We start from the raw sequence: 164529 nt of genomic DNA, 5'->3' as shown, positions 1-164529 counted from the left end.
GTATCACCACATGCTATCATTGTTGCATTTACACACTCATCATTGTCTGGTCCTGGTAATGGACATGTAAAGGTATAGTCCCCTAAATCTGAATCACAAGCATCATCTGTAGCGTCTATACTTAACGATACAGTGTCACCACTGTTGTATGGCCCAGCTACTACTGTTCCTACTACTACTGGATACGTAGTTGTTCCATCACTTATTAATGTGCCTGCATCTCCTGCATCTGATACAACTACCTCTACGTTAAATGTACCAGTACCATCCTCTGAACATGTCTCTACTACTGTAACACTATCTATCGTTGGTCCTGTACAATCAGGAGGATTTGGAACAATTATTTCAAAAGAAGCTTCTAATTCATCAGCTGGATCCTCCCAAGCACTTGTTGAATCGTTTGTACTAGGATCTGATGGTGATACGCCTCCATTATTACCTAATATGTTTCCATAAGCAGTAACAGAGATTAAAGTACCATCCCAGCCATCAGACCATCTATCATAACAATTAACATAATATGTTCCAGGGTCAATTGAAATATTTTCATTTATTAATCCTTGTCCATTACCATAAGTGCCATCACCTTGACCCCAAACTTGGGTACCGCCACCATTAACTTCGGTAGTAATTGACACCCATTTTTCTGTGGCATACAAACCACCTGATGTTGTTATGTTGATTGTACTTTGCTGGGCAAAAAGGCTAAAGCTTAATATCAACATAAAAATCATTAGGGTTATTTTTTTCATAAAATTGATTTTAATTAAACATTAGGTTTAAAACTAATTTGGGGTCATAGCTACGCTTTTCAACCTCTAAACCATTTCTGCATGGACGTAACATTTAGAAGTTCTAATTTTCTAAGAAGAATTGAAATGTAAAGTTTTACTGCTCATTTTAATTTGGTTTAATTAATTAGTGTTCACCAAAACACACCTTAAAAAAGGAACAGTAGCGTTGTATTCATAGATATGGGATATGCGATAACCAATAAAAAAACACCAAGATTCGTAAAAGAAAATTTAGACACCGACGCAATGCCATGTCTTTAATTAATTACACAGCATTTATCAAAATAATGATTCTTCTAGGGAAGACAATTGACAACTTGTCAAACAAATGATAAACTGTAACTTACGAAACAAGAATTAGTTAGTTAATGATTAATAGCGTTCCAAAATAAATATTTTTATTTAGTCAAATCATTTAACAAACAATTAATCGTTAAAGTGTTAAAATTTTCTTTTAACAGTATTTTAATATTTTAATTATCAACACATTATTAACATTTTTGATTAAAAAATTGAATAATTATCAGTTTTTTATATTAAAATCGCAATTATTATTAAATTTAATTATTATATAAAGGCGTTCATTCACAATATCACAATATTGTTTTGGATTGAACTTTACTAATTGTATATCGACAGTATAAAACACTACAACCACATGAAAAAAACGACTTCAGTTGAAGACTATATCAACACTAATATTCATTTTGAGAAAGCCTTAAAACTACTAAGAGAGATAATTAATTCAACCGAACTTGAAGAAACTATAAAATGGAACGCTCCAACCTATACACTTAATGGTAAAAATGTTATTGGGCTCGGTGCATTTAAAAATCATTTCGGTATTTGGTTCTTTAATGGTGTATTTCTTAAGGATGAAGATAATCTACTTGTTAATGCTCAAGAAGGTAAAACAAAAGCATTACGACAAATGCGGTTTACTTCAATCGAAGACATAGATAAAGAGAAGGTTCTAAACTATGTGCTGGAAGCCATAGAAAATCAAAAGCTTGGTAAAGAAACAAAACCGCAGCGTGCATCAAAAGAAATTGTTGTACCTGATGCGCTAAAGACCATATTAAAATCTGACCCGAAATTAGAAGAAGCTTTCAATCAACTTACTCCAGGCAAACAAAAAGAATATTGTATTCATATCTCTGAAGCTAAACGTGAAACAACAAAACTTAAAAGACTCGAAAAAATCATCCCACTTATTTTAAAGCAGAAAGGTTTGTATGACAAATACAAAACATGCTAAAAACATTAACATATATCAATAAATGTAGGATAAATATGATAAAAAATCAAAATAAATAGCTATTCATTAAAAAATCACTAATTTTATTATACCTATGAGATGTTAAAAAAATAGAACCCCAATATCCTATTAATCTTGAAGTTACAAATGAGTAAATCAAATGATTTAACCAACAATGAACTCAGTTATTCTGAACTGAGCAATATAATTACTCATCACAATCTATTTATTTGGAAGACTAATATCAATGGACATTACAGTTACTTTAATGATGAATGGATCAATTTTATAGGGTTAAAACAAAACGAGACCTGCAATATTTTGATTGACCTTATTCATGAAGATGATATTCTCACTTATAAAGAACAATCAAGAGACGCTTTTAACAAACAAAAAGATCTAAAGGTAACCTTCAGAATTAAAAACAATAGTGATGAATACGTTTGGATTCAACAAAATGGGAAACCAAACTATAATACAGACCACCAGTTTATTGGACACATCGGAACGTTTGAACTTTATTCTAAAAACATATTAGGCACTGATCAAGCTAAAATAGTTGCTAATCTCCAAAGGGACTTAGGAAAAATTACAGCTAAAGAAATTCGTGTTACCAAAGAGCTAAAGGAAGTACAGAAAATTGCAAGTTTAGGCAGTTGGTACCTAAATCTTGAAACAGATGAAGTCTATTGGAGCGAAGAATTATATGAGATATTTGGTTTTGATTCTAAACTCCCACCACCAACATTTGCAAAACAAGTTAAAATTTTCACACCAGATAGTTGGAGAGTTTTAACAAAAGCGGTTGAGAAAACGATAAAAAAAGGTGAATCTTATGAGCTTGAATTAGAGACTATTACAAAGAACGAAAGTAATGGTTGGATGTGGGCAAAAGGTGAGGCTGTCTTTAACAATAATAACACAATAATTGGATTACGCGGAATTGCACAAGATATTACACTTAAAAAACACATTGAACTACAGCTAAAAAACAACATAAAAGCATTATCAAAAAATGAAGATGAACTTAGAAAATCTAATCAACTTCTTGAGCATGCAGGCAAAGTGGCTAATCTTGGTGCTTGGGAAGTAGATTTAGTTAAAAACACCAACACTTGGTCTAAAACAACCTATGAAATCCACGAAGTTCCTGACGGTTTTGAACCTCACCCTGAGAAGGGTATAGAATTTTACAAGGAAGGCTATAGTAGAAATCGCATAACTGAAGTATTTACAGATTGTATTCAACACGGTATTTCTTTTGATGAAACATTGCAACTCATTACCTATAAAGGCAACGAAATTTGGGTAAGAGCCATTGGTGTGCCCGAAATGAAAGACGGTAAATGTTTAAGAGTTTATGGAGTTTTTCAAAATATTAGTGAAGAAAAAGCAAGAGAAGAGGAATTATTTTTAAGTTCAAAAAAAATTGCTGATTATAAATATGCTCTAAATCAATCTGCGATTGTGTCAATTACTGATATAAACGGCATCATAACCTTTGCAAATCAAAATTTTTGTGATTTATCAAAATATAGGGAGGACGAATTGATTGGACAGACTCATAAAATTATTAATTCTGGTTATCATCAAAAATCATTTTGGAAAGACATGTGGCAGACCATTTCAAAAGGTTCTGACTGGCAAAGGGAAGTGAAAAATAAGGCGAAAGACGGCAGTTATTACTGGGTAAATACATTTATAATTCCTTTCAAAGACAATGACGGAAAAATTACTCAATTTATGAGTTTAAGGTATGAAATCACCGCACGAAAAGAAAAGGAAATAGAATTATTAGAATCTAATAAACGTGCTGAAGAAGCACAAAAACGACTAATGCTTGCTTCTAATGCCGCTCACTTAGGTATTTGGGATTGGGATATTATAGAAAATGACCTCATATGGGATGAAAGAATGTATGAACTTTTCGGACAAGACAAAAATAGTACTGAAAAAACTTTCGAGCTATGGGCAAACACTTTACATCCTGATGACAGAGAAAGCGCTATTGAAGAAGTAAATGAGACACTTAAATCTAGTGATGGTTTTGATACGTCATTTAGAATTATTCATCCAAATGGTAAAGTTTTATATATTAAAGCTGACGCCATTGTTTTGAGAGATAAAAATGGTAATCCCGAACGTATGATAGGTGTCAACTATGATATTAGCGAACTAAAAGAACGTGAACTGAGATTGAAGGCTCAGAATCAACAGCTCACAGACTTCAGTAATATTGTTGCTCACAACTTAAGAGCGCCATTAGTAAATATAGAAATGCTTACCGAAGCCATTGAAGAAGCGGAAGACCAACAAGAACATGATGATTACATCAGTAAATTGAAATCAGTAATTTACAACTTAAATGGTGTCTTTGATGAGCTTATTGAATCTATGCAAGTTAGACAAGATACAGAGATAGAAAATGACCATGTTGATCTTAAAGAAAGACTAGATCTAATCTTAGGAAGCTTTCAAGCCAATATAAATGCGAGTAAAGCTATAATAAATGTAGATTTTAGTGAAGTCTCTACTTTACATTTTCCAGTAAAATATATTGATAGTATTTTCTTGAATCTTGTTAGTAATGCATTGAAATATAAATCTCATGACAGAAAACCTATCATCAATATTAAAACAAGGAAAGAGAAAAACAACTCAATTTTACTTATTGTTTCTGACAACGGATTAGGTATGGACATGAAACTTGCTAAAGATAATCTTTTCAAAATCCGTAAAACTTTTCACAACCATCCTGAAGCCAAAGGCTTTGGATTATTTATGATAAAAACTCAAATTGAAGCTATGCAAGGTGAAATTTGGGCAGAAAGCGAAGTAAATATAGGAACAAGCTTTTTTGTGAAATTAAAAAACCCAAATCTATGAAAGTCATTAAAAACCTATTTATTGTAGACGACGATGAGACATTTACATTCTTAACCGTTAAAAGAATATCTCGAACCAATTTGGTTGAAAATATTAAGACATTTCAAAACGGTCTAGATATTTTAAGCTATTTGAAGGAAAATAAAAAAAGTACGGAGGTTTTACCAGATGTCATTCTTCTGGATATTAATATGCCTATTATGGATGGTTGGCAATTTTTAGAGCGATTTGAACCCCTAACTGAAGAACTGAAAAAGAATATTGTAATTTATATTTTGTCTTCTTCCATATTCCCTGGTGATATAGATAGAGCAAAAAACTCTAAAATTATATCTGATTTTATAATAAAACCATTCACTGATGAAAAGCTTCTTGACATAACCAAAAAAATTGCATCATAAAAAAAGACCGCCATTTAGACGGTCTCATTAATTCTTGTAGAAAAAGTTTAATTATTTTTTTGCAGGAGCATTTAATTTCTTACTCATTTCCATAGAGATAGCTGAGCGATCAAACTTAATCTTACCCGCAAGTGTTTCTATAACACAGCTATTATCTTTGTCATTTAATTCAACAACTTTACCGTGCATTCCACTTTTTGTAATTACCCTATCACCCCGTTTTAATTCGCTAGCAAATTTTTTTTCTTGTTTTGCTCTTTTCATTTGCGGTGCAATCATAAAGAAATACATCACTGCGAAAATTGCAATAAACGGTAAAAACGAACCTATTCCTTCCATTAATGTCTAATCTTAATTTGTTTTTACAGGATTTACTGGCATGGCAGCAGGCTTTCTTGCTGGTTTTGCAGGTGCATTAGGATCTGGTTGTACCTGAGCCATAATCTTAACAACATCTTTACCTTTTTCAGTATTTGTTGTCATAGTTAGAGATTTAGTAACTTTACCGTTACCTTTCCCATTAAACTTTACAGTAAACTGACCTGTTTCACCTGGCTTAACTTCTTTGGTATAGTTTGATGGTACAGTACATCCACATGTACTTTTAATATTACTCACCACTAACATAGCGTTGCCAGTATTTTTGTATGTGAAAATTGTTTCTACTGGAGTACCATTAACAATTGAACCAAAATCATGTTCAGTTTTGTCTAATTCCATCACCGGTAAGTTACCAGCATTAGCATCTCTTTCTGCAGCAACAGCTACATTTTCTGATTTAATTTTACTAGCTGCGTCATCTTTACAAGAAGTAAAAGCAACCATACACAATGCGCTAAGCCCTAAAATTACTTTTTTCATCACTATATTTTATTAGTTATTACGATTTTTTCTATCAGCTTGCGAAGTTAACAATAATTTCTACCATTTAAAACTTTTCAGCTTACCTTTACAACAAAGAGAGTGACTACATAAGTCCTCTTCCTGATTTTGGGTAAAGGTTATTGGATTTATATTCTTTAACAATTTTATCCAAAATACCATTAATAAAAATACTACTTTTAGGTGTTGAGTATTCTTTGGCAATCTCTAGATATTCATTTAAAGTCACCTTATGCGGTATGGATGGGAATTTTTGAAACTCACAGATCGCCATTCTCAATAAGACACCATCAATACTTGCTAATCTTTCAGAATCCCAATTGGTCGTTTTACCTGAAATTTCTGCAGAATACTTTGAACCATTCAATAAGGTCTTATTCATCAAATCTTTGGCAAACTCTCTATCGTCTTCATCTTTATATACATCCGGAAGTAGATGGGTTTCTGGCGAAGTGAGCTTTATCTTTTTAAGTAATTTAACAACTAAAGTATTAACCACTGGTAAATCATCAACCCAAGTTAATTTTTTATCTTCAAAATAGTCGTAAAGCTTATCATTTGGGGCAATAATGTTAGTATAAACATCCAACACAAATTGCTTATCCTCCTTGAATGAAGTTGTAGTTTCAGAGATATAAGCACTATATAAATTGCTATTTATTATTTCTTTAAATAATAAATCTACATATTCAAAATCTAAATCCCAGAAATTAAGTCTCTTTTTCTCAATAGCATCCTGAAGCATTTTATTTTCACTTATAAGATGCAATAATTGATTGTCCTGAAACTTCGTGTTAGGATTCTTATCAGAATCTGTACCTAATAACTTTTTTTGTCTTTTTTGATTGTAATCTATGCTCTTTTTATGAATTTCTGTAAGCAAGGCAAGTACAGAAATATATAAATCGTGAATACTATCTAAACTATGTAGTAAGAATTTTTCATCTTTTTTAAAGTCATCACTTTCTGTACCTTTAAAAGCATACAATGATTGCATAACTTTTATTCTAATGTGTCTTCGATTGAGCATAAGTTAAAGAACTGTCTAATTTAATAATTTAAAAAAGGTGAATTCCATTTAAAAAATTCACCCTGCAAAAATAGTATTATTTAAATCGCAAAAAAATTATTTAGAATTTTCTCGTCTTCGAGTTTCAATTCGTGTTTGTGCAATATTTAATGCTGCTGCATGAGTAGTCATATCATTTTCATGTGCATGTTCTAATATTTCTAATGTGGTATTAAAAATATTCTCTGTTTTTCGCATTATTTCCTGTCTATCGTAGTCTTCTAACTCTGCGTAAACGTTAATGATTCCACCAGCATTAATTAAAAAGTCTGGAGCGTAAACAATGCCTCTTTGCTTTAGCATTTCACCATGCTTTACTTCTTCTGCCAGTTGATTATTTGCCGCACCCGCAATTACTTTAGCTTTAAGTCTACCTATAGATTTGTCATTAATCGTCGCACCTAAAGCACATGGTGCATAAATATCCATATCTTGATCAAAGAATTCATCACCTTTAAAAACACCAACATGATATTTGTCTCGCACTTCAATTAAACGGTCAGCATTAATATCAGAAATCGTAACCTTTGCACCTTCGTCAACTAAATGTTCTACTAAAGCTTCACCAACACTTCCTACGCCTTGCACAAAAACATGTCTACCTTCTAAAACATCAGAACCAAACTGATAACGTGCTGCTGCTTTCATACCCATATACACACCATAAGCCGTAATTGGTGATGGATTTCCTGCTCCACCTCTACTTTCGGAAATACCTGTAACATAAGGTGTCACATCTCTTACAATATCCATATCATCTGGGCACATACCAACATCTTCTGCAGTAATATACTTCCCATTCAATGAATGTACATAATCAGCAAAACGCTTCATTAATTCGGGTGTTTTCTGCGTTTCTGGATCACCTATAATAACCGCTTTTCCACCTCCTAAATTAAGACCTGTAATGGCAGATTTATAAGTCATAGCTCTAGATAAACGTAGTACATCATTAAGAGCTTCCCATTCATTTTCGTATTGCATCATACGAGTACCACCTAACGCTGGTCCTAATACGGTGTTATGTATACCAATTATAGCTTTTAAACCAGTATCTTTGTCATTACAAAAAACAATTTGTTCATGGTTATCAAAAGAATGTTGACCAAAAACAGTATTATATTTTTGCAATTCTTTTGGAGATATCATTTCTGAAGTCATTTATATCGATTTAAGGCTGTCTCTGAAGTACCCTAGAAAACAGTGTCCAAAAGTAATTATTATTGGAGCATTAGCAAAATATTAACTATAAAATAGTATTATCGTAATACTTTTGACCGACCAAAAGCAACTATGAAGGCACTCAAACATCTCAATAAATATTTTCACAAATATAGATACCGATTAATCATCGGAATCATCATCACAATTATAGCTAAAATATTTGCGCTTTTTACACCAAGACTTGTTGGTGATTCAATAACCATAGTGTCTGATCGTTTTGATGGTAGAATTTCACAGGAGGTATTTGAAAGCGAAATTATTACTAATGTATTACTTATTATTGGTGCCGCAGTTATCACAGGGCTTTTTACATTTTTAATGCGCCAAACTATTATTAATGTCTCTAGATACATAGAATACGATCTCAAAAACGAGATTTACCAACACTACCAAGTATTATCATTAAATTTTTACAAGTCTAATAGAACTGGTGATTTAATGAATAGAATTAGTGAAGACGTTGGTAAGGTACGTATGTATTGTGGACCTGCAATAATGTATACCATGAATACTATAACGCTATTCACAACCGCCATTATATATATGGTGAGCACTGCGCCTAAACTGACATTATATACACTTTTACCACTACCAATTTTATCATTTGCTATTTACAAACTAAGTCGCTTAATCAATAAGAGAAGTACAATTGTACAAGAGTCACTTTCTACGCTATCAACGTATACTCAAGAAACATTCAGTGGTGTTTCTGTTATTAAATCTTACGGAATAGAACCAAGAACTAATAACGAGTTTGAAGATTTATCATCAAACAACAGACAAAAGCAAATTGATCTCACCAAGGTTCAAGCTTTCTTTTTCCCGCTAATGATACTTCTCATTGGTGTTAGTAACCTCATAGTAATTTATTTTGGTGGGGTACAATATATGAACGGTGAAATAGAGAATATCGGAACCATAGCCGAGTTTATTATTTATGTAAATATGCTAACTTGGCCGGTAGCTACAATTGGCTGGGTCACTGATTTGGTTCAGCAGGCAGAAGCTTCACAAGCTCGTATTAATGAGTTTTTAAAAACTGAACCAGAAATTCAAAATCTAAACGCCAATTCTACACCGGTTAAAGGTGATATCGAGTTTAAGAATGTTTCATTTGTCTATCCTGACACTAATATACAAGCCATAAAAAACATGAGTTTCTCGTTAAAAACTGGAGAAACTTTAGCTATTTTGGGAAAAACAGGTTCTGGCAAATCTACAGTACTTGATCTCATAGGAAGACTTTATGATATAAATGATGGTAGTGTGTTAATAGATGATATTCCAATCTCTAAGCTCAATCTTCATGATCTAAGAAGTAGCATTGGTTACGTACCACAGGATGCATTTTTATTTTCTGATACTATTGAAAATAACATCAAATTTGGAAAAGAAGATGCCACTAACGCTGAAGTTATTGAAGCCGCAAAAAATGCTAGAGTTCATGAGAATATTATAGGTTTTAACAAAAGTTATGATACTATTTTAGGAGAACGTGGTATTACATTATCTGGTGGACAAAAACAACGTGTTTCAATCGCTAGAGCTATCATAAAAAAACCAGAAATTCTCTTGTTTGACGATTGCCTTTCTGCCGTAGATACAGAAACAGAAGAAAAAATTCTTAATAATTTAGAGAAACTCACAAAACATAAAACAACTATAATTGTCAGTCATAGAGTATCTTCTGCAAAAAATGCTGATAAAATTATAGTGCTTGACGTAGGTAGTATTATTCAACAAGGAAATCACTCTGAACTCGTTTCTGTTGAAGGATATTACAAAGATCTTTATACAAAACAGCTATCAGAGAAAGAAATACATTAAAATATTTGTTTGTAAGTATTTTTTTTAGATTTTTGAGTGAAAATAACTAAACAACCATACTATGAGTGATTATGCAATGATTGATAAAGAAGAAATATATTCTAAGGTATTGCGTGCTGGAAGAAGAACTTATTTTTTCGATGTAAGAGCCACAAAAGCTGGTGATTACTATTTAACAATCACAGAGAGTAAGAAGTTCACAAACGATGATGGATCTTTCCATTATAAAAAACACAAAATATATCTTTACAAAGAAGACTTTTCTGAATTTAAAGAAATCTTAGCTGAGATGACAGATTACATCATTAATGAAAAAGGTGAAGAAGTCATCAGTGAACGTCATCAAAGTGACTACAAGAGAGAGGATAATTATTCTGAAGAATCGTCTAATGGTTCTGATGATTCAAATAGTTTTACAGACATAAGCTTTGACGATATTTAATATATCAATTCTTATATAGTATTAGTGAGCCATTACATAACGTAATGGCTTTTTTATGTTTAGCATTTTGCGGTTAACAATGCTAAAAATAAAACCATAAAAATAAAAACAAATCCCATAGTTGCGCCAAGAGTTAATGAAAGAAGCAGTGAAAAAGTAATTAAATACAATGGTACCAATGTAACGGCAACACCAAACCTAAATGTCCCAATAAATTCATTCTCTTTAATTTTTGGCAGTATCCATAACTTCCAAAGCACATAAACAGGCAGCACACCAACAATTAAAGGCATCATAAAAGCTTTACTTATAAAAGACTGATTTTGTCTTGTGTTTCCAGTGAAATTACCAGAATCATTTGTAATAAAGCTGTTAATTGGTGTAGGTTCTAACCAATTCACCTTTTTAGCGTTTAATTGACTTAGAATTAATTCGTAATTACTTTGAGGAATATTAGTTGTCAATTGAGATATTTCATCATATACAATTTGTTTTAGCGCTATAGAATCTTCGACTTTATTACCTTTTAGATAGTTTTCAACATCTATTGAAGGGCCAAAATTAACACTGACCTTTTCAGGATATTTAGTAGCATTAGCGTAATTCAAACCTGCAGGAATTAACTTTAAATCTAATTCAGGATATTTATCATATGCATCATTAATAATTCTTGTAAACCCTTTACTCAAAGGTCTTACTCTTCGTTCTAAACTATGGTTTCCTTCAGGAAAAATAGCAACAGACGCATTATTTGAAAGTACATCAGAACATTTATGAAATATGACTTCATTTTTAGAAATTGTACTCCAACCATCCCTAATCCTAAAAACAGGTAGCATCTGTAAACTTCTTAATAATTTAGCAATATTCTTATTTTTAAATACAGAAGCTCTAGTTAAGAAATACGAAAAACGATGTGTCTTAGCAGCAATAATAAGCGCATCTAGTAAGGCATTCTGATGGTTACAAAGAATAATTATGGGTTTGTTGTTTGGTATATTTTTTAAACCATTAACCTTTATACTTTTAAAGTAAAAGAAGAGCCCTAATCTTACATAAGCTCTTATTGTATGTAACCAGAGTTTATTCAATCAATTTTATTTACGAGACCAAAAGGCTGCTAAACTTAAACCAGAAACGATGTGCCATATTCCCCAAAATGCAGCAAGTATTGCCATGCCACCTAAACCATTAAAAAAAGTAAATATGAGTAGTAAACCCAATCCTGAGTTTTGAATACCCGTTTCTATGGCTAAGGTCTTTTGGTCTCTAAATGACAATCTAAAAACTCTTGCCACTGAAAAACCTAATAAAATTGCTATCAAATTATGACCGATACCAATTGCCAAAACATGGGTTACATATTCGTTAAAAACATCCATGTTATTTGTTAAAGCAATAATTACAATAGCTATAAAAACAATAATTGATAATGGTTTTAAAACTTTAGAAAGCCGTATTGCAAGTTGTTCTTGATATTTACGTATGGTCATGCCAACTAATAGAGGTACACCTAAAATCATTGCAACGACCTTAAATACTTCTATAGGATTTAGAGAAACAGTCTTTAGAATTTTTGAAGTAGGCTCATATAAATTACCATAAACCTGAAAATTCAATGGTGTCATTATTATTGCTAAAAATGTAGCAAATGCAGTTAATGTTACTGATAATGCCGTATTACCTTTTGCAAGGTGCGTCATAAAATTTGAGATATTTCCTCCAGGGCAAGCTGCAACCATTATCATACCTAAAGCTATACTTGGCTTAGGATTTATCAATAAAATCAAAATAAAGGTTATAAAAGGCAACAGTACAAATTGAGAAAGTACTCCTAAAAAAACTAACTTCGGATGTTTAAAAAGCGTTTTGAAATCACTTAAAGTAATACCCAAGGCAACCCCAAACATAACAACAGCAAGTGCAATGTTTAAAACCCATAAACCATCACTATCAAAATTTATTTTAACCTTGTCTAATTCAGTCATATTAAGCTACAGTACTACCGTTTTTTACTCTGGATTCTGGATGTAATAAAAAGACATCTTTTTCCTTTACTGCACCCATCACCAAGCACTCGCTCATAAATTTTGCAATCTGCTTTTTTGGGAAATTAATAACTGCAACAATCTGTCGATTCAACAAAGACTCTTTTGAATATAAGGTCGTTATTTGAGCCGAAGATTTTTTAATACCCAAATCACCAAAATCTATTGTGAGTTGATATGCTGGATTGCGAGCTTCTGGGAAATCATTAACCGCTATAATCGTTCCAACTCTAAGGTCAACCTTTATAAAATCTTCAAATGCTATTAATTCTGACATTAATGTCTTAATTAGTTAGATGTGGAATATATAAATTTTAAATAACATTGGATTCCTATAATCTGGATTCCTATTTTTGAATAAATCTATTTTTATGGCATTAACACCTTCTAATATGTTGCCGCTAGGCACACTGGCTCCCGATTTCAATTTAATTGACACTAAAGATGACATCATAAAATCGCTCGATGAACTTAAAGGGCAAAAAGCCACACTCATTATGTTTATTTGCAATCATTGCCCGTTTGTGATTCATGTAAATCCACAATTAGTAGAATTGGCTAATACTTATAATAAGCAAGGTGTTAATTGTATTGCTATATCGAGCAATGATGTTGTGAACTATCCACAAGATGGTCCTGATAAAATGAAACAACATGCAAAGGACAATAATTATCCTTTTCCTTATCTGTATGATGAATCACAAGAAGTAGCAAAAGCTTATGATGCAGCATGCACTCCAGATTTCTTTTTATTTAATGATAAATTGCAACTTGTTTACGCTGGTCAGTTAGATGGCTCAAGACCTGGAAATGGTATTCCTGTAACAGGACAAGACTTAAGAACTGCTATTGATACTTTACTGAATAATGAAACCATAGACCCTGATCAAAAGCCAAGTATGGGTTGTAATATAAAATGGAAATGAACACTTGAAATGACTAAATATGATATTAATAAAGAAAAACGAAAATCGATTCCATTATCAGTTTCTGAATCTTTAACTTTCTTTTTTATTCCATTTAGGTTTTTCGGATTTATAAAGTTTAAGACTAATGACTTTAATGAATCTGAGGTTAATCGTTTTAAGGAATATGGCTTTGACTTAAAAATTAAACAGGCCAAAGAGCTCATTCTTTTTGGAAAACTTTTTTATTTAGGTCTTATACTGGTGATCATCTATATTATAAAATAAAAAGTATGAATATTAAAATAGAAACAGAACGTCTTATCCTCAGGCCATTTGAAATGGCAGATGATAAAGACTTATACGAAATGGATTCTAATCCTAAGGTTCATATTTATCTAGGAAATAATCCTGTAAAATCCATAGAACAAGTCCGTGACTCAATAAAGAAAGTAATACAACAGTACTCTGATTTTGGTGTTGGACGACTCGCTATAATAAAAAAAGACACAGGCGAACATGTTGGTTGGGCCGGTTTAAAATATGAACAAGTACTTCGCAATGAGTTTGACTACTACGACTTAGGCTATAGACTTAAAGAAAGATTTTGGGGACATGGATATGCCACTGAAGCAGCAATTGCTTCTAGAGATTACGGATTTAAAGATTTAAAGTTGAAAGAAATCGGTGCCGCTGCAGATGTAGATCATATAGCTTCAAATACCATTTTAAAGAAAATTGGTATGCAACCTTCTGGCACATTTACTTTTGAAGGCGAGTTATGTAATTGGTATACCTTGAAAAATCCACACCTATAAACAATGAAACCCCTTTTTCAAGGGGTTTCATCATCAATCAAAATAGTCTAAACCAAGTTTTACATTAGTTTATTTTATTGTGCTCTTAGCTTAAAGTTGATAGGAATACTGTAAGGAACACCAACCGGTTTGTTACGTTGCTTACCAGGTTCCATTTTTGGTAATAAGCTAATGATACGTGCAGCTTCTGTTTCTAGTATTTGATCTGGTCCTCTAGTTTTAATCTTAGAAACTGTACCATTCTTATCAATTAGGAAGAATACAAACACTTTACCTTGTATATTAAGCTCAGCTGCTGTATCTGGATATCTAAAGTGTTTTTGTAAGTGCTCATTCATTTTTTGTTGGAAACAAGCCTTTAACTGAGCATTATTACCTGTACAGCCAGGGAATTGAGGTACTCTTTCGATTACTGCAAACGGAACTTCTATATCTTCCTCTACTTCAATATCTTCAACTTCATCTACTGATACAACACGTTCCTCAACAATATCGTCTTGCCCAATCTCATTACTCTCGATAAAAGTCTCTTCAATTTCAGCAATATCTTCAACTATGGTAATAGCTTCAGTAACTACTTGTTTAGGTGGCGGTGGCGGAGGTGGAATGTTAATTGTAGTAATCGGAATATCCTCTTCTAAATTGTCCTGCAACATTAAGATATCTATCTTAGTCTCTTCTGTTTCGTAAGTCTTATGTTCTAGTCCTAAATACGTTAGGAGTAACATTACGTTTAAGCCAACAGCAAAATATAAACTGCTGTTTCGACCTACATTGGCTCTTGGGTTCTTCTTAACTTCCATGACGATTAATTTTATACTATAAAGTTAATTATCATAACCCTGAAAAAGTATGATATTTATCATGTCAGCATTTTTAAGTGTGACGATTGACGAATTGAGAATTGAGAAATAATTATTCTTGAAAACAGTAACAATTCAAAGAACACTAATTACTGTTTTTCGAAAATACTTACTGACTACTTCCCTACTTCTAACTTCTAACTTCTAACTTCTAACTTAATCTACAAGTTATCCAATTGATTGTCTTTTCCATCTTCACTAATCGTCCAGAAGAATCCAACAAAAAAGAATTGATCTGTTGCCGGTCTTAAAGCTCTTCTATTAAATTGACCGTTAACATCTGGTGCAGTTGCATACTGGTAGCCGTTAACATTTCTAATACCTAAAACATTATTTACGGATAAATACAATATTTTTTGCTGGCTAAGAAGGTAAGCCCAATTAAAGCTTAAACTATTAAATGATTTAGTACGCTCATTTAAAAATTCATTGGTATTAGGATTTGTATATGGTCTTCCTGAAGAATATGTATATGCTAACCCTAATTGACTCTTCCAACTATCAATCCAATATTTTGTTACAACAGAAAAATTATGATCGGTCGCGTAGTTAGGTTGAGCAGCGCTTACAAAATTTCTATAATCGCGTTCCGTATCTAAATAAGAATAGCTTATCCAATAGTCTAAATTCTTAATACTTGTATTATCGCGCCAAAATAAATCTAATCCTTGGGCATACCCAAAACCTTCAGAATTAAAGTTACTATCAAACGTTGTAAATTCTGTATCAAACTTTACCAGATTATCATAATCCTTTCTGTAAACTTCAGCACGAAATATCTTACCATTATTTACATATTGGTAATTTAAAATGTAATGCGATGTTTTTTCTGCTTTCAAATTTTGTTCAAACTTTAATATTGAACTATTCGGGTTTTGAAAAAAACTACCATAAGCCAAAGATACTTGTCCGTTCTTAGAGGTTTTGTAGGCTAAAGCAGCTCTCGGTGCAATTTCAAAATCATTAAATATGGCACTATAATCTGCTCGTAAACCTACCTTTAAAGCTAAATCTTTTGAGAATACTACATCTGCTTCTGTGAACCCAGCCGTAATATTATTTTTAAACCCATAGGTTTCGTCGATATTACCTTGTTGAAAGTTCTCTTCAAAATTTGTGGTAAACTGTTCAGCACCGAAACTAATTTTAAACCTACTATTAAACCGTTTCTTTAATTTTAGTTTTAGATGTACAGAATTCTCTTTGTCATTTATATCACTACTCATTATACCAATCTCATTAATGGCATGAGTAAAGCTCAGTCCTGTATTTATTGTCCAATTATTATTTAAAATACCCTTATATGATGTGTTGAGATAAAAGTTGTTATTGTTTAGCTTAAAGTCTAGGCCATCAGCAAAATTTATATCTTCCTGGTTTACTTCCAAATCGGTAACATCAAAAGCGGCATAAAACTTTAACATCCCATTTTTTAAGCGTTGTCTAAAAACCGTTTCACCTTGAGCACCTTGAAAAGGACGATTCCATTCATTTCTATTATTAAATAATTCGAAATATGGTGCCAAATTTATATATGACGCATTAAAACTTAATGAAGATTTATCCCATTTCTGAGTATTTCCTACTCCGGCACCGACCGTCATCAATGAGATGTCTGTTTTCTCCTGATCTGGTTCATCAATGGTATTAAGAAGCAAGACACTTGACAACGCTTGTCCATACTCTGATGAATAGCCACCAGTAGAAAATGTAATACCATCAAACAAAAAAGGTGAATATCTTCCTCTTGTAGGTAAGTTATTTGTAGTAGGTGTATACGGCGTGAAAACACGAATACCATCTATAAAAATTTGAGTTTCATCTGCGTTTCCACCTCGCACAAACAAACGACCATCTTCAGCAACATTTGACGTACCAGGCAATGTTTGTAATGCTCCAACAAAATCACCTAGCGCACTCGCTGTTGTTACTACATCTAATGGCTTTAGCACAGACACCTTACTATTATCATTGGCTTCAAAAGTTCCTGCGCTTAACACAACGGTATCTAAAGCTTCTACGTCTTCACGTAATTTAATTTGAAGATTTGACAGTTTTCCTACTTCTCCTTCTACTGTTTTAGTTTCGTAAGATAAAAATGAGATAACTAAAGTTTGCTTACCTTTTTCTTCGGTTGTAAATAAAAATTCGCCAGTATCTGTCGATGTTGCACCATCATAGGTGCCTTCCAAATAAATATTTGCCCCAATAACCGGATTACCTTTGTAATCTGTAACTTTTCCTGAGATGGTGTGCTGTGCTTGTATCAGTCCTGTGATGAATAGGATGATGGTAAAAATTGTCTTGTTCATTTTTTGGTTGATTAAATTCTGAGACAAACATCTTACTATTTCTTACCATGAAGAATTCTATTTTACCGAATTGTAATTTTTAAATGATGAATTGAATATATTTGTTTGAAATGTCAGATTGAGTGCGTTCTTAACTTGTTCATATAGAATTGATGATAAAGCAGTTCGACTGCTCTCAACGTGACAATTTATCCTACAGATAAACTGGACCAAGTATGCTAACCAACACCGAAAAACAATTCTTTATCTTATTCTTTTGTATCGTTCTTTTTGAATTGATTACCGGAAATACAGAAACACTAAAAACGGTTCATTATATTGCCAAACCAGCCATTTTAACGAGTTTGATTTTTTTATTCGTTAAAACATCTCATAGTTTACCTAAAGCCATAAAAAATCTAACCTTATCGGCTTTAGTGTTTTCACTTCTTGGTGATGTCTTATTGATGTTTGTAGAGCATTCACCTCATTTTTTCACTTTTGGTCTTATCGCATTCTTGATTGCACATATCATGTACATCTTAGTCTTTTTGAAACATCGTAATAAGAAAACAAATCCCATTGGGTTTATAACACTTATGCTAGTTTACGGTTTTGGCATGTTTTATTTACTAAGTGATGGTCTAGGAAGTATGCTTATACCTGTAATTGTATACATGGCTGTAATTTTAAGTATGGCCACGACCGCATTTATGAGAAAATTGAATGTGAATACTATATGTTTCAAATTGGTTTTTATTGGAGCTATATTCTTTATAATCTCAGACAGTATTTTGGCGCTAAATAAGTTTTATCAGCCAATTCCTCTCTCTGGAATTAGTATTATGATAACCTATGCTACTGCACAATTTCTGATTGTTTTAGGAATTTTAAAAATTAATGTAACAAACTCCAAAAAGTAACTACTAACACAATAACTAACCATTTATCATCTATTGAACAAAGAACTCGAAAATAGTTTTGTTGAACAGTTGCAGAAGCACCAAAACATTGTGCATAAGGTATGTCGCCTGTACACAAATAACGTAGATGCGCACAACGATTTATTTCAAGAAATTACCATACAGCTTTGGAAAGCTTATCCGAAGTTTAGAGGTGATGCAAAATTTAGTACTTGGATGTATCGTGTTGGATTAAATACTGCCATTACACTTTACAGAAAGTCTAAACGAAGTATACAAACGCAAGAGTTTGATAATGTTCAATTTAAAATAAGAGCTGAAGAATATGATGATACAGAAGAGCAACAATTGAAGCTGTTATACAATGCTGTTCATCAACTCAACGATATTGAAAAAGCTCTAGTTTTCTTATATCTAGAAGATAAAGATTACAGAGAAATAAGCGAAACATTGGGTATTACAGAAGTTAATGCCAGAGTAAAAATGAATCGTGTAAAAAAGAAATTAAGAACTATACTAAATCCGTAATGTTATGGATGAATTAGAATTATTAAAGAAAGATTGGCAAAAAGGAACGGAATATAAGAGTTATGACAACTCAGAGATTTATCCTATGCTGCATAAAAAATCCTCATCTATAGTAAAGATGTTGTTTCACATTAGTCTTGCCGAAATGGCTTTTTGGATATTACTAACAACTGTCCCTTTCTTTATTTCAGATAATTACAGAGAACGCTTTAACACGAGTTATGAAAACCCGTGGTTTGTAGCTATTTCTGTTTTCGGCTTTTTAGTCATCTTCCTTTTTGTTTACTTATTATTCAAAGCCCATAAATCTATCTCTGTCACAGATAGTGCTAAAAAATTAATGGAGAGTATTTTAAGAACTCGTAAGATCATTAAATACTACGTGCTGTATAATTTAGTGATGATTTTCATCTCAATACCACTTTCATTAATATTTGAGTTTAACGAAAATAAAGAGTTTCATGACCAAATTGAGGCATTCGATTCTACACAAATGATATTACTTTATGCCATTACTTTTTTAGTAACTGGTGTTTTTGTATTAGTTATTTGGGGATTTTACAGACTGCTATATGGGATTCTACTTAAGCGTCTAAACAGAAATTATAATGAGATAAAAAAACTAGAAATCTAAGAAGGAAATTAACCGTTTCTTAATTCCTTATCTATACGTTCTTTATCCTCATTAACCTCTTCCTTAGGAAGTACTTTTAAGAAAGATGGATGCTGTTCGATAGCATATTCTATCATCTCAACAATCTCAGGAATTGTATTGTTTTCGTAGTCTATTTTTAAAGGCTCTTTAATGACAAAGGTTTGAAATATATTTTTCTTCTTTACTCGAAGTCCTTTTTTATCAAATGATCTTCTAAAACCATCAATAACAATTGGAACAACAACAGGTTTGTATTGCTTTATAATATGTGCCGTACCTTTTCTAATTGGTTTAAATGGGGTTGTGGTTCCTTGTGGAAATGTCACTACCCAACCATCATCTAAGGCTTTTTTTATGTTACTAATATCACTCATCTTTACCTGACGGTTAACATCTTGCCCTTGAGACCTCCATGTGCGTTCTATACTTATTGAACCTGTATAAGCGAAAATTTTTGGTAAAAGTCCGGCTCTCATGGTTTCCTTTGCCGCTACATAATACATATTAAGCTTCGGTTTCCATAAATAGCCAACATTTCTAATATTATCAGATCTACCACTTAAGCTTGCATTAAACACATGAAACATAGCAATTGCATCAGCAAAATAGGTCTGATGATTAGAAATGAAAAGCACATTTGTATCTGGTAAATCCTTAATGTACTCAGAACCTTCAATCTGTAGTTCATTGAAACCTCTGAATCTTTGATGTGTTAATACACCTAGAATTCTAATCAACCATTTTTTTACAAATAATATGTGCCCAAAAGGGTTTCTTTTAAATAATCCCATGAATTTTTATTAATTCCAGCCTACAAATGTAACAAATAAGCCGAGCTATAAAAGTTGTTTTAACAAGTCTTTAATCTCACCAAGCACCATTGCTGTGGCTCCCCAAACTATATGCTCATTCAAATAAAATGAAGGCACCTCAACCTCAACACCATAAGACGTCGGTACTTTGGTCTGTATAACACTTTCACTCTTTAAAAAATCTTGCAGTGTCACCTCTAAAATATCTTCTACCTCTTCTTCCTGTTTTATGAAATTTGGGGTTTCTCTAGAAATTCCAAAATAAGGATGTACCATAAAATTACTAGGTGGAATGTAAAGTAAGGATAACTTTTTAAGAATCTCTACTTTAGATTCAAGTACACCAATTTCTTCTTTAGTTTCCCTTAAGGCTGTTATCTCTAAATCATAATCTTCTTCTTCATACTTCCCACCAGGAAAACCAACCTGTGCTGAATGTACTCCTTTATAACTCTTTCTTAGTATGAGTGCCAAACAAGTCTCATTTTTTGCATTTGGATAAAACAGAGCCAAAACACCAGCAACTTTAGCATTCTTTGCTTTAGACTTTGTCTGCTTTAAAAGTTCTAATCTGTATGGTGGTGACATTTTAGCATGAGAAGAGGCACCTGTTAGTTCTAGATGTTTTATTTTTACTACGGATTCAACAAACGTACTAAAGCGCATTTATGAGATTTTTATTGGTTTTATTATTAGGACTAACCATATTTAATTGTGAAGATAAGCAATCTCCAAAACAAACTGAATCAGCTCAACAAATTGATTCTATTTCTAAAAAACCTAAAGAACCAAAAAAAGAAGGTCCAAAACCTGAGTTCCCTATTCTTACCGATGCTAACGCCATGGAATTCTTTTTAGAATATGAAAAGACTAATAAAGAAAATAAAGTACGAATTACAACTGATTTTGGTGCTATAGACATTCTGCTTTATGATAAAACAAAATTCCATAGAGCTAATTTTATTTATCTCACAAAACGTGAATATTTTAATAACACGCAATTCTACAGAGTAGTAAAAGACTTTGTGATACAAGGTGGCAGCAGTGATGATTACAATATAGCCAAACGACGTAGAAAAATAGGAAAATACCTTTTACCGCCAGACACAAAGCGTGGCTATATTCACAAACGTGGTGTGATTTCTATGCCAAGTAGCGAAATAGAAAATGCCTATAAAATGGCTTCACCATTTCAGTTTTTTATTGTAATGAACAGAAAAAAAGCCACACATCTCGATGGTGAGTACACGGCATTTGGAGAAGTGATTTCTGGAATGGATGTGGTTGAAAAAATTAACTCGGTAAAAACTGATGAAGGAGAATGGCCACTTCAGAATGTTTATATTAGAAAAGTTGAAATTATTCAATAATACTTTTCATTGAAGATTTACTCTTTTAAACATGGATTATCAAGAAATCACTCTTCTTAAAAGCCAATATAAAAAGTATGAGATAAAGATTTCTGAGCCTTATAAAATTGTAAAATCAGGTGTCTTTTTTGTAAAACTGACCATACTATCACAATCTTGGAACATTCTTATTGATGACGAATTTAGTGACTTTACCTCTAAAAACCCCATTTTTAATTGGTTTCTTGTGTTATATGCACTAGAGACTTATAAAGAAAGTCAGGATGTTTTAGAATGGAGTAATGAATACAACGTTAATCCTGTGAATCTGCTAGAATACTATAAAGAATTAGCAACTATTCTTAATGAAATTGAAGCTATTATTGGCGAAATAGACCCTTTAATTTCTTCATTTGACTATACACTAAGAACAGGTATTATCAATGCACTTTTAGATGAACACGATGTATAATCATGCCTCAGTTTTATACAAACTTGGTAGACTTATTTTGAATTTAACTGCCAACAATCTAATTGTGATGACCACAAATCCAGCTATGACAAACAAATAATTTTGATCATCTAAAAACAATCTAAGTAAAAAATACGTAAAGCCACCAATAATACAAGCAGTAGCATAAATTTCTTTTCTAAATATTACTGGTATATCATTACAAAGAATATCTCTTATAACTCCACCAAAACAAGCAGTCATTGTACCTAGTGCTACACAAATTATTGGATGCAGATTGGCAACTAGACCTGTTTCAATACCAACAACAGTATAAAGACCTATACCGATAGTATCAAATAAAAAAAGTGATCTACGAAGATGTTTTAATTTATTTCTAAAAATGACAGCAAATACTGTTGAAGCAATAATAACATATACGAAAGTCATATTTCGCATCCATGATACAGGCTCTACTCCTACCATAATATCTCGTAGTGTACCACCACCAACAGCAGTTACAAAAGCAATTATTAAAACCCCAAAGGGATCCATGCGCTTATTCATTGCAACTAAAACACCAGAAATTGCAAAAGCAATCGTTCCTAAAATATCTAAAACTTGAAAAAACATATTTATTTCCGTGCATGACACGGAATCTTTATAGTTTATTTTCTTCTTAACTCTCTACAACTGTATCTTTTTGTTCGAACTTGGTTCTCTGAGATACTTCGACTACGCTCAGCATAAGCGATTCACACAAGTTTTCTTTCAAAACTTGGTTCTCTGCTTACATGTTTTGAGTGTAATAATTATAATCCTTAAGAATGATATCAATGAACTCAATGTCATTCTCATTATATTCTTTAAGCTCAATGACTTCAACCACTTTTTTTCTTAGTTTAATGAGTGTTGTGTAATCTCTTGCCGCCTTTGCTCTTATATATGTTTCTTTAATGATTCGAGCATCATTATCTGATAATTTTATAACACTCGGATAGGTTGGTACATAATCATTATCTAGATCCTCGAGAATTGTATGACTGATATTTACCTTATTCTTTAGTGTAATTACAGAAGTACCGGCAGTCATATCACCAAGTCTCTGACTTTTCTTACTTGTTACAATGGTTATTAGTGCAACAACACCAGACAACATATTTAAATCTACAATTCTAAAAAACCACCTCACAATATAATCATACAAAGCTGCTTGATAACCGTCTATTTTCACCACTTTTATTTTCATAATACGCTTTCCAATGGTTTGTCCATCTAAGAAAGTTTCAAACAGCAAAGAGTAAAAAATAACAGGCAAATAAAAGCATGCAATAACGGCTATGTAGGACCAATCATCCATACCTTTTAGATAATCATCAATACTAAATAAGTTGAATATAATCTGGTATACAACAACGATATAGGCAATTTTAATCACCCAATCTATAAGAAACGCAAGTATGCGTTCTCCAACACTTGCAGCAATGAAATTAATGTTAACGTTTTGTGTTGTATTTATTTGTAACTCTACCATTAAATGCTTTAATTTGAGTGCCTATGAGAGAAGTTGCGTTTATTAAACAAAATAAAGAAAAATGGCTTAATTTTGAAAAAGCTATTTTCGGAAAAAAACTTAAAAATCCCGATGAGCTCGCTTCTCTTTATATTCAATTAGTAAACGATTTATCTTACGCCCAAACATATTATCCCAAAAGTAAGACAATTCTATATTTAAATAACCTCACAGCAAGAGCATTCCAGAAAATATATAAGACAAAGAGAGAAGACTCTAATAAATTTATCTTTTTCTGGAAAACTGAAGTACCATTAATTGTTTATGAACACAGAAGATATGTACTGTATGCATTTATCATCTTTTTAAGCTTTGTTGCAATTGGTGCACTGTCAGCAGCTTACGATGATGCTTTTGTAAGACTTATATTGGGAGACGCCTATGTTAATAAAACCTTAGAGAATATTGAAGCAGGGGATCCTGTGGCAGTTTACAAAAGCGGTAGTAATTGGGGCAGTTTTATTGGTATTACACTTAATAACTTGTATGTCGGTATTATATCTTTTATCTATGGAGTTTTTGGTGGTTTAGGAACAGCCTATGTAATGCTAAACAACGGAATAATGGTAGGAGCATTTCAATACTTTTTTCAAAAAGAAGGTGTTTTGTGGGAAAGTGTTAGAGGCATCTGGATTCATGGATCGATGGAAATATTTGCAATAGTTATTGAAGGTGCTGCGGGTCTTATGCTTGGGGCAAGCATACTGTTTCCAAAGACATTCTCTAGACTTACGTCATTTAAAATGGGTGTGAAAAATGGGGTAAAAATTTTAATTAGCACATTTCCATTTACTATAGCTGCGGGCTTCTTAGAAGGTTATGTAACGCGTTATTCCAATACAATGCCCAATTGGCTTTCTGTTAGTATTATCCTTTTCACGCTGAGTTTAATCTCTTTTTACTATTTGATTTATCCATTCATTGTAAACAAAAAAATTAAAAAACTGCATGCAATTATATAAGTCGCGAGATTTTGGTTTATTTTTTCAAGACACCTTTGCTTTCTTAAGAAAAAATGGTGGCCATTTATTCAAAAATTATTTCATTATAAATGGTGGTTTTCTACTCATACTTATGGTATTGGGATACTTCTTTTTAAAATTTTATAGCGAAATCCTTTTTGGAGGCATTGAGAATAATCCAAGTGAAGTTGAGCAGTTTATCAATGAAAATGCTGGTACGTATTTAATATTTATGCTTGTTTTCTTATTTGTAGCTTTAGCTGCTGGCGTTACGCAATATGCATTTGTACCAATCTATCTAAAGCTATATGCTAAACATGACAGCAAGGCCTTTAAGGCTTCAGACATTTTTGATGAATACAAACGTAATATTGGTAAAATCTGCATCTTTTTATTGTGTTCAATTTTACTGATAATTCCAATTGGTATTGTTGCATTTATTATAAGTTTTATTCTAATGATTACCATCATAGGTATGTTAATGCTACCTGTAGTAGTTGGTGCCGTTAGCTTACTTTTTCAAAGTACTTTAATGGAATATATAGAAGGTAAGAAAAGCATATGGGATGCATTTGGATACGCATGGACAGTTATTAGCTCTAAGTTTTGGGCTGCAATTATTTGCGTTGGCTTATTTTTCTTAATGAGTTACATTGTTCAAAATGTGGTGACTTTAGTACCTTATTTTATATTTTTAGGAGATTTGCTCATGGGTATAGAATCTGGCACAAATCCTGATCCTGAAGAACTCACTAAATCTGCCATGGTTCTTTTTGCTTTAATGTTCATCCTAACCTTTGTCTTTAGTATTGTTCTTAATGTTATTGTACAACTCAATCAAGGCGTTGTGTTCTATAGCCTAAAAGAGGATATTGAAAATATTAATACTAAAAGTGATATAGACCTTATAGGAACAGGTGAGTAAACTTAAATTCTTAAATATCGCTTTTACAGTAATTGTGTTGTTCGTCACCTCAACAGTACTTGCAATTCAATCATCTATTATTGTTTCTGAAGACAACGATCCAATTGAAAAAAGACAATTTGAAGATCTCAAAGAAAAGTATTCTGGTAATGATTTTATATATGAGCGCACCATAGAAAACTCTGGTTGGTGGACGCGTTTTAAACAATGGCTAGCGGATTTTTTTAAAGATTTATTCGATTTTGGTTCTGACGCTCAAGCCAATGATGCTGTTGATTTAATGCTAAAGGTATTTTATGTTGTCATTTTCTTATTAGTCATTTTCTTTATTGTTAAAGCCATTATTAATAAAGAAGGCAAATGGATTTTCGGAAAATCATCAGATAAAAACATTATTCCGGTTACCGATATAGAAAGTAATATCCATGAAGCAGATTTTAAAAAGCTTATTACATCGGCTGAGGAAGAAAATAATTATCGTTTAGCCATTAGATACTATTACTTATGGCTTCTTAAGAAACTTTCACAGGCCGAAATAATTGAATATGATGTAGAAAAAACAAATAGCGACTATTATTACGAAATAACATCTGAGAATACAAAAAAGGAGTTCTCTTACACGTCTTACCTCTATAATTATATATGGTATGGCGAATTTGATATTGATAACACCCAATTCAATAAAGCAAAATCAGCGTTTTCTCAATTCTTAAATTCAATTAAGTCATGAACAAATCGCTGAGAATATATATCGGAATATTAGTGATGCTCTTTGTGGGTATCATAATTGTTGAATTTTCTACACCACAACCTGTCAACTGGGATTATACGTTTAATGAAACACATAAAATCCCATTCGGGACATATGTGCTTTATGAAGAACTTGAAACCTTGTTTCCAGAAAGTAAAGTCAAAGATATAAGAGTGACACCTTATGAGTATTTTGATGAATACTACAATTGGGATGATGGTGGTTATACAATTTCTGGCTCATATCTTTACATAGATAAAAAGTCTGATATTGATGATACGTCGGCTGAGGAACTACTTAGCTTTGCGGCCGCAGGGAATGATGTTTTTATTTCATCGGAGTATTTTCCGAATAAGCTTGTGGATTCCCTTGGTTTTAGAACTGATAACGATTACAGTTTTAAAGGTACTGGACAACTTTCTTTTACTAATACATCCTTTAAAAAGGATAGTATTACAGTTGAAAAAGGTTTAAGCAACATCCATTTTTCAAAGATTGACACGTTATATACCACTGTTTTAGGGTATCAAAAATTTGAAAAAAAATCTCATGCTAACTTCATTAAAACACCATGGGGAAAAGGTCATTTTTATTTGCATACGCAACCAGTAACATTCACAAACTACAATTTACTTAAAAAGAACAATCAAAAATATGCGGCAGCAGCAATGTCTTATCTTGGGGAAAGAACCATTTATTTTGATTCTAGAAATAAATCAAGGAAATCACTTAGCAATTCGCCTTTAAGATTTATTTTAAGTCAACCTGCTTTACGATGGGCCTGGTATCTAGTTTTAATTACAACACTGATATTTATGATTTTTAATGCCAAACGAAAACAGCGTGTTGTTAAGGTCATTAAACCACTAGAAAATACAACTGTTGATTTCGCTAAAACAATTGGCAATCTATATTACGAAACAAAAGATCACGATAATCTTATAAATAAAAAAATCACATATTTCCTCGAGTATATAAGACGTGTTTATTACTTAGATACTCAAGTTTTAGATGATAAGTTTGTTAAAAATTTATCTTTAAAATCAGGAAAGAATGATAAAAACATTAAAGCATTAATCAACCAAATTGCATATTTAAAATCAAAATCATTTTGTAATGAGGACGATTTATTAAAATTGAACAAAGCAATAGAAGACTTTTATAACAGATAATTATGGAACAGCAAAACGACGACTTAACACCAGAAAACACTGAAGAGAACAACACCAATGCTTCAGAAGAAAATTTATCTGAACATTTAGAACATATCATTGATAGTAATACTGAGGATATCAATTTTGAAAATCGAATTGATCTTTCAGAATTGAAAGAAGGTATTTCCTTAATTAAAAACGAAATAAGCAAAGTTATTGTTGGCCAAAAAGAAATGATAGATATGCTTATTGCTTCCATTTTAGCAAACGGACACGCACTTATTGAAGGCGTTCCTGGAGTAGCCAAAACTATTTCGGCAAAGTTATTAGCAAGATCGTTAGATATAGATTTTAGTCGTATTCAGTTTACACCAGATTTAATGCCTAGTGATATTTTAGGTACATCTGTATTTAATATGAAATCTTCTGAATTTGAATTTAAACAAGGTCCTATATTCTCTAACATGGTGCTTATTGATGAAATTAACAGAGCACCTGCAAAAACCCAAGCTGCGTTATTTGAAGTTATGGAAGAGCGTCAAATCACTATTGATGGACATAAGTATAAAATGGATTTACCCTTTATTGTTTTGGCAACCCAAAACCCTGTTGAACAAGAAGGCACATACAGATTACCTGAGGCACAGTTAGATCGTTTCTTATTTAAGATAGATATTGATTATCCTAATTTAGAAGAAGAAATCGAAATTTTAAATAGGGAACAAAATTTAAAGGGTAATACAAAAACGGATCAGGTGACGTCTCACCTTGCGAAAGATCAAATTACTAAGTTTCAAAATTTGGTAGAACAGATTCTGATAGAAACACATCTTTTAAAATATATAGCTGATATTATAATCAATACGCGTAGTAATCCGTTTTTATATCTAGGTGCTTCGCCAAGAGCTTCTATAGCTATTTTAAAAGCTAGTAAAGCATTTGCTGCTATGGCCGGAAGAGATTTTGTAACACCAGAAGATATTAAACGTGCAGCAATCCCAGTTCTTCAGCATAGAGTTATTGTTACACCAGAGCGCGAAATGGAAGGTGTAACCACAAAACAAATTATAAAACAAATCATTGAGGCAGTAGAAATTCCTAGGTAAGACTGAAGTTGGAAGTTGGGAGACCGAAGCTTGAAGACACAAATAAGAAAATAAACATATTGCTTATGCCTAATTACTTATTACTAATCGCTAAATACTAACCTTTGAAACGTATTAAACCATTTTATTTACAAAACAGATTCTTCTATGCTTGCATAGGTATTATGGTGTTGTTTGTGTTGAGTTTCATTTTTCCGAGACTCTTTAACATTACCAAATTAGTTTTGTTATTATTGGTTACATTAACGGTTTTAGATACGATCATATTATTTGCTGCTAAAAATGGGGTTAAAGGACAACGTGTATTGCCCGAAAAGTTTTCTAATGGCGATCAAAATCCTATTCGATTAATTATTGAAAACTACTACACTTTTAATGTTTTCATTAATGTTATAGATGAAATACCTGAACAATTTCAGGTGAGGGATTTTAACATAAGCAGAAAATTAAAAGCAACAAGCACCTCAGAAATTGAATATAAGCTTAGACCTGTTGAACGCGGCGAATATCACTTTGGTAAACTAAATATTTACGTCACTACGGTATTTGGTCTTATTGCACGACGATTTTGGTACAATGATGAGGCTATGGTACCTACCTATCCGAGTTTTATGCAACTACGTAAGTATGATTTGCTAGCTATTAGTAATAATCTGCATCAATATGGGATAAAAAAGATTCGTAAAATTGGCCACACCATGGAATTTGAACAAATCAAAGACTATGTACTTGGCGATGACCTTAGAACCATAAACTGGAAAGCTACAGCTAAGCGTAATCAACTCATGGTGAATCAATTTCAGGATGAAAAATCACAACCTATTTATTCCGTTATTGATAAAGGACGTGTAATGAAAATGCCTTTTGATGGTTTAACACTTCTAGATTACGCTATTAATGCGTCACTCGTCATATCTAATGTTGCCTTAAAAAAACAAGATAAAGCTGGGATTTTAGCATTCTCCAAAAAGGTTGAAAACATTGTTGTTGCTGAACGCAGAACCTCTCAGATGAATCTCATTTTAGAGACTTTATACAATGTGAGTACAGATTTCTTTGAAAGTGATTACAGTAGACTCTACGCAGATGTAAAACGTAACATTACGCACCGCAGTTTAATGTTGTTGTACACCAATTTTGAAACTCTAGATAGTTTACACAGACAATTACCGTATTTAAAAGGTATTGCTAAAAATCATCTACTGGTTGTTATCTTCTTTAAAAATACCGAACTCAATTCTCTAATTTCTGAACCAGCAGAAACCGTTCAGCAGGCTTATGACAAAGTTATCGCAGAGAAATTTGCATTTGAAAAACGTTTAATAGTAAGTGAACTTCAAAAATATGGTATCCAGTCAATACTAACGGCACCAGAAGATCTAACAATTAATACTATTAATAAATACTTAGAAATAAAAGCTAGAGGATTGTTGTGATAGTGTTTAGTTGGCAGTATACAGTTCAGAGTATTTAGTAATAAGTTTCTCTTCATACTTTAAACTACTATTTACTAATCCCTAATTACTCCAAATAACAACTCATCACCTAAATTCTACAACTCAGTAATTTCAATTACCTTAGAAGAAGCGTTTGTTAGATATTTGACTCATCAATCAACACATACTATTTAAAACACTTTATTATGAAACATTTATTTTTAACCATCGCCTTAGTTTTTTCTTCATTAATTAGTTTTGCTCAAGACTCGACAGCATCTAGTGTTACTATAACAGTTACCATAGATAATGTAAAAAACGACAATGGTAAAGTTGTTATGGCATTGCATACATCAGAAACTTTTATGAAAGGTAAAGGCATTAAAAATGTAGAAACCGAAATTAAAGACGGAAAAGTAACCGTAACTTTCGAAGATGTCCTACCTGGTGAATATGCTATTATGGCATTACATGACGAAAACGAAAATAATCGTATGGACTTTGAACAAAATGGAATGCCTAAAGAGTCTTACGGCATGTCTAATAACAACATGTCATTTGGACCACCAAGCTATGATGATGCCAAATTTGAAGTAGCAAATGAAAATTTAGATTTAAATATTAGATTCTAAGTAAAACCCAACTAAACAATATTCAGATGCCTTCATTTTTGTGAAGGCATTTCTTTTACCAATACACACGAAACATAACATTAGGAGTAAAGCCTAATGAAATGCGCTCAATTAACTCTACAGGATCATTAAGACTGTTATTACCTCGATATTCTCTAGAAATAATATTGTTTCTTCCGTAGAGATTTCTAATAGATAGACCTACTTTACCTCTTAGTTTATTTTGCTTAGACATTTTAAAGGTATACGTAGATGATAAATCTAATCGATGATACACTGGTAACTCGCCTGTATTAACACCATTATTAAATACTAAACCATCTGTGGTCTCATCTGCTAAAGTGAAAGGTCTACCAGTTTGCCATTTCCACCCTAATGCTACCTGAAAACCATTACTTTTGTAACTCAATGCTGTTGAAATAGCATGTGTGACGTTTGACTTTGACTTAAAAGATCTACTATTATTTAAATCTCTAAACTGACTTCTAGCTCTATTAAAGGAATAACTAATCCAAGAATTAAACTTATTAAAACGTTTTTTTAAAAACAGATCTGTACCAAAAATATTCTGGTCCCCAATATTAAAACCAATACTTTCTGGGTTAAGAAAACCAAGAGACAAAGCTGAAACATTCTCCAATTCTTTGTAATATACATCTGCATCTATACTGATATCACCAAAATCATAAATAAACCCAATTGATCCATGTTTGCTATTTATTATAGGGGAATTTTCACCATTAGATAGTCTCCAAACTCTGTTTTCGAGGGACAAATCGCTAAAAACTGTTTCGTCAATTTCATTTATAATTTGATTCTTAATTTCAGCACTCGCCTGAATTTTAAACTTATCAGAAATATCCTTAAAAATAAGTAATCGTGGTTCTAATCTTACGGCATCAAGCTCTTGAAAATAGGTTGTTCTTAAGCCTAAAGATACATCAAATAGTTTTGGATTTTTATAATCTACATTTGCGTATGCACTATGAGTTTGCACTATATTTTCTTCGGAATCTAAGATTAAACTCACATTGGTTGTATTGATAAACGCATAAGCCACATCTTTGAGTGTATATTGATAACCAACATCAAAATTCAATCTATTAGAATGTTTGTAATTCAATTCAGTGGATATACCAGAATCGAATATGGTATTTCGTTTTTCAAAATTTGAAACCTGAGCATTGTCTTCAATGGTAATAAAATTATAATTGAAGGCATAATCCGAGAAAAAGGCTTGATTAGAATGGCTTAATTTATCGTTCCAGACGATGTTCCAACCCATTCCATAACCAGTATTAGAAATTGCTAAGACATCATTAAATTCTCTATTAGTATCCAACTCTTCTGAAAAATAATCTAATTGGTTATCAATATGAATCATACTTGCAAAAAGGCTGTGATTCTTATGAGGTTTAAAATTCAATTTTATATTATAATCTAAAAAAGAAAAGTCATTTGAGCCATCTTCATTTTCGTTAATCTTGGTATTTTCAAACACCTTATTAGCGAGCTGACGAAAGGTGTACGTTTCAAATATATCTGTGTAACTGCGCCTAAAAGACGTCTGTAAACTCAATTTATCTTTTAATATCGGAATATTTAAAACCGCATCAGCATTAATACCATTAACACCAAGTTCTGCTTTTAGGTTGTTTGTTATTTCGTTACTAGATGTAATATCAATAACGCTAGATAAGCGCTCACCATAACGTGAATGTGTTCCTTTATTAATGAATTTAATATTTGAAGCAACATTGGGATTTAATGGTGAAATCATACCAAACAAGTGCCCTTTGTGATAGATATTAATGCCATCCCATAATATTCTATTTTGATCAGCATATCCTCCTCTAACAAAAAAACCCGAGGCTGTTTCATTAGGGCTTAAAACACCAGGCAATAGTTGTATACTTTCTAAAACATCTGGCTCAGTTAAACCAGGTAAAATACCCAACTTAGAAGGTTGAATATTAAAGGAGCCACCAGTATTTTTCTCAATACCATCGGTTAAATAAGCTTCGAGTACAACTTTATCAAGTTTTACAATGTTTGCCGGTATATCTGGTAATAGGTTGACAATAACATATCTATTACTTACGACTTGATAATATAAGTTCGTAATATCTTGAAGTTCTAATAATAATTCGGGTAATATTCTAGCCTTTCCTTCTAGACTAATTGTTTTATCCTTTATATAATCATCTTTATAAGAAAAATGAATATCATATATATTTTCAATATCCTCAAACGCTTTTTTTAAGGACACCTCAGTAAATTCAATGTAAAAAGCCTCTTCTTGCGAAAAGGCTAGTGTTGGGAGTAACATTAAGACCAAGATATATATTAACCTCATTCTTTATACCTCAATTTAATGTTACGTTTTTCTTTTTCATTATAGATTACGGTTACATTTAAGGTTTCAAAAACAGTCTTTAAGGCTATATTTAAGCTATCATGAGGAAAACTTCCAGTAAAAATATCTTGATTACTTATTTCCTCATCATCAATATTAATATTGTATTGCTTTTCTAAAGCTTCAATCACTTTCTTTAGAGGGACACTTCTAAAGGTACTTTCTCCTTTAATCCATGATGGTGCTGTACCTTTAACTTTAGATTTATTTGTAGTTTTTCCTTCTACAGCTCTAACACCATCATTAGGTAATAATATAAATTCCTGGTCTAATGTTCTCACACTGACTTTTCCTTCATAACATACCACATCAAAATAGTCTTTAGATGAGTTAACGTTAAATTGTGTTCCGAGTACAGTGACAGAACCATTTTCTGTTTGTACCTCAAACGTCTCACCTTTTGCCACTTTAAAATAAGCTTCACCTGTTAACTGTAATTTACGATCCTTTAACCAGTTATCTTCATCATAAGACAATGACGATTTAGCATTAAGTATTACTTCAGAACCATCTAGTAGTGTTATGGTTTGGTTTTCACCAAATCCTGTTTGGACAAGAACTTCGCTATTAGGCAATAACGTAAATAAGCCAATAAGCACAATAATAGATGCTGCAACACCTACAGACCAATTTCTAAATAACGGTTTTACGTTAGATTGCTCATTTTCTATACGATCTTGTATTGCAACCAAAGAATCATCTATTGACGCATTAAGCCTTTCATTGACTTCGAGGCCTTTTCTAAGTTTTATATACGCATTGTAATCCTCCTGACTAACTAATAATTTTAGTTCTTGATCAGAAAGATTACCTTCTAGCCATTGGGCTAAAAAAACATCAGACTCGTTATGTAAATTATCTTTTTTCATTCGCTTCTACCTATTACTACAACTTCAAATTAAAAAACCCTACCAACATTTTTAAATATTTCCTATTTCCTCTCGCATTATTACTAATGCTTGATGCATGCGTTTCTCAACAGCCTTAACACTTATATCTAATTCTTCGGCAATTTCTTTATACTTCTTCTTCTCTATTCTATTCATTAAAAACACCTCGCGTTGTTTATCAGGCAATGCTGCAATTGTTTTCTCAAGTTTATCCATAAACTCTTTCTCTAACATTACAAACTCAGGTGATTCATTAGTGCTTTCTTGTTTTATCTGTTCCCTATGTTTTTTAACTACACTCAGATGCTTTACTTCATTTAAAAACATGTTATTAGCAATGGTAAAGACGTAACTCTTCACTTTGTTATAATCTACTTTACTACAATTATCCCAAAGTTTAATAAAAACATCTTGCATTAAATCTTCTGCCTTATCAATGTTTTGTGTTTTAAAAAATAGAAATCGTCTAACATCTTTAGCATAAGTTTTATAAATAGTTTCAAATATTTTTGAATCACAGATATTAGGTTTATCCTTTGCCATCAGAGAATTTTGGTTAGACACTCAAAACTAAAAATAAATTATTTTAAAAAAAAAGTAGGGTTTTTATTTTTAGTGTTGTCTAATAATTGATTAACCTCAATAAAACTATTTTAAACCAAAAAAACTATTTAAAATGAAAAATTTGAAAGTTGCCTTTTTAAGCATGTTTGTTGCTCTTTTTATTGTGACATCATGTACAAATGACGAACCAATTGGAGACAACACACAAAACCAAACTGAAGAAAGTACATCTATTACTACTGCACTTGATGAATTACAAGCCAAATTTAACGCAGATGGTAATGTTGTAGCAGAAACCAATCCTGCCGGAAATATAGTTTTAGATTTCTGTTTTGATTTTGTTTATCCTTTGACGTTATCTTATAACAATGGTTCAACTGTAACTGTAAACGATTTAGATGGATTAGTCGACGTTATGATTGGTTCAACTGATGAACTTTACATTAATGGTATTGCTTTTCCATTTGATGTAGAAACATTTAATGACGATACTGACACTATTGAAATTGAAACAATTGATGATGAAGCAGAATTTATTGAGTTAATCCTAAGTTGTGAATTTGATGATTTTGAGGTTTGTGAGTGCTTTGAGGTTTATGATCCTGTTTGTGTTGAGGTAACAGACCCTAATGGCGGAACGTTTATAGTAACATACCCTAACGAATGTTACGCTGAATGTGACGGTTTTGGTGAGGATGATTTTGTAGAAGACTGCGAGGATGATTACTATGCTGGTGGATTTGAGTGCTTTGAATTAAACTATCCTATATCTGTTGTAACAGAAAGCGGTGAGGTAATTACTATTAATTCAGAAGAAGAATTAGGCACTGCACTTTACGATGTTTATGTTTTTGATTTTGTTTATCCTTTTACAGTAACAGTATATGATGAAGAAGATGGTGAAGCAGAGGTGGTAACTATTAACAGTGCAGGAGATTTTGAAGACGTTATTGAAGATTGTTATGATGATTACTATGATGATGACGACTACTATGATGACTGCGAAGAATGTGAAGACTTACCAATTGATCCTGTATGTGTACAGTATGTAACTGCAACTGGCGAAGTTGTTGTAGAAGTTTTCCCAAATGCATGTTTTGCAGAATGTCTAGGATTCGATTCTGATGATTTTGTTGATTGTGAAAATGACAATAACCCGCAAGAATGCGATGAAGCTAGTATCACCGCTTCTTTGGCGGAGTGCGAATGGTATGCATTCTCTACATTAACTCCAGAATCAGATTTTGAAATTGATTTTGAAGCAGATGGAACTCTTACTGCCGAAACAGACACTGATTTGGTAAGCGGTACATGGCAAATTTCTACTAATCCTAATGGCGTAATTACTATGACTCTTACTATTGCCGCACCTTTAGATGGATTGAACGGTATTACTTGGACAGTGACAGAATGTAGTGACGAATTTATACTTCTTCAAACTAATAATGGACAATTATTATCATTGGAGAAAGATTGCGAATAATAATGAAGAAAAGATCTTCGTTAAGTTAGTTAAGTTGATTAGAAAGCTTTCAGATAGACATCTGAAAGCTTTTTTAATTCATAGAATTTGAGTCAACTATCGAGGTTTTTGTATTTTTATGGTCTAAATCAATTTTAATGACAATCACCCAATTAAAATATGCCTTGGCAATAGCAGAGCATAAAAACTTTACTAAAGCTGCTGAGAAATGTTTTGTTACACAACCAACACTTAGTACGCAAATACAAAAACTTGAAGACGAGCTAGATGTAGTCATCTTTGACCGTGGCAAAAAGCCGATTGAGCTCACAGATGTTGGACAAAAAATAGTTAATCAAGCTAAAAATATTGTCAATGAAGCTGAGCGTATTCAAGATATTGTAGATCAACAAAAAGGGTTTATAGGTGGTGAATTTAAGCTAGGTATTATCCCTACGATAATGCCAACACTTCTGCCAATGTTTCTTAATAATTTCATTAAAAAATACCCTAAGGTGAAGCTTAAAATAGAAGAGCTTACCACCGAAGAAATTTTATCTAGACTTAATGACGGGCATTTAGATGCTGCAATAGCTGCAACTCCTCTAGAAAGTGAAAACGTTAAGGAACGTCCGTTATATTATGAACCTTTTGTCGCTTATATTCCTACAAATCATAGATTAAGAGATAAACAAATGATTGAAGTAGCCGATTTAGATCTTGATGACATGTTACTCCTGGAAGATGGACATTGTTTTAGAGATGGAGTTATTAATCTTTGTAAATCCTTTAAAGACCAGATGGATGATAACTTTCAGTTAGAAAGTGGCAGTATTGAAACTTTAATTAAATTATCTAATGAAGGTTTAGGAATGACACTGTTACCGTACATGCACACCTTGGACATTAAAGAGAAACAAAATGTAAATCTGAGGTATTTTGATGAACCATCACCAGCTAGAGAGGTTAGCCTCATCTATCACAAAAGTGAATTAAAAATGCAGATTATAAATGCGCTTCACGATGTGATTTCAGGTGTTATTAGAGGTGCGATTGCTTTTAGTAATGTTGAAATTATAAGTCCGCTATCAAAATAAAAAAGTCTGGAGATCTATTGTTCTCCAGACTTTCAATTTACTTTACAATACATAATTCACATAAAGTGAAGTTCTTGATTGTGCTTCTACAGCATTACCAAACAAATTCTGACGTATTGGAAGCGTATAATTTGCACCAAACACAAAATTCTTTATGGCTACTTCTAATCCGACTGAAGCATTTGTAATATCACCATCAGTATCTTTTAACACTTCACCAAATTGTCTTATGGGTTCATATAAATCACCCGAGACACCTATAAATGGAATGATATTCATTTTTTCTTGTTTAAAAACTGAATAAAAGTTGAGCGCATAACTCATTTGATTACCAAACTGATATTCATTCTTATTTTCTCCCTTCAAATAATAACTTAATAGTGTATTAATACCAAACCTATTTCCGCTATAATCATATCTCAGCGAAAAAATACCATCTACACTTCCTGTTCCCACTTGAAAACCTGGGTTAACATTATTAGCAAATGCTTCTTCAAATTCACCTGTTGGTAATTTTATACCAAGTCCAAACTGTATAGAATGCCCTGATGGTTCTTTAGTCTTATTAAAATCTACCAAAGCATCCTCTTTAGATGATTCTTTTTTATAAAATTGAAGTTTATACCAACCAATTGCGCTTACATCTCCTAAGCCAGACAGACCTTCTGTTTCACCTTCAAAACGTCTATTTAAATCTTGATATGGTACAGTGGCAGTTATATAAATTGATTTATAAACAGGCACTTGTGCCCATAATTGATAAGTATTAAAAATCTCTTTACTCCTTGGTGAGTTTTCAAAAATACCGTTTCGAGATTCAAATGTTTGGTAAATGTATCTTAGGCCAATAAAATTTACATTGTTTAAGGTTCCAAAACCTAAACTTCCACTACTTGTAGTGCATGCACATAAATCACAAAACCAAGCATCAGGATGAGATTCACACTCAATGCAAATAGAATCATTATTAGCATGTATTGTAAAACTTACCATCAAGAGTCCTATAAATAGGAAACTTTGTTTAAAATTCTGCAAAACGTTCATCCTCTAAAAATTGATAATCGGTTAATGTTTTTAGAAATGCTATTAGGCTTTCCTTATCATAATCTGACAGTGTTATACCCAAAGTGCCATCTTCTCTCATAAATACAGGGTCAACGTTACCATTATCAACCATTCCTGTATCATAAAAATTTAATACGGCTTCTAGAGTTGTAAATCTTCCATCGTGCATATACGGAAATGAAAATTCTACATTTCTTAAACTTGGCACTCTAAACTTGTACAAATCATCGGGATTTTCGAGAACATTAAAACGTCCTTTATCATCTAATTGCGGATTTACAGGTAAACCATTATTCTTAAAACTATGATCTGTAAACATATCTGTAGCATGGCAAGACGCACATTTGTTCTGAAATGTATCTAAACCATCTAATTCAATCTGAGATAGAGTCACATTATCTTCACCTCTTACATATTTATCATATTTTGAATTTGAAGATACCATTACCAACATAAACTGAGATAGCGCTTTTAAAATGTTCTCGCTATTAATCTCACCATCTTCAAAAGCTCTCACAAATTGATCTCTATAATACGGATCTGCCTTTAACTTTTGAATGATATTTGGAAAATTATCATTCATTTCAACCTCACTATGAATAGGAATAATGGGCTGTAAATCTAAGTGTGAAGCCGCTCCATCCCACATAAATGAATTATGAAATGCCAAATTTTGAATTGGCTGTGAGTTTCTAAACCCTATAGCACCATCAACACCATGACTTAAGTTATGTCCGTGATGCGTAAATGCAAAGGCTTGCTCATGGCAAAATGCACAAGGAATTGAATTATTTGATGACAATCTACCTTCATAAAACAAATCCTTTCCAAGTTGTACACCATCTTCTGTAACAGGATTATTATCTAAATTATATTCAATTGGCGGAAAGTTAGACGGCTGAGGTACCTCCATACCAATTGGCTGATATGTCGGTATATCGTTACCATCTGAACAAGAGGTCAACAATACCAATAAAACGAGTAAATAATTTACTTTATTCATAACTAATAGTTTTGAAACTACTAGAGTAAATACTCTAGTAGTTGAATTATTCTCGTTTAGTCATTATGCACATGGTGCACCATAAACATTGATTGAATATTATTTGCAATTATAGGTGTCGTGGTTTCATTTGTATGCACTTGATTGTATCCATCCGAAAAATTGACTGAGGTTTCTCCATCAAATATCTTAGATATATCGGCCACAATGTGTATTTCTGGTGACTTGTTGTCGCGTACTCTTACTGTATTTGGAAAAGTTAAGGTTACCTCTCTATAATTGTCTAAGGTTGTACCTACACTTCCCATATGAATATTTAATGCCTCATCTGTTATAGTTGAGGTAGAAAATGTACCATCAAATCTTACAAACTTGTAACCTGTTGCCCAAGACCACATCATGCCTTCTTCTTGAGCTAAAGTTAAAAACTCACCTTGACCTTCTGCTCCTAAAATAAATCGTGATTGATCTATACCAATCCCAAAGGTAATCTCAGCGTAATCTGCCGCATCAATATCCTCTAAGTTTACTAAAATTTCACCAGCATTGTTTCCATCAGCCTCATCAATTATAAAGGCATTTAATTCTGTTGGATATGTGTAAGTATTGCCATCAGTATCTGTAACTCTAACATTACTAATAATATATTTTAAATTATTTAGCACAAATGATTCGTTATTTGATTTATTATATGTTGTACCAAAAATAAAATCTTGGTCACCAACAGCATTATCAAACTTTAGAACTACATCTCCTTTTTGACCTGTTAAATCCTCTGAGTGATCATCATCATTTGAACAGTTAAGTAGTGTTGCACACATTAAAAGTGCGATTGTATATTTTAATATTTTCATTTTATATAATTTTAATTGTAATTGAATAAGGCATTTGGGCTACATCTCATAAATAAGAGTATAGCACAGTTATGTTAGAACAGTTATGGTGATAACTACTCTAAAAACTTGTGTTTACGTTGTAAACTTTTGTTTATAAGCTTAAACAATTGGTGGTTTAAAATGAAAATACTCAAAACCATAAGTGTAGTTTTGATTTGCGGTGAAAATAACCTTTTTACCTTTGCAAGGTTCTTGACTTTCTACTTTAATATCGTAAGGATATTCTGAAAATACCGGAAAAAAAGAATCATACAAATTCATAATGGCATCATGACTTGCATCGCCTGTAGAGGTATTTAATTGCTTCGCTAAATGACACTTTCCGTTACACTGTAACTGTGGCTTATCCTTATTTACGCAATAAGTATCTACTATATAATCTATATTTAGTTGGTAGTACAACACATTACCTACGTAGAACATGGGTCTCAGTGCAAAGGAAAGAAATAATATAGCAATAGCGAGTCTTTTCAGCTTGAGAAATTTTAGTACAAAAGTATACTTTCAAAATAAAAAAAGCGACTCGTAAGTCGCTTTTTTTTGTTTTATTTCCCCTTAATAACGTAAACTGTCAAACAATAGAAATTTACCTATTAAAATATGTTTTATTTAGTTTCAAAAACCTCAAGTTTCAAATTTTGATAGCTCGAAGTTAATGGCTCTATACTTGTGGCTTTGCCTTTTAGATGTTTATCGAAAAATGAAACTATAAGATTGTTTGTGATTTCAAGAGCTAACTTAGGTTCAATTTCACCGGCTTCACTAATAAAATTAAATCCCACCATTAATGGAATATCCATAAAATTACTATGATTTGTTTCAGATATTCTTGCATCATAAAAGATTGTCTTACTTTTACTTATATAAGCATGAGAGTTTAAATCTTCTTTATCCTCAGGCCAATCAGCAGAAATAAATAAAAATGGATTATCAAAAGAGGTATCAACTATTTTTCCCCATTGCACACCATCGATATTAACACCAGCTTTAATTCTATCATCTGTTAATAGCGTCTCACCAGCCGCACCACCTCCACGCGAATGTCCAAAAACACCAATTTTAGACAAATCTAGACTGTTTTTAAAAAACCCATTATTATTATATTCTTCAAGCTCATCAATAACACTTTTGAGATCTTGAGACCATCTTTCTACCATCTCTCTAACAAAATATTCTTTTAACGCTTTTCTTACGATTGGGTGTCTTTGTTGAAACGATAATCCTTCTTTAAATGCGTTGATCACTGGTTTCATTTCTTGCCATGTATCTTGCTGAATTTTTTCGGCATATTCATTATTAAAATAAACTTCAGATCCATCTAAAAAAGTAGTACCAGTACTTTCATAGGTATGGTTTACTGCAAAAACAATATACCCTTGACTTACAATTTCAGAAATAAGTGTATAATAATTATTTGCCTTAGAATTGTAGCCATGTGAAAATATTAAAACAGGGAAACTATCTTCTGCTAGTTTTACATCTTTATATACATTAGTTTCTATCTTATCTAAATAATTAAAGGTTGAAAATGGTAAGCTATATTTTTTAGCAAAGCCGTGCCTACCACCTTTATCTATATATTGGTCTTGTACAGATCCAACCTCGTTAGACGGATACCAAACCTTAACCATTATTTGTCTTTTGTCCGTTTTACTTTTTGTAATAACCTCTTCCCTATCTAATTCAATGAGTACGTCATGTGTTCCCACGTTATAATCACCACTAGGCTGAGGTAAATCAAAAATTGGAAGTGCCAGTGAAAGAAAAATACCAGAGCCAATTAATACAATGAATACTAAAAATCTAAATATCCTTAAAAATGAAGATTGTTCAAGTTTTTGCTTTCTAACTAAAAAAGTTATTGCCCATAAAAACACTATATAAATGGGTAACATTTGCCAACGGTAGCCTTCAAAAAATAAATTGATGAGTAATAATATTGTCAAAATCAATATAACGACTTTCGGGTACAATGGTTGTTTAAAAATTAGACAAGATAACACCGTAATACTAGACATTAACGTAATCAGAATTTCAAATAATTGCATAGCTAAAAATTTAAGGATTTATGCAAACAATATTAGGTCTTACATAAGTTTCACACAATGTAGAATCCATATCAAAAAGTGAATTCTACCTAAAAAAACGGTTAGAATTAAGTAAATGAGTGCAACTTAACTAGATCTCAATTTTTTAAGAGCGTTGTCCTTGTAGGTGCGACTTATGGGTAAGGACGTATTATTAATAAATACGTTTGTTGAAGTGAATGATTTTACTCTTTTATTATTTACAATGAATGAACGGTGAATTCTTACAAAATAGTCTGGTAATTCTTGTGCTAAATTACTTATCCTTTTTCTAGAAGTAAATTCTGATTGGTCTGTAATGATTTTGATATAGTCATTTAAACTCTCTACATAAATAATCTTGCTAAGATTTATTAATTGGTTTTTGCGATTAGACCGAACTGTAATTGTACTTATTTCATTTTTGTGTTTTACCAATAAAAGCTCACTTAAATCTTGTTCTCGTTTTTTATACTTATATAAAAACCTAATAAAGCCAGTGGCAAATACAATAAGATACATTGTAATAGTTAAAGTAAATAGTGATATACCATCTAAATCTACCTTACTTTGATCGGTATCAGCAATAACCACAAAGGAAAATACCGACACTAACATTTCTAGATACAAAGAAATAATTATCACATAGAAAAAATAAAGTATGAATTTTAAATACTGATTTTTAAGTAAATATTTTGGAACTAAATACCAATTAAAAATATGAGTTGTCACTATAACTACTGGTAATAGAGATAATGAAAAGTAGAATGCTAGATTAAAACTTTTCCAGCTAAACCCAAAGATTAATGTTAAGGCAATAAGAATACTAACCCAATAAATTAATAGCATTAAATTGGTTCGTTTCATCCAAAAATCGATCGTTTGATTAAAAAGTTTGAGTTATTTTTGAATCACAAAAAAATAACAGAAGTATTTAAAAAACAAGATAAAATGACGAATTTATTTAATAGAGGTGGACCAATATTTATGAGTATGCTTTCTATTATACTTCTAATAATTATAACTATTTCGGTTTTTATAATTTTAGCTTTCTGTTTAAAAAAAACAAAACGTTCAGATAAAAAATTATATGCTCTTAGACATCTGGGATATATGGCCTTAGTTTTTGGTCTTTTGGGTCAAATAGTCGGCCTGTTTACCGCATTTAAGGCTGTTAAAATGGGTGAGGTTATTAGTACCCCAAATGTATTTATAGATGGATTTAAGGTTTCTATGATTACTTCAGCTTACGGTTTATTTATATTTTCTTTGGCCATTTTACTCTATTGGCTATTTAATAGATTTCTATTACATGCTTAAAGCGCTAAAATAAAAGACTACTTTATCTATTAAAGGGTGGTCTAGCATCCATCTAAACCCATTTTTATTGAGGTGAAAGTAGACTTGGCATTTTAACTTTATATGATTCTTTGTTGATGTAAAATCGTCATTTGCGTTCTAGTGTTGTGTGTTTATAATCTAGATTGATGAGTAATCATTAATTTTAATATCTCATTTACTTATTACAATTATTTTTAACTCCATACTTTTTAGGAAATTAAAAAAAGCGACTCGTAAGTCGCTTTTTTTTTATGCTTTAAGATAAATCATACATTGATTTAATTCAGGGTTTTGATTGATTAGTGACTGAATAAAAATTCTTAACTCTTCCAGTTCGTGAGGCAGTAACCGTTTTACCGCTTTTTGCACTTCTTTACAGAATAATGTCGCATCAAAACTCACCTTTTTAAGTACAGTTTTCGTGTACTCAAACATCGCTCTCGCCATAGGTAATAATTTGTTTTAGGTTTAACAAAAAATGTAGTTTTTTCTATAGGCTATTGTTTCAATTGGAAATTAAATATAATAAAAAATTAGAATTTGCATTATTGAAGTGCAAAAGTTTAACGTCTTGTTATGTTAAAATAACTAGAGCTAAATTAAAACCTATTATCCCCATCAAGCAGATCTCCTAGCCCTCCTAAAATGCTTCCTTCTCCTTTTGAATTTCCACCATTACGCGGTGCTGATGCAATAACTCTATTGGCTAATCGGCTAAATGGTAAAGATTGAATATATACTTTCCCAGGACCTTTTAGCCTTGCAAAAAATAATCCTTCACCACCAAAGATCGAATTCTTAATACCTTTCACAAACTCAATATCATAATCAACATCTTGTGTAAAACCAACAATGCAACCGGTATCTACACGCATCACTTCACCAGGTTGTAATGTCTTTTCGGCCATTGTTCCACCAGCGTGCACAAAAGCCATTCCGTCACCTTCTAGTTTTTGCATGATGAATCCTTCACCTCCAAATAAACCTCTACCTAATTTTTTTGAGAATTCAATACCAACACTTACACCTTTAGCAGCACAAAGGAATGCATCTTTTTGACAGATAAACTTACCTCTAAATTCATTAAGATCTAGAGGAATAATTTTACCTGGATAAGGCGAAGCAAAAGACACATTGCGCTTTCCAGAAAGTTCATTATAAAAAGCTGTCATGAATAAACTTTCACCTGTGAGAATACGTTTTCCAGCACCAAGTATTTTACCTAAAAACCCTTGATCTTTTTGAGAACCGTCGCCAAAAATAGTATCCATTTTTATACCATCATCCATCATCATAAAGCTACCAGATTCTGCTATAACGGCTTCCTGAGGATCTAATTCGATCTCTACAAATTGCATTTCTTCACCAAAAATTCGGTAGTCTATTTCGTGGCTATTTCTTTCAGTAAAATCCATAAGTTTTGTTTTTTTAATTGATTTGTTGATATGTTGAAAAATATTTGGTTTTGTTACAGATTAAATAATTAAAGACCCTAATTACCGAATACTATAAATTATTTACTTCAAATTAAAATTTACGATTTTAATTTGATTGTCCATTCAAAATTAAAAGAAGACACTTCTACCCCATCTTTATTAATACCATTAGCATTTAACCATACCGTTTGCCCTTCACCAGTCTCTATAGCTTTTGCAATAGCATTATCTATTTTATTGCCTTCAACACACTTAAATGTGATAATACCTGTTGCTTTTTTTATAAAAGTTGCATTATTATTGGCCACTAACATAGATATGTTTTTACCGCTTTTTTTAATTTTCAACATCATTAAAGCACCAGTTGTTAATTCAGCCGCCATACCTTGGACTGCCCAAAACATAGATTTAAAAGGATTTTGATTAATCCAACGATGCTTCACCTTTACAATACATGTAGTATCATCAATAAATTTAGTTCTCACACCTGTAAAATAAGCTGCAGGTAGCTTAAACATTAGAAAAGTATTCAGTTTTGAAGGTGAGATAGACATACTGTTTGTTTTGATTCTGCACTAAAATAATTGAATTATTTCACCCTTACTAATGTTAAAAATATGTTAATATTAGGTACTATGCGTAACACACTACCTTCTTTTAGACATATATTTGCATAAGAAACTATTATATACTTTTTAAAAATGATCGATAAGCATACCAAAAATTTAGCAACATTTATACATTTATCTACCTTTTCAAGATTTTTCATTCCGTTTGGAAATTTTATAGGACCAATCATCCTTTGGACAGTTAATAAGGATAAATCTGAATTTGTAGATAAACATGGAAAGCAAGCAATCAACTTTCAAATTAGTGTATTACTCTATGCTATTGTAATAGGTACTATAAGTGTTCCTTTTTTCATCTTTAGGTTATTTGATAACATGAACGTGATCAATTTTCATGGCTTCAATAATTTTCATATCAACCTAGGTGAACCTTCTCCTTTACTATACATAGGTGGTGGACTTGGAGTACTAGCTGTAATAGGGTTTATTATAGAACTGGCGCTCATAGTAAAAGCAAGTTTGTCCGCGAGAGATGGGCAATTATATCAATATCCTTTGACCATCAACTTTTTAAAATAATAATATAGAAATAAAATCATCAATCAATCTCCTTTCAAAAAAGAGTATAAATCAATCAAAAAATGAACAGTTTAATCAAATTTAATCGTATCAGAGTATGAAAATAGAAAATACAAAAGCACAAATGCGTAAAGGTGTTTTGGAGTATTGCATCTTATCTATCCTAAAAGATGACGATGCCTACGTTGCAGAGATACTCGGCACACTAAAGGACGCTAAGATGCTTGTAGTGGAGGGCACTATATATCCACTACTTACAAGATTAAAAAATGCTGGGCTTCTCAACTATCGCTGGGAAGAATCCACATCAGGACCACCAAGAAAATATTACGGACTTACAGAAACTGGAAAATTGTTTCTTAACGAACTAAATACAACTTGGAATGAATTACAAAACGCAGTTAACCTAGTAACAAGTACAAAAACAACAGAAAATGAATAAAACAGTCAATATTAATTTAGCAGGTATATTTTTTCATATCGATGAAGATGCATACCTAAAATTATCACGCTATCTTGAGGCTATAAAACGTTCATTTACAGACTCTCAAGGTCGTTCAGAAATAATAGCAGATATCGAAGCACGAATTGCCGAGTTATTCTCTGAGCGCATACAAAACGAAAAGCAAGTCGTTAATACAAAGCTTGTGGACGAAGTCATCTCTATTATGGGACAACCAGAAGATTACTTAGTAGATGATGAAATATTTGAAGATGAACCTAAACAAAAGACATCCTACAGCTCGGGTCCTACTAAAAAACTATTTAGAGATACAGACAACTCATACATAGGAGGAGTATCTGCCGGGCTTGGTCATTACTTTGGTATTGATGCTTTATGGATGCGTTTAATTTGGTTACTTCTTGCAATTGGTTCCGGCGGAACATTTGTCTTTATCTATGTTATTTTTTGGGCATTAGTTCCAGAAGCTCGTACTACGGCTGAAAAGTTAACTATGACTGGTGATCCTGTGAACATCAGTAACATTGAAAAAAAAATTAAAGACGGCTTTGAATCAGTCTCAGAATCGGTAAAGAATGTAGACTTTAAGAAACATGGTGAAAAAATAAAGGAAGGTTTTGACAATGTGTCTGATAACATTTCAGACTCAGTAAAAAACGTAGATTTTAAGAAGCAAGGCAATCGTATAAAATCGAGTTCCCAAACCTTTTTTGACACTATAGGAAACATAGTAATGTTTTTCTTAAAGCTTATTGCTAAGTTCATTGGAGTCATATTAATTATTGTTGGAGTTAGCACCTTAATTAGCTTAATTGTTGCTTTCTTTTCGGTAGGTATTGCTGATGCTGTACATATACCAGGTATGGATTTTGTAGAGGCAGCGAACGCGGCAAATATTCCGAGATGGTTAGTTTCAATGCTAATATTCTTTGCAGTTGGTATACCATTTTTCTTCATCTTTTATTTAGGGTTGAAAATATTGGTTAACAACCTAAAATCAATTGGTAATGTTGCTAAATTCACTCTATTAGGCGTATGGTTAATTGCTATTATTGGTTTAACAATTACTGGCGTTAGGCAAGCATCAGAACATGCTTACGAAGCCAATGTGTCTTCCAAGGATGAAATTTCTGTAGTATCTGGTGATACTTTAAATATTAGAATGAAAAACTTTTCTAAGTATAACAGTTATATATATCATAGAGATAGTGATCTTAAAATCATAGAAGATGATAATGGTAAGAATATTGTATCATCAGACATAAGGCTACTTGTAAAATCTACCGTAGATTCTACAGCTTCAATTGTAATAGAAAAAGAAGCAGAAGGTCGTAACTATAAAGTAGCAAGAGATCGCGCAGAAAAAATCAATTACAATTATGTTTTTAATAATGGTAATTTAGATTTAGATGCTTACATGATTACTGATATTGACAATAAATTTAGTGATCAAGAAGTCACAATTATCCTCTACGTACCTGAAGGAACAATTCTTTATGCAGACAAGAATGTAAGAAGTTATAATAACTATTACGGCAATATTTTAAGAAGTGCTAATTTTGGTGAGTACCAAGAAGTTTACAAAGACGAACTGAAATGTTTAAGCTGTTCGGAAGAGTTAGAATCTAAAACTGAAGACCAAGAAGAAGCAACCTCTTTTACTAATGAAGAAAAGCCAAAACTAAACATACAAGTTGTTGAAGATGGCCTCAATGTAGAAATAAATGACAATTGAGAAACAAATAACGACAGTTCAGTGACTTTTAGTTTAACATTTTGAAGGAACTGCTGATATTTGAATCATCAAAAACATACTGAAATAAATTCACCACAAGAAAAACGAATCAATCAATCAATCAATCAATCAATCAATCAACCAAGTCACTATTGCTTAGCAATATCAAAACCAATCAGAATATGGTATTGCTAAGGCAAAGGTGAAAATCAATCAAAAAAACAAATCATAATACACTAAAAAATGAGTACACTAGTTAGAATTGTAGTAACAAGCATTATAAGTTTATTGATGCTATCATGTAACTTCTCAATGAATTTTGGAGAAGGTATTGACGGAGACAGAAATGTTGTAACTTCTGAGAGAGATGTTGAAGGGAATTTTAACGCGGTAAAAGTTAGTCAAGGTTTAGAGCTTTATATTACACAGAGCAATGACGCAGAAATAACAGTTGAAGCAGATGAAAACTTGCAAGAACTAATTGTTACAGAGGTAGACAATGGCGAATTAAAAATATTCTCAACCAAGAACATCAGGAGAGCTGCCTCACGTAAAATTTACGTTAGTTTCCCAGACATTAATAGAATTAAAGCAAGTAGCGGAAGCAGTGTCTATTCTAACAACACTATTAATTCTGAAGATTTAGAAATAAAGTCTTCTAGTGGCGCAAATATTAAACTTGATGTAGATACAAATACACTTATTTGCGATTCCTCAAGTGGCGGAAACATACAATTAGACGGCAATACAGTTTCATTAATGACGGAAGCATCTAGTGGCAGTAATATTAGTGCATCTAGCCTTAAAGCAGAATCTACTACAGCGAAAGCAAGTAGTGGTGCACGGATTCAAATAAATACTTCAAAAGCGCTAACCGCAAGAGCTAGTAGTGGTGGTGATATTAGATATTCTGGTAACCCAGAACGCGTTGAAAAATCAGATAGCTCATCTGGTAGTGTTAGAGCGAACTAAGTTGTTGGACAACATAGTAATGAGATAATTATTTATCTTTTACATTAGAAAAAACCAATCAAAAATGGACCGTTTCAAAATCTTTATGATTTTTGGGACGGTTTTTGTATATATTTGTTTAAACACCACCATTAGTGACATAATCTAAAAAAAAGTGTCTAATTTGTGGTTAAAAGATTTATATAGATGAAAAAATCATTACTTATTCTTTTTTCTTTAATGCTAGCTATGTCGTCAATAGCTCAAGAAAAAATAAAAGGAGACAGAAATGTTACCATTAAACAAACTTACATTGATGACTTTCATACGCTTGAAATAGGTGAAGACTTTTCTATTGAGATTGTTTATAATAGTAAACCGTCAGTAGAAATTGAAACTGATGACAATCTTCATGATGTTATTCAGTTCAATGTAGTTGATGGAGTTCTTAGCTTCTCAAAAACCATGAGAATCACTTCCAAGAAAAAATTAAACATTACAGTAAATTATGGCGATAGTCTGACGGATATTAAACTAACAAGTGATGGCGAAGTCAGATCACTTACTTCTATGGAGTTAAATGATGCATCATTATCCACATTAGATAATTCTCGTGCTTACTTAAATATTAAGGCTAGAAGCTTCAGTTTTATAAGTGAAGGGAAATCTAAATCGAGATTAAACCTTACAGCAGATTCTACTAAAATTGAATTAAATGGAAATTCGAAACTTGATGCATTAATTAATAGTAAAGTAGCTGATTTTGATTTGTACCTAAGATCTGATGCTTCAATTGAAGGTACAAGTAACAACTCAACAATACGACTAGATAACTCTGCAAATTTCAATGGTGCTAAGTTTACCGCAAAATCTGTTGATGCCTTGCTCGAAAACAATAGTGATTTAACAATCGATGCATCAGAAAGCATTGCACTGGCAGTTTCTGGTGATAGTGAAGTATATTTATACGGTTCGCCTGCAATTACCATTTCTAAGTTTGAAGATACTGCTAAGCTTCAAAAGAAGAAGCGATAAAAGAATTTATTTTGTATAAACAATAAAGCCGAAGCAATGCTTCGGCTTTTATATTTCATTCCTCAAATTTAATTTAGAATATCATTAATTATAAGATGGAGTGGATACTTCAAAATCAGCTTCTTTAGCCGCAAGATAGCGTTCTGCATCTAATGCCGCCATACAACCTGTTCCTGCAGCGGTAATTGCTTGTCTGTACACATGGTCGGCAGCATCTCCACTTACAAATACTCCTTCAACGTTAGTTTTACTTGTCCCAGGAACTGCATTGATAATATATCCTGTTTCATCTAATTCTAAATAATCCTTAAAAATGTCTGTATTAGGTTTATGTCCTATTGCCACAAAGAAACCTGTTGCAGGTATTTCCCATTTTTCATTGGTCTGATTATTAAACACTCTAACACCAGTCACCAATTGTCCATCTCCTAAAACCTCATCAGTTTCAGTGTTATAAAGAATTTCAATGTTCTCTGTATTCATTACACGATTAGCCATAATTTTTGATGCTCTAAATTCATCACGTCTTACTAGCATCGTCACCTTCTTACATAATTTAGATAAATAATGTGCTTCTTCGCATGCAGAATCACCAGCACCAACTATCACAACCTCTTGATTTCTGTAAAAGAAACCATCACAAACTGCACAAGCTGATACTCCTCCACCAAGTTTTAAATACTTTTGTTCAGATGGTAAGCCTAAATATTTTGCCGAAGCACCAGTAGATATTATAACTGTTGAAGCATGTATTTCTTTTTCACCATTAACCCAAACCTTGTGTACATCTGCGGAAAAATCAACTTTAGTAATCCAACCATGACGCACATCAGTACCAAAACGTTCTGCTTGTTTTTGTAATTGTATCATCATCTCAGGTCCTGTAATTCCATCTGGATATCCTGGAAAATTCTCAACATCATTTGTTGTGGTTAATTGTCCGCCCGGTTGCTCGCCTTGATACAACACAGGACTCATATTTGCTCTAGACGCATAAATTGCAGCTGTATAACCTGCAGGACCAGAACCAATAATTAAACATTTTACCTTTTCTATAGTATCTGACATATCTTTTAATTTGTTACTAAACAAAAGTAGGTTTTTTGTATAAATCCTTACTTAGAAGTTATCAACACTTGTTATGATGGCATAATAATTTCTAATGGCTTCATTTTGTCAGAATATTTTCTTAATTTAATGGAGTTGAAAATCTAAAATAGCACATTATGAAATCATCAGTATTAATACTCTGTGTCTCTTTATTTTTAATGTTTTCATGTAAAAATGAGATGAACAATGATTTGAAAAATAACCAAATCGATAAGGCAGAAATATCTGAAAATTTTAAAGACTTAAAAGGCACTTGGGAACTTACCGGATTTTATAATTATGTTGATAATGTTGTTGTTGATTCTTTTACGATAAATCCAGAATTCCGACAGCTCAAAATGTATTCAGACACAAAAGTTATGTGGTGCAAACACAGACCTGCTGATTCATCTGAATGGTTTGGTTATGGCACGTATAAATATGATGGCCAAAGTCTAACTGAAATACTCGATTTTGGATCTACAGAAATGGATCAGGTCATTGCTATTAAAAAAGAATTTATTTTCGAATTAACTCTTGAAGATGACCGTTTTCAACAAATTGAATTAGATGAAGATGGTAATAGAATTTATTCTGAAAATTATGTAAGAGTTGAATAAATGACTTAATAAAGAGTCGAATACTTTAATCATTATTATCAAAGTATTCGACTTTATACTTTTTTTATCTCGTTTATCTTACTAATACCAACCCAAACTTTTTAGTCGTTTAATGTCGCTATCTATCCATTTTTGGTTAAGTCTATCTGAAGCATCATTATACTGAACTCTTAATTCTTCTAAGCGTTTATGCATTTGTTTTTGAACTTCAGCATAATCTGGATTGTCATAAACGTTATTCATTTCTTGAGGGTCTTTTTCTAAATCGTATAATTCCCAAGCTTCAATGTTATAATAAAATCTAATAAGTTTATAACGTTCTGTTCTTACACCATAATGACGCTTTACCATATGAATACCTGGATATTCATAATAATGGTAATACAATGCATCTCGCCAATCTTTGTTGTTTCCTTCAAACAATGGTGTTAAGCTTAAACCTTGCATATCTTTTGGAATTTCAACATCTGCAACATCTAATACTGTTGAAGCAAAATCGATGTTCTGAACTAAATCTGTATTGACACTTCCAGCTTTAATATGATTTGGATAACGAATTAATAATGGTGTTCTAAACGATTCTTCATACATAAAACGCTTATCAAACCAACCGTGTTCACCTAAATAAAATCCTTGGTCAGATGTGTAAACCACCATTGTATTTTCGGTTAAATTATTATCATCTAAATACTCTAACAAGCGACCAACATTTCTATCAACACTTTTAATAACACCAAGATAATCTTCCATATAGCGTTGGTATTTCCAAAGTGTAAGCGCTTGTCCTTTTGGTGAGTTTTTCAAAAACTCTTCGTTAATTGGACCATATACTTTTTGCCATTGTTCTTGCTCTGCTTCATTCAATCTATTGAAACGTTCTGTATATGAGCTTTTATACCAATCTAAAAATTCTTCATAGTTCAACTTGTCTAAAATTTCTGGCGCAATTTTATTATCTGCACTCAAAGCCATATGGTCTGCAATTCGCATTTCGGCTTCAGCAGACGCTTTACTTTTGGTTTTATATTCATCAAATAAAGTTTCTGGCACTGGAATCTTTTTATACTTGAAATCTTCTAAATCGTGCATTGATGGCCACCATTGTCTATGAGGTGCTTTGTGATTGTACATTAACATAAATGGTTTACTATCTGTACGTAAACTATCTAAGTAATGAATCGCCTTATCTGTAATAACATCTGTTACATAACCTTTTTCTTTTATCTCACCTTGAGGTGTTAAAAACTCTGGATGGTAATAATGACCTTGGTCTGGTAAGACTTCCCAGAAATCGAATCCTTTTGGTTCTGATTTTAAATGCCATTTGCCGTAAATTGCAGTTTCGTAACCTGCTTTTTGAAGTAATCTAGGAAAGGTTACTTGCGTTGTATCAAACACATCTAAATTATCTCGAACACTATTTAAATGACTAAACTTTCCTGTAAGTGCCACTGCACGACTTGGCGAGCAAATAGAATTTGTTACGAATGCCTTTTGAAACAACATACCTTCATTTGCTAAACGGTCTATATATGGTGTTTTAATCAGTTTATCATCATAAGCACTTAATGCCTGATATGCGTGGTCATCTGTAATTATAAAAACAATGTTTGGTTGCTTTGCTTCAGCAACTTCCTTTGGTTCTGATTTGTTTTCTTTACAAGCAAACAATATTGCGATTAGACAAAAGCTTACGATATGATTTAGTTTCATTTTAGGTTGTTTTTTTCTATTTTTAATTACTCTACTAATATCTTAAAATTTAAATGTCTTTAAACTTCAAATGAAGAAATACTTAGAAAAACAAGCTGTATTCAATTCCACATTACGTGTATTCGCTTTCTTTTCTAAGCGTTCATTCTTCAATGGGTTAACACAATTTTTAACGACTCGGTCAGCAAAACTTAATCTCGTTTTAAACAAACCAAAGCCTGTTTCTCAACTTAATGAACTTGCGCAATCTTGGCAAGCTATGATGCCACCAGATGGACAAGAATATTTCAAAATTAAAGACACTTCAGAAGACACTGCTTACACCGAAATCCACTTACATTGTCCGCTTAGAGGTACAGGAAACGTTGAGGCTTGCTACAAGCTTATGAACTACGACAGACAACTTATGAATGCTGTTGGTGGTCAACTTATTGTTTTAGAATCGCAATCTAACTCAGGTAAAAACTATTGTAGATTAGCCATTAGAGAAAAACAAAAAGATGCTAGCGATTTAGTTCCTGCGCATAAAAAGTGATTACAGCTTTCCAATTACAAAACCATAAGCATCAAGCGTTAACTTTCCGTCTTCAATTTTTGAATTTTTATGATAAACTGTGTCATTAAAACCTAAATTATCAGTTATCGCTTCTTCATCAGACACATTCAACATTACAACAAACGCTTCATTACTATATGTTCTTTTAAACGCTAAAATATGTTCATTTTCAACTTCTAAAGGTTCATAATTGCCCAATCTAAAAGCATCGTGTTTGGTTCTTAAATTCAATAAGGATTTGTAATGATTCCAAAGTGAATTAGCATCTGCTTTTTGAGTTTCTACAGCAAAGTCTTTAACCGATTCATTATTCCAGAATGAAATCGTCCACCATTCGCCAGTATCTTTATACCACACTGCATTTCCTTTATCATTAAAATTTGAAGTCCACGGAAACGCTTCGCGAACAGGAATATGATTAGCATCAGAACCATACTCTTGCTTTACACCTGTAAGTCCTAATTCTTGTCCGTAATAAATAGATGGAATTCCTGGTAACAACACATTTAAAACAGCAGCAACACGTTTTTGACCTTCATTATTATTTACAACCGAGGCCCAACGTGACGTATCGTGATTTTCTAAAAAGTTAACCGAAAACGTACTATCACTAAAACGTTTCATTGTTTCTTTTAACTCATTATGAATACGTTTTGGGTCCATTTTTACACCTTTTGAAGTTGGGTCAATATACATATCGTGTGTACCTTCTTCGCCAGCTAAAGCAAAACGCAACGGAAAACTAAACGCTGCATCTGCACCACTTTTACTTACCATTTCTTCACCATAATTATTCCAATTAGATTGCTCACCAAGCACAAAAACATTAGGATTGATTGATTTACATTCTGTGAAAATTGGTTTCCAGAAATCTTGATACATATTCACGAAAATGCCTTTGTAATCAAGGTCATCCATAATGTGGTCAATTCTAAAACCGTCAACACCATCATCAAAATTTCCATCTTTATTTGGGTCAACCCAATAGGTGTAAAAATTCATCATATAATCTTTGACCTTTTGATGATTTAAGTCGAGTAAAACAATGTTTCGTTGTTTGTCTGGCCACAGATTAAAATCTTTTAATGGCGAATTAGGTTTCATAAAAATCTGCTCAGGATGCTGATTTAAAGAATCTGTGTAATAAATAAAATCTGAATATTCAGACTTCGGATTTTTGTACGAATCGTCAAACCAAATATTACCACTTTGGGCATATTGCGTTTCCATATCCATTAAAAACTTCAATCCTTTTCTATGAACTGCTTTTACAAAATTGATGTAATCATCTTTAGTTCCGTATTCTGGGTCGATGTTTTCATAATTCGTAGGAAAGTAATTATGATAAAAATCTGATTCATATAAAGGTGTAAACAAAATGGTAGTTACACCCAAATCTTTCAAATAATCTAGTTTTTCTACAAAACCATTTAAGTCACCGTGTAAATCACCATTACTATCATAAAAACTACGTTGCATTACGTGATAAATCACTTCGTTATTCCAGTTTATTGGTTCTATTGCTTTTTCTTCTGAAGTAATCTCAGGCTGTTTTTTTTCTTTACACGAGTTGAAAGTAACCATAGCAATCAACAGCATAAACCCTGGATTGATATAATTCGTCAGTTTGAGTGATTTTTCAGAAAATGATGATGAAAAATTGTATCGAAAACCGAATTTTAAACCAAAAAAACCTTGTTCTCGATACTTTTTCTTCACGAAAAAACTCGAACTGACGGTTTTCAAATTAGTGTATAACACATTAAATATATTAAAGTTTTTCATTTTTTATTGTTTTGGAAACGTAACACGTCTCAACACTGTTTTTCCTAATGGCACAAGTGTGACGTTTTGACTTTTATTTTTTGAAGCATTAAATAAACTGCCTTCTAAATTCCATTCAGAATCATAAAACGAATCTGAATTAGAAGCACTTTTCAATTCAAATTTTGAATCTGAATCAAGCTTCAAATCTTTAAAATCTTCATTAGTTGGAAAGCAATAATAATCGCTGTAATTTACTTTTGAATAGGTTTTTATAGTTTCCACTTTATGCGGAATTTCAAAAGCATACACAATTGGTCCACGTTGCAAATACACTTCATCATTTAAAGCTTTATGTTGCTTAGTTTCATTATTGAATATAATTGTGATTTCATCACCATTTTTCCATTCTTTTGAAATTGTATAAAATCCATCTTTTAAATCACCTAATGCAATATTACTTTCTAATCCGTTAGACCATTTTGGTTGTCTAATTTGAAAACTAAAAGTCTTAGGGTCTTTCATTGTAAACTTAAAAGTCACGTCATCAGACATTGGATAATTTGTAATTTGTTCGATTGAAACTTCAGCACCTTCAATTTGAGTTGTAAGTTTTGAAGGTCCAAACATTACAGAGGCTATTCCACCTTCAGATTTCATCCACATCTGTTCTAAGAAATATGGAAAATTTCTAGTATAATTCGGCACACAACATACAGCAGGTTCTGAATGTGTTGGCGAATACTTATATCTTGGGTCTGCTTTAGACTCACCATTTTCGTGATGATGACCATCTAACACATAGCAGTTGTCTGCTTTTCCATAAGTCAATGCTGTTCCTTCTCTATTTCTGAATCCTAACATTGCATTGTAGGTTAGTTTTTCAGCTTCATCAGCAAATGAAATATCACCAGTTTTTTGAATCAAACTTCCGTAGGAATTTCGCAATTCTAGCATCGTACAATATTCACTACTTGTATGGGTTGGATGCGCTTTCATTTTTAAAATCCATTCATTTCCATGACCAGCACCACTTGGTAAAATGCAAGGCTCTAACTTGTCTAACATATTATGGTAAGCAATTTCCAATTCTGGATATCCTGTGTTGTAATACGCATTTACCATAGTACGAATGTGTTCGTAGGTATGAACGCCGTGACCTTCAAAAAGTGAATCTTTTTCCTTTAAATATGGATAACGCAAATCGTTAAACGAGCGGTTTATGGAATAGGTTGAAAATGCTTTATACAAATAGGTAGCATAATCTTGATACGCTTCATTTTTAGTAATTCTGAATAAAGTTTCACAGACATCTGTGAGCATTAATCCGTGAGTGACACCACCAAAAGCATTTTTAAGATAGAATGGATTTTCACCAACTTCGCCATAATTTTTAATGGTTAGCTGCATTGCCTTTTCAACAGCATCTAAAACCGATTTATCTTGAGTAAACTCATAATAAGCGAGCATTGTTCTAAACGCAGTAGTTTGTGCCCAAAGTTCGCCGTTAGAACCTTCGTGTTGGTAACGCAAATTGGGTTTGTAAATGCCAATGTAACCATCATCATCTTGTGATGCTAGCAGATTTTTTATCACATCGTGAGATTTCTGAATCGCTTTTGCATCGTTAGTTAAAAACGCGTGTCTAATAAATCCGTCCCACCAATTGCCAATGGTTTCGGCATTCCACCACATAATTGATTTTTCCCAAGCAGCACCAGTTAATACCAAATCACCCATTTCTGGAATATCTTCCATTCCACCACGACGCGCAGTATTGTATAAATCATCTGATTTTATTCCTGGATACAATTCGCCTAAAGCCCCAACAATGCCTTGTTGCAAATCGCTTTTCATCATATTGAGAATCCAACCTTTAGGTTGCACACTTCCTGTTGGAAATTGTTCAAATTTTACTTGTATTGGTTGTTTAGGTTTATTGAAAAACTTGAGCTGTTCAGAATCGTCAATAATTGTTGAAGCGACTTTATTTACATTATCACTAAAGTTTTCACCTTGTGAGTTTTTCTGTTCTCGTTTACACGAAAACAGTGTCAACACAATAATAACACCTATTGTTTGTTTCATAATAATTGTGTTTTCAAGTAGTCTTTCATTTTTACATTTATCTCTCTTTGATTAGAAAGTGGTTCTTGTGTAAAAGGCGCTTGTGGCATATATGGAAATGGACCAAATTCTGGTGTGATAGAAAATTGCTTAGTTTTGTCTTTGAGGTAACCAACAGTATCTTTCCAAATGTTTGTAAATCGCTCTAAATGCGCTGACCATTCTGGTGCAAACGGATTATTTACCTGAGACGCTTGCTCTGTTGCGACTCTTGCGTGTAAATGTGCAATGTGCGGAATCACCTTTTGAATCGCTTCTTCTTGATCTTGAAGTAAGGACTCCGAAACCACACACCAATGAGAAAAATCACCAACAAATTTTAAGTCTGGGAAAATGTCCAAATAGCGTAACGTCGCCTGAGAATGAAATGTGAAACGTCCTCTATGAATTTCGTGATACACAGGAATGCCTCTTTTTGCTGAAAATTCTTCGATAGCATCAATAATCATACAGTTATCTTCAAACGAATAATGGTCTTTTCCTGTATGAGAATTGAAGAAATCTGGTTTGTAGTGCACCATACTTTCTAGTCGTTCTAAAACCTTGCTCAAATATTCTCTTGGTGTTTCCTTCTTTACACCAAACACCTGTTGTAATCCGCAAATAAATTCAGGATTGTCTTTTCTTGCTTCATTTAAAACATCATAAAATTGAGTTTCAAAAATAGCGTCTTTTGGAATATTCATCTCAATACCATCGTAACCATTTTCTTTGATATAATCTAAAAATGCTTTTGGTTGCAAGGCTTCGCTTCCCCAAAAAGGACATAAATATTTAATTTGCATACAAAACTGGATTTAAAGGTGTATTGATTTGCTCGCCAACTTTTGCACCAGGACACCACGTATCCCAATCATTTTGTTGTCCATCGTTAGTTGGCTCTTTTAGCGTCATATCTTTATCCATATAAATTATGGTCATTACTTTTCGCATCTGGTCTGTTGTGTTTGCACCAGCACGATGAAATACCCAACCAGAATGGAAGCTGATTTCACCAACATCAAAAGGTTCTATAACGTGTTTAAAGTCTGTGACTTTTAATCGTTTTTCAATTTGAGATTCACTATCATCACTAATTGACAATTCTCTACCTTCGAGAATTTGATGACTACCAGCGCTAAACTCTAAAGGCCCCATTTCTAAAGGTGTTTCTTGCAACGGAATCCAAGCTGTAATGGTTTTATCTGTAGCCAATGGCCAATAATGTTGGTCTGCGTGCCAAGGTGTAATTCCACCACCAGCTTCTTTAAACAAGGCTTGGTCGTGGTACAAACGCACACCATCAACTTGCATTAAATCTGAAGCTATTTTGGCTAAACGTTCACTAAAAATCAATTCTTTAATTGCTTCATCTTTTGTCCAAAGATTGAACAACTGCAAAAACGCTTTTCCATAAGTTGTACGCTCTGCCAAAGGCATATCTTCTTCATTAAGTTCGTCAACTTTTTCACTTATAATTCTATTGAAATAATTAAGTGTTTCTTGGTCTAGCACATCTTTTAATTTTATGTATTTGTGCTCTTGATAAAAAGAAATCTGCTCTTCTGTAAGTGAGTAAGACTGATTTAAAACTGTTTCTGTAAGCATAATTAAAGATTTTTACTGATTCAAAATTATATGGAATACAGCAACTATCTTTTGCTAAAATTAACCAAAACTATGCATATTTAAACCTTATATACTATTTTTGAATACAAATAGAGTTAATTTTATATAATTGCAACCAGAGTTAGAACATATTGCTATTGAAGCATCTCAGCAATCATTTCATTTTTTTAAGCGAAGTGACACTGTATTTTTGCCTTATTGGCATTACCATCCAGAACTGGAACTTACACTTATAAAAAAAGGTGATGGTACTCGATTTGTTGGTGATTCTATAGCTTCATTTTCAGATTATGATTTGGTTTTAGTTGGCAAAAACTTACCTCATCATTGGGTTAGCGCTTCAAAAACAGAAAATCAAGAAGCTTATATTTTTCAGTTTAGAAGTTCACTTTTTAAGAGTTTTACCGAATGTGATGCATTCTATACATTGTTTGAAAAAGCAAAACGTGGACTTCATTTTTTTAATCCAAGTGAAACACTTATTGAACAAATTATTGCTTTTGAAAACCTTTCAAGCATATCGAAACTTAGCGCTTTAATTGAAATTATAGAACAACTCACGCTTGATAACGATTTTAATACACTAGCTTCAGAAAACTATTTGGAAAGGCTTCAACTTGTTGGCTCGCAAGACAAAATTGCAAAAACAACAAATTATATTTTAGAACATCTTGATGAACAGCTAAGCGTCAAAAGAATGGCAGAATTCACTCATATGGTACCACAATCGTTTTGTAGATGGTTTAAGAAACATTCTGGTCATTCGTTTGTTTCTTTTTTAAATCAAACCAGAATTGAACGTGTTTGTTTATTGCTTACTACAACAAATACACCTATTCAAGACATTGCCTTTAGTTGTGGATTTGAAAGTTTAAGTCATTTTAATAGGACGTTTAAGAACATGAAAAACTATAGTCCTTCAGAATTTAGGAAGAGCCAGAAATAAAAAAAGGATTACTTGCGTGATCTTGTTTATGATTGTTTCAAATTAAAGTGAAACTTTAATTTATTAAACTAAAAAAGTTCTCTTAAGAAAGTAAACTTTCTACGAGAACTCTTAAATTTTAATTTGTCGGGGTGGCAGGATTCGAACCTGCGACCTCCGCGTCCCAAACGCGGCGCGATAACCGGGCTACGCTACACCCCGAAATTGTGGTTATCAATTTTGGACTGCAAATATAGAGTTTTTATTTACATAACAGTAACATTTTTTTTAACTTTAAAAAAGTAATTCATTTCAATCAAAACCCATGAAGTTAAAGCTTCCAATTATCGGTGTTATTTTTATTTGTATTCTCACATGTGCACAAGATAAAAACCCAGTAAATTCAAAAAACGACTATGAAATTATTGTACCAAACCTTAAAATTCCATGGGGCTTTACATTTCTACCTGATGGTAGTATACTGATTACGGAAAAAGCTGGCGAACTCATTCATTTTAAAAATAATAAGAAGACCAAAATCAGCGGACTACCTGAGATTTATGTGCGAGGTCAAGGTGGATTAATGGATATTACCCTTCATCCAGATTTCAAAAACAATGCACTTGTATATATCTCTTATGCCTCCTCTGAAGGTGAAGGATTAGGAGGTAATACTACAATCGCATTTGCGAAACTAAAAGAACATAAACTCACTGATTGGAAAGTTCTCTACAAGGCAAAACCTAACTCTCGAAAAGGACAACATTTTGGTTCGAGATTACAATTCGACAATAAGGGTTACCTTTTCTTTAGTATTGGTGATCGTGGTAATCGAGAAGAGAACCCACAAGATATTACAAGAGATTGTGGAAAGATTTATCGTATTAATGATGATGGTACTATCCCAGAAGACAATCCTTTCTTCGATAAACTAGAAGTTAAAAAAGCAATTTATTCCTATGGTCATAGAAATCCACAAGGCATGACTTTGCATCCTAAAACTGGTGAAATTTGGACTCATGAGCATGGGCCAAAAGGTGGTGACGAAATAAATATTATTAAAGCCGGTAGGAACTATGGTTGGCCAGTTATTAGTTATGGTGTTAATTATAGTGGAACCAAATTCACAGAAATCACCGAAAAAGAAGGCATGGAGCAACCTTTACATTATTGGGATCCTTCTATTGCACCAAGTGGAATGGCTTTTATTAATAGCAATAAGTATGGCACATGGAAAGGTAATCTATTAGTTGGATCTTTAAAATTTCAGTACTTAGACATGTGTACTTTAAAGGATAATAAAGTTGTTAAAGAAGAAAGACTGTTGAATGGTATTGGTAGAGTGCGATGCATTGAACAAGGACCTGATGGGTATATTTATATAGGCGTTGAAAATTTAGGTATCGTAAAACTTCTAAAACAATGATTAAATCCTTAAATCTGATTTTAATTTTCATAATAATAGTGTCATGTAATTCCGCACATAAACATAATAACAACCACGATTACTCAATGATCAAAAATGATTCTACAACTAATCCTAAATTGAAAGAAAGTATTAATCGTGGTAAACTTGTGTATGAAGATATGTGCTTAACCTGCCATATGGAAGACGGCAAAGGTGCTGCAAACATATTTCCGCCTCTTGCAAATTCTGATTACCTCAAAAACGATCAAGACGCAAGTATTAGAGCTATAAAAAACGGTATGTCTGGTGAAATCATTGTAAATGGCATCACCTATAATAGTGTTATGAACCCTATGGGATTGAGCAACGAAGAAGTTGCAGATGTTATGAATTACATTAACAACAGTTGGGAGAATACATATGGAAAAACTCTTACCGCTGAAGAAGTAACAAAAGTCATAAAAAAATAACAGCAATTACCTAAATTTGTACATCTAACTAAATCTGAAATCGCATATGTTAATAATAGGAATCGCTGGTGGAACTGGATGTGGAAAAACGACTGTAGTGAATACCATTCTCAATGAATTACCAGAAGGTGAGGTCGGTGTTATTGCTCAAGATTCCTACTACAAAGACACATCGCACCTAAGTTACGATGAACGTGTGAAGATTAATTTTGATCATCCAAGGTCTATAGATTTCGACTTACTTGTAAATCATCTTAAGGAACTAAAAAAAGGGAATCCTATTGAACAACCAGTATATTCCTTCGTAAAACATAATCGTACTGGTGATACCATAAAAACATTACCAAGAAAAGTAATGATCGTTGAAGGTATATTGATACTAACAAATCCAGATGTCAGAGATTTATTTGATATTAAAATTTACGTTCATGCAGATTCTGATGAGCGGCTAATTCGTAGACTAAAACGAGATATTAGCGAACGAGGACGAGATATTGACGAAGTGCTTACAAGGTACCAAACTACTTTAAAACCAATGCATCAGCAGTTTATTGACCCAACAAAAGAATATGCGGATATCATAATTCCTAACAACAAATACAATACTGTTGCTGTAAATATTGTTAAAACCATAATTAACGAACGTTTATCATGAGTTTTTTGAACAATAAATATCTAAAACCATTTAAGAATATTTATCTATTGATATTTATTGTGTTTGTGATATGGATGCTTTTTATAGATGCGCATTCTTGGATATTTCATCATGAGATGAATAAAGACATTGAGGACTTAGAATATCAGAAACAGCATTATAAAAACGAAATCGAAAAAGATAAAAAAGCGATAAAAGAGCTAAGCACACAAGAAGGTGTTGAACGCACAGCTCGCGAAACATATTATATGAAAAAACCAGATGAAGATATTTTCATCATTGAATACGAAGATAGCATCGCAAAACAACCACAAGATGAGTAAAACATTATTTAACGAATTTGAAAGCGTTTCTTCAAAAGCTTGGAAACAAAAAATCCAAGTAGACCTTAAAGGTGCAGATTACAATGACACACTAATCTGGAAATCAAATGAAGGCATTGATGTTAAACCAATATATCATTCTGATGATTTTGAAGGATTTCCTGATACTTCTGGTACCAAGGCAACAACATGGAAGATTTGTCAAGAAATAAGTGTTTCTAATGAATCCGAAGCTAACACCAACGCTTTAGATGCGATTAGTCGTGGTGCTGAATATATTACTTTTATTATTCATACTGAAAACATTAAGGTTGAGACACTTATAAATGATATTGATTTAACCAAAACTGGTGTAAGCTTTAGAATGAATTTTCTTTCTTCGGCATTCGTTGAACAAAATTCAGCTGTTACATCTACTGGCATAAGCATACATTTAGAAACTGATATTATAGGTCATCTTGCCAAAACAGGAAACTGGTTTACTAATCTTAAGGACGACCATTCTCAATTTGAAAAAATCATTAAAAGTTCGTCACAAATTTTTGTTGACACCAGTCTTTATCAAAATGCTGGAGCTACAATAATTCAGCAATTAGCTTATAGTTTGGGTCATCTTAATGAGTACTTAAACCATTTGAATACGACATTAACCGATGAAGAGAAATCATTGCTTGAAATTACCTTCAATGTAGCCGTAGGTTCAAATTATTTCTTCGAAATTGCTAAACTCAGAGCATTGAGATTGTTATTCCAAACATTAGTCAAAGAATATGGCATTACTAAAGAATGTAGAATTATAGCTACACCTAGTAAACGAAATAAAACCATTTATGATTATAATGTAAACATGCTACGTACAACTACAGAATGTATGAGTGCGATATTAGGTGGTGCTAATGTGGTTACTAACTTGCCTTATGATAGTCTCTACCATAAACCTAATGAATTTGGTGATAGAATTTCGAGAAATCAGCTACTTGTTTTAAAAAATGAAAGCTATTTTGATAAAGTTGATAATCCGGCAGATGGCTCATATTACATTGAAAGCTTAACCAATCAATTAGCAGTAAAAGCACTTTATTTATTCAAGGATATTGAATCTAATGGCGGATTTTTACATCAGCTTAAAGAAGGTACTATTCAAAGAAAAATAAAAGAAAGTGCTGCTAAGGAACAAGCAGATTTTGATGCAGAAAACATTGTACTACTAGGTACTAACAGGCATCCAAATCCTGCTGATAAAATGAAAGATGATTTAGAAATACATCCATTTTTAGAAGTGAACAAGCGAAAGACTTTAATTGAACCAATTATTGAGAGAAGACTTGCCGAAAAACTTGAACAAAATCGATTAAAAGATGAGTAGAAAAAACATTCAACATATCACCTTAAAAGAAAAGTTGAGTTCTCCTCGAACGGTTAACCAAGAATCTTTTAATACAGCTGAAGATATTGAAGTAAAATCTTCTTACTCAAAAGAAGACATTAAAAATTTAGAACACTTAGATTTTGTTGCAGGTATTGCACCTAATCTGCGTGGTCCATATTCAACAATGTATGTCCGTAGACCTTGGACAATACGTCAATATGCAGGTTTTTCTACGGCTGAAGAAAGTAATGCATTCTACAGAAGAAATTTAGCAGCAGGACAAAAAGGTTTATCAGTAGCATTTGACCTTGCCACACATAGAGGATATGATTCAGATCACGAACGTGTGGTTGGTGATGTTGGTAAAGCTGGTGTTGCTATTGATTCTGTTGAAGACATGAAAATTCTTTTCGACCAGATTCCCTTGGATAAAATGTCGGTTTCTATGACCATGAATGGAGCTGTGCTTCCTATTATGGCATTTTATATTGTGGCTGCAGAAGAACAAGGTGTAAAACCAGAACAATTAGCAGGGACAATTCAGAACGATATTTTAAAGGAGTTTATGGTTAGAAACACATACATCTATCCACCAACGCCTTCAATGAAAATTATCTCGGATATTTTTGAATACACAAGTCGTAACATGCCGAGATTCAACAGTATTAGTATCTCAGGATATCATATGCAAGAGGCAGGTGCAACCTGCGATATTGAGCTCGCTTACACTTTAGCGGATGGTTTAGAATATATTAGAAAAGGGCTTGGCGCTGGTATGGACATAGACACTTTTGCTCCTCGCCTATCCTTCTTTTGGGCAATTGGCATGAATCATTTTATGGAAATTGCAAAAATGCGTGCTGCACGTATGCTTTGGGCAAAGTTGGTAAAACAGTTCAATCCTAAAAATCCGAAATCATTGGCGTTAAGAACACACAGTCAAACATCGGGTTGGAGTTTAACTGAGCAAGATCCTTTTAATAACGTAGCAAGAACATGTATAGAAGCTTCTGCTGCTGCATTTGGTGGTACACAAAGTCTACATACTAACGCTTTAGATGAAGCAATTGCGTTACCAACAGATTTCTCTGCTCGTATTGCAAGAAACACCCAAATTTATTTACAACAAGAAACACATATTACCAAAACGGTAGATCCATGGGCTGGTAGTTATTATGTAGAAAAACTAACTCATGATATTGCAGAAAAGGCATGGAAACTTATTGAAGAAGTTGAAGAATTAGGTGGAATGACAAAAGCGATCGAAGCCGGTATTCCTAAACTCAGAATTGAAGAAGCTGCAGCAAGAAAGCAAGCCAGAATAGATTCTGGTCAAGACATTATTGTTGGGGTCAATAAATACCAATTAGACGAAGAAGATCCATTGCACATATTAGAAGTAGATAATCAAACTGTTAGAAACCAACAAATAGAACGTTTAAATAGTATTAAAGCTTCTAGAAACAATACCGAAGTTACCGAAGCTTTATCTAAACTAACTGAAGCTGCAAAATCTGGTGAAGAAAATTTATTAGCTTTAGCTGTAGATGCGGCAAGAAAACGTGCTACTTTAGGAGAAATTAGCGATGCTTTAGAAGCTGAATTTGGAAGATATAAAGCACAAATAAAATCATTTAGTGGTGTGTATAGTAAAGAAATAAAAGACGATAGTAGTTTTAAAAAAGCAAGAAAATTAGCAGATAAATTTGCCGAAGAAGAAGGCAGAAGACCTCGTATAATGATTGCCAAAATGGGGCAAGATGGTCATGATCGTGGTGCAAAGGTTGTGGCTACGGGTTATGCAGATGTTGGCTTTGATGTAGATATTGGCCCCTTATTTCAAACACCTAAAGAAGCTGCTAAACAAGCCGTAGAAAATGACGTTCATATATTAGGAGTGTCTTCTCTTGCTGCTGGTCATAAAACTCTAGTTCCTCAAGTTATTGAAGAACTAAAATCTTATGGAAGAGATGATATTATGGTTATTGTTGGTGGTGTTATCCCAAAACAAGATTACCAATTCTTATTTGATGCCGGCGCTGTAGCTGTTTTTGGTCCTGGAACCAAAATTAGTGATGCCGCTATTCAAATTTTAGAAATTTTAATTGACTAGTATAAAAAAGCCCTTTAATTAAAGGGCTTTTTTATGCTTTATACTCGCGTAAAACAGACTGATCTTAAACAAAAAACACCAATTTTCTGTTTATTAATATTAACAACTTCCATTTTTAAAACCCATATTTAATTGTATTTTTAAACCCTATTAAAATTGAAAAAGTTAATGGGTAAAATCATTGCAATTGCTAATCAAAAAGGTGGTGTTGGTAAAACCACAACAACTGTAAACTTAGCTGCCTCATTAGGGGTATTGGAAAAAAAAGTACTTCTTATAGATGCAGATCCACAAGCTAATGCAAGTTCTGGATTAGGAATAGATATAGAGTCTATTGAATATGGCACATATCAGGTTTTAGAGCATACATCTGCAGCAAAAGACGCGGTCATAACTTCTGGAACGCCAAATGTTGATGTAATTCCAGCTCATATAGATCTTGTAGCCATTGAAATTGAACTCGTAGATAAGGATGAAAGAGAATACATGCTTAAAAAAGCTATCTCTGAATTAAAAAATGACTACGATTACATTTTAATAGATTGTGCTCCTTCATTAGGTCTTTTAACTTTAAACGCATTGACAGCTTCCGATGCAGTAATCATACCTATTCAATGTGAATACTTTGCTTTAGAAGGTCTTGGTAAATTGTTAAATACAATTAAAAGTGTACAAAAAATACATAACGAAGCGTTAGACATTGAAGGTATGTTACTGACTATGTTTGATTCTCGTTTGAGACTATCTAATCAGGTTGTTGAAGAAGTGAAAAAACATTTTAGTGATATGGTTTTTGAAACTATTATTCAGAGAAATGTAAAACTAAGTGAAGCTCCAAGTTATGGTGAAAGTATTATAAATTACGACGTTAGTAGTAGAGGTGCTGCTAATTACCTCAGCCTTGCAAAGGAGCTTATCAAGAAAAATGAAATACAATAATGGCAAAAGCAACTAAAAAACAGGCTTTAGGACGTGGTCTATCAGCACTTTTGAAAGATCCCGAAAACGATATTAAGTCAGCTGAAGATAAGAATGCAGATAAAGTTGTTGGTAATATCGTTGAATTAGATATTGAGAGTATTGAAGTAAATCCTTTTCAACCAAGAACTAATTTCAATGAAGAAGCTTTAAGGGAATTAGCGTCATCAATTAGAGAGCTTGGTGTCATTCAGCCAATTACGGTTAGAAAATTGGCGTTTAATAAATACCAACTTGTATCTGGAGAACGTCGTTTTAGAGCTTCTAAACTCATAGGGAAGGACACTATTCCAGCATATATAAGAATTGCTAACGACCAAGAGTCACTAGAAATGGCTTTGGTTGAAAATATACAAAGACAAGATTTAGATCCTATTGAGATTGCTCTATCATATCAACGCCTTATTGACGAAATAAATCTTACGCAGGAACAAATGAGTGAGCGCGTTGGTAAGAAACGCTCAACCATTGCTAATTATCTAAGATTATTAAAACTAGACCCTATCATACAAACTGGGATGCGAGATGGCTTTATATCCATGGGACACGGTAGAGCCATGGTAAATATTGAAAGTCAAATTGATCAACTAGAGATTTACGAAAAAATAATTAGCAATAAACTTTCGGTTAGAGCTACAGAACAACTAGTAAAGCAACTTAATTCTAATGGCAATGACGAGTCCAATCCAGTTGAAGCTGAGGTTCCTAAGTTTATAAAAAAAGGTATAAAGGATTTCTCAGAGTACTTTGGACATAAGATTGATGTCAAAGTAGCTAAAAATGGTAGTGGTAAAATCACGATTCCATTTCATTCTGAAGAAGATTTTAATCGAATTAAAAAATTAGTACAACGTGCTAAATAAATTTTACTTTGTTCTTTTTCTGTGTCTATTCTCAGTATTTTCATCGTTTTCACAAGTAGAAAACGACAGTACTGGTATTGGTTTAGACAAAGAACTTGTTGTAATTGAAGAAGAATTAATTCAAAGAAAAGAAATTGATCCATTAAGACCTTCAAAGGCTGCCTTCTATTCTGCCATTTTTCCTGGTGCCGGTCAGATCTACAACAGAAAATACTGGAAAGCGCCAATCGCTTGGGCACTTGTAGGTAGTGGCATCTATTTTTATGTTAGAAATAATAAGCAATTTAATCGCTACAGAGATGCTTATAAAAGACGATTAGGAGGCTTTACCGATGATGAATTCTTTGGACTCGTATCAGATGACGGTCTTATTAGAGCACAACAACAATTTAGACGAAATAAAGAAGTTTCATTGCTCCTTACAATAGGCTTTTATGCTCTCAATATTATCGATGCTAATGTAGATGCACATTTACTTCAGTTTAACGTGGACGAAAATCTAAGTTTTAGACCGCACTTTCAATACAATCAAATGGAAGATTCGTCAGATTTAGGGTTAACCCTTAATTTTAAGTTTTAAAATATGAATATAGCTTTACTTGGTTATGGTAGAATGGGAAAAAGTATTGAAGTTATCGCTTTAACCAGAAATCACAGTATAACACTAAAAATATCTGACGCATCTGATACCTTCGATTTTACCAATGTTGATGTTGCTATCGATTTCAGCATTCCTGTTGCAGCGGTATCTAACATTAAAAAAGCGTTAGATGCTGGTGTTCCTGTAATCTCAGGAACAACTGGATGGCTAGACCAATACAACGACGTTATTGCATATTGCCAAGCAAAGAGAGGGACTTTTCTTTATGCTTCAAATTTTAGCTTAGGTGTCAATATCTTTTTTGAAATCAATACAAGATTAGCACAACTAATGGCCAGTCATAAAAATTATAGTACTGAAATTGAAGAAATTCATCACACTAAAAAATTAGATGCACCGAGTGGAACAGCCATTTCATTAGCTGATCAAATCATTGAAAATACAGATTACAACCAATGGACATTAGGTACTGCTAGCACAAATACCATTAAAATTGAAGCTAAGCGAATACCGGATGTGCCTGGCACTCATGAAATAAATTATACTTCTGATATTGACACAATTTCAATTAAACATACTGCACACAGCCGACAAGGATTTGCAATGGGAGCTGTAATAGCTGCGGAATGGATTAAGGATAAAAAAGGGATTTTTAGCATGAAAGATGTGTTAAACATTGGTTAATTTGCTCCACATTTGAAACAAATTAAAATATTTTTCAACCTACTAGACTAAATACAATATTATGACTTGGACAGAGTGGTTTATATTCTTATTCATTATTCAAATAATCCATGGTTTAGGAACTTGGAAGTTATACATTAAAGCAGATCGAAAAGCTTGGGAAGCTTTTATCCCTATTTACAATGCGGTAGTTTTAATGAAAATCATTTCTCGTCCATGGTGGTGGGTTATTTTAATGTTCTTACCTATTGTAAACCTAATAATGATTCCAGCAGCTTGGGTTGAAACCGCTCGAGCGTTTGGAAAGGACAGTAAGTTAGATGCCTTAATTTGTATTCTTACCCTAGGTTTTTATCTGTATTACCTAAACTATGTTGCAGATGTCAATTTTATTGAAAATAGGCAGTTAAAGCCAAAAACCTCTGCTGGTGAATGGATTACTTCCATCTTATTTGCAATAGTTGCAGCTACAATTGTGCATACTTATTTCTTTCAACCATTTGTAATTCCTTCTTCATCATTAGAAAAATCTTTATTGGTAGGTGATTTTCTTATTGTAAGTAAATTACATTATGGACCAAGAGCTCCAATGACCACTGTAGCAGCACCTATGGTGCACGATACTATTCCAAAGCTTGGTGTTAAATCTTATGTATATAATGACAATTTTAAAGAAAGAAACTCTTCATGGCTTAACAAATTACAATTGCCATATCTCAGATTGCCTGGGTTTGAAAAAATAGAACGTAACGATATTGTTGTTTTTAACCAACCAGCGGATACCTTGTTGGATATGAATAATTTTAATCCAGATAGAAACTATTACAAACCTATAGATAAGAAAACAAATCTTGTTAAGCGTTGCGTTGGTATTGCTGGTGATACTTTAGAAATAAGAAATGGTTACGTTTTCATCAATGGAAAGCAAAATGAATTACCTGATAGAACAGAATTACAGCATTACTATATTTTTGAGTCTAAATCACCAATTACTTCTAATTTAATTGACAAGTATGATATTGAAACTGTTTGGAATGTTTATAAAATTAATAAAGAATTTTGGGACGATGAGCGTATTCAAAATTTCTTAGAACAAAATAAAAAGAAGGTTTACCTGCGTGAAACAAAAAGGGATTCTTTGAAGGTAGAAGTTTATGGTGCTGTTGGTCAAGAGATATTCTATAAACTCAAAATGGAGGAAATAGAAAACAAATACTTAATAAACACAACATTAAAAGACTCAAAGAAAATTGAGTTACTTCCACAAACTATTTCTATAAAACAGTTTTCTAATACTGTTCCAGATTATAAAGGAACATTTCCAATGAATGCAGCTTATGATTGGAACTACGATAACTTTGGACCACTATGGATTCCAAAAGCGGGTGAAACCATTGAATTATCTATCGACAATATTCCTTTATACAAAAGAGCTATTGGTGAGTATGAAGGAAATAAAGTAGTGACTAGAGGTAATCAAATTTTTATTAATGATGCGCCAGCAACCTCTTATACCTTTAAACAAGATTACTATTGGATGATGGGAGACAACAGACATAACTCTATTGACGCTAGAGCATGGGGCTTTGTTCCTTTCAACCACACTTTTGGTAAGCCAGTATTTATTTGGATGAGTATTGATGGTATTAATGATGGTATAAAAAATTGGCGTCCACGTTGGGATAGAATCTTTACAACAGTTAGTGGTAATGGTGAACGTAGGTCTTATTTAATTCCGTTTTTAGTAGTTGTTTTTGGAATTACCTTCTTCAATAAATGGAGAAAGAAAAAGAAAGCTAAAGCTTAAAATTGAATACGTTATTACATCCAACATACTTTCCTAACTTATCGCATTATATTGAAATAGTTCAATCTGAGGCTATCAGCTTTGAAACTTGTGATAATTACCAGAAACAGACCTACAGAAATAGAACAGAGATATATGGTGCCAATGGTAAACTAGCTTTAACTGTGCCTGTTAATTATACTCAAAAGAACAGACAACTTTACAAAGATGTTGAAATTGCAAACGAAAATGACTGGCAGTTACAGCATCTCAAGTCTTTGCAATCTGCTTATAGTATGTCGCCTTTTTTTGAATATTATATTGATGATTTAATGCCATTATTTAATCGGCATTATAAATACATTTTAGACTTAAATCTAGACACTTTTGCTCTAATAAACGATTGTCTTCAAATAGAAATTCCATTTTCTAAAACTAAAGTTTTTGAAAAAGAACCAGAACACAAAGCAGATCTTAGGCATCTCGTTAGAAAAAATCAATCATTAGAAGGTATTGAATCATACCAACAAGTATTTACAGAAAAGCGTGGATTTATATCAAATCTAAGTATTTTAGACTTACTTTTTAACGAAGGACCAGCTTCAGAGATCTACTTAAAAAAACAAAAACAATAAATGGAAATAAGACCACTAGTACATTACGGCCTACATTTTGGTTTACCTCTGGTTATAGCTCTATTATTCTACAAAAAGCAATGGTTAAAGAGTTACATAATAATGCTTTTAGCATTCGCCATTGACTTAGATCACTTATTGGCACATCCCGTTTTTGACCCAAACCGCTGTAGTATTAATTTTCATCCACTACATACATATTACGCCATAGCGGTATACATTATATTACTAATCCCTAAAGTCACTAGATTAATTGCCTTAGGACTTGTGGCACATATTATTGCAGATACTGCGGATTGTTGGTTAATTTAATTTTAAGATCGCTTTTATGGGATAATGATCGGAAAGCTTAACATCATTATAAGTTTTATAACCATTCACCTTAAAAGCTTTATCTGCAAGTATAAAATCAATTCTTAATGGGAAAAATTTAAAGTCAAATGTTTTTCCAAAACCATTACCAGCTTCTTCAAAAGCATCTTTTAAATCATCACCTAAAATTTCTTTATAAATATATGAGTACGCCGTATTATTAAAGTCACCAGTAACGATTGTTTTATAAGACACCTTGGCTTTATGTGCTAATAATTGCTCTACTTGAGATTGCTGTCTTTTAAAAGTACTACCAATTTTTTTGAATAAACGTTCAGAAGAGTCATTTTGCAACGCCTTAGTATCAGTTTGAATTCCTGATGATTGCAAATGTAAATTGTATATTCTTATAGTATCACTTTTTCTCACAACATCAATAAAAATGGCATTATTAGTAGTTTCAGGAAACTCTAATGAACCTGAATTAATAATAGGAAACTTTGAGAATATCGCGTGACCGGGTTTAACATTTTTGGTATATCGTCCATTAAATCTGTGATAGCCTTCAATATTTAAAGGTGTGCCTCGTGTATATTCTTGAAAGCAAATGATATCTGGTTGTTCTTTTACAATAAATGTTTTAATGTCATCTCTTACATTGTCATTCGGCAACCAATTGTACGAATTGAAAATTCTAACATTAAAGGACATTACAGAGAAATTGTCTTCATTTACTTCAACTTTTGAAGAAGAAAACTTATACAATGAATTTATGTAACCCCAACCAAAAAGAAGTACTAGAAAAGACAATAACATTTGCTTTCTCACTCTAATCAACCAATACACAAAAAATAAAATATTGAGTATTATGAGCAGTGGAACACTTAAACTTAAAACCGAGAGTAACGCAAAGTTTTTTGGTGGAATATAAGGCAAAATATAGGACAGTAATAACAAAAAAGCAGCCACAGAATTTACTACAAATATAAGTTTATTAAAGATTCCTATTTTTTTCATTATAAACGTATGAAAGTCTTTAAGCCTTAGTCTTTTCCAGCTTTAAAAAGAAACTCTTTTTCTTCGGAGGTTAAACTATCGTATCCGCTTTTACTAATTTTATCTAGAATAAGATCTATCTTCTTTTGTTTATTAAACGTGTCGAATTCTTTTTTGCTTTTACCGGCAAAAGACGACTTTTTCCGCTGTCGGTGCACGGTTTTTAAATTAGATTTAGGCTGAAACCAACTTGCAACAGTATCCATCAGTTTCTCAAAACCTGAACCAATATCTTTACCTTGTTGTAATTTAGTTGCATACAAATAACCTAGTAATGCACCACCTAAATGGGCCACATTTCCACCTTGATTTAAACCAAATAATCCTAGAACATCCATAACAACCAGAAAAATAGCCACGTACTTAAGCTTTACATTAAACATAAAAATACGCACCTCTGAGTCTGGCATGTAAACACCAAGAAAGATTAACAGTGCTCTTATACCGGCTGAAGCTCCGATAACGGTTGGTGCATTAATTAGATATTGTTGTGGTACAACATTATAAACAAACAAAAAGGCCAATCCACCAACAATAATCCCCAAAAAATAGATGTTTAAAGCCATTTTTGGCCTAAACAGATTCAATAACATAATGGAAATATAATAGAGAATCAGCAGGTTGAACAGTATATGGAAAAAATCAAAATGGGTAAAACCATAGGTGATAATGGTCCAAGGCTTCCATAAAAAACTTGAAAATTCAGAAGGTAAACCAAGATAAGTAACAAGTTTGCTACTACTACCAATACCTGCTGTAAGGCGTGCTACAATGAATAAGACAATATTGATAGTTATTATCTTTTCAAAAGCATTTAACTTATTAAACTTATATTTTAAATCTTGAAATATACTCATAGTTAGTTCCAGCGGTATTTATCTCTTTCATTCTTTTTCCAAAAATACATTAACAAAAACCCAGTTAATGCACCACCAACATGTGCCATATAGGCTGTATTACTCGGACTAAATATTGACTGACCAGTAAATGCTGAAAACAAATCCAACGCTATTATACCAGGAATAAAATACTTCGCTTTAATAGGTATAGGTAAAAATATTAACATCAATTTAGACTCTGGAAATAACATACCAAAAGCGACTAAAACTCCCATAATAGCACCAGATGCTCCTACCATAGTGGAATTAAAAATATCAAACATTTCTTGAAGCATTGACCTCTGATCAACTGTAATTTCTCTTGAAATAGAATTTGTACTTAAAATTTTCTTTATCTCTTCCGAATCAAATCCGGAACTAAATAATTCAGCCTCTAATGGTGAATATTGAAAATAATAAAAAGCTAACATTATAAATGCAGCTCCAAAACCTGACAATAAATAAAAGGTCACAAACTTTTTGGTGCCAAACACTTGCTCCACAGCAGAACCAAACATCCACAAGGCAAACATGTTGAATAGTATATGCATTATATCACCATGCATAAACATATGTGTCAATAATTGCCATGGCTGAAACAATTGATTCTTTGGAAAATACAAAGCAAACCATTCATAAAACAATTGCCCATTTCCAATAGAAATGGTTCCTATAAACATTATGACGTTAATGATTAATAAATGCTTCACCGCATCGGTTATTCCTTGCCTCATATACTACATAAATTTTTTTTCAATATCATCTACTTTCATTGTGATGAATGTTGGTCTATTTGTTGGTGATACATTTGGTTCCTTACAAGCAAACAAACTATCTACCATATGCTCTTGCTCTTCTGTATTTAATGTTTGTCCGTTCTTTATTGCCAAACTCTTTGCCATAGATTTTGCGAGTACATCTGCTGCACTAAAGCTTGCATCTGGTACATCATTTTCTACATCGCTAATGAGTTGTTCTAATATTATTGAAACCTCACTATCTGATACTCCAACTGGCACACCAGTAACCGTTAATCTTTCTTCTGATATCTCAGAAAACACAAAACCGGTATGCTCTAGATTCGTCTTAACATCCTTAATAATATGTATCTCGTTTGGTGTAAAACTCAATTCTAATGGGAACAACAACTGTTGGCTAGTTGCTTCTTTAACAGTAATATGTTTTAAAAAACCTTCATATAAAATACGTTGATGCGCTCTATTTTGGTCTATAATGAGCATACCTGATTTTATGGTACTCACTATATACTTTTGTTGTAACTGAAACGTCGTTTTATTAGTTTCAATTGTAGAAGATTTAAAAATAAAATCAGTTTTTGCTTCACTCTCAAAAGTCAATTCGCTAAAATCAGTGATTTTACCATTTCCTTTTGATTCTAATCCTACATATAAACTTTCCCAAGAAGCGGCTGGTTCTTTCTTAAAATTTACCGCATTGTATGTAGATTTCTCTTTAGTTTGATCACCATCTTCAAATGGATTAAACGATCTATCAACCTCTATTTTAGGTGGTGCAACCGTTTTATCTTTATAGCTATATGGTGTATTAAAACTGCTCTGTTGTTCAAAATCTAATACAGGTGCGATATTAAATTGTCCCAAACTATGTTTTACCGAAGAACGTAAAATGGCATACAAGGTATGCTCATCATCAAATTTTATTTCAGTTTTTGTTGGATGGATATTAATATCAATCGTTTTGGGATCTACTGTGAAATTTAAAAAATAACTAGCATGGTAACCATCTTTTAACAAACCCTCATAAGCCGCACTAATAGCGTGATTTAAATACGGACTTTTAATATATCTGTTATTGACAAAAAAGAATTGCTCTGATCGTGTCTTTTTTGAAAATTCAGGTTTACCAATAAACCCAGACACTTTTAAAACCTCTGTTTCTTCCTCTACAGGTACTAACTTTTCATTGGTTTTATTTCCGAAAATATGAACAATGCGTTGTCTGTAATTTTCAGTATGTAGATTAAATAACTCATTACCATTATGATAAAACGCAAATGCAATATTTGGATGTGTAAGTGCCACACGATGAAACTCATCGGTAATGTGCCTAATCTCAACATTATTCGACTTTAAAAAATTACGTCTTGCCGGAATATTGAAGAATAAATTCTTCACAGCAACAGAGGTTCCTGTTGGTGTTACTGTAGCCTCTTGTGACTTTACAACACTACCTTCAATTTCAATAGTTGTACCTAAATCATCATTTGGCCTTTTGGTTTTGAGTTCTACATGAGCAATCGACGCAATACTAGCCAATGCTTCACCCCTAAATCCTTTGGTATGTAATTGAAATAAATCTTCGGCAGATTTTATTTTTGAAGTTGCATGACGTTCAAAACTCAAACGTGCGTCGGTAACACTCATACCTTTCCCGTTATCAATAACTCGCACTAAAGTTTTGCCGGCATCTTTTATAATTAATTTTATTTCAGTCGCTTCTGCATCTATAGCATTCTCTAAAAGTTCTTTAACTACAGAAGCAGGTCGCTGTACCACTTCACCTGCTGCTATTTGGTTAGCAACATGGTCTGGTAAAAGTTGTATGATATCTGTCATTAGCTCTTTGGAAAGAATATAGACAAATCAAAACCAATCAAGATTAAAAATAATAGGATTAAAATACCAGCAATAATAAAGACCCGTTTATTCACTTTTTCATCTCTATTATTTTGATATTCATCTACAGCTGCATTCCATTTATTCTTAATGCCTTTCGGTGGATTAATTGTTTTTCTGTAATCGTCGAATTTATGTTTTAGTTCATAAGGACTACCTTCACCTTTATAATAACGTGGCTTGTAATTATACTTTCTGTTCTTTTTTAATTTCATTAAACCCATAATCGTACTGTTTTACATATATCCTTCAAGAATATACATTAAAATAAAAAGAGCTAATAGCATGATGATTAAAGCGGGTAACGAAAATAGCTTATTACTTTTTCGTTTGGTATGACCTCTCATTTCATTCCACTTAGTCTCCAAGTTGTCCTTCGACGTTTCCCGAAAATTTTCGGCTTCGGAACCCTGAAAACGTGGCTTATAACTAAAACGTTTATTTTTTCGTTGATTAAACAAATTGTCTTATTAGTTAAACCGCAATTAACTCAAAAGTACTTAAAATACTAGGAAATATTGCTTAAGGATTCCTTAAAATTATTAACAAAAAGGATGCCAATTTAAAGTTAGAAGTCGGAAGTTGGACATTAACAAGGTAAACTGAAAACTTCGACTTAATACTGTGACTGAGTACTTATTTAGTATCTCGTCTAAGAGCGGCCATTTTTATTGCGGTTATTGCAGCTTCGGTTCCTTTGTTACCATGCTTACCACCTGAACGGGCAATAGACTGTTGCATCGTATTATCTGTTAGTACACAAAAAATTACAGGTATATCACCTTGTAAATTTAAGTCTTTAATGCCTTGCGTCACACCTTCACAAACAAAATCGAAATGTTTTGTTTCACCTTGAATAACGCAACCAATAACTATAATAGCATCTAACATACCAGATTCTGCGTAGATACTCTTTGTCATTCTTGCAGCACCATAAGTCAATTCAAATGTTCCTGGGACATTCCATCGTACAATATTTTCTTTAATTGCACCACAATCAATTAAAGCATCAAACGCACCTTGCCAAAGTCCTTCAGTAATGGTATCATTCCATTCTGAAACAACAATCCCAAACCGAAAATTTTTCGCGTTTGGGATTGTAGCTTTATCGTAGTTCGATAAATTATGATTTGCCGTAGCCATATCTTATAAGCTTGCTTCTGCTTTACCGATTAAGACATCAATATCTTTTGCTTCATCAGAGTCAGAAAATTCAGTTTTAATTCGAGTTAAATATTCAAGCGCCTTAGTATTTTGATCTAAATCCATAGCTACTCTTGCCGCTTTCATTAAATACAATGGTGTTGTGAAGTCATTTACGTTAGCCTTAAATGCTTGCTCATAATAACCTAAAGCATCTTCTGGTTGTTCTAACTGAACAAACGCATCACCAATACCACCTTTTGCAATAGGACCTAACATTTTATCATCACTAGAGAAATCACTTAAATACGTTACTGCATTTTGGTAATCCTTTAAGTTTAAGTATGCCATACCTGCGTAGTAATTCGCTAAATTGGCTGCTTGAGTACCACCATACTCATTGATGATATCTAACATCCCAAACTTACCTTCACCTCCATTTAATGACATCGTGTAAAGAGAATCTGATGACACACCATTTGCTGCATCCTCAAAGTATTTTTTTGCTTGGTACATTTCGTTCATAGCTTCCTTTTGTTGAGGCTCTGCGATATACTTATTGTAACCCATTACAGCTAAAACAACCAAGGCAATTACAGCGATAGCACCTATAATATAGTTTTGATTTTTAACAACCCATTCTTCAGTTTTAGAAGCACCTTCGTCTAAGGTATTAAATACCTCAGCTGTTGTTGATTGTTCTTCTACAACTTCTACCTTTTCTTTTTGAGTTTTTGGCTTGTAGCCTCTTTTCTTATACGTTGCCATAAGTTCTCTATTAATGCGTGCGCAAAAATATAATTTTTATTGGGAATTAAAAGCCTATTTATTTGTAATTTTTCAATAATTTGCAGGTTTATTCGTCACTTGAAAAACCTCAATAAAATGGGGCTTTTAGTGTAATTTTATATGATTTTAAATACACTCTCTTTAGTTAACTACAAGAATTTTGAAAGTCAGGTTTTTGATTTCGATTCTAAAATCAACTGTTTTGTTGGTGCTAATGGTATTGGAAAAACCAACGCATTAGATGCTATATATCACTTAGCATTTGGAAAGAGTTATTTTAATCCTATTGCCATTCAAAACATAAAACACGATGCTGAATTTTTTGTTGTGGACGGCAATTTTACTAAACTCGAACGGACTGAAAAAATTATCGTTTCTCTTAAAAGAGGTCAAAAAAAAGTAATTAAGCGCAACGGTAAAGCCTATGATAAGTTTAGTGATCATATTGGGTTTATCCCATTAGTTATTATATCACCTGCTGATCGTAACCTTATTGTTGAAGGAAGCGATACAAGACGCAAATTTATTGATAGTGTAATTTCACAAAGTGATAAAGATTATTTGTCAGCATTAATAGTATATAACAAAGTGCTGTCTCAGCGAAATGCACTTCTAAAATACTTTGCATTAAACAATACCTTCAACGCTGATACATTGGCTATTTACAATGAGCAATTGCATGATTATGGCACTCGAATATTTGAAAAAAGAGATGAATTTCTAAAAGTTTTTATCCCTATTTTTAAAGATCGTTATGAAGCTATCAGTCAAAGTAAAGAAGCTATCGATTTAAAATACAAAAGTGATTTATTTGATAATTCATTAATTAACCATCTGCAAAACAACATTAATAAAGACAAAGCATTACAATACACAAGTGTTGGCATCCATAAAGATGATTTAGTGTTTTTAATCAATGACTATCCAATTAAAAAATTTGGAAGCCAAGGTCAGCAAAAGTCTTTTTTAATAGCACTGAAGTTGGCGCAATTTGATTTTATTAAACAACAAAGTGGTGTATCGCCAATTCTTCTTCTAGATGACATTTTTGACAAGCTAGACGAAAACCGAGTTGCTCAAATTATCAGTTTGGTTGATGATAATCATTTTGGGCAAATATTCATAAGCGACACCCATGCAGAGCGTACTGAAAATATTGTAAAGCAAATTCATCAATCTTATCAAATATTCAAACTGTAAATTAAGAACAATAATCATTGTTATGAAAAAACTTATCGTATTTTTTTCTATTGTTTTTGTTGGATGTAATTCCTCATCAAACATCAATTTAGAAGATATTAATGGGTATTGGGAAATTGAAGAAGTCAGACTGCACAATGGTTCTGGAATGAAGTATGATTTTAATGCTACCATTGATTATATTAAGATAAATGATAGTTTAAAAGGATTTAGAAAAAAATTAAAACCAGGTATAAATGACACTTATTATACCTCAGATGATGCCGAAAGACTTATCATTAAATCCGAAAACAATAGTTTAAACATCTACTATTCTACACCATATGACTCTTGGAAAGAAACTATTTTAGAGCTTAATTCAGAAAAATTAAGAGTCATAAACCAAAACAAAGACGTATATTTATACAAAAGGTATACTCCAATTAATTTTGATCTTGGAGAATAAAAATTATCACCTTTATTGGTGAAATACAGGTATGGGAAAGAGAAATAATGACAATAAACCTATTGAGAGCATCATTAGGGAATTTGTAATTTCAAACAATTTAGAGTCTGGTCTTGATAAGGTCAATGCCAGAGAAGCTTGGGCTAACCTTATGGGTAATGGGGTCAACAACTACACCACTGCAATTGAATTAAAAAACGATGTACTTTATGTGCAACTTAGTTCTAGCGTGCTCAGAGAGGAATTAAGTTATGGAAATGAAAAAATCGTAAAAATGCTCAATGAGTCTCTAGGTAAAGATGTTGTAAAAAAACTTGTACTCAGGTAATGTAACTCCTAAAGTTTTCAAAAAACTGAAAATCACCATTTCGATTACGCTTATCTTTACAAAAAGTGGTGATGAGAACGATTCTATTTGTTTTAATACTTCTATTACAACAGTCTATGACCTTATTTCAATTTAATACAGATAGCTCCATTGAGAATTGGCGCATACTTGATGATGTTGTAATGGGAGGAAGATCTGATGGACATTTTAAAATAAATTCCGATGGCCATGGTGAATATACAGGTAATGTATCTCTAGAAAACAATGGAGGATTTTCTTCGTTAAGATATTATTTTGACACCTTAAATTCCTCAGAGTATACTAAGTTTAAACTCAGAATTAAAGGTGATGGTAAAACCTATCAATTCAGAGTTAAGGACAGTCAATACAACCGTTATTCATATATCTACACATTTGAAACCACCGAAGATTGGCAAACTGTCGAGATAGAATTTGAAAAAATGTATGCTTCCTTTAGAGGTTATCGTTTAGATATTCCTAATTTCAAAGGTGACCAAATGGCAGAGATTGCATTTCTAATTGGGAATAAGAAAAAAGAAAGCTTCAAACTAATAATTGACTCCATTACATTAGAATAATATTTGGTATTTTTAGGTTCTTATAATCTAGAGCTAATGAAATACGCAAAACTACTGCTGTCCTTTATTCTTACCATTGTAATTTTCTTTGTACTTAATACCAAAATGGGAACAATTCCACCAATTGGTAAGTTCCTTAATCCGTATAATGGTATATGGCAAAATGAACATGATGAATCTATTTCTGGAGAGATTACTATACCAGGTTTAAAAGATAAGGTTACAGTGCATTACGACGAGCAGTTAATACCTCATGTTTTTGCACAAAATGAACATGATTTATATAAAGCCCAAGGATATTTAACGGCAAAACATCGTTTGTGGCAGCTAGAATTTCAAACTTATGCATCAGCTGGAAGACTATCAGAAATTTTTGGCGAGACTGCATTAAACTATGATCGTTCTGAACGCAGAAGAGGTATGGGCTATGGTGCAGATCAAGCCATCGCTTACATGAAAAAAAATGATACCGAAACGTTACGTTTTATTCAAGATTATGCTGATGGCGTTAATGCATATATTAATCAACTTAGCCCTAAGGACTATCCGGTTGAATACAAATTATTAGATTATAAACCTGAAGAATGGACACCAAAAAAAACAGCATTGCTTCTTATGTACATGACTAAAATGCTGGCAGGTTATGACGACGATTTAGAGTATACCAACGTATTGAGAGAAATTGGTGAAAAGAATTTTAACCTATTATTCCCTGATTTTTTTGATATAACAGATCCTGTAATTCCAAAAGAAACGGATTGGAGTTTTATTGATGTGCCACAAACTGATTTACCGGCAAGTAAGGTAGTATTAGACACCATAACTGCGACCATTATAAAACCACATCCTGATAATGGGAGTAACAACTGGGCTATTTCAGGTGCTAAATCTAAAACAGGTCACCCAATTTTGGCAAATGATCCTCATTTAGGACTTAATTTACCTGCAATATGGTATATCATGCAATTAAGTACACCAAATCATAATGCCTTCGGGGCAACAATACCTGGTGCTCTAGGTGTCATTTCAGGATTTAACCAATTTATCGCTTGGGGCGAAACCAATGCTACAAGAGATGTTATAGATTGGTATAAAGTAGAATTTAATGAGGACCGCACAAAATATAAGTATGACGGAACATGGAAAGATGTTACCATTAGAGTTGAAGACATAAAAATAAAAGGAAAAGAAAACTATAAAGATTCTGTGCTTTATACGCATCATGGTCCTGTAGTATATGATAAAAATTTTATGTCAGATAATGGGCGTTCTGGTTATGCTATGAGATGGATTGGTCATGAAGGCGGCAATAACCAAAAGACTTTTATTGAGATGAATAAGGCCAAAAACTATGATGATTATGTCAGTGCTCTAAAATATTGGAATGCACCAGCACAAAACTTTGTGTTCGCATCTACAGAAGGAGATATAGCACTATGGATTCAAGGTAAATTCCCAAACAAATGGGAAGGACAAGGGAAATTTTTAATGGATGGTAGCAACCCAGAAAACGACTGGCAATCTTATATTCCACAAGCATATAATGCACACACTAAAAACCCTGAGCGAGGTTTTGTAAGTTCAGCCAACCAACATCCTGTTGATGAGAATTATCCATATTACGTTTTTAATGACGGTTATGAAACCTACAGAAATAGAGTAATTAATGACTATTTCAACTCTAAAGAAAAGTTTGGTATTGATGACTTTAAAGCCCTTCACAATAACAATTTTAATTTGAAAGCTTCAGAATTACTACCTCTAATGATTTCAGAAATGGATACATCTGAATTAACTGAAGATGAATTAATCATTTTTAATGAAATCAAAAATTGGAAATTCAATAACGACATTGATGAAGTTGGACCAAGTATTTGGCGTCAGTGGTACGGTAAATTAAGGAATCTTCTTTGGGATGAATTTGACATTGAAGACGTTGCCATGATGAAGCCTTACACCTATCAAACAATATACTTCTTAAAGCATCACAGCTCCCACGAATATATAGATATTGTTGAAACAAAGGATAAAGTAGAAACTTCCCAAGATTTATACTTAATTGCTTTTAAAGAAGCTGCAGAACGCCTGAACGAAATTAAATCAGAGAAAGGTGATTACAAATGGCTCAAATATAAAGCAACTTATGCTGGGCATTTACTGCAAGGCTTACCAGCTTTTTCTCGTTTTGATATTCCAATTGGTGGAGATCGTAATATTGTTAATGCAACATCAGAGAATCATGGCCCATCATGGAGAATGATTGTAGAAATGACCTCTCCTCCAACAGCATTAGGTATTTATCCTGGTGGACAATCTGGTAATCCGGGAAGCAAATATTATGACAACTTTATTGATGATTGGGCTGAAGGAAAGTACCATGAATTAAATTTTTTACAATCTGAAACAACTACAGCAGCTATGATTGGAACCTTAACCCTAAAACCTACTAACTAATGAAAAAGAATATATTCAACTTTATAGCAACCATTGTTTTAGCTTCTGCTTTATCATATGTTTTACCATGGTGGTCAATTATGACTGCCGCTTTAGCTACATCCTTATTTATTCCACTTAAAAAAGCTGCGGTGTTTTTTGTACCTTTTTTGGCGATAACATTCTTTTGGGCGAGTTATTGTTTTATTGTAAGTAGTGCAAATGATTTTACACTTGCAAAACGTATTTCTACATTACTAGAATTAGGTGGTAACCCTTACTTGCTCATTTTGGTGACGGGACTTGTAGGAGGATTAGCTGCTGGAATTACAGCAGTATTTGGCAAGCAACTAGCTTTAACCTTAAACAAAAAGTAATCTTAGTAATTTTTTATAGTAAAACCGAAGGTTAAGAACTGGTCGTCTTGTTTTTGGTTTTCTATAACAATACTTTCTGAAGTATACCTGTAATTCACTTTAAAGTTTAAAAACTTCCATACTGGTAATTCTAAACTGACATCGGCTTGCCATCTATAGTTATTAGATTCCTCAAGTGAAGGTTGATAGAAACTTTCATGCTTTAGAATCACTTTATCTTTGAATAAATGATATTGACCATTGATCCAAATGGTTCCTCTTAAAGTATTTATTCTATTATTGCTATTATATTCTGAAATATTAAATGTAGAGTTTGCAAATTTTGTCTGCTCATATTCACTAGACAACGACATTTTAAGCCATTTCTTCTTCTCATCAAAAATCTTAAAAGTTAAACCTGCACCAAATAAAGATCGGATGTCAATTTCTCTTCTAAAATTAGTACTCACAAAACCTAACACAAATGGATAAATCTTTCTATCAGGATTGAGGTACAAAAAGTTAAGACTTAAGATATCTTCATCGGCTTTTGTTTTACCAAATTCTTGAAGAACATAAGAGTTTTTCGTTTTAAACACCCATTTTTCCCAAGGTTTGTAGGTAACTTCAGAATTTGCTCTAAAGATTAAGGTTTCAACATTACCGCTTTGATAAAACCCTGTTAATGATAAGTTAGCTTTCAGCTTTAATGAATCACTTTCATTAATCTGCGCTGACATAAATACAGGCACTAATAAAAAATAAAATAATAGCTTCTTCATCACACTTCGTTATTATGCTGATTTTTTATTCGGGCGCAAAATTATTAAAGAATATGTTTTCTAGTAGTCTTTAGCACTTTATATTTTGAAGAAATATGAAATTGATAATATAAACCAACAATATTGCATAAATTTTGATTCTTAGGCATTAAAAATTAACTTTACCTTATAATCATAACCAACTGAATGAACCCATCAGCGAGCGGCTGGATTAAAAAACTACTAGTAGAAGTTTCTGAAAAAACCTATTCTGAAACAGAAACATCTGAGTTTTATCGCAGATTAAAGCAAACTGGCTTTATTTACGGAACTAATACAAGTGTGGTATTAGACATCGTAAAACCGTTTACCTTAACCGAGGAAGAGCGTTGTAAAATTAATTTATTACTTAGTTTTTATTTTTTCTATAAACAATCTCAAACTGACGCCGAATTTACACCTAGCCTAATAGAATATTATAGATCTATTGGCAATACAAAACAATCATTTTTTGAAGGACTATTTGGTGACAAATTATCAGATAGTACACTAGAAAAGATGATTCACAGGCGTATTCATGTTGAAGATAACATCATTTCAAAAAGCTTTAACTATTTTTTAATTAATGTACTGCTTTTTGTTGATGTATTGGGTTATCAACAGTTTCTTAAGGATAAAACTCATATAAAATCATATGTAAGTCATCTAGAATCCGCATTGGAAACCATTGTATTTTCAACCATAGATGCCAAAACAGAAAAATCAGAATACGACCAAAATTTAATTAAGCTTTTTGAAAGTTCAATTAGACATAGAAATTCCGAACTTCAAACATACGAGAGTGCTGTTCAATTTATAAATGAGGATTTAGAAAAACTGTATATTATTGATTTGGTGTGCATGGCATCTTGGAGTGATAGAATTATTGACGATTCTGAACGCCTATTTTTAAATCAACTAAGAATAGATTTAGATTTAAAAGAAAGCAACATTAAAGTTTCGGTAGATGATATCAACACGTTTTATGCAGATCATAAAGACGATGTTGCCTTTCTAAGTTCTAAAAATCTAGCCCAAAGCTTTTATGACAACAGCAGTAAAGTTGTATCTAAGCTCATTAAACGAAATAGCAAAAGGCTTATAAAAGAACTTTCTGAAAGCAAAGAAGCTATGAAACTTTTAGCGCAATCCACACAACGTAATCTCACCGACGAAGAACAAAAAAAGATTCAGTCTCAATTGCTAGATATCTTCAAATCCATACCAAGTCTAGCCATTTTTATGTTGCCCGGCGGAATGATCTTACTACCTTTATTTGTAAAGTTTATCCCTAAACTATTGCCATCTGCTTTTGATGATAACAGAATTGATAACGACTGATTTGTAACAATTCAAATTGAATAAACTCTAACAATAATAACATCAAAATAAAGATGAGTAGATTTTATTTAATAATCATTCTAATTATATCATTCAGTTGTTCTCAGAAAGAAGTTGATGAAAGAATTTTGAAATTTAAAAATACTCTAGGTCAACGAGAGACTATTGCTCTTGATAAACTTGTATCAGATTTTGAAAAAAACCTTGAAAAAAATTACCCTAACTTAACAATTGAAAATCGGTATAAAAAATATCTTAATGATATTATTTCTGTTTCATCTGGAAATACAGAAAAATTCAAATTTCAATCCAATGAAACAAATTCTGAATTTCACAGAAGTGGATTATGGAAAGAGACTTATGAAAGAGATTCAATATATGGTTTAGAGATTAATCTAACTGGAAAATATATGAAAGCTATTTATTCCATAAAGGATTCTGATGCATTCATCTCTAGATATTACAAAAAAAGAGAAGCAACTGGAATGTTACCAATTGATTTATTTATAAAAGGAGTCTTAAATTCGAAGTCAGATTTCAATGATTATTTTCATAAAAGAATTGTTGTTATCGAATTCAGCTTTTGATGATAACAGAATCGACAACGACTGATTTGTAACATTTTATATTGAATTGCTACTCATAATCATAATCACTTTATTATGATTACAAACTACTACACCTTATTAAAAATCGACCCAGCTTCAGATTTAAACACAATTAAAAAAGCATTTAGAAGAGAAATTGCTATTTATCATCCAGATAATAATAAATCATCTGAAGCCAAAGCACATTTTGAAAAGTTAGTTGAGGCTTTTGAAATCTTATCTGATTCAGAAAAACGCAAAAACTATAACAACTTGTTACAACACGACATTACCAACAAACCTGTTATAATTGAGCAAAAAGAACAATATCAAGAATGGCAAAAAGAAGCTAAAACTAAATCTGACAAATTCAGGGAGTCATCACTTACCGAACTTTTATTATTAGACATTTTTATCGGTATTCCTATTGACGGCATTTTTGCTGGTGCAGACGCCTTATTGGATAATTCTGATTCGCTTCTTGAAGGTCTTGGTGATACTTTAGGCGATGTTATTGGTGGAATTTTTGATGGGTTATAATTCAAACTCTTCCAAAATTCTTAAAGCTTCTTTAATGTAGCGTTTAGCATCTGGCGCCACGTCTTCCATATCATCCTTTTTGGTCGTATTATGTCCTAATCTTGTAATTACTAATCCGTGTTTAGGCAACGATATACACAATTGTCCTTTAAGACCTACTTGGCAATAAAATCTTTCACCTTTGTAGGTATCTGACCAAAGTCCGTAATTATAGGTTTTATTATTATAAGGCAAAGTTTTAATCAGGTCTAACTGAGAATTACTTAATATTTGTTGACCATTCCAGACACCATTGTTATTAATAAGTTGTCCTAACCTAGCAACATCTCTTGCTGTACTTACCAAACCACCATACGTTTTTTCGTTACCATATTCTTCACTATCTAGAATAAACTTCCCATCATATTCATAACCTAATGGATTCCAAAACTTCTCTTCGAGATAGTTTGTAATTGTCTTCTCTTTAAGGACTCTATGTAATATGGTACCTAATAATTGTGTACCACCAGAATTATAATGTTGTTGTTGTCCTGGTGTACCAATAGCATACAATTCATTTAATGTATAAGTTTCTAAATCATCATAAAAATTAAGCTTTGCAATTAATGAAAATGGGCTTCTTGAACCTTCATCCCAAAATAAGCCTGTATTCATTGAAGCGAGATGTCTTATAGTAAGCGTATCGCCTTGTTCTACATTCCATTCGGGAATGTACTTTTTTACTGGATCATCAACACTTTCTATAAGTCCATCTTCAACAGCCTTCAAAATTAAAAGTGACGTATATGTCTTGCTGATTGACCATAATGCAGATAGATGGTCTTTGCCACCTTCATTAAAGTAACTTTCATTCAATATTTTTCCGTCTTTAACAATTAAAAAAGCTAATGATTGCATTTCGGCATGATGGTCTAAAATAGCTTTAGAAAGTTCAATTGAATTATATTGGTCATGCAATTCCCAAGATTGCGGATTACTTGCTTTTATTGTCCTTGTATCTTGAACTTTAAAATCATATATTGTTACATCTTTATTTCCTCTTAGATATACGGTTCTTACACCTTTAAATAAATAGGTTGTGTCTGTAATATATGCTACAGCAATGACCAAAATTACAACTACAACAAGGCCTTTTAAGACTTTCTTCATTAATTAAAGCTTATTTAGATAGTGAATAAAACTATATTATTATGAGATTCATTAAGAAATAAAAGTACATAAACTATTAATTACTCCAACCAGTTCTTAAAGTCTTTTACACGTTCTCTTGCAACAATAACGTCTTGTTCGTTATAGTGATTTAGTTTTATCTGAAGTCTAGAATTGGTATAACTAATAATATCCTTAATAGCATTAATATTTATATAAAACTTACGGCTTATCCTAAAAAACACATCAGGTTCGAGTTCATCTTCTAATTGATCTAAAGTCATATCTAAAAGATAATTTCTTCCTTCGTTTGTATGCGCATAAGTACCTTTATTTTCGCTATAAATACATTCAATATCTTCTATATTAATCAACTTTAAATGTTGACCAACTTTAACTGAAAAGCGTTTTTTATACTCGCGTTCTATTGGGTTAACCAATAGTTTCTTTATATCATTAAAATCTAAAGTGACTGCTTGTTTTTGTGGAGTGCGTTCCTTGAATTTATCTACTGCTAATTTTAAATCGTCATCGTCTATAGGTTTTAAAAGATAGTCTATGCTATTGAGTTTAAAGGCTTGCAATGCATATTCATCATAAGCAGTTGTAAAAATTACGGCCGATTTAATCTCAATGGTTTCAAAGATTTCAAACGATAGTCCATCACTTAATCGTATGTCTAAAAAAATTAAATCTGGATGATTATTATTTTGAAACCATTCAATAGATTCTTCTACAGAATGTAACATAGTATCTGCTTCAATATCGAGAGATTTAAGCATTCGCTGCAATCGTCTTGCTGATGGTTTTTCGTCTTCTATAATAATTATATTCATACTATCTTAAATTCAATTTTTTTGCTTCTTTATTTATGACAATACTTCCTAAAACCGAAGTAATAATTGTTGCTGCGGCAACCATCCACCAAAACTGTTGCATATTACCCACGAATCGTGTTCCTAATTCGGCCCAAAACGCACAGTAGAGTCCTACGACTGACCAATTCATGAAATAAAAATGATAAGCCAACCAATTTTTTTTCTTTTTTATTGTTGGAATCATTCCGCCCGATATTGCAATTAAACTAATGATTGCAAAAAAATGAAACAGGCTAAAACCTCCAAAATTCACAATAAAAAACGAACTAACATTCAATAAAATCATACTAACAACATATACATAACCTACGCGCTTATGAAATAAAGTTCCTTTTTTATTTAACAAAACTATGGTTCCTGTAATCATTGCTAAAACGGCAGTAATAAAGTGAAACCAGCCAATATTGCTATTTATGATTTCATTTAGAGTTCTCATTCCCAATTAGATTCTTCCTTATCCATAAACTCCTTAATCTTTCTTTTCTCCCAATTTTTTCCGAATAAAAAATCTGGACCAAAAACACCAATAAAGTGAAAGAATAAACCAATGCCCCAAAAAACTGCGGTTGCATATGGTCCAAATCCGCTAAATCCTTCATTAGAGTTTAATCCAATTAGTAGTATTAAAAATCCGTTAACTACAATATATACGGCGAGATGCCAGTAGAATCCCATTAAGGCATCTACTTTTTTCTTTGCTCTTAAATAAGCTTCTTCTTTTCTGAAATCCGAAATTTCATCATTATCCTTTAAAGGTTCTAAACTAAACTTTTCCATTTTAATATTTTTTTGAATCGTCTGATAATTCTTGGTTCATAAACTGTTCTATCTTTCGTTCTTCCCATCCTTGGCCATATTTAAATGACACGTAATGAAGTACTAAAAAGATACCCCATATCACCCAAGTTGCTAAGACATTAATACTGATTAACTCGTTGGTAAAACTATCCCAACTATCTAAACTACTCCATACTTTAAATGCTGTAATTACGACGTTTACAATAATAAAAATGATAAGATGTATATAAAAACTCTTTTCTTTTTCTACCTTATTCTTAGCTCTTATATAGCTTAAGTTTGATTCTTGATTATTCATAACACCTAATTTTAATTCCAACGTTTATTTTCTTCTTCTTTACGCATATATTCTTGAATCTTACGCTCTTCCCATTTTGCACCAAGCGCACCATTATCTACATAGACCCTATAGGCCTGAAAAATATTGCTGATTCCCCAACCGACCATTGGAAACCAAAACCATTGAATGGTATATGGTGTAAATCTGTACCAAATAAAGATTAAAAATGGTATGACAATAAAGTAGGATATTAGACTATAGTAGAATCCTTTCAACTCTTCAACGCGTTTACGTGCACGTACATAGTCGTCATTAATACGTTGTTGTGATCTTTGTGTTGTTCTCATGATTGATATTTGTTTAGTGAGCATCGGAATTGCAACTGCAAAATCTGTAGCTCTTTGATTGATGTATACTTTTCTTTCTGAAAGAAGTTTGTAGCGCTGTTTAATATTTTCAAGACCTACTCCACTTCCTTTTTTCACGATTTGTTTTGGCTGAAGATTATTCATCACGACCAAGTGATTCCCGTCTTCATAGATTTTAATATGTAATGGTTTACTACTTGTAACCATATTATGCTTCACTGCGTTTTCTAATAAAAGTTGTAATGACAGTGGTACTACCTTACTTTCCGGATTTGATGCTCTTTCTGGTATTTCAAAAATAATACTGTCTTCAAATCTCATTTTTAATAAAGACATGTACGTTTTAGCAAAACGTAATTCCTCATCTACAGTAACTAATTCTTTGTTTTTTTGCTCTAACACATAACGATACACCTTAGATAACGAGGTCGTAAATTTTTGCGCACTTTCTGGGTTCTCTTCTATTAAACTTGTCAAAACATTTAAGCTATTAAATAGAAAATGCGGATCTAATTGATTCTTTAACGCATCAAACTTGGCGCTTGCAGTACCAGCAATAACTTTCTGTTCTTTTACCTTACTTTTTTGTAATTCTCGGTAATAGTAAACCGCATGAAAAAACAAGGAAATTACGAGAGTAATGAGTAAAGCGCTGAAATAAAAACTCAGATGTTCGCTATTTAAAAACTCATTCCAAGTCTCACCTTCTAAAACCATTTCTATAAATGCTCTAATAAAAAATATAGAAATTAGGGTTAAGCTTACCGAGCCAAGAAATCCGATCATCATTCTATATTTCTTAAAGCGATTCCATACTACTTTTTGATTGAGATAATCAAAGAAATATGAATTCACTAGACTCAATGGCACAGCATAAATGATATAATATGAAAACGTTCTAAAAAACTTTTCATTAAAGGCTAAAACCTGTCCAGAAAAATAGCGTATGGATTGGTCTATAAGCATAATGACAACACCAACTATAATTCCTGAAAATACTATTTTAAAAAAACGCTTCATTTTATTCTTTTAACTTTATATGACATTAAGCTTTACAGTTATCTACAATCTGCTGAGCTTGTTCTTTTCCCCATTTAGGATGAAATTTACTCTCTGGCTTAAAGTTATCAAAAAGTTCAATGGCATCTTCAATTTCTTGACAATAAGGTGCAGTGTCTTTACCAAAATACTTAGCACTTCCCATTTCCCATTCCGCTTTACTGTAAACCACTCTTGGATTTTCTGAATCTAATGCTAATGCCTTATTATACAATTCAGTTACTTTTGCCGCATATTTCATTCCGTATGTCATGCCATCATAAGCAATCCAATTGGTGTAAACTCTTGCTTGTAATACTAACAACTCTGCATTGTTTTCACTTTTAGAAATTGCTATATCTAAATGATCTTGTGCTTTATCTAATTGTGCTTTGAGAATAGTTTCGTCTTTGGTGTTCCAACTTTTAATACTGTTCAATTGAGCGATGTAATAATGAGGTAACCATTTGTCTTCGTCTGCCTTAGAAATACGCTCAAACATGTTTTCAGCTTCATCCCATTTATTGGCATCCCATAATTGGAAAGCTTTAGACATTCCTTTTTCAAATTTTGTCTGTGCTTGGATATTCGCATTTACTAAATTTAAAATTACGATTACTGCTATTTTTACTACTGTGTTCATTTTTTGATGATTTTATTTGATACAAATATCTACCAGAAGTAATCATTTAGAAAAAGGTAATTACCGAATTGTATGTTTTATATGATGAATTGTAATTTGCATAAGATTATGTCGTTTTTAAGCAAAAAAAAAGACCATCAGAAATGATGGTCTTTTATATATTTTGATAAATCTGTTACTTAAAACATCTCTCTTCCTGAAAAATGGAAAGCACCTTCAATAGCAGCATTATCATCACTGTCACTTCCATGAACAGCATTTTCGCTAATAGAATCTGCATACATCTTACGGATCGTTCCTTCAGCAGCGTCAGCAGGATTTGTTGCTCCAATTAAAGTTCTAAAGTCTTCAACTGCATTTTCCTTTTCTAAGATAGCTGCTACTATTGGTCCGCGAGTCATATACTCTACAAGCTCTCCAAAAAATGGACGTTCTTTATGTATACCATAAAACTCTTCAGCATCAGCTTTAGTCATTTGAGTTAATTTCATTGCTACGATTCTAAAACCTGAAGCCGTAATTTTTTCTAATATTGCGCCAATGTGTCCTTTTTCAACAGCATCTGGCTTTAACATTGTGAATGTTCTGTTAGTTGCCATGTGTAAATTTTTAATTTTTTCGCTTTTGCAAAACGCTTCTGCGAATCCGGATGCAAAAGTAATTCATTTCTTTAATTTATCAAGCTTGGTCGTTATTAAATTAATGTTACAACAATTAGGTCTGACATAGTCGCTTACCAATGTCACACTTAGCGCTATCTTCATGCTTTTCTTATATATCATGAGATTCTTAATTTCATATTAAAAATCTTTTCAAAACCTTTGAAAATCGTAAATTCGCCTTCTATGATTGAAACTCAAATCAACGAGATTAAAGAACTACTGAGCACACCTCAGAATATTGTAATTGTTCCGCATAAAAATCCAGATGGCGATGCTATGGGCTCAACTTTAGGATTATATCACTACCTAAAAAAGTACAATCATGATGCTACTGTTGTTGCGCCAAATGATTATCCTGATTTTTTGAAATGGTTGCCAGGTGATGATACAGTTAAAGTTTATGAATCTGATATAGAAACATGTGATGCATTAATAACTAAAGCTGACCTGTTGTTTACTTTAGATTTTAACGCTTTCCATCGCACTGGTGAAATGGCTTCAATTTTAGAAAATTCTGAAGCCATAAAAATAATGATAGACCATCATCAACAACCAGATGATTATGCGACATACACCTATTCTGACGTTAGTATGTCCTCAACATGTGAAATGGTGTACAACTTCATAGAGATGTTAAATGACACTGACAAGATAGATACTGATATTGCTTCTTGTTTGTATACAGGTATTATGACAGATACTGGTTCTTTTAGGTTTCCTTCTACAACAAGCCGTACTCATGAAGTTGTAAGCCAACTAATGCGTAAAGGTGCTAGCAATGCTCAAATACATAATAATGTATTTGACACTAATAGCTACAGTCGTTTGCAACTGCTTGGTCGCGCTATGCAGAATTTAAAGGTCATTCCAGAGTTACAGACAACTTATATTACCTTATCACAAGAAGAATTAGATCAGTTCAATTTTAAGAAAGGAGATACTGAAGGTTTTGTAAACTATGGTTTATCGCTAAAAGGTATCATTTTTGCAGCCATCTTTATAGAAAACAAGCAAGACAATATTATCAAAATCTCATTACGAAGTAAGGGTTCTTTCTCAGTAAACCAGTTTTCTAGAACACATTTTAATGGAGGTGGACATGATAATGCCGCTGGTGGTCGTAGTGAAACGAGTCTAGAAGAAACTGTTGAGAAATTTATTAGTATATTACCACAATATAAAGATGAATTGTCTGCAACCCAAAAAGGACAATAATTGTATTGAATATGAAAAACCTACTGATACTATTTCTTTTTGCGTTAATACTACTTGGCTGTAAGTCCCCAGAAGCGAGGTTACCAGAATCGGTACAATCTGGTTCTTTTCTTAAGGAGTCTGCTGAACGTAACAGAAAGTTGAACGAAAAAGAACGACAGCGCATTCAACAAATCATAAAAGACAATCCTGAAAAAAACTATATCGCTTCAGAAAGCGGGTTTTGGTATTATTACAATACTAAAATTGATAATGACACTTTGAAACCAAAATTTGGTGACCTTATAGATTTCCAATTCAATGTTTTAGATTTAGATGGTAATTTGATTTACCCAACTAAATCAAAATCATATGTTATGGATAAGCAAGAGCTTTTTACAGGTTTAAGAGAAGGTTTAAAACTCATGAAACCTGAAGAGAGTATTACGTTTATTTTTCCATCTCAAAAGGCCTTTGGCTATTATGGAGATGATGACAAAATAGGAACAAACGTTCCACTAATATGCGAAGTAACATTAAATACAATAAAACAAGAAAATGATTAAAAAAGCGATTACAGCAATAGTTGTATGTTTGGTATTAGTAAATATCTCATGCCAAGAAAAAAAGTATCCTGATTTACAAGATGGACTTTATGCAGAAATAATAACAACAAAAGGTACTATGGTGGCTGAGCTTTATTATGATAAAGTTCCTGTAACTGTCGCAAATTTTGTTGCTTTAGCAGAAGGCAATCATCCAATGGCAGAGGAAAAATACCAAGGAAAACCATTTTACGATAGTATCATATTTCATAGAGTTATGGATAAGTTTATGATACAAGGTGGGGATCCTTTAGGTAACGGAATGGGTACCGCAGGTTATCGATTCACAGCCGACTTTGACAAAGATTTAAAACACGATACACCAGGAATTCTCTCAATGGCAAATTCTGGTGGTATAAGTACCAATGGAAGCCAATTTTTCATCACAGAAAGACCTTACCCAAGAGGTAATTATTATGATGACAGCGGTAATTTAAAACCTTGTGACCAACCTGGTGTAAGTTGCCACTCCGTTTTTGGAAAACTAGTAATAGGCGTAGAAGTTCAAGATTCTATATCAAATGTGAAAGTTGGAGCAAGAAATAAACCAGTTGAAGATGTCATAATTACCGATCTTAATATAATTAGAATAGGAAAAGACGCTAAATTCTTTGATGCGCCAAAAGTTTTTGAGGAAGAAATGCCACAAGTTGAAGAGTACTTTAAGGCTATGAGAAATGAAGCTCAAGCAGAAGCTAAGGCATTAGCTGAAAAGGCTAAAAATGATTGGTTAAAAAAGAACGAATCTTTAAGTGGACGTCGCATAGACTCTCCTACAGGTATGGCCATGATATTTACCAATGAAAGTAATGGTGTAAAACCAAATTCTGCACAACGCGTAAATATTGATTGCGCTGGGTATTTTGAGGATGGCACACTATTTTGGACAACTTGGAAAGAAGTGGCAGAACAAAACGGCAAATATGATGAAAGACAGGATAAAGCCGGTAGATATGCCCCATTTGATATGCCTTACAATGAAACTGCAAGTTTAGTGGCAGGTTTTAGAGAAGCGATGTTAAATATGAAAGTCGGTGATAAAGCTAGAGTGTTTATCCCTTATTATTTAGGTTATGGTGATAGAGGTCGAGCACCTGTAATTCCACCAAAAACAAACTTAGTATTTGATATAGAAATCGAAAGTATTAAGGAATAAATTGTGCAATAACATAAAAAAAGCAACTACCGAGTAGTTGCTTTTTTTATGCTCCATAACTACCTAAAATTACTTTATAGGTATATTCTCAAGAATCTCAAGTACAAATTTCCAATACTTTTGAGCTGAAGAGATTTGAGCGCGTTCATCTGGAGAATGTGCTCCTTTTATATTAGGTCCAAAACTTATCATATCCATATTTGGATAATTTTGACCTAAAATACCACATTCAAGACCAGCATGACAAGCGGCTACATGCGGTTTTTCACCATTGTTTAGGCGCTCATAAATTGGAACCATTACTTTCAATATTGCTGAATCCATATTTGGCGCCCAACCTGGATAGTCACCAGATAACTCAACACTAAAACCAGCAAGTTCGAAGGTAGATCTTAATGTGTTTGCTAAATCCATTTTAGAAGATTCTACCGAGCTACGAGTTAAACATCCCACTTTCACATGTCCATCTTTTACAATAACTCTAGCAATGTTGTTTGACGTCTCAACTAAGTCCTTAATGTCTGGGCTCATTCGATATACGCCATTATGTGCAGCATAAAGTACTCTTAATAGTTGTTCTTGGTCATCAAATGACATTGTAGCCGCTGGAACATCGACCTCGGAAAGTTCTACCACTAGATCAGGTTCCATAGTCTTTAATTCTTTCTTTATTGTATTTGATAATGCTGTTAGCAATGTTGTAAGAATCTCTTCTTTTTCAGCCTTAAAAACTACAGTTGCCACACTTTCTCTAGGGATTGCATTTCGTAAGCTTCCACCATCAATTTCAGCAATACTTATATCTTCTACTACTGCATAAAGTAAACGGTTCATGATTTTATTAGCATTTCCTAACCCTTCATGTATTTGCATACCAGAATGTCCGCCTTGCAAACCTTTCACTTCAATTTTGTAGGCCTTCTTATCTGATTTATCTACATACGCTTCCGTATAAGTTCTAGTAGCTGTAATATCAACACCACCAGCACATCCTACACCAATTTCATCATCTTCTTCAGTGTCTAAGTTTAAAAGGATTTCACCGTTCAGTAAACCACCCTTTAATCCCATAGCACCAGTCATACCTGTTTCCTCATCAATGGTAAATAGTGCTTCTAAATCTGGATGCGCAATGGAATCACTTTCTAAAATTGCCATTATTGTTGCAACACCTAAACCATTATCTGCCCCAAGTGTGGTTCCTTTAGCTTTTACCCAATCTCCATCCACAAACATGTCTATACCTTGCGTATCAAAGTCAAAAACGGTATCGTTATTCTTTTGGTGAACCATATCTAAATGCGATTGCATTACAATAGGCTTTCTGTTCTCCATACCTTGAGTTGCAGGCTTTCTAATGATAACATTTCCTATGTCATCTTCAATAGTTTCTAAACCAAGATTTTCACCAAAATCTTTCATGAATTTTATGACACGCTCCTCTTTTTTAGAAGGTCTTGGGACAGCATTTAAATCTGCAAATTTATTCCAAAGCGCCTTTGGCTCTAGTGCTCTAATTTCTTCGCTCATATAGTTAATACCGCAATGTGGTGATTTAATTGTTAATAATTCATCTTTCAACAAAATTACGAATTGTAAAAGGATTTTTAAGTAGGAATCCATATTCTTAATAGCTCGCTTTTCGTTATTTTTGGTATATGCTGAAAAACAAAAAATTACTGATCACCTTATTTCTTGGTGTACAGATTCTTGTCATTAATATTCTAAAGAAATATCCTCAATTCGTGGAAGACTTCTACAGCAATGGCATCTATATATTTATATCAAAACTGTCGAGATATGCTTTTGGTTGGTTGCCGTTTTCTGTTGGTGATATGTTTTACACGTTTGCCGGAATCTACGCGATTAGATGGTTTATTATCAATAGAAAACGCATCCTTAAAGACACCATAAATTGGTTGTTAGACATTGGTGCTACAATGTCATTGGCTTACCTTACATTTCATGTACTTTGGGCTTTTAACTATTACAGATTACCTTTAAATGAATCTTTAAATATTAATGCTGAATATACCACAGAAGAATTAGTTGCTTTTACAAACAGACTAATTAAAAAGTCTAATGCTATTCATCTTGAAATTACTAAAAATGATACGCTTAAAGTCATCTTACCCTGTAGCAAATCAGAAGTATTTAGCATGGTTAAAAATGGTTACACTGAATTATCAAAAACATATCCTCATCTAAAATATGAACCTGTTAGCCTCAAAAAATCTATTTACAGTATTCCGTTGACGTACATGGGGTTTTCTGGCTATTTAAACCCTTTTACAAACGAAGCTCAAGTTGATGGATTAATTCCGGTTTATAAATTTCCAACGACGTCGTGTCATGAGGTGGCACATCAAATAGGTTACGCAGCCGAGAACGAAGCTAACTTTTTTGGTTGTTTAGCTTCGGTTCATAATCCTGATAAATATTTCAAATATTCAGGATACACATTTGGTTTGCGTTATTGTCTAAATGAGATTTACAAAAGGGATCAAGAACTCTACAGAGAAACCTTAAAAACCATAAATAAAGGTATCTTAAAAAACTATGCAGAAGTCAGAGCTTTTTGGGATTCTTACGAAAACCCCATTGAACCCATTTTTGAAACAACTTATGATACGTTCTTAAAAAGTAACAACCAAACTGGTGGTATGAAAAGTTACAGCTATGTTGTCGCGCTTTTAGTAAACTATTATAAAGAAAAAGATCTGTAGTTGGTATTTACTTTATAAGCATATCTCCTTCTTCCATCATAAAAATCTCTTTATTTGGTGCTTCTTCTAGTAGTTTAACTTCTAAAAAATCAGTGGTTCCATTTTTAGCAATTGGTTGATTATTCTCATAACTATACCAATCTATACTCTTTGGCAGTTTCAATCCTTTAATATCTTGCCAATTATTATAACGTATAAAATGAAAATCTTTACTTTTTTCATTCTTTCCGAACGTTACAGTATATGCTAACCATTCCATTTGTCCTGTAGCTTCATCGTAATAAATTATATACTGATCATCTGGCGACTCCCCAATTCCTGCTTCATAAGAAATTAAAATCCCAGGATATGTTCTGTCTTCAAAAGTTAAAGGCTCAGCTGTCTCATATGTAATTCCATCATCTCCAATAATAAATGGCATAGCATAGAAATACATCATTAATCCTTTATAAAACCTTGCATTACCTTTATATTCATTACCATCCTTTGCACTAACCCATATATTCTTTCCATCATAACCTAATGTATAAGTTGGCGTCTCAATACGTTCTGATCTTGTTTTTAAGTTTGTAGTGGTGACCTCTTTTCCATTGGCTTTTTCCATAGTGAAAGACAATGTTTTCATTGTATTCCATTTATCAATACCGCCATGAGCATTAAAGACTTTAGTCACATCCTCAGGATAAATACTAGTAGTGACATCTTCTTTAGAAAGGTTTTTATTCATTATTGTAGATTCAACTTCCTGTTGATTTTTGCACGCTGTAACCATTAAAACACTAAGAATTAAAACTATTTTTTTCATAATTACGATTTTAAATTGAACATTCTGAGACGATATAAGTCTTTCAAAATTACATTACTTTTGTTTTAATTATGAATAAAATTATTTCAAGTCCTCAAAACCCATTAATTAAACAACTTTTTCTACTTAAAGAAAAATCAAAATATCGCAAAAAATCAGGTGAATTTTTAATTGAAGGTAAACGCGAATTGTCGTTAGCCATAAAAGGTGGTTATCAAATTAATACCTTATTGTTTTTCCCTGATTTATTTTCTGAAAGTGAGGCAAAGGCTATGAGCCGCTATGGTATTGAAATAATAGAAATCTCAAAAGAGGTATTTCAAAAATTAGCACATCGAGATACTACAGAAGGTGTTATTGCTGTTGTCAATTGCAAAACTCATGAACTTGAAGCATTGAGATTAACATCTAAAAACCCCTTAATTTTAGTAGCTGAAGCACCCGAAAAACCAGGAAACGTAGGCGCCTTGTTGCGTACGGCAGATGCAGCTAATGTTGATGCTGTGATTATTGCCAACCCAAAGGCAGATTTATACAATCCTAATATTATTCGCTCTAGTGTAGGTTGTGTTTTTACTACTGAGATCGCAATAGCAAGCACTGAAGATGCTATTGCATTTTTAAAGAAATATAATTTCAATATTTTTTCTGCGATTCTTCAAGAATCTGAACCTTATCACACACAAGATTACACCTTACCAACAGCAATAGTTGTTGGCACTGAGGCAACAGGTTTAACGCAACAATGGCGAGATGCTGCAACACAAAATATTAGCATACCAATGCAAGGTGTTATTGACTCTATGAATGTTTCTGTAGCCGCAGGAATTCTTATTTTTGAAGCTAAACGGCAACGAAATTTTTTCTAAAATAATCAATACCCTAAAAACAAATTTCAATACATTAGTTTTGTGATTTGGAATTTAACTTAATTGGAAATTGAATCAATATGTCCGCAGAAACTTTATTCTACATCATTATAGCTATCATAGTAATTAACTTTATAAAAGATAAAGTTCTTAATGCTATTAATGCCAAACACTTTAATGACAAAATTCCTAAAGAATTGAATGATGTTTATGATGTTGACGAATATCAAAAATCTCAAAAATATAAAGCGACCAACTATAGATTTGGAATATGGTCTTCCCTATTTTCAATTGTATTAACCTTAGCTTTCTTGTTTTTAGATGGATTTGAATATGTAGACAATATTGCACGCAGCTACACAGAAAACCCGATTGTTATGGCTTTAATATTCTTTGGAATTATCATGTTCGCAAGCGATATTATAACTACACCTTTTGCCTACTACAAAACCTTCGTGATTGAAGAGCAATTTGGATTCAATAAAACAACCCGAAAAACCTTTATTCTAGATAAACTAAAAGGCTTTTTAATGATGGCTATTCTTGGTGGCATTATCATATCTGTAATCATATGGTTTTATCAAGTTACAAGTGAGAAATTCTGGCTATACGCATGGGGAATTGTAACACTATTCACAGTATTTATGAATATGTTTTATTCTAGACTTATTGTCCCAATGTTTAACAAACAAACACCTTTAGAAGAAGGTGAATTAAGAAACAAAATATCAGAATATGCAAAATCTGTAGGTTTTAGTCTGAGCAAAATTTTTGTTATTGATGGTTCTAAACGAAGTACAAAAGCCAATGCTTATTTTTCTGGTTTTGGAAGCGAAAAACGTGTTACACTATACGATACCTTAGTGAATGATTTAGATGATGATGAAATTGTTGCTGTACTTGCTCACGAAGTTGGACATTATAAACGCAAGCACATCATTTTTAATCTAACAACATCAATCTTACTTACCGGATTAACCTTTTATATTCTATCCATATTTATTTCTAATCCATTATTATCTAATGCTATTGGTGTAGAAAAACCTAGTTTTCATGTCGGTTTAATTGCCTTTGGATTGCTCTACTCTCCTATTTCAGAAATTACGGGATTAATTATGAATTACGTCTCACGAGTTTTCGAATATCAAGCAGATGATTATGCTAAAGATACTTACAAAGCAGAACCTTTAATTTCCTCTTTAAAAAAACTTTCTAAAAATAGCTTAAGTAATTTAACACCTCATAAAGCCTATGTATTTATGCATTATTCACATCCAACTTTATTAGATAGAGTTAGGAATTTGAGAAAGTAATTATTTCATACCAAATCGCATTGCCCATTTCATAGAGTTTGTTTATTTTAGTTCTTATGACGGAAGAAGCTATAGAACTAGAGAATAAAGCCATTGCCAAAGCTTACAAAGAATTACTAAAAGTAAGCTATCAGACATTAAGTACAGATGACAAAAAATTGATTCGTCATGCATTTGATGTGGCTGTTGATGCTCATAAAGAACAGCGCCGTAAATCTGGCGAGGCTTATATCTTTCATCCTATCGCGGTCGCTAAAATTGTTGCCCAAGAAATTGGACTAGACGCCACTTCTATTGCTGCAGCATTGCTTCATGATGTTGTTGAAGATAATCCAGATTATACCATAGCAGATATGGAGCGCCTTTTTGGTGAAACTGTTGCTCGTATTGTTGATGGTCTTACAAAAATATCTTCTTTAAAAAAGGATATGGATGTATCTCTACAAGCAGAGAACTTCCGCAAAATGTTGCTGACACTTAATGAAGATGTTCGCGTAATTATTATAAAAATTGCCGATCGCTTGCATAATATGCAAACTATGGATTCTATGCGAGCAGATAAGCAAGTAAAAATTGCTTCAGAAACGCTTTACATCTATGCGCCATTAGCACACAGAATTGGACTCTATAATATTAAAACTGAACTCGAAGATCTTGGATTAAAATATACAGAACCTGAAGTTTACAATGACATTTTAGGTAAAATGCAAGAAAGTAAAGAGGAACAAGACGCTTATATTCGAGATTTCTCAAAAGTCTTGAAGAACTCTTTAAACAAAGAGAACCTTAACTACGAAATAAAAGGACGACCAAAATCTATTTTCAGTATTCGTCGTAAAATGCAAAAACAAGGTGTAACCTTTGAGGAAGTTTATGACAAGTTTGCAATTCGTATCATTTATAAATCCGATATCGCGAACGAAAAGTTTTTGGCTTGGAAAATTTATTCAATAGTTACAGATCACTTTACACCAAATCCGACACGTTTACGAGACTGGATTTCGTCACCAAAATCAACAGGTTACGAAGCTCTTCATATTACTGTAGTTGGACCAAAAAGTCGCTTTGTTGAAGTGCAAATTCGTAGTGAACGTATGAATGAAATCGCTGAAAAAGGTTATGCAGCACACTACAAATACAAAAACGAAAACGAAAAAGAAGACAGTTTAGACCTTTGGATAAATCGTCTTCAAGAAGCCTTAGAAAATAATGAAGCTAATGCAGTAGATTTTGTTGAGCAGTTTAAACTCAACCTATATTCTAAAGAGATTTTTGTCTTTTCACCAAAAGGAGATTTAAAATCGCTACCTAAAGGAGCAACACCTTTAGATTTTGCTTTTAGTATTCATACTGAAGTTGGTATGAGAACTCGTGGCGCAAAAGTTAACGGCAAATTAGTACCGTTGAGTCATGAGTTACAAAGTGGTGATCGCGTTGAAATTTTAACTTCAGACAATGCCAAACCTAATGCCAACTGGCTAGACTATGCAACTACAGCTAGAGCTAGAAGCAAGATTAAATCTGCCTTAAATGCGCATACTAAGGAAATTGCTGAAGAAGGTAAAGAAATATTAAGACGCAAACTGAAACAACTTAAGATTACTCTCAACGAGAAATCAGTTAACGAATTAGTCAACTATTTTAGACTTAGTACGTCATTAGATTTATTTTATCGCGTTGGTATAGGCACCATAGATAATACCAAGTTGAAAGCATTTGCATCATCACGTAGTAATGCTTTTGTGAGTTATATAAAGAATAAAATCCGAAAACCTGACGTACCTAAGGATATTGATAAAGATGAAATCACGTCTAATTTAGACATGATTGTTTTTGGTAAAGAAGAAGAGCGACTCAACTATACGTTGGCAAATTGTTGTAATCCAATACCAGGTGATAAAGTATTTGGCTTTGTTACCATAAATGATGGTATAAAAGTTCATAAAAAGAATTGTCCAAATGCTGTGAGCTTACAATCTAACTATGCTTACAGAATTATGTCAGCGAAGTGGATAGATTCTACCCAAAGAACCTTTACTTCTCAAATAAAACTGTCCGGAATCGATAATTTAGGTTTGGTGAATGACATTACAAAACTCATTTCTGGCAACCTAAATGTAAACATGAAAAGTATAAGTTTTTCTAGTGATGACGGACTTTTTAATGGAAAGATAACAGTTGAAGTTAAAAATCAAACCATGCTTAAAAAGCTTATGGATAAGTTGAAAAAGATTAACGGTATTGATAAAGTTACCCGTATCTAGTGGAAGTAAACTGAGACTTTTGAAAACTTGTTCATTTCTTTAAAGCTTAAACGGTAATTAAATCGCTTTAATCCTATATTTTTATGTAAATTTGCACCTTTAATTATGAATGCAGAAACACAAGAAAGTAACCAAGAAATTGTAAAACGCGTTTTTACACAATTCTTAGAAGATAAGGGACACAGGAAAACACCTGAGCGTTACGCTATACTTCAAGAAATCTATGATAGTGAAGAACATTTTGATATCGAATCTTTATACATCAAAATGAAAAATAAAAACTATCGTGTAAGTCGTGCTACACTTTACAACACTATCGAATTACTTTTAGAGTGTGCTTTAGTGCGCAAACATCAGTTTGGTCAAAACCAAGCACATTACGAAAAATCGTATTTCGACAAACAACATGATCATGTTATTCTTACCGATAGCGGAGAGGTTATTGAGTTTTGTGATCCACGCATTCAATCTATCAAAAAAACCATAGAAGAGGTTTTTGATATTCAAATAACTAATCATTCACTTTACTTTTACGGTAATCGTAAAAAAGACGACTAATTTACTTTAAAAAATGGCAGTAGATTTACTACTAGGACTTCAATGGGGAGACGAAGGCAAAGGAAAAATTGTTGATGTATTTACCTCAAAATATGATATTATTGCCCGATTTCAAGGAGGACCAAATGCAGGTCACACCTTAGTTTTTAACGGTCAAAAGCATGTATTACATACTATTCCTTCTGGTATTTTTCATGACAACACTGTGAACCTTGTAGGAAACGGAGTGGTGATAGATCCAGTCATTTTTAAAAAAGAATTGGATAAATTAGATGAGCAAAATGTTGATTATAAAACATCATTAATCATTTCTCGTAAAGCTCATATTATTTTGCCAACGCATCGTTTGCTTGATGCAGCTAGTGAAGCTTCAAAAGGAAAAGCTAAAATTGGTTCTACTTTAAAAGGTATTGGCCCAACTTACATGGACAAAACAGGTAGAAATGGTATTAGAGTTGGTGATATTGAATTATCTGATTGGAAAGAAAAATATAGAGCGCTTGCTGATAAGCATGAAGCCATGATAGATTTCTACAACGTGGATATTCAGTATGATTTAAAAGAGCTTGAAGAAGAATTCTTCGCAGCTATTGAGACGTTACAATCACTTCAATTTATTGATTCTGAAGAGTATATACATCAATCACAAACTGAGGGAAAATCAATTCTGGCAGAAGGTGCACAAGGCTCTTTACTCGATATAGATTTTGGCACATATCCTTTTGTAACATCTTCTAATACGACTGCTGCTGGTGCTTGCACAGGTTTAGGTGTTGCGCCAAGACAAATAGGTGATGTATTCGGAATATTTAAAGCTTACACTACTCGAGTTGGTTCGGGACCTTTCCCTACAGAATTATTTGATGAAGATGGAGAAACTATGGGTCGTGTAGGTCATGAGTTTGGCGCAACTACAGGTCGCAGAAGACGTTGTGGTTGGTTAGATTTAGTAGCCTTACGTTATGCTTGCCAAGTTAATGGAGTAACGCAATTAATAATGATGAAAGGTGATGTACTTTCTGGTTTTGATACCTTAAAAGTTTGTACGTCGTACAATTATAAAGGTGAAGAAATCACACATTTACCATACAATATTGAGGCTGAAAACGTCACACCAGTTTACACAGAACTTAAAGGTTGGTCAGAAGATTTAACCGAAATGACAGAAGCTTCTCAGTTACCAAAAGAGTTCAATGATTACGTAGAGTATTTGGAAGATCAACTAAATATTCCTATTACTATTGTTTCTGTTGGTCCTGACCGAAAGCAAACTATTGTAAGAAAGACAATCTAGAAAGTCCTTTTCTTGATTCTGTTAAAAAAACTGTTAATCCATAATAAAGCGAATCTATACGTGTTACTTTGTAAAAAACTTATGGCATTGAGTAGTTTAAAGAGTCAGTTACTTACATTTTTATTTTTCCTGTCTCTCATTGGTTTTTCTCAGCAAAAGCAAAAAATAACCATTGAGTATGCTGGTATTGCCTATACAGATCCTAAGATAGAAGAAGGTGCTAAAGTCTTTCTTAGAGATGACTCTCAACAAGTACATTTTGTGCACCAAGGTGCTAATATGTGGTGCGATAAAGCCATATATTACGAAGACCAAGATTACATAGAAGCTTTTAGCAATGTTGTGGTAAAACAAGGTGACACCATTAATATGGTGGCCAAATATGTTGAGTATAGCGGTAAAACGCAACTTGCTTTTGCTCAAGGTGATGTTGTTTTAACCGAACCAAAATCTACCTTAACTACAGATAAACTTCATTTTGATAGGCAACGTCAATTAGCTTATTACAATACAAATGGTAAAGTAGTTAGAGACTCTTCTGGAACTATTACAAGCGTTAATGGTCGCTATTATATGACGGCTAAAAAGTATCAGTTTACAAAAGATGTAGTTTTAATAAATCCTGATTATACATTAAACACAGAACGCCTCGACTTTTTCCCAGATAATGGTCACGCGTATTTATTTGGACCTTCAACTATAGTTGGACAAGACAGAAGAATTTATTGCGAACGTGGTTTTTATGATACCAATACTAATAAAGGTAATTTTCAACGTAATGCAAAAATTCACTACGACAATAGAATCATTGAAGGTGACAGTCTCTATTTTGATAGAGACAAAAGCTTTGCTTCTGCAACCAACAATATTAAAGTAACCGACACCATAAATAATGGTGTTATCAAAGGGCATTATGCAGAAGTTTGGCGAGATAAAGATTCTCTATTCGTTACCAAACGTGCCTTGGCAATTACAGTGCAAGAAAGAGACTCTATCTATTTGCATGCAGATACTTTAATGGTTACCGGAAAAGACGATAATAGAATTACCAGGGCATTTTATAATGCAAGAATGTATAAAAGCGATATGGCCGGTAAAGCAGATTCTATTCATGTAGATCATAAAACAGGATTGACAAAACTCATTAATCTTGAGCGTTTTAGCTCTACAGATGCTTTTGCTACTGCAAGAAAACCAGTGCTTTGGAATATTGGTAATCAAATGACTGGAGATACCATTCACTTAATATCTAACCCTGAAACTGAAAAATTAGATTCGCTTAAAGTGTTCAACAACGCATTTTTGGTAAGTAAAGATACCTTAAGTGAAAATGGTTACAACCAAATAAAAGGGCAACGATTAATTGGATTGTTTAGAGACAACGAACTGTATAACGTGGACATTATTAAGAATGCTGAAACCATTCGTTACATGCGTAATGAGGAAAACGATCTCATCGGTATTCAAAAATCTAAATCAGGAAGTATAAATATTAAAATATTAGAGCAGGCGATTGATGAAGTCAGGTTTATTAATCAAATAGATGGTAATATTTTCCCTGAACCGGATTTCCCGAGAAGTGCACGACGACTTAGAGGATTTGATTGGCGTGGTGAAGAACGCCCAACTTCTGTTGAAGATTTATTTAAAGACGATCCTCCTTTAGAATTACCAAAAATTAAAGGGTTGGATGATTATGTTCCGCCAGAAGAGTTTGTAGACGATAGTGTCACTGAACGTGTTGAAGAAGCTGCAAAAGACACACCAAATAAACCTAATAAAGCAGCCAGAAATCTTCCTAAAAAGGATGACGCGCCAAATCTAATACCTATAAAACCAAATACTCAAAAAGCAAAACAATTGGGTCCTATAAAACCTAAAAAGGAGGAATAATTGCAAGACGACTTTTTAATATATCAAGCACAGACAACTCCGCATCCTTTAGCGATGGAAGTTAGTCATGCTAAGGGTTCTTACATTTATGACAAAAAAGGAAAAGCCTATCTCGATTTTGTAGCTGGTGTCTCTGCGTGTTCTTTAGGACATTCGCATCCTAGAGTAGTTGAAGCGGCAAAAGCCCAATTAGACAAGTATCTACATGTCATGGTTTACGGTGAATATATCTTAGACCCAGCATTAGAGCTTACTAAATTAATAGCAAAACACTTACCTGAACCTTTAGAAACAACTTACTTGGTAAATTCTGGTACAGAAGCCATAGAAGGCAGTTTAAAACTTGCAAGACGATATACAGGAAGAACAGAAATTATTGCTGCTAAAAACTCATATCACGGCAATACAATGGGATCTTTAAGTTTAATGGACTATGAAGAACGTAAAAAGCCTTTCTACCCATTAATACCAGATATTAATCACATTAGTTTTAACTGTGAGTACTGTCTAAACACTATAACTGAGAATACTGCAGCTGTAATTTTAGAAACCATACAAGGTGGTGCTGGGTTTATTGAACCGCATAATGACTACTTATCTAAGGTACAAAAACGATGTAACGACGTAGGTGCTGTTTTTATTTTAGACGAGATTCAGCCAGGTATTGGCAGAACAGGAAAACTTTTTGGTTTTGAAAACTACAATTGCCAACCAGATATTGTAGTCACTGGTAAAGGCCTTGGTGGTGGATTACCGATAGGTGCATTTACAGCTTCTAAAAAAATGATGGACAGCCTTAAAGACAACCCTAAACTGGGACACATCACTACATTTGGTGGCAATCCTGTTATTGCAGCAGCAGCTTTAGCCACACTAAAAGAGATTACAGAATCTAATCTTATGACTGAAGCTATAGAAAAAGAAGAACTCATAAGAACTCACCTTAAGCACCAACATATCAAAGAAATTAGAGGTAAAGGATTGATGCTTGCAGCTATAACTTCTGATGCAGAAATTACGAATAAAGTAGTACTTAAAGCTCAAGACCAAGGTCTAATTTTATTCTGGTTACTTTTTGAGCCTAAAGCCATTAGAATAACTCCTCCATTAACAATTTCTAAGGAAGAAATCATCAAAGGTTGTCAAATTATCACTTCAATTTTAGATTCTATTGAATAGATAAAAAAAGTCTAAATCGCTATTTATCAAAACCTTACAACAACAAAGCCGTGTTAATTAATTTGTTAAAAACATTACTCCAATTTTTCAAGATCTTTAAAGTATAACTGTACTTTTAAATAGGTTAATTATTAAATCGTTCTATGCATTACAGTCACGAAGACGAAAACTTCCCTCTTACTCGTTTTGAGTCGATGTTAAAGACAAACGACATCTTGTTTTTCGACTCTGGTGAATTCGAAAATATTATCCACCACTATCTTGAAAATGGTAAAATTGCTCTAGCTAAAAAAGCAATTAAATTAGGTTTAGCTCAGCATCCCACATCCGTAAACTTAAGATTGTTTCAGGTAGAAATATTAGTAATTGAAAATAAATTTTCTGAGGCAGATGATATCTTGGCTATGCTACATGATGTAGAACCTAATAATGAGGAAATATATATTCAAAAAGCAAATGTTTTATCTAAACAAGATAAACATGAAGAAGCCATTAACACATTGCTTATAGCTGTTGATATTTCTAGCACTCCAGAAGACGATAGTGATTTGTTTGCTTTAATTGGCATGGAATATTTATTCTTAGATCAATTTGAAAATGCCGTAATCTACTTCAAAAAATGTTTAGAGACTGATAATACAGATTATTCTGCTTTGCATAATATTGTGTATTGCTATGATTTCTTAAATCAAAATGATGAAGCAATAACATACCTCAACAATTTTTTAGATAAAAATCCTTATTGTGAAGTTGCATGGCACCAATTAGGCCGTCAATACTTCAACATAAAAGAATACTCAAAAGCGAATGCCGCATTTGACTTTGCAATTATATCTGATGATACTTTTGTTAATGCGTATTTAGAAAAGGGCAAAGTTTTAGAAAAATTAAAACTTTACGATGAAGCCATAGAAAACTATAAAATTACGCTTGCCATTGACGAACCAACCTCATTCGCACTTTTACGTATAGGTCATTGTTATGAAAAGATTGGCCAAGAAGAATTGGCACTACAATTTTTTAAAAAAACCGTGGAAGAAGATGTTCTTTTAGACAAAGGTTGGATAGCTATCACAAAGTTTTACATGAAACGCTTAAACTATCAAAAAGCTTTACACTATATTAATAAGGCGGTTAATATTGATGGTGAAAATGTACTTTATTGGAAACTCTTTGCCACAGTAAATAAGCGCTTAAATTTCCTCGAGGAGGCTGAACAAGGTTACAAACGTGCATTAGAATTAGGTAATTACGAACTTGAAACCTGGATAGACAGATCTGATATTTTAACTGCGCTGGGTGAATATAATGCTGCAATCTTTAATTTAATTCAAGCCGCTGAATTTTACCCAGAAAACCCTGAAATTGAATACAGACTTGGTGGTTTGTATTTTAAAACTCACGAATCGGATAAAGGACGTTTTCACCTTAAAAATGGTTTACGAATAGATTTTGATTATAATTTTATTATTTCAGAATTATTTCCAAGACTTATGGAAAGACCAATGATTAGAACCATAATAGCAGAGTCTAAGAGGATTTCTAACTAAGCGTTTCAGTTATTATCTATCAAAAAATCTTACCTTAGCCAACATATTTCAATAGAAAATGCAAAGACGCTTAATTGATTACCTTGTAATCTCATTTAAAGGAATAGCCATGGGAGCGGCTGATGTTGTTCCAGGTGTTTCTGGTGGCACAATAGCTTTTATATCTGGTATTTACGAAGAACTTATAGAAAGTATTGATAAAGTTAGTTTAGATGTTTTTAAAGTCTGGAGGAAAGAAGGTTTAAAAGCAGCTTGGAGTTCAATAAACGGTAGCTTTTTGCTAGCTCTATTCTCTGGCATTGCAATTAGCATTTTATCATTAGCAAAACTTATAAAATGGCTTTTACATAATGAACCAGTTCTATTATGGTCATTCTTTTTTGGGCTAGTACTAGCGAGTATTCTTTATATAGCTAAACAAATTAAATCTTGGTCACCATTGGTTATTATTGCAATTGCGGCTATTTCAGTTTTATCTTATTACATAACATTAGCAGAACCCTTTGCGTCACCTGATAGTCCTTTTTATCTTTTATTCTGTGGTTTTATAGCAATAATAGCTATGATTTTACCTGGTGTTTCGGGCGCATTTATTTTATTAATACTCGGGGCTTACCAAACAGCTATTGATACCATAAATAACCTTAGAGATGGACTGCTCAATGGTAATATGGAATTATTTAAAGATGCATTATTAAAGTTTGTATTACTTGGTATAGGCGCAGCAGTTGGGCTTAAAGTATTTTCTAAAGCCTTAAACTGGATGTTTAAACACCAAAAGAACCTCACACTAGCTATTCTTACTGGTTTTATGATTGGTTCCTTAAATAAAATTTGGCCTTGGAAAGAAGTCCTTAAAACTAGAATTAATTCTGAAGGCGAAGAAGTTACCCTATTAGATAAGAGTATACTACCTTCAAACTATGAAGGTGATAATGAATTAATTTTAGCTGTAGTATTTATAGTAATAGGATTTGCGACTATACTCATCTTAGAAAAACTAGGAAACAAAAAACCAAAGACTTAATGCAAAGCACAAGAACCTTAAGAGATCGTATTTTTTTGGTCATAAAGGGTTTGGCAATGGGTGCTGCAAATAAAGTTCCTGGTGTCTCAGGTGGTGTTGTTGCCTTTGTTGCAGGTTTTTATGAAGAATTCATTTATTCCTTACAACGCGTCAATAAAACTGCTTTTAAGTTACTTGTAAACGGACGTTTTAAAAGCTTTATTCAATACATTAATGGTCGATTCTTAGGGTTATTAATTTTCGGAATGGTGGTGAGTTATTTTAGTGTCTCTAAAATACTTGACTATCTTATTGTTAATTACGAGCTCTATGTTTGGAGTGCCTTTTTTGGTATGATTATTGGTTCTATCTATTATATCAGTAAAGATTTTGGGACTTGGAATCGTAAAACAATTGCAGCATTAATTTTAGGTGCTTCAGCCGGCATTAGTATAAGCTTTTTAGACCCTGCCACAGAAAATGATAATTTATTTTTTGTTTTTTTCTGCGGTATTATTAGCGTTTCTGGTATGACACTACCAGGATTTTCAGGTTCCTTTATCCTCATACTATTAGGTAATTATGTGCTTCTACTTGTAGATTCTGTGAATGCCTTATACGACACAATGGCGGATATATTTAGTGGTAATTTTAATTTCGTTAAGGACGCAGTTAGAATGAGGTTACTTAAAGTTTTAGGTGTTTTTACTTTAGGTTCTGTTGCAGGCTTAGTATCATTCTCACACTTATTAAACTACATTTTAAAACACTACAAAAATATTACCATGGCTACCATTGTAGGTTTTATCATCGGTTCGCTTGGTGTAGTTTGGCCATGGAAAAAAACAATATATAAAACAACAGAAGACGGCAGTTACCTGTTAGACTCCACAGGTAAACAAATCATTGAAAACTATGTTAGATATTTCCCAGAAGCTAATACACAGACTTTTTTAGCAATTGCCTATATTGTTCTCGGAATATTAGTAGTTCTAGGATTAGAATGGTATGGACAACGTACAAGAAGAATTAAGTCATAAATACGGTTTAGTAGGTAAAAACATTTCCTACTCATTCTCTAGAAGTTATTTCGCTAAAAAGTTTAAAAGTGAAGGACTTCAACACACCTATGTAAATTTTGATATTGATTCAATTGAAAAATTTGAATCCATCATAAAAGACACTCCCAACTTAAAAGGACTAAATGTCACGATTCCTTATAAAGAACAAGTCATACCTTTACTTGACGAACTTAATGAGCATGCACGTAAAATTGGCGCCGTAAACACTATAAAAATAACGCGCTATCAAAAACTCATCGGCTTCAATACAGATTATTATGGTTTTAAAAATTCTATTAAACCACATCTTAAAGAGCATCATAAACATGCATTAATATTAGGAACTGGAGGTGCGTCTAAAGCTATAGCCTATGCCTTGGAGGAATTAGGTATTCAGTACGATTATGTTTCAAGAAATGTGAAAGAAGACGTAAAATTTTTATACACTGACTTGACTAATGATATCATCTCTACATATAGTGTAATTATCAACTGTACACCAATAGGTACTTATCCTAATGTCAATGAATGCCCTGACATTCCATACGAAGCCGTTACAAAAAATCATATCCTTTATGACCTTATTTATAATCCAGAACAAACCAAATTTTTAAGTTGTGGAGATATGATGGAGGCAACGACAATTAATGGTCTCGAAATGCTCGAGTTACAGGCTGACAAAGCTTGGGAAATTTGGAACCAATACTAAAACCTTACAGTAACGTTAATTTCTTGTCAATTCTAACAGTTGTTAGTATCTTTAACAACTGTACTAAAAAATTGACCTATGTCTGAGAATGATAACCTGCAAAACGCAGAAGGAATTAAAGAAACAGAAATAGAAAATACTTCTGCCGAACCAACAAATGAAAATTTAGAATCTGAAGCTAAAACGACTACTGAAGAAGTAGTTGGAACTGATGCTGAAGACCATGTGAATGAAATTGAAGCTTCAAATGCTGAGGATGCTGAAGACGAAGCCAATGCAGAGCGCCATGAGGTTGAAGAAAAAGACTATCATTCAATGTCTTTGCAAGATTTGGCAACTGAGCTTAATCGATTATTAAAGCACCACAAGATTCAAACCATATCTAAGCAAGTAAATCTTATTAAAGCTGAATTTAATGCTAAATTTGGCCAATTGCTTGAAGAAAAGAAAGAAGAATTTATCAACGAAGGTGGCAATGAATTAGATTTCTACTATACCAACGACACAAAAAAACTATTCAACCAGCTTTACAAAGATTACAAACAATCTATAAGCTCATATTATAACGAGCGCGAGCAAAACTTAAAACAAAACTTAGAGAAGCGCTTGTCTATTATAGAAGAAATTAAAGGACTTCTTAATGTTGAAGAAAATATAAATACAACTTACAAGCACTTTAAAGAACTTCAAGATAGCTGGAGAAATGCTGGGCCTATCCCTAGAGACAAGTATAATAATGCATGGAATTCTTATCATCATCATGTAGAACGTTTTTATGATTTCTTACATCTTAACAACGATCTAAGAGACATGGACTTTAAGCATAACTATGAACAAAAGATGAAAATCATAGATCGCGCTGAAGAACTAGCAAAGGACGACAACATCAACCGTTCATTTAGAGAATTACAGGTATTGCACAAGTTATGGAAAGAAGAACTTGGACCTGTAGCTAAAGAGCATAGAGAAGAAATTTGGGAACGCTTTAGCAACGCTACTAAAACCATTCATGACAAACGCCAAGCTTATTATGCAGATTTAGATAAAGCTTATGAAAAAAATCTAGTCAAAAAGGAGGAGATTATTTCAAATATTCAAGCCATAGCAGAAGATGCTTCGAATTCTCATAGTGCTTGGCAGAAAAAAATTAAAGAAGTTGAAGCGCTTAGAGAGTCGTTCTTTAATGCCGGAAAAGTTCCTTTAAAAGTGAATGAGGCTACTTGGGCAAAATTTAAGGAGGCAGTTAGAACTTTTAATAGAGGTAAAAATAAATTCTACAAAGAGTTAAAGAAAGGACAATACGAAAATCTATTGAAAAAAAGAGAGCTTATAAAAATAGCTCAAGAGAATAAAGACAGTGATGACTTTGAGGTGGTTACTCCTTTAATGAAAAAAATTCAGAGTGATTGGAAAAAAATTGGTCATGTACCTAGACGAGATAGCGATAAAATCTGGAAAGAATTTAAGGATGCCTGCAACTATTTTTTTGATAGAATGCACCAACAACGTAAAGCCGAAAATCAGCATTTATACGATGCTTTCGATAAAAAAGTAAAATTATTAGATGATTTAAAGGCATTTGAACTTACTGATGACAACAAGGCAAATGTTGATACTTTAAAGTCTAAAATTGCCGAATGGAAAGCCATCGGACATGTTCCACAAAATAAGAGATATATTGATGGGAAATTTTACAAAGCCATTGATGATGCTTTTGATAAAATTAAAATGGACAAGTCTAAACTAGACATGGTGAAATTTGAGAGTAAGCTTGAAAACTTGGCAAATCCAGATGATACTAGATTGCTAGACAATGAACAAAACTTTATTCGTAAAAAAATTGGAGAAGTACAATCGGAAATCACTCAATTAGAAAATAATCTTCAGTTTTTCTCTAATGTTGATGAGACTAATCCTTTAGTAAAAGATGTTCTCAAAAACATTGAAAAACACAAGAGTGAATTAGACTCATGGAAAGCAAAGTTGACAAAAATACGCGGCATGTATTCATAAGTTTGACTTCCCATATATTTTTAATAAATTCAAAAACCATCTGCTAATAACAGATGGTTTTTGCCTAACTAAACTAAATTTAACCTTAATTACAACCGCAAATAATAACTAAGATCTCCTACTAAGATTATAAAAACTTTGAGTTCTTATTTGTTATAGTTACGTAAGGAAATAAAGTCTTAGATGTTTAGTTTTTATACTTTAAAGAAATTTTAACAAAAACTGTTATTCCTGCAAAGACAGGAATGAAAATAGCAATATTATAAAGACTTTGCTTCTTCCCAAAAGACATCCATTTCAGAAAGTGTCATATCTTTCAAGGACTTATTCAGGTCTTTGGCTTTACTTTCTAGATATTGAAAACGTTTCATGAATTTTTTATTCGTGCGCTCAAGCGCATTTTCAGGATTTACCGTAAGAAAGCGTGCGTAATTTATCATAGAAAATAATACATCACCAAATTCACTTTCAATAGCATCTTGGTTTCCATTTGCTATTTCAGATTTTAATTCGGCTAGTTCCTCTTCAACTTTATCAAATACTTGTTCTGGTTTTTCCCAATCAAAACCAACACCGGCAACTTTATCTTGTATACGATTGGCTTTTACCATTGCTGGCAAACTTCTTGGGACTCCTTCAAGCACACTTTTTTTACCTTCTTTAAGTTTTATCTGCTCCCAATTGCGCTTAACCTCTTCTTCGTTTTCAACGGTTACGTCACCATAAATATGCGGATGACGTTCTACGAGCTTATCACAGATGCTATGACATACGTCTGCAATATCAAAGCTATTGGTCTCACTACCTATTTTAGAATAAAATACAATGTGTAATAACACATCACCAAGTTCTTTTTTGACCTCGTCTAAATCTTGGTCTAAAATAGCATCACCAAGTTCGTAAACTTCTTCAATAGTTAGGTGGCGAAGTGATTCCATAGTCTGCTTCTTATCCCATGGACATTGCTCTCGCAACTCATCCATAATGATAAGCAAACGCTCAAATGCTTTAAGTTGTGTTGCCTTATCTGACATTCTTATTCTTCTTCAGAAGCGTCAACTACTTCTTCTTCCGCTTCTAATACATTTAACAGATTGTTCTTGTGCAATAAATTGTACCACTGTATAACCTTCTTAATATCTGAAGCATATACTCTATCTTCATCGTAATCTGGTAATACTCCGAAGAAATACTCTTCTAAAGCATCCTTTCCGTCTTTATGACTAATAGATGTTGGCTCACCATTTTCTTTGTCCTTAATCTTTTTAAGAACATCTTTTAACGGTACTTCTTCTGTTAATGTATAAATAGCAATCTCACTTAAAATACTAATGTTGCTATGCGCACCTACAGTAATTCTCTTTTTATCTAAAAGAGATTGCACAACCGCACCAGTTCTTGTTTGCGTTACGATTTCGTATAGTCCTGGTTTACCAGAAATTGCTAATATTTTATCTAAACCCATATATATTTTTTTAACGCTTTCTGCTCATTGCAGGAAAACGCATTTTATAATCTATTCTTATTTTTCCCTTTGAAATATTGGTTAATTTACCTTTAATAAGACGTTTCTTAAATGACGATAATTTATCAGTAAACAAAACACCTTCTATATGATCATATTCATGCTGAATCACTCTTGCTATTAAACCATCATATTCCTCAACATGAGTTTCAAAATTCTCATCTTGATATTGAATTTTAATCTTCGGTTGTCTAAACACATCTTCTCTAACATCCGGAATACTCAAACAGCCTTCATTAAATGCCCATTCGTCGCCTTCTTCTTCCAAGATCTGAGCATTTATAAATGTTTTTTTAAACCCCTTTAATTCTGCTCTTTCTTCTTCTGATAAATTCTCATCATCAGCAAATGGCTCGGTATCTACCAAAAACAAACGAATAGGCAAACCTATTTGAGGTGCAGCCAAACCAACACCATAAGCACCATACATCGTTTCGTACATATTATCTAAAAGCTCGTTTAGCTTAGGATAATCTTTATCAATTTCCTTTGCCTTTTTCTTCAACACAGGATCTCCGTATGCAACAATTGGTAAAATCATAATCAGTTATTTTCGGGTGCAAAAGTATCAAATTTCAAAAACTATAATTCAAAATCCAAAAACTAAATTGTTAATATTAATTTAATGTGATCTTGATAAATAGCTCTGCAGTATGAGAGTAGCACTTATCTCATCAACTAAAGCCTTATTTTGCCTTTGCTTCTTTTTTAGACCACTATCTATCATGGTCTGAAAAGCCATTTTTGAAGTAAATCTTTCATCTTCACGTTCTATGGAAATATGTGGAATTTGTTTTTGTAATTCTACTAAAAACTTTTGAATATAAACTTCGCTTTCTGAAGCAGAGTTATTCATCTGCTTTGGTAAACCAACCACAAACTTTTCAACGTTTTCACCACTAACGTAATCCTTAAGAAACGTCAATAGTTCATTTGTATCAACGGTAGTAAGACCAGAAGCAATAATTTGTAGCTCGTCCGTTACTGCAATACCCGTTCGTTTTGTACCGTAATCTATTGCCAATATTCTTCCCATATACTGCAAATGTAAATCAAAAAAAGCGCTCCCCGCCAAGGAAGCGCTTAAATAATTAGCTATTAATTAAATTTTGAATTATTTCCCTCTTTAAATAAATCAATCGTTTAATTATTCATTTGACACGTACTTTTTAAAAAAGTCACAAATCATTAAAAAAAGAAAACCTCTCTTACATTGGGGAAGAGAGGTTTCTAAAATTAGCTATTAATTAAAACCTTCGATATAATATAAATATCGTTGCCTTTAACACCTATATGACACCTAATTTTTATATAAGTCACATTTTGAAAATTTTTTTTTTAGTTGCCTAAACAAGAACTTATCTTTGACAAAAATTTTGAAAACTACTATGGAACAACTTCAAACGATTATAGAAAACGCATGGAATGATAGATCATTACTAACAGATCAAACGACAATTGATGCGATTAGAAATGTGATTAATCTAATTGATGAAGGCTCTTTAAGAGTAGCTCAACCAACAGACGATGGATGGCAGGTGAACGAATGGGTAAAAAAAGCTGTGGTCTTATATTTCCCTATTCAAAAAATGGAAACATTTGAAGTTGGCATTTTTGAATATCATGATAAAATTCCTTTAAAACGCAACTATGAAGACAAGGGAATTAGAGTTGTACCTCATGCAGTTGCAAGACACGGAGCTTATATCTCAAAAGGTGTAATTTTGATGCCTAGTTATGTAAATATTGGCGCATATGTTGATGAAGGCACTATGGTAGACACTTGGGCAACTGTTGGTAGTTGTGCACAAATCGGTAAAAATGTTCACCTCTCTGGTGGTGTTGGTATTGGAGGTGTTTTAGAGCCTCTCCAAGCGGCACCGGTTATTATTGAAGATGGGGCATTTATTGGTAGTAGATGTATTGTGGTTGAAGGTGTAAGAGTAGAAAAAGAAGCAGTACTTGGTGCTAATGTTGTGCTTACAATGAGTACAAAAATTATAGATGTTACAGGAGATGAACCGGTTGAAATGAAAGGTGTTGTACCAGCGCGTTCTGTTGTAATTCCTGGAAGTTATACCAAGAAATTTGCAGCTGGTGAATATCAAGTACCGTGTGCTTTAATTATTGGTAAACGTAAAGAAAGTACAGATAAGAAAACATCCCTAAACGATGCTTTACGTGAGTACAATGTAGCTGTATAATTCTTATTGAAATAAAAAGTAGTCAAATCCCAAATTCTTGTATTTTAGACTTTGGGATTACTATTTTAAAAACAGATGAAAGTTTTAATAATTCAACAAAAAATGATTGGTGATGTTTTGGCAACAAGTATCTTGTTTGAAGCCATTAAAGAAAAACATGCTGATTATGAATTGCATTACTTATTAAACTCTCATACTTATCCTGTAGTTGAAAATAATCCATATATAGATAAATTTGTTTTTTTTACACCTGAGCATGAAAAGAATACGTTGAAGCTGATCGGGTTAGCTAAACAAATTAGGAAAGAAAAATATGATGCTGTTATAGATGTGTATGCCAAATTAAGTAGTCAAATAATTACGTTATTTTCTGGTGCTAAAACCAGAATATCTACTTATAAGTCGTTTGTGTCATTATACTATAATCATCTTGTTAAATCGGAATGGAAAGCCAATGAAGGCGAAAGAGCCATTAAAAGCAGGTTAAACTTATTAAAGCCAATAGGCATTTCTTCAGAAGTAATCAGACCTAAAATTTATTTAAAAGAAGAAGAAATTCAAAATGCAAAAGAGTTTCTAAGTTCCAACGGTCTAAATCTTGAAACACCTATTATAATGATAAGTCTTTTTGGAAGTTCAGATAATAAAACCTATCCAAATGAATACATGGTTAAAGTTCTAGATTTTATTGTGAGTAAAACCAAAAGTCAAATACTTTTCAACTATATCCCAAATCAAAAAAATCAGGCTTTAAGCGTATACAAGAAAACCAAAAAAAATACTCAAGCGCATATTTTTTTAGATATATATGCTAAAAACTTGAGAGATTTTATTGCACTGACAAGTCAGTGTAATACATTAATAGGTAATGAAGGTGGCGCTGTAAACATGGCTAAAGCCATTAATATCCCAACATTTACCTTTTTCTCACCTTGGATTAGAAAAACATCTTGGAATACGGCAACTGATAATAAAACTCACATTGCTGTGCATCTCAAAGACTATAAACCTGAGATTTACGAAGCAAATAATTTAAAAACAATTAAAAGCAAGGTTGAACATTTCTATAATTTATTTGAATTTGATTATTTTAAAGACCAACTCGAAGTATATTTGGACCATATTATCGAATAATGAAAATTTCTGAACTTCCTTCATCACTTTATCATAGTCTTAAACTCTCTTTAAAACCAGTGTCTTCATTTAAAGAAGACACAAAAGAACGTATTCCTGTAATTGTCTCACTTACAACAATTCCTTCAAGAATTGGAACCTTACATTTAACTATTCGAAGTATTCTCAACCAAAATGTGTTGCCAAAAAAAGTTGTGCTCTGGTTAAATGACAGTTATGAAGGTAAAATTCCGAAGAAATTAAAGAAACTTATTGGAGATACTTTTGAAGTTCGGTATTCACCATATACATTTTCTCACCGTAAACTGATTCACAGCATAGATACTTTTCCCAATGACATCATCATCACCTGCGATGATGATTTAATTTATGAACCTACAAGTATTTCTCAGTTATACAAAGAACATCTAGAAAACCCTAATGTAGTGATCGGTAATAGATGCCGATGTATAACTTATGATGATAATGGTGAAGTTCTTCCTTATTTAAATTGGCCTTTTTATAAAAAAGGAAAAACACATAATAAAAATTTGTATTCACCGGTTGGTGCGTTTTTAGTGCTTTATCCACCCAATGCATTATACAAGCAGTATAATGATATTGATCTGATAAATAAATTAGCACCAAAAAGTGATGATTTGTGGTTTAAAGCAATGGCTTTACTCAATGGTACTATGAGTATGCCTTCAAAAATTGAAAAACCAGAACCAATTCCAATTGCTTTTACACAGAAGGTATCTCTTAAAAAGATTAATAACAAACAAGATTATAATCGCACGCAGTGGCAACAACTCTGCGACTACTTTAATCTGAAGTTTTAGATTTTTCTATTCCATAATCAGTCCACTTAAGTCTATCGCTTTTTGTAGTGGCTCTAATGGCTAGATTTTTATCAATGGATTCTTGTGTTTTATAACCTCTAGGATGATCTAAATGCAAACAAATAGCACTATATCTTATCTGCTTAGACTTTAAACCATAATTAAATAATCGTTCTCCCAATTCTCTATCTTGTCCACCATATTGCATGCGCTCATCAAAACCATTAATGGCGAGAATATCTTTTTTCCAGCCTGAAGCATTATGACCATTCCAACTGGCATTTGTTGGTGTAATAGCATTAAGAACCTTTCGTTTTAGACCGGTAGAAGTTAATTTATTGTTTTTAAAAGATGATGTTAATCCATGAGATTTTAACCATTTCACATCAAAACAACGCTGTGATAAAATATCTTCTTTAGTTATGAGTTCTGAAATATGCATAGGTAACATAAAATAACCTCCGGACAAAAAATAGCCTTCTTCACTTTCATTTAAATGCACCTCTACATAATCCTTTCTTGCAATACAATCTCCATCACTCATTAAAATATAATCTGCATTGCATGACTGTATAGCCTTATTTAAAATCTGAGATTTTTGAAAACCATTATCTTCATGCCATACGTGAATAATTGGATAGCTAACTTTAAATTTCATCTGCTCAATAAGATCAAATGTTGGCTGTTTTGAACCATCATCTGCAATCACCATCTCGAAATTTTTATAAGTCTGGGCCTCATAACTCCACATCACTTTTTCTAACCAAGCTTCAGAATTATATGTACTTATTATTATTGAAATCTTAGGTCTTTGCATTAATCATCTTTTTTAATTCCGAATGTAGACCAAACAGTGTTATTCCTTTTTGTAGCTGTTCTCAATTGCCTATTAAAAAATTCAGCCTCTTCTTGTTTATAAGGTCTCTCGTGATGCAAATGTACACAAATCGCACTATATCTAATCTGTTTAAACTTTATTCCGTTATTCATCATTCGTTCACCAACTTCTCTATCCTCACCGCCATATTTCATACGTTCATCAAAACCATTAACAGCCAAGATATCGGTTTTCCAGCATGACACATTCATGCCATCAAATGTCGCTTTTGTAGTTGTTATTTTATTCAAAAGATTAGTTTTAAAACTAGATTTTGAAAGCTTATTCATCTTAAAGGACTTCGGTTGTCTATTTTTAATAAGCCAAGTTTTATCAAAACATTTCTGTGCTGTAATGATATCTTTATCTATAATATTAGATATCGTCTCAGTTAGCTTGTAGTATCCACCAGAAAGTGCAGAATTCTCTTTTCTTAATCGTAAATGTGTTTCAATAAAGTCATTTCTTGCAATGCAATCACCATCAGTAAAAATAATGTAATCTGAATTTGAAGCTACAATGGCCTTGTTTAAAATTTTTGTTTTTTGAAAACCGTCATCCTCTTGCCAAACATGGGTTACTTTTAACTGAGAACTGATTTTGAAATCATCAATAACTTGTTTAGTGTTGTCAGTTGACCCATCATCTGCAATAACGATTTCAAAATCTTTTATAGTTTGTAAATTGTAGCTGTGCAATACTAATTCTAACCACTTTGGTTGATTATAAGTACTAATTATTACGGTTGCTTTTGGGCCTAATTGCATAAGCACAAAAATACTATTTTTACCACATTGAATTTACAACAATGTTAAAACTATCTGGCGTCATTATAACCTATAATGAAGAACGAAATATTGAAAGATGTCTACATTCTTTAAACGATGTTGTAGATGAGATTATAGTCGTTGATTCGTTCTCAACAGATAATACCAAAGTAATTTGTGAATCGTTTAATGTTACTTTTATTGAACAGAAATTCTTAGGCTATATAGAACAAAAGAATTTTGCTTTAGACCAAGCTTCTTATAATTATGTTGTCTCACTAGATGGTGATGAAGCATTATCTGAAACACTTCAAAAATCTATACTTCAACTAAAGACTAATTGGGAATTTGATGGCTATTTTGCCAACAGACTCAATAATTTTTGCGGCCAATGGATTAAATATTCAGACTGGTATCCTAATAGGAAATTGCGTGTTTTTGATAAAACTAAAGCCAAATGGACAGGCATAAATCCGCATGATTATGTGCAGTTAAACAATATAAAAGCTAAGGTTGGGCATTTAGAAGGTGATATCTTGCACTGGACATATCAGACCTACAAGGAAATGGATGATAAATCTGAGTATTTTTCTTCGATTGCTGCCAAGGCCTATTTTGATGAAGGGAAAACAGCTTCTATACTAAAACTTACATGGAACCCAAGCTGGGCATTTTTTAAAGCCTTTATCCTACGATTAGGGTTTTTAGATGGAAAAAACGGTTTTAGAATTTGTTATCAAACAGGAAAGATCACATTCTTGAAATACAAAAAACTAAGAGCACTTTATAAATCTTCGGCGAAAACTACTTCTTCCTGAACTTAAGTTTTTTCTTTAATCTTCGCTTTCTTTGATAACGCTCTTGAAACTCTTGTGTATATCGCCACATTAGCGAGAATACGGTATCAAAGTCTTTACCAATACATTTAGCATACTCATCGCTCATTACCTCAACCAAAGATTTATGAATAGTTAACTTAGCAAAGTTCTTAATACGCTCGTTAAAATCTAAAGCTCTAAACTCCATTCTATTGAGATCTACAAGAAAGAATGTATAACCCTCATTTTCTTTTTTTATTAAGGTATTTCCTGGTGAGTGATCTAAAAAATGAACCTCTCTTTCATGCAATTGAAATGTAAATCTGGTAAAAGCTCTTAGAATTTCTTCATGTTTTGGATAATCAAAATCCTTAGTAAGTTCTCTATAGGTTAAATCACACTCTTGTTGAATACTTATATAATAACTCTTGTAAAATGAAAAGGGCTTTAAATATTCATAAAAAGCAATTGGTTGTGGTGTACCAATACCAAGTTCCATAAGTTTTTTGGCATATTCAAAAGATCGCTGTGCTTTACTTTTTCTAAAAAATCGATATACAAACTTATTGATAGCATTAGGAACTCTAAACGACTTAACATTCAGAGTCATTCCATTTAGATCGAATAACTTCAAAGAATTTCTATCTTGATTTCCAAATGGAGTTCCTTCAGTTTCAAATTTTGAAATGATGTTATCTAAGAAAGATACTTCATCCTTAAAATCCTCATGAATCTTTTTAGATAGTTTCATTTAAATACTTGTTAATACCGTTATCGCACCAAACTGTTTTATTATTCTTTGCCTCCATTTCTAATTGATGATTCTTATCTAAACCATCTTTAGGCTTTACATAATGATATATATGGTAAACTATAGCAATATTCTTTAGCTTTCTATTTTTTAATCCATAATTATGGAATCTTCTACCCAATTCAGAATCTTCTCTTCCCCAACCAAAAAAATCATCATTATAACCATTAACTGCTATAAAATCATCTCTATGAAATGATGTATTGCAACCCCTATTTTTTCGGTTAAATCCATCCTTTTCTTTATAGAACTTACTCAATAACGGTAAGTGTAAAGCTCTACCTCTTTTTTTTATACCTCTACTTAAAAAATTGAAACTAATTTTTTGTTTTTTAAACAATGTAACTAAAAATGATTCTTGAATATTTACTCGACTTCCTGATAGGTAAACACCTCTTCTGGCATAGCGTAAATGATCCTTTACAAAGGAGCTGTGTAAAATACAATCCCCATCTATCTGAATGATATACTCACCTTTAGCATTAGCTATAGCCTTATTAAGAATAATAGATTTACGCCACCCTTTGTCTTCTTGCCACACATGGTGTAAAGGAATACTTAATTTTGATTTAAAAGATTCTATTAAGTTCTTAGTCTCTTCTTTAGAACCATCATCAGCGATAATGACTTCTTCTGGCATTTCTTTTTGAACCATTATACTCTTTAAAACCAGTTCTAAGGCTTCTGGCCAATTATAAGTACAAATAACTAAGGATGCTTTCATCTTTGAATTCAATAATGCAACAAAACTACAATTTTATAAACTTGATTTAAAAAATTACCTAAAAGTATCTCACCCTTTTTTAGTTTCTTTGTTTCATAATTTATAATGCTATGCGATTAATCCAATTCACGGCTTCCAAAGTTTGGAGAGGTCACGAACAAAAAATTATCTATTTATATGAAGCCTTTAAAGATGAAGGTTATGTTGAAGATCAATGGATAGTTTGCCCTATTAATTCTGAGATATATAAAGTCGCAGCAAAAAAGGGGTTACAAGTTATCCCTTTTGAATATAAGTCAGAATACAGTTTATCCTATGCCAAAGAATTTAAAAAGATTGCTAAAGAAATAAACGCATCGGTAATTTTTATCCACAATAGTAAAGCACACACACTTGCTGTTTTAGCATCCTTTATATTTAGAATGAAAACACCTTTGGTGCTCTGTCGTACACTCATAAAACGTGTAGATACTAATTTCTTTAGAAAATGGAAATACAATTATAAAGGCATTAAAAAAATCATTTGTGTTTCGCATCCAGTTATTGAGTCCTTAAAATTTGCCGTTAAAGACCATAGTAGATTTACTGTTATTGGCAGTGTAACCGATGTTAATAAATTTAAAAAACAAGAAGCAACTGGATTGCTACACAAGGAATACAACATTTCTGATGATTATAAACTTATTGGGAATATAGCGGAATTTACTGGATTCAAGGATCACTATACTTGGGTCGATACGGTCGAAATACTGGTGAAAGAAAATAAAATTAAGGCAAAATATATTCTTGTAGGTAAAGGAAAACTAGAACAAGAAATTAAAGATTATGTCGAATCAAAAGGTCTAAGTGATCATATCATTTTTACTGGCTTTAGAAAGGACATACCAGATATTTTACCTGAATTTGATTTGTTTATGTTCACCTCTAATAACGAACCGACTGGTGGTGTGCTTTTAGAATCTTACGCTTGCAAAGTCGCTATTGTAGCTGCTGATGCTGGTGGAGTTTCAGAGGTTATTGTTGATGGTGAAACTGGTTTACTTGCTGAAGTTGGTAACCCTAAAGACTTTGCTATTAAGGTGACACAACTGCTTAATGACAAAACAATGCAAGATAAGTTTACAAAAAATGGTTATCAATATCTTTTAAATAATTTCACTAAAAAAGTTATTGCTAAAAAGATGTACGAAGAATTATCTAAGCATCAATTAAATTAAATCAATGCGTATACTTTTTTTTACTAACGAATATTCTCATCCTGAATTACCTCCACATGGAGGAGTTGGAACATTTTTTAAAACTGTAGCTGAAAGATTGACTGCACAAGGTCATGAAGTATTCATTTATGGTTTTTCAAAGAGAAAGTATGAAATAATTGATGACGAGATAAAAATTAAATTCTTCAAACAATACTTTAAAGCCAACCCGATAGCTGAGTTATTTAGATCATTAAGTTCACGATTAGGTTATCCGAGCATTACAGAATACTGGTTAAAAAAAGAACGTCAACATCTTACCAAACAGCTAAAAAAATATGCCCTCAAAAATAATATAGATATTATTCAGTCTTTTACTTTTAATGGATTCACCGCTTTTTGGGACAATAGTATACCTTTAGTTACAAGATATCATGGTTCAAGAGGTTTTTGGCACTACTATCTAAATAAGCCATATGAAGAACTTAAAATAAAGATGGAAAAAAAAGCTCTATTAGTTACCCCATTTACTGTTGCCAATTCATATTTCTCTAAAGACTTTATAAAAGATTACTACGATATAGAAGTTGCAAAAGTTATTCCTAACGGAATTGATGTCAATCATTTTTCACCTAAAAAAGATGTTGAAGAAATTCCAAAATCAATTTTTTATGTTGGTACAATTTCAGAAGCTAAAGGAGTTAATAATCTCATTTCGGCCTTTAATGAGATCATTAAAAAACATCCTGATGCCACATTACATTTAATAGGAAGAGGTGAAAAATATTTCAATCAATTAAAATCCAAATTATTCACCGAAGCCGCATTAGTTAATACAACCTATTATAAGCACATCTCTCTTAAAGAGTTACCTAGGAAACTTTCTGAAGCTTCGTTAATAGCAGTACCTTCAAAAGGTGAAACATTTGGCTTCACTATTGTTGAAGCAATGGCATTAGAAAAAATTACAGTTGTTTCTGATATTCCGGTTGCTCATGAAATTATTGAAGACACAAAAGATGGGTTTATTGCAAAGGACACAAAACACTTCGAAGAACTTATCTGTAAGGTTTTTGATCATCCTGAGGCATTCAGTACAATGAGAAAAGTTGCTCGCGAAAAAGTATTGGCAAATTACACTCTCGAACTCATGACCAAAGCCACACTTAATTATTATAAAGAAATTCTAAAGACTGAAGAATAATCTGCCTTTTATTCTTTACTCAAAAGTGTTTTATATCGTATCTTTGCACAGCCTTTTTTTTTAAAAAAATGAACCATAAGAACGCCATAAAGCATCCTATTTTTCAATACATTTCTCAATCGGCTGAGGAACTCCAATTAGATTGTTATGTCATTGGTGGATTTGTACGTGATTATCTGCTTGAGCGTGGTAATGCAAAAGATATTGATATAGTTGCTGTTGGCAGTGGTATTATGTTAGCGCAACAGGTTGCTCATAATTCACCTACACAACCTAAAGTTCAAGTTTTTAAAACTTATGGTACAGCAATGCTGCGTTACAATGATATTGAGGTAGAATTTGTTGGTGCAAGAAAAGAAAGTTATAACGAAGACAGTAGAAATCCTGTTGTTGAAAACGGCACTCTCAAAGACGACCAAAATAGACGAGATTTCACAATCAATGCATTAGCTTTAAGTCTTAATAAAGATAATTACGGTGAACTTTTAGACCCATTTAATGGTTTAGCAGACTTAGATAAAGGCATAATAAGAACACCTTTAGATCCTGATATTACTTATAGTGATGATCCACTAAGAATGATGCGTGCTATACGTTTTGCTACACAACTTAATTTCAAGATTGAAGAGACTTCGCTGAATGCCATTGCTAACAACAAGGATAGAATTAAGATTATCACTAAAGAGCGTATTGTTGTTGAGCTGAATAAAATTCTCGAAAGCCCAAAACCGTCAATAGGATTTATTCACCTCGAAAAAACAGGATTGTTAAATTATATTTTACCAGAGCTCACAGCACTTAAAGGCATTGATGAAATAGAAGGTCAAAAGCATAAAGACAACTTTTATCATACTTTAGAAGTTGTAGACAACATCTCGGAAACGACCAATAATTTATGGTTACGTTGGGCAGCTTTACTTCATGATATTGGCAAAGCCCCAACAAAGAAGTTTAGTAAAAAAGTTGGCTGGACATTTCATGCACACGAGTTTGTAGGTTCTAAAATGGTTTACAAACTATTCAAGCGTCTAAAAATGCCATTAAACGACAAAATGAAATTTGTACAGAAAATGGTATTGATGAGTTCTAGACCTATTGTCCTGGCTAGTGAGGTAACCGATTCTGCAGTAAGACGTTTGGTTTTTGATGCTGGTGATTATGTTGAAGATTTAATGACACTTTGCGAAGCAGACATTACCACAAAAAATCCTAAAAAATTTAAGAAATATCACAACAATTTTAAAATTGTAAGAGATAAAATAGTTGAAGTTGAAGAGCGCGACCGTGTTAGAAACTTTCAACCACCAGTTTCAGGTGAAGAGATTATGAAGACATTTAATCTAAAGCCTTCAAAAGAAATAGGCATTATTAAAGAGGCAATTAAAGAGGCTATTTTAGAAGGTGAGATTCCTAATGAATACGAAGCCGCTTTAGAGTTAATGATAAAAAAAGGAACTGACTTAGGATTGACGATTGACGATTGATGAATTAAAATTGAAATGATAACACTTTTAAGAACAAATTCTAGTAATAAAGATTTTGCTGATTTAGTAAAACAGCTTGATGCGTACTTAAAAGTGACTGATGGCGATGAGCACGAATTTTACAATCAGTTTAATTCTATTGAACATTTAAACCATGTTGTTCTGGCTTACAAAGGTAAAAACGCTGTTGCTTGTGGAGCTTTTAAAGTATTTAAAACATCAAAAGTTGAAATAAAACGCATGTTCACCATTCCTATTGAAAGAGGAAACGGAATTGCAGCAAAAGTACTTGAGGAATTAGAAAATTGGGCTTTTGAGTTGGGATACAAATCTACGGTTCTTGAAACTGGAAAACGACAGGTCGAAGCTGTGGAATTTTATAAAAAAAATAATTACGCTATAATAGAAAATTATGGGCAATATGCTAATATGGACAATAGCATATGCTTTGAAAAAGAAATAAAAAATGATGAAGAAAGATAATAATGCTGTTATTTATTGGTTACTAACTGGTTGTATTTTAATATTCATTATGGTTATTGTTGGTGGTATCACTAGATTAACACATTCTGGATTATCAATGTCAAATTACAAATTAATTTCTGGCACCATTCCACCGATGAATGAGGTCGAATGGAATGAAGCTTTTGATCTCTACAAGCAATATCCTGAATACCAAAAACTTAATTATGGTATGTCTTTAGAAGAGTTTAAAGACATCTACTTTTGGGAATGGATACATCGTGTTATTGGTCGTTTTATTGGTTTGGTTTTCATCATACCATTTATTTACTTTTTGGTTAGAAAAAGACTGAGCTCATCTACCATAAAAAAAGCCATAATCCTACTTTTTATGGGTGGATTTCAAGGTTTCTTAGGTTGGTATATGGTAAAAAGTGGATTGGTAGACAGACCCGATGTAAGTCATTATAGGTTAGCGGCTCATTTAACCACCGCGTTCCTAACATTTTCGTATACATTTTGGGTGGCTTTGGACTTAATTTTCCCAAATAAAAAAGAAATAAACACAAAAATTAGAAACTTTATTAGACTGAGTTTTGTCGTACTAGTTATACAAATTGTATACGGTGCATTTGTTGCCGGATTAGATGCTGGTTGGATTCATAACCATTGGCCAATGATGAGTGAAGGTAAGTTTATTCATGAAACTGCCTACTCAGAACTAAACCCTGTCTATCTTAATTTTATTGAAGGCAAAAGTGGTGTACAATTTGTTCATAGAACGTTGGCATATATTGTAGTAGCATTTGTTTTAGCGATTTGGTATAAAACGTCAAAATTAGAACTCACAAAATGGCAAGGTAAAGGTGTAAATTTACTTTTAATCATTGTTGGTTTTCAATTTTTATTAGGTGTCCTTACCATTTTATTAGCGGTGCCTGTTTGGTTGGGAGTACTTCATCAAGTTGGAGCATTTTTCTTACTAAGTGCAATGGTTTTTACTTTACACCGATTTAGTAAATAAATTATTGGCTTTTGGCTATTGGCATATGTAAAAAAACTGATTACTCAAGATTGATCACTTTTTACTTATCCCTTAATACTAATTACCATTTAAAATCTATCTTTGCAGTATGATTTACAGATTTAGAGTCATCTTAGACAACGATACTGAAGAGGATGTGTTTCGCGACTTAGAAATTCGTGAAACAGACACTATGGAAGACTTACATAACATTATTACGCAATCCTTTGGGTTTGATGGTATGGAAATGGCCTCCTTTTATATCAGTGATGATAAGTGGAATCAAGGTGAAGAAATTGCCATGTTTGATATGAGTGAAGCTGGTAATGAGGTAAAAATGATGAGTACAACAATTATAAAAGATGTTGTTCATGAAGCTTCACCAAAACTGATTTATGTTTATGACTTCTTGAGCATGTGGACGTTTTTTGTGGAATTAGCAGAAATTGTAGATGAAGCCTCAGGAACAGACTATCCTAATTTGATGTTTGTGCATGGTCAAATTCCAGATCAAGCACCAGAAAAATTGTTTGAAGCAGAATCAGATGATGATTTTAATGAGTTTCAAGACGGTTTAGACGTAGATGATTACAGTGACTTAGATTTTGATGAACATTGGAACTAATTCATGGAATGTCTAAACTGTAAGACAATATTTGAAGGGAATTTTTGTCCCAACTGCGGTCAAAAAAGCCAAACCAAACGTTTTACATTTGGCAAAATTATAAATGATGCATTCAAGACCATTACAAATACTGACAAAGGACTTTTCTCTAATTTCAAAAATCTAACACTACATCCTGGCAAATACATTAATGGTTATATAGAAGGTAAAAGAATAAATGTATTTAATCCCTTTAGCTATGCTTTGATAGCTATAGGGTTGTATTTATTTATGGACCATTATTATGATTATTCGTTATTTGAAAGTTTCAAATCTTCAGGTTACAATAAAGAAAGAACCAGCAATAGTAACTATAACTTTTGGTATCAAGTAGGATATTTCACCTACAAATACATAAAATACTTTTTCTTACTTAATATATTTTACCTAAGCATTCTAAGTGCATTAATATTAAAAAAACGAAATTTCGTAGAACATATAGTTATCAATTCTTTTATTGTTGGCCACGCAATTATTATTTCAACGCTATTAATACCTATTTACTCAGCACCAATTATTTTTAATCCGTTAACTTATCTTATTATTTGTGCACTAATGTACCAAGTATATAAAAAATATGATTACAAATTAGTTGTAGTTATAACAATCTTATTAAGTATACTTTCCTCTACTATACTACAATTTATTGCTCCTTTGATTGGCTTATATCTAAAAAGCTTAGTGTAATTGTAAGGATAAATACTAACGTAAAGCACTTACATTTTCATAATTACGCTTCACAAAATCTAAAGCAGATTTTACTACTTCACCCATATTTCTACTTTTCTTAAAGTTAACATCATGTGTGTAATTAAATATTTCTAGCTTTAATTGCTCTGTATATTTTGGTATAGACAACTCATCTGATTGCATACAATCTAACAATGCCTCTACCCTCGCTTTAAAACTAATAAGACGTTTTGCAACTATAGATCGTTCTTCAATTTTATATTGATTTACAGATTCATTCTGTATTTTTTCTCTAACCATCTCAACCATTTTATAGTTTTCTTTAAAAAACTGTGGTCTATATATTTTTAGATTGCCTTCATAAGATTGTTGATCAAAATCTATAGCTCTTATTTTATAAACTACTTGATCAAAATCATGAGTAGGTACAATAACATAGTTATACGAACGCATATCACCAAGAAGTCTTATCATACAGCGCTCATTAAACTTTATAAATTCTTTAGCAATCTGAGCTTTTTCTGATGACGAACATTTTGGTAACATATTTTTTATAAATTCATCGCCAGGAATACCAGCTATATGCTCTTCAATCAAAGTATCCTTACATACTAAAAAGTTCAGGTTGTATGGCGACAACATGTGCTCTAATTCTAAGCCGTAAATTCTTGAAGCATCAGCTTTTTTTACATAGAAATAGGTGAAATTATCATTGAGTATATTTCTAACTTTTACTCTAAATGGTTTAGAATTTCCGAATGTACAGTAGTCGATAGCATCTACATTTAAATATTTTAAAACACTTTCACCTCCATCAGAAATTAATTGGGAATACACCTGTTTTAAACTTGTATCAATTTCCTCTCTGTCAAATTCATTGTAATACACGCGTATCCACAAAGTATCTTCATCATTCTTATCATAGACCACTATTGAACCTTGAAAACGCAATAAATCTTCATAAGAAATCGGAAGATTAATATTTCTTCTATAGTGAGATAGGTAATTATGTAATTTTTCAGAAACCTTATACGAAGGCTTTCTCTTTGATATTTTTAAGTCTCCTTCCATAGCATAAATTTAAGCTTTTATTTAAATGACTGTAACAAAACTATATCACATTCGTCTTACCTACATAAATCAGAATTCCTGAATAGTATTCAGTTGTTCTTATATCCAATCAAAAACCAATCATATTTTGGAACAACCAATCTTAACAATCAATAATCTTACTAAAAAGTTCGGTTACCTCACTGCTGTGAAGGATTTGAGCTTTACAATTCACAAAGGCAATGTCTATGGTATATTAGGACCTAATGGAAGTGGTAAATCTACCACGCTAGGTATTGTACTTAATGTAGTTAATAAAACCCAAGGTGATTTTCATTGGTTTGATGGTAATACATCAACGCATGATGCCTTAAAACAAGTAGGTGCTATAATTGAAAGACCTAATTTCTATCCTTACATGACGGCAGAACAAAATCTTAAATTAGTTTGTAAAATTAAAGGGGTTGATTTCAGCAAAATTGACGAGAAATTAGAAGTTGTCGGGCTTTTAGACAGAAAAGGTCATAAGTTTAGAACATACTCACTTGGTATGAAACAACGTTTAGCTATTGCGTCAGCTTTACTTAATGATCCTGAAATATTAATTTTAGATGAGCCAACTAATGGCCTAGATCCACAAGGAATACATCAAATTCGTCAAATTATAAAGGACATTGCTGCAGGTGGGACTACAATTTTACTGGCCTCTCACCTATTGGATGAAGTTGAAAAAGTTTGCACACATGTGGTTGTTTTAAGAAAAGGTGAAAAATTGTATTCTGGCCGAGTAGATGAAATGATTAATAGTCATGGATTCTTTGAACTTAAAGCAGAACAACAAGATGCATTATTAGAATTATTAGAGTCCAATACTAATTTCGGTAAAATTAACATAGAAGGCGATCTTATTACAGCTTTTTTAAATGAACCAATGTCTGCCTCTGATTTTAATAAACTTATGTTTGAAAAGGGTATTCTATTGTCACATCTTGTAAAAAGAAAAGAAAGCCTAGAGGAACAGTTCTTACAACTAACAGACAATCAATCAAATTAAAACATCTAATTCTGAATTATATAATTAAAACACACCAATCATCATTATGTTACGTCTTATATCATTAGAATTACAAAAACTTTGGCTTAATAAAACGAGTAGAGTTTTAATCATAATTTCATTTATTTTACCCTTTACGGTACTTATCTTATCGTCTATAAAAATTAATTTCTTTGGATTATTCACCTTAGAATTAGGTGAATTAGGCATCTTTAATTTTCCTATTATATGGCATATAACAACTTTTTTTGCCTCATACTTTAAGTTCTTTTTTGCAATTGTGGTTGTTAGTATGATTGGTAATGAATATAGCAACAAAACATTAAAACAAAACCTTATTGATGGATTAAGTAAAAAGGAATTTATTCTCTCGAAGTTTTACACCATTGTATTTTTCTCATTATGTGCCACACTCTTAATTGGACTTGCATCATTTTTTATAGGATTATATTATTCGAGCTACACGGAGGCTTCAATTATTTTTAGAGAGGTGGAATTTTTACTAGCATATTTTGTAAAATTAGTTGGTTTCTTTAGTTTATGTTTATTCTTTGGAATGCTTTTAAAACGCTCTGCTTTTGCATTAGGCTTTATATTTATCACCTGGATTTTAGAACTTATCATTTTTGGCCTAATGGCTTGGCGAATTGATGGTGATTTCGCTGGGAAGATTTTTAATTTCTTCCCCATCCAATCCATGTATAAGCTTATTGATCAGCCGCTTCAAAGAGTTGCAATGACCAAGTTCCCTGAAAAAGGTGATTTAGCTTATGACTATGCAGTACATTGGTACGAGATTGCTATTGTACTTGGTTGGTCTGCACTTTTTATCTTTTTATCTTATCAATTATTAAAAAAGCGAGATTTATAATATCTTTGATAGCAATTGCTATGTAAATTTTAAAAACTAAAACTAGATAATTGACGTTGTAGTTTTAGTATTTTAAGATGGTGCGGTTTGCACAAAAAGATGTTATGAAAAGATTATTAGTTACCCTCATATTTTTAGTGAGTGTGGTTGTTACTGCACAAAATGAAGCATCCTATTGGTATTTTGGTCAAAATGCCGGTTTAAGATTTGACAGTCAAACAGGTAATGTAGAGGCCATAACAGACGGTCAAATAAATACATTAGAGGGTTGTACTTCAATTTCTGATTCTGACGGAAATTTACTTTTCTATTCTGACGGTATTACTGTTTGGAATAGAAACCATCAAATAATGCTAAATGGTACAAGTCTAAAAGGAGATCCTTCGAGTACGTCGTCTGGGGTTATTGTACCTAAACCCCAAGATCCCAATTTCTATTACATATTTACAGTAGATGAACCCCATCATTTCAACACTTCAAGTTTCCCAAACGAGGTTGATGGTGATGGTATCAATGATGGTTTAATGTATTCACAAGTTAACATGTTAGATGATAACGGACTCGGTGCTGTGGATAATACTTTAAAAAATGTTCAATTGGTTACTTATGACCAAACAAATCCATTAGCAACAGAACTTAAATGCTCAGAAAAGATTACTGCTGTTAAGGCTGATGATTGTTTTTCATTTTGGGTAATTACCCATTTTGGTGATACCTTTTACGCCTTCAAAATTGACGACAATGGTGTTGACCCTAATCCTGTAACTTCTACAGTTGGACCATACATACCGCTTGAAGGTTATCGCAGAAATGCTTTAGGTTATCTTAAGGCTTCACCTGATGGAAGTAAATTGGTTATTGCAAACTTTGGAGAATCTACAACATTAAGTGGTGATGCTGGTGGCAGTATTGTGTTATTTGATTTTGATAATGATACAGGTATTGTCTCAAACCCGCTAGAACTATACAGTGCACAAAATAATAATAGCCCTTATGGTGTTGAGTTTTCAGCTGAAAATAGAAAAGTATATGCAACAATCGGTATAGGCCCAGCAGGTAATGGAGCAAGTCAACTATTGCAATGGGATTTGGAGGCATTTGATATACCTTCTACAGCAACTGTAGTACACACATCAAATTCTTTAAGTGCTGGCGCATTACAACTTGGAATAGATAGACGAATCTATCGAGCACAGGTAGATTTTAGTAACTTTAATAATTCGGGGCAATATATAGGGATCATTGAAAACCCAGAAGATGATGGTCCTAACGTTATTTATAATGAACAAGGAATTTTATTAAATATTGGTGGACCACCAAATAATCTGAGTAGAATTGGTTTACCACCTTTTATTCAGTCTCTATTTAACTCTCAGGTTGATATAATAAAAAATGGTGAGAGTACCACTGAATTAAGTTTGTGCGTAGGTGACTCTTATACGTTAAGAGCAGATGATATTCCAGGGGCAGATTATGCATGGACGAAAGATGGTGTTCCTCTAACAGAAACTACTTTTGAGTTATTTATAAACACTCCTGGTTTTTATGAAGTTTTTGTAGAACCAAATAATGGAGATTGTCCTATTGAAGGTAATGCTATTGTTGGGATTTTTGATATACCTGTTGCTAATCCCCTTACAGATATTGAGATTTGTGATGACGCCAATAATGATGATGTGTTTGATAGTTTTGATTTTACAAATAAGAATGGTGAAGCATTACTAACACAAGACTCGAATCAATATAATGTCAGTTATTTTGAGACATTGCTTGATGCTGAAAATAACCAAAACGAGATCACATTCCCTTATAGCAATTCATTAAATCCACAACCAATATTTGTTCGTGTAGATAATGTTGACAACCCAAATTGTTTCGACATTAACTCATTTCAAGTGACAGTTTTTGACACTCCATCACTAACACAACTAAATACCATTGAATTTTGTGATAATGAAGGTGATCAAACAGATGGCATAGCGACTATAGACTTTAATGATTACATACCAACTTTACGTGGTACGCAAAGCGCATCCGAAACGAACATAACGTTTCATCTTACGCAAGATGACGCAGATAATAATGCCTTTGCACTACCGCTTTTATACACAACAACAGATGCAACAATATTTGTTAGATTAGAAAATACGCTAAAAACAGATTGTTTCAACACTAGTAGTTTTGACATTGAAATCAACGAAATACCAATCGCCAATAATGTATCATTAATTCAATGCGATGAAGACGGTATTCCTGAAGGTTTTACAACATTTAATCTTACAGAAGCTTATGGAGTTATCACTGACAGCGATCCTGACGCTTCCGTAACCTATTACCTTTCGCAAGATGATGCTCAAAATGATAACAATGCAATCGACCCTAATGTTTTTGATAATTTCTTAAATCCACAAATCCTTTACACTAGAGTGACTAACACCAATACTGGCTGTATCAATTTCTCTGAGTTATCTCTAGAGGTTAGTACAACAGCTTCTAACAATGCTAGTTTATCGCAATGTGATGACGATGGTACTGAAGATGGTTTTGCATCGTTTAATCTAAATGATGCTAATACCATTGTGCTTGCTGGTTCACCAGCTGGCTTAGATCTCAATTATTACGAAACTTATGATGATGCACTTCTTGAAATCAATCCTCTTGGGGCTACATTCACTAATACAGTGCCTTATAACCAAACTATATATGCACGTGTTGAAAATGATAATGCATGTTTTGGTATCAGTGAAATCGAATTAACTGTTTTTGAACTACCTCAGATTGAAACACAGTTTGAAACCTTATATTGTCTTAATAATTCAACTGAAACTATCATCTTAGATGCTGGCCTAATAAATGACCTACCAAACAATTATACTTTTGAATGGTCTACAGGTGAAACCACTTCAACTATAGAAGTCAATGTACCAGGCACATATACCGTAAGAGTATTTAATACAGATGGGTGTTTTAAAGACAGAACAATTAATGTATTACCTTCTAATATCGCTACAATTACTGATATTGAAGTGGTTGATGCTTCTCAAAACAACACTATAACTGTTTTTGTTTCTGGTGAAGGTGATTACGAATTTGCTCTCGATAATATTAATGGCCCGTACCAAGACAGCAATATTTTTCTAGATGTACTACCTGGATTATACACAGTATTTGTTAGAGATAAAAATGATTGTGGTATTGTAGATGAACTTGTATCAGTTATTGGGTTTCCAAAATTCTTTACACCAAATGGTGATGATGAAAATGAGTTCTGGCAAGTAAAGGGTATCAGTGACCAATTTCAAGCCAATTCTAAAATCCTTATTTTTGACCGTTACGGTAAACTCTTGATAGAACTTGACCCTTTAAGTACTGGTTGGGATGGCACATATAACGGAGCTACTATGCCTGCTAGTGATTACTGGTTTCAAGTTAAACTGCAAGATGGCCGAACTTTTACCAGTCACTTTGCACTTAAACGATGAGAATCTTTCGTAAACAATTAGTATTATTTTTATTACTGTTCGGCCTTTCTTCATGGGTTTTTAGTCAAGAACCTAATGATTGTGTTAACGCCATAACAATTTGTGGTAATTCTAGTTTCACTTTTGATGTTAATGGTGAAGGAGTTGAAGAAGTTCAAGGACTAAGCACTTGTCAAAGTGGTGAAAACAATAGTATTTGGTTTGAACTTACTATTGAGACATCAGGTACTTTAGCTTTCACATTAACACCAAGTAGTTCAGCCATAACAGAAGATTATGATTTCTTTCTTTTTGGTCCTAATGCCACTTGTGATAATTTAGGGCAAACCATAAGATGCTCAACAACCAATCCTGCTGCTGCTGGTCAAGGCAATAACTTAACAGGAATGAGTCCTAGCGACCCTGATCCGAATGAAGGTCCTGGAGCTGACGGTGATAGCTTTGTAAGTGACCTAGATGTTGTAGCCGGTGAAACATTTTTTTTAGTTATAGATAGACCAGTCGGCAACAGTCCTTTTTTGTTAGAATGGACAGGTACTGCCACCTTTCCAGATAATCCAATTAATCCTTTATTACCAAATCCAAATGTGCCTGAAATGACAGATTTAGATTTGTGCGATAGTGTAGCACCTTTCGATGATGCAATAACAGAAATTGATCTTACAGATATTTCTCAAGGCATTAGTAATGGTCAAAACAATATTGATGTTAGTTTTCATAATTCAGAAAGTGATGCTATCATTAATATCAATCCTCTTGGAGACGTATTCACAAGTTTTTTTTTGACTCAAATCGTTTTTATTAGAATACAAAACTCAGTGTCTGGATGTTTTATTATAAATAGAATGACTATTAATGTCACCTCCCTCAATAATTTCAATAATCCAACAGCCTACTTGGTTTGTGATGACGATTCCGATGGGGATAATCAAAACGGTTTAGCAACCTTTGATTTTAATACAAAAAGCGAAGAAATTGTTAATGGCATTTCAGGAGCAAATTTAAATATCAGTTATTATTTAAGTCAAACCGATGCTGAACAAAACAATAATCCATTACCTAGTATTTACAATAATCCAACTCCAAATCCTATTGAGATTTTTGTAAGGATAGAGGATTTAGATTTGGGATGTATTGGGTTTACATCATTTAACATAGAGGTTGAAGCGATTCCAGTGGCTAATGGCGTTACACTTCTACAATGCGATGAAGATGGTATTCCTGAAGGTTTTACAACATTTAATCTCACAGAAGCTTATGGAGATATCACTGACAACAATCCTGACTCCACCGTAAACTTTTACCTTTCACAAGATGATGCGCAAAATGATAGTAATGCAATCGACCCTAATGTTTTTAATAATTTCTTAAATCCACAGATCCTTTACACTAGAGTGACTAACACCAATACTGGCTGTATCAATTTCTCTGAGTTATCTCTAGAGGTTAGTACAACAGCTTCTAACAATGCTAGTTTATCGCAATGTGATGACGATGGTACTGAAGATGGTTTTGCATCGTTTAATCTAAATGATGCTAATACCATTGTGCTTGCTGGTTCACCAGCTGGCTTAGATCTCAATTATTACGAAACTTATGATGATGCACTTCTTGAAATCAATCCTCTTGGGGCTACATTCACTAATACAGTGCCTTATAACCAAACTATATATGCACGTGTTGAAAATGATAATGCATGTTTTGGTATCAGTGAAATCGAATTAACTGTTTTTGAACTACCTCAGATTGAAACACAGTTTGAAACCTTATATTGTCTTAATAATTCAACTGAAACTATCATCTTAGATGCTGGCCTAATAAATGACCTACCAAACAATTATACTTTTGAATGGTCTACAGGTGAAACCACTTCAACTATAGAAGTCAATGTACCAGGCACATATACCGTAAGAGTATTTAATACAGATGGGTGTTTTAAAGACAGAACAATTAATGTATTACCTTCTAATATCGCTACAATTACTGATATTGAAGTGGTTGATGCTTCTCAAAACAACACTATAACTGTTTTTGTTTCTGGTGAAGGTGATTACGAATTTGCTCTCGATAATATTAATGGCCCGTACCAAGACAGCAATATTTTTCTAGATGTACTACCTGGATTATACACAGTATTTGTTAGAGATAAAAATGATTGTGGTATTGTAGATGAACTTGTATCAGTTATTGGGTTTCCAAAATTCTTTACACCAAATGGTGATGATGAAAATGAGTTCTGGCAAGTAAAGGGTATCAGTGACCAATTTCAAGCCAATTCTAAAATCCTTATTTTTGACCGTTACGGTAAACTCTTGATAGAACTTGACCCTTTAAGTACTGGTTGGGATGGCACATATAACGGAGCTACTATGCCTGCTAGTGATTACTGGTTTCAAGTTAAACTGCAAGATGGCCGAACTTTTACCAGTCACTTTGCACTGAAGAGATAAAAAATTGTATTTTAGGTTTTTACAAGCCCTATTTTTGAAACAACTAAAATACATATTACTTTTTTTTACAGCTTCTCTTTCAATATCAGTATCTTCTCAAGACATTGATTTATTTGCGCAATTTAATGGTAGATACGATTATACTGCAATTGGAAACACTCTTAATCCTAATGAAAATAACGTCTCAAGCTTCTGTAGTGTTTTAAATGCTTCAAGCGCAAATTTGAACGTAGATCCAAGCAACCAAATTATCAAAGCCTATTTATATTGGGCAGGTTCAGGACCTGGTGATAGTCAAGTTTCACTTAATAGTATTCCAATAATAGCTGATGATACTTATACGGTAACATATACCGATATTTTCAGTGGAGAATTAATTTATTTTTCATGCTATGCCGATATTACTAATCTAATTTTAAATGAAGGCAATGGCACTTATCAGTTATCAGATATTGACATCAACTCAACCCTATTATCAAACTCTGGCTATTGCAATAACAGGACAAACTTTGGTGGTTGGAGCATCTATGTTATTTACGAAAACAATTCACTTCCTCTAAATCAAATCAACTTATATCAAGGGTTAGAAATCATCAATAGAAATGAACAAGAAAAGGAAATAACGCTAACCAATGTAAATGTTTTAGATAACCAAGGTGCTAAAATTGGCTTTTTAGCTTGGGAAGGAGACAATAACCTCAACTTTGGTGAATCGCTATCAATCAATGATAATATCATTTCTAATCCACCATTGAATCTTGCTGATAATGCTTTCAATGGCACAAATACTTTTACGAATTCAAGCAATTTTTATAATGCAGATTTAGATGTTTACGACATAGAAAATAATATAAATATTGGCGATACATCAGTATCTATAAAACTAACAACTGGTGACTTCGGACCAGATGGCATATTTAGAGCAGATCTCATAATAATTAATAATATCATCACAGTTCTTAATAGTCAATTACCCGACGCTACAATTGCTGCGATTGACTATACAGTGAATTGTGGTGAAAATAATGTTGACATAGATTATACGGTAAGTAACGTAAATAGCACAGCGCTTTTGCCAGCAAATACACCAATTGCCTTTTATGTTGATGGTGCATTAGTTGGGCAAAGTCAAATAGTTAATGATATCCCTATTGGAGGAAGTGAGACAAACACTGCTACCATTGTGGTACCCGAAACTTCAGACTCATTAATTTTAGTATTACTCAGTGTTGATGATGACGGCACCATGGCGAGTATTATACCAGAAATAAATGAAGAGAATAATTTAGAGATTCTAGAAGTTGAATTATTAGTGATACCAGATATAATAACATTGCCAAGTTTATTGGAATGTAACGAAGGTTTTGAAACTGGGACATATAATTTATTTGAAGCCCTTTCAGATATTGAATTTATTGAAGAAGACATTTCATTTTACACAAGAATTGAAGATTTAGAAGATACATCTAATGAAATATTAATTCCTACATCTTACAATAATGCCGTAAATCCTCAAACCATATATATCCGTAAGGAAAACGCCCCATGCTATGAGATTTTTCAATTTAACCTCAATATAGAAAACTGTCCGCCTTATGTTCCACAAGGATTTTCGCCTAATGAAGATAGTTATAATGATTGGTTTAATATTCAAAGACTATATAATGTTTTTATTGATCACGAACTAAAAATTTACAATCGTTTAGGTACTTTAATTTTTGAAGGCGATAACGAAAAACCTTGGGATGGAAAAGTGAATAGAGGAATTAACAACCATGGCAAAACTGTTCCAATAGGAACTTATTTCTACATTTTAAATCTAAATGACCCTAATTACCTACCGATGACAGGTTGGGTCTATGTCAATTACTAAGTTAAACATACATTCATAATTTTCTTATCATTTGATATAAAACGTTAATATTAATTGTATTTCGTCGTATTTTTTTGTTTTTCATCTATAATAATTCTAATTTCGACCATATTTGAAATTAACAACGAGTTAGCCCCAAACTAATTATTAGTTGACAATTTTAAACTTAACCTACTATCTATGGATTATGTAAAACATTCCCTCAGGCTAATGTTCTGTTTTATTTGTTGTGCTTCATACGCTCAACAAATAACCGTTGACAATAGTATTTCCCCTCAAGATTTAATTGAAAATACTTTAATACAAGGATGTGTTGAAGTCTCAAATATAACATCTTCATATAATGGTAGTGCAATTGGTATAGGAAGCTTTGGTTACTTTGATAGTGCTGCTTCTAATTTTCCCTTTCAAAACGGAATTGTATTGTCTACTGGTGATGCGAGTGCTGCAGGTAATGGTTTAACCAATTTAATTCTAAACGATGGTGACGATAGTTGGGTAACAGATCCAGATATAGAACAAGCTTTGGGTATTACAGGAACTTTAAATGCAACTTCTTTAGAATTCAACTTTGTATCCATCTCAAACCAAATACAGTTTAGCTACATACTAGCCTCAGAAGAATACTTCGGAAATTTCCCTTGTAATTATTCAGACGGTTTCGCTTTTTTGATTAGAGAAGCTGGCACCGCAGATCCATATACAAACATTGCCGTAATTCCTGGAACATCAACTCCAGTGAATACTAATACCATCCATGATGAAATTGTTGGTTTTTGCCCGGCATCAAATGCACAATACTTTGAAGGTAATAATATTGGCGATACAAACTATAATGGACGCACAACGGTTCTTACAGCAACTGCGGCTATACAACCAAATGTAGAATATCAGATTAAATTAGTAATTGCAGATCAAACGGATGAAAATTACGATTCTGCAGTATTTATTGAAGGAAACAGTTTTAATGCCACAGTAGATTTAGGCGAAGACTTTTCTATGTGTGCCAGCCAATTTACTTTAGATGGTAATATTCAAAATCCAGGCGCAACGTACAGTTGGTATTTTAATAATACGCTTATTCCTGGTGCAAATTTGGCAACATATGACGCAAATCAATCGGGAAATTATAGAGTTGTTATAGATATTCCTCTGTTAGGAACCACTTGTACAATTGAGGATGATATTAATATCACTTTAAATTCTACTCAAACTACTGATCCAATATCAGATTTTGAATTATGTGACGATATCTCAAATGATGGTATAGAGACGTTTGACTTAACAGTTAAGAATAGTGAAGTGCTAGCTTCTGTAATGCCTTCAAATTATACAATTACATATCACCTTTCTTTATCCGATGCTGAAAATGATATGAATAGTATAAACGGACCTATTCAAAACACCTCTAATCCACAAACTGTATATGCAAGAATAGAAGATATTACAAACGGATGTTTGGCCTATGCACCAATTAATCTTGTTGTACATGCATTACCAGTCATCAATAATCCGAGTCCTTTATTAGTCTGTGATGACCAAAACGCGGACGGATTTACCTCCATAGACCTTACACAACAAAATGAAGAAATAATAGGTTTACAAACAGGTCTAGATATTACTTATCACACTTCAGAAACAGATGCTGCAAGTGGTGCCAATCCACTACCTATGCCTTATGTAAATACCAATGCAAATGAAACTGTTTATGTAAGTGTAAGAAATCAACAAACCGGTTGTATCAGTACGACCTCATTAGATATTACTGTACTTGACAATCCTATTATTGATACCGGAAATCATTATATTGATGCCTGTGATACCGATCATGATGGTTGGGCCAGTTTTGATTTAACAACTATAATTGCCGATGTTTTACAAGGTATAACAGATGTTACAGTAACCTTTCATGAAAGTAATGCAGAAGCATTAAATAATGAAAACCCAATTGCTGATGACACGAATTATAATAATATTGTTGCTCAAGAACAGATTGTTTTTATACGAGTAGAAAGTAATACCACTGGTTGTGCTGCTGTTACCCCAATTGAATTGCATACCAACCTATTATTAACTGCAACTAACATTAACGACATTATCGTTTGTGATGAAGATAATGATGGTTCTCAGGAGTTTAATTTCGAGAGTATTGCTGGTACTATTTATCATGAACTTGAAAATATTACCATTACATTCTATGAAACTGAAGCTGAAAGAGACAGTCAGATAAACCCTATTGATCCTTCATCACCATATGATTCGACTAGCAATCCTCAAATAATTTATATTACACTTGAAAGCCCTACATGTTTTGATGTCGCTGAATTTCAATTAATACTCAATCCTATAATTGAGTTTGATCCTGTAGATATGCAACAAGTTTGTGATAGCGATCAAGATGGTTTTACTTCAACAAATCTCTCAATATTTAATGATGTAGTTACCCATGGTGAAAATGGTTATGCTGTGGGATATTTTCTAACTGAAGCAGATGCATCATCAAATTCAAACCAACTACCAAACAATTATACAAATACAACAAATCCATATACATTATACACACGAATCACTTCTGTATCAACGGGTTGTTCTTCAACAAGTTCAATAGAGATAGAAGTTTTACCAGCACCAGAAAGCTCAGTACCAACAGGCATTATAATTTGTGATGCAGACATGGATGGGTTGTCAATTATAGACTTACAAGCTAAAATAAATGAAGTGGTTACTTCAACAGTTGACAGAACCATTACTTTTCATTTAAGTAATTCTGATGCTATAAATGGTCAAAATGCAATTGTAGATATTAATGCCTATGAAGCGAGTACGCAATCTATTTATATAAGAATTGAAAATGACCTTACCGGCTGTCATTCTGTAGAAGTACTTGATATCATTGTAAATACATTACCTTATGTTGGTGATTTAAGTAATTATGTGGATGAGTACATTGTCTGTGAAGATGAAACAGATGGCATTGGTGAGTTTATATTTGAAACTAAAGATACTGAAGCTTTAGATGGCCAGACAGGTAAAACTGTTTCCTATTATTTAACAGAAACAGATGCTATTAATGGTGTCAATGCAATTGACAAAACAAGTACGTATCAGAATATCAGTAATCCACAAATCATTTATGTCAGGATTGAAAACAATACAGATGCTGATTGTTTTACTACATCTTCATTTGAAATAGAGGTTGGTACCAATCCAAATTACAATCAACCAACAAATTGGTTCATTTGTGATGATATTTCGAATGATGGTATTGCTGAGTTTGATTTATCTACTAAAGTTACTGAGATTTCAGCCGGTATACCAGAAACACAAAGTGTCACTTTTTACTTAACAGAAGACGATGCAAGAACAAGTACAAATCCTCTGCCATTACAATTTTCAAACACTGTTAATCCACAAGAAATTTATGTGCAAGTAGATAATGGTACTATTTGTAATTCTATAACATCTTTTGTGTTAAACGTTATCCAAATCCCAGATGTAAATACATTGGATCAATTAGTACAATGCGACGTTGATTATGATGGCTTGGTGAATTGGGATTTAACCGTTGCTGAGATTGAAATACTAGATGTTAGACAAGAAAACACCGAAGTTTCATACTACGAAACTGTAGAAGATCTTGAGGCAGGAATTAATGCCATTACAGACCCTGAAAATTTCACCAACATCTCAAATCCTCAAACAGTTTATGTAAAAGTGCATAATACTGTAAGTGATTGTTTCGCCAATATTCCTGTAGATTTAGTTGTTAATGTTCCACCAGCAATCAACACTTTTGGAACTTATGAAATATGTGACAATCCAAATAGCGTATTCAATCTAAACGATATTGATACTGTCATAGTTGATAATAGCACTAATGTCTTATTAAGTTATCACACTTCATACTCAGACGCTGAAACTAATAGTAATGCACTTGCAGCATCCTACACATATAACAGTAATAATGATAATATATTCGCAAGAATTGAAGACGCTACATCTGGCTGTTTTTATGTGTATGAATTTACATTGCAGATAAATCCGTTACCGGTCGCAAATCAGCCTAACGACATGCAAGCGTGTGATGACGAATCTAATAATGGTTTTGAAGCATTCGATTTAGAATCACAGACTTTAACTGTTCTAGGTAGTCAGAATTCAACTGATTATACAGTGACATATCACCTCAATGAACAGCAGGCAAATAATGACACAAATCCATTGGCTTCATCGTTCTCAGCAAGCACAAATACTGAAATTACAGTAAGAATAGAGAACAATGAAACCGGCTGTTATAGTCTAACGAGTTTCTTCTTAAGGGTTAATCCATTTCCTAACACACCACAACCTATTTTAGAATGCGATAGTAATTATGATGGAATAACTGTATTTGATTTGACAACTGCAGAAAATGATCTATTTCAGTCAGATCCTACAAATGAAGTAATAACATATTTCGAGAGTATAACAGATTTAGAATCAAACACAAATCCTATATCCAATCCTGATACATATACAAACCTGAGTAATCCTCAAACGGTATACGTCAAAGTCTATAATACAGTAGGTGATTGTTATAGACATGTACCAATAGAATTAAATGCAAATTTACCACCAGTTGTAAATGATATTCAAGTTTTTAATGCCTGTGAAAACGACAATTCTAGCGTAGATTTAACTAGTATCAACAACGCATTAGTTGACACAGATTATAACGTTTTATTCAGCTATTATACTACCGAAAACGATGCGTTATTAAATCAGAATGCCCTAAATACAAATTACTTGTATACCTCAACGATAGAATCTCTATATGCACGTGTTGAATTTAGTACTACACATTGTTTCTTCGTATATCCATTCACTCTGCGCATTAATCCGTTACCAGTAGCAAATCAACCTAATGACCTTATCGCGTGTGATGATGATTATGATGGACAAGTGGAATTTAATCTTAATCAACAAAATCAAAATATTTTAAATGGCCAAAGTGCAACACTATTTAGCGTAAGCTATCACAATACTCAAGAGGAAGCAGATAATGGTGAATTTCCTTTAGCTCAGAATTACGTCGCTTATGATGGTGAAACCATATTTGCACGAGTAATTAATAATTCAACAGGCTGTCATAACACAACACAGTTTTCAATTGTTGTAAATCCATTACCTTTCTTAGATATAGAGGATCAAGTAATTTGCTTAGATCATGGCCCATTATTGGTTTCGGCTAATACAAATATAATATCCGATGAATACCTATGGTCAACAGGTGAGACCACGCCAGAAATTGAAATTACTGATGTTGGTTCTTATTGGGTAAGCGTTACAACTGAGTTTGGTTGTGAAGTTTCACAAAACTTTGAAGTATCTGAATCTGAGGCAGCAACTATAGAAGCTACTGAAATTATAGATTTCTCAGACCCTAATAATATCACAGTAACAATAAGTGGAATTGGAAATTACTTATATCAACTAGATAATGGTGAACCGCAAGAATCAAATATTTTTGAAAATGTAGCCATGGGTTATCATACAGTCAGGATAATAGACCTTAACGGTTGTTCTGAAGTCACTAGAGAAGTCCTTGTTATTGATATTCCTAAACACTTATCACCAAATGGAGATGGTCAATTTGATACTTGGCACATTGTAGGTGTAGAAACTTTACCAGGAACAATAATTCACATCTTTGATCGTTATGGCAAGCATTTAACTACCTTAAAACACGATACCCCAGGTTGGGACGGTACATTTAATGGTTTTAAACTACCAGCTAGTGATTACTGGTTTACTGCATTGGTACAAAGAGGTACACAATCTTTTGAGGTAAAAGGACATTTTGCATTGAGAAGATAGTTTTAAAAAATAAGATTATCTACCACTTACCTACTTTTTCATATCTTTGGAGATTAGAGGTTCCTTGTACTTGCAAGGACTTCAAAAAAAGCAATGATAAAGAAGGGCATACATATACTTACATGCATTATACTGCATATAAGCATAGTTAATGCACAACAGATTACTACAGATGGGACTCAAACACCTGAGGAACTCATTCAAAATGTTGTTGGAAATAACTGTGCGGTAACTAGTAATGCTATTTCTCAGTTTAATGGTGACATTAACAATATTCCAAGTTACGGTAGTTTTAATAATAACAATTCTAATTTCCCATTAGAAAGTGGTTTTATATTATCTACTGGTCGCGTGAGTAATGCAGGCAATAGTGTAAACCCTAGCGATTTAAGTGATGGTGAATTAAATTGGGAAACTGATCCAGACATCTTAGAATTTGTTGGTGTGGATCAAACCTTAAATGCTACTTCGCTTCAATTTGATTTAGTTTCAGTTAATGATTTTCTGGCCTTTAAATATGTTTTTGCATCAGATGAATACCAACAAGAATATCCGTGTAATTTTAGAGATGTCTTTGCCATATTAGTGAGAAGAACCAACAGTACAGATCCCTTTGTAAACATTGCTACTATTCCAGATTCAGATATTGAAATAAGTACCAACACCATTCATCCTGAAATAACAGGATTTTGTGAAGCCAATAACGAACAATTTTTTGAAGGTTATAATATCGGTAGTACAAACTTTAATGGACATACCACTGCACTAACCGCGCAAACAAATATAATACCCGGAGAAACATACACAGTTAAATTTATTATTGCAGATCACATTGACCAACGGTTTGACTCTGCGGTATTCATTGAAGCAGAAAGCTTTGGTGGCGCTATAGATTTAGGTCCAGACCAATCTGTTTGTGGTACTGATTTGTTATTAGACGCAAATATTGATAACCCAGATGCTACTTATCAGTGGTTTTTGAACAATAATGTAGTCACAGGTGAAAACAATGCAGTATTACAGGTTAGTGATACTGGAACATATAGAGTAGAAATCTCGCTACCATTTGATAGTGGTAGCTGTATACTCTCTGACGAAATAGATGTAGAAGTTATCCCTTTTCAACCTACTCAACCCATTAATGACCTCATTGTATGTGATCCAACACCTGAAGATGGCACCTTTGATTTTGATTTTCCATTTCTAATGGATGACGAGATATATGCACAGCTTCCTTCTACAAATTATGACATAAGCTATCATTTGTCAGAAGATGATGCTTTAGATAATAATAACCCTATTTCTGGAATATATCAGAATTCTAATGATGAAGAAACAATTTTTGTTAGAATTGAAAGTTTTGATGGAAGTTGTTTACAAATCGGCAGTTTTGATCTTTCTATTACCTCACCGCCAAATATTACGACATTAAATTTTTTCTTGGATATCTGCTTTGACCAAATCACAGATGTCGGCATTACAGAACTCAATCAATTTGATGTTGTGATGTCTAACAGTGAACTTAATAGAGTCGTAACGTACTATATGACAGAAGAAGATGCCATAAATAGGATTAATGCCATAGATGATTTTCCCGACTTCAACTTACAACCACCAAGACTTGTCGCAAGAGTTGAGGTTGTAGGTGCCACCGATGATTGCTTTTCGCTTGCTTACCTAAATTTTAATTATTTATCACCACCAGAACTTGGTGTAGATCAATTAGTCTTGAGTGCATGTGAAGACCCGGAATATTCTGAAGTTATAGCTGGTACATTAAATAACTATGACAATGTTCCTGTGACCTTTGATATTGAAGCTTATTTTGATTACATAGAAAATACGTTGTTTCCAGGATCTACGGTTAGTACCTTAGAATTGTATGGTTTGGGTAATCCTAGATCATTAACTTTGACAAATAACAACTCGTTTACCATGAGATTGGGCATTGCTTTTGAGAATGCCAATTGTCAAAGAGAAATACCTCTAATTGTACATAAAAACCTTTTGTTCAATGTTATTGGAAATGATAGTGAGTTTTTTCTTTGCGATGATCCATCAGGTGATGGTATTGTTGATTTTAACTTAGAAAATGTAGCAGACGATCTTAAAAATGGTTATAATAATATTCAAATTCAGTTTTATCTAACTGAAAACGATAGAGACTTAGGACTTAGTCCTTTAGACCAAACTTTACCAATCACGGTTACAAATGAACAGACGTTATATATAAGATCTAATTTTGAAGATTGCCAATTTGACACGGAAGTAACATTAAAGATAAATCCACCTCTTATTGTTACTGATTTTCAGTACGACTATTGTGGTTTTACTAATACGATCACCAATGCGACTAGCATCGTTTTAGAACCTATTAGACAAAATATTATTAATGATGTTAGTTTACCTGCCTCGGTAGAATTTTATGAAAGTCCAGAGGATGCCGAACTGCAAACCAATATCATTTCTGAAGATATTTATGAGTTAAATTTAGGGCAAGAATTATATGTTCGAGTTACTAACTTACTGACTGAATGTTTTGATGTCGCAGCAGTGCAACTTAATATTGCTTCATTACTTAACGATTTTAATCCTGAGCCAATTATTGTTTGTGATGAAGATCAAAATCTTGTAGCTACAGTTAATTTAGAAACCGTATTGGATAACATTAATATTGACACCAGTAATATCAGCTTTACATTCCACAACACATTTGAAAATGCCTCAAGTGAATTCTTTGAATTTTTATCAATATCTAGTCCAGACAATTACAATACAACAAGTTCTGAAATCTTCTTACGAGTAGGACTAGATGGATCTAATTGCTACACCGTATTTAATTTTGATGTTCTAATATATGCAGATCCGCAATTAGACGAAATCAATAGTTATATAAATTGTGAAGACAATCCTAACCAACCTTCAGATTTCTTTTTCGAAAGTAGAAATACCGAAATAATTGACGGTCAAGAAGGTATGCAAGTACTTTATTTTGAAACCGAACTCGACGCAACCACAAGACAAAACCCTATTGATCAAACTATTGCTTATCAAAACACAAGTAATCCACAAATCATATATGTACGATTAGAAAATGAAATTGAAAACGGCTGTTTCAAAATCGTACCGATGCAAATCGAAGTTAGACAATCACCTGACTATAACCCACCATCAGATGTTTTTGAATGCGACATCTTTAATAATGGACTTGTAACTACAGACTTAAGCAGTAAAGTTGATGAAATTATAGTTGGCAGCACTACTCCACTTAATGTATCATTTCACTTATCACCTTTAAATGCTAATCTGGGCACAAATGCCATACCATTAAATTTTAATGCTAGTAGTAATCCTCAATTATTATATGCAAGAATAGAGAATTCAGATACTGAGTGTTATAATGTGGAGACCTTTACATTAAACGTCTTGTCATTACCAGAAGTCAATACTAACCAATCTTTAGTTGCATGTGGTGATAATTATAATACCAACTTAGAATGGGACTTAACAGATATTGAACTCGATATATTGGATGGTAGACAATACAATATTGCATTCGCCTATTATAATAGCTTTATCGATGCTGAAACAAACTCAAACGAAATCGAATCACCTACTAATTATATTAATACAGTTGAAAATGAATCCATTTTCCTGAAAGTAGAAAATCTAACCACTGGATGTTATTCAATTGTTTCTTTTAGTTTAATTATTAATCCAGCCCCTCAAATTAATCCAATAGAAACTTTTGAAATATGTGATACGGTAGATAATACTTTTGACTTGAGTGAAATTAATTCTGCACTACTTGATGTTCCCTTTAATGTTATTGTGAGTTACTATACCAATGCAACTGATGCTGAGGCTGGTTTAAATCCTTTGAATGATATATTTACTTATACTAGCGACATTCAATCTTTAGTTGTTAGGGCAGAGTTTAGTACAACTGGATGCTTCGCAACCCATCCATTTGAACTTGTGGTTTTAGAACCACCTGTTGCAACCCAACCTGATGATATTATTTTGTGTGATGATAATAATGATGGATTTTTAGAAGTCAATCTTTCAAATCAAAATGAAAATATACTCAATGATCTTAATCCTGAAGAATTTAGTGTCACATATTTCAATATTGAAGAAAACGCTAACAATAACATAATAGCACTCGATGAAATATATAATGCTTTTAATGGACAAACCATTTTTGCTAGACTAGAGGATATTAACACAGGATGTTTTGATATTACAGAATTCAATGTTATCATTAATCCTTTACCAGAAGTCATAATTGAGGATCAATTAATTTGTTTAGACAACTTACCACTTGTAGTATCTGCGTACACTGGTAATAATTCGGACTCCTATGTTTGGTCAACAAATGAGATTTCATCAAATATTGAAATTATAGAAGCTGGAAGCTACAGCGTTACAATAACCAATGAATTTGGTTGTTCAAGTACTTCCTCCTTTAATGTTACAGAATCAGAGTCAGCTAACATTGATGTGGTTGAAACAATCGATTTCTCAGACCCAAACAACATTATATTGACAGTAAGTGGTATTGGCGACTACTTATACCAATTGAATGATTTGATTCCTCAAGAATCAAATGTATTTAATAATGTTCCTATTGGTTATAATACTATTACTATAACAGACATTAATGGGTGTGCTCAAACTACAAGAGAAGTCTTAGTCCTCGATACCCCAAAACACATGACGCCTAATGGTGACGGTGATTTTGATCAGTGGCATATTGCCGGTGTTGAGACATTACCTGGTACAGTGATTCATATATTTGATCGATTTGGTAAGTTGCTCACAGTTCTTAAGCACAATACGCCTGGTTGGGACGGCACGTACAACGGTAACAAAATGCCATCAGGAGATTACTGGTATATTGCAGACGTTATCAAGGATGGTGAAAGATTTGAAATTAAAGGCCATTTTGCTCTGAAAAGATAGTAACTCTCAAGTGTTCAACTATTTACAACATGTTGACCCATTAATTTTGTCGGTTAACGTAAAAAATCCCTAGTATTGGGTATTTCTTTTTACTTTTTTCTCTTATAACTTGCATTAGCCCAAACGTGACTAATGTAACCTACTTAATTTCAATTAAATAAGTTATACGTGAAATATAGAATTACAATTACCCAGATTCTTTTTACTATTTTCTCAATAAGTAGTTTTGCCCAACAAATTACTACCGACGACTCACTACCATTAGAACAACTCATTCAAAATAGTTTAGGACAAAATTGTGTTGAAATATCAAATATCAGTTCAACTGTAAATGGAGATGTTAACGGTATTTCTAGCTATGGCTTTTTTGAGCAATCTAATTCTAACTTTCCGTTTCAGAATGGAATTGTTCTCACAACAGGTAATGTTAATTCTGCCGGTAACACGACCAATACAAACTCATTAAACGAAGGCGATAGTAATTGGGGCACGGATATAGATTTAGAAAATGCATTAGGCATTTCAAATACACTTAACGCCACGTCGATTCAATTTAATTTCATCTCTGTAGCCAACCAAATCCAGTTCAATTACTTATTAGCATCAGAGGAATATGAACAAAATTTCCCTTGTTTTTATTCAGATGGCTTTGCCTTCTTAATTAGAGAAGCCAACTCAACAGATCCGTTTACAAATATTGCTTTAATTCCTGGCACCAACATTCCTGTAAACACCAATACCATTCATGATCAAATTGTTGGCCAATGTGCTGCCTCAAATGAACAATATTTTGAAGGCTATAACATAGGTGACACAAACTATAATGGAAGAACTGTAGTAATGACGGCAACCGCATCAATAACCCCAAATGTAGCCTACGAAATAAAACTAGTTATTGCAGATCAAACTGATAATAACTATGATTCTGCGGTTTTTATTGAAGGTAATAGTTTTAATGCTAGTGTAGATTTAGGTCCGGATATTACGACTTGTGGAGAGTCTGTATCCTTAAATGGTGATATACAAAATCCTCTTGCAACCTATCAATGGTATCAAGATGATGTATTAATGAGTGGTGAAAATGCAGCAACATTAAATGCAACATCTTCAGGATCATATAAAGTTGAAATTACTATTCAATTAAATCAAACGTCTTGTGTCATTGAAGATACCGTAGAAATCACGCTGAATTCAGAACAATCTGCAAGTACTATATCTGATTATCTGCTCTGCGATGATGACTCAAATGATGGTGTTGAGGATTTTGATTTGAATACTAAAGACGGAGAGGTACTTTCTTCCGTGCCTTATTCTTCTTCCTACAATATCACTTATCATTACAGTGACGACGATGCTCAAAATAATATGAATCCTATTAGTGGAATCATTGAAAACACAAGTTCACCTCAACAAATATTCGTAAGAATTGAAGATACTTCTAATGGCTGTTTAGCGTATTCTACCTTTAACCTTGTGGTAAATAGCAAACCCGACTTTGTTGAACCAGACCCAATAGTGGTATGTCAAGACGCTACTCAAGAAGATTTTACTTTTGTTGATTTAAATTCGGCAAATGATCAAATATTAGATGGAAATACCAATCTATTTATTAGCTATCATTTTTCTCAACCGGAAGCCGATATGGGTATCAACCCCATTTTCTCACCTTATGCTAATAATAATATTTCTGAATCATTATTTGTAAGAATCTATGATCCAAATACAGGATGTTTTTCAACAACACCAATATCTATTGTATTCCAAAGTGGTCCTCCGATTAGTCCAGATTCTCCATATATTAATATGTGCGAACAAGATTTTGATGGCTTTGAAACCTTCGATCTCACGTCCGTAATAGATAGTATTCTTTTGGGACTGACTGGTGTTACTGTGTCTTATCATGAGTACTTATTTGATGCGCATCAGAATATAAATCCAATTGGTGATCCAGAAAATTATCAAAATTTTGTACCAAATTACCAACAGATCTATGTTAGAGTCCAAGATGACACTACAGGTTGTTATGCAGTAACTGAGATAGATTTATTTTCAAATATTATTCAAACTACATACTCAGCTGAAGCATTTGTAGTATGTGATGATGCAAGTAATGATGGTATTGCAGATTTTGATTTATCAGAAGTTGAAACCGAAATAGAAGATGATTATGATGAGTGGGAAACGACCTTTTATGCCACTGAAGAAGACCGAGCTAATAGTGTTAATCCACTAGACGAAACCGTACCATATATAGTATCTAACAATGGTACAGTAATCTATGCAACAATTATAAGCGATGACTGTACAGAATTTGTTACTGTTACACTTTCTATTTCTGAAGCAGTTGTGTTATCACCTCAAACAGGTGAATATTGTGATGACAGTGTTAATGATGGGTTTACGACTTTATTTATGCCAACATTTAATGAAATCGCTAGCCAAGGTGTAAGCCCTTATAACGTTAAATACTATCTTACAGAGCAAGATGCTCTGAACAACGAGAACATATTACCAGATTATGTCTATAATAGCTCTAATCCTCAAACTTTCTATATCAGAGTTACAAATACCCAATCTGAATGTTATGATGTCTCTACCATAGAGATTAGTGTAGTTGACGCACCAGAAGTGATGTATCCAACAAATATTATTGTTTGTGATGACGACGACGATGGTATATCTACTGTAGACTTAAATTCAAAAATTCCAGAGGTTGTTTCGTCTACCGCAGGCTTTGAGATTTCATTTTATAGTAACTATAATAATTCGCTTGAAGGTATTGACCCAATCGCAGATCCGGCCAATTACACAACATCAACAGATTATATCTACGTAAGAGTAGCTAACGAAACCTCAGGTTGCTACAGTATTTCAGGCTTCTACGTTTATATTAATACGCATCCTGAATTTATACCTATTTCAAATTTTGAAAATTGTGAAGCTGACATTAGTGGCGTTGCAGATTTTTATTTCTATTTGAAAGACCCTGAAATCTTAAATGGACAACCAGATAAATTTGTACGATATTTTGAAACTGAGCAAGACGCTTTAGATGGCACTAATGAAATAAATAAGTATTCTATTTATAACAATACTTCAAGTCCGCAAACCATTTATGTTAGGGTAGAAAACAATACAGATTCAGAATGTTTTGGAACGTCGTCATTTGAGCTAGAAGTTGGTGCATTGCCAATATTTAACCCTGCTGAAAGTATATTTATTTGTGATGATATTTCAAATGATGGTGTAGTTACAGTAGATCTCAATGAAACCATGACAGCCATGGAAACTGGAAGCCCAGAAAGTTTAACGATTACGTTCTACACATCCCAATACAATGCCGAAAACAGTATTAATCCTTTAACCGACTTAAATTTTACTAACACAGTAAATCCTCAACAACTTTTTGCCCGAGTAGATAATGGTACTTATTGCTATGGACTTTCGTCGTTTGAAATCAATGTTATTGCAGCTCCAACTGTATATCCTGCATCACCTCTGGTTGCCTGTGATGACAATTATGACGGCATTTTAACATGGAATCTTACCATTGCTGAACTAGAGATTCTAGATGTAAGACAAGACAATATCGTAGTTTCTTATTTTGAAACGCTTGAAGATCTCGACCTCGATATTAATCAAATTTTAGACCCACAGAATTATACGAACACATCAAACCCACAAACAGTTTATGTGAAAATAAATAATACTATTAGTAATTGTTATGTTCATATACCAGTTGATATTATTGTCAATTTACCGCCAACTGTGAATGATTTTATGACTCATGAAATATGTGATAATTCCGCTTCGAGTTTTGATTTGACAACTATTAATTCAATTGTTACAGATGATACTACAGGTATAGACTTTACCTATCACAATACTGCAAGTGATGCTGAAAATAATCTGGCATCATTAGATACAAATTTTATCTATTCGGCATCATCTCATATTATTTATGTAAGATTAACATATACTGAAACTGGTTGTTATACAACATATCCTTTTGAGCTTATCATCAACCCATTACCTATCGCAAATCAACCAATAGATTTAGAAACATGCGATGACACATCTAATGACGGCTTTGAAGTATTTAACCTTATTTCTCAAAATGCATCTGTACTTCAAAACCAAGATCCAAGTATATTTTTAGTGAGTTATCACAACTCTCAATCAGAAGCAGAATCTGGTGAGAATGCCATACCGGATGATTATAATTCCGGAAATAACGAAATCATTTATGTTAGAGTGGTCAACTCAATTACGGGATGTTTTTCTACAACATCATTTACCACAATTGTGTATCCTGCACCATCATCTGTGAACCCAATAGTTATATGTGATACAGATTACGATGAAATCAACACTTTCAATCTCACAACGGCTGAATCTGAACTATATCCGGTAATGCCAAGTAATGTTATTATTACCTATTTTCAATCATTAGACGATTTGGAGTCAGATGCAAATCCAATAACAGTTCCAGATAACTACACCAATTTAAGCAATCCTCAAACTGTGTTTATAAAGGTATTTAATACTTCAGCAAATTGTTATACTGCTGTTCCTCTTGAATTAAATACGTTGTCACCACCACCAATCAATGAGTTTGAAATTTATGAGATATGTGATAATCCTGATAGCGCTTTTAACCTTAATGAAATAAATACAGTTATCGTTGATGACACAACAAATGTGCTATTGTCTTTTCACTCAAATTATGCTGACGCTGAAACCAATAGCAATGCATTATCAACAGATTACACGTATAGCACTGTAGGCGATATTATATATATAAGAATAGAAGATGCTACAACAGGTTGTTTCTATGTGTATGATTTTACACTACAAATAAATCCATTGCCAATTGCTAACCAACCAAATGATATTGAGGTTTGCGATGATAATTCTAACAACAACCTTGAAAACTTTGATTTAGAGACACAAACCAATACTGTATTAGGAGACCAAAGTGCAGATGGATTTACCGTAACCTATCATTTAAACCTAGAACAAGCCAATAATGATGTTAATCACCTCGGACCAGTTTATACAGCTAGTGATGATACAGAAATCATTGTTAGGATCGAGAACAATGAAACGGGCTGCTATAGTTTAACCAACTTTAATCTCATTATTAATCCTTTTCCTAATGCACCAGAATCTTTATTAGAATGTGACAACGATTATGACGCTATCACTCAATTTGATTTAACATCTGTTGAAGATCAACTTTTTGATAATTTTAATCCGAATGAAGTCATCACCTATTTTGAAACAGTTGAAGATTTAGATAATGACACAAATGCTATAGCAAATCCTGAGAACTATTCAAACTTAAGTAATCCCCAAACGGTTTATATTAAAGTTTTAAACACAATAGGCAACTGTTACAGATACGTACCATTAGAACTAAATGTAAACTTACCTCCAGCTATTAATGATTTCCAAATCCATGATATCTGTGCAAATGATACAAATAGTTTTAATCTTACTACAATCAACGACATTATAGTAGATTCTGATTACAATGTTTTATTCAGCTATTTCTCATCTGAAGATGATGCTATTTCAAATGAAAATGCATTAGACCCTAACTATACATACTCAAGTAATTTAGATACGATTTATGCACGAATTGAATTCAGCACAACCCATTGCTATCATATATATCCGTTTTCACTTAGAGTTAATCCTGTGCCAATAGCCAATCAACCAAGTGATTTGATGACTTGTGATGATGATTTTGACGGTATACAGAATTTTAGCTTCGGATCTCAAACATCAACAATTCTTGGTTCTCAAAATCCATCGGAATTTACAGTGACGTATTTTAACAATTTGCAATCGGCAGAAGAAGGCATTGAGGTAATTTCAAGTTTTACTTATGATGCGTTTGATGGGGAAGTCATTTATGGAAGAGTTGAGAACAATACAACAGGATGCTATACTTTAACTCAGTTTACAACTATTGTTCATCCTAAACCAATAGTAGACATAGAAGATCAAGTGGTTTGTATTGATAACTTACCGTTAATTGTTTCGGCAGAAACCTTCATAACTTCTGACACTTATTTGTGGTCAAATGGTGAAACGACTTCTGAGATCGAAATAACCGCACTTGGCACGTATTCAGTTACTGTTACTTCAGAATTTGGATGTTCTACCACAAGCACATTTGATGTTATAGAATCAGAATCAGCAATGATTGACGTTGTTGAAACCGTTGATTTCTCAGATCCAAATAACATTACTATTACAATTAGTGGCATTGGTAACTATCAATATATTCTGGATGATGGAGATCCACAAGACTCTAACATTTTTGAAAATGTAGCATTAGGTTATCATACCATAACAATTATAGACCTTAATGGATGTGCTGAAGTAACACGAGAAGTTGTGGTTGTTGATGCACCAAAATTCTTTACACCAAATGGCGATTTAGACAACCCGACATGGCACATTGTTGGTATAGAAACGTTGCCTGGTAGTGTTGTTTACATTTTTGATAGATTTGGTAAACTTCTAAAACAATTGGGGTCTAACACAGCAGGTTGGGATGGTACTTATAACGGAAATAATATGCCGGCAAGTGATTATTGGTTTATGGCGGTGATTGAAGGTGGTGAACAATCGTTTGAAGTTAAAGGTCATTTTGCCTTAAAACGTTAATTGATTGGCACTGTTCTTTATCGTAACTTTGCTTTATGCGATTTAAAATTGAGTCAGAATTTAGCCCAACTGGTGATCAACCAGATGCCATAAAGCAATTAGCTAACGGCATTAATGAAAACGAAAAGTACCAAACACTTCTTGGGGTTACAGGTTCTGGTAAAACATTTACTGTAGCCAATGTTATTGAAGAAGTACAACGACCTACTTTGGTTTTAGCTCATAACAAAACCTTAGCAGCACAGTTATATTCTGAGTTTAAACAGTTCTTTCCTAATAATGCGGTTGAGTATTTTGTGTCGTATTATGATTACTATCAACCTGAAGCGTATATACCTGTTTCTGGAGTTTATATTGAAAAAGATTTATCTATAAACGAAGAAATTGAGAAGATGCGATTAAGTACCACGTCCTCCCTATTGTCTGGAAGAAGAGATGTTTTAGTTGTGGCTTCAGTATCATGTTTGTATGGTATTGGTAATCCAGTCGAATTTCAAAAAAATGTGATTACAATCGAACGTGATCAAGTCATATCAAGAACTAAACTACTGCATCAACTTGTTCAGAGTTTATATTCTCGTACCGAGGCTGATTTTAAAAATGGTAACTTCAGAATAAAAGGAGATACCGTGGATGTATTTCCAGGATATGCAAATAACGCTTTTAGAATTCACTTCTTCGGTGATGAAATTGAAGAAATTGAAGCCTTTGACGTTATGACTAACGAAGTTATAGAACGGTATGATAGATTAAACATCTATCCTGCAAACATGTTTGTAACGTCGCCAGATGTATTACAAAATGCCATTAGGGATATTCAAGATGATTTAGTAGTACAGCACGATTATTTTAAAGATATTGGCAAACACCTAGAAGCGAAACGACTTAAGGAACGGACAGAGTTTGACTTAGAGATGATACGAGAACTAGGTTACTGTTCTGGTATTGAGAACTATTCGCGTTATCTCGATGGACGCGCACCAGGCACTAGGCCTTTCTGCTTATTAGATTATTTCCCAGATGATTATTTGATGGTTGTAGACGAAAGTCATGTGACCATATCTCAGGTGCATGCTATGTATGGTGGTGATAGAAGTCGTAAAGAAAATTTGGTAGAATATGGATTTAGATTGCCTGCCGCAATGGATAATAGACCTCTAAAATTTGAAGAGTTCGAATCTTTACAAAATCAAGTGATTTACGTATCAGCAACACCAGCAGACTACGAATTACAAAAATCTGATGGTGTTTATGTTGAACAAGTTATTCGACCAACAGGACTTTTAGACCCAATTATAGAAGTTCGACCAAGTCTAAATCAGATTGATGATTTAATTGAAGAAATACAAGACCGTGTAGAAAAAGACGAGCGGACTTTAGTAACTACACTTACCAAGCGCATGGCAGAAGAACTTGTAAAATACCTAACGCGGATTGCCATTAGATGTCGCTATATTCATAGTGATGTTGACACCTTAGAGCGTGTAGAAATTATGCAAGATTTACGTAAAGGTTTATTTGATGTTTTGGTTGGAGTGAATTTACTTCGTGAGGGATTAGATTTACCAGAAGTATCTTTAGTTGCCATACTTGATGCGGATAAAGAAGGTTTCCTTCGGTCTAATAGATCTTTAACTCAAACAGTAGGTAGAGCTGCGCGTAACCTTAATGGTATGGCAATAATGTATGCTGACACTATTACTAAAAGCATGCAGAAAACTATTGACGAAACCAACTATCGAAGAGAAAAACAAATTACTTATAACACTGAAAACAATATTGTTCCTAAAGCACTAAATAAAAGTTTGGATAGTGCACTCGCCAAAAATTCTGTAAGTACATATAAGACCGAGCTTGACGCAAAAATAGCTGCAGAACCAGAGAGTGAATATCTTACAAAATCCCAACTCGAAAAGAAAATCAAAGAAAAGCGTAAGCAAATGGAACAGGCTGCAAAATCTCTAGACTTTATGGAAGCTGCAAGATTTAGAGATGAGATTACAACATATCAAGAAAAACTAGAAAAATTAAAAGTGAAATAAAAAATCCGCTTTAAAGCGGATTTTTTTAACCTAATTATACTGTACTTTAAATATATCTATTAGAAAATCTGGTGGAACTATTTTATTTGGAAAACTGTCCATCAAATCTAAAACACGGTTTATAGATTCATGACTAAGTCCCATACGTAGACCGAAATTATGAATCTTTACCAATTGTTTCGAAGAAACCTTATGATCTAAATTCATGAGTAAAACCAAACGATGAAACTGCACAATGCGTTCACTATGTGATTTTAAATGCACATAAGTCACTGGATGTTCTATTAGATAATCAAAATCTTCTTTAGATATACCTAACTGCTTGGCAATACTATACAAAAAATTATATTCTATAGACTTAAGACTGTCATCCGACTGAGCGAATGCAATCATCTCTGATAATAAGCTGAGTTTTTCTTGTCTATTCATCATGGTAACAGGCAACATTTTGTCTACTGTAAAGTTAAAGAGGTCAATTATTTTATTGTCGTTGATATCTTGTATCTTGTCGAAAAATATTTTGTACTTGGTCGGAATAATTCAACGTTTATCAATGCTAAACACTAATATATACATAAAACACAAACTGTATTTTATGTTGGTTTTTGTAATATTTTCATGTAAAAATGAAGATCAAAATACTGTTTTTCAGAATATTACAAAATTCACCATTTCATCACCTCAACTTGACACTACAAGACAAATTTGGGTATACTTACCTAAAGATTACCAAAATTCTGAAAAGCGGTATCCTGTGGTTTACATGCATGATGCGCAAAATTTATTTGATGCAGAATCATCTTATGCGGGAGAATGGAAAGTTGATGAGTATTTAGATGACATTACAAAAAATCAAAGTATAATTATCGGAATAGAGCACGGTGCCGAAAAGCGTATTGATGAATTGACACCATTTAAGCATGAAAAATATGGTGGAGGAAAAGGTGAGGCATACCTTTTGTTTATTAAAAACACCTTAAAACCACATATTGATATCACATATAGAACAAAATCTGAAGCGAAACATACCACCATTTTTGGTGCATCACTTGGTGGTTTAATTTCTTTTTATGGTGCACTAAAACATCCTGAGACGTTTGGTAAAGCAGGTGTATTTTCGTCTTCCTTCTGGATAAACCCGGAGATTTATGACATCGTATCAAATACAGAGATACCTAATTCTTCAAAATTTTATTTTCTTGTTGGTGAAAACGAAGGAGATTCTATGGTACCAGATCAACAACGGATGGTTGATCTTTTAAAAGCAAAAGGAATAACACAAATAGAAAGCCAAGTCGTGCAAGATGGAGAACATAATGAAGTGCTTTGGTCCGAAAACTTTGGTAAGGCTTATGAATGGCTTTATAAATAAATACTTATGACAAACAACGACATATTCAAAAAACTAAGAGTTGCACACAAATTACGTGACGATGATATTATTAAGATATTAGAATTGGTAGATTTCAGGGTTTCAAAAAGTGAACTCGGCGCTTTCTTTAGAA

General features: G+C 32.8%; 151 protein-coding genes and 1 tRNA gene (1 of these 152 cut by a window edge). 91 read left to right on the top strand and 61 right to left on the bottom strand.

The window, feature by feature from the left end; translation table 11 throughout:
- Positions 1-752: hypothetical protein (locus HRU50_RS01880; protein ID WP_296347558.1), on the bottom strand; the 752-nt coding region annotated here is incomplete at its 3' end.
- 700 nt (positions 753-1452) lie between these two features.
- Between HRU50_RS01880 and HRU50_RS01875 the strand changes: the two genes are divergently transcribed.
- The 3 genes from HRU50_RS01875 to HRU50_RS01865 all read left to right on the top strand — a co-directional run bounded on the left by HRU50_RS01875 (position 1453) and on the right by HRU50_RS01865 (position 5339).
- On the top strand, positions 1453-2052 hold the full coding sequence (locus HRU50_RS01875; RefSeq protein WP_296347556.1) for a DUF1801 domain-containing protein: 600 nt from the start codon (positions 1453-1455) through the stop codon (positions 2050-2052).
- A 147-nt stretch (positions 2053-2199) separates the two neighbouring features.
- Positions 2200-4938 carry a PAS domain-containing protein gene (locus tag HRU50_RS01870; RefSeq protein WP_296347554.1) on the top strand — a complete coding sequence of 913 codons (2739 nt, stop codon included), beginning with the start codon at positions 2200-2202 and terminating at the stop codon, positions 4936-4938.
- The gene (locus HRU50_RS01865) at positions 4935-5339 is read left to right on the top strand and encodes a response regulator (RefSeq protein WP_296347551.1); all 405 of its coding nucleotides are present in this window, start codon (positions 4935-4937) and stop codon (positions 5337-5339) included. Before HRU50_RS01870 ends, HRU50_RS01865 begins: the two co-directional genes overlap by 4 nt.
- 51 nt (positions 5340-5390) lie before the next feature.
- On the opposite strand, the gene yajC is transcribed toward HRU50_RS01865, so the two are convergent.
- From yajC to HRU50_RS01845, 4 genes are all read right to left on the bottom strand, one after another.
- Entirely contained in the window at positions 5391-5678 is a 288-nt protein-coding gene (yajC, locus tag HRU50_RS01860; RefSeq protein WP_296347550.1) for a preprotein translocase subunit YajC, read from the bottom strand.
- A gap of 12 nt (positions 5679-5690) precedes the next feature.
- Positions 5691-6200, bottom strand: a complete 510-nt coding sequence (locus HRU50_RS01855) for a DUF1573 domain-containing protein (RefSeq protein ID WP_296347548.1) — start codon at positions 6198-6200, stop codon at positions 5691-5693.
- Positions 6201-6306: 106 nt separating this feature from the next.
- Positions 6307-7218, bottom strand: coding sequence for a transcription antitermination factor NusB (gene nusB / locus HRU50_RS01850; RefSeq protein ID WP_296347546.1), 912 nt, complete (start codon positions 7216-7218; stop codon positions 6307-6309).
- 129 nt (positions 7219-7347) lie between these two features.
- Positions 7348-8451, bottom strand: a complete 1104-nt coding sequence (locus HRU50_RS01845) for a Glu/Leu/Phe/Val dehydrogenase (protein WP_296347544.1) — start codon at positions 8449-8451, stop codon at positions 7348-7350.
- 132 nt (positions 8452-8583) lie between these two features.
- Here HRU50_RS01845 and HRU50_RS01840 point away from each other — a divergent pair, with 132 nt between their 5' ends.
- Both HRU50_RS01840 and HRU50_RS01835 read left to right on the top strand, forming a co-directional pair.
- Positions 8584-10341, top strand: a complete 1758-nt coding sequence (locus HRU50_RS01840; RefSeq protein WP_296347542.1) for an ABC transporter ATP-binding protein — start codon at positions 8584-8586, stop codon at positions 10339-10341.
- A gap of 61 nt (positions 10342-10402) precedes the next feature.
- Positions 10403-10783 (top strand): PUR family DNA/RNA-binding protein, encoded by a 381-nt coding sequence (locus HRU50_RS01835; protein ID WP_296347539.1) that lies wholly within the window; start codon positions 10403-10405, stop codon positions 10781-10783.
- 59 nt (positions 10784-10842) lie between these two features.
- Here HRU50_RS01835 and HRU50_RS01830 read toward each other — a convergent pair whose 3' ends face one another.
- The 3 genes from HRU50_RS01830 to HRU50_RS01820 are packed head-to-tail and all read right to left on the bottom strand — an operon-like array spanning position 10843 to position 13108.
- A complete protein-coding gene (locus HRU50_RS01830; protein ID WP_296347538.1) occupies positions 10843-11874 on the bottom strand; it encodes a lysophospholipid acyltransferase family protein in 1032 nt (343 codons plus the stop codon).
- A 6-nt stretch (positions 11875-11880) separates the two neighbouring features.
- Positions 11881-12771 (bottom strand): bile acid:sodium symporter family protein, encoded by an 891-nt coding sequence (locus tag HRU50_RS01825; protein ID WP_296347536.1) that lies wholly within the window; start codon positions 12769-12771, stop codon positions 11881-11883.
- 1 nt (position 12772) lies between these two features.
- A complete protein-coding gene (locus HRU50_RS01820; RefSeq protein WP_296347534.1) occupies positions 12773-13108 on the bottom strand; it encodes a tRNA-binding protein in 336 nt (111 codons plus the stop codon).
- A 94-nt stretch (positions 13109-13202) separates the two neighbouring features.
- Between HRU50_RS01820 and HRU50_RS01815 the strand changes: the two genes are divergently transcribed.
- From HRU50_RS01815 to HRU50_RS01805, 3 genes are read left to right on the top strand one after another with little or no spacing between them, the layout of a single operon-like run.
- Entirely contained in the window at positions 13203-13757 is a 555-nt protein-coding gene (locus HRU50_RS01815; RefSeq protein WP_296347532.1) for a thioredoxin family protein, read from the top strand.
- A 9-nt stretch (positions 13758-13766) separates the two neighbouring features.
- Positions 13767-14024: a hypothetical protein gene (locus HRU50_RS01810; RefSeq protein WP_296347531.1), complete on the top strand. Its 258-nt coding sequence runs from the start codon at positions 13767-13769 to the stop codon at positions 14022-14024.
- A 5-nt stretch (positions 14025-14029) separates the two neighbouring features.
- On the top strand, positions 14030-14554 hold the full coding sequence (locus HRU50_RS01805) for a GNAT family N-acetyltransferase (protein WP_296347530.1): 525 nt from the start codon (positions 14030-14032) through the stop codon (positions 14552-14554).
- 74 nt (positions 14555-14628) lie between these two features.
- On the opposite strand, the gene HRU50_RS01800 is transcribed toward HRU50_RS01805, so the two are convergent.
- Positions 14629-15357: an energy transducer TonB gene (locus HRU50_RS01800; RefSeq protein WP_296347528.1), complete on the bottom strand. Its 729-nt coding sequence runs from the start codon at positions 15355-15357 to the stop codon at positions 14629-14631.
- A 221-nt stretch (positions 15358-15578) separates the two neighbouring features.
- Positions 15579-17729, bottom strand: coding sequence for a TonB-dependent receptor (locus tag HRU50_RS01795; protein ID WP_296347526.1), 2151 nt, complete (start codon positions 17727-17729; stop codon positions 15579-15581).
- Between the two features lie 215 nt (positions 17730-17944).
- Between HRU50_RS01795 and HRU50_RS01790 the strand changes: the two genes are divergently transcribed.
- From HRU50_RS01790 to HRU50_RS01780, 3 genes are read left to right on the top strand one after another with little or no spacing between them, the layout of a single operon-like run.
- A complete protein-coding gene (locus HRU50_RS01790) occupies positions 17945-18631 on the top strand; it encodes a lysoplasmalogenase (RefSeq protein ID WP_296347524.1) in 687 nt (228 codons plus the stop codon).
- A 33-nt stretch (positions 18632-18664) separates the two neighbouring features.
- Positions 18665-19159: a sigma-70 family RNA polymerase sigma factor gene (locus HRU50_RS01785; RefSeq protein WP_296347521.1), complete on the top strand. Its 495-nt coding sequence runs from the start codon at positions 18665-18667 to the stop codon at positions 19157-19159.
- Positions 19160-19163: 4 nt separating this feature from the next.
- On the top strand, positions 19164-19793 hold the full coding sequence (locus HRU50_RS01780; protein WP_296347519.1) for a hypothetical protein: 630 nt from the start codon (positions 19164-19166) through the stop codon (positions 19791-19793).
- 8 nt (positions 19794-19801) lie between these two features.
- Here the strand turns inward: HRU50_RS01780 and HRU50_RS01775 are convergent, their stop codons facing one another.
- Positions 19802-20605: a 1-acyl-sn-glycerol-3-phosphate acyltransferase gene (locus HRU50_RS01775; RefSeq protein ID WP_296347517.1), complete on the bottom strand. Its 804-nt coding sequence runs from the start codon at positions 20603-20605 to the stop codon at positions 19802-19804.
- A gap of 45 nt (positions 20606-20650) precedes the next feature.
- Positions 20651-21292: a CoA pyrophosphatase gene (locus tag HRU50_RS01770; protein WP_296347515.1), complete on the bottom strand. Its 642-nt coding sequence runs from the start codon at positions 21290-21292 to the stop codon at positions 20651-20653.
- Positions 21293-21294: 2 nt separating this feature from the next.
- Between HRU50_RS01770 and HRU50_RS01765 the strand changes: the two genes are divergently transcribed.
- Positions 21295-21996, top strand: coding sequence for a peptidylprolyl isomerase (locus HRU50_RS01765; RefSeq protein WP_296347512.1), 702 nt, complete (start codon positions 21295-21297; stop codon positions 21994-21996).
- Between the two features lie 31 nt (positions 21997-22027).
- Positions 22028-22447 (top strand): hypothetical protein, encoded by a 420-nt coding sequence (locus HRU50_RS01760; protein WP_296347510.1) that lies wholly within the window; start codon positions 22028-22030, stop codon positions 22445-22447.
- Here HRU50_RS01760 and HRU50_RS01755 read toward each other — a convergent pair whose 3' ends face one another.
- Positions 22448-23059, bottom strand: coding sequence for a trimeric intracellular cation channel family protein (locus HRU50_RS01755; protein WP_296347506.1), 612 nt, complete (start codon positions 23057-23059; stop codon positions 22448-22450).
- 157 nt (positions 23060-23216) lie between these two features.
- Positions 23217-23960 (bottom strand): RDD family protein, encoded by a 744-nt coding sequence (locus HRU50_RS01750; protein WP_296347504.1) that lies wholly within the window; start codon positions 23958-23960, stop codon positions 23217-23219.
- Between the two features lie 23 nt (positions 23961-23983).
- On the opposite strand from HRU50_RS01750, the gene HRU50_RS01745 reads away from it, so the two are divergent.
- The 7 genes from HRU50_RS01745 to HRU50_RS01715 all read left to right on the top strand — a co-directional run bounded on the left by HRU50_RS01745 (position 23984) and on the right by HRU50_RS01715 (position 30965).
- On the top strand, positions 23984-24961 hold the full coding sequence (locus HRU50_RS01745) for a stage II sporulation protein M (RefSeq protein WP_296347501.1): 978 nt from the start codon (positions 23984-23986) through the stop codon (positions 24959-24961).
- Positions 24948-25886 carry a hypothetical protein gene (locus HRU50_RS01740; protein WP_296347500.1) on the top strand — a complete coding sequence of 313 codons (939 nt, stop codon included), beginning with the start codon at positions 24948-24950 and terminating at the stop codon, positions 25884-25886. Before HRU50_RS01745 ends, HRU50_RS01740 begins: the two co-directional genes overlap by 14 nt.
- Entirely contained in the window at positions 25879-26616 is a 738-nt protein-coding gene (locus tag HRU50_RS01735) for a DUF4129 domain-containing protein (RefSeq protein WP_296347498.1), read from the top strand. The genes HRU50_RS01740 and HRU50_RS01735 overlap by 8 nt, the downstream gene beginning before the upstream one ends.
- Positions 26613-27809 (top strand): DUF4350 domain-containing protein, encoded by a 1197-nt coding sequence (locus HRU50_RS01730; protein ID WP_296347496.1) that lies wholly within the window; start codon positions 26613-26615, stop codon positions 27807-27809. Before HRU50_RS01735 ends, HRU50_RS01730 begins: the two co-directional genes overlap by 4 nt.
- 2 nt (positions 27810-27811) lie before the next feature.
- A complete protein-coding gene (locus HRU50_RS01725) occupies positions 27812-28897 on the top strand; it encodes a MoxR family ATPase (protein WP_296347493.1) in 1086 nt (361 codons plus the stop codon).
- 104 nt (positions 28898-29001) lie between these two features.
- On the top strand, positions 29002-30333 hold the full coding sequence (locus tag HRU50_RS01720) for a DUF58 domain-containing protein (protein ID WP_296347492.1): 1332 nt from the start codon (positions 29002-29004) through the stop codon (positions 30331-30333).
- Between the two features lie 206 nt (positions 30334-30539).
- On the top strand, positions 30540-30965 hold the full coding sequence (locus HRU50_RS01715) for a DUF2141 domain-containing protein (RefSeq protein WP_296347490.1): 426 nt from the start codon (positions 30540-30542) through the stop codon (positions 30963-30965).
- 55 nt (positions 30966-31020) lie between these two features.
- On the opposite strand, the gene HRU50_RS01710 is transcribed toward HRU50_RS01715, so the two are convergent.
- The 3 genes from HRU50_RS01710 to HRU50_RS01700 are packed head-to-tail and all read right to left on the bottom strand — an operon-like array spanning position 31021 to position 34814.
- Positions 31021-33294, bottom strand: coding sequence for a TonB-dependent receptor (locus HRU50_RS01710; RefSeq protein WP_296347488.1), 2274 nt, complete (start codon positions 33292-33294; stop codon positions 31021-31023).
- A gap of 23 nt (positions 33295-33317) precedes the next feature.
- Positions 33318-34250, bottom strand: a complete 933-nt coding sequence (locus tag HRU50_RS01705) for a FecR family protein (RefSeq protein WP_296347486.1) — start codon at positions 34248-34250, stop codon at positions 33318-33320.
- Between the two features lie 51 nt (positions 34251-34301).
- Positions 34302-34814, bottom strand: coding sequence for an RNA polymerase sigma factor (locus HRU50_RS01700; protein WP_296347484.1), 513 nt, complete (start codon positions 34812-34814; stop codon positions 34302-34304).
- A gap of 133 nt (positions 34815-34947) precedes the next feature.
- Here HRU50_RS01700 and HRU50_RS01695 point away from each other — a divergent pair, with 133 nt between their 5' ends.
- A complete protein-coding gene (locus HRU50_RS01695) occupies positions 34948-36318 on the top strand; it encodes a hypothetical protein (protein ID WP_296347483.1) in 1371 nt (456 codons plus the stop codon).
- A 137-nt stretch (positions 36319-36455) separates the two neighbouring features.
- A complete protein-coding gene (locus HRU50_RS01690; RefSeq protein ID WP_296347481.1) occupies positions 36456-37394 on the top strand; it encodes a LysR substrate-binding domain-containing protein in 939 nt (312 codons plus the stop codon).
- A 42-nt stretch (positions 37395-37436) separates the two neighbouring features.
- Here the strand turns inward: HRU50_RS01690 and HRU50_RS01685 are convergent, their stop codons facing one another.
- The 6 genes from HRU50_RS01685 to HRU50_RS01660 all read right to left on the bottom strand — a co-directional run bounded on the left by HRU50_RS01685 (position 37437) and on the right by HRU50_RS01660 (position 43291).
- Positions 37437-38387 carry a hypothetical protein gene (locus HRU50_RS01685; RefSeq protein WP_296347479.1) on the bottom strand — a complete coding sequence of 317 codons (951 nt, stop codon included), beginning with the start codon at positions 38385-38387 and terminating at the stop codon, positions 37437-37439.
- A gap of 28 nt (positions 38388-38415) precedes the next feature.
- Positions 38416-39462, bottom strand: a complete 1047-nt coding sequence (locus HRU50_RS01680) for a cytochrome c peroxidase (RefSeq protein ID WP_296347477.1) — start codon at positions 39460-39462, stop codon at positions 38416-38418.
- Between the two features lie 56 nt (positions 39463-39518).
- Complete coding sequence (locus HRU50_RS01675) at positions 39519-40316, bottom strand: MbnP family protein (RefSeq protein WP_296347474.1); 798 nt, start codon at positions 40314-40316, stop codon at positions 39519-39521.
- A 141-nt stretch (positions 40317-40457) separates the two neighbouring features.
- A complete protein-coding gene (locus HRU50_RS01670) occupies positions 40458-40781 on the bottom strand; it encodes a hypothetical protein (protein WP_296347471.1) in 324 nt (107 codons plus the stop codon).
- A 182-nt stretch (positions 40782-40963) separates the two neighbouring features.
- The gene (locus HRU50_RS01665) at positions 40964-42310 is read right to left on the bottom strand and encodes a hypothetical protein (RefSeq protein WP_296347469.1); all 1347 of its coding nucleotides are present in this window, start codon (positions 42308-42310) and stop codon (positions 40964-40966) included.
- 222 nt (positions 42311-42532) lie between these two features.
- Entirely contained in the window at positions 42533-43291 is a 759-nt protein-coding gene (locus tag HRU50_RS01660) for a LytTR family DNA-binding domain-containing protein (RefSeq protein ID WP_296347467.1), read from the bottom strand.
- A gap of 15 nt (positions 43292-43306) precedes the next feature.
- On the opposite strand from HRU50_RS01660, the gene HRU50_RS01655 reads away from it, so the two are divergent.
- Positions 43307-43744: a MotA/TolQ/ExbB proton channel family protein gene (locus HRU50_RS01655; RefSeq protein ID WP_296347465.1), complete on the top strand. Its 438-nt coding sequence runs from the start codon at positions 43307-43309 to the stop codon at positions 43742-43744.
- 270 nt (positions 43745-44014) lie between these two features.
- Here HRU50_RS01655 and HRU50_RS01650 read toward each other — a convergent pair whose 3' ends face one another.
- From HRU50_RS01650 to HRU50_RS01640, 3 genes are all read right to left on the bottom strand, one after another.
- Positions 44015-44212, bottom strand: a complete 198-nt coding sequence (locus tag HRU50_RS01650; RefSeq protein WP_296347463.1) for a hypothetical protein — start codon at positions 44210-44212, stop codon at positions 44015-44017.
- 152 nt (positions 44213-44364) lie between these two features.
- Positions 44365-45180: a TIGR00266 family protein gene (locus HRU50_RS01645; RefSeq protein WP_296347460.1), complete on the bottom strand. Its 816-nt coding sequence runs from the start codon at positions 45178-45180 to the stop codon at positions 44365-44367.
- A 119-nt stretch (positions 45181-45299) separates the two neighbouring features.
- Positions 45300-45755, bottom strand: coding sequence for a DUF4442 domain-containing protein (locus HRU50_RS01640; protein WP_296347458.1), 456 nt, complete (start codon positions 45753-45755; stop codon positions 45300-45302).
- Positions 45756-45902: 147 nt separating this feature from the next.
- On the opposite strand from HRU50_RS01640, the gene HRU50_RS01635 reads away from it, so the two are divergent.
- The 5 genes from HRU50_RS01635 to HRU50_RS01615 all read left to right on the top strand — a co-directional run bounded on the left by HRU50_RS01635 (position 45903) and on the right by HRU50_RS01615 (position 50533).
- Entirely contained in the window at positions 45903-46349 is a 447-nt protein-coding gene (locus HRU50_RS01635; RefSeq protein WP_296347456.1) for a DUF4870 domain-containing protein, read from the top strand.
- Between the two features lie 97 nt (positions 46350-46446).
- On the top strand, positions 46447-46791 hold the full coding sequence (locus HRU50_RS01630) for a PadR family transcriptional regulator (protein WP_296347453.1): 345 nt from the start codon (positions 46447-46449) through the stop codon (positions 46789-46791).
- Positions 46784-48547 (top strand): PspC domain-containing protein, encoded by a 1764-nt coding sequence (locus tag HRU50_RS01625; RefSeq protein WP_296347452.1) that lies wholly within the window; start codon positions 46784-46786, stop codon positions 48545-48547. Before HRU50_RS01630 ends, HRU50_RS01625 begins: the two co-directional genes overlap by 8 nt.
- Before the next feature lie 243 nt (positions 48548-48790).
- Positions 48791-49519, top strand: a complete 729-nt coding sequence (locus HRU50_RS01620; RefSeq protein WP_296347450.1) for a head GIN domain-containing protein — start codon at positions 48791-48793, stop codon at positions 49517-49519.
- Between the two features lie 186 nt (positions 49520-49705).
- A complete protein-coding gene (locus HRU50_RS01615) occupies positions 49706-50533 on the top strand; it encodes a DUF2807 domain-containing protein (RefSeq protein ID WP_296347448.1) in 828 nt (275 codons plus the stop codon).
- A gap of 84 nt (positions 50534-50617) precedes the next feature.
- Here the strand turns inward: HRU50_RS01615 and trxB are convergent, their stop codons facing one another.
- Positions 50618-51601, bottom strand: coding sequence for a thioredoxin-disulfide reductase (gene trxB, locus HRU50_RS01610; protein WP_296347445.1), 984 nt, complete (start codon positions 51599-51601; stop codon positions 50618-50620).
- Between the two features lie 158 nt (positions 51602-51759).
- Here trxB and HRU50_RS01605 point away from each other — a divergent pair, with 158 nt between their 5' ends.
- Positions 51760-52242 carry a hypothetical protein gene (locus HRU50_RS01605; protein ID WP_296347443.1) on the top strand — a complete coding sequence of 161 codons (483 nt, stop codon included), beginning with the start codon at positions 51760-51762 and terminating at the stop codon, positions 52240-52242.
- Positions 52243-52323: 81 nt separating this feature from the next.
- Here HRU50_RS01605 and HRU50_RS01600 read toward each other — a convergent pair whose 3' ends face one another.
- The gene (locus HRU50_RS01600) at positions 52324-53955 is read right to left on the bottom strand and encodes a sulfatase (RefSeq protein ID WP_296347442.1); all 1632 of its coding nucleotides are present in this window, start codon (positions 53953-53955) and stop codon (positions 52324-52326) included.
- A gap of 70 nt (positions 53956-54025) precedes the next feature.
- On the opposite strand from HRU50_RS01600, the gene HRU50_RS01595 reads away from it, so the two are divergent.
- Positions 54026-54490: a hypothetical protein gene (locus HRU50_RS01595; protein ID WP_296347440.1), complete on the top strand. Its 465-nt coding sequence runs from the start codon at positions 54026-54028 to the stop codon at positions 54488-54490.
- Here HRU50_RS01595 and HRU50_RS01590 read toward each other — a convergent pair whose 3' ends face one another.
- From HRU50_RS01590 to HRU50_RS01575, 4 genes are read right to left on the bottom strand one after another with little or no spacing between them, the layout of a single operon-like run.
- On the bottom strand, positions 54491-56296 hold the full coding sequence (locus tag HRU50_RS01590; RefSeq protein ID WP_296347438.1) for an alpha-amylase family glycosyl hydrolase: 1806 nt from the start codon (positions 56294-56296) through the stop codon (positions 54491-54493).
- Between the two features lie 3 nt (positions 56297-56299).
- On the bottom strand, positions 56300-58363 hold the full coding sequence (locus HRU50_RS01585; RefSeq protein ID WP_296347435.1) for a beta-L-arabinofuranosidase domain-containing protein: 2064 nt from the start codon (positions 58361-58363) through the stop codon (positions 56300-56302).
- Positions 58360-59187, bottom strand: coding sequence for a sugar phosphate isomerase/epimerase (locus tag HRU50_RS01580; protein WP_296347433.1), 828 nt, complete (start codon positions 59185-59187; stop codon positions 58360-58362). Before HRU50_RS01580 ends, HRU50_RS01585 begins: the two co-directional genes overlap by 4 nt.
- Entirely contained in the window at positions 59177-59989 is an 813-nt protein-coding gene (locus tag HRU50_RS01575; protein WP_296347431.1) for a phytanoyl-CoA dioxygenase family protein, read from the bottom strand. The genes HRU50_RS01580 and HRU50_RS01575 overlap by 11 nt, the downstream gene beginning before the upstream one ends.
- Positions 59990-60119: 130 nt before the next feature.
- On the opposite strand from HRU50_RS01575, the gene HRU50_RS01570 reads away from it, so the two are divergent.
- Entirely contained in the window at positions 60120-60956 is an 837-nt protein-coding gene (locus tag HRU50_RS01570) for an AraC family transcriptional regulator (RefSeq protein ID WP_296347429.1), read from the top strand.
- Positions 60957-61082: 126 nt separating this feature from the next.
- Here HRU50_RS01570 and HRU50_RS01565 read toward each other — a convergent pair.
- A tRNA-Pro gene (locus HRU50_RS01565) sits at positions 61083-61157 on the bottom strand.
- A gap of 103 nt (positions 61158-61260) precedes the next feature.
- Between HRU50_RS01565 and HRU50_RS01560 the strand changes: the two genes are divergently transcribed.
- From HRU50_RS01560 to HRU50_RS01500, 13 genes are all read left to right on the top strand, one after another.
- On the top strand, positions 61261-62361 hold the full coding sequence (locus HRU50_RS01560; RefSeq protein WP_296347427.1) for a PQQ-dependent sugar dehydrogenase: 1101 nt from the start codon (positions 61261-61263) through the stop codon (positions 62359-62361).
- A gap of 86 nt (positions 62362-62447) precedes the next feature.
- The gene (locus HRU50_RS01555) at positions 62448-62813 is read left to right on the top strand and encodes a cytochrome c (RefSeq protein WP_296347425.1); all 366 of its coding nucleotides are present in this window, start codon (positions 62448-62450) and stop codon (positions 62811-62813) included.
- Between the two features lie 46 nt (positions 62814-62859).
- Complete coding sequence (gene udk / locus HRU50_RS01550; RefSeq protein ID WP_296347423.1) at positions 62860-63468, top strand: uridine kinase; 609 nt, start codon at positions 62860-62862, stop codon at positions 63466-63468.
- Positions 63465-63791 (top strand): septum formation initiator family protein, encoded by a 327-nt coding sequence (locus HRU50_RS01545; RefSeq protein ID WP_296347421.1) that lies wholly within the window; start codon positions 63465-63467, stop codon positions 63789-63791. Before udk ends, HRU50_RS01545 begins: the two co-directional genes overlap by 4 nt.
- Positions 63784-65157: a methylmalonyl-CoA mutase subunit beta gene (locus HRU50_RS01540; protein WP_296347419.1), complete on the top strand. Its 1374-nt coding sequence runs from the start codon at positions 63784-63786 to the stop codon at positions 65155-65157. Before HRU50_RS01545 ends, HRU50_RS01540 begins: the two co-directional genes overlap by 8 nt.
- Positions 65150-67273: a methylmalonyl-CoA mutase gene (scpA, locus tag HRU50_RS01535; protein ID WP_296347417.1), complete on the top strand. Its 2124-nt coding sequence runs from the start codon at positions 65150-65152 to the stop codon at positions 67271-67273. The genes HRU50_RS01540 and scpA overlap by 8 nt, the downstream gene beginning before the upstream one ends.
- A 168-nt stretch (positions 67274-67441) precedes the next feature.
- Positions 67442-68212 (top strand): ParA family protein, encoded by a 771-nt coding sequence (locus HRU50_RS01530; RefSeq protein ID WP_296347415.1) that lies wholly within the window; start codon positions 67442-67444, stop codon positions 68210-68212.
- On the top strand, positions 68212-69114 hold the full coding sequence (locus HRU50_RS01525; RefSeq protein WP_296347412.1) for a ParB/RepB/Spo0J family partition protein: 903 nt from the start codon (positions 68212-68214) through the stop codon (positions 69112-69114). Before HRU50_RS01530 ends, HRU50_RS01525 begins: the two co-directional genes overlap by 1 nt.
- On the top strand, positions 69104-69694 hold the full coding sequence (locus tag HRU50_RS01520) for a DUF5683 domain-containing protein (RefSeq protein ID WP_296347410.1): 591 nt from the start codon (positions 69104-69106) through the stop codon (positions 69692-69694). Before HRU50_RS01525 ends, HRU50_RS01520 begins: the two co-directional genes overlap by 11 nt.
- Positions 69695-69697: 3 nt before the next feature.
- A complete protein-coding gene (dapB, locus tag HRU50_RS01515) occupies positions 69698-70399 on the top strand; it encodes a 4-hydroxy-tetrahydrodipicolinate reductase (protein ID WP_296347408.1) in 702 nt (233 codons plus the stop codon).
- A 61-nt stretch (positions 70400-70460) separates the two neighbouring features.
- Entirely contained in the window at positions 70461-72206 is a 1746-nt protein-coding gene (gene lepB, locus HRU50_RS01510; protein WP_296347406.1) for a signal peptidase I, read from the top strand.
- Positions 72207-72208: 2 nt separating this feature from the next.
- Positions 72209-72820 carry a WbqC family protein gene (locus HRU50_RS01505; RefSeq protein WP_296347405.1) on the top strand — a complete coding sequence of 204 codons (612 nt, stop codon included), beginning with the start codon at positions 72209-72211 and terminating at the stop codon, positions 72818-72820.
- Entirely contained in the window at positions 72821-73132 is a 312-nt protein-coding gene (locus HRU50_RS01500) for a DUF6122 family protein (RefSeq protein ID WP_296347403.1), read from the top strand.
- Here the strand turns inward: HRU50_RS01500 and HRU50_RS01495 are convergent.
- The 7 genes from HRU50_RS01495 to HRU50_RS01465 all read right to left on the bottom strand — a co-directional run bounded on the left by HRU50_RS01495 (position 73124) and on the right by HRU50_RS01465 (position 79634).
- Positions 73124-74149, bottom strand: a complete 1026-nt coding sequence (locus HRU50_RS01495) for an endonuclease/exonuclease/phosphatase family protein (protein ID WP_296347402.1) — start codon at positions 74147-74149, stop codon at positions 73124-73126. The genes HRU50_RS01500 and HRU50_RS01495 overlap by 9 nt on opposite strands.
- A gap of 26 nt (positions 74150-74175) precedes the next feature.
- The gene (locus tag HRU50_RS01490) at positions 74176-75045 is read right to left on the bottom strand and encodes a rhomboid family intramembrane serine protease (RefSeq protein ID WP_296347401.1); all 870 of its coding nucleotides are present in this window, start codon (positions 75043-75045) and stop codon (positions 74176-74178) included.
- A 2-nt stretch (positions 75046-75047) separates the two neighbouring features.
- Positions 75048-75800: a rhomboid family intramembrane serine protease gene (locus HRU50_RS01485; RefSeq protein ID WP_296347400.1), complete on the bottom strand. Its 753-nt coding sequence runs from the start codon at positions 75798-75800 to the stop codon at positions 75048-75050.
- A 3-nt stretch (positions 75801-75803) separates the two neighbouring features.
- Complete coding sequence (mutL, locus tag HRU50_RS01480; RefSeq protein WP_296347399.1) at positions 75804-77663, bottom strand: DNA mismatch repair endonuclease MutL; 1860 nt, start codon at positions 77661-77663, stop codon at positions 75804-75806.
- Positions 77663-77947 carry a riboflavin synthase subunit beta gene (locus tag HRU50_RS01475; RefSeq protein ID WP_296347398.1) on the bottom strand — a complete coding sequence of 95 codons (285 nt, stop codon included), beginning with the start codon at positions 77945-77947 and terminating at the stop codon, positions 77663-77665. Before HRU50_RS01475 ends, mutL begins: the two co-directional genes overlap by 1 nt.
- 412 nt (positions 77948-78359) lie before the next feature.
- Complete coding sequence (gene ribH, locus HRU50_RS01470; RefSeq protein ID WP_296347397.1) at positions 78360-78866, bottom strand: 6,7-dimethyl-8-ribityllumazine synthase; 507 nt, start codon at positions 78864-78866, stop codon at positions 78360-78362.
- A 3-nt stretch (positions 78867-78869) separates the two neighbouring features.
- Positions 78870-79634 (bottom strand): tetratricopeptide repeat protein, encoded by a 765-nt coding sequence (locus HRU50_RS01465; RefSeq protein WP_296347396.1) that lies wholly within the window; start codon positions 79632-79634, stop codon positions 78870-78872.
- Between the two features lie 141 nt (positions 79635-79775).
- Between HRU50_RS01465 and HRU50_RS01460 the strand changes: the two genes are divergently transcribed.
- From HRU50_RS01460 to HRU50_RS01435, 6 genes are all read left to right on the top strand, one after another.
- Positions 79776-80855 (top strand): DNA replication/repair protein RecF, encoded by a 1080-nt coding sequence (locus HRU50_RS01460; protein WP_296347395.1) that lies wholly within the window; start codon positions 79776-79778, stop codon positions 80853-80855.
- Between the two features lie 22 nt (positions 80856-80877).
- The gene (locus HRU50_RS01455; RefSeq protein ID WP_296347394.1) at positions 80878-81300 is read left to right on the top strand and encodes a hypothetical protein; all 423 of its coding nucleotides are present in this window, start codon (positions 80878-80880) and stop codon (positions 81298-81300) included.
- A 31-nt stretch (positions 81301-81331) separates the two neighbouring features.
- Positions 81332-81628, top strand: coding sequence for a DUF721 domain-containing protein (locus tag HRU50_RS01450; protein WP_296347393.1), 297 nt, complete (start codon positions 81332-81334; stop codon positions 81626-81628).
- Between the two features lie 71 nt (positions 81629-81699).
- Entirely contained in the window at positions 81700-82227 is a 528-nt protein-coding gene (locus HRU50_RS01445) for a CIA30 family protein (protein WP_296347392.1), read from the top strand.
- Positions 82228-82263: 36 nt separating this feature from the next.
- Positions 82264-84681 (top strand): penicillin acylase family protein, encoded by a 2418-nt coding sequence (locus tag HRU50_RS01440; protein WP_296347391.1) that lies wholly within the window; start codon positions 82264-82266, stop codon positions 84679-84681.
- Entirely contained in the window at positions 84681-85037 is a 357-nt protein-coding gene (locus HRU50_RS01435; protein ID WP_296347390.1) for a hypothetical protein, read from the top strand. Before HRU50_RS01440 ends, HRU50_RS01435 begins: the two co-directional genes overlap by 1 nt.
- 2 nt (positions 85038-85039) lie before the next feature.
- On the opposite strand, the gene HRU50_RS01430 is transcribed toward HRU50_RS01435, so the two are convergent.
- Positions 85040-85798: a DUF481 domain-containing protein gene (locus tag HRU50_RS01430; RefSeq protein WP_296347389.1), complete on the bottom strand. Its 759-nt coding sequence runs from the start codon at positions 85796-85798 to the stop codon at positions 85040-85042.
- A 186-nt stretch (positions 85799-85984) separates the two neighbouring features.
- Between HRU50_RS01430 and HRU50_RS01425 the strand changes: the two genes are divergently transcribed.
- The 3 genes from HRU50_RS01425 (at position 85985) to HRU50_RS01415 (ending at position 88284) form a co-directional block, all read left to right on the top strand.
- Positions 85985-87157, top strand: coding sequence for an LETM1-related biofilm-associated protein (locus HRU50_RS01425; RefSeq protein ID WP_296347388.1), 1173 nt, complete (start codon positions 85985-85987; stop codon positions 87155-87157).
- Between the two features lie 53 nt (positions 87158-87210).
- Positions 87211-87744, top strand: a complete 534-nt coding sequence (locus HRU50_RS01420; RefSeq protein ID WP_296347387.1) for a hypothetical protein — start codon at positions 87211-87213, stop codon at positions 87742-87744.
- 75 nt (positions 87745-87819) lie between these two features.
- Entirely contained in the window at positions 87820-88284 is a 465-nt protein-coding gene (locus HRU50_RS01415) for a DnaJ domain-containing protein (RefSeq protein WP_296347386.1), read from the top strand.
- Here HRU50_RS01415 and HRU50_RS01410 read toward each other — a convergent pair.
- The 8 genes from HRU50_RS01410 to HRU50_RS01375 all read right to left on the bottom strand — a co-directional run bounded on the left by HRU50_RS01410 (position 88279) and on the right by HRU50_RS01375 (position 94037).
- Positions 88279-89433 (bottom strand): serine hydrolase, encoded by a 1155-nt coding sequence (locus tag HRU50_RS01410; RefSeq protein ID WP_296347385.1) that lies wholly within the window; start codon positions 89431-89433, stop codon positions 88279-88281. The genes HRU50_RS01415 and HRU50_RS01410 overlap by 6 nt on opposite strands.
- An 80-nt stretch (positions 89434-89513) precedes the next feature.
- Positions 89514-90269, bottom strand: coding sequence for a LytTR family DNA-binding domain-containing protein (locus HRU50_RS01405; RefSeq protein ID WP_296347384.1), 756 nt, complete (start codon positions 90267-90269; stop codon positions 89514-89516).
- A 1-nt stretch (position 90270) separates the two neighbouring features.
- Positions 90271-90747: a DUF2306 domain-containing protein gene (locus HRU50_RS01400; protein WP_296347383.1), complete on the bottom strand. Its 477-nt coding sequence runs from the start codon at positions 90745-90747 to the stop codon at positions 90271-90273.
- A complete protein-coding gene (locus HRU50_RS01395) occupies positions 90744-91088 on the bottom strand; it encodes a 2TM domain-containing protein (protein WP_296347382.1) in 345 nt (114 codons plus the stop codon). The genes HRU50_RS01400 and HRU50_RS01395 overlap by 4 nt, the downstream gene beginning before the upstream one ends.
- Before the next feature lies 1 nt (position 91089).
- The gene (locus HRU50_RS01390; protein WP_296347380.1) at positions 91090-91407 is read right to left on the bottom strand and encodes a 2TM domain-containing protein; all 318 of its coding nucleotides are present in this window, start codon (positions 91405-91407) and stop codon (positions 91090-91092) included.
- A gap of 11 nt (positions 91408-91418) precedes the next feature.
- Positions 91419-92777 carry a histidine kinase gene (locus tag HRU50_RS01385; RefSeq protein WP_296347378.1) on the bottom strand — a complete coding sequence of 453 codons (1359 nt, stop codon included), beginning with the start codon at positions 92775-92777 and terminating at the stop codon, positions 91419-91421.
- Between the two features lie 25 nt (positions 92778-92802).
- Entirely contained in the window at positions 92803-93438 is a 636-nt protein-coding gene (locus HRU50_RS01380; protein ID WP_296347376.1) for a hypothetical protein, read from the bottom strand.
- Between the two features lie 179 nt (positions 93439-93617).
- Positions 93618-94037 carry a nucleoside-diphosphate kinase gene (locus HRU50_RS01375; RefSeq protein ID WP_296347374.1) on the bottom strand — a complete coding sequence of 140 codons (420 nt, stop codon included), beginning with the start codon at positions 94035-94037 and terminating at the stop codon, positions 93618-93620.
- A gap of 246 nt (positions 94038-94283) precedes the next feature.
- Between HRU50_RS01375 and HRU50_RS01370 the strand changes: the two genes are divergently transcribed.
- From HRU50_RS01370 to HRU50_RS01360, 3 genes are read left to right on the top strand one after another with little or no spacing between them, the layout of a single operon-like run.
- Positions 94284-95315, top strand: a complete 1032-nt coding sequence (locus HRU50_RS01370) for a bifunctional oligoribonuclease/PAP phosphatase NrnA (protein ID WP_296347372.1) — start codon at positions 94284-94286, stop codon at positions 95313-95315.
- A gap of 11 nt (positions 95316-95326) precedes the next feature.
- A complete protein-coding gene (gldI, locus tag HRU50_RS01365; protein ID WP_296347370.1) occupies positions 95327-95860 on the top strand; it encodes a gliding motility-associated peptidyl-prolyl isomerase GldI in 534 nt (177 codons plus the stop codon).
- Positions 95853-97055, top strand: coding sequence for a peptidylprolyl isomerase (locus HRU50_RS01360; protein WP_296347368.1), 1203 nt, complete (start codon positions 95853-95855; stop codon positions 97053-97055). Before gldI ends, HRU50_RS01360 begins: the two co-directional genes overlap by 8 nt.
- A 69-nt stretch (positions 97056-97124) precedes the next feature.
- Here HRU50_RS01360 and HRU50_RS01355 read toward each other — a convergent pair whose 3' ends face one another.
- A complete protein-coding gene (locus HRU50_RS01355; protein WP_296347366.1) occupies positions 97125-98585 on the bottom strand; it encodes an aminoacyl-histidine dipeptidase in 1461 nt (486 codons plus the stop codon).
- Between the two features lie 128 nt (positions 98586-98713).
- Here HRU50_RS01355 and HRU50_RS01350 point away from each other — a divergent pair, with 128 nt between their 5' ends.
- Positions 98714-99781 carry a DUF3810 domain-containing protein gene (locus HRU50_RS01350; RefSeq protein WP_296347364.1) on the top strand — a complete coding sequence of 356 codons (1068 nt, stop codon included), beginning with the start codon at positions 98714-98716 and terminating at the stop codon, positions 99779-99781.
- 7 nt (positions 99782-99788) lie between these two features.
- On the opposite strand, the gene HRU50_RS01345 is transcribed toward HRU50_RS01350, so the two are convergent.
- Positions 99789-100586, bottom strand: a complete 798-nt coding sequence (locus tag HRU50_RS01345; protein WP_296347361.1) for a DUF6503 family protein — start codon at positions 100584-100586, stop codon at positions 99789-99791.
- Between the two features lie 71 nt (positions 100587-100657).
- On the opposite strand from HRU50_RS01345, the gene HRU50_RS01340 reads away from it, so the two are divergent.
- The 12 genes from HRU50_RS01340 (at position 100658) to HRU50_RS01285 (ending at position 116295) form a co-directional block, all read left to right on the top strand.
- Positions 100658-101455: an RNA methyltransferase gene (locus HRU50_RS01340; protein WP_296347359.1), complete on the top strand. Its 798-nt coding sequence runs from the start codon at positions 100658-100660 to the stop codon at positions 101453-101455.
- Between the two features lie 80 nt (positions 101456-101535).
- Complete coding sequence (locus tag HRU50_RS01335) at positions 101536-102768, top strand: M48 family metallopeptidase (RefSeq protein ID WP_296347357.1); 1233 nt, start codon at positions 101536-101538, stop codon at positions 102766-102768.
- Between the two features lie 56 nt (positions 102769-102824).
- The gene (locus HRU50_RS01330; protein WP_296347355.1) at positions 102825-105032 is read left to right on the top strand and encodes a RelA/SpoT family protein; all 2208 of its coding nucleotides are present in this window, start codon (positions 102825-102827) and stop codon (positions 105030-105032) included.
- Positions 105033-105137: 105 nt separating this feature from the next.
- Positions 105138-105590 (top strand): Fur family transcriptional regulator, encoded by a 453-nt coding sequence (locus HRU50_RS01325; RefSeq protein WP_296347353.1) that lies wholly within the window; start codon positions 105138-105140, stop codon positions 105588-105590.
- Positions 105591-105603: 13 nt separating this feature from the next.
- Positions 105604-106884 (top strand): adenylosuccinate synthase, encoded by a 1281-nt coding sequence (locus HRU50_RS01320; protein ID WP_296347352.1) that lies wholly within the window; start codon positions 105604-105606, stop codon positions 106882-106884.
- 81 nt (positions 106885-106965) lie between these two features.
- On the top strand, positions 106966-108777 hold the full coding sequence (locus tag HRU50_RS01315; protein WP_296347350.1) for an OstA-like protein: 1812 nt from the start codon (positions 106966-106968) through the stop codon (positions 108775-108777).
- Complete coding sequence (locus HRU50_RS01310; RefSeq protein ID WP_296347348.1) at positions 108778-109956, top strand: aspartate aminotransferase family protein; 1179 nt, start codon at positions 108778-108780, stop codon at positions 109954-109956.
- Between the two features lie 143 nt (positions 109957-110099).
- A complete protein-coding gene (locus tag HRU50_RS01305; RefSeq protein ID WP_296347346.1) occupies positions 110100-111506 on the top strand; it encodes a tetratricopeptide repeat protein in 1407 nt (468 codons plus the stop codon).
- A gap of 58 nt (positions 111507-111564) precedes the next feature.
- Complete coding sequence (locus tag HRU50_RS01300; RefSeq protein ID WP_296347344.1) at positions 111565-112533, top strand: DUF368 domain-containing protein; 969 nt, start codon at positions 111565-111567, stop codon at positions 112531-112533.
- Positions 112533-113552 (top strand): DUF368 domain-containing protein, encoded by a 1020-nt coding sequence (locus HRU50_RS01295; protein ID WP_296347342.1) that lies wholly within the window; start codon positions 112533-112535, stop codon positions 113550-113552. Before HRU50_RS01300 ends, HRU50_RS01295 begins: the two co-directional genes overlap by 1 nt.
- Complete coding sequence (locus HRU50_RS01290; protein ID WP_296347340.1) at positions 113521-114282, top strand: shikimate dehydrogenase; 762 nt, start codon at positions 113521-113523, stop codon at positions 114280-114282. Before HRU50_RS01295 ends, HRU50_RS01290 begins: the two co-directional genes overlap by 32 nt.
- 78 nt (positions 114283-114360) lie before the next feature.
- On the top strand, positions 114361-116295 hold the full coding sequence (locus tag HRU50_RS01285; protein WP_296347339.1) for a DUF349 domain-containing protein: 1935 nt from the start codon (positions 114361-114363) through the stop codon (positions 116293-116295).
- Between the two features lie 260 nt (positions 116296-116555).
- On the opposite strand, the gene mazG is transcribed toward HRU50_RS01285, so the two are convergent.
- The 4 genes from mazG to ruvX form a co-directional block, all read right to left on the bottom strand.
- Positions 116556-117329: a nucleoside triphosphate pyrophosphohydrolase gene (mazG, locus tag HRU50_RS01280; protein WP_296347337.1), complete on the bottom strand. Its 774-nt coding sequence runs from the start codon at positions 117327-117329 to the stop codon at positions 116556-116558.
- Positions 117330-117331: 2 nt separating this feature from the next.
- Positions 117332-117760, bottom strand: a complete 429-nt coding sequence (locus HRU50_RS01275; protein WP_296347334.1) for a DUF5606 domain-containing protein — start codon at positions 117758-117760, stop codon at positions 117332-117334.
- A gap of 10 nt (positions 117761-117770) precedes the next feature.
- Positions 117771-118361, bottom strand: a complete 591-nt coding sequence (def, locus tag HRU50_RS01270) for a peptide deformylase (protein ID WP_296347332.1) — start codon at positions 118359-118361, stop codon at positions 117771-117773.
- An 81-nt stretch (positions 118362-118442) separates the two neighbouring features.
- The gene (gene ruvX, locus HRU50_RS01265) at positions 118443-118856 is read right to left on the bottom strand and encodes a Holliday junction resolvase RuvX (protein ID WP_296347330.1); all 414 of its coding nucleotides are present in this window, start codon (positions 118854-118856) and stop codon (positions 118443-118445) included.
- Positions 118857-119208: 352 nt separating this feature from the next.
- Here ruvX and HRU50_RS01260 point away from each other — a divergent pair, with 352 nt between their 5' ends.
- From HRU50_RS01260 to HRU50_RS01250, 3 genes are all read left to right on the top strand, one after another.
- Entirely contained in the window at positions 119209-120024 is an 816-nt protein-coding gene (locus HRU50_RS01260; protein ID WP_296347328.1) for a 2,3,4,5-tetrahydropyridine-2,6-dicarboxylate N-succinyltransferase, read from the top strand.
- A 75-nt stretch (positions 120025-120099) separates the two neighbouring features.
- Entirely contained in the window at positions 120100-121158 is a 1059-nt protein-coding gene (locus tag HRU50_RS01255) for a glycosyltransferase family 9 protein (RefSeq protein ID WP_296347327.1), read from the top strand.
- The gene (locus tag HRU50_RS01250; protein ID WP_296347325.1) at positions 121158-121979 is read left to right on the top strand and encodes a glycosyltransferase; all 822 of its coding nucleotides are present in this window, start codon (positions 121158-121160) and stop codon (positions 121977-121979) included. The genes HRU50_RS01255 and HRU50_RS01250 overlap by 1 nt, the downstream gene beginning before the upstream one ends.
- Here HRU50_RS01250 and HRU50_RS01245 read toward each other — a convergent pair.
- Together HRU50_RS01245 and HRU50_RS01240 are read right to left on the bottom strand one after the other, a co-directional pair.
- The gene (locus HRU50_RS01245; protein ID WP_296347323.1) at positions 121963-122796 is read right to left on the bottom strand and encodes a glycosyltransferase family 2 protein; all 834 of its coding nucleotides are present in this window, start codon (positions 122794-122796) and stop codon (positions 121963-121965) included. The two genes, HRU50_RS01250 and HRU50_RS01245, sit on opposite strands and share 17 nt — an antisense overlap.
- On the bottom strand, positions 122796-123623 hold the full coding sequence (locus HRU50_RS01240; RefSeq protein ID WP_296347321.1) for a glycosyltransferase family 2 protein: 828 nt from the start codon (positions 123621-123623) through the stop codon (positions 122796-122798). The genes HRU50_RS01245 and HRU50_RS01240 overlap by 1 nt, the downstream gene beginning before the upstream one ends.
- Before the next feature lie 41 nt (positions 123624-123664).
- On the opposite strand from HRU50_RS01240, the gene HRU50_RS01235 reads away from it, so the two are divergent.
- Positions 123665-124441 (top strand): glycosyltransferase family 2 protein, encoded by a 777-nt coding sequence (locus HRU50_RS01235; protein ID WP_296347319.1) that lies wholly within the window; start codon positions 123665-123667, stop codon positions 124439-124441.
- Here the strand turns inward: HRU50_RS01235 and HRU50_RS01230 are convergent.
- Together HRU50_RS01230 and HRU50_RS01225 are read right to left on the bottom strand one after the other, a co-directional pair.
- Positions 124428-125192 (bottom strand): lipopolysaccharide kinase InaA family protein, encoded by a 765-nt coding sequence (locus tag HRU50_RS01230; RefSeq protein ID WP_296347317.1) that lies wholly within the window; start codon positions 125190-125192, stop codon positions 124428-124430. The two genes, HRU50_RS01235 and HRU50_RS01230, sit on opposite strands and share 14 nt — an antisense overlap.
- On the bottom strand, positions 125179-125976 hold the full coding sequence (locus HRU50_RS01225) for a glycosyltransferase family 2 protein (RefSeq protein ID WP_296347315.1): 798 nt from the start codon (positions 125974-125976) through the stop codon (positions 125179-125181). The genes HRU50_RS01230 and HRU50_RS01225 overlap by 14 nt, the downstream gene beginning before the upstream one ends.
- 110 nt (positions 125977-126086) lie before the next feature.
- Between HRU50_RS01225 and HRU50_RS01220 the strand changes: the two genes are divergently transcribed.
- The 7 genes from HRU50_RS01220 to HRU50_RS01190 all read left to right on the top strand — a co-directional run bounded on the left by HRU50_RS01220 (position 126087) and on the right by HRU50_RS01190 (position 132697).
- Positions 126087-127193, top strand: a complete 1107-nt coding sequence (locus HRU50_RS01220; protein ID WP_296347312.1) for a glycosyltransferase family 4 protein — start codon at positions 126087-126089, stop codon at positions 127191-127193.
- Positions 127194-127197: 4 nt separating this feature from the next.
- The gene (locus tag HRU50_RS01215; protein WP_296347310.1) at positions 127198-128376 is read left to right on the top strand and encodes a glycosyltransferase family 4 protein; all 1179 of its coding nucleotides are present in this window, start codon (positions 127198-127200) and stop codon (positions 128374-128376) included.
- A 68-nt stretch (positions 128377-128444) separates the two neighbouring features.
- A complete protein-coding gene (locus HRU50_RS01210; protein WP_296347309.1) occupies positions 128445-129860 on the top strand; it encodes an HD domain-containing protein in 1416 nt (471 codons plus the stop codon).
- Between the two features lie 15 nt (positions 129861-129875).
- Entirely contained in the window at positions 129876-130343 is a 468-nt protein-coding gene (locus HRU50_RS01205; RefSeq protein ID WP_296347307.1) for a GNAT family N-acetyltransferase, read from the top strand.
- On the top strand, positions 130330-131346 hold the full coding sequence (locus HRU50_RS01200; protein ID WP_296347711.1) for a COX15/CtaA family protein: 1017 nt from the start codon (positions 130330-130332) through the stop codon (positions 131344-131346). Before HRU50_RS01205 ends, HRU50_RS01200 begins: the two co-directional genes overlap by 14 nt.
- A 109-nt stretch (positions 131347-131455) precedes the next feature.
- Complete coding sequence (locus tag HRU50_RS01195) at positions 131456-131971, top strand: hypothetical protein (protein ID WP_296347305.1); 516 nt, start codon at positions 131456-131458, stop codon at positions 131969-131971.
- 3 nt (positions 131972-131974) lie between these two features.
- A complete protein-coding gene (locus HRU50_RS01190) occupies positions 131975-132697 on the top strand; it encodes a DUF3667 domain-containing protein (protein ID WP_296347303.1) in 723 nt (240 codons plus the stop codon).
- A 15-nt stretch (positions 132698-132712) separates the two neighbouring features.
- Here HRU50_RS01190 and HRU50_RS01185 read toward each other — a convergent pair whose 3' ends face one another.
- On the bottom strand, positions 132713-133771 hold the full coding sequence (locus HRU50_RS01185) for a hypothetical protein (protein WP_296347301.1): 1059 nt from the start codon (positions 133769-133771) through the stop codon (positions 132713-132715).
- A 127-nt stretch (positions 133772-133898) separates the two neighbouring features.
- Between HRU50_RS01185 and HRU50_RS01180 the strand changes: the two genes are divergently transcribed.
- The 9 genes from HRU50_RS01180 to uvrB all read left to right on the top strand — a co-directional run bounded on the left by HRU50_RS01180 (position 133899) and on the right by uvrB (position 163024).
- Complete coding sequence (locus HRU50_RS01180) at positions 133899-134804, top strand: ATP-binding cassette domain-containing protein (protein WP_296347299.1); 906 nt, start codon at positions 133899-133901, stop codon at positions 134802-134804.
- A gap of 46 nt (positions 134805-134850) precedes the next feature.
- Entirely contained in the window at positions 134851-135675 is an 825-nt protein-coding gene (locus HRU50_RS01175; protein ID WP_296347297.1) for an ABC transporter permease subunit, read from the top strand.
- Between the two features lie 104 nt (positions 135676-135779).
- A complete protein-coding gene (locus tag HRU50_RS01170) occupies positions 135780-139157 on the top strand; it encodes a T9SS type B sorting domain-containing protein (RefSeq protein ID WP_296347294.1) in 3378 nt (1125 codons plus the stop codon).
- A complete protein-coding gene (locus HRU50_RS01165) occupies positions 139154-141607 on the top strand; it encodes a T9SS type B sorting domain-containing protein (RefSeq protein ID WP_296347292.1) in 2454 nt (817 codons plus the stop codon). The genes HRU50_RS01170 and HRU50_RS01165 overlap by 4 nt, the downstream gene beginning before the upstream one ends.
- Positions 141608-141641: 34 nt before the next feature.
- Positions 141642-143480 (top strand): gliding motility-associated C-terminal domain-containing protein, encoded by a 1839-nt coding sequence (locus HRU50_RS01160; RefSeq protein ID WP_296347290.1) that lies wholly within the window; start codon positions 141642-141644, stop codon positions 143478-143480.
- Between the two features lie 210 nt (positions 143481-143690).
- A complete protein-coding gene (locus HRU50_RS01155) occupies positions 143691-149336 on the top strand; it encodes a T9SS type B sorting domain-containing protein (protein ID WP_296347288.1) in 5646 nt (1881 codons plus the stop codon).
- A gap of 93 nt (positions 149337-149429) precedes the next feature.
- Positions 149430-154301, top strand: a complete 4872-nt coding sequence (locus HRU50_RS01150; protein ID WP_296347285.1) for a T9SS type B sorting domain-containing protein — start codon at positions 149430-149432, stop codon at positions 154299-154301.
- A gap of 168 nt (positions 154302-154469) precedes the next feature.
- On the top strand, positions 154470-160982 hold the full coding sequence (locus HRU50_RS01145; RefSeq protein WP_296347283.1) for a T9SS type B sorting domain-containing protein: 6513 nt from the start codon (positions 154470-154472) through the stop codon (positions 160980-160982).
- A gap of 35 nt (positions 160983-161017) precedes the next feature.
- Entirely contained in the window at positions 161018-163024 is a 2007-nt protein-coding gene (gene uvrB, locus HRU50_RS01140; protein WP_296347280.1) for an excinuclease ABC subunit UvrB, read from the top strand.
- 30 nt (positions 163025-163054) lie between these two features.
- Here the strand turns inward: uvrB and HRU50_RS01135 are convergent, their stop codons facing one another.
- Positions 163055-163456 (bottom strand): TerB family tellurite resistance protein, encoded by a 402-nt coding sequence (locus HRU50_RS01135; protein WP_296347277.1) that lies wholly within the window; start codon positions 163454-163456, stop codon positions 163055-163057.
- A gap of 163 nt (positions 163457-163619) precedes the next feature.
- On the opposite strand from HRU50_RS01135, the gene HRU50_RS01130 reads away from it, so the two are divergent.
- Entirely contained in the window at positions 163620-164396 is a 777-nt protein-coding gene (locus HRU50_RS01130) for an alpha/beta hydrolase-fold protein (protein ID WP_296347275.1), read from the top strand.
- A 6-nt stretch (positions 164397-164402) separates the two neighbouring features.
- A protein-coding gene (locus HRU50_RS01125; protein WP_296347272.1) for a DUF1456 family protein crosses the window boundary here: on the top strand, positions 164403-164529 show its start. The gene runs 131 nt beyond the window's last position; the window shows 127 of its 258 coding nt (coding positions 1-127); the start codon lies at positions 164403-164405; its stop codon lies off the right edge, out of view.

The sequence above is a fragment of the Winogradskyella sp. genome (assembly GCF_013213835.1).
Classification (GTDB): domain Bacteria; phylum Bacteroidota; class Bacteroidia; order Flavobacteriales; family Flavobacteriaceae; genus Winogradskyella.
Note: the sequence above shows the minus strand (reverse complement) of the source record. Positions and strands in the feature narration are given on the sequence as shown.

Excerpts from the sequence above, each read along its gene's own strand:
- HRU50_RS01205 (WP_296347307.1), top strand. The coding sequence starts at position 129,876 with ATGATAACACTTTTAAGAACAAATTCTAGTAATAAAGATTTTGCTGAT.
- HRU50_RS01200 (WP_296347711.1), top strand. The coding sequence starts at position 130,330 with ATGAAGAAAGATAATAATGCTGTTATTTATTGGTTACTAACTGGTTGT.
- HRU50_RS01460 (WP_296347395.1), top strand. The coding sequence starts at position 79,776 with ATGATTTTAAATACACTCTCTTTAGTTAACTACAAGAATTTTGAAAGT.
- HRU50_RS01195 (WP_296347305.1), top strand. The coding sequence starts at position 131,456 with ATGATTTACAGATTTAGAGTCATCTTAGACAACGATACTGAAGAGGAT.
- HRU50_RS01150 (WP_296347285.1), top strand. The coding sequence starts at position 149,430 with ATGATAAAGAAGGGCATACATATACTTACATGCATTATACTGCATATA.
- HRU50_RS01715 (WP_296347490.1), top strand. The coding sequence starts at position 30,540 with ATGAAACATTTATTTTTAACCATCGCCTTAGTTTTTTCTTCATTAATT.
- HRU50_RS01245 (WP_296347323.1), bottom strand. The coding sequence starts at position 122,796 with ATGCAAAGACCTAAGATTTCAATAATAATAAGTACATATAATTCTGAA.
- HRU50_RS01455 (WP_296347394.1), top strand. The coding sequence starts at position 80,878 with ATGAAAAAACTTATCGTATTTTTTTCTATTGTTTTTGTTGGATGTAAT.
- HRU50_RS01445 (WP_296347392.1), top strand. The coding sequence starts at position 81,700 with ATGAGAACGATTCTATTTGTTTTAATACTTCTATTACAACAGTCTATG.
- HRU50_RS01580 (WP_296347433.1), bottom strand. The coding sequence starts at position 59,187 with ATGCAAATTAAATATTTATGTCCTTTTTGGGGAAGCGAAGCCTTGCAA.
- mazG (WP_296347337.1), bottom strand. The coding sequence starts at position 117,329 with ATGTCAGATAAGGCAACACAACTTAAAGCATTTGAGCGTTTGCTTATC.
- HRU50_RS01800 (WP_296347528.1), bottom strand. The coding sequence starts at position 15,357 with ATGGAAGTTAAGAAGAACCCAAGAGCCAATGTAGGTCGAAACAGCAGT.
- HRU50_RS01255 (WP_296347327.1), top strand. The coding sequence starts at position 120,100 with ATGAAAGTTTTAATAATTCAACAAAAAATGATTGGTGATGTTTTGGCA.
- HRU50_RS01790 (WP_296347524.1), top strand. The coding sequence starts at position 17,945 with ATGCTAACCAACACCGAAAAACAATTCTTTATCTTATTCTTTTGTATC.
- HRU50_RS01555 (WP_296347425.1), top strand. The coding sequence starts at position 62,448 with ATGATCAAAAATGATTCTACAACTAATCCTAAATTGAAAGAAAGTATT.
- HRU50_RS01760 (WP_296347510.1), top strand. The coding sequence starts at position 22,028 with ATGGATTATCAAGAAATCACTCTTCTTAAAAGCCAATATAAAAAGTAT.
- HRU50_RS01585 (WP_296347435.1), bottom strand. The coding sequence starts at position 58,363 with ATGAAACAAACAATAGGTGTTATTATTGTGTTGACACTGTTTTCGTGT.
- udk (WP_296347423.1), top strand. The coding sequence starts at position 62,860 with ATGTTAATAATAGGAATCGCTGGTGGAACTGGATGTGGAAAAACGACT.
- HRU50_RS01770 (WP_296347515.1), bottom strand. The coding sequence starts at position 21,292 with ATGCGCTTTAGTACGTTTGTTGAATCCGTAGTAAAAATAAAACATCTA.
- HRU50_RS01305 (WP_296347346.1), top strand. The coding sequence starts at position 110,100 with ATGCATTACAGTCACGAAGACGAAAACTTCCCTCTTACTCGTTTTGAG.
- HRU50_RS01475 (WP_296347398.1), bottom strand. The coding sequence starts at position 77,947 with ATGGGTTTAATGAAATTAAAAAAGAACAGAAAGTATAATTACAAGCCA.
- HRU50_RS01795 (WP_296347526.1), bottom strand. The coding sequence starts at position 17,729 with ATGAACAAGACAATTTTTACCATCATCCTATTCATCACAGGACTGATA.
- HRU50_RS01755 (WP_296347506.1), bottom strand. The coding sequence starts at position 23,059 with ATGTTTTTTCAAGTTTTAGATATTTTAGGAACGATTGCTTTTGCAATT.
- HRU50_RS01395 (WP_296347382.1), bottom strand. The coding sequence starts at position 91,088 with ATGGAAAAGTTTAGTTTAGAACCTTTAAAGGATAATGATGAAATTTCG.
- HRU50_RS01820 (WP_296347534.1), bottom strand. The coding sequence starts at position 13,108 with ATGTCAGAATTAATAGCATTTGAAGATTTTATAAAGGTTGACCTTAGA.
- HRU50_RS01285 (WP_296347339.1), top strand. The coding sequence starts at position 114,361 with ATGTCTGAGAATGATAACCTGCAAAACGCAGAAGGAATTAAAGAAACA.
- HRU50_RS01215 (WP_296347310.1), top strand. The coding sequence starts at position 127,198 with ATGCGTATACTTTTTTTTACTAACGAATATTCTCATCCTGAATTACCT.
- HRU50_RS01575 (WP_296347431.1), bottom strand. The coding sequence starts at position 59,989 with ATGCTTACAGAAACAGTTTTAAATCAGTCTTACTCACTTACAGAAGAG.
- HRU50_RS01835 (WP_296347539.1), top strand. The coding sequence starts at position 10,403 with ATGAGTGATTATGCAATGATTGATAAAGAAGAAATATATTCTAAGGTA.
- HRU50_RS01605 (WP_296347443.1), top strand. The coding sequence starts at position 51,760 with ATGAAATCATCAGTATTAATACTCTGTGTCTCTTTATTTTTAATGTTT.
- HRU50_RS01595 (WP_296347440.1), top strand. The coding sequence starts at position 54,026 with ATGAAGAAATACTTAGAAAAACAAGCTGTATTCAATTCCACATTACGT.
- HRU50_RS01370 (WP_296347372.1), top strand. The coding sequence starts at position 94,284 with ATGATTGAAACTCAAATCAACGAGATTAAAGAACTACTGAGCACACCT.
- HRU50_RS01650 (WP_296347463.1), bottom strand. The coding sequence starts at position 44,212 with ATGGCGAGAGCGATGTTTGAGTACACGAAAACTGTACTTAAAAAGGTG.
- HRU50_RS01645 (WP_296347460.1), bottom strand. The coding sequence starts at position 45,180 with ATGGATTTTACTGAAAGAAATAGCCACGAAATAGACTACCGAATTTTT.
- HRU50_RS01695 (WP_296347483.1), top strand. The coding sequence starts at position 34,948 with ATGAAAAATTTGAAAGTTGCCTTTTTAAGCATGTTTGTTGCTCTTTTT.
- HRU50_RS01450 (WP_296347393.1), top strand. The coding sequence starts at position 81,332 with ATGGGAAAGAGAAATAATGACAATAAACCTATTGAGAGCATCATTAGG.
- HRU50_RS01290 (WP_296347340.1), top strand. The coding sequence starts at position 113,521 with ATGGACAACGTACAAGAAGAATTAAGTCATAAATACGGTTTAGTAGGT.
- HRU50_RS01325 (WP_296347353.1), top strand. The coding sequence starts at position 105,138 with ATGAATGCAGAAACACAAGAAAGTAACCAAGAAATTGTAAAACGCGTT.
- HRU50_RS01465 (WP_296347396.1), bottom strand. The coding sequence starts at position 79,634 with ATGGCAACGTATAAGAAAAGAGGCTACAAGCCAAAAACTCAAAAAGAA.
- HRU50_RS01530 (WP_296347415.1), top strand. The coding sequence starts at position 67,442 with ATGGGTAAAATCATTGCAATTGCTAATCAAAAAGGTGGTGTTGGTAAA.
- scpA (WP_296347417.1), top strand. The coding sequence starts at position 65,150 with ATGAGTAGAAAAAACATTCAACATATCACCTTAAAAGAAAAGTTGAGT.
- HRU50_RS01230 (WP_296347317.1), bottom strand. The coding sequence starts at position 125,192 with ATGAAACTATCTAAAAAGATTCATGAGGATTTTAAGGATGAAGTATCT.
- HRU50_RS01210 (WP_296347309.1), top strand. The coding sequence starts at position 128,445 with ATGAACCATAAGAACGCCATAAAGCATCCTATTTTTCAATACATTTCT.
- HRU50_RS01435 (WP_296347390.1), top strand. The coding sequence starts at position 84,681 with ATGAAAAAGAATATATTCAACTTTATAGCAACCATTGTTTTAGCTTCT.
- HRU50_RS01670 (WP_296347471.1), bottom strand. The coding sequence starts at position 40,781 with ATGTTCTACGTAGGTAATGTGTTGTACTACCAACTAAATATAGATTAT.
- HRU50_RS01660 (WP_296347467.1), bottom strand. The coding sequence starts at position 43,291 with ATGAAACGAACCAATTTAATGCTATTAATTTATTGGGTTAGTATTCTT.
- HRU50_RS01620 (WP_296347450.1), top strand. The coding sequence starts at position 48,791 with ATGAGTACACTAGTTAGAATTGTAGTAACAAGCATTATAAGTTTATTG.
- HRU50_RS01250 (WP_296347325.1), top strand. The coding sequence starts at position 121,158 with ATGAAAATTTCTGAACTTCCTTCATCACTTTATCATAGTCTTAAACTC.
- HRU50_RS01815 (WP_296347532.1), top strand. The coding sequence starts at position 13,203 with ATGGCATTAACACCTTCTAATATGTTGCCGCTAGGCACACTGGCTCCC.
- HRU50_RS01190 (WP_296347303.1), top strand. The coding sequence starts at position 131,975 with ATGGAATGTCTAAACTGTAAGACAATATTTGAAGGGAATTTTTGTCCC.
- HRU50_RS01380 (WP_296347376.1), bottom strand. The coding sequence starts at position 93,438 with ATGAACACAGTAGTAAAAATAGCAGTAATCGTAATTTTAAATTTAGTA.
- HRU50_RS01300 (WP_296347344.1), top strand. The coding sequence starts at position 111,565 with ATGCAAAGACGCTTAATTGATTACCTTGTAATCTCATTTAAAGGAATA.
- HRU50_RS01680 (WP_296347477.1), bottom strand. The coding sequence starts at position 39,462 with ATGAATAAAGTAAATTATTTACTCGTTTTATTGGTATTGTTGACCTCT.
- HRU50_RS01745 (WP_296347501.1), top strand. The coding sequence starts at position 23,984 with ATGAGAGAAGTTGCGTTTATTAAACAAAATAAAGAAAAATGGCTTAAT.
- HRU50_RS01295 (WP_296347342.1), top strand. The coding sequence starts at position 112,533 with ATGCAAAGCACAAGAACCTTAAGAGATCGTATTTTTTTGGTCATAAAG.
- def (WP_296347332.1), bottom strand. The coding sequence starts at position 118,361 with ATGATTTTACCAATTGTTGCATACGGAGATCCTGTGTTGAAGAAAAAG.
- HRU50_RS01845 (WP_296347544.1), bottom strand. The coding sequence starts at position 8,451 with ATGACTTCAGAAATGATATCTCCAAAAGAATTGCAAAAATATAATACT.
- HRU50_RS01260 (WP_296347328.1), top strand. The coding sequence starts at position 119,209 with ATGGAACAACTTCAAACGATTATAGAAAACGCATGGAATGATAGATCA.
- HRU50_RS01485 (WP_296347400.1), bottom strand. The coding sequence starts at position 75,800 with ATGAGGCAAGGAATAACCGATGCGGTGAAGCATTTATTAATCATTAAC.
- HRU50_RS01415 (WP_296347386.1), top strand. The coding sequence starts at position 87,820 with ATGATTACAAACTACTACACCTTATTAAAAATCGACCCAGCTTCAGAT.
- HRU50_RS01825 (WP_296347536.1), bottom strand. The coding sequence starts at position 12,771 with ATGACTGAATTAGACAAGGTTAAAATAAATTTTGATAGTGATGGTTTA.
- HRU50_RS01235 (WP_296347319.1), top strand. The coding sequence starts at position 123,665 with ATGTTAAAACTATCTGGCGTCATTATAACCTATAATGAAGAACGAAAT.
- HRU50_RS01705 (WP_296347486.1), bottom strand. The coding sequence starts at position 34,250 with ATGAAAAAAGATAATTTACATAACGAGTCTGATGTTTTTTTAGCCCAA.
- HRU50_RS01590 (WP_296347438.1), bottom strand. The coding sequence starts at position 56,296 with ATGAAAAACTTTAATATATTTAATGTGTTATACACTAATTTGAAAACC.
- HRU50_RS01410 (WP_296347385.1), bottom strand. The coding sequence starts at position 89,433 with ATGAAGAAAGTCTTAAAAGGCCTTGTTGTAGTTGTAATTTTGGTCATT.
- HRU50_RS01220 (WP_296347312.1), top strand. The coding sequence starts at position 126,087 with ATGCGATTAATCCAATTCACGGCTTCCAAAGTTTGGAGAGGTCACGAA.
- HRU50_RS01690 (WP_296347481.1), top strand. The coding sequence starts at position 36,456 with ATGACAATCACCCAATTAAAATATGCCTTGGCAATAGCAGAGCATAAA.
- HRU50_RS01600 (WP_296347442.1), bottom strand. The coding sequence starts at position 53,955 with ATGAAACTAAATCATATCGTAAGCTTTTGTCTAATCGCAATATTGTTT.
- HRU50_RS01175 (WP_296347297.1), top strand. The coding sequence starts at position 134,851 with ATGTTACGTCTTATATCATTAGAATTACAAAAACTTTGGCTTAATAAA.
- HRU50_RS01700 (WP_296347484.1), bottom strand. The coding sequence starts at position 34,814 with ATGGCAAAGGATAAACCTAATATCTGTGATTCAAAAATATTTGAAACT.
- HRU50_RS01385 (WP_296347378.1), bottom strand. The coding sequence starts at position 92,777 with ATGAAGCGTTTTTTTAAAATAGTATTTTCAGGAATTATAGTTGGTGTT.
- HRU50_RS01155 (WP_296347288.1), top strand. The coding sequence starts at position 143,691 with ATGTTCTGTTTTATTTGTTGTGCTTCATACGCTCAACAAATAACCGTT.
- mutL (WP_296347399.1), bottom strand. The coding sequence starts at position 77,663 with ATGACAGATATCATACAACTTTTACCAGACCATGTTGCTAACCAAATA.
- HRU50_RS01500 (WP_296347403.1), top strand. The coding sequence starts at position 72,821 with ATGGAAATAAGACCACTAGTACATTACGGCCTACATTTTGGTTTACCT.
- ruvX (WP_296347330.1), bottom strand. The coding sequence starts at position 118,856 with ATGGGAAGAATATTGGCAATAGATTACGGTACAAAACGAACGGGTATT.
- HRU50_RS01625 (WP_296347452.1), top strand. The coding sequence starts at position 46,784 with ATGAATAAAACAGTCAATATTAATTTAGCAGGTATATTTTTTCATATC.
- HRU50_RS01405 (WP_296347384.1), bottom strand. The coding sequence starts at position 90,269 with ATGAATATAATTATTATAGAAGACGAAAAACCATCAGCAAGACGATTG.
- HRU50_RS01330 (WP_296347355.1), top strand. The coding sequence starts at position 102,825 with ATGACGGAAGAAGCTATAGAACTAGAGAATAAAGCCATTGCCAAAGCT.
- HRU50_RS01685 (WP_296347479.1), bottom strand. The coding sequence starts at position 38,387 with ATGGTAAGTTTTACAATACATGCTAATAATGATTCTATTTGCATTGAG.
- HRU50_RS01780 (WP_296347519.1), top strand. The coding sequence starts at position 19,164 with ATGGATGAATTAGAATTATTAAAGAAAGATTGGCAAAAAGGAACGGAA.
- HRU50_RS01185 (WP_296347301.1), bottom strand. The coding sequence starts at position 133,771 with ATGGAAGGAGACTTAAAAATATCAAAGAGAAAGCCTTCGTATAAGGTT.
- HRU50_RS01400 (WP_296347383.1), bottom strand. The coding sequence starts at position 90,747 with ATGAGAACTCTAAATGAAATCATAAATAGCAATATTGGCTGGTTTCAC.
- HRU50_RS01635 (WP_296347456.1), top strand. The coding sequence starts at position 45,903 with ATGATCGATAAGCATACCAAAAATTTAGCAACATTTATACATTTATCT.
- HRU50_RS01420 (WP_296347387.1), top strand. The coding sequence starts at position 87,211 with ATGAGTAGATTTTATTTAATAATCATTCTAATTATATCATTCAGTTGT.
- HRU50_RS01765 (WP_296347512.1), top strand. The coding sequence starts at position 21,295 with ATGAGATTTTTATTGGTTTTATTATTAGGACTAACCATATTTAATTGT.
- uvrB (WP_296347280.1), top strand. The coding sequence starts at position 161,018 with ATGCGATTTAAAATTGAGTCAGAATTTAGCCCAACTGGTGATCAACCA.
- HRU50_RS01855 (WP_296347548.1), bottom strand. The coding sequence starts at position 6,200 with ATGAAAAAAGTAATTTTAGGGCTTAGCGCATTGTGTATGGTTGCTTTT.
- HRU50_RS01730 (WP_296347496.1), top strand. The coding sequence starts at position 26,613 with ATGAACAAATCGCTGAGAATATATATCGGAATATTAGTGATGCTCTTT.
- HRU50_RS01630 (WP_296347453.1), top strand. The coding sequence starts at position 46,447 with ATGAAAATAGAAAATACAAAAGCACAAATGCGTAAAGGTGTTTTGGAG.
- HRU50_RS01805 (WP_296347530.1), top strand. The coding sequence starts at position 14,030 with ATGAATATTAAAATAGAAACAGAACGTCTTATCCTCAGGCCATTTGAA.
- HRU50_RS01240 (WP_296347321.1), bottom strand. The coding sequence starts at position 123,623 with ATGCAATTAGGCCCAAAAGCAACCGTAATAATTAGTACTTATAATCAA.
- HRU50_RS01810 (WP_296347531.1), top strand. The coding sequence starts at position 13,767 with ATGACTAAATATGATATTAATAAAGAAAAACGAAAATCGATTCCATTA.
- HRU50_RS01750 (WP_296347504.1), bottom strand. The coding sequence starts at position 23,960 with ATGGTAGAGTTACAAATAAATACAACACAAAACGTTAACATTAATTTC.
- HRU50_RS01775 (WP_296347517.1), bottom strand. The coding sequence starts at position 20,605 with ATGGGATTATTTAAAAGAAACCCTTTTGGGCACATATTATTTGTAAAA.
- HRU50_RS01170 (WP_296347294.1), top strand. The coding sequence starts at position 135,780 with ATGAAAAGATTATTAGTTACCCTCATATTTTTAGTGAGTGTGGTTGTT.
- yajC (WP_296347550.1), bottom strand. The coding sequence starts at position 5,678 with ATGGAAGGAATAGGTTCGTTTTTACCGTTTATTGCAATTTTCGCAGTG.
- HRU50_RS01390 (WP_296347380.1), bottom strand. The coding sequence starts at position 91,407 with ATGAATAATCAAGAATCAAACTTAAGCTATATAAGAGCTAAGAATAAG.
- HRU50_RS01360 (WP_296347368.1), top strand. The coding sequence starts at position 95,853 with ATGATTAAAAAAGCGATTACAGCAATAGTTGTATGTTTGGTATTAGTA.
- HRU50_RS01490 (WP_296347401.1), bottom strand. The coding sequence starts at position 75,045 with ATGAGTATATTTCAAGATTTAAAATATAAGTTTAATAAGTTAAATGCT.
- HRU50_RS01430 (WP_296347389.1), bottom strand. The coding sequence starts at position 85,798 with ATGAAGAAGCTATTATTTTATTTTTTATTAGTGCCTGTATTTATGTCA.
- HRU50_RS01840 (WP_296347542.1), top strand. The coding sequence starts at position 8,584 with ATGAAGGCACTCAAACATCTCAATAAATATTTTCACAAATATAGATAC.
- HRU50_RS01350 (WP_296347364.1), top strand. The coding sequence starts at position 98,714 with ATGCTGAAAAACAAAAAATTACTGATCACCTTATTTCTTGGTGTACAG.
- ribH (WP_296347397.1), bottom strand. The coding sequence starts at position 78,866 with ATGGCTACGGCAAATCATAATTTATCGAACTACGATAAAGCTACAATC.
- HRU50_RS01675 (WP_296347474.1), bottom strand. The coding sequence starts at position 40,316 with ATGAAAATATTAAAATATACAATCGCACTTTTAATGTGTGCAACACTA.
- dapB (WP_296347408.1), top strand. The coding sequence starts at position 69,698 with ATGAATATAGCTTTACTTGGTTATGGTAGAATGGGAAAAAGTATTGAA.
- HRU50_RS01870 (WP_296347554.1), top strand. The coding sequence starts at position 2,200 with ATGAGTAAATCAAATGATTTAACCAACAATGAACTCAGTTATTCTGAA.
- HRU50_RS01545 (WP_296347421.1), top strand. The coding sequence starts at position 63,465 with ATGAGTTTTTTGAACAATAAATATCTAAAACCATTTAAGAATATTTAT.
- HRU50_RS01525 (WP_296347412.1), top strand. The coding sequence starts at position 68,212 with ATGGCAAAAGCAACTAAAAAACAGGCTTTAGGACGTGGTCTATCAGCA.
- HRU50_RS01135 (WP_296347277.1), bottom strand. The coding sequence starts at position 163,456 with ATGATGAATAGACAAGAAAAACTCAGCTTATTATCAGAGATGATTGCA.
- HRU50_RS01345 (WP_296347361.1), bottom strand. The coding sequence starts at position 100,586 with ATGAAAAAAATAGTTTTAATTCTTAGTGTTTTAATGGTTACAGCGTGC.
- HRU50_RS01725 (WP_296347493.1), top strand. The coding sequence starts at position 27,812 with ATGGAACAGCAAAACGACGACTTAACACCAGAAAACACTGAAGAGAAC.
- HRU50_RS01355 (WP_296347366.1), bottom strand. The coding sequence starts at position 98,585 with ATGAGCGAAGAAATTAGAGCACTAGAGCCAAAGGCGCTTTGGAATAAA.
- HRU50_RS01710 (WP_296347488.1), bottom strand. The coding sequence starts at position 33,294 with ATGTTACTCCCAACACTAGCCTTTTCGCAAGAAGAGGCTTTTTACATT.
- HRU50_RS01320 (WP_296347352.1), top strand. The coding sequence starts at position 105,604 with ATGGCAGTAGATTTACTACTAGGACTTCAATGGGGAGACGAAGGCAAA.
- HRU50_RS01740 (WP_296347500.1), top strand. The coding sequence starts at position 24,948 with ATGCAATTATATAAGTCGCGAGATTTTGGTTTATTTTTTCAAGACACC.
- HRU50_RS01130 (WP_296347275.1), top strand. The coding sequence starts at position 163,620 with ATGTTGGTTTTTGTAATATTTTCATGTAAAAATGAAGATCAAAATACT.
- HRU50_RS01375 (WP_296347374.1), bottom strand. The coding sequence starts at position 94,037 with ATGGCAACTAACAGAACATTCACAATGTTAAAGCCAGATGCTGTTGAA.
- HRU50_RS01560 (WP_296347427.1), top strand. The coding sequence starts at position 61,261 with ATGAAGTTAAAGCTTCCAATTATCGGTGTTATTTTTATTTGTATTCTC.
- HRU50_RS01315 (WP_296347350.1), top strand. The coding sequence starts at position 106,966 with ATGGCATTGAGTAGTTTAAAGAGTCAGTTACTTACATTTTTATTTTTC.
- HRU50_RS01875 (WP_296347556.1), top strand. The coding sequence starts at position 1,453 with ATGAAAAAAACGACTTCAGTTGAAGACTATATCAACACTAATATTCAT.
- HRU50_RS01335 (WP_296347357.1), top strand. The coding sequence starts at position 101,536 with ATGTCCGCAGAAACTTTATTCTACATCATTATAGCTATCATAGTAATT.
- HRU50_RS01865 (WP_296347551.1), top strand. The coding sequence starts at position 4,935 with ATGAAAGTCATTAAAAACCTATTTATTGTAGACGACGATGAGACATTT.
- HRU50_RS01165 (WP_296347292.1), top strand. The coding sequence starts at position 139,154 with ATGAGAATCTTTCGTAAACAATTAGTATTATTTTTATTACTGTTCGGC.
- HRU50_RS01440 (WP_296347391.1), top strand. The coding sequence starts at position 82,264 with ATGAAATACGCAAAACTACTGCTGTCCTTTATTCTTACCATTGTAATT.
- nusB (WP_296347546.1), bottom strand. The coding sequence starts at position 7,218 with ATGCAATCATTGTATGCTTTTAAAGGTACAGAAAGTGATGACTTTAAA.
- HRU50_RS01540 (WP_296347419.1), top strand. The coding sequence starts at position 63,784 with ATGAGTAAAACATTATTTAACGAATTTGAAAGCGTTTCTTCAAAAGCT.
- HRU50_RS01275 (WP_296347334.1), bottom strand. The coding sequence starts at position 117,760 with ATGGGTTTAGATAAAATATTAGCAATTTCTGGTAAACCAGGACTATAC.
- HRU50_RS01495 (WP_296347402.1), bottom strand. The coding sequence starts at position 74,149 with ATGAAAAAAATAGGAATCTTTAATAAACTTATATTTGTAGTAAATTCT.
- HRU50_RS01615 (WP_296347448.1), top strand. The coding sequence starts at position 49,706 with ATGAAAAAATCATTACTTATTCTTTTTTCTTTAATGCTAGCTATGTCG.
- HRU50_RS01225 (WP_296347315.1), bottom strand. The coding sequence starts at position 125,976 with ATGAAAGCATCCTTAGTTATTTGTACTTATAATTGGCCAGAAGCCTTA.
- HRU50_RS01425 (WP_296347388.1), top strand. The coding sequence starts at position 85,985 with ATGAACCCATCAGCGAGCGGCTGGATTAAAAAACTACTAGTAGAAGTT.
- HRU50_RS01340 (WP_296347359.1), top strand. The coding sequence starts at position 100,658 with ATGAATAAAATTATTTCAAGTCCTCAAAACCCATTAATTAAACAACTT.
- lepB (WP_296347406.1), top strand. The coding sequence starts at position 70,461 with ATGACTTGGACAGAGTGGTTTATATTCTTATTCATTATTCAAATAATC.
- trxB (WP_296347445.1), bottom strand. The coding sequence starts at position 51,601 with ATGTCAGATACTATAGAAAAGGTAAAATGTTTAATTATTGGTTCTGGT.
- HRU50_RS01640 (WP_296347458.1), bottom strand. The coding sequence starts at position 45,755 with ATGTCTATCTCACCTTCAAAACTGAATACTTTTCTAATGTTTAAGCTA.
- gldI (WP_296347370.1), top strand. The coding sequence starts at position 95,327 with ATGAAAAACCTACTGATACTATTTCTTTTTGCGTTAATACTACTTGGC.